The sequence below is a fragment of the Sphingomonas sp. P4_D12 genome, assembly GCF_056401895.1.
On sequence record NZ_JBFUIL010000005.1, the window covers coordinates 167,484 to 393,444 of the forward strand.

Genomic DNA, 225,961 nt, shown 5'->3' on the forward strand with positions numbered 1-225,961 from the left:
TGGCCAGGATTTCGAGCAATTCGGCGATCGAGGCGGCGAGTTCCTTGAGCTCGTCGCCGATCTCGTCGCGGCCGAGCGCGGTCAGGCGATGGAGGCGCAGGTCAAGGATCGCGCGGACCTGAAGGTCGGACAGGCGATAGCTGTCGCCGGTGACCTCGACATCGGTCGCCTCGACCAGCCGGATATAGCCGGCGATTTCGGCGATCGGCCATTCACGCATCAGCAGGGCGCGCCGCGCCTCGGTTGGGCTCGACGATCCGCGGATGATGCGGACGACTTCGTCGAGATTGGTGACCGCGATGACCAGGCCGAGCAACAAATGCGCGCGGTCGCGTGCCTTGGCGAGTTCGAACTTGGCGCGCCGCGTGATGACCTGTTCGCGGAACTGAATGAACGCCTGGATGAAGTCGCGGAGATTGAGCAGATCGGGGCGGCCGCCGCGGATCGCCAGCATATTGGCCGGGAACGATCCTTGCGCCGGCGTGTGGCGCCACAATTGGTTGAGCACGACTTCGGGAGTCGCGTCGCGCTTCAGATCGATGACGATCCGCACGCCTTCGCGGTTCGATTCGTCGCGAATGTCGCTGACGCCTTCGATCCGCTTGTCCTTGGCGGCCTCGGCGATCTTTTCGACGAGCGCGTTCTTGCCCTGTTGATAGGGGATTTCGGTGAGGACGATCGAGCGGCGATCGCCGCGCCCCTCTTCGAGCTCGTGCCGCGAGCGCAGGATGATCGAGCCACGTCCGGTCTCATAGGCCGACCGCGCCCCGGAGCGGCCGAGGATGATCGCGCCGGTCGGGAAATCCGGACCCGGCACATATTCCATCAGCTCTTCGGTCGTGATGGCGCCATTGTCCATATACGCGAAGCACGCGTCGATCACTTCGCCCAGATTGTGCGGCGGGATGTTGGTCGCCATGCCGACCGCGATGCCGCCGGCGCCATTGACCAGCAGATTGGGGAAGCGTGCCGGCAGAACCGACGGTTCGCTTTCCGATCCGTCGTAATTGGGAACGAAGTCGACCGTATCCTTGTCGAGATCTTCCATCAGGAAGCTCGCCGACTTGGCGAGGCGCGCTTCGGTGTAGCGCATCGCGGCGGCGGGATCGGGATCCATCGATCCGAAATTGCCCTGGCCGTCGATCAGCGGCAGCCGCATCGCCCAATCCTGGGTCATGCGCGCCAAGGCCTCGTAGATCGAGCTGTCGCCGTGCGGGTGATATTTACCGATCACGTCGCCGACGATGCGCGCCGATTTGCGATACGGGCGGTTGTAGAAGAATCCGCTTTCCTGGGCGGAGAACAGGATCCGGCGGTGCACCGGCTTCAGCCCGTCGCGCACATCGGGCAGCGCACGGGCGACGATCACGCTCATCGCATAATCGAGATACGACGACTTCATCTCATCGACGATGGAGATGGGGGTAATGTCCGAGGGGTCGGCGAGGACGGTCTCGTCGGTCAAGTTTTGGGGTCTTTCAGGTGATGTTGCTGTTCGATGACGACCCTAGCGGGTCATGCAACCGATGTCACGCGCGCGCGTACGCGCGAGAGGGCGCAATTTGGCGCGCGCGAGAGCGCAATTTGGCGCATGCGAGGCGCAATCCGGTGCCAACCCCTGCCCGAGTGGCAGCGCGGGTGCAATTCTCCATTCAATCCGCATTCAGCCGGTTTCGGCGATTTGCGCCGCTACGCGCCTTGAACCCCCGGCGCCCGCTGATTAGAGCGGTGGGGATAGGGTTCCCCCGCCCATGAGGAGAGATTGATGAAGAGCATTTCGACGGCCGCCTTCGCCGCGGCGATGGTCGCCGGCGCGACCGGGCTGGCCTTTGCGCCGCCCGCTTTTGCCAAGAAGAAGGAAGAGGCGCCGGCCGGCCCGCAATATACCCAGGCCGTCGCGGTCGCCGCGAACAAGGCGAAGACCGCCTTGCTCGCCAAGGATATGGCGACAGCGGAAGCCGCCGTTGGCGAAGCCGAGGCGGCGGCCAAGACCGACGACGACAAATATATCTCGACCTTCCTGCGCTATGCCCTGGTGTCGCAGAAGATCGCCGATTCCTCCGCCGGGACCAACGGCGCCTTCGATCCGGCACCGATGATCGCCCCGCTCGATGCGCTGATCGTCAATCCCAAGACGCCGCCGGACATGCTGCCCAAGTTCGAGTTCAGCCGCGCGACGATCGCTTACGACAACAAGGATTGGGCGCGCGCGAGCCGGTTGTTCCAACAGGCGCAGCAGCACGGGTCGACCGAAGCGAACCTGCCGCTCTATCTCGCCAAGTCCAAGGTCCAGGCCGGCGATGCCGCTGGCGGCATGGCCGACCTCGAAAAGGTGGCCGCGGCCGGCAAGCAGTCGGAGGACATCTACAAATACGGCATCGCGCAATCGGCCGCCGCCGGCCTCAAGCCACAGACCATCGTCTGGCTGAAGCGCTGGCTCGTCGCCTATCCGACGTCGAAGACCTGGCGCGATGCGCTCGGCTATTACGCGCTGACCCAGAATCCGGTCGCCAAGCTCGACAAGAAGCAGATGATCGACGTGTTCCGGCTGATGCGCCAGACCAAGTCGCTCGCCGATCAGAATTATTACGAGGAATATGCGCAAAAGGTGATGGACGTCGGCCTGCCCGACGAAACCAAGGCGGTGATCGCCGAGGGCAAGGCGGCGGGCAAAATCCCCGGCACCGGCAATTCCAACATCCAGGCGCTGGTCACCAGCTCGAACAGCCAGGTCGCGGCCGAGGGCTCTTTCGCCGGGCTCGAGACCAAGGCGGCGGCGTCGCCCAATGGCGCGCTGTCGTCGCAGACCGGCGACGCCTTCCTGGGCCGTGGCGACTATGTCAAGGCGATCGCGCTCTACAAGCAGGCGCTGGCCAAGGGCGGCGTCAACAATGACGAGGTCAACACGCATTTGGGCATCGCCCTGGCGCTGTCGGGCGACAAGGCCGGCGCCAAGGCGGCGTTCGCCGCGGTCACCATCGCGCCGCGCAGCGACATCGCCGGCTTCTGGTCGACCTGGATCGACAGCCCGCCGACCAGCTGAGTCGAGGCGATCGAAACGAGATAGGGGCGGCTGGCGACGGCCGCCCTCTTTCACTCAGCCCCGACCGGAATCCCCGGCTGGTTCTTCGACGTACGGATGGTCAGCGACGTCTTGACGCTCGCCACGTTGGGGGCGGGGGTCAGATGGGTCGTCAATATATCCTGGAACGCCTTCAAATCGCCGGCGACGATCTTCAGGATGAAGTCGATTTCGCCGTTGAGCATATGGCATTCGCGGACCTCGGGAATCGTCGCGATGTGCGATTCGAACGCGGTCAGGTCGCGCTCCGCCTGGCTTTTCAGGCTGACCATCGCGAACACGGTGATTGGATAGCCCAGGGTCGCGGGGTCGAGTTCGGCGTGATAGCCCTTGATCGCGCCCGCTTCCTCCAGCGCGCGGACGCGCCGCAGGCACGGGGGGGCGGTCAGGCCGACCCGGTCGGCCAGTTCGACATTGGTCATCCGTCCGTCGGCCTGTAGCAAAGACAATATCTGCCGATCGATCCGATCCAACGCCATCGCCGGTTCTCCAAGAATTTTATGCGAGTTAGCCCGATGGCCAACATAATATAATTGCTGGATTGCGCAATCGTCCCACTATGCGACGCGTCAAAATGAACCGTTTGAAGCGCGCCGCACTGCGGTTAAGAAATTCCTAAGGCGCGGCGGCTCCGCGCGATCAGAGGGCGATCATTGCGCTTCGACGACAGTCTCGACACCGTGCTCGGCGCTGATATGGCAACGTCGTTCGGCGCGCAATCGGCATGGCGTCAGCTGACCGATCTGATTGGCCGCCGTCGGGCGGCGCCCGACGCGAAGGCGATCGAGCAATTGCGGGCGATACGGTCGCGGGTCCCGACGCGGACCCGCGCGGCGAGCGCGCGCAGCCTCGCCTTCGCCAACCCACCGGCGGAACTCGTCCGACTGTTCGCGGAGGACGAGCCGTCGGTCGCGGCACCGGTGATCGCGGCGGCGCAGCTGACCGGCGAGGAATGGCGCGCAATGCTGCCCGATCTGCCGCCGACCTCGCGCTCGCTGCTGCGCCATCGTCGCGATCTGCCGGCTGAGACGGTGCGCGCGCTCGACAGTTTCGGGCGATCGGATTTCGCGCTGCCGCGGCCTGATAACGAGCCGGAGCCGATGATATCCGTGATCGAGGCGGTCGCGTCCGTTGCCAGCATCGTACCGGATCGGCCGATCGTCAGCGAGATGCCGCAACGTGCCGAAACGCCCGCCAGCACACGGGCCAATGACGCGAGCCCGGCGCCCGCGCCGAGGGGCCCGTTTCAGATCGCCGATCTGGTTGCCCGGATCGATGCCTATCAGCGCGACCATGGCGATCTGGGGCGCCCGCCGCGCGCGATCGCCAGCGATGGGCCGATCGATCATTTCTGCTTCGAGACCGACGCTACTGGGACGATCCGTTGGGTCGACGGCGCGCCACGCGAGCCGCTGATCGGCGTGCTGCTCGGCACCGGATCGGCGCAGGTCGATGGCGTGGTCAGCGGCGCGTTCCGCCGTCGCGCGTCGTTCGCGGATGCGCGCCTGGTGATTGCCGGTGCGTCGCCGGCCGCCGGGCAATGGCAATTGTCGGCGACGCCGGCGTTCGATCCGGCCACCGGCCGCTTCACCGGCTATCGCGGCGTGGCGCGGCGACCGCGCGCCGACCAGCGCGCCGAACCGATGCCCAAAACCGGTCCGTCGCCCGAGGCGCTGCGCGCCCTGGTCCACGAATTGCGCACGCCGACCAATGCGATTTCGGGCTTTGCCGAGATGATCGAGGCGCAGGTGCTCGGGCCGGCACCCGACGCCTATCGCGAACGCGCCGCTGCGATTCGCCATGATACGCATGACCTGATCGCCGCGATCGACGATGTCGACACCGCCGCCCGGATCGAACAGGACGCGCTGGTCCTGCGTCCCGGGGTGGTCGAGGTGGCGCCGCTGCTCGCGCGGGCCGCACGCGATCTCGAGCCGTTGATGCTGCTGCGGCAATCGGTGGTCGACATCGATGGCGGCGCGCCGGGTCTGGCCATCGCCGGCGACGAGGTCGCGGTCGCGCGTCTGATCAGTCGGTTGATGGCATTGGCTGTCGGCGCGAGCGGGATCGGCGAACGGATCGCGATCAGGGCGTGGTCGAAGGATGGCCAGGCGCGGATCGCCGTCGAGCGCCCGCGCGCTTTTGCCGCATGGCCGGGCGAAGCCGTGCTGTCGCTGGAGGGCGAAGACCAGGAAGGCACGTTGCTCGGCACCGCGTTCGGGCTCAGGCTGGCGCGCAACCTGGCCGGTGAACTCGGCGGCAGCCTCAAGATCGGCGAGCAGCGCTTGACATTGCGCCTGCCGGCGGCGTTGGATCACGGCGTGGGGCAGCTTTCTTCCAATTGACGTGACCGCAGCGTTCCGTCCGCAACCGCCGGCGGCCGGCGACCTCGTCGCGTGGCCGGACTCGTTCGGCACGCGCTTCGTCGTGTTCGTCGACACCGAAGAGGAATTCGACTGGAGCAAGCCGCTCGCGCGCGAGAACCGGTCGGTGTCGACCGTGGCGGCGCTCCCTGCGGCGCAGGCCCAGTTCGCGGCGGCCGGCGTGCCGCTCGCGCTGATGGTCGACCACCCGATCGCCACCGATCCGCGCGCGATCGACCTGATCGGGCCGTTGCTGACTGGCGGTACGGCGGTGGGGACGCAGCTTCATCCCTGGGTCAACCCGCCGTTCGACGAAGCGCTGACGCCGGGCAATAGCTTCGTCGGCAACCTGCCGCGCGCGCTCGAAGAGGCGAAGCTGGTGGCACTGACCGAAGCGATCACGACGGCCTTCGGAACGCGCCCGATGGCCTATCGCGCCGGGCGTTATGGGCTGGGGCCGGCAAGTTTCGATCTGCTGGCGGCGCATGGCTATCGCCTCGACAGTTCGATGCGGCCGGGTTTCGACTATGCGTCGGAAGGCGGTCCCGATTTCTCCGCGCTCGGCAACCATGCCTTTCGCGTCGGCGGGATCGTCGAACTGCCGCTGACCACGGTCTTCACCGGCGCCGCGCGCTCGGGCGGGATGCCGCTCTATCGGTCGGCAGGACGCATTCCGAAGGGGAGGGCGGTGCTGGCACGATCCGGGCTGCTTCAGCGCATCCCGCTGACTCCGGAGGGCATTCCGGTGCGTGAGGCATTGGAAGCGATTCGTGTCGCGATCGGCGAGGGCACTCGCGTCTTGAGCTTTGCTTTTCACTCGCCGTCGCTCGCTCCGGGCCACACGCCCTATGTGAAGGACGAGGCAGACCTGGTCGCCTTCTGGCATTGGTGGGACAAGGTGTTGGCCGAACTCGATCGGCTTGGCGCCAAAGCGGCAGGTCTGGACGATGTGATCGCAGCGGCGACGGCCGGCGGCGCTGGTGGGCCCGGCAGGACTTGAACCCGCAACCTAGCCGTTATGAGCGGCCAGCTCTAACCAGTTGAGCTACAGGCCCCACCCGTGAGGCGCACGACCCTAGCGGAGCTAGTGTCGAGACGCCGAACGCCGGCCGGCCTCGCGTTAGCGAGGACCGACGACGCGGGATTTACTCCCGCGTCGTCATTTAGCAAGCGACAGGAGCATCGCGCGGAAAAGTGGGCACCGGTTTTCCGCAGAAAGCGATGCGACCCCAGACAGCAAAATACTTCCCCCCCCGTTGCACTCGGGAGTTTTGCGGGCGGGCGTCCGCCGGACGCCCGCTGATTCCGCAAAACTGGTCGGGGAGACAGGATTCGAACCTGCGACCCTCTGCTCCCAAAGCAGACGCGCTACCAGGCTGCGCCACTCCCCGACGCGGGCGTCCTCTAGGCGGCATTGATGCAGGCGGCAACCCGGCTCGTTCACGTCGCGTTTGACCGCCGACGATCAGCCGGAGGGCACGCAAGAAGAAGGGGCAGCTCCCGGAGGAGCCGCCCCTCTATCGTGCCGACGGGCCAGGCCCGACGGTGCGAAGTTACTTCTTGGCCGGGGCCGCGGCGTTTGCCGCTTCGGCGCGGATCGAATCGGCCGCGTTGTTCAGGCTGTCGGACGCATTGCTGACAGCGGCAGCGGCCGTGTTGTTGGTGAGGTCGCTGGCCTGATCCGAGAGATTGTCGGCTTCGGCCGCCAGATTGTCCGCAACCGCGTCGGCATTCGCCGCAGCCGGGGTCTGCGATTTGCAGGCCGCCAAGGACACCAGGCTCGCGGCGGCGAGAACAATGGCGATCTTCTTCATCTGGGTGCTCCCAAAAAGGTTACCGTCGTTTCGCAGCCGGGCCGATCTGCCCTTCGCGAAGCGAGAGGAATAACGGCGACAATGTGGCGGTCAACGACCAAATTGCCCCAACTCCCGGTTTGCGCCGAGCCGCACTCGCCGCTGCGGGCGTTTCACTCGCTCGTATTGGGCGTTACCGGCCCGAATTCCTCGGGCGCGTTGGCGACGATCGACAGCATTGTCGTCCAGGCGGCAACGTTCTGGCGCAATTGTTCCGGGTCGATCTTGTCGAGCGTGTCCTCGGGCGTGTGGTGCCAGTCGAAATAGCGCTGACCCGATTGGGCGAGCGTCACCGCGGGAACGCCGGTCGCGAGCACCGGGCCGACATCGGTCCCGCCACCCGCGACATCCTTGCCGCGGACGATGCCAAGCGGCGCCAGGGCCGCCGCCAGCCGATCGCCGACCGCCTTGGCGCTGTCCGGCAGGTTGGTGTTGAACCGCCAGACATTGTCGGCGCCGAAATCGGATTCGCTCGCCATCGCGAATTTTTCGCCGGCATGCGCCTTGGCATAAGCCGCGCCACCGAACCCGCCGGGTTCCTCGGCGCCGAACCACACGACGCGGATGGTGCGGCGCGGGCGGGGACCGTCGAGCAGGCGCTTGGCCGCCGCGGCGGTGATCGCGATACCCGCGCCGTCGTCGATCGCGCCGGTGGCGAGATCCCAGCTGTCGAGATGGCCGCCGATCAGGATCGTGCCGGCCTTGGGGTCGCTACCCGGCACTTCGGCGACGACATTGCCCGATTCCGCGTCGGGCAGCATCTGCGGGGTGAGGACCAGCTTCATCGTCACCTTGTCCGTGCGTGCGAAGATGCGTTCGAGTTGCTCGGCGTCGGCGACCGATAGCGCGCCAGCCGGGATCGGCGTCACGCCGGGTGCCCAATTGGTCCCGCCGGTATGCGGCCAGCGGCCCTTGTCGCTGCCGATCGAGCGGATGACGGTTGCGACCGCGCCTTTCTTGGCGGCGATGTTCGGACCGATGAAGCGCGCGCCACCATAAGCGCCATAGCCGCTGCCGTCCTGCGTCGCCTTCATCTGGTTGGAGATGAACGCGATCTTGCCCTTCAGGCTGCCGTCGGGCGCAGCGACCAGGTCGCCGAGCGTCGGGAAATAGACGACCGGGGCGGTGATGCCCTCCGGCGGAGTCGCGCCCGAGCGCCCGAGCGCCGCGATGACCAACTTCTGCGGATAGGGACCGACAATCTCGGCCGTCTCCGCGCCGCGCACCCAGACCGGCATCTTGTAGGTTTCGACATGGACGTTCTGGAAACCGAGCTTCTTGAGCCGGATCACTGCCCAGGCTCGGGCGCGCGCTTCGGCTTCGGTCGCCGCCAGCCGCGGGCCGACTTCGGTGGTTAGATCCTCGACGATATCCCAGGCGACCTGATCCTTGAGTGCGGCGTCGCGCGCCTTGGCGACGGCGGGATCGACCTTGGCGGGCTCGGGCACCGCATTGCGTTGCGCGAGGCCGATCGAGGGGAAGGTAAGGGCAAGCGTGGCGACGGACAGCATCAGCGGGATGCGCATAGGTTCAGGTCTCCTGCGACGAACAGCGCCCATGACGCCGGACGGCGCTGGGAGGACCCGTTGCTTAGAGCCGATACGCTCCGCCGAGCAAGCCTAGCGGGGCTTTCCAATCGGCAACCCAATCGCTATCTGGCCGCTCTACTTTTCCGGCAATTTCAAAACACGGAGCAACGTGCCGCCATGGCCGCCCAATACGCATATGTCATGAAGGACATGACCAAGTCCTTCCCCGGCGCCCCGAAGCCGGTGCTGAGCAACATCAATCTGCAATTCTATCATGGCGCCAAGATCGGCATTGTCGGCCCCAACGGCGCTGGCAAGTCGACGCTGATGAAGATCATGGCCGGCATCGACCAGGACTTTTCGGGCGAGGCGTGGCCGGGCGAGAACATCACCGTCGGCTATCTCGCGCAGGAGCCCGAGCTCGACCCGAACAAGTCGGTACTCGAGAACGTCAAGGACGGCGCGCGCGCCACGGCCGACATGGTCGACCGCTTCAACGCGATCTCGGCCGAAATGGGCGATCCCAAGGACGACACCGATTTCGACGCGCTGATGGAAGAGATGGGCGATCTCCAGGGCAAGATCGACGCGGTCGACGGCTGGACCCTCGACAGCCAGCTCGAACTGGCGATGGAAGCCTTGCGCTGTCCGCCGTCGGACTCGCCGGTCACCAGCCTGTCGGGCGGTGAAAAGCGCCGCGTCGCACTGACCCGGCTGCTGATCCAGAAGCCGTCGATCCTGCTGCTCGACGAACCGACCAACCATCTCGATGCGGAAAGCGTCGAGTGGCTGGAAAACCACCTCAAGGAATATGCCGGCGCGGTGCTGATGATCACCCACGACCGCTATTTCCTCGACAATGTGGTCGGCTGGATCCTCGAGATCGATCGCGGCAAATACTTCCCCTACGAGGGCAATTATTCGACCTATCTCGAAAAGAAGTCGAAGCGGCTCTCACAGGAGGAGCGCGAGGAGTCCGGGCGCCAGAAGGCGATCAAGGACGAGCTGGAGTGGATCCGGCAGGGCGCCAAGGCGCGCCAGACCAAGTCCAAGGCGCGTATCGCCAAGTTCGAGCAACTGGTCGAAGCGCAGCAGAACCGCTCGCCCGGCAAGGCGCAGATCGTCATCCAGGTGCCCGAGCGGCTGGGCGGCAAAGTGATCGAGGTCGAGAATCTCTCGAAATCCTATGGCGACAAATTGCTGTTCGAGAACCTGTCGTTCACGCTGCCGGCCGGCGGCATCGTCGGTGTGATCGGGCCCAACGGCGCGGGCAAGTCGACCTTGTTCAAGCTCATCACCGGGGCGGAACAGCCCGACGCCGGCAAGATCGATATCGGCACTACCGTCCGCCTGGGCTATGTCGATCAGAGCCGCGATCACCTAGACGACAAGAAGAATGTCTGGGAGGAAATCTCCGACGGGCTCGATTCGATGAAGGTCAACGGCTTCGATCAGTCGACCCGGGCCTATGTCGGCGCGTTCAACTTCAAGGGCGCCGACCAGCAGAAGAATGTCGGCAAGCTGTCGGGTGGTGAGCGCAACCGCGTCAACATCGCCAAGATGCTCAAGCGTGGCGGCAACGTGCTGCTGCTCGACGAGCCGACCAACGACCTCGACGTCGAGACCTTGGGCGCGCTCGAGGAAGCGATCGAGAATTTCGCCGGCTGCGCCGTGGTCATCAGCCACGACCGCTTCTTCCTCGATCGCCTGGCGACGCATATCCTGGCATTCGAGGGCAACAGCCATGTCGAATGGTTCGAGGGGAACTTCGAATCGTACGAGGAAGACAAGCGACGCCGCCTGGGCGACGCCGCGGATCGTCCGACGGCGCTCGCGTACAAGAAGCTGACCCGCTGAACGATTGAAAAAGGCTCCGCCATCACGTGACGGCGGAGCCTTTTTTGCAGCCCGACGGGGGGATCAGGCCGCTATGCGGTGAACCGCTTGGTAAATCCTTTCACCGGCTGGCCCGCTTCGACATAGGCTTCGACATGGTCGACCCGCGCCAATGGCGGGCCGGCGCGGCATGCCTCGACCAGCGAGGCGACCGCATCCTCCTCCCCGGACGCCAATATCTCGACCGTGCCGTCGTTGCGGTTGCGCACCCAGCCGGTGACCCCCAAGGACTGCGCCTTGCGGATGGTAAAATCCCTGAAGCCGACCTGGTGCACTTTACCCGACACCACGACCCGCTGCATTATCCCCATAAACTACAACCCTTTTGACGCGACCGCGGGGTTGATCCCCACTAATCGCGCCGAGACTAGCACCGGGTGCACCGAACCGTAGCGGTTTGATCCGCAGCCCGGCGTATCAGCGGGGCGATCCGGCGACGACTGCCGCTAATTTGCGCCGAACCGAAAGAGGCAGCTAGGAACACAGGACGAAATCAGGAGGATTTGTGCCGATAATCCCAGCCTTGCTGAGCTGGGCGGTGGCCACGGAAGGCCCGCCGCCGATCGATGGCGCGCTGCTGCCGGTTGGTGATGCTTGCTACACGGTCGCTGCGCCAGAGCAGGGCAAGTCCGCGGGCAGTGTCCTGCGCCGCGTCGAGCGTCTCGACGACAAGCGGCTGATGATCATGGTCGCGTCGCGCTTCAACGGCGGCCCGCTGCTGACCAGCCGGGTCGAAGTGGCGTTCCCCAGCCTGCGGCCGATCCGCACGATCGAGGAGACCGATGGAGAGACGGACCTGTCGGTGCGCTACCGCGACGGCAAAGCGGGCGGGACTGCTATCGGCGGGGACGGGCGACGCCAAGCGACCACCGTTCCATTACCGGGGCCGGTTTGGGACGAGGAGACGCTCGAATTCGTTCTGACCACGCTACCGCTGGCCGAGGGCGCTCATTTCGAACTGCCCGTATTCCATTTCGGCCGCGGACCCGGCGTAGCGAGGATCGATGTCCGACGCTCCATTTCGGCAGAGGGATTCGGCGGCAGCCCAATAGCCGCTTGGGAAATCGAAGGCAGCACGCGATCGGATATGACGATCACCTTCCTGGTCGCGAAAGCCGATCGTCGGCTGCTCGCGGTCGAGGTGGGCGGCGTGCGGTCGGTCCTGGGTGGCGATTGTTCGGGGTTGACCCGGTGAGAAAGCTGGAACCGCGCTTGACGCGCCAGCGGCGCTTTCATAGCTGACGCAACATGACTGTTCTTACTATTCTCGAAGTACCCGATCCCGGCCTGCGCGCCGTTGCCGCACCCGTCAGCGAGGTCGACGCTTCGATCCGCGCCACGCTCGCCGACATGTTCGAGACGATGTACGCCGCGCGCGGCATTGGCCTTGCCGCAATCCAGGTCGGGATCGAGAAGCGCCTGGTCGTCATCGACCTGCAGGAGCCCGAGGAAGAAGACGGCGAGCCCGTGCGAAAGCCTGTGGCGTTCGTGAACCCCGAGCTGCTCTGGGTCAGCGAGGAGATGGCGGTCTATAACGAAGGCTGCCTGTCGATCCCCGAGCAATATGCCGAGGTCGCGCGCCCGGCTCGGTGCCGCGTGAAATGGCTCGACGGCGACGGCAAGCCGCATGAGGAAGAGATGGACGGCCTGATGGCGACGTGCATCCAGCACGAGATCGACCATTTGAACGGCGTGCTGTTCACCGACCATATCTCACGGCTCAAGCGCGACATGATCATGAAGAAGCTGGCCAAGGCGCGGAAGGCGGCTTGATCACCGTCGAAGGCGGCTGTCATTGCGGCCATGTCCGTTTCGAGTTGCGGCTCGAACGCCCTGAGGTCGAACTGCTCGATTGTGATTGCTCGATTTGCCGGATGACCGGCTATCTCCATCTAATCGTGCCCGATGCTCGCTTCCGCCAGACTGAAGGGCGTGGCGATGTCGTGCTTTATCGCTTCAGCTCGGGCCGGGCGCGGCACCTGTTCTGCCAGCATTGCGGAATCAAGAGCTTCTACCGCCCCCGCTCGCACCCCGATGCGATCAGCGTGAACTGGCGGTGTCTGGATGAGGATCATGGCCTGACCGCGACGATCGTACCGTTCGATGGGGTGTATCCGGTTTAGGGCTTACGCCCACTCGTCGCGTTTGGCTGCAGGCCGATGACGGCCGATCTCGCGTGCAGTCGCGTGCGGCAGGCGAGTCTCGAAATGCTTGGCGTAGACGCAGCAGCTATAGTCGCCAAGCCGGGCGCCGCGTCGGAGCCACTGCCGATACCGGAGCATATCCCCTCGATTGAAGTAGCTTATGGCGAGTGAGTGCGCTGCTCTGCCTGCTTCAGGGCCGCCGCGACGCCAAACGCGATAGTAGAGGTTGGCCGCTGTGAGGGGTTCAGCCATCGCATCGAGGTCGTCGGGATTGTTGCCTTCGGTATACCAATGGGCGAGCGCGATCATCGCCCCGTCGTGTCTGCGCAAGGCGAGGCGCTGCATGATTGGAACCCAGAAGCCACGTGCGCGGCCATCCTGGATATCGAGCGCGCGGAGATAGAGACGCTCATCGTCCATCTTCAGAACAACCCCTCGATCGCCCCTGCTGGCCCGATCCTGATTCCCTCCGCGGCAGGTATGCGCGGCAATCCCGGCATGGTCATGATCTCGCCGCAGATCGCGACGACGAACCCGGCGCCGGCGGCCAGGCGCACTTCGCGAACCGGGACGATATGGCCGACCGGCGCGCCCAGTTTCGCCGGGTCGGTGGAGAAGCTGTATTGGGTCTTCGCCATGCAGACGGGGAGGTGCCCGTATCCCGCATCCTCCCAGCGTTTCAGCTGCGCCAGCACGCTCGGCTCGGCCGTGGCGTGTTCGGCGCGGTAGATCCGCGTCGCCACCGTGTTGATCTTGTCGAACAGCGGCATAGCATCGTCGTAGAGCGGGGCGAATTGCGCCCCGCCACCATCCGCCAGCGCGGCGACATGGTGCGCCAGCGCTTCGGTGCCCGCGCTGCCGTCGGCCCAATGTGTGCACAGGATCGCTTCGCAGCCATTGGCGGCGGCGATCTCGCGAACGACGCGCATCTCGTCCTCGGTATCGCTGTCGAAGCGGTTGATCGCGACGACCACGGGAACACCGAATTGACGGACATTCTCGAGGTGCCGCGCGAGATTGACCCCGCCAAGCCTCACTGCCTCGGGATCGGGGGTGCCGAGATCTGCCTTGGCGACCCCGCCATTCATCTTGAGCGCGCGGATCGTCGCGACGACCACCGCTGCGGCGGGTTTGAGGTCGGCCTGGCGGCATTTGATGTCGAAGAACTTCTCGGCGCCCAGATCGGCACCGAAGCCGGCTTCGGTCACGACATAATCGGCCAAGCCAAGCGCGGTGTTGGTCGCGATCACCGAATTGCAGCCATGCGCTATATTGGCGAAGGGGCCGCCATGGATCAGCGCCGGATTGCCCTCCAGCGTCTGGACCAGATTGGGCTTGATCGCCTCGGCGAGCAGCACCGCCATGGCGCCATCGGCCTTCAGGTCGCGCGCGGTGACTGGCTGGCGATCGCGCGTATAGGCGACGACGATCCGGCCGAGCCGCACCTCCAGGTCCTCCAGGTCCTCGGCCAGACACAGGATCGCCATCACTTCGCTGGCGACGGTGATGTCGAACCCGCTTTCGCGCGGGAAACCGTTGGCGACGCCACCCAGCGATTGCGCGATGTCGCGCAACGCGCGGTCGTTCATGTCGAGCACCCGGCGCCAGACGATCCGGCGCACGTCGATATCGAGCGCGTTGCCCCAATGCACATGGTTGTCGATCATCGCCGCGAGCAGGTTGTGCGCGCTGGTGATGGCGTGGAAATCGCCGGTGAAATGAAGGTTGATGTCCTCCATCGGCACCACCTGGGCGTAACCACCGCCGGTCGCACCGCCCTTGGTCCCGAAGCATGGCCCCAGGCTCGGCTCGCGCAGCGCCAACATCGTCTTCTTGCCGATCTGGTTGAGCGCGTCGGCGAGCCCGACCGAGGCGGTCGACTTGCCTTCGCCGGCGGGGGTTGGACTGATCGCGGTGACCAGGATCAATTTGCCCAGGTCGCGGGGCACCGGGAGGTGCTCGCGGATCAGCTTGGCCTTGTATTTGCCATAGGGCTCGACCGCGTCGACCGGGATGCCTGCTTTGTCGGCGATCTGCTGGATGGGGTGAAGGGTCGCGGCCCGCGAAATCTCGATATCGGAGAGCATGGGGGCTTCTTAGCCGCCCCATGGGCTGCCCGTCACCCCGCGCGCGTAACGAAATCAATTCCCCTCCCGTTTACGGGAGGGGCTAGGGGAGGGACTGTTCGTCTAGGCCCGTCCATCGATCGACATGCCCTCCCCCGACCCCTCCCGCAAGCGGGAGGGGAGTTGGAACCGTAACGAAATTGGGGCTGTCCTGGCATCGTCGTTCGATCTATGTTCCGGTCATTGATCGGGTTTCGTGGGTGAATTGTGGTTGAAGTGTTGATCGTCGCGTTGGGAGCGCTTGTCGTCGGGCTAGTGATCGGCTGGCTGTTCGCCTCACGCCGCGGCGTGGCCGAACTGGCGGCCGCCAAGGTGCATGCCGATCAGCATGACATGACGCGCCAGCAGTTGCTGGCCGTGACGGCGGAGCGCGACACGACGATGCGCGCGCTCGACGCACACCAGGCGGCGTCACGTGAGCGTGAGCTGGCGTTCGAGGCGCGGCTGGTCGAAATCGTCGCTGCCAAAGAAGCGCTGGCGGCGCAATTCGCCGAGGTCGGGCAGCGGCTGTTCGACGACGCCCAGACCAAATTCCTTCAGCGCGCCGACGAGCGGTTCAAGGAATCGGAAGCGACCAGCGGCCAACATCTCCGCGCCTTGCTCCAGCCTGTCCACGAACGCCTGCAGCGCTACGAAGAAGGCGTGGCCAAGGTTGAGGCCGATCGCCGCGATGCGTTCGGTACGCTTCACGGCCAGATCGAAGCAATGCGCGTCGGGCAGGAATCGGTACGCTCGGAAGCGTCCAAGCTGGTCAATGCGCTGCGTAACGCGCCCAAGGCGCGCGGGCGCTGGGGCGAGCAGCAATTGCGCAACGTGCTCGAGACGTGCGGGTTGAGCGAGCATGCCGATTTCCAGGCGGAAGTCAGCGTCGACGATGGCGAGGGCGGGCGGCTCAGGCCCGACGTCATCATTCGCGTGCCGGGCGGCAACGCACTGGTGATCGACGCCAAGGTGTCGCTCAACGATTATCAGGACGCGTTCGGCGCGATCGATGACACTGAACGCGCCGCCGGGCTGGTGCGCCACGCGGCGTCGATGCGGGCGCACGTCCAGGCGCTCGGCGCCAAGGCCTATTGGACGCAATTCGACGACGCGCCCGATTACGTGATTATGTTCGTGCCGGGGGAGCATTTCCTGTCCGCGGCGCTCGAACAGGATCCGACCCTGTGGGACTTCGCCTTCGACCGTCGCGTGTTGTTGGCGACGCCGACCAATTTGATCGCGATCGCACGCACCGTCGCCGCGGTTTGGCGGCAGGAGAAATTGGCCGGGGAGGCGCGGCAGATCGCCGAGCTGGGTAAGGAACTCTATGCCCGCCTGTCGGTGATGGGCAGCCATGTCGCCCGGTTGGGACGCAATATCGGGCTCGCCAACGATGCCTATAATGCGTTCGTCGGCAGCCTCGAGACGCAAGTGCTGACCCAGGCCAAACGGTTCGAGGATTTCAATATCGATACCGGCGGGCGGGCAATCGAGTCGCTGCCGATGGTCGAGCAATCGCCGCGCCCGCTGGTGAAGCTTGCGTCGGTCGGTGAGATAGGGGATCGTTCGTCGGAGGGATGATCCTCGTGCCTGTTGGGGAGCGGGTCGATGACGAAAATGGTCGGATTGCTGATTGCCGCGATGCTGACGGCGGTACCAATGGCCGCCGCGGGGCAGGATAAAGACCGCGACTCCGCCGCCGAGGCGACAATCAGCCAGGCTTTCTCCGCGATCCAGGCCGGCGATCCGGCGCGAGCCTTGGCCACGGTCGAGCCGGTCGTCGCGTCATTCGACAAGGAATTTTCGGGCGAGAAGCGCCATATCTTCTGCTCGCAGACGGCCGAACAGGACGGCTATTATCTGACCACTGCCGATGGCGGGGCGGATAATGTTCGGCTCGTGACGGTGGTGTGGTGCGAGGCGTTATATGTCAAAGCGTTCGCGTTGGTCGATCTCGAGCGGCTCGACGATGCCCAATCGGCGTTCGAGAGATTGGTGACTTTTGCTCCGAAACACGCTCGGTATCTCAATGAGTTAGGCTATGTTCTTCTGAAGAAGAAAGAATGGCAGCACTCGATCGACACTTATAGAAACGCCGAAGCTGCGGCGACTTTCACGCCCAAGCGGCGCGATTACGAGCGGTGCGTGTCGTTCCGCGGAATCGGTTACGACCTCGTCGAACTCGGGCGGCTCGACGACGCCGAAGCCGCCTATCGCAAATGCCTGGCGATCACCCCGGATGAGCCAAAGTCGCTGCGCGAGATCGAGTATATCAAGGAGCAGCGCAAGAAAACGACCTGATGTCGTTCGCCTGACTGCGTCTCCGGCGATATGAACGGGGGATCGGGTGATCGCTACAGTCTGAGGCCGTTCAGTCTATGCGGGTCAGCGTGGCGTTGCCTTTGGCGCTCGACAGGGTGAGCGTTCGGTCGCGCAGCGCGACGCGCGCTGGGCCGGCGATGATCGACAGGAACTTGCCTTCGACCTCCATGCCCGGCCCCGGACACGCCATCTTGGTCGAGATCACCCGGCTTGCGCTCAGACTGCCACGATCGATGCGATAGGCGCCGCCAAAGCTGTTGCAGCCGGCGTTCCCGGTGATGCGGTCGCCCTCGAAGCGTATCTCGGTCGCACGGGCGGTGCGGACCGGGCGTCCGTCGATGCTGGCAATCGTCCAGTGCGATCCGTCGAGCGCGGCGGCGTCCAGCACGGGATCGCCGCCACAGCCCTTGACGCTGCGCCGGCCGGTCGTGACGGTGACACGATCGGGAAATTTGCGGTCGCTCATCCCGTCGCTGCACGGCGCGCGGGTAATATCGACGACGATCCGCCGCGTGACATAGCGCCGTCCATTGAAACTGGGCCGCGCCGTGGGCGCCTTGACCCGAATCCGCGTCTTTCCATAATCGCCGGCATAATTGATCCAGCCGCGTTCGATGGTCAGCGTCCAGCCGGGTTCGGTGCCGACCGCGCGATAGGTCTCGGTCCTGGCCGAGGCGGGCAAAGCGAGGAACAGCGCGGGGAGGGCGAGGGTCGCGGCGAGCTTCATGGCATCTCTCCTTTGGCCAGGCTCATAGCCTAGTCCGGCTGAACCGGCCATGTCGGCCATATTCAGCGGCGATGCTGGGCGAGCACTTCATACGCCATTACCGCGGTCGCCACCGCGGCGTTCAGGCTGTCGGCCTTGCCCAGCATCGGTAATTTGACCAGCAAGTCGCATTCCGCCTCATAGGCGTCAGGCAGGCCTTGCGCCTCGTTGCCGGTGAGCAGGAAGGTCGGCGCCTGATACGCCGCACCGCGATAATCGTGGTCGGTCTGCAGACTGAGCCCGACGAGTTGCCCCGGTCCGGAGCGCAACCAGGGCAGGAACGCGTCCCAGCGCGCCTGCACGATCGGCACCGTGAACAGCGCGCCCATGCTCGCGCGTACCGCTTCGACCGAAAAGGGGTCGACGCAATCGTCGACCAGGATGAGTCCGCCCGCGCCGACCGCATCGCCGGTCCGCAGGATCGTGCCGAGATTGCCCGGATCGCGCAGCCGCTCGGCGACCAGCCAGATCGGCGAGGTCGAACGGTCGAGCGCGTCGAGTGGCGTGGTGAATTCGGGGAAGACGCCGACCACCGCCTGCGGGTTGTCCTTGCCCGACAATTTGGAGAGGATGTCGTGACTGGTCTCGATCGCTTCGCCACCCGCGCTTTCCACGGCGCCGACCAGTGCCAGGACCAGCGGATGTCTCGCGCTGTCGGCCGCGAAGAACAGATATTCCGGCAGGCGTCCCGCTTCGCGCGCCTCGGTCAGGATGCGCAGTCCCTCGGCGAGAAACAGACCCTCCGCCTTGCGATGCTTCTTGTCGCGCAAGCTGCGGACGCGCTTGACCAGGGTGTTGGAGAAAGCGGTGATCTCGCGGGGCATGATGGGTTCCTAGCGAACCCATCACCCCAGCGGAAGCTGTGGCGGTCACCGCAGCGGGAGCTCTAACCGTCACCCCAGCGTAGGCTGGGGGCTCACGCAGTATTTTCCCCTCATGAGATGCCAGCTTTCGCTGGCATGACGGATTGGAGAGGGCTCAATCTTCGCCGAACTTGGCCTCGACCAACTCGCACAGCGCGCCAACCGCGGTCTCCGCGCCGTCGCCATCGGCGCTGATCGTGATCGTGTCGCCCATCGCCGCGCCCAGCATCATCAGGCCCATGATCGAGGTGCCGGTGACCGCCGGGCCGTCCTTGACCACCTGGATCTCGACCGACTGGGTCGAGGCGAGAGTGACGAACTTGGCCGATGCCCGCGCATGCAGGCCGCGCTTGTTGATGATCTGCACTGTGCGGCTGATCGCCGGCATCAGGCAGCGGCCTCGCCGAGCGCCTCGGATGCCACTGCGATATATTTCCTGCCCGCCTCACGCGCGGCGATCACCGCGTCCACCACCTTCATCGACTTGCGCGCCGACGCCAGGCGAATCAGCATCGGCAGGTTGATTCCCGCGATCACTTCGACTCGCCCGCGCTCGAGCAGCGAGATTGCGAGGTTCGACGGCGTGCCGCCAAACAGGTCGGTCAGCACGATCACGCCCTTGCCGTCATCGACCTTGCCGATCGCCGTGGCGATATCGGCGCGGCGCGCTTCCATATCGTCGTCAGGGCCGATCGCGATCGACTCCACGCGCTCCTGCGGACCCACGACATGTTCCATTGCGGTCACGAACTCGGACGCGAGCCGTCCGTGCGTCACCAAAACCAGACCGATCATGCGTTTGCTTACTATCCCAAACCCGTCCGCGGCGCACCCTCCAAGGAGTCCTGCGGTGCCGCCCCCAGATCTCGATGCGTGACCGTGGGCGAAAACCCGGCGTCGCGCAACCGCTTCGCGACCTGTTCCGTGACATGGACCGACCGGTGACGCCCGCCGGTGCAGCCGAAGGCTATGGTAACATAGGCTTTTCCCTCGGCCCGGTAGCGCGGCAGGAGGAGCAGGAGCAGGTCCTCGATCTGCTTCATGGCGTCATCATAGGCCGGATCCGCGGCGACATACGCCGCCACATCGGCGTCGAGTCCCGTTCCGGGGCGCAATTTCTCGTCCCAATGCGGGTTGCGCAGGAATCGCATGTCGAACACCAAATCGGCGTTGCGCGGGACACCGCGGGCATAGCCAAACGACATCACCGACAAAGTCGGTTCGCCCAGACCGTCGCCGCCGAACGTCGCGCGCACCTGTTGCGCGAGCTCGTTCGACGACAGATCGGTCGTGTCGATCAAGCGGTTGGCCCAGCGCCGCAGCGGGGCGAGCAATTCGCGTTCGCGTGCGATGCCGTCGCTCGCCGGGCGGTCGAGCGCGAGCGGATGGCGCCGCCGGGTCTCGGCATAACGCCGCTCGAGCTCGGCGCCGCTGCAATCGAGGAACAACGTACCGATGTCATAACCATGCTCGGCGCGCAGCGTCTTGATGCGTTTGACGATGCTCTCGGGATCGAAGTCGCGCGTCCGTGCGCCGATTCCGACCGCCAACGGCGAATCGCTCTCGGTGCTCTCCGACAAGGGCGTGCTCAGCAGCCGGTCGAGCAACCGCAGCGGCAGATTGTCGACGGTTTCCCAGCCGAGATCCTCGAGCGTCTTGAGCACGGTCGACTTGCCTGCGCCGGACAATCCGGTGACCAGCAGGATCTCCTTGGCGCGAGTCACGCCTTCGTGCCGACCAGGTGCCGCAACGCCAGTTCGACCTTGATCGGCGCCGAGGCCGTATGCGAATCGACCGCGATCTCGCGAATGTCGAGCCCGGCGATGCGGCGGACGTCATCCGCCAGCGGCAACCGCTCGGGCGCATCGGTCAGGCGAATGAGCAGGGCTACCGGGATCTTCTCAACATATGCCGTCTCGAGGAGGCCCAGCCCGCGCACCTCGATCTTGCCGGCGATCGTGTCGGGCGGCGACGCGATCAGTTCGCCGCCGGCGCGCTGAAGCAAAGTGTAATCGTCGCTGATCAGCGTAGCGCCGCGGTCGATCAGGCGCAGCGCGAGGTCGGACTTGCCGGCCCCCGATTCGCCTTCGATCAATACCGCGCGCCCGTCGATGGCGACGCTGGAGACATGTAGGGTTTCAAATGAGAGCCCGGTCGCGATGGCTGCCTCCCTAGCCTGGAGCGAGCGGCAGCCGGACGACGAATCTGGCCCCACTCAGACGGTCTTCACGCGATTCGACCGCGATGGTGCCCTGATGCCCCTCGACGATCGTCCGCGCAATGGCGAGCCCTAGCCCGGAATGCTTGCCGAATTCCTCATTTTCCGGGCGGATAGATTGAAAACGCCGGAACACCGCTTCACGCGCCTCTTCGGGGACGCCCGGGCCTTCGTCCTCGACCCGGATCACCAAATCGTCGTCGGCAAGGGTCGCGGCAACCGTGATCAGGCCATTGTCGGGGGAGAAGGACACGGCATTGTCGAACAGATTCTCGAACACCCGTTCCAGCCGGGCGCCTTCGCCCATCACCAATGCGCCGCCGCGCACGCGATTGTCGAACCGGATGCGCACACTGCGTTCGATCCCGCGCGTGGTGCGTTGCTCGATCAGCGCGGCGAGCATCGCCAGCACGTCGACGGCATCGAACTTGGCGCGGCTGAGCTGGGCGTCGAGCCGCGATGCCTCTGAGATATCGGTGATCAGCCGATCCAGCCGGTGCACATCGTCGCGCACGACCGCCAGCAACCGTTCCTGCAGCGCAGGATCCTTGACGTGCGCCAGCCCGTCGACCGCCGATCTGAGCGAGGCGAGGGGGTTTTTCATTTCGTGCGTGACGTCGGCGGCGAACGCCTCGGTGGCGTCGATCCGTGCCCGCAGCGCCTGGCTCATGTCGCTCAGCGCGCGGGCCAGGCTGCCGATCTCGTCACGGCGCGAGGGCAGCCGCGGCACGACGACCTCGCGCGCGCGCCCCAGCCGGACCCGGACCGCGGCGCGCGACAACCGGCGCAGCGGCCGCACGATCGTCCGCGCCAGGAACAGCGACAGGAAGATCGACACCAGGCTGACGATCGCCAGCACGACCCCCAGCCGGAAACGTTCGAGCCGTACCGTCTGGGTCACGTCGCGGGCGTTGACCGTCGTCATCACGACCTCGCCGTCGCCCAAGCCCGCCGCTGCGGTGATGACAGGGGTACGATCGGGCGCGCGCCAAACCGTTGCCGGCGCGACTTGAGCGGTGCGGGCGGTGCGCACGTCGGGCCACTCACTGCCGGCCTTGCGCTCGCGATAGAGCGGCGCGCGCGGCGCGTTGACCACGGTGTCGATGATCGCATCCAAGAATCGCGCCGCTTGCAGACCCCAACCTTCCTTGTTCGGGTCGATCAGCACGAAATTGCGCAGACCCATCGCGCGCGTGTCGGCGATCGGGGTGCCGTCGGCGGCGAACAGCCGGATGCGTGTGTCGGTATCGCGGGCGAGGCGCAGCGCCAGGTCGTTGCGGTGATCGGCCGGCGTCGACACCATCGCCGCCGCGATCAGCCGCGCCTCGCGACTCGCCTGGGCGGTGCGGTTGTCGAGAATCCGCGTCCGGTACGAATCGAGGTAGAAGAACCCGCCCGCAAGCAGCGCCAGCGCGAAGATATTGAGCGCGAGAATGCGCGCGGTGAGCGAAATCCGACCCGACCATTTGAGCGTCAGGTCACGGCCTTCACCCTCCGCCTCACTCCTCCGAGAAGCGGTAGCCGGCGCCATAGAGCGTTTCGATCGCATCGAATTCGGCATCGACCTCGCGGAACTTGCGCCGGACGCGCTTGATATGGCTGTCGATCGTGCGGTCGTCGACATAGATGTCGTCCTGATACGCCGCATCCATCAACTGATTGCGCGTCTTGACCACCCCGGGCCGTTGCGCAAGCGCCTCGAGGATCAGGAATTCGGTCACGGTCAACGTCACGTTGTCGCCGGCCCAAGTCACACGATGCCGTGCCGGGTCCATCTGCAGGCGGCCGCGGTCGATCGCGGTTTCGGCGGGTGGCTCGTCGCCGCCGGCGCTGGCATGGCTCAATTCGGTACGACGCAGGATCGCGCGGATGCGGGCGATCAACAGGCGTTGGCTGAACGGCTTGGCGATATAATCGTCCGCGCCCATCGCGAGGCCCAGCGCCTCGTCGAGCTCGTCATCCTTGCTGGTCAGGAAGATAACCGGAATCTGATTCTTCTCGCGAAGCCGCCGCAGCAGCTCCAGCCCGTCCATCCGCGGCATCTTCACGTCGAAGATCGCCAGGTCGGGCGGATTGTCGACCAGCGCCTTCAACGCGGTTTCGCCGTCCGAATAGACCCGGGTCAGAAACCCTTCGGCCTGCAGCGCGATCGACACCGAGGTCAGGATGTTGCGATCGTCATCGACGAGCGCGATAGTGGCCGTCATCGTCCGGACAGATCCCAAAGCATAGCGCGGCTTGCCTAGGCGAAACCTTTGCGCCGGTAAACCATTGGCCCATTTGACGGACGCATGGAGCGGTTCTATGCGCCCGGGATAACGAGGATGCATACGTATGCGGGATCAACCCGCAGCGTGCGATATTCGGAGGAAAAATGATCGATCGAGTCCCTACGCAGGGGCTGGACGCGCAGGGCATTGCTACTGCCGCCAAGCTTTATTGGAATCTGGAAACGGCCGCGCTCGTCGAGCATGCGATCGCCCGCGGCGAAGGTCATCTCGCCGCCGACGGACCGTTGGTGGTCGCCACCGGGCGCCACACCGGGCGCTCGGCGCAGGACAAGTTCATTGTTCGCGATGCCGAGACCGAGTCGACGGTCTGGTGGGGCAAGACCAACAAGGCGATGAGCCCGGAAGGGTTCGCGGCACTGAAGGCGGACTTCCTTGCGGCGCTGGGCGAGCAGGACACGCTGTTCGTGCAGGATCTGTTCGGCGGCTCGCAGCCCGCGAACCGGGTCAATGTTCGCGTGATCACCCAGTTCGCCTGGCACAGTTTGTTCATCCGCACGATGCTGGTCCGCCCGGCGGCGCATGAACTGGCGGGGTTCGAGGCAGAGTATACCATTATCGACCTGCCGAGCTTCCGCGCCGATCCCGAGCGTCATGGCTGCCGCAGCGAGACGGTGATCGCGGTCAATTTCAGCGAGAAGCTGATCCTGATCGGTGGCACGCAATATGCCGGCGAAATGAAGAAGTCGGTGTTCGGGCTGTTGAACTATCTGTTGCCGGTCAAGGGCATCATGCCGATGCATTGCTCGGCCAATATCGGGCCTGAAGGCGGATCGGCGGTGTTCTTCGGCCTGTCGGGCACTGGCAAGACGACTTTATCCGCGGACGCCAGCCGCACGCTGATCGGCGATGACGAGCATGGCTGGTCGGACGATGCGGTGTTCAATTTCGAAGGCGGTTGCTACGCCAAGATGATCCGCCTGTCGGCCGAGGCCGAGCCGGAAATCTACGCGACCACCAAGCGCTTCGGCACCGTGCTCGAGAATGTCGTGATGGATCCGGAGACGCGAATTCTCGACCTCGACGACAACAGCCTCGCGGAGAATTCACGTGGCGCGTATCCGATCGACTTCATCCCCAACGCCTCCGCTGCCAACATGGGACCGGTGCCGCGCAATATCGTGATGCTGACCGCCGACGCGTTCGGCGTGTTGCCGCCGATCGCCAAGCTCACGCCCGACCAGGCGATGTACCACTTCCTGTCGGGCTATACCGCCAAGGTCGCGGGCACCGAGATCGGCGTGACCGAGCCCGAAGCGACCTTCTCGACCTGCTTCGGCGCACCCTTCATGCCGCGGCATCCGTCAATCTATGGCAATCTGCTCAAGGAACGGATCGCCAAGGGGGGCGTCGATTGCTGGCTGGTCAATACTGGCTGGACCGGCGGCAAATATGGTGTTGGCAAGCGGATGCCGATCAAGGCGACGCGCGCGCTACTCAACGCGGCGCTCGACGGCAGCCTGAACGACGCCGAGTTCCGCACCGATCCCAATTTCGGGTTCCAGGTACCGGTCGCGGTGCCGGGCGTCGATAGCGCCATCCTCGATCCGCGCGAAACCTGGGCGAACAAGGCCGAATACGACGCGATGGCCGCAAAGCTGGTCGATCTGTTCGTCGAGAATTTCGCGCAATTCGCGGATCATGTCGACGAGGGGGTGCGACAATCCGCGCCCCGGACCCCCGCCACCGCTTGATCCGGCCCGTCATCAGTCGGGCCTCTCCAATTGGAAGCCCGACAATGACCGACCATAAGATCCGTTTCTTTGCCGATGACGCCGCTGTCCGCCATGTGGGGGAGGGGCTGCTCGCGCGCACCTTGCCCAAGGCGGAGTGGACGCATGAAGCGCACCTTGCCGCGTGCCTGTGGTTGCTGACCGAGCGGTCCGATATCGATGTCGAGCGCGACCTGCCGGCGATCATCTCCGGCTATAACGAGACGGTCGGCGGAGTGAACGATGCCACACAGGGCTATCACCACACGATTACGCTGACTTATATCGCGGCGATACGTCGCTTCCTCGGGTCAGTTCGCAGCGACTTGCCATTGGTGGAAAAGGTCAATGCGTTGCTTGCGGCGCCCGAGGGGCGGCGTGACTGGGCCCTCACGCTTTATTCGCGCGACCGCTTGTTCTCGATACAGGCCCGGCTCGGCTATTTGCGTCCCGATCTGGCTTCCTGACCGCACCGCAACCGCGTATCTGACGGGAAGCTGGAGTCGTTTCGTCTCCGGTCCAGTGAAAGGAAGTTCTATGTCGTTGCTCGATGGCATTCTCTCGCAGGTAAGTTCGAACGCCGACGTCCAGAACCTCGCCGCCAAGGTCGGGATCACGCCCGAGCAGGCCGAGAGCGCGATCATGGCGCTGGCCCAATCGCACACCGCGCCCGGCGATACCGTGGAAGGTGCGGCCGCATCGACCGGCCTGGGCTCTGACGTGCTGAGCCAGATCGTCGGCCATATCGGTGGCGAAGGCTCGCTCGGCCAGTTCGCGACCTTGATCAACAGCGGCGAGAATTCGGGTATCCTGGGCCAGCTCGGCGGTTTCGCCTCAAGCCTGTTCGGCGGCGGCAACAAGGCCTGAGGGAAAGAGCTCAGGCGAGCTCGACCGATAAGACGCTCCCGGTGGCACCCGTGATCCGCACGAGTGCCCCGGCGGGCGCATCCGGTCCCGTGGCGCTCCAGGCGCCGTCACCCACCTTGACTCGACCTTCGCCGGCGACGATCGCCTCGCATACCTCGACGGTCTTGCCGATCAGTTTGGCGGTGCGGTCGTTCAATCCGTGCGAAGGGCTGGCCAAGCGGTCGCGATGATACCATCGCCGGCCGATCGCGACGGCAGCCGCGCTGAACGCTGCGAACAATAAAGCCTGCACGATCCAGCCCAGTCCCGGGATCGCCAGCACGACGAACCCGGTCAGCGCCGCGCCGGCGGCGATGAAGATCATGAAGAATCCCGGCGCGATCAATTCCGCGATCGCCAGTGCCAGTGCGGCGGCGAGCCACAAGGCGCCCAAGCTCCACTCCAATCCGAACAGCGTCATGATGATATTCCTATCGTGTCCGCGGTGCCGAAGGGTTGCCCGGTGAGCCCGCAGGGGTGCCCAGCGCATCGCGCGCCAATTCGCCGATGCCACCCAACGTGCCCATCAATTGCGTCGCCTCGACCGGGAACAGGATCGTCTTGGCATTGGGCGAGGTCGCGAACAGCCCGATTGCCTCGACATATTTCTGCGCGATGAAATAGTTGATCGCCTGGGTGCTGCCGCCTTCGATAGCGTCCGACACCATCTTGGTCGCGGTGGCTTCGGCCTGGGCGGAGCGTTCGCGCGCCTCGGCGTCGCGGAACGCCGCTTCCTTGCGACCCTCGGCCTCCAGGATTTGCGCCTGCTTCTGACCCTCGGCGCGGTTGATTTCGTTCTGACGGGCAGCTTCGGACTCGAGGATCGTCGCGCGCTTTTCGCGCTCGGCCTTCATCTGGCGAGTCATTGCGTTGACGATGTCGGCAGGCGGACGAATGTCCTTCAACTCCACGCGCGTGATCTTGACGCCCCAGGCCTCGGTCGCGTGATCGACCACCGAGAGTAGCCGCGCGTTGATCTCGTCGCGCTTGGACAGCAATTCGTCGAGGTCCATCGAGCCCATCACGGTGCGCAGATTGGTCGTCGCCAGCTGCATGATCGCGACATAGAGGTCGCTGACCTCATAGGCTGCCTTCGCCGCGTCGAGCACCTGGAAGAACACCACGCCGTCGACGGCGACCATGGCATTGTCCTTGGTGATGATCTCCTGGCCCGGAATGTCGAGCACCTGCTCCATCATGTTCACGCGGCGGCCGATGCGGTCGAACATCGGCGTGATGAAGGTCAGGCCGGGTTGCGCCACATAAGTGAACTTGCCGAAGCGCTCGACGGTATATTGATACCCCTGGCGCACGACCTTGATCGAGCTGAGCAGGTAGATCACCACCAGCACGCCCGCCAGCAATCCGATGATTGCACCCATTACAACTTCCCCCCAAAAGCCCGATCGGCCAACGCCGAACTCGTTGCGATAATAGCAGATCGTGGGCGCCAATATAGCGAAATGCGACTAGCTCTCCGCGCCCCTAGCTTATCCGGCGGCCCGCGTTTACATGGACCGCCAACCCTCGATTCGAGAGATTGGCACTCCCCATGAATATCCGCCTCGGCCTGACCTTTGACGACGTATTGCTCGTACCGGGGGAGTCCGACGTCTTGCCGAGCGGGGCTGACACCAGCACGCGCCTGACCCGTGGCATCGCATTGTCGATCCCGATCCTGTCCTCTGCGATGGACACGGTGACCGAAGCGGACATGGCGATCGTCATGGCGCAATTGGGCGGGATCGGCGTGCTCCACCGTAATTTGTCGGTCGAGGAACAGGTCGCCGCGGTTCGCGCGGTCAAGCGCTATGAAAGCGGCATGGTGGTCAACCCGATCACCATCGCCCCCAACGCCACCCTTGCGGAGGCGCAAGCATTGATGGCGCATCACCGCATCAGCGGCATTCCGGTGACCGAGACCGATGGCAAATTAGTCGGTATCCTGACCAATCGCGACGTGCGCTTCGCCGGTAATCCCAAGCAGCCGGTGTCCGAGCTGATGACGAAGGACAATCTGGCGACCGCTTCGATCGGCGTCCGCCACGAAGAGGCTCGACACCTGCTCCACCAGCGCCGGATCGAAAAGCTGCTGGTGGTCGACGACGATTACAAATGCGTCGGGCTGATCACCGTCAAGGATATCGAGAAGGCGGTCACCTACCCCGATGCGACCAAGGACGAAGCGGGCCGGCTGCGCGTCGCTGCCGCGACCACGGTCGGGGATAAGGGGTTCGAGCGCACCGCAGCGCTGGTCGATGCCGAGCTCGATCTGGTGGTGATCGATACCGCCCATGGCCACAACAAGGACGTCGCCCGCGCGGTCGAGCGCGTGAAGAAATTGTCGAACTCGGTGCAGGTCATCGCGGGCAATGTCGCGACGGGCGAAGCGACGCGCGCGCTGATCGATGCCGGCGCCGACGGGATCAAGGTCGGAATCGGTCCAGGATCGATCTGCACGACGCGCGTAGTCGCCGGCGTTGGCGTGCCACAGCTGACTGCGGTGATGGACTGCGCCGAGGAAGCGGCCAAGGCCGGCGTTCCGGTCATCGCCGATGGCGGCATCCGCACCTCGGGCGATATGGCCAAGGCGCTGGCGGCGGGCGCGTCGACCTGCATGATCGGGTCGTTGCTCGCCGGTACCGAAGAGGCTCCGGGCGACACCTTCCTGTACCAAGGTCGCGCATACAAATCGTATCGCGGCATGGGCTCGGTCGGCGCGATGGGCAGGGGATCGGCCGACCGCTATTTCCAGGGCGATATCAAGGATCAGATGAAGCTGGTGCCCGAAGGCATCGAGGGCCAGGTCGCGTTCAAGGGGCCGGCGCGCGACGTCATTCATCAGCTGGTCGGCGGCATTCGCGCGGCGATGGGCTATACCGGATCGCAGACGATCGCCGAACTCCAGAAGCGCGCGCAATTCGTCCAGATCACCGGCGCGGGCTTGCAGGAAAGCCATGTCCACGACGTGACGATCACGCGCGAGGCGCCGAATTACCCGACACGATGACGCCGGGTGCGCGCCTGGCGGCGGCGATCGAGTTGCTCGATGCCGTCATCGCCGCCGCGCGCGAAGGCGGCGCGGCTGCGGACACGCTGATCGCTCGCTATTTCGCGACGCGGCGCTATGCCGGATCGAAGGATCGCCGCGCGGTGCGCGAGTTGGTCTACGACGCCATCCGCCGTTTCGGCGAGCCGCCCGCATCGGGACGCGCCGCGATGGTCGCGCTCGCCGATATCGACCCGGCAGTCGCGGCGCTGTTCGATGGCTCGGCGCATGCGCCGCCGGCGATCGATCCCGACGAACCGCGCTCGGTCGAAGCGCGCGTCCCGGGCTGGCTGGGCCGGCGATTGGCGGAATCGGGGCTGGATCAAGCCGACATCGACAGTCTGATCGATCGAGCGCCGCTCGACCTCCGCGTCAATCGGCTGCGGACCACGCCCGCCGAACTGGCCGACCAGTTCGCCGAGGCAACTTTGGTCGACGGCGCGCCCGATGCGATGAGGCTCCCGACCGGAACCATGGTCGACCAGATGCCGGCCTGGCAGGCAGGGCTGATCGAAATCCAGGATGTCGGCAGCCAGTTGGTGGGCGCGGCAGCGCGCGCGGAACCAGATATGCGAGTGATCGACCTGTGCGCCGGGGCGGGCGGCAAGGCACTGACACTGGCCGCGGCGATGGACAATCATGGGGTGGTGCTCGCGACCGATGTCGATCGCACTCGATTGTCGCGCCTTGCGCCCCGCGCCGAGCGCGCGGGCGCGACGATCATCGAGACGCGGTTGCTTGACGGCGATCGCGAGGCCGCCGCGCTGGAGGATTGGACCGATCGCGCCGATGTCGTACTGATCGATGCGCCCTGTTCGGGTACCGGCACGTGGCGACGCAACCCGGAGGCGCGCTGGCGGTTAAGTCCGCCACGGATCGCCCGCCTGGCGGCGACGCAGTCCCGCCTGCTCGATCTTGGCGCCACGCTCGTCCGTCCGGGTGGCGCACTGGTCTATATCGTCTGCTCGCTGCTCGACGCGGAAGGGGCAGGGCAGGTCGACCGCTTCCTCGCTGATCACCCCAGCTGGACCGCCGAAGAGCCGATCGAACAGGGGCGCCCGCGCGGCGCCGGCAAACGGCTGACCCCGGCGCACGATGCGACTGACGGCTTTTTTGTCGCGCGGCTGATCCGGCCATGCTAGCCGGTGGCATTGTGCCCCGTGTGGAGACGATCATGCGTTTTTCGCCCGTAGCGCTCGCAATCGCTTTGGCGGGATTGAGCGTTTCGACTTCCTTGCAAGGCCAGCGCGCCGATGCGCAGATCGACCCGCGGTCGATGGCCTTGCTGATGCAGGGCCGCGCCGCGGCCGCGTCGGGAAATCTCGATGGGGCGACCGACCTGATCGAAACCGCGCTGGCGGTCGACCCGCGCAACCGTGCCGCTTTCCTCGAACTCGCGACCGTGGCGACGCGCCAGGGTCTGCCCGGCAAGGCGATCCGGTTGTACCGCGAGGCATTGACGATCGAACCCAATGACGTGACCGCATTGCGGGGTCAGGGCGAGGCTTTGGTCGCCAAGGGGGCCATGGAAGCCGCACGCGAGAATCTGACGCGGATCAAGACCTTGTGCGGGAAGAAGCCGTGCCCCGAGGCGACGACCTTGGCCTCGGCCATCGCCAAGGGGCCGCCGCCGAGCGTGGAGGTTGCGACCAAGGTTCCCGACAAACCGGACGCGGAGAAGAAGTAGGGGCAAGTTAAAGCCCTCTCCCGCAAGCGGGAGAGGGTTTGGGTGAGGGTCTTCTTTCTTCTTCCAAGCGTGTGCCGAGACAGAAGAAGAAAGAAGACCCTCACCCTCCCACCGCCTGCGGCGGCGGGCCCCTCCCTCTCCCGCGCGCGGGAGAGGGTCTTAGCGTTCAGGAAAGGCACCGCGCGAGCGCGACGAATTCCGCGACCGACACGGTCTCGGCGCGCCGGGCAGGATCGATGCCGACCTGTTCGAGTGCTTCCAATGCCCGCGGCACGCTCTTCAGACTCTGCCGCAACATCTTCCGGCGCTGCCCGAACGCTGCGGCGGTCAAGCGTTCGAGCTTGGCGAACTCCACGCCGTCGGGCTGCTCGCTGGGTACGATATGCACGACCGCGGACATCACCTTGGGCGGCGGCGTGAACGCCGAGCGATGGACGTTCATCGCGATCCGCGCCGACGACCGCCACTGCGCGAGCACGGCCAGCCGGCCATAAGCGTCGCTGTCGGTGGTGGCGACGATCCGTTCGGCCACCTCGCGCTGGAACATCAATGTCAGGCTTTGCCACCAGGGCTGCCAATCGGCCGACAGCCAGCGGACGAGCAAGGCGGTGCCGACATTATAGGGCAGGTTGGAGGCGATATGCGGCCGGCCCGCGAACAGCGCGGGCGCGTCGACCTCAAGTGCATCGCCCTCGATTACCCTGAGCTTGTCCGGATAAGCGACTTCGAGTTCGGCGAGCGCGGGCAGGCAGCGCCGGTCGCGTTCGATCGCCGTGACGCGAGCCCCGGCGGCGAGCAAGGCACGAGTCAGGCCGCCCGGGCCGGGACCAACTTCGAGTATCTCGGCATCGGTCAGGTCGCCGGGGATCGCCGCGATCCGCGCGAGCAACTGGCCATCGAACAGGAAGTTCTGGCCGAGTGCCTTCGACGCCGACAGGCCATGACGCGCGATGACCTCGCGCAGCGGCGGAAGGTCGGGAGTCACGCCGCGACGAGCGCGTCGGCGCGGCGCTGGGCGGCTTCGGCGGCGAGGCGGAGGGCGGCAATCATCGCACCCGGCTCGGCGCGGTCCTGGCCGGCAATGCCGAACGCCGTGCCGTGATCGGGCGAGGTCCGTACGATCGGCAAGCCAAGCGTGATGTTGACGCCTTCGTCGAAATGCAGCGTCTTGAGCGGCACCAGCGCCTGGTCGTGATAGCAGCAGATCGCCGCATCATAGGTTGCCCGGGCGCGCGCGTGGAACATCGTATCGGCGGCCATCGGGCCGGTCGCGTCGATTCCCTGCGCCACCAGCGCTTCGACCGCCGGGATGATCACGTCGATCTCTTCGCGTCCGATCGCGCCTTGTTCGCCGGCGTGCGGGTTGAGGCCGGCAAAGGCCAATCTCGGGCTGGCGATGCCGAAGTCGCGCACCAGCGCCCGGGCAGTGACCAGCGCCTTCGCCACGAGCAGCCCGGTGGTGATCAGGCCAGGCACCTGGCGGAGCGCGACATGGGTCGTCACTGGCACCACGCGCAAGGTCGGGCCGGCGAGCATCATGACCGTCGTGCTGGCGGCGACGCCGACCCGTTCGGCGACGAACTCGGTCTGGCCGGGATGGGTGAAGCCGATCTGATAGAGCTGTGCCTTCGATACCGGCCCCGTGACCAGCGCACCGGCGGCGCCCGATCGGGTCAGCCCGGTTGCCAGTTCGAGCGAATGCAGCGCGCAACGCGCTCCCTCCAGGTCCGGGCGTCCGGGAACGATTTCTCCGCCGTCTTCCACGCTCAGCACGGGCAAGGCGCCGTCGAATGCGGCAAACGCGCCGCTCGGCGAATCGATATGCGCGACCGGGCCGTCCCAGACGCGCGCGATTGCGCGAACGTCGCCGACCGCGAAAAACGGCAGCAACCGTTCCTCGCGCCGGCGCGCCCAGGCCTTGGCGATGATCTCCGGACCGACCCCGGCAGGGTCGCCCATCGCGACTGCCAGCGGGGGAAGGGCGGTCATGTTAGGGCCTCTCCGTCAACGATACTCGACGATGGCGTCGCGCCTGAGGTCGCGCAGGATCTTCTGCGCGCGTTTGTTCACGCGGTCCTGTTCCATCTTATATTGCAGGTCGGCCGCGTTGGGCAGCGTCGGCGCCTTGGCATCGTCTCGCCCGCACAGCACGAGGACGCTGACGCCCTCGGACGGCGATCCGAACGGTGGCGTCGCCTGGCCGATCTGCATACTCAGGACCATCTGCTGCAAGGCCTGCGGCAAATCGCGTACGGTCAGCGAATCGTTGTCGACGATTTCCGCGCCCATGCCCGCCGCCGCCTGGTTGGCGGCGCCGCAGCCGTTGATCGCCTGGGTCGCCTTGGCGAACTCGGCGGCGCGGCCTTGCGCCTGTTCCTGGGTCGTCCCGGCCGGGAACGTGATCTTGATCTGCTTCAGGCTGAGCTTTGCCGCGAGCGGATCGATCCCGAGTACCTGCCGCTTTTCCTGGAGGAACAGGATGTCAAAACCGCCCGGAAGCTCGATCGGACCGGCAAGCTGCCCCGGCTGCATCTGCGACGCAGCGGTCGCGATTTCGGCGGGCAGCATCGCGGCGCGAACCCAGCCGAGGTCGCCTCCGCTCGGTCCCGTCGTCGTTTCCGACTGCGTCTGGGCGAAGTATCGGAACGTCTGCTTGCCGTCCTTCATCTGCTGCATCATGTCCTGCATGCCGGCGACGACGGCTTGCGGGTTGGTTCCCGCGCTCTTGTAGATTTCGTAGAGGTGATATTCCTCCGTGCCCTTGTCCTTGGTCATGCGGTCGAGGATCGATTGCACTTCCTCTTCGCTGACGTTGACGCGCGGTTCGACCGTGCGGCGAAGATAACGCTGCCAGGCGAGTTCGCCCTCGATCTGCTTGCGCACCGATCGTTCCGACGATCCGATCGAGCGCAGGAATGCGGCGAACTTTTCCGGCGGCTGGTTGAAATTCTTGGCGACGCGGCCGAGCGCCTGGTCGATTTCTGCCGAGGTGATCGTGATGTCGTTGGTCTTGGCTTCCTGAATCTGCAGCACTTCGTCGATCAGGCCGCGCAGCACCATCAGCCGCAGCTGATCGCGCTCCTGGTCGTTGAGCTGATACTGGTTGGCGGCGATGATCAGCGCCATCCGCTGGTCGACATCGGTGCCGGTGATCACCACGCCATTGACGATCGCGGTCGGCTTGCGAACGTTGGGATCGAGCTTGCCGAAGATCTGGAGGTTCTCCGGAATATCCAGGCCGGTCTGCGGCACGCCGCTATCGGGCACGGTCTGAGCGATCGAGGCGCTGCTCGCCGCCATCATCGCGCCAGCACCAAGCGCAAGCGCGATGCGCGCCGAAGTCGAGAAAATTTTCACCTGAAAGAAACCCCATGAACAACCGGGCGCACCCGACAAACCGTTTACGCCTGCCCGATTTCGCATGAACGCATGCTTAGCGACCCAAATTCTTGAACGCCAGCGTCAACAGGAAGCTGTTGCCGGCCCGGGCGTCGCCAGTATCCTGATAGTCGCGTTTCCAGGTCAGGCCGAGGCGCAGGCAATCGTCTTCATATTGCACGCCCAGCCGGTGTCGGATCGGATCGAAGCCGTCGGCTAGTGATTGCGGATCTTCGTTCTTGTCGGTCAGATCGATCGTCGTCGACCCGAAGATCGACCAGAAGCGTGCGAACCCGACCCGCGCGCCGAGACGCAATTCCTCACGATCGCGCAAATCCTCCAGCGTCGGGGCGATATTGCGATTGAGGCGAAGATAACCGAACAGCAAATAGGTGCGCTTGGTGCCGACCGTCGCGTCGACCTCGTTACGGCGGATCGCCAGATTGTCCTTGTCGAGCCGATAGCGGTGAATGAACGAAACGAAGTCGCGGAACCGCACCTCGGTCCGGCCGACGACGTCGGACCAGCGATCGGTCAGACCGGTGCCGTCGGGGAAGATCGTCGGCTTGCTCGACAACCGATAGCTCTGCCCGATCGTCGCGTTGATCGCGATACCCGGCAGATCGAGCGAATAATCCAGGCCGTAGGTGAAACGCGTCGAATCCTCCCACCGGTCGTAACCGGGGAAGCGGTTGAGCGCGAACAGGTTCGAATCCTCGAGGTCGACGGCGCGCGCATCCTCGTTGGGAACCTTGAGGTTTGGAGTCGGCGGCGAGGCGACGACCTGGAACCGCGGCGTCAGTCGCTGCGTGCCACCGAGGAACTCGCCGATCAGCGGCCATTTAACGTCGAGTGCCAGCGCCGCGATGGCGCGCGTATGGAAGCCGTTCTGACCGCGATAGCTGATGACCGTGGTCGCGGCCGTGTCGCTGGCATTGTAGAGATCGCCGCGCGCAAAGGCGGTCAGCGTCACTTCCTGACCCCAGGGCGTGATGCGGCGCAAATCCCATTGCGCGCTGACAAAGGCGCGCTGCGTATCCTGCCCAGCGGTGCGCGCGATGCTGAGCGTGTTGGCCTGGAGGTTGAGGCGGCCGCCGAGAATGCCATCGATCCGCCGGCGATAGTCGAATTCAGGCAGCGCGATCGGCTGCAGTCCCTGGCGGTCGCCGAGCCGTAAAGTCTGCACCAGCCAGCCGTTGATCGCGAAATAGCTATTGGCGTCGATCCGCTCGACGCTGAAGGTCGAGCGGAGGCGATCGTCGTTGGAGATTTCGTAGCGGCGCAGGAACGTACGGTCGGTGGTGATCCTGAGCGAGCCGGAGATCGACCAATTGGGATCGAGCTGATACCGTGCGACACCGTCCAGGTAACCGCGGAACGCATTCTCGGTCGTCGCCGGCGTGGGTGTCGCGAGTAGATCGCTTCGCGGCGATACCGTGCCGTAACCGGTGATCTTGAACGCGCCCTTGGTCGACAATTGCTCATATTCGGCCTGGATCATTGGCGCGACGCTGGTGAACAGCCGCGGCGTGATGGTCAGGCCCTTATTGTCGGCCAGCCGGAAATAATAAGGGACGCCGACCTCGAACCCGTTGGTGCGGCTGTAGCGGATATCCGGGCTGAGAATCCCGCTTTGCGCGCCGTTGCCGACCGGAGTCGACAATTTGGGCAGCGGAACGGTGGCGAAGCCGAACAGGTTGAAGCGTGCGCCGGTGAAATAGATGCGCTCGCGATCGGGGCGATAGACGACTTTGACCGCGGTGACCTTCCACGACGGTTCCTTGGGACACCCCTCGGAATCGGTCACGGAACAGGGCGTATAGGCGGCCTGGCGCAAAGTGACGACGCCGCTCTCGCTACGCTCGCCCTTGACCGCGGCCAGTCGTCCGCCCTGTTCGAGGACGACGAGCATATTATCGACGACGCCGTCCTTGAGCGTATCGGTCAGGTCGATCTGATCGCCATAAGCGGTATCACCCTGAGGGTTGGTGACTGCGATATTGCCGATCGCCGTCACTTTGCCCGTCTTGCGGTTCCAGACCACCTTGTCGGCGCGCAACTTGTCGCCCTGGCGGTACATCCGCACGTCGCCGGTCGCCGTGACGATCTCGGTGTCGGTATCGTATTGCAGCGTGGTGGCGGAGAATTGCACCTGGTCGGGATCGGTCGATGCCGGCGCTTCGGACGGCGGCGGCACCTCGACCGGGCGGTCCTGAAGATCCTGCGCGCAAGCCGGTGTCGCGGCCGCAAGCGCGAGAAGAATCGCCGAGCCGGCCAGAAATGCGGAACGCGTGACGATCACCAAACACCCTTTTTCCGGCGACGGTCCCTGACTGCCGGGCCGCCGGTATCGCATCCATGCCGCCGATCCGCAATCGCCGGGGCCGGCCTTTGCAGCCAGCGCAATAGCGGCCTAGAGAGGCGCGTCCAGCACGCATTTCGTGTTTTTGATTGAGGTTGCAGTCCATGAAGATCGAGTTCGCCGCCACACCTCCTGTCGCCGATGCGCTGGTTATCCCGGTGCAAAAGAACGGGCTCGACACGGCGATTGGCGGTCGTACCGGTCAGGAAGTGCTCGCCGCGACCGCCGCGGCAGCGCGGTTCGAAGGCGAAGCGGGCTCGATTGCCGAAGCGTTTGTCGGTGTCGATGGCGCGGTGAAGCGCATCCTGTTGCTAGGGGTCGGCGACGGCAACGAGACGGATTGGGAGCGGGCGGGAGGCGCGGTCACCGCGCGGTTGCTGACCAACGCGATCAGCGCGGCGATCGATCTCGGTGCGGTCCAGCCCAGCCCTGCGGCGGTCGGACGGTTCGCGGGTGCGCTCGCCCAACGCGCGTGGCGGATCGATACCTATCGCACCAAGCTGACAGAAAAGCAGAAGCCGACATTGGCGGAAGCGACGATCGTCGGCGCTCCCGATGGAGCCGACACTGCGTGGCAGCACAATCAGGCAGTCACTGGCGGCCTCGACCTTACGCGCACGCTCGTCGCGGAACCGCCCAACGTCGTCTATCCGGAAACCTTCGTCGAGCGCGTGCTGGCGAGCGTCGAGGGATTGGGCCTCGAAGTCACCGTGCTCGGCCCCGACCAAATGGCTGAGTTGGGCATGGGCGCGCTCCTGGGAGTCGCGCAAGGATCGGCCAGGGAAGGGCGCCTGCTGGCACTCAAATGGAGCGGCAAGGGCGCGGGCGATCCCGATCTCGCCTTGGTCGGCAAGGGCGTGACCTTCGACACCGGCGGCATTTCGCTCAAGCCCGGGCCCGGCATGGAAGACATGAAATGGGACATGGGCGGCGCCGGCGCGGTGGTCGGCGCGATGAAGGCGCTGGCCTCGCGCAAGGCCAAGGCGAACGTTATCGGCGTGTGCGGCCTGGTCGAGAACATGCCCGACGGCAACGCGATCCGGCCGGGCGATATCCTGACCTCGATGTCGGGCCAGACGATCGAAGTGCTCAATACCGATGCCGAAGGGCGCCTGGTGCTGTGCGATTGCGTCACCTGGGTGCAGCGCACGCATCACCCCAAGGCGATCGTCGACCTCGCTACCCTGACCGGGGCGATGATCATCAGCCTGGGCAACGAGCATGCCGGCGTCTTCTCGAATGACGATGCGCTGGCCGATCAGTTGCTCGCTGCCGGTCGCGCGTCGGGTGACCTGTTGTGGCGCTTCCCGATGAGCGACGCGTACAACAAATTGATCGACTCGCCGATCGCCGACATGAAGAATGTCGGCCCGCGTGGCGCCGGGTCGATCACCGCGGCGCAGTTCATCGGGCGGTTTATAGAGAACGGCGTCAAATGGGCGCATCTCGACATTGCCGGCATGGTCTGGGCCGACAAAGCGGGTAACACCTATGACAAGGGCGCGACCGGCTATGGCGTGCGCCTGCTCGACCGCTTCGTCGCCGACAATTACGAGAGCTGAACGCCGGTCCGACATGCAAGTCGATTTCTACCACCTCACCGTCACCCCGCTCGACCGCGCCTTGCCCAGCATCGCCCAGCGCGTGGTGGCGGGTGGGGGGCGGCTACTGGTGGTCAGCGACGACGCGGCCCAGCGCGCCGCGATCGATCGTCTGCTCTGGACATTCGCCGCCGACAGCTTCCTGCCGCACGGCCAGGCCGGCGGCGAGGACGATGCAGTCCAGCCGGTGCTGATCGGAGAGGCGCCCGTTCCTACCAACGCCGCGCGCAACATCGCGCTGATCGATGGGCGGTGGCGCGACGAAGCGCTCGATTTCGACCGGGCGTTCCACTTCTTCGACGGCGACCGCATCGTCGAGGCACGCGAGGCGTGGAAATCGCTCGCGACGCGCGATGGCGTCGAGCGCAATTACTGGAAGCAGGACGATAACGGGCGCTGGTCGAAAGCTGCCTGATAGTCAGTCGTTTGAGACGTTCATCACCGCGTCGTCGGAACCAGCCGGTCCGTAAGGTTGATCGGCAATCCAGATCGCTTGCCATTTCGGCCAATTCGACGCGGTTTTTTGGGCAACATGACGCACAGCTCTGGCCGAAGTCACCTCGCATTCGTCCGGTTGGGTTTTGTCCGGCTTTGGAATGCGCCTGATGTCCGGATCCCTATCGCCATCCCGGGGACAATAAAGCGGCATCAGCATCCCACGCGTGACCGGGTCGTTCGGGGATGGCAGGAAAGCGAGATATGCAAAGGCCATTTCTGGCTTCGTGTCGTCGGGCCTCGCGGGCGGCATGTCCATCGTGCCGTCATTGTAGAGGTCGGACGCGCCGGCACCCATTCGATCTTTGTCAGCTGAGATTTGAAGGATCATCGGCATCCCGTCGCTCGAAACGAGCTTGAGCCGCACCGGCCCCGCACCGGAAAAGATCCTGATCTCGCCATCCCGGACCTGCGCCGGCTTGGCGCAATCTGGCCAGTCGAAAATATTGGCATCTACCGGCGCGGGGCAATCTTTCGGCTCGATGACCCACAAACCGGGTTTGAGCCTGGCCTTGCCTTGCTCGAACAGCGGATTCTTAGACATCAGCGACGCATCGCATCCGCCGAGCAGCAATGCGGCCGCGGTGGCGATGACCCAAGCAGACCGCATCGATCCTCTCCCCGATATCGACCCTGGAGCAAAGGCTGACACAAAATCCCCCGAGCGGGTAGAGATTACATGTCGCATCCGAGCGCGGGTTGCATCCCGGACGCTCCCCGCCTAGGGAGCCGCCAGTTTTCCACAGCCCCAGCAATAGAGGAGCGAGCGACCGCCATGGCCGCCAACCGCACGTTTTCGATCATCAAGCCCGATGCCACCCGCCGCAACATCACCGGTGCGGTCACCAAGATGCTGGAAGAAGCGGGTCTCCGCGTCGTCGCATCGAAGCGCATCCACATGAGCCGCGAGCAGGCTGAAGGCTTCTACGCGGTCCACAAGGAGCGCCCGTTCTTCGGCGACCTGGTCGACTTCATGATCTCGGGTCCGGTCGTGGTTCAGGTGCTCGAAGGCGAGAACGCCGTGCAGCGCAACCGTGACATCATGGGCGCGACCAACCCCGAGAACGCCGCGCCGGGCACGATCCGCAAGGAGCTGGCCGAATCGATCGAGGCGAACACCGTCCACGGATCGGATTCGGACGAGAATGCCGCGATCGAGATCGCGTTCTTCTTCACCCCCGACGAAATTGTCGGCTGACGCTGGTTGGCGATTGAAGCGAGCGACCGCGGCGGATGCCGCGGCGCTGTCGCTCGTCGCCTCGGCCTGCTTCCTCGAGACGTTTGCCGGGCTCCTCGAAGGGCCCGACATCGTCGCGCATTGCGCCAAGGCCAATCACCTGGACGCATTTCGCGCTTGGGCCCAGGCGGCGGGTAGCCGCGTCGTCGTCGCAGAGATTGCGAGCGGCGGAGCGCCGATCGGCTATTCGGTGCTGACCACGCCCGAACTGCCCGCAATCGAAACGAGTTCCGCAGACATCGAGCTCCGCCGCATTTATACCCTATCGCGGGCGCACGGCACCGGGCTGGGCCCTGCGCTGATGGCGCAGGCGCTGCTCGACGCGCGGGCGATGGGCGGCGAGCGTATGTTGCTCGGCGTCTATGCCGGCAACGAGCGCGCCCGCGCATTTTACGAGAAGCAGGGCTTCATTAAGGTCGGCGAACGGCAGTATCAGGTCGGCGCTACCTTATGCGACGACGTGATCTACGCGCTGCAGCTATGATCGGGTGACGCCGGGTCGGCGGTCAGTGTTCCGCCGGCTTTTCCTTCGCCCATAGGGCATCGAGCCGCGCCGGACTCCCACCGCGTTCGGCCAGACTGGCGCCTTCGAGTTCGAGCTTGCGGCCGCCGAGCAGACGCCCGGCTGTCTTCCATCGGACTTGATAGATTGCCCGGTCGGTCTTCTTGGTGTCGCCATCCCACCAGGTCGCGGTGATCAGTACGGGCAGGCGGCCCTGACGGTCGTCCGCGCCTTTGTCGGTGACCTTGAGCAAGGCGCGTTCGAACCAGTTTGTGTCGATCTGCGGGCTGGACAGTCCGGTCTGCGCGTCCACTCCCAATGCCGGCGGGAAGGCGACGTCGATCTCCTGGATGCGATGATCGGGGTCGTTGAGCGTTAGCACAGTGTTCCCGTTGCGGGATGCGGTGAAGGCGACGAGCGATTTCTCGTTGCTCTCGGTCGCGCGCTCGGCCTGATCGGCCTTGCGATCGGACCAACTCATCCACAAGCCGCCAGCCGATACCAGCAAAGCGGCGATGCCGACCCATTCGGCCAGCGAAATCCAGCGCCGGCGGATCGCTGCCTTCTCGGCGCGCTCGGCCGGAGTTTCGACCGCGGCAGAAGTCGACATGGGCGTCTCTGGATCGTTCATCGCCCACCGGCCTCCAGCAAGCGGCGCGGCGCCACCATTTCCCAGCTCATCGCGATCCTGTCCTCGACGCGTTGCCAGTCGGTCGCGTCGCCGTTCAATTCCATTCCAATCCAGCCCGACGGGCCGAGATAGGGCGGGATATGATAGAAATCGGGGTCCATCTCGACCAGCATCGCCTGTTCCTCGCGCCCGCTGGTCTTGACCATGACGGCGGTGTGTCCGTCGCCGTGATGGTTGTGCCAGAAATAAGCATAGACCTTGCCCTTCTCGATGAAAAAGGCGGGCGATCCATGCGACAGCTTCTCGGCTGCCTCGGGAAAGCTCATGCAGATCGCGCGGATCTGCTTCAGGTCGGCATCGGGATCGGGACTCATCGTGCCGCGAAATCTGCCAGAACCTGTGGGTAAAGGCGATGCTCTTCCGCCAGGACCCGCGCGGCCAGCGTGTCGGCGTCGTCCTCGGGCAGGATCGGCACGCGCGCTTGTCCGAGCACTTCGCCGGCGTCGAGCTCCTCGGTCACGATATGCACCGAGCACCCCGCTTCTTCGTCGCCCGCCGCGATGGCGCGCGCATGCGTGTCGAGGCCCTTATATTTGGGCAGCAGCGACGGGTGGATGTTGATGATGCGCCCACGCCATTCGGCGACGAACTCGTCCGAGAGCAGCCGCATGTAACCGGCGAGCGCGACGATCTCGGCGCCGGCCTCGCGAAGCGCCGCGGAAATCGCCGCTTCATAGGCGAGCTTGCCGATGCCCTTGGGCGACAGCGCGAAGGTCGGGATACCATGCTCGCGCGCCCAGATCAGGCCCGGCGCCTCGGGCTTGTCCGACGCGACCACCACGACTTCGTATGCGGTGTCCGCATTCTCGACGATCGCCATCATGTTCGACCCGCGGCCGGAGATCAGGATGCCGACTTTTTTCATGCGTTCCCCTCCCGCCAGCGGGAAGGGAGAAGTGCCTTATGCATTATGCGTCGCCGTCCAGTCGGCACGCGCGCTCCAGGTGCCGGCTGAGCCGGTCACCGTGCAGCCGCGCTGCCCGGCCTCGATCGCTCCGATTGTCAGCACAGTCTCACCGGCAGCCATTAGGGCGGCCGTCACCGCTTCGACATCGTCCGCGGCAACCACGACCGCCATCCCGACCCCGCAATTAAAGGTCCGTGCCATTTCCTCGGGCTCGATCGCGCCTTGTGCCTGCAGGAACGCCATCAGCCGCGGCTGCTCCCAGCCATCGGCGTCGATCCGGGCATGCGCGCCATCCGGCAGCACGCGCGGGATATTCTCGAGCAGGCCGCCGCCGGTGATATGCGCCAATCCCTTGATCCGACCCTCGGCGATGAGCGGCAACAAGCTTTTCACATAGATGCGCGTCGGCGCCATCAGCGCGTCGATCAACAGTGTATCGGCGTCGAACAGAGCGGGGCGATCGAGCTTCCAGCCTCTGTCCGCCGCCAATCGCCTGACCAGCGAATAGCCGTTGGAATGAACGCCTGACGAAGCAAGTCCAAGGATCACGTCGCCGGCCGCAATGTCCTTGCCAGTCAGCACGCGATCGCGCTCGACCGCGCCGACGCAGAAACCGGCGAGGTCGTAATCGCCATCGGCATACATGCCGGGCATTTCAGCGGTCTCGCCACCGATCAGCGCACAGCCAGCGATGCGGCAGCCTTCGGCAATGCCCGCCACCACCCGCTCGGCAACCGCATTGTCGAGCTTTCCGGTCGCGTAATAATCGAGGAAGAATAAAGGCTCGGCGCCTTGCACGATCAGGTCGTTGGCGCACATCGCGACGAGGTCGATGCCGACGCCGTCATGGCGTCCACTGTCGATCGCGAGTTTCAGTTTGGTGCCGACTCCGTCATTCGCCGCCACCAGCAGCGGATCCTTGAACCCGGCCGCCTTGAGGTCGAAGAACCCGCCGAATCCGCCGAGATCGGCGTCCGCGCCGGGTCGACGCGTTGCCTTGGCCAACGGCCCAATCGCGCGAACCAGCGCGTTTCCGGCCTCGATGGACACGCCCGCCTGGGCATAAGTGTAGGGCTCATTCTCGCTCATACGGACGCGACTAGGGCGCACATTCACCCCTGGCAATGCCCTGGATTGCGCTGGGAGGCGTGCTGGCTAGGAGCGCAGCGCAGTCGCGTAGCCTTGAGCTACGCGCAAGCAAGCGACAACGCCGGTGCGTCTCCCAGCGCAACCGCGAAGCGGCGGGCGGATTTTGGCGCATGGCGTCGTCGCGCGTCGGTCACGATGCATAATGCATCGCTCCCTCCTCGCTTCTAGCCCTGCACCAAAATCCGCTCCGTCCAGGGCATCGCCAGGGGTGAATGTGCGCCCAAACGACAACAAGCTTGGATTTCCACGTCTGCTTCGCCAAAAGGGCGCCGACATGCGCCGCAGCCGTTTCTTCCACGCCTCCGCTTTAGCCGCGGCCCTTGCTCTTGCCGGGGCCGCCGGGATGGTCGCCGCACAAGACGATGGCGGCGACAAGATCGACATGAACCAGCCGATCGACGCGTCGGGCAGCTATCAGGTCGATAACGTCGATGTCGACGTCAACGGCCCCGATGCCGAATCCGCGCGGATCGCCGGATGGCGACTTGCCCAGCGCAAGGCCTATCAGATGCTGTCGCAGAAATACGGCGGTGGCGGCGGCGTGCCTGCCGACAGCGTGCTCGATTCGATGGTGACCGGCATCGTCATCCAGAACGAGCAAATCGGCCCCAATCGCTATATCGCCAAGCTGGGCGTGCTGTTCAGTCGTGCGCGGCTGGGCGGGTTGATGGGCGCGGTTGGCGACATTTCGCGATCCGCACCGATGTTGCTGATTCCGGTTCAATGGTCCGGCGGCAGCGCGGTTGCGTTCGAACAAAAAACGGCTTGGGCGGATGCCTGGCAGCGGTTCCGGGCCGGAGACAGCTCGGTCGATTACGTCCGGCCGACCGGCGTCGGCGCCGATTCGTTGTTGGTCAACGAGGGGCAAGCAGGCCGGCGCGATCGCGGCTGGTGGCGCAGCGTACTCGACCAATATGCCGCCGCCGACGTCCTGGTGCCCTCGGTCACGCTCTATCGCCAATGGCCGGGTGGGCCGGTCGTTGGCGTATTCGAGGCGCGGCACGGCCCCGACAACGAGTTGCTGGCGCGATTCGCCTTGCGCGTCGACAGTGAAGCCGGCGTGCCGGCGCTGCTCGACGCGGGCGTGAAGCGGATCGACACGATCTATCAGGACGAACTGCGCAATGGTGCGCTCGGCGTCGATCCCAGCCTCGCTTATATTCCGCCGCCCCAGGCGACGCCGACGGCAACCCCGACACCTACCGATACGCCGACCGGCGAGGCGACGACCGCCGACGCCACGACGGCGATCGCCGGCGGTGCTGCCATTACCGTCCAGTTCGATACGCCTAGCGCCGCATCGGTCTCGGCGATCGAGGGCGCGGTTCGCGGCGTGCCTGGCGTCAGCGGAGCCAACACCACCAGCATGGCGATCGGCGGCGTGTCGGTGATGCGGCTCAATTATAGCGGCGATCCGGCGGCGTTGGCGTCGGCGCTCGAAGCGCGCGGTTTCCAGGTCGGCCGTAGCGGCGCGACGCTCAGGATCCGGCGGCCGTCCTCGCCGCCGCCGGCCGTCCCGTCGGAAGACCGACCGACCGGATGAGCCAGCAATTCGGCCTGCCGCTGGCTTGGCCGCCCGGACCGGGCGACGACGAGTTCCTCGTCACGCCGTCCAATGCGCACGCCTTTCACCAGCTCGAACATTGGGGAACCTGGCCGGTGATGACCGCCTTGCTGGTCGGTCCGCGCAAATCCGGGCGCAGCCTGTTGGCGCGCGTCTTCGCCAGCCGGAGTGGCGGCAGGATCGTCGATGACGCCGACCTGCGGCCCGAAAAGGAATTGTTCCACGCCTGGAACGACGCCCAGGCCGCGCGCCGTCCGCAATTGTTCGTCGCCAATGCGGCGCCGCCAGCGTGGAAAGTCGGCATCGCCGACCTGCGCTCACGCCTCGCCGCCAGCCCGATCGCGGAGATCGGAGCGCCCGACGACGCGCTGATGCAAGCGCTGCTCGAACGCCAGTTCCTGCGGCGCGGCCTCGATGCGCGGCCGGACCTGATCCAATGGCTGATCGCGCGGCTCGAACGCAGCTTCATTGCGGTGGAACGTGTCGTCGACGTGCTCGATCAGGAAGTGCTCGAACGCCGCAAGCGCTTGTCGATCCCACTGGCACGGGCCACACTGGCCGAGGCGGGAATCATCGCCCGGCCGTCCGCAGCCGACAACACCGAACAAGGTGAACAATGACTCGCCCCGCCCATATCGCGCGCCTCGCCAATGACGACGATCCGTTCGAAAGCGGGGAGAGCGGCGAACGCTATTTCAATCGCGAGCTGTCCTGGCTGGCGTTCAACCGTCGCGTGCTCGAAGAGGCCTGCAATACCGCGCATCCGCTGCTCGAACGCGTGCGCTTCCTGTCGATATCGGGCTCGAACCTCGACGAATTCTTCATGGTCCGCGTCGCTGGGCTGATGGGCCAGCAGAAGCAGGAGGTCGAGCGCCGCTCGCCCGATGGCCTGACCACGCGCGAGCAACTCGCCGCAATCGTCGCCGGCGCCGATGCGCTTGTCGAGGACCAGCGCAACGTCTGGCGAGACCTGCGTCACCAACTGGGCGAGGCTGGTGTCCATGTGCTGGGCTCGCGGCAGATCGACGAAGCAGTCACCGCGGACGAGGCGGCCTGGCTCGAAAAACACTTCCGCGAACAGATTTTCCCGATCCTGACGCCACAGGCGCTCGATCCCGCCCATCCGTTTCCGTTCATGCCCAATAAGGGGCTGGCGGTGATCTTCGACCTGACGCGCGCCTCGGACGGCGAGATGATCCGCGAACTGGTCATGCTGCCCGCGGCGATGGCGCGGTTCGTGCGATTGCCCGGCGAGCCGGCGCGCTATGTCGCGGTCGAATCGCTGGTGAAGCGCTTCTCGACCTTGATCTTTCCCGGTTACGCGGTGAACGGCGCGGCTGAATTCCGCGTCCTGCGCGACAGCGATATCGAGATCGAGGAAGAGGCGGAGGATCTGGTCCGTTACTTCGCCAATGCGATCAAGCGGCGGCGGCGCGGCCGGGTGATCCGGCTCGAGCTCGAATCGGGCATGCCCGAGGCACTGGGCGTGGTGTTGCGCGAGGAACTGGCGGGGGGCGATGCCTTCGTCACCGAAAGCGGGGCCTTCCTGGGCGTCCACGATCTCGAAGCGATCATCGACGAGAACCGGCCCGATCTGAAATTCGTGCCGTTCAGCCCGCGCTTTCCCGAACGCATCCGCGAATTCGGCGGCGATTGTTTCGCGGCGATCAAGGCCAAGGATATCGTCGTCCATCACCCCTATGAGACGTTCGAGGTGGTGATTGAATTCCTCAAGCAAGCGGCGGCCGATCCCGACGTGGTCGCGATCAAGCAGACGCTCTATCGCGCCGGCAAGCAGTCGGCGGTGATCAACGCGCTGATCGCGGCGGCCGAATCGGGCAAGTCGGTGACCGCGGTGGTCGAGCTGAAGGCGCGGTTCGACGAAGAGCAGAATCTGCTCTGGGCCTCCGCGCTCGAACGCGCCGGCGTTCAGGTGGTCTATGGCTTTTTCGACTGGAAGACCCACGCCAAGGTCTCGATGGTGGTCCGGCGCGAGGGCGGCGAGTACCGCACCTACTGCCATTTCGGGACGGGCAATTATCATCCCGTCACCGCGCGCATCTATACCGACCTGAGCTTCTTCACCGCCGATCGCGAGCTCGGTCGCGATGCCGCGCAGATCTTCAATTACGTCACTGGCTATGTCGAACCGGTGCTGAGCCTAGTCGGAATCTCGCCACGCGACATGCGGACGCGGCTGACCGCGCTGATCGATGCCGAGATCGCCAATGCCAATGAAGGCCGGCCCGGCGCGATCTGGGCCAAGATGAACTCGGTGGTCGACCCGGCGATCATCGAGAAATTATACGAAGCGTCGAACGCCGGCGTCGAAATCGACCTGATCATCCGCGGTATCTGCTGCCTAAGGCCGGGCGTGCCGGGCATGTCGGAGAATATCCGGGTGAAGTCGGTGATCGGGCGCTTTCTGGAGCACAGCCGAATCTGGTGCTTCGGTAACGGCAAGGCGCTGCCCAATGACGGCGCCAAGATCTTCATCTCCTCGGCCGACTGGATGCCGCGCAATTTCGACCGCCGGGTCGAATATATGCTGCCGATCCTCAATCCGACCGTGCATGACCAGATTCTCGACCAAGTGATGGTGGCCAACCTGATCGACACCGAGCAGAGCTGGGTGCTCCACGCCGACGGCACCTATGACCGAATCGAGCCGGGACCGCGGCCGTTCAATCTCCATCGCTACTTCATGACCAATCCGTCGCTATCGGGCCGCGGTGCCGCGCTCGAGGGCGGGGCAGTTCCGAAACTCTCGCTGACGCGACGGCGTTAGCGTGGCCACCCTTCTGTTCCGCAAGCCGAGGTCCGAATCGGCGGCGTCGCCGCCCCGCACGGGCATCATCGACATCGGGTCGAACTCTATCCGTCTGGTCGTCTATCAGGGGCCGCCACGGCTGCCCGCACCATTGTTCAACGAGAAAGTCATGGCGGGGCTGGGGCGGGGGCTCGGGGAAACCGGGCAATTGGCTCCGCAGGGCTTGGAGCTCGCGATCGAAGCGCTCGAACGTTTTTCTGCGCTGGCCCGTGAGATGGAAGTCGAAAGCCTGAGGACGGTGGCCACCGCCGCCGTGCGCGACGCTTCCAACGGACACATCCTGCTCGATGCCGCGGCGCGGATCGGGCTTCCGGTCGAATTGCTGTCGGGCGAACAGGAAGCCACCGCGGCCGGGATGGGCGTGCTGTCCGCCATTCCCGACGCTGATGGGATCGTCGGCGACCTTGGAGGCGGCAGCCTGGAACTTGTGCGCGTCAAGAAAGGCGAAATTCGCGATCGCGTATCATTCCCCCTCGGCGTGCTGCGCATCGCGGCGCTCCGTGCCAAGGGCAAGGGAATGATCGATCGCCGCGTCGCCAAGCTGGTCGATCAGGCCGGTTGGTCGGGCAAGGGCAAGGGTCTGCCGCTCTATCTGGTCGGCGGGTCATGGCGTAGCCTCGCGCGGCTCGACATGAACCTGCGGCGTTATCCGCTGCCCGTCATCCAGCATTATGCCATGTCGCCCGCGACGATCGGCCGGCTGGTGCGCAGCGTCAGCCACAGCGGCAAGGGAACGCTCAAAGCCGTACCGGGGATCTCGTCGCAGCGCGCGCCGATGCTTAACGACGCGGCGGCGCTACTCGCCGCGCTGCTTCGCCACCTCAAGAGCGATCGCACGATCGTCTCCAGCTTCGGGCTGCGCGAAGGATTGCTCTACGAAGCGCTCGATGCCGAAACGCGCCTGCAGGATCCGCTGATCGTCGCCACGCGCGAGGAGGGGAGGCGGCTCGGCCGTTTCCCCGAACATGGCGACTTGCTCGACCGCTGGATCTCGCCGTTGTTTCAGGATGCGCCGGCGATGGAGCGGTTGCGCCGCGCCGCCTGCCTGCTTGCCGATGTCGGCTGGCACGCCAATCCCGAATTCCGCGCCGAACGCGGTGTCGAGATCGCGCTCCACGGTAATTGGGTGGCGGTCGATGGGCGCGGCCGCGCGCTGATCGCGCAGGCGCTATGGACGTCGCTAGGCGGCGGCGCCGGCACGCCCGAACCGCTCAATGTGCTAGCGCCGGTGCAAGACCTCAGGCGCGCCGCGCAATGGGGATTGGCGATGCGCCTGGGACAGCGCCTGTCGGGCGGTGTTGCCGGACCGTTGGAGCGTTCGAAACTGGGCGAGGACGGCTCGGCGCTGATCTTGCATCTCGCGCCGGACGATATCGCGCTTTACGGCGAGGCGGTGCAGAAGCGCCACGCGGCGCTTGCCGCCATCTGCGACCGCACGCCGCTGCTGACGAGCTAGGCCAGCGCGGGCGCTAATTGCGCCTTATCGCCTCGCCAATCGCGCAGCGCCGCCGCCCGATCGGCCGCCGCCGCATCCTTCATGCCCAGCGCCTCCTCGGCGTCTGCGCGAATGGACAGCGCGACCGGATCGTTCGATCGCCGCGCCAGGACGCGCGATGCCTGTTTGAGGGCCGCGCGCGGCTTGCCTTGCGCGAGCAACGCGGCGGCGTAGCTGCGGCGCACCGGGTACCACCAGGCCGGCGGATCGCTCAGCGTCTTCATCAATCGCGCTTCGTCGAGCTTGGCGGCGGCGAGATAGGCGCGTGCCGCCACATCGGGCCGCTTGTCGATCATCGCCGCGCGGCCATCGAGCACGAGCTGCGCGATCCGCACGAGTTGCCGGGATTGATAGGCCAGATCGTCCGGCTTGGCGGGAAGCGGCGGCAAGCTGATCTTGGCGCGTTCGGCGCGCACGCCCGCGGCATTGCCCAGTCGGGCCTGCGCTTCGCCGCGCGCATAAAGCCAATATTGCCGGACATAGGCTTGTTTCTCGCCGGGATCGGCCAGGGCCAGCACCTTGGCCGGGTCGGCGAAGCGGCCTTCGGCGAAATAGGCGGTGCCGACTCCCATCTGGAGGAACAGATTGCCGGGATCGGGCAGGTTGGCGGTCGCCGCGATCAGCGGATCGCTCAGCGCGAGCGCCGCTTTGCCGTCGCCCGAGATCAGCGCGCCGCCGACTCCGTACTGCACGTTATGGCCGTGATAGGGGAGCATCCAGACCTGGCCGGGCTTGATCAGTCCTGCGATCCGCGCGTCGCTTTGGCCGAGGTCGACCGCGGTGACGTTCACGTCGGCGGCATCCTGATAGCGGCCGACCCAATAGAAAGTGTGCGATGGCATGTGGATCAGATGACTCGACGCCGGCGCCAGCCTGCCAAGCTTGTCGGCATAGGGTTCCGCACGCTTGGGGAAACCGCTCATCTCGGTGGCATGGATGTAGAAGTGGATCGCGGGCGTGTAGTCCGGGCTGCGCCTGAGCACGCCCTCGAGCAGCGCCACGGCACGCGGCAGATTGGCGGTGCCGCTGGTCAGTGCCGTCGGGATCATCCACGCATCGGCCGCGATCGTCGCGATCTCGTCGTCCTGCGGATACCGCAAAGTCAGCGCATCCATCGCTTTCGCGAAGGCGAGGTCTCCCGCGCCCTTGCCGCCGCCTTCCACATAGCGAAGCTTGAGCGCGGCGATCAGATCGCGCTCAAGCTTCGGCGATTGCGGCGTCAGCAGCTTCTCGGCCGTAAGCACCTTGGCGAGCGCTGCTTTCTGTTGCTCGGCGCCGATCGGGAAATTGATCGTCGGCCCGTCGCTCCACGCAGCCCCCCATTCGCACATCGCGCACTTCGGATCGAGCTTGGCCGCCTCCGCAAAGGCGGCGCTGGCCGCGCCGTGCGCGAAGGCATGGGCAAGCTGCATGCCGTTGTCGAAGAATGCCTGCGCGCGCGTATTGGCGGTAGAGATCGGGAAACCGCCCTTGCCGTACCCGGGATAGAGTTGAGGGGTCGCGCCGACCGGCAACTCGTCTCCACAAATCGGGATGCTGGCGAGCAAGTCGGCGGCGCTCGGCCGCATCGTCGCTTCGCCAACGGATGCCGGGATCAGCGCGAGCAGCGGTAAGGCCAGGAGCGAGAGGCGCATCGTCCATTTCCCCAATCGGAACGCCTGCGCATGATATCCCCGTTCTCGTCCGCACACCATCGGCTTGAGTAGCGCACGAGGCTCGCCTAAGTCGCGGCCATGACCTCGACCAACGACATCCGCCGCAGCTTTCTCGACTACTTCGCCGCCAACGGCCATACCGCCGTGCAATCGGCGCCATTGGTGCCGCAGAACGACCCGACGCTGATGTTCGTCAATGCAGGCATGGTGCCATTCAAGAATGTCTTCACCGGCCTGGAATCGCGGCCTTATTCGACCGCGACGTCGAGCCAGAAATGCGTCCGCGCCGGCGGCAAACACAACGATCTCGACAATGTCGGCTATACCGCGCGCCACCACACCTTTTTCGAGATGCTCGGCAATTTCTCGTTCGGCGATTATTTCAAGGAGCGCGCGATCACGCTCGCCTGGGGGCTGCTGACGAAGGAATGGGGAATCGATCCCGACCGGCTGACCGTCACCGTCTATCATACCGACGATGAGGCGTTCGATCTGTGGAAGAAGATCGCCGGCCTGCCCGAGGAGCGGATCATCCGGATCGCGACCAAGGACAATTTCTGGGCGATGGGCGACAACGGCCCGTGCGGTCCGTGTTCGGAAATCTTCTTCGACCATGGCGACCATATTCCCGGCGGCCCGCCGGGATCGCCGGACGAGGATGGCGATCGCTTCGTCGAGATCTGGAATTTGGTGTTCATGCAGTTCGAGCAGGAAGCCAATGAGATCGTCGGCAATCTGCCCAAGCCGTCGATCGACACCGGCATGGGACTCGAGCGCGTCGCCGCGGTGCTGCAGGGCGTGCACGACAATTACGACACCGACACGTTCAAGGCACTGATCGCCGCGTCCGAGGCGCTGACCCACACCAAAGCGGTCGGTGAGCAGATGGCGAGCCATCGCGTGATCGCTGATCATTTGCGCTCGTCGGGTTTCCTGGTCGCCGACGGCGTGCTGCCGGCCAATGAAGGTCGCGGCTATGTCCTCCGCCGCATCATGCGCCGCGCGATGCGGCATGCGCATCTGCTTGGGGCGAAGGATCCGCTGATGCACCGGCTGGTGCCGGCGCTGGTTGCCGAGATGGGCGCCGCTTATCCCGAACTGGTCCGGGCCCAGCCGCTGATCGAAGCGACGCTGCAGCAGGAAGAAAAGCAATTCCGGCGGACGCTCGACAAGGGGCTCAAGCTGCTCGACGAAGCGACCGCCGGGATGACGACGGGCTCGACCTTGTCGGGCGAGACCGCGTTCAAGCTCTACGACACGTTCGGCTTCCCCTACGACCTGACCGAGGACGCTCTCCGCGCGCAGGGCCTGCAGGTCGACCGCGAAGCCTTCGACGCCGCGATGGCCGAGCAGAAGCGCGCCGCGCGTGCCGCCTGGAAGGGGTCGGGCGAAAAGGCGTCGGATGAGCTCTGGTACGATCTCGTCGAGGAAAAGGGCGGCACCGAGTTCATCGGCTACACGTCGGAGGAAGGCGAGGGCGAGGTCGTCGCCTTGATCAAGGACGGGGCGCGCGTCGACAAGGCCGTTGCCGGCGACGACGTCGACATCGTGCTCAACCAGACGCCGTTCTACGCTGAAAGCGGCGGTCAGGTCGGCGATGCCGGGATCGCGACCAACGACAAGGGGCTGAAGGGCCGCGTGTTCGACACGCAGAAGCATCTCGGTCGGCTCTGGGCGCATCGCACCAAGGTCGAAGCGGGTGAAATCGCGATCGGCGATGCCATCCACCTTGTGGTCGACGGCGAGCGCCGCAACGCGATCCGCGCCAACCATTCGGCGACCCATTTGCTTCACGCGGCGTTGCGCGAGCGGCTCGGCACGCATGTCGCGCAAAAGGGATCGCTGGTCGCGCCCGAACGCCTGCGCTTCGATTTCTCGCAACCGACCGCGATCGATCCGGCGCGGCTGGCCGAGGTCGAGGCCGATGTGAATGCCTATATCCGCCAGAACGACGCCGTCTCGACGCGCTTGATGACTCCTGAAGAGGCGATCGAGGAGGGCGCGATGGCGCTGTTCGGTGAGAAATATGGCGACGAGGTCCGCGTCGTGTCGATGGGCCGCGACGGGCAGAAGATCTACAGCCTCGAATTGTGCGGCGGCACGCATGTCAATGCGACCGGCGATATCGGGCTGTTCAAGCTGGTGAGCGAGGGCGCGGTGTCGTCGGGCGTTCGCCGCGTCGAGGCGCTGACCGGCGAAGCGGCGCGCGCCTATCTCGCCAGCCGCGACGAAAAGCTGCGTGAGACGGCCGCCGTGCTCAAGGCCACACCCGATGAAGTGCCGGCACGTGTCGCGGCGCTGGTCGAGGACCGTCGTCGGCTGGAGCGCGAATTGGCCGATGCGAAGAAGGCGCTGGCGCTGGGCGGCGGGGGCGGCGCTGCCCCGGCTGGGCCCGAACAGGTGAACGGCATCAACTTTGTTGGCCAGGTGGTCGAGGGGTTGGAGGCCAAGGGGCTACGCGGCGCGGTCGACGAGACCAAGGCGCGGATCGGATCTGGCGTGGCCGTGCTGGTCGCGGTCAATGACGGCCGCGCCTCGATCGCGGTCGGCGTGACCGACGACCTGACCGGCCGCTTCAACGCGGTCGATCTGCTGCGCAAGGCGGTCGAGGTGCTGGGCGGCCAGGGCGGCGGCGGCCGTCCCGACATGGCGCAGGGCGGCGGCCCCGACGGCAGCAAGGGTGAAGAGGCTGTCGCGGCGATCCGGGCGGCGCTGGCTGGCTGATGCTGCGGATCGAGCCCGTTTCGGCGGAGGCGCTGGCGGGCTGGGTTCCGTTGCGCGTCGCTTTATGGCCTGATGAGGAGGCCCTCGACAAGCAGGCAGCCGAATGGCTGGCGGCCGCCGATCCGGAGCAGTTCAACATCGTCGCGCGTAGCGATGACGGTGCCGTGATCGGGTTCGCCGAAGCGACGCTGCGCCATGATTATGTCAACGGCACCTCAACCTCGCCAGTGGTGTTCCTCGAAGGCATTTTCGTCGCGCCGGATCACCGCAAGCGGGGCGTCGCCGCGGCCCTGGTTGAGGCAGTGGCCGATTGGGGCCGCGCCAAAGGCTGCACCGAATTCGCCTCGGATGCGCTGATCGACAATCTCGACAGCCACGCCTTCCACCGCGCGATCGGTTTTGCCGAGCAGGAGCGGGTGGTGTGCTTCAGCAAGCCGTTATGAGGGGTCGGGCCTCCTGACGCGCCGCAGCCGCGGCTCGCGATCGAGCCCAGCTTCTTCCTTGATCGACTTGCGCAATTCGTCGCGCTTTTCGTGGATCGAGGCGATCACGGGGCCCATTGCGACGCCCAGTTCGACCAGCACCGCCTCTGACAATTGCAACGAGCTCTCGAGCGTTTCGGGCACGGCGTCGGTGACGCCCGCCCGATACAGCTCCGCGGCATGGGACGCATCGCGAGCGCGGGCGACGATCGTCAGGCCGGGAACCCATCCGCGCACGCGCTTGGTCAATCGCGCCGTCAGCACCGGATCGTCCATCGTCAGCACCAGCGCCTTGGCACGGCCGAGATTGAGGCGATCGACCAGCTCGCCGCGCGATACGTCGCCGAACAGCACGGTATAGCCTTCGTGCCGGGCCGCATTGACCGCATCGATGTCGGCCTCGACCGCGATATAGGGTTGGTTATGCTCGCGCAGCATGTCGGCGACCATCCGGCCGACGCGCCCGAAGCCGATCACCACCGTGCCTGGTCCTTCTTCGGCCAGCTGGAGGTCGGGCGCGAGGCGCTCGCGCGCTTCCAGACGGCGTGATACCAGGCGGCCGATCTCGGCAAGCGCCGGCGTGATCGTCAGCCCGAGCGCGGTAACCGTCTGCCAGAAGGCCGCATCCTGTGGTGCGATGAGCCCGGCACCGGCGGCCGTGCCGAGCACGATCAACGTCGTCTCGGATGGGCTCGACATCAGGAGGCTGGTTTCGGCGGCGACGCCGTTGCGCGCCTTGGACAGTTTGAGCAAAGCGAAGGTGACGATCGACTTGGCCGCGACCACGCCGAGCAAGGCCAGCACGAAATCGCCCCAATGATCGATCAGCGTGTCGAGGCTCAGGCTCATCCCGACAGTGATCAGGAACACGCCGAGGGCAAGCCCCTTGAACGGCGCGGTAATGACCTCGACTTCGTTATGATATTCGGTTTCGGCGATCAGCACGCCCGCCAGCAGCGCCCCGACGATCGGCGACAGGCCGGCGGCGGTGGTGGCGAGGCTCGCGACGATCACGACCAAGAGCGAGATCGCCAGGAAGAGCTCGGGGCTCTTGGTCCGTGCGGCCTGGGCGAACAGCCGCGGCAGCACGAACCGGCCAAACAGGAAAATCGCTGCGATCGCCACAGCACCCCAGGCCAGGACGCTGACAATGTCTCCGCCGCGCCCGCCCATCGCGCCCAGGCCGAAGATGATCGGCACCAGCGCCAGATCCTCGAACAACAACATCGCGAAGGCGATTCGACCCACCGGACTGGTCGTCCCTGCGATCGGCAGCACCAGCGCCGTCGACGACAGCGCCAACGCCAGGCCAAGGCCCAGACCCGCTCCCCAGGGATTTCCGGTGACCAGCAACGCCACGCCGATCACCGCGGCACAGCCCAGCAATTCGGCGGCGCCAATCCCGAACACCGCGCCGCGCATCGCCCAGAGCCTTTTCAGCGAGAGCTCGAGCCCGATCGAGAACAGCAACAACGTGATGCCGAACTCCGCGAACGGCTCGATCGCATGCGGGTCGGAGATGGTGATGTGATAGAGCCACGGCTGTTGTCCGACCAACGCGCCCAGGCCAGCGGGACCGACCAGCATGCCGACGAGGATGAACCCGATCACCGGACTGACCTTGAACCGCGCGAACGCCGGGATCACGATGCCTGCGGCGCCGAGTATCACCAGCGCATCGCTGAACCCTTTATTGTCGAGACCAATCGCCATGCCGGCATCAAAGCAGGCCGAAGGGAGTTTGTCAGGTCATGACTGAAACAGATATCTGCATTATCGGCGGCGGGCCGGCGGGAATGGTGGCCGGATTGCTGTTCGCGCGCGCCGGGCTGAAGACGATCGTGCTCGAAAAGCACAAGGACTTCCTGCGCGATTTTCGTGGCGACACGGTTCATCCATCGACCTTGCGCATCTTCAGCGAACTCGGCCTGCTCGACGAGTTGCTCCAGCGCCCGCATCAGAAGATCGAGCGGCTGAGCGCACGGATCGCCGGTCGCGACATGCAGATCGTCGACCTGACGCATCTCCACGTCCCGACACCCTATGTCGCGCTGATGCCGCAATGGGATTTCCTCGATTTCGTCGCCGATGTCGCGCGGCGCTATCCGACCTTTAAATTGCGCCAGAGTTGCGAAGGCGCCGAATTGATCGAGCAGGATGGACAGGTTCGCGGCGTCAGGACGCACGATGGCGAGGAAATCCGCGCGCGTCTCACCATTGCCGCCGACGGCCGCGATTCGCGGCATCGCGACGGATTGCCAACAACAGTGATCGGCGCGCCGATGGACGTATTCTGGTTTCGCATCCCCAAGGTGGCCCAGCCCGAGAACGCGACGATGGGCGTGTTCGACACCGGCACGTTGTTCGTGCTGATCGACCGCGGCGATTATTATCAATGCGCCTTCGTGTTCGCTAAGGGCGGCGCGGAAAAAATCCGGGGCGAGGGGCTGGATGCCTTTCGCGCCCGCGTCCGCGCGGTCGGCCCCGAAACGGCGACGATTGATGAGGGCGTGTCGAGTTGGGACGACGTCAAGCTGCTCACCGTCACCGTCGACCGCCTGGAGAAATGGGATCGTCCGGGCTTGCTGGTGATCGGCGATGCTGCCCACGCAATGTCACCGATCGGTGGCGTCGGCATCAACCTGGCGGTGCAGGACGCGGTCGCCACCGCGAACATCCTGGCCGGGCCGATGTCGACAGGCGACGATCCCAACCCGCTGCTCCACAAGGTGCACGACCGTCGCATCCGCGCGGTCAAACTGACCCAGGGAATGCAGCGAATGGTGCAAGACACGATCATCGCGCCATTGCTCGCCAGCACCGAACTGCTTGAGGGGCCGCCGCTGGCGGCGAAGCTGCTCGATCGCATCCCGCTGTTGCGGCGTATTCCGGCACAAGTGATTGGGATGGGATTTCGGCCCGAGCACGTTCGGTCGCCTGAGGCTAATCGCTGAATGGCCTCGCGACCGGTAGATCGCGTGCTGACTTTGCGCAGCGACGGGGCGGAGTATTGGCAAGGCGTCGCTTCCCCGCATCTGATGGCAATCGAGACCGCACTTGCCGGACAGCCGAACGATAAAGCCGGCGTCCGGTTGACGGGGATATCGGCGCTTGATGACCTACTGGCCTCGAACGGTGCGATCGGCGCTCTTGTCGCTCGGCATATTGGCAAAGCAAGTCGGCCGGTCAGGATGATCCTGTTCGACAAATCGGCTTCGGCGAACTGGGCGCTCGGCTGGCATCAGGACCGGACGATCGTCGTTCGGGACCGGGTCGAGGTCGTGGGCTATGGTCCGTGGACGGTAAAAGCGGGACTGTTGCACGTCGCGCCGCCGATCGACCTGCTCGAGCGGATGATGACGATCCGCATTCATCTCGACGCGGTATCGGCGGCCAACGCGCCATTGCTTATCGCGCCGGGATCACATCGCCTCGGCCGCGTGCCGGAGGCGAACATAGCGTCTGCGGTTGAGCGGCTCGGTGTTTACGCCTGTCTGGCCGACACTGGCGATATCTGGGCGTATTCGACGCCGATCCTGCACGCGTCCGACACGGCGGCCGAGCCGCGGCGTCGGAGAGTGCTGCAGGTCGATTTCGCGGCCGTGGACCTGCCTAATGGTCTGGAATGGCTGGGAATCTGAGCGTGTCAGGCACGCGCAGATGACCTGACACACCGGTGCGCCATACCAACCGCTCCAAGCTCGTCCGTAAAACGCTCAAAATAGCTGCGACGAATCCAGCGTGTATTGCTCCTTGATCGCATTGGCGGAACGCTTGCGGCCGCTTTCCGACATTGCGATCAGCCCGCGCTTGGCGAGCGGGCCGTTGGGGTCCCACATCGACGCGTACGTGTCGAGGAAGGCCTGGAGCTCTGGTTTTGGCTTCAGGTGCTTCTTCTTGACGTAGAGGTACAGTGTCCGGACGCCGGGATATTTGCCGCTGGCGATGTCGGCATAGTCGGGGGTTACACCGTCGATCGGCACGCCGCGCAACCGGCTCGCATTCTGTTCGAGGTAGGAATAGCCGAACAGGCCTAGCGCGTTTGGATTACTTTCCAGGCCCTTGACGATGAGACTGTCGTTCTCGCCCTGCACCACATAGGCGCCGTCGCCGCGGATCTGGCGGCACATGCGATCGAAGTCGGCCGGGTCGCCCGAGGTCTGCATCGCCTTAGCGGTCGGCACTGCCTCGAAACAGCCCGGTTGGAGAAGCAGTTCGACGAACGCGTCGCGCGTGCCGCTGGTCGTGGGTGGGCCCAGCACCTGGATCGGGATCGCCGGGAGCTTTGGATCGACGTCCTTCCAGGTCTTGGCGGTGTTCGGCTTGCCCATCGGATTTGCCGCCAGCGCGAGATAGATTTGTTTGCGGCTCAGCTGGATCTTGGGTCCCTGGTTCGATTCGGCGAGCGCCAGGCCATCGAGGCCGATCGCGACCTCGATGATGTCTCCCACGCCGTTCTTCTGGCAGCGCTCGAATTCGACGCGCTTCATCCGGCGCGAGGCGTCGGCGATATCGAAGGAAACGGGTCCCGCGCTTTCGCAGAAACGCATGATCCCGGCCTGGGTCCCGGTCGATTCAACGACGGGCGCCTTCCGTCCGCTCTTCGCCTGAACAAAGGCGTCCGACACGGCCTTGGTGAAGGGATAGACCGTCGAGGATCCCGCTGACCGGATTGGATCGGACTCGCTGCCGCAGGACGCCAGGCCGAGGGCTGGAAAGGCCGCGAAGGCCAATACACCAAGTCGACCACGCATCGTCATTCCCCCATCCAGCTACCTGTATGACAGGTAACGCGATCCCGTTGCCCGCGTTCTGCGCCTTGGGCGTGACCGCTGTGTGACAGGCTTTGTGGGGTGTGCGTCGCCAGGGGAGCCTCCCGGCGAGCGAAATAGTCGGGATATAAACCCTCTCCACCTTACGGGCGCATCAGGTCGGTCATGCGGGAGGGGCCCGCTCGGCGGAGCCGAGTGGGAGGATAAGGGAGCGAGCCAAAGGCTCGCGCGGCGCTGAAGCGCCGCTCCCCTCATCCAAGCTGCGCTAGGCGGCACGCCGCCAAGCTTCGCTATCCTTCTCCCACAAGGGGAGAAGGATTGGGCGTCACCTCACGCCCAGGTCGCCATCCGCGTTTCGAGGTTCTCGCGGACCGCTTCGAAGAACTGTTCGGTGGTCATCCACGCCTGATCCGGGCCGATCAGCAGCGCCAGGTCCTTGGTCATCTTGCCGCTCTCGACGGTCTCGATGCAGACCTTTTCCAGTTCCTCGGCGAAGCGGGTTACGTCCGGCGTGCCGTCGAACTTGCCGCGATATTTCAGACCGCCGGTCCAGGCGAAGATCGACGCGATCGGATTGGTCGAGGTCGCCTTGCCCTGCTGGTGCTGGCGATAGTGGCGCGTGACGGTGCCGTGCGCTGCTTCGGCCTCCACCGTCTTGCCGTCGGGCGAGAGCAGGACCGAGGTCATCAGGCCGAGCGAGCCGAAGCCCTGCGCGACCTGGTCCGACTGGACGTCGCCGTCGTAATTCTTGCAGGCCCAGACGAACTCGCCCGACCATTTGAGCGCGCTGGCGACCATGTCGTCGATCAGGCGATGCTCGTAAGTGATGTTCGCTTCCTTGAACTTGTCGGCGAACTCGGCCTCGAACACTTCCTGGAACAGGTCCTTGAAGCGGCCGTCATAGGCCTTGAGGATGGTGTTCTTGGTCGACAGATACACCGGCCATTTCAGGTTGAGGCCGTAATGCATCGAGGCGCGGGCGAAATCGCGGATCGAATCGTCGAGATTGTACATCCCCATCGCGACGCCCGACGAGGGGAATTGGAACACTTCCTCCTCGATCTTGTCGCCATTGTCACCGACCCAGGTCATGGTCAGCTTGCCGGGGCCGGGAACGCGGAAATCGGTCGCGCGATACTGGTCGCCAAAGGCATGACGGCCGACCACGATGGGCTTGGTCCAGCCGGGGATCAGGCGCGGCACGTTCGAGATCACGATCGGCTCGCGGAACACGACGCCGCCCAGGATATTGCGGATCGTGCCGTTGGGCGACTTCCACATCTTCTTGAGGCTGAATTCCTCGACGCGCTGCTCGTCGGGAGTGATCGTCGCGCACTTCACGCCGACGCCGTATTTCTGGATCGCCTTGGCGCTGTCGACGGTGACCTTGTCGTCGGTCGCGTCGCGATGCTCGATGCCGAGGTCGTAATAATCGAGGTCGATGTCGAGGTAGGGCTTGATCAGGCGTTCGCGAATCCATTCCCAAATGATCCGCGTCATTTCGTCGCCGTCGATCTCCACGACGGGCGTCTTCACCTTGATCTTCGCCATATCCGCTTTCCTGATGGGGTTTGGTCGGGCCTCTAGGGTGAAGCGGGGAGGAGGGTCAAGCGCCGTACCCGCAACGTCGCAAGTGGAGCCCAACCTGCTTCCCGCGCATTGTACCGCACAAGCAACACGGTTAGACGGCGCGCATGCCTTCACTCGATCCGCCGGAAATCGGCACGACCACCGTCAAGTGGCGCTTTCCGGCAATGCACCCGGAAGGGCGCCGCTACGTCATCATCGCCGCCGTTGCGACATTGCTGTCGCTCGTCATCTGGAAAGTCCTGTTCTGGCCGCTCGCGTTCTTGACGCTGGGCGTGGCCGCCTTCTTTCGCGACCCGATCCGCGTCACGCCGCGCGATGACAATCTGGTGATCGCGCCGGCCGATGGGCTGGTGACGATGATCCAGCCCGTGGTGCCGCCCGCCGAGCTCGATATCCTGGGTACCGCGCCGCTGATCCGCGTCTCGATCTTCATGAGCGTGTTCGACGTCCATGTGAACCGCACGCCGATCCAGGGGATCATCCGCCGCGTCGTCTATATCTCGGGCAAGTTCCTCAACGCCGACCTCGACAAAGCGAGCGAAGAGAATGAGCGCCAGCACCTCGTCGTCGAGGGCAAGGACGGCCGGTTGATCGGCTTCACCCAGATCGCCGGCCTCGTCGCGCGCCGGATCGTCGCCTTCGTCAAGGAAGGCGATATGGTCGCGCCCGGCCAGCGCATCGGGCTGATCCGTTTCGGCAGCCGGGTCGATGTGTTTCTGCCCGCCGACACTGGCTGCCAGGTGATCCTCGGTCAGCGCACCATCGCGGGCGAGACGATCATCGGCCGGATCGGTGGCGAGACGATGAGCGGCGTGACCCAGTGAAACCGCCGCGTCCGCGACGGCTGAGACGGCCGGCCACGGGCCTGCCGCTCAGGACGATCACGCCCAACGCGCTGACCGCGTTGGCGCTAAGTTCGGGGCTGACGGGCGTGCGCTTCGCGATTGCCGGCGACTGGCAGATGGCGGTGGTGATGATCCTCGCCGCCAGCGTGCTCGACGGCGTTGACGGGCAGGTCGCACGGATGCTGCGCGGGACGAGCCGGTTCGGCGCCGAGCTCGACTCGCTCAGCGACGCCATCTCGTTCGGGGTAGCTCCGGCGCTGATCCTCTATCTCTGGTCGCTAACCGACGCGCCGCGCTTCGGCTGGATCTGCGCCTTGCTGTTCGCGGTGTTCTGCGCGTTGCGGCTGGCGCGGTTCAACGCCCAGATCGATGCCACCGAACAGCCGCGCAAGGCTGCCGGCTATCTGACCGGTATTCCCGCGCCTGCGGGAGCGATCGGCGCGATGCTGCCGCTCTATTTGTGGTTCATCACTGGCGAGCAGTGGCTGCGCTCACCTTGGCTGGTGGCGCCGTGGATGGCCTTTATCGCGTTCCTGATGATCTCAAGCATCGCGACTTATGGCTGGTCTTCGCTCAGGCTGAGGCGCAACATCCGCTTTGAGGCGTTGGCCGTGATCGTCGCGATCGGGGCGGCGTTGATTTCTGCCCCATGGCCGACATTGGTTGGGCTCTGCCTGGTCTATCTCGGGCTGATCCCGTTTAGCGCGCGCAATTATGCCCGAATCAGGCGGCAGCGCGCCAACATGTCGGCTGCGCCGAAACCGAGCGCACCGTCACCCTGATCGTCGTCGCGGCATGACGCGGCGGCAGTGGCGGAACGATCGACCCGCGCCCCTTGCCAGCAAGCGCGGCCTGGATGCTGGGCAATGCCGGGACGACGGTCGAATAAATGGTCGCGCCCGCCGCGACCAGCGCACCGGCGAACATCAGGACAGCAACGAGCGTGAACATTGCGACTTCCCCTTTGGACGGAGCGCGATCCAGGTTGAACCAACCGTCCGGCGATTCAGATGTTCCGCGTCCTGTGGATGATCGCTGTATGTTCTGTTGATGTTCCGGTCGTCAAGCGAAAAATCGGAACATAGCGTGAATACAACTGTGCGGGCCGACCCAAGTCCAGCGATCGTGCGCCTGAGCCGCTTGCCTTTGTCGGGACTTTGGACTAGGGGCCGCGCCTCAAACCCGCATGGGAAGCATCATAACCCGGTGCCGGACCTGCCTCCGCCATGATTGGCGCGTGGATTTACAGGATTTTCGGTCCCCGCTTCCCAGAGGAACAACCGGAAGGAGTTATCCCTATGGCGGCACCTGTCGTCACCATGCAGCAATTGCTCGAAACGGGCGCACATTTCGGCCACCAGACCCACCGCTGGAACCCGAAGATGAAGCCGTATCTGTTCGGCGACCGTAACGGCGTCCACATCATCGATCTGTCGCAGACCGTGCCGCTGTTCGCGCGTGCGCTCGAATTCGTCAGCTCGTCGGTCGCGTCGGGCGGCAAGGTCCTGTTCGTCGGCACCAAGCGCCAGGCGCAAGAGCCGATCGCCGACGCCGCGCGCCGCGCTGGCCAGCATTTCGTCAACCACCGCTGGCTGGGCGGCATGCTCACCAACTGGAAGACGATTTCCAACTCGATCAAGCGCCTCAAGAGCCTCGAAGAGCAGCTTTCGGGCGACACGCACGGCCTGACCAAGAAGGAAGTGCTCCAGCTCACTCGTGAGAAGGACAAGCTCGAACTCTCGCTCGGCGGCATCCGCGACATGGGCGGCGTTCCCGACGTGATGTTCGTGATCGACGCCAACAAGGAAGAGCTGGCGATCAAGGAAGCCAACACGCTGGGTATCCCGGTCGTGGCGATCCTCGATTCGAACGTTTCGCCCGACGGCATCGCGTTCCCGGTTCCGGCCAACGATGACGCCGCCCGCGCGATTCGTCTCTATTGCGAAGCGATCGCCATCGCCGCGACTCGTGGCGGCCAGCAGCGCCAGGCGAATGCCGGTGTCGATCTGGGTGCCCAGGTCGAAGCGCCGGTCGAGGAAGCGCTGGCTGTCGAACCGGCCCCGGCCGAGGAGGCCCTCAACGCCGAGCCGGTCGTCGCCGACGCGGCGCAGCAGGCCGACATGGCGGCCGAGGGCGAGCGTCAGATCGACGCCTGAGCCGTCGCCTAACCGTCATGCGGGCGGGGTAGGGCGACAACGCCCCGCCTCGCCCGCAACTACATTCTGACTAGAAGGATCGAAGACATGGCCGACATCACGGCAGCAATGGTCAAGGACCTGCGCGAGAAGAGCGGCGCGGGCATGATGGACTGCAAGAAGGCGCTTGGCGAAGCCGGCGGCGACATGGACGCCGCGCTGGACTGGCTGCGCACCAAGGGCCTCGCGGCCGCCGCCAAGAAATCGAGCCGCACCGCGGCCGAGGGTCTGGTCGGTGTCGAGGTTTCGGGCACCAAGGGTGCCGCGGTCGAAGTCAATTCGGAAACCGACTTCGTCGCCAAGAACGATCAGTTCCAGACTTTCGTCCGCGACGTGACCTCGGTCGCGCTCGAACTGGGCGATGACATCGCGACGATCAAGGCGGCTTCGCTCGGCGGCAAGACCGTCGAGGAGGTGCTAACCAACAATATTGCGACGATCGGCGAGAATCAGACGCTGCGCCGCGCCAGGAAGCTCGAAGTGAGCAAGGGCGCGGTCGTGCCTTATGTCCACAACGCGCAGGCGCCGGGCCTGGGCAAGATCGGTGTGCTCGTCGCGCTCGAGAGCGAGGCTCCGGCCGACAAGCTTGAAGCGCTCGGCAAGCAGCTGGCGATGCACATCGCGGCGGCGTTCCCGCTGGCGCTCAACGAGGAAGACCTCGACCCGGCAGTGATCGAGCGCGAGCGCGCGATCGCCCAGGAAAAGGCGTCGGAAAGCGGCAAGCCCGCCGAGATCGTCGCCAAGATGGTCGACGGCGCGATCGCCAAGTACCGCAAGGAGAATGCCCTGGTCAGCCAGCTGTTCGTGATGGACGGCAAGACCAAGATCTCCGACGTGGTCGCCGCGGCCGCCAAGGAAGCCGGTTCGCCGATCGCGCTGAAGGACTATGTCCGTTTCCAGCTCGGCGAAGGCATCGAGAAGGAAGAATCGGACTTCGCGGCGGAAGTCGCGGCGGCGTCGGGCGTGCCCCAGCCGGCCTGATTCGACGTCTCGAAGGAAGAAGGGGCCGCGTCGTGAGGCGCGGCCCTTTTTCGTATCCGCTAACCGCTTGGCTTCGGAGCGCAGCGCTCCTAAGGTCCGCGCCACTTCACGACCCCGAAGGTGTAGATGTCCAGCCCCGCCTATAAACGCATCCTCCTGAAACTCTCGGGCGAGGTCCTGATGGGTGAGGGGGGCCTGGCGATCGATCCAGAGGTGACCGCGCGCGTCGCCGGCGAGATCAAGGACGCCAAGGACGCGGGGCACGAATTGTGTGTCGTGGTTGGCGGGGGCAATATCTTCCGCGGCCTGTCGGCGGCAGCGAAGGGCATCGAGCGGGCGACCGCCGATTATATGGGCATGCTGGCGACGGTGATGAACGCGCTGGCGGTGCAGAACGCGCTCGAGCAGGTCGGCGTCGATACGCGGGTGCAGTCGGCGATCCCGATGCAGTCGGTGTGCGAGCCGTTCATTCGCCGCCGTGCGATGCGCCACCTGGAAAAGGGACGAGTGGTGATCTTCGCCGCCGGCGTCGGCTCGCCATTCTTCACGACCGACAGCGGTGCTGCGTTGCGCGCCGCCGAAATGAATTGCGACGCGCTGTTCAAGGGTACGTCGGTCGACGGCGTCTACAATGCCGATCCCAAGAAAGATCCGGCGGCAAAGCGTTACGAAACCGTGAGTTACGACACGGTGCTCGCGGACAATCTCAAAGTCATGGACGCAAGCGCGATCGCCTTGTGCCGCGACAACAACATTCCGATCGTGGTGTTCAACATCCGCGAGCCGGGCAATCTCGCCTCGGTGTTGCGCGGAGAGGGCGTCTCGACGGTGGTACAGAAGGAAGGATGACACATGGCCGCCTATGACAAGGCCGATATCGAACGCCGCATGGCGGGTGCGGTCGAAGCGCTGAAGCACGATCTCGGCGGGTTGCGCACCGGCCGGGCGTCGACCGCGTTGCTCGATCCGGTGACGGTCGAGGTGTACGGATCGAATATGCCGCTCAACCAGGTCGCAACCGTCTCGGCGCCCGAGCCGCGGATGCTGTCGGTCCAGGTGTGGGACAAATCGAACATCGGTCCGGTCGAAAAAGCGATCCGGTCGGCTGGTCTGGGGCTGAACCCGATCAACGACGGCAATACGCTGCGCCTGCCGATCCCCGATCTGACCGAGGAGCGCCGCAAGGAACTCGCCAAGCTGGCCGGTCAATATGCCGAAAAGGCGCGGATTGCGGCGCGCAACGTTCGTCGCGACGGAATGGATTCGCTCAAGACCGATGAGAAGAAGGGCGTCTATTCGGAAGACGAGCGCAAGCGGCATGAGAACGACGTGCAGAAGGTGACCGACAGCACGATCGCCGACATCGACGCGGTGGCCACGGCCAAGGAAAAGGAAATCCTGAGCCAGTGACGCCGGTGGCCGTCACCGATATGGCGCCGGCCGCTTCCAGCGCGGTGCTGCCGCGCCATGTCGCCATCATCATGGACGGCAATGGGCGCTGGGCGAAGAAGCGCCATTTGCCGCGTATCGCGGGGCATCGCCAAGGCGTCGAGGCGGTCCGCAAGGTCACCCGCGCCGCTCGCGCGATGGGGATCGAGGCGATGACGCTCTATGCCTTCTCGTCGGAGAACTGGCGCCGCCCCGAGGAAGAAGTCGGCGATCTGATGGGATTGCTGCGGCATTTCATCCGTAGCGATCTCGACGAGCTTGTCCGCGAGAATGTGCGGCTGAGGGTGATCGGCGATTATCGCCGCTTCTCCCCCGATCTGGTCGCGATGATCGACGACGCGACCGGACGTACTGCGGCGAACACCGGCCCGTTGCTGGCGATCGCGCTCAATTACGGATCGCAGGCCGAACTAGCCGGTGTTGCCCAGGAACTCGCGCGTCGTGTCCGCGACGGCGCCATGGCGATCGAGGAGATCGATACCCAGGCGATCGAAAGCCTGCTCGACACGCACGATCTGCCGCCGCTCGATTTGTTGATCCGCACCTCGGGCGAGCAGCGACTGTCGAACTTCCTGCTGTGGCAGGCGGCCTATGCCGAATTGCTGTTCGTCGACACGCTATGGCCCGATTTCGATGCGGAAACGTTGAGCGAGGCGATTGCCGCTTTCGGGCGGCGCCAACGTCGTTTCGGAGGCCTGTGAGCGACCGTCGCACGCGCTCGTCGAAGCGCCCTCCCGAATTGCTGATCCGCGCGGCGGTGGGCCTGGGCCTGATGGCGCTGGCGCTGGCCGCGGTGGTGCTTGGCGGATGGATATTCTGGCTGGTCGTCGCGGCGATGGCGATGGTCATGATCGCCGAATGGGCGGATTTGGCCGGCGCCACGGCTCGCGACAAGCGCGGCGCGATGCTGACCCTGGTTGTCCCGCTGACCGTGATGTCGCCCGCCACCTGGGGGCCGGGCTGGTTCGCGTTAGGAATCGTCGGCGCGGCGGCCGTGTTCGTCGCCGCGGTGTTCAAGCCGCGCGCGCTTGGGCTCGGCATTATCTATGTCGGCGTGCCGGTCCTGGCCTTGCTGGTCATTCGCGAAAACCCTGAGTTCGGGCTGATCTACACCTTGTGGACGCTGGCGTTGGTCTGGATGTGCGACATCGGAGCCTATTTCGCGGGCAAACATATCGGCGGCCCGAAGCTCGCGCCGACGATCAGCCCCAATAAGACCTGGGCCGGGCTGATCGGCGGCATCGCACTGGCGACCGCATTCGGGTGGTTCCTCCATTGGCAATACGGCCTCGCGGTGCGGTTGACGCTGGCGACTCCCTTCCTGGCGTTGCTCGCCCAAGGCGGCGACCTGTTCGAAAGCTGGCTCAAACGCCGAGCCGGAAGGAAGGATAGCGGGGCGTTGTTCCCCGGCCATGGCGGCGTGCTCGACCGGCTCGACGGGCTGGTGCCGGTAGCGCCGGTCGCCGCGTTCCTGATCGTCATCGTTCCTCTACTCTACGTCTGGCGCCCGTGAAGACCGTTACCATTCTAGGTGCGACCGGGTCGGTCGGCACATCGACGCTCGACCTGATCGAGCGTGAGCCCGATCGTTTCAGCGTGCGGGCGCTGACCGCCAATTGTGACGTCGAGCGCCTTGCAGCGGCAGCGCGGCGAACGCGCGCCGAATTGGCGGTGGTCGCCGATGAGAGCTGCCTGCCGGCGCTGCGCGAGGCGTTGCGCGGCACCGACACCAGCGTCACAGGCGGCGCGCAAGCGGTGTGCGATGCGGCACGGTCGGGGGCCGACCTCACCGTCGGTGCAATCGTCGGGTGCGCCGGGCTGCGCCCAGTGATGGCGGCGGTGGAACAGGGCGGCACGATCGTGATCGCCAACAAGGAACCGTTGGTTTCGGCGGGAGAATTGGTTGTCGACGCCGCACGGCGTTTCGGTGCGACGCTGCTGCCCGCCGATTCCGAGCACAACGCGATCTTTCAATGTTTCGATCGGGCCCAGGCGAAACACGTCCGCCGCATCATCCTGACCGCCAGCGGAGGGCCATTTCGCGATTGGAGCCTGGAGCGCATGCGCGACGTCACGCCGCAACAAGCGGTAGCGCATCCCAATTGGACGATGGGCGCCAAGATTTCGGTCGATTCGGCGACGATGATGAACAAGGGTCTCGAACTGATCGAGGCGGCACGGCTGTTTCCGGTCGATCCGGACCGTATCGAGATCATCGTGCATCGCCAGTCGCTGGTCCATTCGCTGGTCGAATATGCCGACGGATCGGTGCTCGCGCAGCTCGGGCCGGCCGATATGCGCACCCCGATCGCTTATTGCCTCGCCTGGCCCGAACGGATGGCGACGCCGATGGCGCCGCTCGACCTGGTCGCGGTCGGCAGGCTCGATTTCGAAGCGCCCGACGACCGGCGTTTTCCTGCGCTGGCGCTGGCGCGGCGCGCGCTGACCGCGGGCGGTGCACGCCCGGCGATCCTCAACGCCGCCAACGAGATCGCGGTGGCGGCTTTTCTGGCCGGGAAAATCGGGTTCCTCGAAATTGCCGCAATCGTCGCCGATACGCTCGACGACTACGACCCGCCCGCGCCCGAGACACTGGACGACGTACTGGCTATAGATGATGAAGCGCGTACCATCGCGGGCGAGCGAGTAGAGGATTGCGTTACCTGATGCAGAGTCCCGGCCTGATCCTGTACATTGTCGGCTTCGCGCTGTTGCTGGGGCCGCTCGTCTTCTTTCACGAGCTTGGTCATTACCTCGCCGCTCGGCTGTTCGGCATCAAGTCGGAAGTCTTCTCGATCGGATTTGGCCCGGAGATCACCGGCTGGACCGACAGAAGCGGGACCCGCTGGAAGCTGAGCTGGATTCCGCTCGGGGGCTATGTTCGCTTCGCCGGCGACATGAACCCCGCAAGCCAACCGGACCCCGCCTGGCTGGCGCTACCGCCCGCGGAACGCGCCCGTACCTTCCAGGCCAAGCCCTTGTGGCAGCGCGCGGTCGTCGTGCTGGCCGGTCCGGTGACCAATTTCTTCCTCGCTTTGCTGATCCTGATGGGATTCGCGCTGGCCTATGGCGACAATCGCACGCCTTCGACCGTGGCCGGTGTGGAAGCGGGCAGTGCCGCCGCCGCCGCGGGCTTGAAGGCGGGGGACAAAATCACTGCGTTGGGTGGACGCGCGGTCGAGACTTTCGAGGACTTGGCCTATTACGTCCAGCTTCGCGCCGGCGAGCGGGTCAGAATCGATTTCGATCGCAACGGCGTCGCGATGGCGAGCGACACGGTGATCGGCAAGCGACACGTCAAGGACAAGTTCGGCAACGAAGGCGATATCGGGATGCTGGGGGTTCGCGCCGCCCAGCCTGTGTTCGTGCGAGTCGGCGCGCTGCAGGCACCGGGTGTCGCTGCCAGGGAGCTTTGGGCGCTGGTCAGGCAGACCGGCCAGGGCCTTGGCCAGCTGATCTCCGGCCGCCGTCCGATTAAGGACATGTCAGGCGTCGTCGGCATGGTGAAATTCTCCGGCGAGCAGCTCAGCATGGGCTGGCCGGACTTCATCTGGCTGGTCGCGATCATCTCCATTAATTTGGGGTTCATCAATCTCTTGCCAGTCCCCATGCTCGACGGAGGGCATTTGCTGTTCTACGCGATCGAGGCTGTGCGGCGGCGTCCGGTGACGCCGGCGATCCAGGAATGGGCTTTTCGCGGCGGGCTGGCGGCGATCCTGTGCTTGTTCCTGGTCGTGACGTTCAACGATCTGGGCAAGGTGGGCTTGTGGCAGCATCTCGCCGGGTTGATCGGCTGAAGCGGTTAGGGCAGGGCGGGCGCGCCCGTAAATCACGCGACGGCAATGTCTCCGGCTGGGGTGGAATGGTGAAAGTTATCAATACGTCGAAGTTCGGAACGCGCGCCGTGACGGTGTTGCTCGCGGGAACAATGCTCTCGGGGGTCCCGGTGGCAGCTGCCGCCCAGACCGCCGCTGCGCCCGCCGCTCCCACACCCGCCGCTGCGGCACCGCAGACTGCTCCTGCCACGCCGCAGACCGCGCCCGCTGCGCCGACGTCGCCGGCTGTGGCGCCGCAGCGCGTCATCCGCTCTCTCCGCGTCGAGGGCTCGCAACGGATCGAGCCGGAAACGGTGCTGTCCTACACCAAGCTGCGCGTCGGCCAGGCCTATACCAACGAAACGCTCGATCAGGCGCTGCGCGACCTGCTCGCCAGCGATCTGTTTGCCGACGTGTCGATCGCCGGTGTCGAAACCGGCGAGATCGCGATCCGCATTCGCGAGAATCCGATCATCAACCGCGTGATCCTGGAGGGTAACAAGACTCTCAAGTCGGACAAGATCACCAAGGAAATCAAGCTCGCCCCGCGCCAGATCTTCACCCGCACCGCGGTGCGTCAGGACGTCGCGCGGATCGTCGAGCTCTATCGTCGCCAGGGCCGCTTCGCCGCGCGGATCGAGCCCAAGATGGTCAGCCTGGACCAGAACCGCGTCGACGTCGTGTTCGAGATCGATGAGGGACCCAAGAGCAAGGTCCGCGCGATCAACATCATCGGCAACAACGTCTTCTCCGATGGCAAGCTGCGCGAGCAGATGGTCACCAAACAGGCGCGGCTGACCCGCTTCATGTCGTCCAACACCTCATACGACCAGGATCGCCTGGCCTATGACCAGCAGAAACTGCGCCAATTCTACCTGACCCAGGGTTACGCCGATTTCCGCGTGACCTCGGCGGTGGCCGAGCTGACCCCGGACAAGAAGAACTTCATCATCACTTATGTGGTGGAAGAAGGTCCGCGCTATAAGTTCGGCAACGTCACGGTCGACAGCGATATCCGCGATTTCGACGACAACAAGCTGGCCACAGGCCTGGGGATCAACAAGGGCGATTGGTACAATGCCAAGCGCGTCGAGGATTCGGTCGACCGGCTTAACGAGACCGCCGGGCTGTTCGGCTATGCGTTCACCGACGTGAACCCGGAGTTCAACCGCGACCCCGACAAGCTGACCATGTCGATCAACTTCCACATCGCGGAAGCCAAAAGATCGTACATCGAAAAGATCGACATTACCGGCAACCGCAATACCCAGGACAAGGTCGTTCGCCGCGAAATCCGCCTGGCGGAAGGCGATGCGTTCAACAGTTTCCAGGTCAAGCGCTCGCAGGATCGCATCAACAGCCTGGGCTTCTTCCAGGACAAGTTCGAGATCAAGCAGGAGCAGGGTTCTGCTCCCGACCGCGTCGTGCTCAACGCGAATGTCGAGGAAAAGGCGACCGGCGAATTGTCGCTGTCGGCGGGCTATTCGAGCCTCGAGCGGTTCATCATCCAGGCCGGAATCACGCAACGCAATTTCCGCGGCAAGGGCCAGGAACTGCGCGCCAATGTCGATTATTCGGTCTATTCGAAGTCGGTCTCGCTGGGCTTTACCGAGCCGTATCTGTTCAACAAGAACGTCGCCGTCGGCGTCGACCTCTTCCGCCGCGACTATAACTCGTTCAACTATCTCGGCGACCAGCGTCAGACGACCTATTCGCAGGTTTCGACCGGCTTCCAGGTGCGTACCGGCGTGCCGATCACCGAATATTGGTCGCTGTCGGCGCGCTACGGCCTGACCTATGATGAAGTCGGACTCGACAAGTCGACTTATTATTCGGACACGAACGCGGACGGTATTCCGGATACCTGCGATCCGCTCAAGGCGGGGCGTTATTTGTGCGACGCGATCGGCAACCGCTTGTCGTCCGTTCTCGGCTATTCATTGGTCTATGACAGTCTCAACAGCCGTCTGAGGCCGACCGCGGGCAAGCGCCTGGTGCTGAGCCAGGACTTCGCTGGGCTCGGCGGCGACGTGCGCTATGTCCGGTCGCGCATCGAAGCGTCGAAATACATGAACCTCGGCCATAACTGGATTTTCTCGATCAGCGGCGAGGCGGGCTACATCGCCAGCCTGGAAAAGAGTCGTGGCGCTGGTATCGACAAGGTGCGCATCACCGATCGTTTCTATCTCGGCGAGCCGCAGATCCGTGGGTTCGACATTCGCGGCGTCGGCCCGCGTGTCCGTCGTATCAATTACCTCAATACGACCGACGCGAACGGCGTCGTCACCGCCCAGACACTTGATCCCGACAAGAAGAATTATATCGACGACGCCTTGGGTGGTCGGGCCTATTATCTCGTGCGGTTCGAGCTTCAGCCTCCGCTTTCGGGCGGCGTGCGCGAGCTGGGGCTTCGTCCGTCGATCTTCCTCGACGTGGGCGCCGTCTGGGGTGTAACCAAGCCGCAGCTGACGACATTCCCGTCCCATGTCGATGCCAGTGGGAAAACGATCTACGACCCGATCGTTACACCGGTGCGCAACGGCTCGGGCCAGTTGCTCTATAGCTACACCGATTCCACCGGCACACCCGTGTCGACGACCTGCGCGACCGGTATTCCCGATGCGAGCGGCAATTGCGTCGGCGGCACCGCCAACAACGCACTGACCACCTCGGCCGGACCGTTCCTCGAGCAGTTCCTCGGCGACACGCCGCGGCCGCGCGTCTCGATCGGCTTCGGGGTCAATTGGAATTCGCCCTTCGGGCCACTTCGCATCGACATCGCCAAGGCGCTTCTGCACTCGCCTGGCGACGATACAAAACTCATCACATTCAACGTAGGGACCCAATTCTGATGAATAGCATGACCAAATATCTCGGCATCGGCGCAGTGGCGCTGACGACCGGCCTGGCGCTGGCGCCCGCCGCGTCGGCGCAGTCCGTCGCCGTCGCCGACCCGCAGACCGCGATCCTGAAGACGGCGGCGTTCACCAATGCGATCGGCCAGATCAAGACCACCTACAAGACCGGGCTCGATCAGGCCGAAGCGATCCGCAAGGAGCTCGCGCCGCTGGAGCAGGCGTTCGACGCCAACAAGGATGGCCAGCTCGACGAATCCGAGCTCGCCAAGCTGCGCGCGTCGCCCAATTTCGCCTCGATCCAGCAGAAGGAACAGCAGGCTTCGACGGCGGAAATGCCTGCCCTGCGCGCCCGCGCTTACGCGATCGAACAGATCTCGGCCAAGTTCCAGCAGGCCTATGCCACGGTCAAGACGACCAAGCGCGTCAGTCTGGTGATCCGTCCGGAAGCGGCGCTCGATTTCGACGCCAATGCCGACATCACCGACGACATCACCGCCGAGCTCAACAAACTGGTGACCACGGTCAGCATCACCCCGCCGGCCAATTGGCAGCCGGGCGGCAACCCTGCCGGTGCTCCGGCGGCGCCGCGCGGCAATCCGCCAGCGGGCGTCCCTGGTGGCGCGCTGCCGCCGGCACCGACGCCCGCACCGTCGACCGGCAAGAAGCCGTCCGGACGGTGAGCGAAGAGGCGACGGCAGCCGCTTCCATCGGTCCGCTCGATATCGGGCGGGTGATGGCGGCGCTGCCGCACCGTTACCCGATGCTATTGGTCGACCGTGTCGAGGAATTGATCCTCGACCGATCGATCGCGGCGATCAAGGCGGTGACGATCAACGAAAGCTTCTTCCAGGGTCATTTCCCTGGACGTCCGATCATGCCCGGCGTGCTGATCGTCGAGGCGCTGGCGCAAGCGGCCGGCGTGCTGGCGGTCGAGAGTCTGGGCCTCGCGGGCTCGGGCAAGCTGGTCTATTTCATGGCGATCGACGAAGCCAAGTTCCGCAAGCCGGTTGAACCCGGCGTGCTGCTTCGGCTGGAAGTCGATTTCGTTCAGAAGCGCTCGTCGGTGTGTAAATTTGCGGGCCGGGCGCTGATTGATGGGCAATTGGCCGCGCAGGCGAACTTCACCGCGATGATCGCCGATCCACCAGCGGCGGCCTGACGCACCGGCCCCATGCGCCGCATATTATTGAGGGCATTTTCCGAGATAGTTGCGTCGCGCGGCACCCTCTGCTAGGCGCCGCGGCTTCGCTGCCGGTCGGAAACCGGCGGCTTTCAAAAGGATTTCGCGACGTGAAGAAAGACGCTCATCCCGATTACCACATGATCAAGGTCCAGATGACCGACGGCACCGTGTACGAAACGCGCTCCACCTGGGGCAAGGAAGGCGACACGATGACGCTCGAAATCGATCCCTTGTCGCACCCGGCCTGGACCGGCGGCCGCGGCCAGATGCTCGATGCGGGCGGTCAGGTGGCGCGCTTCAACAAGCGTTTCGGCGGGCTCTCGCTCACGAAGAAGTAAGCCGCGCCGCTTCGGCGGCTGCGTGACGTTCGACGCCGCGTTCCCTGCTGGGAGCGCGGCGTTCGCGTGTCGGGAGGGGGGCGTCCTTAACGCTGTCTTAGGCATCGCGTGCCTAGACTTTCCGTCATGGAAGCCAGGCAGATCAATATTTCGGCGGAATTCGAACCTGCGGTGATGAACCGCCGGCGGTCGCCGCGCGCACCCGTGTCGCTGGACGCCAAGCTGGGCAGGAGTGGGCTGGACCGGACATTGTGCCGCGTAACCGATTTGTCGCCCGAAGGCGCGCGCATCTCGACCTATTCGGCGCTCAAGAAGGACAGCGTGATCTGGCTGACTCTGCCCGGTGCCGGACAGATCGCGGCGACGGTCCGCTGGGCCGACGATTTCCAGGCGGGTTGCCTGTTCCACCGCACATTGCCCGACCATCTGTACGAAGCGCTGGTAGAGGTGGGCGCCGCCTGATCCGAAGGGCTGGGCCATCAAAAAGTAACCACGATGCGTTCTTGGTTAATGGAAGACGCTGAGAAATCTGATAAGTCGCTGAGATAATATCATGCGTCGCAAACCAGGCACCTCGCTCTACCATCCTCCCGCCCGCAAGCCGACGGTGATGCGCCGCTATGGCGCATTCGCCGGAATCGGGCTGCTGGTCGGTGCGGTGGCGGGACTGGGCTTGACGCAGATGCCCGTCGGCCAGGTCGCCGCCGTCACCTCAACCGCCGACAAAGACTGTGACCAGTCGCGCCGAGCCGCTCGTGCGAAACGTTGCGATGCGCAGCAATCGGCCAGTCATTGCGCGCCCAAGCCGCGCTGCGATCGCGGGGTTGATGAGCCGCGTCAGCGCGTCGCTAATCGATAAACGCCGCCAACTCGTCGGGCGAGCCGCTGGGGAACGCCTTTTTCAGATACGCCAGGAACGCGGACACGCGCCCGCTCAGAAGCCGGGCCGACGGATATAGCGCCCACAAGCTGGTCTCGGGCTCATCGACATCGGCCCATGCCACCAGCCGGCCGGCCGCCAGGTCATGGCTCACCAGCGAAAGCGGGAGGCGGCCAGCACCGACGCCCTGTCGAACCGCGTCGCGGGCCATCACCATCGACGAGAGCGACAGGATGGGATCGATCGCGATCGTCGACTGTCCGCTCGTCGTGATTACGTTCCAACAGCCCGTTAGATCGGCCGATCCACGCACGACGGCGCGAACCGCAGAACCGTCAATCGGCCGAACGAGCGCGGGTGCTGCCACGACGACCAGCCGGTCATGCAGGAAAGCCCGGCCGATCAGGCTCTCATCGGGTCGTGGGTTGACCCGTATGACCAGATCATAGCCCTCCTCGATCATGTCGACTGCGCGGTCCTCGGGCGTGACTTCGAGCCGGACCTGCGGATATTCGAGCACGAAGCCGGCGGCGAGCCTGCCCATCGCGATTTGCGAAAAGAGCGAAGGAGCGCTGATCCGCAGCCGGCCGCGGGGCGTGTCGCCGCCCGCCGCTATCGCCGCCGCCGTCTCGTTGAGCTCGGTAAGCAGCCGCGCGGTGCGTTCATGCAGCGCCCGACCTTCCTCGGTGAGCTTGAGATCGCGCCCGCCGCGCTCGAACAACCGCACCCCCAGGCCGGCCTCCAATTCCGACACCCGTCGGGACAGGGTCGCCTTGGGGCGTAGCGCCGCCCGCGCGGCGCGTCCGAACCCGCCATGCCTGGCGACTAGGTTGAAATCGGCGAGCGCGAGAAGGTCCATGTGTTCCACCAACGAGACGGCGTGTCCAGATATAGCGTCTATTGGCTCAAGTGTGGATCACTAATTTCAGAGGCGTCAATCACGACACTTCAGGAGACACATCATGACCATTCTCGTTATCGGCGCGACCGGCCGCGTCGGGCGCCATGTCGTCGATCAACTCGTCAACCGTGGCATCGCCGTGCGCGTGCTCACCCGCGATCCGCCGAAGGCGGATGTCCCCGCCGGGGTGGAGGTCGTGCAGGGCGACCTGCTCGATATCGACGCGCTGCGCGAGGCCTTCACCGGCGTCGATGCATTTTTCCTGCTCAACGCGGTGACCGGCGATGAATTCACCCAGGCGCTCATCGCGCTCAACATTGCGCGAGAAATGGGCGTCGATCGCCTTGTCTATCTGTCGGTGATCCATGCCGATCGGTTCGTGAATGTGCCGCACTTCGCGGTGAAATTCGGTGCCGAGCGGATGATCGAACAAATGGGCTTCAGCGCCACGATCCTGCGCCCGTCCTACTTCATCGACAATGAGCATATGAGCAAGGACGTCATTGTCGGCCACGGCGTCTATCCCATGCCGATCGGCGGCAAGGGTCTCGCCATGGTCGATGCGCGCGACATCGCAGAAGTCGCGGCGATCGAGCTTATCCGCCGTGCGCAGGCGCCGGATAAGCTGCCGGTCGAGACGATCAACCTCGTGGGCCCCGACACGCTGACCGGTTCGGACGTGGCCGCCATCTGGTCGGACCTCCTAGGTCGCCCTATCGTCTATGGTGGCGATGACCCCAGCGCGTTCGAGCAGAACCTGGCGAGCTTCATGCCGAAATGGGCAGCCTATGAGATGCGCCTGATGGCCGAGCGCTTTGTCAGCGACGGCATGATCCCGGAAGCCGGCGACGTCGAGCGTCTTACCCGGTTGCTGGGTCGCCCGCTTCATTCCTATCGCGACTTCGCCGCGGCGCTCGCCGCCTCGGAAAAGGCAGCGATGGTCTGAGACGTCGTTGAAGACGATCGGCGGGGCTGCTCTTGGAGAGCGGCCCCGTTGCGATCGAAACCTGCGCGGCGCGCCACGCCCGATGAGGATGATGAGTACTACGAGATCGTTATAACCGACTGATGATTATATGGATATTCTGTGTTATGCGGCTATCGGCGGGTTTCGGCGGCCTTTGGGGCTTAACGACGGCCATTTCGGTTTTTGGTCGGCGCCCGCATATCCCCTCTATCCTCCGCGCGCCCATCTCATCAAAGGGCAAGGGCTTGTTTCCTGGGTTGGCCCTGGGCGGCATTCGAAGCATCTTCCCAGGATTCCCAGACGGCAAGACGCTCAGCATAGGCCGCGCGCGCCATGGGTAGCCCTTCGGTGCCAAGGAAGAAGCGCAGCGGCGGCTGTTCCGAATCCACCACCTTGAAAAGGGACGTCGAGGTCGCGGCAGGATCGCCGAAATTCGTGGTTGCGCCGCCGGCAAATACCTGTGCTCGCGTCTCGGAATAGGCATCAATGCCCGTGGCGAGCTTCAGTGAGGATTGGCTCGAAAAGTCTGTCGCGTACGGACCGGGCTCCAGGAGCGTTACTTTGATGCCGAACTGCGCGACTTCCTTCGAAAGGCTCTCGTGGAGCGCTTCGAACGCCCACTTAGACGCGTGGTAGAAGCCAGTGATCGGGCCAGCATAGACCCCCGCGACGCTCGAGACGCCGATGATATGGCCGCCCTGCTGCGCACGCAGAAGTGGAAGGGCTGCCTGGATGACAGTGAGAGGACCAAATAGGTTGGTATCGAACTCGGCGAGAACCTCGGCCTCGCTCGCTTCCTCGATCGCGCCGACGAGCGCATAGCCGGCATTGTTCAAGACGATATCCAAACGGCCGAAATGCGCGTGAGCATTTGCGATGACATCGGCAACCTGGTCGCGGTTAGTCACGTCCAGCGCCAGAGGCAGGACGGCGTCGCCGAACTCATCGGCGAGGGCGCGATGTCGGCCAGCGATCGCGCGGTAGCAACGACCTTGTCACCCCGCTTGAGAGCGTCTTCAGCCCAGATGCGGCCAAATCCGCGTGAGGCCCCCGTGATGAACCAGACTTTCTCCGACATATGATCACCGTTTCCGTTTGAAGAGTAAGACGCGCGGCGCAATCCCGCACCATGAGCAAAATCAGACCGCCGGGAGGCCGGGATCGATTCCTGTCATCATCATCGAGACCTCCCACAGCCGCTTCGCGAGCGCTGGATCTTCGGCATGCGGCGCGCGCTTTGCTTCGCCGGCGACACCGCGAATTCCGCCAAAGCCGGTGGGACCGTAATAGCCTCCGGGCTTCACCTTGCCGGTCGCGGCCAGAAGTGCCGGCCACGCGCCCTTGTCAGCGCTGTTGAGTAGCAGGCCGACGATCGGGCCTGCGATCTGGGCAAGTCCCATGTGACGACCAAGGCTCGTTGCGGCGATGCCCGGGTGGACGCCGATCGCAGTGACGGGCGTCTTCGCCGCGCGCAGGCGACGATCCAGTTCGAAGAAGAACAGCGCACTCGCCAGCTTGCTGGCGCCGTAGCGTTCGGTCTTGATGTAGCTCTTGTCGGCGTTGAGGTCGTCCCAGTCGATCCTGGCTTTCAGGTGCGAGATGCTCGACGTTACGACCACGCGCGATTCCGGCGTCTGAGCGAGCTTGGGCACCAGCAGATTGGTCAGCGCGAAGACACCGAGATGATTGACGCCGAATTGCAATTCGAACCCCTGCTTGGTCCGCATCAACGGGGGATTCATGACGCCGGCATTGTTGATCAGGCCGTCGAGGCGCGGTTCTTTTCCAGCGATTTCGACTGCCGCTCGCAGGGAGTCCAGATCGCCAAGATCGAGCGGCAGCCATGCCAGGTCGCTGGCGGGCGCGACTTTTCGGATCCGGGCAATCGCGTCTTCCCCCTTTGCCTGATCGCGGCAGCCGAGCAGAACACGTGCGTGCCGGGCGGCAAGGACACGCGCGATCTCGAAACCGACGCCGGCATTGGCGCCCGTGACGATGAAGGTCTTGCCGGACTGGTCCGGAACATCGGCTTCGGTGAAGCCCTTAGTTTTCGGCATGGCGGTTTCTTTCAGATGAAGGTGTGGATGGCTGCCTCGGCGTTCGATGCGCCGACCGTTCCGCAAGCCAGCTCTTCGTCGTATGCCCACAGCCCACGGGATCGGTCACGAATGGAGCGCACCTGGCCGCTCGCGGTGATAGGTTTGCATGAAACGGTCGGTTCGATGGCCGGCCTCTGAACATCGGTCATTGTTTTGGCTGCACCCATGGATTAAGTGGAAAGCTGATCCGTTTATATATATTCGGAATAGCGTTCCGTTTATCAAGGCCTATGTCAGAAAAATTTTCACCCCGCGCACGAAAGCTGCGCACCGATGGTCTCCGCAATCGCGATCTGCTGCTTGAAGCGGCCAAGGCGGCGTTCGCGGAGATGGGCGTTGACGTACCGCCAGGCGATGTAGCGAAGCGCGCGGGTGTCGGCATCGGTACGCTCTATCGCCATTTCCCGACCCGAGATGCTCTCGTGGCAGGGGTTTATGCACGCGAAGTCGAACAACTGAGCGAGGCAGCCATTACGTTGCTCGAAAAGCATCCGGCCGATGAGGCTTTGGCGCTTTGGCTGGATCGGGTGATCGACTATGTGGCGGCAAAGCGAGTGATCGCCGACATATTGCGGGCCGATACACAAGGCGCACAACTCCACGGCAGCTCGGAGGCCACCTTGTCCGAAGCACTGCGTCGTCTGGTAGATGGGGCGCGGGCGGCGGGTACGATCCGCGCGGAAATCTGTTTTGAGGACGTTGCCCGTATGATGGCCGGCATCTGCAGCGGCAGCGATCAGCCAGATTGGGAAGGCAGCGCGCGGCGTCTGCTTGGCGTGATGATGGCGGGGCTGCAGGCAACGCCTTAGCCCTAATGCGCTGACAACGTTGCGGATCACCGTTTTAGAAACGACCAGACAGTCATCGTCCTGGCAGCAATGACGTTATATTCGACAGGAAAGCGGGAGTCGGCGTGCGCGTCGCCGTCCGCCGTCCAGCCCTCCACATTCCTGCTGTTGAATAGAGGCGAACCGGCCTTTGGCGGATATTGGCCTCGCGAGCGAGGCGGCGGCGAAGCCTAGCGGAAGGAGCGCCGAGACTTCACCATGAGCAATCAGGCCCGGGCAGCGGCAAAGCGTCGGCGTCGCAACCATGCCATCGCCCAACGCGGACCCGGTGACCGGAGCGCCGCGAAGGAACCGTCCCCCGCTACAGCCTGAACGCCAAGCAGCGCCAGCCAGACGAGCGGCAGTTCGGCTCCAGCCTTGGTGAAAAAGAAGCCATTGCGTGTCATCCAAAAGTGAGCCGCGCCGAGCATCATCGGCATGGCATAGCCGGCGACATATCTGGTCAGGACGCCCGGGATCAGCAGCAGGGCGCCGGCAAGCTCTGCCGAAAGGACATAGGCAGGAACGAAAGACGGATATCCCGCCTTGAGCAGATTTCCCCACCAGGCATCGAGCCCGCCGGGCAAAATCGCGAACTTCCAATAGAGATGCGCAATAAAGAGCGACCCCAGGAGCAGTCGGAGCAGCAATGCCGCGCTGCCGGAGGCCGACGCGCCTCGCGCTGGTGCATTCCCCATGTTCCGCTCCCCGGCCGCGCATGCCCGCGGTCGCCAGATAGCGCTGTTGGACGACTGTCCGCAACACGTGGTGCGAGGCCAGGTTGGTTAATTCGCTCGTAAGCTGGGTGGGCGCCTTCGCCATAAGGGCTCAGCCGCCTCGTATGCCGCGCCAAACTGTAACGACGTTATTTCCTGGTGGTTCGGAGCGATGATCTGAAGACCGATCGGCAGGCCGGTGCGGCTGAACCCTGCCGGAACCGCCAGCGACGGCGTCCCCGCGAGCGTGACAAGACAGACGCCTTTCATCCATTCGTGATAGGTGCGCATCTGCTTGCCGGCGATTTCGGTCGGCCATGGCTGGGCGATGTCGAACGGGAAAAGCTGCGCGGTCGGCGCCACCAGCACGTCGAACTGCTCGAACAAGCGGCCGAACGCCGCGCTCCAGCCGGCGCGCACCGCCGAGGCTGCCTGGATATCGCTCGGGCTCAACCGGCTGGCGAGGTCGAGCTCGAACAGGGCCTGTGCATTGAGTTGCGCGCGTTTCGCCGGATCGCGCGCAATATCGGCCAGGGGCGCTGCAGACTGCCAGGCCCTGAGCGTCACGAACGCCTGCCATGCCCTTTCGATGTCGAACGCGGGCAGGGCTTCGCCAATGGTGCAGCCGATTGCCGCGAATCGACCCAGCGATGCGCGGCAAACCGCTAGAACTTCGGGTTCGGACGTGACGGCGCCGCCGAAATCGCCGAGCCAGCCGACGCGTTTCCCGCGCAGGTCGGCCTGCAGCGAGCCCGCGAACCGGACGCCGCTGCTCTCCATCGACAGCGGCGCGCGCGGATCATAGCCGGCCTGGACCGAGAGCAGCATCGCCAGATCGGATACCGTCCGCGCCATCGGCCCGGCGACGCCCATGGACGGCAGCCATGTGTCGGGGCCGTCCAGCGGCACGCGGCCAAAGCTCGTCCGGAACCCGCACACATTGTTCCAGCCGGCGGGATTGCGCAGGCTGCCGCCATAATCCGACCCGTCCGCCAATGGCAGCATCCGCAGGGCGAGCGCCACAGCGGCGCCACCGCTGCTGCCACCCGCGGAACGCGAAGGGTCGTAGGCATTGTGAGTCGGGCCGAACACGCGGTTATAGGTATGCGAGCCCAAGCCGAATTCGGGCGCGTTGGTCTTGCCGATGAAGATGACCCCGGCAGCGCGAAGTCGCTCGGTCGGCAAATTGTCCCGGGTCGCGATCCGGTCCCGGAACAGCGGCGAGCCGCCGGCGGTGAACCGGAAACCCTTTAAGGGCGCGAGGTCTTTGACGGCGTGGGGCAAGCCGCATAGCGGCCCGACCGCCGTCCCGCTTGCCAGTTCGGCGTCCCTGGCCCGCGCTGCGCGCAGCAGTTCTTCGGGCTCGCCCATCGACACGACGGCGTTGAACCTGCCGTTCGACAGGTCGATCTGGCGAAGGCAGGCTTGCATGACCTCGACGCACGAGACTTGTCTGGTCCGGATCAGTTTGACGAGCGCGCGCGCCTCGATCCCCATCAACTCGGACGTTTGCGTGGCGGCGGCGGATCGGCCTGCAGCAGCCAAGGCGAGCCCACTTGCCGCCCAGCTGAGGACGGTCCGGCGGTCCGGAGTCGTGATCGATGATGACATTTCAGCCCCCGCCGGTTTCCATCCAGGATCCAGCAGATCATGAAAATGGCAGGTTGCGCCATCCCTAAGTTCGACGTTCTTCGCGCCCAATCGTCCGCGCGTCACTCGGTCAGGGCAAAACGGCTACTATCCGAGCAGCTTCCGGCCAACCATCCGCTCTTTGCATCGGGCATTGAAACTGGCTTGTGGTGGAGGCTCGCCGGCGAGGGCGGTCATTGCCTGTCGAATACCAGCAGTTGCGAGAAGGCCTGACCCTTTCTGTTGGTGCCCTTGTCGGTGATGGTCAGCAGCTTTCCGTCCCGCGAGACCGTCCGCACGGCAACGCCAACCGTTTTGCCGCCCCGTTTTTCCTCCGACCTGACGGTCCAAGCGTCGATGCGCACGGCGGTCAGCGTGTCGTAGCTTGCCGAGCCGAGCATCGGATAATCGTGCCCGTCATAGGCGTAGGCGTAGCTGACCTGCATCTTCTCGCCTTTGGCATCGACGCCCGTCCAGGTGACCGCAACCCCTTCCGGAGTTGCCTGATATGTCCGGACCTGGCTCTGCCATCCCGGACCGGGTGTGAATTGCGACTTCGCCACATTCAGCCGCCAGGTCCCCAGGACCGGATCGTCGGCGGACGCCGCCTGCGCCGACGACAGCGATATCCCGACAATGAATCCGACGATGATCGCTAGAAGACGTTTGCTCACGGTGTTTCTCCTCCAAGCCAGCGACTGATTGCAGGGGGGACGGATGCCCTATCGAGCTATCGTTGGTATTCTTTCCAAGAGCCAAAGTGCCGTGAAGTTCGCAACGTTCACCGGCTCGCATCCAGCACCGGAGGCGGCCCGAAGAAACCCGTAACGCGACGGATAAGGCCGTCTGGTGCGAGCTCGTAGAAATCCATCCCCTGCGTTGGCTTCTTGCCGTTGGGTTCGAGCAGCAACCAGGTTACGCGCATGGTGCGGTGATGGATTTGCGGAGCGCTGCACCGGAACCTCGCGCCTGGATACTGCCGCTGAAACCTCCCGATTTCATCGCTCAAGGCGGCGCGGCCGGTGACATAGGTCGGCGTAGGATCGCTATAAACGCCGTCGCGGGCAAATACTCGCCTCAGCAGGATATCTCGTTTCGTGCTGTCTGTTGTGTTCCACGCCGCACAATGGCCTGCAACCGCCGCGGCTGGCGTCAGACGCGATGCGGAACCGGTATCCTTTATTGCTGCCGCCATCGTTACCGGGGCCATGGCGGCCAGCAAGATTGTGCGCGGAATAGCTCTTGATCCTATCGACATCGCTGGCGCTCCCCAAAGGCCAAGCGGATTAGCTACCAGAGATTGCGGGAAGCCGCATCCAAACATGGGTGCAGTTCGCGCGCGGGCGGCTAGGCGCGGCTTCTTGACATCAAACTGCGGCGCTGGCGGGCCACGCCCGATGAAGATGAGCGCTACACCTGCGCTGTGGCGCTACGATAGCAAACGGCGTCTTCCGCCCAAACTCGGTCGTTGCGCAGCGATCGCTAAATGATCGTTCTCGACAAAGCCAGTCGCCGAGCAAACCGTCATCCAGCAAGGCCACGCGCCATGCCGATCAACGCCTTGAACGCGGCCGAGGGATTTCGTCTGCTAGGATAGTAGAGACACAAGGGTGCTAGCGGCGGCGTCCAGTCTTCCAGGACCCGAACGAGACGCCCTGCCTCAATGTCCTCGCGCACATCGGATTCCATGAAGTAGCCGATGCCGACGTGATCGAGAACAGTGATGCGCGCGAGGCTGGCCTCGTCCAGCGTGATGGGACCTTGAACGTCGATCTGAACCGGCTGACCGTCCTTCTCGAATTGCCAGTGATGCAGCGCGCCATTGGGCAACCGGATGCGAAGACATGAATGGCGCAGAAGGTCGGGAGGCACGCGGGGCTTGCCGTTGGCTTTGAAATAGGCGGGCGTTGCAACCACAGCGAAGCTGCGGGGCGGACCGACAGGAATCGCAATCATGTCGCTCGGCACAAGGTCGGCGCTTCTCAGGCCAAGGTCGAACCCGTCGGCAACGATATCCACGATCCGTCCCTCGGTGACGAGATCGATATGGACCTGGGGATAGCGACGCAAGAACTCCAGCAGAAGCGGACCAAGAACTTCCCGCGCTCCTGTTGCGAATGCGTTGATCCGAAGGATTCCGGACGGGGTTTCCTGCTGCGAGCGGGCGGCCCCCATCGCATCGTGAAGGGTCTTTATGGCAGGCCCGACCTGATCGACGAAGTTCCGTCCAGCGTCCGTCAGGGAGACACTGCGGGTCGTGCGGTTGAACAGTCGGACGCCGAGCTGGCGTTCCAGCTTGCCAATGGCGTTGCTCAGCGCGGTTGTCGACAGGCCAAGGTCCAGTGCGGCAGCACGGAACGATCCGCGCCGCGCAATGGCGAGAACAGCATCAAATTCGATCAGACCATGCTTCAAGATTGTCCCGCTTTCCGCAACGCCACATGCCGGTTTAGCCCCGTTATCGGGAATGATGTCTATCGCTAAATTGTCCTTGTCACGTCAAGGAGCCGAGCGATGCCGATCGAACTACCCAAGCCCATAGCCGACTATGTCGAGGCGAACGCCCGGCTCGATGTGGACGGCATGCTGAACCCCTTCGCCGCCGATGCTGTCGTCCTGGACAACGGAGGCCGTTATGAGGGCCACGCCGAACTGCGGACCCTGTTCGAGGAGGCGGTGATCCCCGTCCAGGCGATCTTCACGCCGGATGCCGTTCGCTATGAGGATGGCCAGGCCGTCGTCGAAGGCCCTGCCCATGGCGATTTCAAGGGCAGCCCCATTCGCTTCACCTATCGTTTCACGCTCGAAAACGACGCCATCAAGGCCTTGGAGATCACGGCATGAGCGTCAAGGCTGATCCCATCGAGTTCGCGGGAAAGCGCGTGCTCATCAGCGGCGGCACCAAGGGCTTGGGCCGCGCCACCGTCGATCGCTTTCTGGCTGGCGGAGCCCGAGTGATCACTGCCGCCCGCGGGCCTCTGGAGCCCATCGACGGCGTCGAATTCGTCCAGGCGGACCTCACAACCGCCGAGGGCGGGGAGATGCTGGCCAAAGCGGCGCTAGAACGCCTGGGCGGGATCGACATTCTGGCTCATGTGATCGGCGGATCGTCGACACCGGGCGGCGGCTTCGCGGCCCTGACGGACGACCACTGGCTGTCCGAACTGAACCTGAACCTCCTGGCGACCGTTCGTCTCGATCGTCTCCTGATCCCGCAGATGATCGAGCGCGGCAGCGGTGTAGTTGTGCATGTGACTTCCATCCAGTCGGTCCTTCCGCTGCCGGAGGCCACTACGGCCTACGCCGCTGCCAAGGCGGCACTCAGGACCTACAGCAAGTCGGTGTCAAAGGAGCTTGGTCCCAAGGGCGTGCGGGTCAATGTCGTCTCCCCCGGCTGGATCATGACCGAGTCGTCCGTGAACCTGCTGAAGCGATTGCAGGCTGCCAATGGCGGCACGATCGAGGAGGCGCGGCAAGTCGTCCTCGACAGCTTGGGTGGCATCTCGATCGGACGTCCGGCCGACCCCCACGAGGTCGCCGACCTCATCGCCTACCTGGCTTCCGATCGCGCCGCCGCGATCCACGGCTCGGAATTCGTCATCGACGGCGGGACCGTCCCGACCGTCTGAGGTCATCGCCCCACGGCGATGTATGGCGGAGAGGGTGGGATTCGAACCCACGGTGGGCGTTAACCCACGGCGGTTTTCAAGACCGCTGCCTTAAACCACTCGGCCACCTCTCCGCGCGCGAGCAGCGCTTTGCGCAAGGGCGGCGATTTGTGCAAGTCGTGCGACGATGGGATTTCACCTTTGCGGCGCGCTGTGGCACGGTCTGCCGATGCGCGGACGGGGTATGATGGGGCGAATGGCGGCGGCGATCACGCTGGCCGCCGGGTTGTGGCTGGCGACAGGGTCGGCGAACGCACAGGACGATGCGGCGTTTCAGGCCTATCTGCAAAGCGTGCGCGGCCACGCGATTGCCCAGGGAGTGAAGCCGTCGAGCGTCGATTCGGTGCTGGCCGGGCTCACTTTCAATCAACGCGTGATCGATCTCGACCATGCCCAGCCGGGAGGCAATCCGGCCAACCCGACCAATAGCGCGTCGCCGCCTTTCGCGCCTTATTTGCGCAGCCATGTCGATGCCGCCCGAATCGGGCAGGGCAGGGCGAAGTACCTCGCCGAACGTGCGCATCTGCGCAGCATCGAGACCCAAACCGGGGTTCCCGAATCGATCATGGTCGCGATCTGGGGGCATGAGACCAATTACGGTCGGATCATGGGCAATTTCGACCTGCCGCGCGCCTTGGCGACCCTGGCCTATGACGGCCGTCGCCGCTCGCTGTTCGAAGGCGAATTGATCGCCTCGATGAAGATGGTCGATCGCGGTGTCGCGCGCAGCCAACTTATCGGCAGCTGGGCGGGCGCGATGGGCGGGCCGCAATTCCTGCCGTCGGTCTATCTGCGCATGGCGCGCGATGGCGACGGCGATGGCCGCGCCGACATCTGGAACAGCGACGCCGATACGCTCGCCTCGATCGGCAATTATTTCTACAATGCCGGCTGGCGACGCGGGCAGCCTTGGGGCCTTGCCGTCTCGGTACCGGCGACCTTCGATCGCTCGGGTGTCACCAACAAGCTGATCTCGCCGCGCTGCCCCAAAGTGTTCGCTCGACAAAGCGGCTGGCGATCGATCGCCGAATGGCGCGCGCTGGGAATCGTGCCGCAATCCAAGGCATGGCCGGCGGCCAACGTGCAGGCGACGCTGATCGAGCCGGACGGGCCGGGCAAAACGGCCTATCTGCTGACCGGCAATTACCGGGTCATCCTCGATTACAATTGTTCGAATTTTTATGCGTTGAGCGTGGGGCTGCTGGCGGATGCGGTTGAATAAAGGGGCGTTCGGGACCGGACTTGGGGCATGCCTGGTCCTGATGGGGTGCGTGGGGAGCGGTGGGTCTGGCGACGGACCGCGCCTGCCCGATCCGGCCTATGGCAATGTGCCGCAGGGCGGTTATCCACAGACCTATCCACCATCTGTTCCACAAGCGGCGGCGCAGCCGACACCGCTCTCCGCCGACGAAGCCGATGCCGGGCCGCCATCATCGGATGGCCCCCGTGCCACGTCGGGACGCGGCGAGTCTCGCTACGATGAAGTCGGCTATGCCACCTGGTACGGCGACGAGCTGGCCGGCGGGCGCACAGCATCGGGCGTTCCGTTCGATCCCAAGGGCTTCACCGCGGCGCATCGCACGTTGCCGCTCGGTTCCTATGCCGAAGTGACCGCGCTCGACACGGGGCGCACGATCCTGGTCCAGATCAACGATCGCGGGCCGCGCCAGAGCAATTTGCTGATCGATCTCTCACAAGGTGCGGCGCGGACGCTGGGCATTACCGGACGTGAGGCTGTACGCATCCGCGCGGTCACTGCCAGCCCGTCCGACCTCGCAGCGCTGCGCGCGGGCGAGCCCGGGGTGCCGCGGCTGGATACGCCGCCGTCGTTGCTCTCCGGGCTCCGCCAGCGGCTGACTGGCGCTCCGGCTCCCGTCGCTGGGCCACCGAAGATCCAGCCGCGCCCACCGCTTGTCCGTATCCCACCCGAACCCCAAGCGGCCAAGCCGCCGGTCAGGAAGCCGATTCCGGCCGCCCCGATCGCCGGTGGATTCTACGTTCAGGTGGCAGCCTTTTCGAGCCAACCGCGTGCCACAGCGCTCGCCAAAAGCCTGGGCGGACAGGCTGTGCCCGCCGGCTCGCTATGGCGCGTGCGGATGGGACCCTATTCAACGAAAAATCAGGCCAGCGAGGCACGTGACGCGGCAGCGGCGCGGGGCTATGGCGATGCTCGTGTGGTCCGCCAGGACTGATCTTACCCCTGCTTTAGCGTACGGACTGTTGTCACCATGACCTTTATGCCCAAGATGATCCACCTGAGCGCAGCGTCCGCTCTGGTCCTGGCCGCCATGCCGGCCACTGCCGCCGCGCCGACCTTCGATACCCCGGCGCCCGTCGCCTATATGGTCGACCTGTCGTCCGACGCGGTGCTCTACGCCAAGGACATCGATCACCGCATGCCGCCGGCGTCGCTGGCGAAGATGATGACGGTCTATGTCGTGTTCGACATGCTCAAGAAGGGGCAAATCAAGGCCGACCAGCAATTCACGATGAGCCCGGAAACCTGGAAGAAGTGGCACAGCCAGGGATCGACCATGTTCCTGAAGGCCGATGAGAGCGTCAGCGTCGACAATCTGCTCAAGGGCATCGTCACCTTGTCGGGCAACGATGCCTGCGTCGTGCTGGCGGAAGGTGTCTCCGGCACCGAACCGGCATTCACCGACCGGATGAACGAGGCGGCCAAGAAACTCGGCCTGACCAACAGCCATTTCGGCACGTCGAACGGCTGGCCGGACAATGGCGTGACCTATGTGACGGCGCGCGACCTCGCCAAGCTGGCCGAGGCGACGATCCGCGACTTCCCGGATCTCTACAAACGCTATTATGCGCTGCCGAATTTCACCTGGGGCACCCAGATGAACGGCTCGGCGATCGATCAGGCCAATCGCGATCCGTTGCTCGGCGTCGTTGCCGGCGCCGATGGGCTCAAGACCGGCCATACCGAGGAAGCCGGCTACAGCTTCGTCGGATCCGCGATCCAGAACGGCCGTCGTCTGGTGATGGTGGTTGCCGGGTTTACTGGCTTCAACCAGCGCAAGGAAGAATCGGTCAAGTTCATGAACTGGGGCTTCCGCGCCTGGCAGTCGCATCCGATCGTCGCCAAGGGCAAGCAGATCGCCACTGCCGAGGTCCAATTGGGATCGTCGAGCAGCGTCGGGCTGGTCGCGGCGGACAATCTGGCGATGACGGTGCCGTCGGGCACTACCCCCAACACCAATGCCAAGGTCGTCTATGACGGCCCGCTCAAGGCGCCGATCAAGGCGGGCGACCATGTCGCCGACCTGGTCGTGACCTCGCCTGGCATGCCCGATCAGCGCTTCCCGCTGGTCGCCGACAAGGATGTCGGCCAGGCCGGGTTCTTCGGCCGCGCCTGGACCGGGTTGATGCAGTTGTTCGGCGGCTGACGCACACATGGCGCGCGGCAAGTTCCTCTCGATCGAGGGCGGCGAGGGCGCGGGCAAGTCGACCCAGGTCCGCCGCCTCGCCGACGAACTGCGCGCGCGAGGCCTCGACGTCATCGTCACGCGCGAGCCGGGCGGCAGCGAAGGCGGGGAAGCGATCCGCGAGTTGCTGATGCAGGGCGAGGTCAAGCGCTGGAGCTCACATACCGAGGCGTTGCTGTTCGCAGCGGCGCGCGCCGACCATGTCGAAAAGGTAATCCAGCCGGCGCTCGGTATCGGCACCTGGGTGATCAGCGATCGCTTCATCGATTCGTCGCGCGCTTATCAGGGCGTGGCAGGCGGCATCGACGATGCGGCGGTGCTCGCGCTCCATGCCTTCGGATCGCGCGGACTATTGCCCGATCGCACCCTGGTGCTCGAGGTTCCGCCGGAGATCGGGGCGGAACGCGCCGCGGCGCGCGACGGGGCGGCGGCCGATCGCTTCGCGGCGCGCGGACGGGCGTTTCATGACGACGTTGCGGCGGCGTTCCGACGATTTGCAGCGGCCGAACCAGATCGCGTACGGTTGATCGACGCGGGGGGCGACGTGGACACGGTAGCGGCCGGCGTGATCGAGGCGGTCGCCGACCTGCTACCATGACGTCACTCTATGGTAACCTTGCGGCGCGGCAGGCTTTTTCCGCTGCGATCGATAGCGGATCGCTGCATCACGGCTGGATCTTCGCCGGGCCCGAAGGCGTCGGCAAAGCACGGTTCGCGATGCTCGCCGCGCGGCGTCTGCTGGCCGGACCTGGGCAGCCGGACGATTTCGAGATTCCGCCCGGCGACCGCACGCAGCAATTGATCGATGCCGGATCGCATCCCGATCTCAAGCTGCTGCAACGATTGCCACGCGACGAGAAGAAGCCGGAACAGGGATTGGCGCGGTCGATCCGCGTCGACCAGGTCCGCGAACTCGACCATTTTCTCGGCGTGAAGGCGACCTATTCGGATCGCCGCGTGGTGGTGATCGATACCGCCGACGATCTCGAACGACCCGGCGCGTCGAACGCCTTGCTCAAGAATCTCGAGGAACCGCCCGCCGGTACGGTGTTCCTGCTGGTGAGCCACGCGCCCGGTCGCTTGCTGCCGACGATCCGCTCGCGCTGCCGAATGCTTCGGTTTGAGGCGCTAGACGATGCGGAAATGCGTGCCGCGCTGGTCGATGCCGGTGTCGCGTCGAACGAGATCGACGAGCTGATTCGGGTGGGGCAGGGGTCGCCGGCACGCGCTTTGGCGATGGCCGGCCTCGACATTTCCGGGCTGGACAAGGCGCTGGAGGAGCTGGCGCAGGGGGACGCCAGTAATGCCGTCCGCGCCGAACTTGCTCGCGCGCTGTCGCTCAAGGCGGCGCAGGAACGTTATGAAGCGTTTCTCGAGCGGGCTCCGAGCTTCATCGCAGCGGCGGCCCGTACGCGCTCGGGTGAAGCGCTGCGGACCGCGCTCGATGCGCACGATGCGGCACGCAATCTTTCGGCAAGTGCGCTTGGTCTCTCACTGGACGCGCAAGGGACGGTGTTCGAGATGGCCGGACTCGTCGCTCGGCTGGCGACGCGCTGAGGCTCTCAAACCTTCTTCTTGGGGGAGAAGGTTTAGGGGAGGGAGGTTCCATCCGCGCGGGACCTGCACTAGAGGGCAGGGCATGGCCGAACCCTATTATATCACGACCGCTATCAGCTATCCCAATGGCCGCCCGCATATCGGCCATGCTTACGAAGCAATCGCCGCCGATGCGATCGCGCGCTATCATCGCCAGGCAGGACGAGACGTCCGCTTTCAGACCGGTACCGACGAACACGGCCTGAAGATGGTCCAGACCGCGCGCGACCGCGGCGTCGAAACGCGGGCGCTCGCCGACGAAATGTCCGGATATTTCAAGGCGATGGATGATCGCCTTAACATATCCTATGATCGCTTCATCCGAACCGTCGAAGCGGATCATCACGCCGCCAGCCGGGCGATCTGGGAAGCCATGGCGGCCGCCGGCGACCTGTATCTCGATCGCTATGAGGGTTGGTATTCGGTCCGCGACGAGGCGTTTTACGACGAGAAGGAACTGGTCGAGGGGGAAGGGGGCGAAAAGCTCTCACCACAGGGAACGCCGGTCGAATGGACCGCGGAGGAGACGTGGTTCTTCCGGCTGAGCAAATATCAGCAACCGTTGCTCGACCTCTACACGGCCAATCCGAACTTCATTCAGCCCGACGCTCGGCGCAACGAGATGATCGCCTTCGTGTCGGGCGGGCTGTCCGATTTGTCCGTCTCGCGCACCAGCTTCGACTGGGGCGTCAAGGTGCCGGGCAGCGACGGCCATGTCATGTACGTCTGGGTCGACGCCTTGACCAACTATCTGACCGGGATCGGCTATCCCGATCTGGACGGACTGCTAGGAAAATACTGGCCCGCCGATCTGCATCTGATCGGTAAGGATATCGTTAGATTTCATACTATTTACTGGCCAGCCTTCCTGATGAGCGCGAACATCGCTTTGCCCAAACAGGTGTTCGGCCACGGTTTCCTGCTCAATCGCGGGGAGAAGATGTCGAAGAGCGTCGGCAATGTGACCGACCCGATCGAGCTCGCCGACCGGTTCGGGGTCGATCCGTTGCGCTATTTCCTGTTGCGCGAAGTCAGCTTCGGCCAGGACGGCAGCTATTCGGAAGAAGCGATCGTCACGCGCTGCAACGCCGACCTTGCTAACAATCTCGGCAATCTCGCGCAACGCGGCCTGTCGATCATCGCCAAGAATTGCGACGGACGCGTGCCCGAACCGGGCAATGCGACAGCGGCCGAGGAAGCGCTGGTCGAGAGCGTGAAAGCGGCAGAAGCCGGCATGCACGCCGCGATGGGCGAGTTGGCGATCCATACCGCGCTGGAGGCGATCTGGTCGGCCGCGCGCGACGCCAACCAATATTTCGCCGATCAGGCGCCGTGGAGCGTGCGCAAGACCGATCCCGCGCGCGCCGACACGATCCTTTATTACGCCGCTGAAGCGGTGCGGCGGATCGCGATCATGGCGCGCTGGGCGATCCCGGAAAGCGCCGACAAATTGCTCGATCTGCTGGGGCAGGGCGCGGATGTCCGCAATTTCGACGCGCTCAATCGGCCGATCGAGGCAGGCACCGCCCTGCCGACGCCAAGCGGCGTGTTTCCGCGGCTCGAAATGGCGGCGGACGCGGCATGAAGCTCGCCGACAGCCATTGCCACCTCAATTACAAGGGCCTGGCCGAGCACCAGGGCGACGTCCTGCAGCGTGCGCGCGACAGCGGCGTGGTGGCGATGCTCAACATCTCGACTCGCGAGCGCGAATGGGATGACGTCATCGCCGTCGCCGAGCGCGAGCCGGACGTCTGGGCAACGATCGGCGTCCACCCGCATGAGGCCGACCAGCACCCCGATGTCGACACGGCCAAGCTGATCGAGCGGGCGGCGCATCCGCGCGTCGTCGGGATCGGCGAGAGCGGGCTCGATTATTATTACGACCATTCGGATCGCGAGCGCCAGCGCGCCAGTTTTCGCGCGCACATCGCCGCGTGCCGCGAAACCCAATTGCCGCTGGTCGTCCATACCCGCGACGCCGAGGACGATACCGCGCGGATCCTGGCCGAGGAAATGGAGCAGGGGGCCTATCCCGGCGTCATCCATTGCTTTACCGCGAGCGGCGATTTCGCCGGCAAGGCATTGGAACTTGGCTTTTATATCTCCATTTCGGGCATCGTGACGTTCAAGAACGCCAAGGACCTGCAGGAGACGGCAGCGAGGCTGCCGCGCGAGCGCTTGCTGATCGAAACCGACGCGCCGTTCCTCGCCCCCGTGCCGCATCGCGGCAAGACTGGCGAGCCCGCTTTTGTCGCCGATACCTGTCGCTTCCTGGCGCAATTGCGCGGCGAGGACGCCGACGAGCTGGCCGATGCAACGCGCGCCAATTTCCACCGTCTGTTTGCCAAGACGCTGGCGTGAAGGTCCGGGTCCTCGGTTCGGGCACGTCGTCGGGGGTGCCGCGGATCGGCAATGACTGGGGTGCGTGCGATCCCACCGAGCCCAGGAATCGCCGCCGCCGCGTATCTATTTTGGTCGAGACCGCGACGACGTGCATCCTGGTCGATACCGGGCCCGATCTGCGCGAGCAATTGCTGTCGGCGAACGTCGATCGCGTCGATGCGGTCATCTGGACGCACGATCATGCCGACCACACGCACGGCATCGACGATCTGCGCCAGTTGTTCCACGCCGCCGGGCGGCCGGTGCGCGGCCTGGCGCGGCCGGCGACGGGCGCGGTGCTGACCGAGCGCTTCGGCTATGTCTTTGCCGGCCGCGATGGGTATCCTGCGACCGTGACGCTCGAGCCGTTGCCTGATCGCCTGATCATCGGCGACGTGTCGATTGCGATCACCGATCAGCCGCACGGCACGATCAGTTCGGCCGGCCTGCGCTTCGAGGCCGACGGTGGCGCGATCGGATATGCTACCGATTTCAATGTCATGACCGACGGCATGCGCAGCCTGTATCAAGATCTCGACATGTGGATCGTCGACGCATTGCGACGTCATCCGCACCCCAGCCATCCGCATCTGGCCGAAGCGCTCGCCTGGATCGAGGAGCTTCGCCCGAAACGGGCCGCGCTGACGCATCTCGATCAATCGATGGACTATGCGACCTTGCTCGCCGAACTCCCGAACGGCGTCGAACCAGCGTATGACGGGCTCGAATTCGAGGTGGCGCGATGAGTGATACGACTGGGAACGTGATTTTCTACGTGCTGCTGCTCGTGCTGCCGCTATCGGCGCTGTTCGCGCGCCGCATGCCCCTGGGCCGCGTTGCCGTCATGACGCTTGCCTGGATCGGAATCTTCGCCACCGGCCTGGTCGTGGTGGCAATCGTCAATCAGAACCAATGGCTGATCTCCGGCACGCGGACGCTATTCTACGGGCCCGATCAGTCGGTGGTCGGCAGCGAGGTCCGCATTCCGATGGCGGATGACGGCCATTTCTGGGCGCGCGCGACGATCAACGGTGTCGAGCGCGTCATGCTTGTCGACAGCGGCGCGACGGTGACCGCGCTGTCCACGACGACCGCCGCGAATGCCAAGATCGATCTCGACGGCATGGCACCGCCAGCGGTCGTGTCGACCGCCAACGGAACGGTGACCGGCAAATCGGCGACGATCGCGACGCTCAAGGTCGGCGGCATCACCGCGACTGACTTGCCGACGATCGTCGCGCCCGAATTCGGCGATCAGGACGTGCTTGGGATGAATTTCCTGTCGCGGCTCAAATCCTGGCGGGTTGAGGGGAAGACGCTGATCCTCACCCCAAACCCCAAGTGAGTTTTACATAATGTATATTATCAATCTTGAAGATGGCCGGGCGGGGGGCTCCCCCCTCGCATGAGCAGCGTCGATATCGAGCGTCTGGTGGCGATCATGGCGCGGCTGCGCGACCCGGTGAGCGGCTGCGAATGGGATAATGTCCAGACCTTCGCGACGATCGCGCCGTACACGATCGAGGAAGCCTATGAAGTCGCCGACGCGATCGAGCGCGCCGACATGGCCGATCTCAAGGACGAACTCGGCGATCTGCTGCTCCAGGTCGTGTTCCACGCGCGCATGGCCGAGGAAGCCGGCGATTTCGCGCTGAACGACGTGGTCGCGGCGATCTGCGACAAGATGGAGCGCCGGCACCCGCATATCTTTGGCGACGCGGCCGAGGGTGGCCACTACCTCTGGGAACAAATCAAGGCCGCGGAGCGGGGGGCCAAGGGCGCCGAAAGCGCGCTCGACGGCGTCGCGATCGGCCTCCCCGCCCTTCTGCGTGCAGAAAAGCTCCAGAAGCGCGCCGCGCGCACCGGTTTCGACTGGCCGGATGCGAGTGGCCCGCGGGCGAAGATCGCCGAGGAACTCGCCGAAGTCGAAACCGCCACCAGCGACGCCGAGCGCGAGGAAGAGGTCGGCGACCTGCTGTTCGCGGTGGTCAATTGGGCGCGCAAGCTCAACATCGATCCGGAAGCAGCGTTGCGGGCCGCCAACGCCAAATTCGAACGCCGTTTCAAAGCGATGGAAGCCGCCGACGAGAGTTTCGCTTCGCTCGATTTGGACAGCAAAGAACGCCTCTGGATCAGCGTTAAAAGCGCGGAATTCAGCTGACACCCTCGAAGATGTCGCGGTGCCGGGCCACATATTCTTGGCTCGGATGAAGCGATCGATCCGAAGGGAGTCGGATCGACTCGCCCGCCGGGGGAAAAAGTTGCTTCAGCTCGGAGGGCACTTTGTTGTCCGAAACCAGGAGCCGATAGTTTTCATCGAGGCTGATCAAATGGCGATCGAATAGCCAATGAGCAGTGGCCGACAGCGCTATGCCATTTTGGACGGTGTCCGGTCCGCCGTGCGCAACTGGCCAGATATGAGCAGCCTGCGCTTCCGCACGCCCTCCCCCATTTACAATTCTCAGACGCGTGACCGCGCACCTGTTGTCGTAGGCATCGAGCACCTGACGACGAAAACTCGCATCGCGAATTTTCCGATTGATCAGCATTGCTTCGATGCGCCGTTCGGTCGGCGGCTCGCTTAGCTGCCGGGCGGTCTCGTAATCGATTTCCGTGGCATCGAGACCAAGCTTGATGCGGTTTGCAAGACTGAGCGTGTCAGACAGCCCCTGATCCACGATCTCCACAAAGTCCCTTGCCTGCAACTCCCGAACCGACCCGCCCCTTAATGTACGGCCGGCATCCGAGGGCCGATCCAAGTCACGCAAGAATTGCTCGGCAAATCTGCCAGTTGGGTTGCGGTAGGGAATTGGGCGATCGAACTTTAGATATTGTGATATCCGTGCGTAGAAGTGCTTAGGGTCCGAGGGGTCGGGATCAATTCGATCTACAAACCCAACGCCGGTATAGCTCATGCTACCGCCTGCCGCGCGCGTTTCTCGATATACGATCCAATCGCCGACCAATTGCTCCGCGATCTCCTTATACCGGCCACGGTTGGGAAAATGATAGCGACTCGATATTTCGTCGTCGTAGCGCGAATTACCGCTGACCTCGAAGACGCCCTTCACCGATCTATCTCTGGCCGAACCGCTCAAAATCGCGCGGCGCCATTCGCACGTCGTAGGTCGCGCGATCGCCTTCGAGCTCCTGTCCCAACACTTCGCCATGTTGATGCAGCCAGGCAGCGCTCGATCCATCGGCGGCATCGAGCGTGATCGAGTATCGGCGATGCCCGGCGGTCAGCCGAGCGGCGACCTTGAGCTTCAGTTCCTCGACCCCTTCCCCGCTCATTGCCGAGATCGCGACCACGTCATCGCGCCGGCTGGCCTCGAGCAGCGCGTCCTCGCGTTGATCGCCGTCGAGCAGGTCGATCTTGTTCCATGCCTCGAACCGCGGCGTCGTGTCGGCGACGCCGATCTCGCGCAGCACGTCCTCGACATCGGCGCGCTGCGCTTCGGTATCGGGATGCGCGATATCGCGGACATGGATCAGCAGATCGGCCGACACCACTTCCTCCAACGTCGCCTTGAACGCGGCGACGAGCTGGGTCGGCAGTTCGGAGACGAATCCCACCGTGTCCGACAGGATCGCCTTGTCGATTCCCGGTAACTGGATCTGGCGCAGCGTCGGGTCGAGCGTCGCGAACAGTAGGTTTTCCGCCATGACGTCAGCGCCGGTCAGCCGATTGAAAAGCGTCGATTTTCCAGCATTGGTATAGCCGACTAGGGCGATCACCGGCCAGGGCGCGCGCTGGCGCCGGTCGCGATGCAGCCCGCGCGTGCGGCTGACCTGGTCGAGTTCCTTGCGCAGCCGCGCCATGCGGTCGCGGATCAAGCGGCGGTCGGCTTCGATCTGGGTTTCGCCTGGGCCGCCGAGAAAGCCGAAGCCGCCGCGCTGACGTTCAAGGTGAGTCCAACTGCGCACCAGCCGGCCCGCCTGATAATCGAGATGCGCTAGCTCGACCTGCAATCGCCCCTCGGCGGTCGCCGCACGTTCGCCGAATATCTCGAGGATTAGCCCGGTGCGGTCGATCACCTTGCACTCGAGCGCGGTTTCCAGGTTACGCTGCTGCACCGGCGTCAGGCCGGCGTCGAACACGACGAGCTGCGCGTCTTCCATCCGGACCTGTGCGGCGAGTTGCTCGACCTGGCCTGAGCCGATCAGCGTCGCGGGCTTGGGCTGGCGGACGCGATAAGCGATCTTTTCCGCCACCTCGACACCAATGGCTGCGGCAAGCCCCGCCGTCTCCGCGAGCCGGGCATCGGCATCGCGGCTGGCATTGCCCTGGTCGGGCAACACGACGATCGCCCGCGCACCGCGGGCGAACTCGTCGCGATCGCGTTCAAATCCTGTGGTCAATCCTCGTCAGAACCGTTTGATTCTTCGGCAAGATTCAGCGGACGCGCCGGCTGAATCGTCGACACGGCATGTTTGTAGACCAATTGTGCCATGCCTTCGCGCTCGAGCAGCATGCAGAACAGGTCGAACGCCGCGATATGTCCCTGAAGCATGACGCCATTGACCAGGAACATGGTCACGCTGTCTTCCGACTTGCGCACCGCGTTGAGGAAGATTTCCTGCAGCAGCGGCGATTTCTTCGAATCCGAGCTGATGGCGTCGGTGATCGCCGCGATGTCGATCGGGTTGGACGGCATGATCGTCGAGATGGCGTGTTTGTAGATCAGCTGCGATTGGCCGTCGCGGCGCAGCAGAACGGAGAAATTGTCGAACCAGGTGACGATGCCCTGGAGCTTCACGCCCTTGACCAGGAACATGGTCACCGGCGTCTTCGATTTGCGAAGAGCGTTCAGGAACAGGTCCTGGAGCGAGGTCTGTTTGTCGGCCATATGGCGATCCTTGGTCTTGGCGGGCCTTGACCCGCATGGCGCCGTTCTCTGGCGTCTGAAACGCATGCCCACGCGGCACGCGCGATCCGTTATATAGGTGAGGCCCGGCCTCTGCGTCCAGCGTGCTTACGATGCTCCCAGGGGACACATCATTGCACCGACCCTATTCGTCGCGGCTGTCGGTGATTCCCAGCAGCTTGAGCTTGCGGTGCAGCGCCGACCGCTCCATCCCGATGAAGGTCGCGGTGCGCGAAATATTGCCCGAAAAACGCCGGATCTGGACCTTGAGATATTCGCGTTCGAACGTCTCGCGCGCTTCGCGCAACGGCGCCCCCATCATCGCCGAGGCACCGGCCCCCTCGCCCGCGCCGCCCAGCACATCGGCCGGCAACAAATCGACGTCGATCCGCCCGATGCGATCTCCCGGAGCCAGGATGATCGTCCGTTCGACCACGTTCCGAAGCTGGCGGACATTGCCCGGCCATTCATAGCTTTGCAGCGCCACCATGGCGTCATCGGCGACTTCTGGCGTTGGCACGCGGCGTTCGGCGGCATAATGCGCGACGAAATGGTCGACCAGCGCGGGAATGTCCTCTCGGCGATCGGCCAAAGGCGGGATCGTGACCGGCACGACATTGAGCCGGTAATAGAGGTCCTCGCGAAACCGGCCTTCGGCGATTTCGCCCTGGAGGTCGCGTGCGGTCGCCGAGACGACGCGGACGTCGACCTTGACCGTGCGCGTGCCGCCGACCCGGGTGAAGCTCTGATCGGTCAGCACGCGCAGGATCCGGCCCTGCGTCGCGATCGGCATGTCGGCGATCTCGTCGAGGAACAAGGTCCCGCCATGGGCCTGTTCGAGCAGGCCGGTGCGTACCAGGTCGCCCGCTTCCTCGACGCCGAACAATTCCTCTTCGACCCGCTCAGGGATCATCCGCGCCGCGCTGACGACGATGAACGGCCCCTGGGTGCGCTGGCTCCAGCTGTGCAGCAGGCGCGCGGCGACTTCCTTGCCGACTCCGGCCGATCCCATGATCAGTACGCGGCTGCCGGTGCCCGCGACACGCTTGAGCGTCGCGCGAACCGCGTTGATCGCGGTCGAGGTGCCGGTAAGATCGGTGTCGCGCCCGGTCGCCGCGCGCAAGGACGCGACTTCCTGGCGCAATTGCTCGGTTTCGGTGGCGCGGCCGACCATCAGCAGCAAGCGATCGGCGTTGAACGGCTTTTCGATGAAATCGACCGCGCCGCGCCGGATCGCGGCGACCGCAGTGTCGATATTGCCATGGCCGGAAATGACGAGCACCGGGATCGAGGCGTCCCGCCGCTTGATTTCCTCGAGCAATTCGAGTCCGTCGAGCCGCGATCCCTGCAGCCAGACGTCGAGCAATACCAGACTCGGCCGGCGCGTGGCGATCGCTTCCAGCGCGGAGTCGCTGTCGGCGGCGGCGCGCGTCTCATAGCCTTCGTCCTGCAGGACGCCGGCTACGAGTTCGCGAATGTCTTGCTCGTCGTCGACGACGAGGATGTCCAGGCTCATGATTTTTGTCCGGTACGGGTAAGCATCGCCAGCGCGCCTTCGCCCTTGCTGGTTTCCGCGGGGTCACGATTGTCTTCGAGCAGGGCGTCGAGTTGGAGGGTGTCGAACACGATCGTCACGACCGTCCCGCCGCCAGGGCGGTCGGCAAAGGCGATCGTGCCGCAATGTTCCTCGATGATCTTCTTGACGATCGCCAGGCCCAGGCCGGTGCCGCGCGCGCGCGTCGTCATATAGGGTTCGACGATGCGATCGCGCTCGAGCGGCAGTCCGATGCCGTTATCGCTGATCGTCGCGGTCATCAAGCGCTCGCCATGATCGAGCGTGACGTCGATCTCGCCGGGCGGCGCATCCTCGCCGCGCGCTTCTATCGCCTCAACCGCATTCTTGATGATGTTGGTCAGCGCCTGGCCGATCTGGCGGCGATCGCAGACCAAAGGTGCGGCCTCCGGCGTATCGAGCCGGAAAGTGATATCGGAATGCGCGACTTCGTGCAGGAACACCGCCTGCCGCGTGAGGTCGATCAGGGATTCGGGGTGGAAGACCGGCTTGGGCATGCGCGCGAAGGACGAGAATTCGTCGACCATCCGACGCAGATCGCCGACCTGGCGCACGATCGTGTCGGTCAGCTGGGCGAACACGCCGTCCTTCTCGTCGATCGTCTTGCCATAGCGACGTTGCAGGCGCTCGGCGGCGAGCTGGATCGGGGTCAGCGGGTTCTTGATCTCATGCGCGATACGCCGCGCGACGTCGGACCATGCGGCGCGGCGCTGATCGAGCAATTGCTGCGTGATGTCGTCGAACGTCAGGACGCGGCCGTCCTCATCGGCGGTGATGCGCACCGCGAGCGTCCGCGGCTCGCCGCCCGTGGTCAATTGCACGATCGACTCGCGCGGGCCGCCCTCCAGCAACTCGGCGAGCTCGGGCGCGACGGCGACCAGTTGCGCGCCGACCGCCTCAGCTTCGTCGAGTTTCAGCTGGGCGACCGCGGAGGCGTTGAGCAGCCGGATCGTTCCGCCGCCATCGACCGAGATCACGCCGGCCGAGACGCCCGACATCACCGCCTCGATCAACGCGCGCCGGCTTTCAAGCGCCCCCGTCTGTTCCTGCAGTCTGAAGGTCATGCGGTTGAACGCATTGGCCAATGTGGCGACCTCGTCATCGGTGCGTGGATCGGGAACACGCGCAGTAAGGTCGCCATCGGCGACCCGCCGCGCGGCCGCCACCATTTCGCCAACCGGGCGGACCAGACGATCGGCGACGACCAACGCGATCCACACCGCGATCCCGACGATCAACAGTGCGACGATGAACAAGGCCGCGTTGAATTGCAGCTGTAGCGCACGGGCGCGCGCCTGAAGCGCCCGGAAATCGGCGACAACATCGTCGAACCGCTGCAATTGCCGGTTGGCCCCGCCCCCTTCGGTCACTCGGCCAGCGTAGAGCAATAGGCCGTCGACGCCCGGCACTGGCGCGACGACGCGGATACGATCGCCCTGGACGGTGACGACGCTGCGTTTGTCGCGCTGGACTGACGCTACCGCTACCGGGTCGATCTGCTTTTCGACACTGCCATATTCATCGACTCTGGTTAGGAACTGAATCTGGTTGTTGGCCTCGACCCGGAATAGCGCACCTTCGGACAATTGTCGGTTATAGAGTTGTAATGTTAGATAGTTGGTTAGTGTGTAACCATAAGGATCACGCTTACTGACGACGTTCTGCGGCGTTGCGGTGCGCAGCCATTCGGGGGTCCAATGCGCGGCGATATCATCGGCCGCCTGCAGCGCGTTGGCGTTCCAGTTGGAGAGCGATTGCTCGTAAGATTCCTGCGCCAATGTGGTGGCGTTCTTGAGCACGTTGCTGACGCGGTCGGACAGCCAGAACTCGACGCCATATTGGAACATCACCGAGGCGAAGATAACCGCGAGCACCGTCGGCACGGTGGCGATGGTCGAGAACAATGCGACCAGCCGGACGTGGAGCCGCCCTTCCCCGCCCGTGCCGGATTTCGCCACGCGGCTCTTCGCGATGCGGCGGCCGAGCAGCATGATCAATGCGACGCAGGGGCCGAGATTGACCACCAGCAACAAGGCAACGAGCGGCGGTGTCAGCAAGCGTTGCGGTGCGGCGCCGGCGCGCACGACGAAATAGGTGGCGACGGCGACCGCGATCGCCAGCACGAGCACGGTCAGCTCGAAAGCTGGGGTAATTCGGGGACGCCCGTCCCAGAAACGCCGGGGCGCGGCCGTCATGCTCTCGCCACTCATCGTTGCAGGAATACAACGGTTGCGTGGCAAGGAAAACACATATTTGACGTCAAACCGTCGTGGATCAGCCCCCGTCCGCCGTGCCGCCCGGATCTATGCCGAGCGTGTCGAGGCGTTTGCGCAGCGTATTGCGGTTGATCCCCATCGCGCGCGCCGCCCGCAATTGGTTGCCGCCATGGCGCGCCAGCATCGCCTCGATCAGCGGCCGTTCGACTTCGGCGATAATACGCTCATAGATCGTGCCGTCGTCGAGTCCGCGCGGATCTTCGCGCGCTATACGATCGAGGCGCGCTCGCACCGCTGAATCGAGATCTAGGGCGCCGACCGGCACTGCCGCCGACGGCATACCGATGACGCTACCCAGTTCGCCGGCGCCGATTACCTCGTCGCGACTCAGCACCGCCAGCCGCCGCATGATGTTTTCGAGCTCGCGGACATTGCCGGGCCAGTCATGTGCCTCGAGTGCGACGATCGCCGCCTCGTCGAGGCGCTTGCGCGGAAGGCCGTTCTCGGCGGCGCGGTCGAGGAAGTGACGCGCGAGCAGCGCAATGTCCTGACGCCGTTCGCGCAAGGCAGGAAGAGTAACCGGTACGACATTGAGACGATAGAATAAATCTTCGCGAAATTGCCCCGACTGGACCAGCGCGTTGAGGTCGCGGTTGGTCGCGGCGACGATGCGGACGTCGGCCCTTATCGTCCGCGCGCCACCCACCGTGGTGAACTCGCCCGATTGCAGCACCCTCAACAGCCGCGTTTGCGCCTCGAGCGGCATGTCGCCGATCTCGTCGAGGAACAGGGTACCCCCGGCGGCCTGCTCGAACCGACCGGCCGATCGCGCCTGCGCTCCGGTAAAGGCACCGCGTTCATGGCCGAACAATTCCGCCTCGATCAGCTCGCGCGGGATTGCCGCCATGTTGATCGCCAGGAACGGCGCATGCGCGCGCGGACCGAGATCATGGATGGCGCGCGCGACCAGCTCCTTGCCGGTCCCCGACTCGCCCGAGATCAACACGGTGAGGTCGTTCGAGATCACCCGCGCGATGACGCGATAGACGTCCTGCATCGCCGGGGAGCGACCGATCAACGGCAGCGCGCGATCGGCGTCTTCCAGCGCTTCGGCGGTGCCGCCACCCTGGCGAGCTAGGGCACCATCCACCGCGCGGGTCAGATCGTCCAGATCGAACGGCTTGGGCAGATAGTCATAAGCGCCGACCTCGGTCGCGCGCACCGCGGTCGTCAGCGTATTCTGCGCCGACAGCACGATCACGGGCAGCTGCGGATAGGCCTGGACTAACCCCGCCACCATATCGAGGCCATTGCCGTCGGGCAGGACGACGTCGCTCACCACGACATCGGGCATCGCGGCGCGCAATTCGCGGTTGAACTCGGCCAGGCTCGCAGTCGTGGTGACGCGGTGTCCGGCACGGCGCAGCGCGTGCGCGACCACGGTGCGGATCGCCGAATCGTCGTCGAGCACCAGGATATTGCCCGATCGGCTCCCCGGTCGACTCATTGCGCGCGCGCCAGCAGGATACGGAAGATGGTCATTTCAGGCGCCCCTTCGCGCGAATATTGCACGACGCCGCCCATATCGCGCACCAATTTGTCGACCAACGCGAGGCCGAGCCCCTGCCCTTCGGGCTTGCTCGACACGAACGGACTGAACAAATGGTCGGCGATGTCGGCGGGTGCGCCGGGGCCATTGTCGATCACGCATAATTCGATCGGCAGACCGCGGCGCGGCCGGCCGGGACCGGCATCGACCGCCAGGCCGTGGCGATAAGCGGTTGAGATCAGGATGCGCGGCTTCTTGACGTCATCGAGCGCTTCTGCCGCGTTTTTCAACAGGTTGATGACAATCTGCAGCAGCGCGTCATTATCGGCGAGGACTGGCGGTAGCGACGGATCAAAGCTCTCCTCGATGGTGATCTCGCGCGCGAAACCGGTCTGGGCGACGCGCCGAGCATGATCGAGCAGTGGGTAGATGTTGGTCGGCTGCGGATTGACCTGGCGCCCGGTGAAATCCTGCATCTTGTCGATCAATGCGGCGATGCGGTCTACCTCGGTGGTGATCAACGTGGTGAGTTCGGCGCCGGCGCCTTCCGCCGCAAGCAATTGCGCCGCGCCGCGAATGCCCGAGAGCGGGTTCTTGATCTCGTGGCCAAGCATCGCCGCCGCGCCGATCACTGCGCGCGCGCCGCCGCGTTCCGCCGATTGGCCGACCTTGCGCGTTCCGCTGGTGGCGTGGAGCGCGATCGCTCGCCATCCGTCATGGTCGGCGACCGGCGTCTCGTAATAATCGACGCGCAGCCGACCGGTGCGTTCGGTACCGATATCGAAGTCGAACGCCGACACCGCGCGCCCGTCTCCCGCGCCGGGCGGTGGCGTCAAGACATCGCCAAGCGGCAGGCCGCGCATGGCGCGTTCGGACTGGTTGAGCAGCAACTCGCATTCGCCATTGGCATTACGCACCAGTCCGTCGGGATCGACCACGAGGATGGCGATCGGCAGTCCGGCGAAAAGCTCGGCGAAATTGGGCGAGTCAGGCAGCGGCGCGGGCTCGCCAGGGCGCATAGAAATCAGCCAGCATCGCCTTGACGCGATTGGCGTCAGGTTCCTGGTTCACCTTGTTGCGGAACTCGGCCGAGCCGGGCAGGCCCTTGGTGTACCAACCGATATGCTTGCGCATCATGTTGACGCCGGTTTCGGTGCCATAATGGTCGAGCATATCGTCATAGTGCCCTGCAATGACGTTATATTGTTCGTCGATCGAGGGCTCTGCGACTGCCCGGCCCTGTTGCAGGTACGCCATCACCTGTGCCAGCAGCCATGGTTTGCCGTACGACCCGCGGCCGATCATCACGCCGTCGGCGCCCGACAGCTCCAGCGCCTTCACCGCGTCTTCCGACGAGCAGATGTCACCGTTGACGATCACCGGCACTTTGATCGCTTGCTTGACCGAGCGGACGAAGCTCCAATCAGCCTCGCCCTTGTACATCTGGTTGCGCGTGCGGCCGTGAACGGTGACCATCTGCACGCCGAGATCCTCCGCAATCCGTGCGAGTTCGGGGGCATTGAGGCTGGCATGATCCCAGCCCATCCGCATCTTGAGCGTAACGGGGACCTTCACCGCCTTGACACACGCCGCGACGATTGCGCTGGCAAGCTTGAGGTCGCGCATCAGCGCCGACCCGGCATCGCCATTGGTCACCTTGCGGACCGGGCAGCCCATATTGATGTCGACGATCGCCGCGCCCTTGTCTTCGGCGAGCTTGGCCGCCTCGCCCATCTCGAACGGCGTGCAGCCGACCAACTGCATCGAGACCGGCTCCTCGATCGCGTCCCACATCGCCTTCTGGATCGACTGGCGGGTTTCGCGGATCGCAGCCTGGCTGGCGATCATCTCGGTAACGTTGAGCCCCGAGCCGAAGCGCCGCACGAGCCGACGGAACGGCAGATCGCTCACGCCCGTCATGGGTGCGAGGATCACCGGGGTCTCGATCCGGACGGGACCGACCTGGATGGGCGCGAGCTTGGTCATGTGCTTAAAAATCGGGCAGCGCATAGCTCGGCGCGATGGCGCTGGCAAGGTCGCGCGGGCTGCGCTAGGCGCGCGGCCATGTCTGCCGAAACCATTGCCCTGATCGTTGCCGCCGGAAAAGGCGAGCGGATCGGCGGCGATACGCCCAAGCAATTCCTGCCGCTCGCCGGCCTGCCGCTGGTCGAGCATAGCCGGCGTGCGCTGGCCGCGCATCCGGGGATCGACCGAGTCGTCACGGTGGTCGCGGCCGGCAACGAGCCATTCGTCGAGGGGCAAACGGCAATCGGCGGCGCTACACGGCGCGAGTCAGTGCTGAACGGGCTGGAGGCTATCGGCGCCGCGAAACGCGTGTTGATCCACGATGCCGCGCGCCCGATCGTACCCGCTGCGGTGATCGACCGGCTGCTGACGGCTTTGGATGACGCCAAGGGCGCGGTCCCTACTCTTCCCGTCGCCGACACGATTGCGGGCAAAGGCGATAGTCTCGGCAACATCGTCAATCGTTCGGCGCTGGTGCGCGTGCAGACTCCGCAGGCGTTCGATTACGCCGCCATCCTGGCCGCACACCACGCCTGGCCGGTCGGCGAGGAAGCGACCGACGACGCGCAGATATTGCGCCGAGCGGGTCATAACGTCGCGATGGTCGCTGGCGACCCCCTGCTCGACAAGATCACCTATCCCGGCGACATCGCGCTCGCCGAGGCCCGGTTGGGAGCCACTATGCGCGTCAGGACCGCGACCGGATACGACGTCCACCGCCTCGTCGCCGGCGAGCGTTTGTGGCTGGGTGGCGTGCTGATCCCGCACGACAAGGGTTTGTCGGGGCATAGCGACGCCGATGTCGCGCTCCACGCGATCACCGATGCCGTGCTGGGCACGATCGCCGCGGGCGATATCGGCCAGCATTTCCCACCGAGCGATCCGCAGTGGAAAGGCGCCGAATCGGGGCAATTCCTCGAACACGCCGCGTCGCTGGTGGCGGCCAAGGGTGGCATGATCGATTTCGTCGATCTGACGATCATTTGCGAGGCCCCGAAGATCGGCCCATATCGTGACGCGATCCGCGATCGCGTCGCGGCGCTGTTGCGGGTGTCGCGCGAGCAGATTAGCGTCAAGGCGACGACGACCGAGCGGCTGGGGTTCACCGGCCGTGGCGAGGGGATTGCCGCACAGGCGGTGGTGACCATCAGGATCTAAGGGACAGGCAATGAAGATGTTGACGGGCGCGGCTATCGCGCTGTGGATGGGCATGACGGCGACGACCGCGCAGGCGACGGCCGAGGCGGCGCAGCCCTGCCTGACCGAGGCGGAGGCGCAATCACTGATCACCGCGGTGCTGCCGGACGTGTTCCAGCAGCTCGGCCGGACCTGCAGCACTGTACTGCCCGAGAACGCGACGCTGCGTGGCGGCCTGCCCCCGCTTGTCGCGCGCTACCAGGCGCCGGCGGATCTCGCCTGGCCGCAAGCGATGGCCGCGTTTGGCAAGATCGGGGGCAAGGATATGGCAGGGATCGATCCCAAATTGCTTCGTCCGATGATGGGGCCGATGATCGGAGGCGCGATTGCCCAGGACATCAAACCGCGGGATTGCCCGACGATCGACCGCGCGATTAACCTGATGTCGCCGCTGCCGCCCGCCAATACCGCCGGTCTGATCGTGCTGTTGGCGTCGGTCGCCGGCGGCAAGGATAAGAAGGACAGCCCGTTCTCGATCTGCCCGGCTGCTGCGGCGCCGGCAGCGATCCGCCCGTGAGCATCGACACCGTCCTGCCCGTCGAGCTCGTTACCCTGGCGCGCAAGGTCGTCGAGGCCAACAAGGCGCTCGGCCGCAAATTTGCGCTCGCGGAGAGCTGCACCGGGGGGTTGGTCGCCGCTGCGATCACCGAGATTCCCGGGTCGTCGGAAGTTCTGCTCGGCGGGTTCGTGACCTATTCGAACGAGTCGAAGGTGGATATGCTCCGCGTCAGCCATGACGTGCTCGACACGTTCGGCGCGGTGTCGATCGCGACCGCCTGGTCGATGGCGCAGGGCGCGCTGGAAGCGACCGACGCCGATCTCGCCGTGGCGATTACCGGCATTGCCGGGCCTGGCGGTGGCAGCGAGAAGAAACCGGTCGGCACCGTGGTGTTCGCGCGCGCCGAGCGCGACGCCGATCCGTCGGATGTCGTCGCCGACCGCAAGGATTTCGGCGATCTCGGCCGCGGCGGAGTCAGGCTTCAGGCGGCGCTGGTCGCGCTCGAATTGCTGATGCCGCGCGGATCGGACGTGCCCGCACCGTAGAGCTGGGCGGCGCGCATCTCGAACGCGCTGGTCATCCGGGTTAGCGCCGACGCGAAGACCTGCCCCGCGAGCATCTCGAACACCCGGTTCCTGAAGGCGAAGTCGACCGAGAAATCGACCTCACAGCCACCCGGCGCGGCGCGAAAATGCCAGTCGTTGCTGAGATATTTGAGCGGACCGTCGATATAATCGACATGGATCGTGGTCGGCCGCTCCTTCTTCACCTTCGACGTGAAGGTCTCGCGTAGCCCTTTGAACCCGACAATCAGGTCTGCGACCATCTCGGTCGGCGTATCGCTACGCAACCTGACCGCGCTGACCCAGGGCAGGAACTCCGCATAGCGACCGACATCGGCCACCAGGTCGAACATCTGTTCGGGTGTATAGGGAAGGAAGCGGGTTTCAGTGTGCCGCGGCATTAGCCTTATCCGTCATGCCAGCGTAAGCTGGCATCTTGAGCGGTGTCGGTCTCAATCGCCTGATACCAACGTCGGGTCGGATCGTCCCCCGGACGATCCTTGAGCATGCGGGGCATGCTCAACCCGACGTTCTTTCGCTGGGGCGACGGATGAGAGTTTCGCGTCGCGGTTCGCCTTCATCTTCGCGAAATCGTCGCCGGCATGGTAGCTCGACCGCGTCAGTGGCGACGAGGCGACCAGCAGAAACCCTTTGGCACGCGCGATCGCGGCATAAGCGTCGAACGCTTGGGGCGTGACGAAATCCATCACCTTGGTGTGGCGCGGCGTCGGCTGGAGATATTGCCCCATGGTCAGGAAATCGACATCGGCCGAGCGCATGTCGTCCATCACCTGGTGAACCTCGAGCCGCTCCTCGCCCAGTCCGAGCATGACGCCCGACTTGGTGAAGATCGACGGATCGAGCTTCTTGACCGACTCGAGCAGGCGCAACGACGCATAATAACGCGCGCCAGGGCGTATCGTCGGGTAGAGCCGCGGCACGGTTTCGAGATTATGATTGTAGACGTCCGGGCGTGCCGCGACGATCGCCTCGACCGCCGCTTCATGCTTGTTGCGGAAATCGGGCGTCAGGATCTCGATCGTCGTAGTCGGATTGGCCTTGCGGATCGCCTCGATTACCCGGACGAACTGCCTGGCGCCGCCATCGGGAAGGTCATCGCGATCGACCGAGGTCACCACGATATGCTGCAGCCCCATCTGCGCCGCCGCATCGGCGACGTTTTGCGGCTCCATCGGGTCGACGGCGCGCGGCATGCCCGTCTTGACGTTGCAAAAGGCGCAGGCGCGCGTGCAGGTGTCGCCCAGGATCATCACCGTGGCGTGCTTCTTCGACCAGCATTCGCCGATATTGGGGCAAGCCGCTTCCTCGCACACCGTCGTCAGGCTCTTCGCGCGCATCAGCGCACGCGTCTCGGCGAAACCAGCCGAGGTCGGCGCCTTGACGCGGATCCAGTCAGGCTTGCGCTGGCGCGGCTCGCGCGCGACGGAGGTGATCTCGTTCATAACCGCGCAGATAGCGATGCCGGCGCGCGCTTGCCACCCCCTCGTCATCTTGGCAAAGGCCGCGCATGGCCGACTTCGCAGACCTCATCACCGGATATCGTCGTTTTCGCCAGAACGGCTGGTCCCGCCAGCACGAGCGCTGGGCCCAATTGCGTGAGGCACAGAGCCCGCGCGTGATGATCATTGCCTGTTCGGACAGCCGAGTCGATCCGGCGCAGATTTTCGATGCCTCGCCCGGGGAAATCTTTTCGGTTCGCAACATCGCCAACCTCGTCCCGCCGTTCGAGCTCGGCGGCGGGCGCCACGGCGTGTCGGCCGCGCTCGAATTCGCGGTGACCCAATTGGAAGTCGAGGAAGTCGTCGTGCTCGGCCACGGCTCATGCGGCGGCGTCGCTGCCGCGTTGTCGAAGGCATTCGCGGGAGCTCCTCCCGGTGCAGGCGGCTTTATCGACCATTGGGTCGACATGCTGGATGAGGCGCGCGACCGCATCGTCGCGGAATACGGCACCGGACCCGAGGCGATCCGTGCGCTCGAGCTGGAAACGGTGCGAGTATCGCTGCGCAACCTGCGGACTTTCCCGTGCATTCCCGAGCGCGAGGCGGCAGGCACGCTCAAGCTGCGCGGCGCCTATTTCGCGATCGCCGACGGCGTGCTCCACGTCATGGACGACGAGGGCGATTTCGCCCCGGCCTGACCGGGCCTGACGCGACATTCCCGTTCAAATCTCCCCTCCCTGCAAGGGAGGGGATTAAGGGGTGGGTTGAGCCTCGGGCGAGGCTCGATGCCTCGTCCGATGCTGTTTTGCCGAGTGAAGTCTGAGTCTTTGTGGGCGCGCAGACGCGCGCACCCACCCCCAACCCTTCCCTGGAAGGGAGGGGAGTCATAATCCTGAGATCCGGCTGGCCTAAAGCCCTTCCCAGCCGACCCATTGCGCGTTGGACAGGCGCCGCGCGAGGTTCCAGGTCTGCTGCCGGATGTCAGGCACCGCGACGATTTCCCAGAAGGCGCCGCGCGTCATCGGACCAAGCGCATAGAGCCAGTCGTTGCTGGTGCCATCGGCAGCAATCGTTTGCGCGCGCGAATCGACGTCCAGACCGAGATGCGCAGGATCGGGCCTGATCACGCCGCGCTGCTGCAGCGTCGCGAGCAATGGCTCCGTCGTACGCGTGAGATCGCCTTGCGGGCCGGTGCAGTTGACGATGCGCTGGGCGGTCAGCGTTTCGGGCGAGTCGCTGCCGCGGCGACGCCAAGTCACGTCGATGCCGCCGGCATCCTCGATCGCCGACATCGTCTTGCCGGCAATGATCTCCAGCTGCCCGCGCGCCTGCATGGCGGCCAGGCGATCGGCGACGCTCGGCGCCAGGCGGTGGCGATGCACGTCCCACCAGGGGCGAAGGTGGCGGAGGAAACGCGCACGATCGGCATCGCTGCCATTCGCCCACATCGCCTGAGTATAAGGGCGCAACTCGTCGACCGCATTGCGCCATCCGATCGCATCGCCGCGCTCGCGGACCCTGCGGACCAGGTCGGACGGCGGTGCGACCGGACGCTCGGCGAGCTTGGCGACCATCGGGCCGGGCGAATCGTGGCGATGCGGCACCAGCCCGCGCCGCGACAGCGCGACGATCCGTCCCTTGAACCCACTTGAGTCGAGCAGCAGCGCGATGTCGACCATCGTCAGCCCGGTACCGATCAACAGCAGCGTGTCGTCGTCGCTGAGCCCGAGCGGCACGCTGCGATCCCAGGGATCGCTCTTGTAGCGCTCGTCCGACAGGCCGGCACCGGCAAAGCCAGGCGGATCGTGCGGCGGCAGGTTGCCGACCGCGAGCACCGCGGTGTCGGCGGCGATCGTCGCGCCATCGGCCAGCGAAACGCGCGCGCCGTCGCCCGATCGCACCACATCGGTGACATCGCCGTGCACGACCTTCAGACGGCCGCCGCAACTGGCCAGCGCCTTTGCCAGCAGGTCACGCAGATAGGCCCCATAAGTGACGCGCTGGACGAAGGTCGCGCCAGCGTCGCCCTCGCCCTTCTCCGCGAGCCAGCGGACGAAATGATCGGGATCGTCGGGCAGCGCGCTCATATTGGCGGCGCGCACGTTGAGTACATGGTCGGGATAGGCCGCACCGTAAGCCAGCCCCTCCCCCGGCACGGGCGCGCGTTCGATCAGCGTTGCGCTGGGACCGTCGTGGCGCAGCAGGTTGATCGCCTGCAATGTGCCCGAAAAGCCCGCGCCGACAATGGCGACGTGGCGGATCATGTCAGATCTCGTATTCGAGCTGCCAATCGGGCTCGGTAAAGGCCGGCGGCCGTTGCTGATAAGCGGGCTGACGCGACTTCATGCGCCCATAGAGCGCCTTGACGGTGTTACTCGCGGTGCGGGTGAACAGCGCCGGCACGATCCCATGGATCAGGCAGGCGCACCCGCCTCCGATCATTCGGATGCCGAAGCTGAACGCGGTCGCGGCATGCTCGGGATAGGATTCGCCGATGCTGCGGGGGTGGCTCAGGAAGATGCGGTCGAACATGCGCCATGGTAACGCCGACATGCCGCCGCGTGAACCGGGTGATTTCAGATCCCCAAAGCCTTGCGCGCCAGCTTCTCAAGTTCCGGGTCGAGCGGTGGCGGGTCCATCGGGACGTGCGCTTCCAGCCGGTCGGCAATGGCGTCGAGCGCGGCGATGCGTGCCGATTGCTTGTCATTGCCGTCAATCGCGATCCACGGTGCCCAGCGCGTGTCGGTGCGGCGGAACATCTCCGCCATCGCGTCGAGATAGTCGTCTCGCTTGTCGCGGTTGCGATAGTCCTCGGCGCCGGTCTTCCAGCGCTTCCAGGGATGTTCGAGCCGCGCCTTCAGCCGCTCGTCCTGTTCCTCCTGCGTCACATGGACGAACAGTTTGACGATCGTGGTGCCCGAATCGGATTGCTGCGCCTCGAACTCGTTGATCTCGTCATAGCCGCGGCGCCATTGCGCCTCGGTCGCGAAATTCTCGACCCGCTCGACCAGCACGCGGCCATACCAGGAGCGGTCAAACACGCCGATATTGCCGTCTCCGGGCAGGCGTCGCCAGAAACGCCAAAGGAAGTGGCGCGCCAGCTCCTCCGCGGTCGGTGCCTTGGTCGGCCAGACCTGGAAATTGCGCGGGTCCCATTCGGCGGTCAGGCGCTGGATGATCCCGCCTTTGCCCGCCGCGTCCCAGCCTTCGAGCAGCACGACCGCGCGGCGCTTGTGCAGGATGTGCGCGACCTGAATATGCGCCAGTCGCTTCTGCACCTTGGCGAGATCGTCGGCATAGTCGCCGGCATATTTCTCGCCTTTCTCGAAATCCTTGAGATCGATCGTCATGCGGCCGTTCTAGCCCCGCCGAACCGCCTCCGTCGAGCGGCGTTCAGGATGCGACGGCGAAACGCTCACGATGATGCCGGGGCCTCTCGATCTCGTCGGCCATGGCGATCGCATAATCGGCGAAGCTGATAAAGCTGTTGCCGTCCTTGTCGGTCAGCAGGTCGTCCTTGCCGGTGCGATACGTCCCCGTCCGCGGGCCAGTGTCGAACACCATGGCAGGTGAGAGAAACGTCCAATCGGGGCCGGCGCTGGCCTTGAGCGCATCGAGGAACGCGATCCCCGCCCCCGCCTCGGCACGATAAGCGTCGGGAAAATGGGGCGAGTCGAACAAGCGCTTGCCGTCGCCGGTCTTCAGGCCGGCCGCGCCGCCCACGACGAGGAAGCGCGGAACGCCCGACGCCGTGACGGCGGCGATCAGCGCCTGCGCGTCGGTATCGGCGAAGCGCATCGCGCTGACGACGGCATCCTGGCCCCGCAACGCGGCGGTCAACGCCGTCGAATCGCTCGCGTCGAGCGCCAGCGGCGTGACATGGTCGGCGGCGGGACCCGGTTTCCGCGAGATCGCCAGGACGTCATGGCCACGCCGCGCGAGTTCGGCGGCGATCTCCGACCCCGCCCTGCCCGTCGCTCCCAATATCGCGATCTTCATCGTCCGATCTCCGTCTATCCGGGCACGACCCTAGGAGAGGGACGCCGGCGCGGAAAGCGGGTGATCGGAAACGCTGGGTTGTCGCGCGCTCAGCCCGCCGCGGGATCCACCGCCTCGGTCACCGGCGAGGCCTTGGAGGCACTCGGCTGGTCGACCAGGCGGATGTTGAGTTCGCGCAACTGCTTCGCGGTGGCGAAATTGGGCGCGCCCATCATCAGATCCTCGGCCTTCTGCGTCATCGGGAAGACGATGACCTCGCGGATATTGGGCTCGTCGGCCAGCAGCATGACGATGCGGTCGACGCCCGGCGCCGACCCACCGTGCGGCGGCGCGCCGAACTTGAAGGCATTGATCATGCCGGCGAAATTGGTGTCGACATCCTGCTGGCTGTAGCCGGCGATCTCGAACGCCTTGTACATGATCTCGGGCCGGTGGTTCCGGATCGCGCCCGACGACAGCTCCACGCCGTTGCAGACGATGTCGTACTGGAACGCCAGGATATCGAGCGGATTCTTGGTTTCCAGCGCCTCCAGCTCACCCTGCGGCATCGAGAAGGGGTTGTGGCTGAAATCGACCTTCTTGGCGTCCTCGTCATATTCGAACATCGGAAAGTCGACGATCCAGCAGAATTCGAACCTTTTGTCGTCGATCAGCTCCAGCTGCTCAGCAACGCGGGTGCGCGCCAGGCCGGCGAGCTTGGCCGCCTGCGCTTCCTTGCCGGCGGCGAAGAACACGCCGTCGTCGGGGCCGAGCCCCAACGCCTCGGCGATCTTCGCCATGCCTTCCTCACCATGATTGTTGGCGATCGGCCCGCCGAACACGCCGCCCTTGCGGGTTGCATAGCCCAGGCCGGCAAAGCCTTCGCTTTGCGCCCAGCTATTCATGTCGTCGAAGAATTTGCGGCTCTTTTCCGCCGTACCGGGCGCCGGGATCGCGCGGACGACGTCGCCCGCCTCGACGATCGAAGCGAAGCGGCCGAAGCCCGAGCCCTTGAACAGTTCGGACACGTCGGTGATCAGGATCGGGTTGCGCAAATCGGGCTTGTCATTGCCGTATTTCAGCATCGATTCCTTGTACGGAATGCGCTTAAACGGCAGCGGGCTGACGGTGCGGCCCTTGCCCTGCCAGTCGGCGAATTCCTCGAACACGCCGTGCAGCACCGGCTCGATCGCGGCGAACACGTCGTCCTGGGTGACGTAGCTCATCTCGAAATCGAGCTGGTAGAACTCGCCCGGGCTGCGGTCGGCGCGCGCATCCTCGTCGCGGAAGCACGGCGCGATCTGGAAATAGCGGTCGAAGCCGGCGACCATCAGCAGCTGCTTGAACATCTGCGGCGCCTGGGGAAGCGCGTAGAATTTGCCCGGATGGACGCGGCTCGGGACCAGATAGTCGCGTGCGCCTTCCGGGCTCGAAGCCGTCAGGATCGGCGTCTGGAACTCGGTGAAGCCCTGATCGATCATTCGGCGGCGGAGCGACGAGATGACGTGGCTGCGCAGCATGATGTTGGCGTGCAGCCGCTCGCGCCGCAAATCGAGGAAGCGGTAACGCAGGCGAATATCCTCGGGATAGTCGGCCTCACCGGCGACCGGCATCGGCAGTTCGGCAGCCGCCGACTGAATCGTCACGGCGCGCGCGAATACTTCGATCTCGCCGGTCGCCAGGTTCGGATTGGCGGTGCCCTCGGCACGCGCCTTGACCACGCCGTCGATCGTCACGACCGATTCCGCGCGCAGCGCTTCCAGGATCGGCAAGGCCGGCGAATCGCTATCGGCGACCACCTGGGTGATGCCGTAATGGTCGCGCAGATCGACGAACAGTACGCCGCCATGGTCGCGCTTGCGGTGCACCCAGCCCGACAGGCGGACGTCCTGGCCGACATTGGCGGCAGTCAGTGCGGCGCAATTGTGCGTACGATAGGCGTGCATGTGTAATTCTCTGACTACGTCGCCCCAGCGAAAACTGGGGTCTCAGGCCACGAGCGAAACGGTTGTGGCACGAGATCCCAGCTTTCGCTGGGATGACGGTTGATGGAAAGCCGCGCGCATTCCCTTCACACAGGCCTTTGTCAAGCGCGCGAGCCTCGCTATGGGGTTAAGATGCATATCCATGGCCTGATCGAGGATAACGCCGCCCTCGCCAATCTCTGCGCGCGAATCTCTCAATCGAACTTCGTCTGCGTCGACACCGAATTCATGCGCGAAAGCACGTTCTGGCCGGAGCTTTGCCTGATCCAGATCGCCGACGCCAACGAGGCGGCGGCGATCGATCCGATGACTCCGGGCATCGACCTCAAGCCCCTGCTCGACCTGCTGGTCGACAATGAGGATGTACTCAAGGTGTTCCATGCCGGCGGGCAGGATATCGAAATCATCTATAATCTCACCGCCAAGACGCCGCATCCGTTGTTCGACACGCAGATTGCGGCGATGGCGCTCGGGCAAGGCGAGCAGATCGGCTATTCCAACCTGGTCGACAGCTGGCTGGGGATTCAGGTCGACAAGGGCGCGCGGTTCACCGACTGGGGGCGCCGCCCGCTCGAGGAACGCCAGATCGTCTATGCGATCGCCGACGTGACGCATCTCGCGGAAATCTTCCCGCGGATGCTCGACAAATTGCGCAAGACTGGGCGTGGCGCCTGGCTTGATCAGGAAATGGAGCGGCTGGCCGATCCGGCCAATTACGCCAACGATCCCGATCTTGCCTGGAAGCGCGTGCGCATCGCCGGCCGCAAGCCCGACGTGCTCGGCCGGTTGAAGGCGCTGGCGCGCTGGCGCGAGATGGAGGCGCGGGGCAAGAACTTGCCGCGCGGTCGCATCGTCAAGGATGAGACGCTCGCCGACCTCGCCAGCCATCCTCCGCGTAAACAGGCTGATCTGGCACGCGTGCGCGGGCTATCCGCGACCTGGGCGGGCAATGATATCGGCGCGCGGCTGATGGCGGCGCTCGACGATGCCAAGCCGATGACCAATGACGAAATGCCGCCGCGCGACGACCGCAAGCCCGGCCTCGGCAAGGAAGGGTCGCTGGTCGCCGACCTGCTCAAATTGCTGCTCAAGATCCGCTCGCGCGATATCGATGTCGCATCCCGGCTGCTCGCGCGGTCGGAGGAACTGGAGGCGCTGGCAGCCGGGCAACGCGACGGGCTGTCGATCCTGACGGGCTGGCGCTACGATCAGTTCGGTCGCGATGCGCTCGATTTGGTCGAAGGCCGGTTGGCGTTCGCGGTCAAGAACGGCAAGCTTCGCATGACCCGGACGGAGGATGCGCAATGAAGAAGAGCCTGATCGTCGCTTTTGCCCTCACCATGTTCGTCGTGGCTGCGTGCGCGCCGGTCGCACCGCTGCCCGGCGTGCCGACTGGCGAATGTTCGGCCAAGGGTCTGGGAAATCTGGTCGGGCACATCGCTACACCCTCGTTAGTCAACCGCGCCAAGCGGCGGTCGGGCGCATCGGTTACACGCGTGCTGCGACCGGGCCAAATGGTGACGATGGAATATCTGAACGGTCGTCTCAACGTCAATGTCGACGAGAAGAACCGGGTAAAGAGTTTCAGCTGCGGCTGAGTTTGCCCTCTCCCGCTTGCGGGTGCGCCGGGTCGGTCATGCCCCCGGCATGACCTGAACAGCGCGGGGCGCTGTTCACCCGGTGCAGGTTAGGTGAGGGTCTTCTTTCTTCTTCCAGGCGGTTGGAGCCAAAAAAGAAGAAAGAAGACCCTCACCTTCCCACCGCTTCGCGGCGGGCCCCTCCCTCTCCCGCAAGCGGGCGAGGGAATTAAGGTCGCGAGCAGGTGGCTGCCGCCGCCCGTATGACTACCGGAACGGCGCGTCGATCGAGACAGGCGGTTCGCTGAACCATTTCGGCCCGGTGTCGGTCATATGGAAGCAATCCTCCAGCCGCACGCCGAACTTGCCCGGAATGTAGATGCCAGGTTCGTTGGAGAAGCACATGCCCGGCGCGAGCGGGGTCGTTTCGCCGCGCACCAGATTGACAGGCTCGTGCCCGTCGAGGCCGATGCCATGGCCCGTGCGATGCGAACAGCCGGGAAGCTTGTAGCCCGGGCCGTAGCCGAAACTCTCGTAGAGCTTGCGGATCGCGACATCGACACTGCCCGCCGGCACGCCGAGCCGCGCTGCGGCGAGCGCGGTCTGCTGGCCCTGATGGACCTGGTCCCAGACCAGGCGCTGCTCCTTACTGGCCGCCCCGTAGACGAAGGTGCGCGAGACGTCGGATTGATAGCCCTGCACGGTACAGCCGCAATCCATCAGCACGATCTGGCCGGCATCGACCTTGTGCACCGCTTGCGTGCCATGCGGATAGGCCGCGGCCTCGCCGATCAGCACCAGGCTGAACTCCGGGCTGCCGCCCAGCTTGCGCGTCGCGGCGTCCATGACCGCGCCGATGTCGCGCCCGGTCATGCCCTTTTCGACGCGCGTATAGGTCCAGCGATAGGCCGCGATCGTCACATCGGTAGCCAGCTGCATCAGGGCGAGTTCGGCCGGCGTTTTGATCATCCGGCAGCCGCGAACGACCGGGTTGGCCGAGACGATCTTCGCGCCGGGCATGGCGTGCGCGAGCATGTCCGGGATGAAGAAGCGGACGGTTTCCTCGATTCCCACCGGTCGCGCCGCGAGCTTGCGGTCCTTGAGGAAGCCCGCGACCACCTTGAGCGGATCCTCGTCCTCCTGCCACACCCGCACCTCGGCCGGAATCGCGAGTGTCTCGCGCATCCGGGGTTCCTCGAAATAAGGCGAGACGATGCACGGCTCACCTTCGACCGGCAGCACGGCGAGCAAGGCGCGCTCGCTGCGACCCCAGCGGATGCCGGTGAAATAGAGCAAGGACGATCCCGGCTCGATCAATACCGCGCCGATGCCGTGTTGCTTCATCAGCGCCTGTGCGCGGTCGAGCCGGCGACGGCGTTCGTCGGCGCCGATCGGCACCGCGCCCATCGTCATGTCCTGCAACTCGGACAGATCGGGCTCGGCAGCGCGGGCCGCAGCTGAGACGAACAAGGGAGCGGCGGCAGCCGCAGCGAGTACCGCGCGGCGGCCGGGTAAAAAGTGGGAATTGGGCATGGCTGTAACGATAGGGTTCTTGACCGCGGCCTCGCAATCCCCTTTCCCTGCGTCACCAAAATGGGGAGAGTTATTTTGGCCAAGCGCCTGACGACCTACATCCTGATCGCCTTGGTGCTGGGCCTGATTGTGGGCTGGGTCACGAATGCTGCCTTCGGCGGCAGTCATCCCACGCCCGATCAAGCCGCCACGCTGGCGACCATCGCCAAATGGCTGGGCCTGATCACCACGATCTTCCTCAAACTGATCAAGATGATCATCGCGCCGTTGGTGTTCGGCACCCTGGTGGTCGGGATCGCGCATATGGGCGACACTGGAGCGCTAGGCCGGGTGGGGTTGAAATCGCTAGGCTGGTTCGTCTGCGCTAGCCTGTTGTCGCTCACCCTTGGCTTGGTCCTCGTCCACATCCTCCAGCCGGGTGCCGGGCTCAACATGCCGCTGCCGGCGATCAACGCCGCAACCGACATCGACAAGAGCAAGTTCGACCCGATCCAGATCATCGGCCACATCTTTCCCAGCTCGATCGTCGATGCGATGGCGCAGAACGACATCCTTCAGATCGTGATCTTCTCGGTGTTCTTCGGCGTCGCGATCACTGCGGTCGGCGAGCGCGCCGCGCCGCTGGTCAAGGCGGCCGAGGCGCTGACCAAGGTCATGCTGCAGATCACCGATTATGTGATGCGCCTCGCACCCCTCGCGGTGTTCGCGGCGGTGGCAAATGCGCTGGTCGAGCGTGGGCCGGAAGTGATCGGCAAGCTCGGCTATTTCATGCTGTGCGTCTATATCGGCCTGGCATTGCTCTGGATCATGCTGGGCCTGCTCGCCTGGCTGTTCGTCGGACGCCGTTCGGTGTCGCTGTTCCGTTATATCCGCGAGCCGGTGCTGGTCGCGTTCTCCGCAGCGTCTTCCGAGGCCGCCTTCCCGCGCACGCTGGAGGCACTCGACCGGTTTGGCGTGCCGTCACGGATTTCGAGCTTCGTGTTGCCGCTGGGCTATTCGTTCAATCTCGACGGCTCGATGATGTACATGACCTTCGCCTCGCTGTTCATCGCGCAGGCCTATGGCATCCAGCTCGATCTCGGCACGCAAATCTTCATGCTGTTGACGTTGATGATCACGTCGAAGGGGATTGCCGGCGTCCCGCGCGCCAGCCTTGTGGTCATCGCCGCGACGCTGAATCAGTTCAAACTGCCCGAGGCAGGGATATTGCTCGTGCTCGCGGTCGATCACTTCCTCGACATGGGACGGTCGGCGACCAACGTCGTCGGCAACGCGATCGCGGCAAGCGTGGTGGCGCGTTGGGAAGGCGCGCTCGATCCCGAAAAGCCCGCCGAGATCGAGCCACCGCACGCGCCCAGCCACGGGCTGAGCGGCGAGCGTTAAGCACTCAGGCGTAGGCGTAAGGACCGCCCTTTTCGAGCGCCACCTGATAGGCCGGGCGCGCATGCACCTTGTCGAGCCAGGCGATCGTCGCGGGGCGTGATGGGCCAAGTCCTGCCCGGCTTCGTGCCGCTTCGAGCGGAAAACTCATCATGATGTCGGCGGCGGTCATCTCGTCGCCGGCGAACCAGGGCCGTTGCGCCAATTCGCTTTCGACATAATCGAGATGGACGTCGATCATCGGCTGGATACGCTTCGCCGCGGTCTTGCCCATCACCGGAATGCGGTTGACCACGAGCATCACCAGCAACGGCGGCATCATCGATCCTTCGGCATAGTGCAGGAACTGGCGATAGCGCAGCACGTCGTCGCGATGCGCGGGCGGCCCCAGCCGACCATCGCCTTTCTCGACCAGATATTCGCAGATCGCCCCGGTCTCGACGATTATCCGACCGTCATCCTCGAGCACGGGCGACTTGCCGAGCGGGTGAACCTTGCGCAGCGCCGGCGGCGCGAGCATCGTCTTCGCGTCGCGCTGATAATAGTTGATCTCATAAGGTAGCTCGAGTTCCTCGAGCATCCATAGGATACGCTGCGACCGCGAATTGTTGAGATGATGGACGATCAGCGTCACGATGTTCCTCCCCGGCCCAGTTTATGAAATTCTCAGACGGGCCGGCACGACCATATCCAAGCCGAGGCGGGGAAATCCACCGTGTCGTTGCGGAGGCGCGTCGCCAGCGCAACGCGCAACCGCTCGCGACCGGCTTCCCGAGCCGCGTCATCGAGCCCGCGAAGCTGAGCTGCCGCGGGTCCGATCCGGCTGAAAAAGGCGAGCGCATCGTCGACTGCGTGCCCCCCCTCGCCTGCCCGATACGAATAATCGACCGGCTGCGCATCGCCGGTCCAACCGCTCGCTTGCAGAATGGCGCGGACGCGATCGGCGTCCGAGAAGGCGAAGGGCCCCGGCGATGTTCCGGGTTTTTGCGGCGCCGCGCCGGTCACCGCAGTCGCGGTCTCGATCGCCCATGGATTGTGCGTCACGTCGCGAAAGCAGGAGAAGACCAGATGCGCGTCGGCCGTTACCGCACACCGCAGCCTGGCGAAGGCGGCAATGGGATCATCGAAGAACATCACGCCATGCCGCGAGAACAGAAGATCGGCGGTGATGTCACCCAACTCGCTTGCGTCTCCGACCTCGAAGCGGAGGTTGGGATAAACGGCTCCTCGCCCCCGTGCTGTCTCGACGAGGTTCCGCGAAAGATCGATCCCTAGCACCGTTAGAGCGGAGCGAGCAGCCGCCAGCGCGATCGCCGTACCGCCAGCGCCGCACCCTATATCGACCGCAGTGCCGGTCTCCGGCGCAGCGTCGAGAATCGCCGCGTTCAGATGGGGCGATAAATTGGCGAAGCTCAGATCGGTGCGGCGCCATTCGTCCGCCCAGGTATCGCCGACCCGCCCCGCCCAATCATACGCCAATGTCATTGGACTCTCCCGTTTTGATCCCCGCCTGCCGCGGCGATGGATCATCCGCGGCGATCTATGCACCCCAACGGTGGAGAGCCCAACAATATCGACAAGCGGAAGCCCAAATATGAAAGGCCCGCCAACGTGGGCGGGCCTTTCCGGGAGTTGCGGCGGAGGGGGGAATCGCCGCTGGGGTTGTGCCGGTAACGAAACAACTGCGAGTTGGTTGCATTGCAGCAAATTTTTTTCCGCGCTGCCTTGAAAGTCGTATCAGAGTTCGTCGTCGCCGCTGTCGTCGTCCAGGCCGCCGACCATCATCTCTTCGGCAACTTCTGCCGTACGATTGCGGATGGCGCGTTCGAGCCGCTCGGCGACGTCGGGGTTTTCCTTGAGGTAATTCTTCGAGTTCTCGCGGCCCTGGCCGATGCGGATCGAGTCGTAGCTGAACCAAGCACCCGACTTCTCGACCAGCCCGGCCTTGACGCCGAGATCGAGGATTTCGCCGATCTTGGAAATGCCCTCGCCGTACATGATGTCGAATTCGACCTGCTTGAACGGTGGCGCGACCTTGTTCTTGACGACCTTCACCCGGGTGGTGTTGCCGACGATATCATCGCGATCCTTGATCTGGCCGGTGCGGCGGATGTCGAGGCGGACCGAGGCGTAGAATTTGAGCGCGTTGCCGCCCGTCGTCGTCTCCGGATTGCCGTACATCACGCCAATCTTCATGCGCAGCTGGTTGATGAAGATCACCATGCAGCGCGAGCGGCTGATCGATCCGGTCAGCTTGCGCAGCGACTGCGACATCAAGCGGGCCTGCAAGCCAACATGGCTGTCGCCCATCTCACCCTCGATTTCGGCGCGCGGCACCAACGCTGCGACCGAGTCGACCACCAGCACGTCGATCGCGTTCGATCGCACCAGCGTATCGACGATCTCGAGCGCCTGCTCTCCGGTATCGGGCTGCGACACGATCAACTCGTCGATATTGACGCCCAGTTTCTTGGCATAGACAGGGTCGAGCGCGTGCTCGGCATCGACGAACGCCGCCGTCCCGCCGCCACGCTGGGCTTCGGCGATGACATGAAGCGCGAGCGTCGTCTTGCCCGAGCTTTCCGGTCCGTACACTTCGATCACGCGGCCGCGCGGCAAGCCGCCGACGCCGAGCGCGATGTCGAGGCCCAAGCTGCCGGTCGAGATCGATTCGACCTGCATCGTCTCTTTGGATCCCAGCCGCATCGCCGAGCCCTTGCCGAACGCGCGATCGATCTGAGCCAGCGCAGCTTCGAGTGCTTTTTGCCGGTCGGTATTTTGCGATGCCATGCCGTCAATAACTTTCAGAGAAGCTGCCATTGATAAGGCCTCCGCGCTAGCCGGGTTAGCACCGGCGTTCAATCGTGTTGGAGAGCATGTATCGTATTTGTTCTCATGGAACAATAGTGGAACATGAACTTTTTTCGCACCGAAACGGCGTTTTCCCGATATTTCTTGCCCGAGCCCCTGCCCCGCTTCATGGTTTGCTTATGCAGAGCGACCTCGACGCCTTTATCACCGGCCTGCCCAAGGCCGAGCTCCACCTTCACATAGAGGGCAGCCTGGAGCCCGAGCTGATGTTCTCGTTGGCAGAGCGCAACCAGGTCGAGATTCCGTTCAAATCGATCGAAGAAGTGCGCGCCGCCTACAGCTTTTCCAACCTGCAAGACTTTCTCGACATCTATTATGCCGGCGCCAACGTGCTCCGCACCGAAGCGGATTTCCGCGATCTCGCGCTCGCCTATTTTGATCGCGCGGCGGCGGACGGCGTGGTCCATGCCGAAATCTTCTTCGACCCCCAGACGCACACCGATCGCGGCATCCCCTTTGGCACCGTGATCGAGGGACTGCTCGCGGGAATGGCGGAGGCGGAGGCAAGACATGGCCTGACGTCGAAACTGATCCTCTGCTTCCTACGCCACTTGAGCGAGGAGGCGGCGTTCGAAACGCTTGGCCAGGCCGAACCCTGGCTCGATCGCATTGCCGGGGTCGGACTCGATTCGTCGGAAGTCGGCCATCCGCCCGAAAAGTTCGCGCGGGTGTTCGCGGCGGCGCGCGAAAAGGGCCTTAAGCTGGTCGCCCATGCCGGCGAGGAAGGCCCGCCCGATTACGTCCATCAGGCACTCGACCTGCTCGCGATCGACCGGCTCGACCATGGCAATCGCAGCCTGGAAGATCCCGTGCTGACCGCCCGGCTGGCGCGGACCGGGATGACGCTGACCGTCTGTCCATTATCCAACGTCAAATTGTGCAACGTCGCCTCGATGGACGCCCATCCGATCGACCGGATGCTCGACCTCGGGCTGCGCGCGACGATAAATTCGGACGATCCCGCCTATTTCGGCGGCTATATCGGCGAGAATTATCGCCAAGCGGCGGCGGCGCGCGGGCTTGACAAGGATCAACTCGTCACCCTCGCGCGTAATTCGTTCCTCGGGTCGTTCCTGAGTGATGACGATGTCGCTCGCCACACCACCGCGCTCGACGCCTATGTAGCGGAGCACAGCTGATGCCGACCTTCACGCCGATCCCGCACGATGCGTTCGAAGCGCAAGTGAAGGTGCTTGCCGCCGACATCATCGACAGCGGCTGGACGCCGAGCTTCATCATCGGGATCGGGCGTGGCGGGCTGGCGCCGGCAGTCTATCTCAGCCACGCGACTGGCCTGCCGATGTTGTCGGTCGACCATTCGTCGCGCGTCGAGGATTTTTCCGACGCGCCGCTGATCAAACTGGCGGCGCGCACCCGCGACGGCGAGCGGCTGCTGTTCGTCGATGATATCAACGATACGGGCGCGACGATCGGCAAATTGCGCGCCGCATTGGCCACCGCGGGCGCAGCGCGCGACCATGTCCGCTTCGCGACCCTGCTCGACAACAAACGGTCGCGCGAACAAGTCGATTATCGCGCCGAGGTGATCGACCGTGACGAGCGCAAGGACTGGTTCGTCTTCCCCTGGGAAGCGGTCGCACCGCAGGCCTCGCTCGATGCCGATGCGGCGGAAGTGCCCGACCGGATCGCCTGATCGACGATCGTCGACAGCGCGACCGTCGCGGTCAGAGTTCCGCGAGCGCCTTGGCGACGTTTTCCATCGTGTAAGGCTTCACTAGCCGCGGGCGAGCGGCATGGGCCGGCGTGTCTTCCCCACCGCCGGTCGACAGGACGAAGGGAATGTTGCGCGCCGCCAGCGCGTCGGCAACTGGCCAGCTTTTCTCGCCGCCCGACAGATTGATGTCCAGGATCGCCGCATCGGGACGTTCGGCGTCGATCACGGCAAGCGCGGCCGTCACACTGTCACACGTTGCGATATGCGTCTTGTTCAATGCCTCGAGGAAATCCTCGAGCATCATGGCGATCAAGGGTTCGTCCTCGACGATAAGGATACGCTGCGGCGATGCCATGACTCGCCTTAGTCTCCGCCGCTGCCGGACGCCATGCCCGGCGCACCATGATGGAGCAATTCGCCCACTGAGACCGCGCGATAGCCTCGCTCGCGTAGTCCGGCCAGGATCAGCGGCAGCGCGTCCCGCGCGGTCCCTCGCGATTGGTACATTGCGTGGACCAGGATGATCGAACCTGGCTTGACCTGACCCAGCACGCGATCGGCATAGGCGCGGGGGTCGTGCGCGCTGTCGGGATCGGCGATGTCCCAGGTAACCATGCGATATCCCGTCTGCTCGACCGCCATCGGCAGTCCCGTGAGCTTCTTGCCGAAAGGCGGGCGGAAAAGGGTCGGCCGGGCGCCTTCGGCGCGCAATAGCGCGTCGGTCTTGCGGATCTCTTCGACATAGCCGCCGGGGAAAAATCCCCACATGCGACTGTGGCTATAGCTATGGTTGCCCACTTCCTGCCCGGCCGCCAGCAGCCGCCGGGCCTCGCCCGGATGCCTGACCATCTCTTCGCCGATCAGGAAGAACGTGGCATGCGCATCATAGGGTTTGAGCGTGTTCGGGATATAGGTCACGCCGTCCGGCGTGGGGCCGTCGTCAAAGGTCAACGCGACCAGCTTCTCGTGCGTATCGACGTGACAGATCGGCGTGCCGACCAACTGAAAGCACAATGCCCGGCTGATCCGAAACAGGCCGATGGCGATGACGAGAATGATTATCACCGCCACCGCGGCGACGATCACGCGACGTCGGGTCATTGCTCGACCACGGACGAGGTCAGCATGTCGCGCGCCGCTTCGGCGAGTTGCTGCACTGAAAAGGGCTTGGGCAGGAACGCTACGTTGTCGAGGTCGATCGACTTTCGCAGCTGTTCCTCGGCATAGCCCGACATGAACAAGATCGGCAGATCGGGATAGCGCTCGCGGGCGTGGCGCACCATCGTCGGGCCGTCCATCGACGGCATCACGACGTCAGAAATAAGCAGATCCGGCTTTTCACCTCGCGCCAGCAATTCGAGCGCCGCTTCGCCATTCTCGGCGGTCAGCACGGTATAGCCCTGCCGCGTCAGCGCGCGCTCGGCGACTGCCCGGACCATATCTTCATCCTCGACCAGCAGGATCAAGCCGGTTCCCCACAGATCGACCGGCTTTTCCTTGGCGGCGACCTTGGCGATCTTGGGCGCCTCGGCGGCGTGGACGGGAAAATAGATCGAGAAGGTCGCGCCCTGGCCCGGTTTGGAATCGGCGAAGATATAGCCGCCCGACTGTTTGACGATGCCATAGACGGTCGACAGACCCAGCCCGGTTCCCTTGCCGATTTCCTTGGTGGTGAAGAACGGCTCGAAGATCTTGCCGAGGATTTCGGGTGGGATGCCGGTGCCGGTGTCGCTCATCTCCAGCGCCGAATAATCGGCGATTGGCAGGATGTCGGATCCCATCTTGCGGACCTCCGCCGCGCTGACCGCCCGGGAAGTAATGGTCAGCGTTCCGCCGCCATTGGGATCCTTGGACAGCATCGCATCGCGCGCATTGACCGCCAGATTGACGACGACCTGCTCGAGTTGTCCGGGGTCGGCGCGCACCGCCCCCAGGTTGCGTCCGTGCCGCACTTCGAGCTTCACCGTCTCGCCGAGCAGGCGCTTGAGCAATTGCGATACTTCCGAGATCACATCGGGCAGCTGCAGCACTTGCGGCCGCAACGTCTGCTGGCGCGAAAAGGCCAGCAATTGGCGCGTCAGGCTGGCTGCCCGGTTGGAGTTCGCCTTGATCTGCTGAATGTCGTCATAATCGCTGTCGCCGGGCGAATGGCGCATCAGCATCAGGTCGCAATGGCCGATGATCGCGGTCAGGATATTGTTGAAATCGTGCGCGACGCCACCGGCGAGCTGGCCGACGGCCTGCATCTTGGTCGCCTGCGCGACTTCGCGCTTGAGCCGGGTCTCTTCGCCATTGTCCTTGAGGCTCAGCAGCACGGCGGCATCGCCCAGCCCGCGCGCGCCGGCGATGGTCAGCGCGACCGGTTCGTCGGGATGGTCCTTCAGGCGGATCGCCATGTCCATCGAATGGGTCGCGCCATTGGCGAAGCGGCGGATCGCATCGGCCACCGCCGCCTTGTCCTCACGCACCACCAGGTCGCCGGGATAAAGCGGCGGCTGCGCCTGATCCACTTGTGCCGCGCGGACGAACGGATCGTTCATCTGGACGAAGCGCCCGTCGCGATCGACCAAGGCGAGCCCGACCGGCAGCAGCGAGATCAGGCTTTTGACATGCGCCGCAGCCGATCCACCGATCGCCGGCTGGCCATGCTCCTCCTCGTCGAGCAGCACGACCAGGATCGGCGCATCCTCTCCGTCGAGGAACGGAATCTGCAGGATGCGGAGCGGCGCGCCACGCGGGCCCTCGCGCTCGAACCGCACCTGGCCTTTGTCGTCGGCGATCAGGAAGCGCGCGAAGTCGCGGCCGACGACGACGCTTTCCTCATGCCCCATCGACCGCTCGCGCAACACGCGATTGGCAGCGAGCAGGCGACCATCGGGCGCGATCAACGCGGCCATGATGCCGGCCGCGGCCAGCCGGTCGCCGGTCGGTCCGGCGATGATCGACTGCACGTTGGTGGCGAGATCGAGCCCCTGCGCCTCATGAAAGCGCCAGACCAGCATGTCCTCGCCCTCGCCTGCGCGCTCGATCGCCACCGCGAGCGGCGCGCCGCGCGTCGTGATGCGATCGAGCTCGGCCGACCCGTCGCGCCAGGCGATGCGCCCCGCCGCCGCAAGCTCGCCCGGGCCATTGTCGTCGAGCGGCAGGCCGGGAGGCGTCGGATAGCCGGCAAAGCGCGCGCGATAGCGCTCATTGGCGCAAATGAGCCGCCCAGCCCGGTCGGTCACGGCGATCGCATCGTCGCTTGCCGCCGCGAGCGCGCGCGCCACGCTCCAGTCGGTTTCGCCGGGTATGTCGGACGCCGCCGGCGCGAACCGCGACCAGACGATAACGGCGCCGACCAGCAACAGCATGGCGGCCGCGAATCCCCCTGCAATGGCGAAATTGTGGAGAGTCATCAGCGCGATCAGCGCCGCCCCCGCACCGCACGTCGCCGCGACGATCAGCGCTTGGCGCTGACCGGGGGCGCGTGCATCGTTTGGAACAGGTCGGGAAGCCATCAGCCCCTTGTGGCGCGGTGGCTAGGCAGGTCAAGCATCGTCGGGAATCCCCGACCCGCGCCGGCGCCTCTCCGCCGCATCAGCCGATGCTATTTCTTGTCAGGGGTGCTCGGGCTGGCGGTGCTAGGCGTCGCGGGAGCGTCGGTATTGCGCTTGGGAACCGAGAAGACGCCGGTCACCCGGCCGCCCGACTTGCTCGTGCCGACCTTCCCGCCGGAATCGAGCGACGCGCCGTTATTGTTGAGATTGATCACCAGCCGTCCGCCGCGAACCACGTTGGCGCCGCGATTCAGCACGACATTGCCGATCATCGTGATGATGCGCTTGTTGAGATCGTAGATCGCATAGGAGCCCGAGGCTTTCTCCCCGGGCCGGGTCACGACGACATTGCCCGACGCGCGGATCTGCGAGATTTCCGGCGGCGCACCGCTCGAGCTCATGAGGCTCGAGGAATAAAGTACTTCGGCCCGGTCGGACGTTACCGTCATCGCTCCCTGGCGGGCGCGGACGTTGCCCTGCGCCAGCGCGCGCTGCACCTTGTCCTGGATTTCGAGATGGTCGGCATCGACGCTCAGCGTCTCGTTTCCGCCCGACTGGAACGCCGAAACGCGCGCGCCGAGCAAGGTCGCGGCGCAAGCGAGAAGGATGAACGTGGTACGCGGATGAGCCATGATTTTGCCTACAACAAGGTTTCGCGCGTTGAAAGCACCCAACCACGCCAAAAAATACCATTGAACTCCTGGCGATGAACCAAGGCTGATGAACCAACGCCGCCGGCGGGATATCCGCCGGCGGCGCCATCGATCATCTACGCCAAAAAACTACCAGATGCGGACGCGGTCGGCCGGGGCGAGATACAGTTTCTGCCCAGACTGGACTTTGAACGCGGCGTACCACGGGTCCATGTTGCGGACGATGCTGGCGCGCGCTTCCGACGGCGCATGCGGATCGGTGCGCAGGCGCTTGAGCAATTCGGGCTCGCGATAGCTGCGCCGCCACACCTGCGCCCAGCCGAGATAGAAGCGCTCGTCGCCCGAATAGCCGTCGATCATCGGCGCGGGCTTGCCGCCCAGCGCCTTGTGATAAGCGTCATAGGCAACGGTAAGGCCGGCGAGATCGGCGACATTCTCGCCCAGGGTCAGCTTGCCCTGGACATGCTGGCCGGGCAGCGGCTCGTATTTGTCATATTCCGCCGCCAGCGCGTCGGTGCGCGTCTTGAACGCCGCGACATCGGCGGGCGTCCACCAGTCGGTGAGCTGGCCGCTCTTGTCATATTTGGCGCCCTGATCATCGAAATGGTGGCTCATTTCGTGTCCGATCACCGCGCCGATCCCGCCATAATTGACCGCCGGGTCGGCATTGGGATCGAAGAACGGCGGCTGCAGGATCGCGGCGGGAAAGACGATCTCGACCATGCCGAAATTGGCATAAGCGTTCACTTCCATCGGGGTCATGCCCCATTCCCAGCGCTGGAGCGGCTTGCCGAGATGGGCGATATTGTCCTTGCGGCCCCATTCGTTGGCGCGCCATTCGTTACCGAAGGCATCGCCCTTCACGATCTTGAGCGAGCCATAATCGCGCCATTGAGACGGATAGCCGATCTTGGGTCGGAACGCTGCCAGCTTGGCATGCGCCTTGATTTTGGTCTCGGCCGACATCCAGTCGAGCTTGTCGATCCGCGCGTTCATCGCGGCGATGATGTTCTTGACCAGCTGGTCGGCAGCCGCCTTGGTCGCGGGCGGGAAATATTGCTGGACGTACAATTTCGAGACGTCGTCCTCGATCGCGTTGGTGGTGAATTCTACCCCGCGCTTCCAGCGCGCTTGCTGCTCGGGAGTGCCCGACAGCGTCTTGCCGTAGAAGTTGAAATTCTCCTCGTCGAACGCCTTGGGCAGGACATCGGCGTAATTGTCCAGGCTGCGGACGATCAGTTGATCCTGCAGTACCGTCATCGGCGCCTCGGCGACCAGCTTGACGATCCCGGTGATCGCAGAGGGCTGCGCCACCAGCAACGTATCGACCGGGGCCCCGATCCCCTTGAAATAAGTCGGGAAGTCGAAGCCCGGCGCCTTCGCCTGCAGGTCGGCGACCGACAATTTGTTGTAGCGCTTGTTGGCATCGCGGCTATCGATCCGCGACCAGCTGACCGCGGCGATCTGCGTCTCCAGATCGACGATCGCCTTGGCCCGGGCGTCGGCATTGGCTTCGCCCGCCAGAGTCAGCATCTTGGCGATATGCGCCTGATATCCCGCCTTGGCGTCGGCGAATTTGGGGTCGCTGTAATAATCGCGGTCGGGCAATCCCAACCCGCCCTGACGCAAGCCCAGGATATAGGTTTCGGGCGCCTTGTCGTCCTGGCCGACGCCGGCCCCGAACGGCCCGCCGACGCCCCCCATCGCCGCTTCGGCCAGCAATGCCGCATAGCCGGCCTTGTCGGTCGACTTGACGCGATCGAGCCACGGCTTGATCGGCGTCAGCCCCTTCGCCTCGATCGATCCGGTATCGAGGAAAGTCGCATAGGCGGTGCCGATCTTCGAATTCGGATCCGTCGCGGCTTTTTCGAGGATCCCCTTGGTTCGCGATTCGGACAAATCGGCGAGCAGATTGAACGCGCCGTAATTCGACTTGTCGGACGGGATCGGGGTGTTCTTCGCCCAGGTGCCATTGGCGTAATTGTAGAAACTGTCACCCGGCGCGACCGACTTGTCCATGCCGGCTTCATCCATGCCGAAGGTGCCGAAGGTGGGCTTGCCGGAGGACGCGGCCACGGTCTGCTGGGTGAACGCCGCGGCGCCGAGCGCCGTCGCCGCAAGAAGTGCGAACGCGAAGGGTTTCATCTGGGGAGGGTCCTTTCCGAAGCGGAGGAGCGGACGTTCGCGTGACAGACCGGAGCCGTCATGTTCCCCCTTATTGATGGTGCGTGTTCTACCCCGGTGACACGCCTAGTCAATCGCGTCAGCCGTGGTCCCGCATGATGCGTCCGGCGTCGCGTTTCCACTCGCGTTCCTTGATATGCTCGCGCTTGTCATGGGCTTTGCGGCCCTTGGCCAGGGCCAGTTCGACCTTGGCGCGGCCGCGCGCGTTGAAATAGACCGTGAGCGGCACTAGCGTCATGCCGTCGCGCGCCACGGCGCCATGCAGCTTGTTGATCTCGCGTGCATTGAGCAGCAATTTGCGCGGCCGCTTGGGCTCGTGGTTGAAGCGGTTGCCGTGGCTGAATTCGGGGATGTTCGAATTGACCAGCCAGACGCCGCCGTCCGCCAACACTTCGGCATAGCTTTCGGCGATCGACCCTTCGCCGGAGCGCAGGCTCTTCACTTCGGTCCCGGTCAGCGCGATCCCCGCCTCGAACGTCTGCTCGATGGCATAGTCGAACCGCGCGCGCCGGTTCTCGGCGACGATCTTCTGCTTGTCGAACGTGAGGGGCTTGGGACGGGCCATGGGCCGGGCGATGTAAGCGCCCGCGTGCCGGAAGGGAAGCTTTAGTGGAAGGGCGGCTTCAGCGGATCGTCGCCGAAGCGGTTGGGGCCGACCGTTCCCGGCAGGACCAGGAACACGATCATCATCACCAGGATCGCGAAGCCGAGGATGTTGACCAGCGACATCAGGGTCATCGACTGCATCGCCTGCTGGAATGCCGGATTGTTGAAGTCCGGCGGGCTGCCGGGTTTCGCCGCGGACATCGACGCCATCATCGAAAAATAACGGGGAAAGAACGACGCCATGAAGATCGGCGAGACGATCTGCATCGCGTAATAAGGCGCCGACCACCAACCCGAGCGGTCGCTGTCATGCAGCCGACGCACAACCGCCGCGCCCGACAGAACGAAGAACAGCACGGCGCTCACGACGGTCATCGTGATCATGTTCTGCATCATCGGCATCATCAGCTGAATCATCGCCTGCGGGTCGTTGTCGAACCGATGCGGATCGCCCTGCATCATTGGCATCATCTGGTCGAACCACGACGTCATCAGCGGAATCATCGCGATCGCCATGACGACGAACTGGACGATGTAGACGATCAGGATCCACAGCCAGAAGGGCTGACGGTTTTCCCTGCCCTGGAAATCGACGATGCCGGTCAGATGCCTGGTCAGCAGGTTCATGGCGAATACCCCCTCGCTATGTCGGCTCAGCCTAACGCCGGCGAGCAGGATTGAAAGTCTTTGTCCTCGCCTGGCGGTTTTCGCGGTTCATTCTGCGCCGGCTCCGACCGCCAAACCCCAGCTTTAGCACCGACTAGCGCATCTACATTGACCGTTTTATATCCTATCAAGATGATGGGAATAACGGATCGAGAGGGAAATGGTCGTCCCTCTGGCGAACGCCACCGACAGGCCCGCGGCTTTTGATGGGATGCAGCTTGCTCCGCGTAACCAACGGCTAAAGCGCGATGCAGGGCTGCGTGACGCCCGGCTTCGTTGTCCCCGAGTGAAGGGAATGAAACGATGCGATGTCATGATTCCAATTGTCCGATCGGCTGATCGACTGCTCCTGATCGCCTGACGACTACGCCGACCGGCAGCGCCGGCGGCGCACGCCCGAATTCCATCGAACGCACGTGCCCTGCGAGGGCGCGGCCGGAGGCGATTGCCTGCGGCAAAGGGGACCCCTTCGCCTGATGACCAAGTATCTATTCCTGACGTCTCTCAGCCTGACGACGCTGGCGTCCGCTCTTCCGGCGACTGCCTTCGCCGACGATAAGGTGGCGCCGCCAGCCGCGACCAGCGCCGTCCCCAACGCCGTCGCCGATACCGATGCCGATCCTGAAGGTGGCGGCGACATCGTCGTTACCGCGCGGCGCCGGGCGGAAAGCGCACAGGACGTGCCGATCGCGCTCAGCGTGGTCGACGACAAGGCGCTTGCCGCGACCGGCAATTATTCGCTGGCGCAGATCCAGCAACTTGTGCCCAGCCTCCAGGTCTTCAGCTTCAACCCGCGCAACACCAACGTGAACATCCGCGGCCTGGGCTCGAACGTCGCGCTGACCAATGATGGGCTGGAGAACGGCGTCGGCATCTATATCGACAATGTCTATTACGGTCGCGTCGGCCAGTCGCAATTCGACCTGGTCGACCTGCAGCAGGTCGAAGTGCTGCGCGGCCCTCAGGGTACGCTATTCGGCAAAAACACGACAGCGGGTGCGATCAACATCACCACGCGCGCGCCGAGCTTCGATCCCGAACTGTCGGCCGAGGCGTCGCTGGGCGACTATGGCTATCGCCAGTTTCGCGCCTCCGCCTCAGGCGCGCTGATCGGCGATGTCGTCGCCGCCCGGCTGAGCATCGCCGACACCAGGCGCGATGGCTTCCTGACCAACGTCCATGACGGCAGCGATTCGGCCAATTATTATAATTTCAGCCTGCGCGGGCAGCTGCTGATCAAGCAGAGCGACCGCCTTTCGATCAAGCTGATCGGCGATTATTCGCACCAGAAACAGCACCATGTGCTCCAGGTGCTGTCGGGCTTCTTCGGGACCTATGACGACGGTACGCCGATCGCCAACAATTTCCTCAATCGCACCAGCCGGGCCGGCTACACGCCCCTGCCCTTCACGCCCTTTGCGCGGCTCGGCGATTCCGACAGTCCCTACCAGGCCAACATGAAGAGCTATGGCGCGTCGGGACAGATCGACTGGGACCTCGGCGCCGCCGCTTTGACCTCGATTACCGCCTATCGCTGGTGGGATTGGGATCCGGCCAACGATGGCGACGCCACTGGTTTGCCCGTCGTGACAAAGTCGCAGCAAGCTAATCACCAGCGCCAGTTCAGCCAGGAAGTGCGGCTGGCGTCGAAGGGTGACAATCGCATCGATTACGTCATCGGCGCTTACTATTTCTGGCAAATCATCAGAGGAAATGGCGCGGTCGCTTATGGGTCGGCCGCGCCGAATTGGTACCTCCCGACCACCGCCGCAGCGGTCGCCAATGCCGCGCTAAACGGCTTTGAGGCGGATTCGACCTCGACCCCGACGACCCACAGCGCCGCCGTGTTCGGCCAGGCGACGTGGAACGCGACCAGCCGCCTCAAGCTGACGCTGGGGTTGCGCTATACGCACGAGAAGAAAGAGGGAGCGTATAACCAGTTCTGGGTCGCGGGCACCGATCCCTCGACCCTGTCTCCGGCGGCCGGCGCCGCGGTGATCGCGATCCGCAACCAGTTCAACCCGGTCACCTCCTATTCGACCAGTTTCACCGACGACAGCGTCTCGCTGCTGGCCAATCTGTCGTACAAGATTGCGCCCGACGCGCTGATCTACGCGACCTATTCGAGGGGATCGAAGTCCGGGGGCCTCAACCTCACGTCGCTGCCGGCCGGCGTCACTCCCGATGTGCGGCCCGAGCGGGTCAATGCCTATGAAGTCGGGCTGAAAGCGCAAGCGCTCGACAAGCGGCTGACCGCGAACCTTGCCGCATTCTGGACCGACATATCCGATTACCAGACCGCGATCACCGAACAGGCGCCGGGCGGCCTCACCTATCGCCAATATATCTCCAACATCCCCAGCGTCCGATCGCGCGGTGCCGAAGCCGATCTCAGCTTCGCACCAACCCGCCTGGTCAGCCTCAATGCCTCGGCTTCCTATACCGACGCGGTCTATATCGATTACCCCAACGCACCGCAGGCGCCCGAGCGGCTCGACCTCGGATCGGTCCAGAGCCTCAGCGGCAAGCCGCTCGCCGGCGTTCCCAAGTTCACCTACACGCTGGGCGCCGATATTGCCCAACCGGTCGGCCGCATCGCCGGCCAGAAGTTTCAGTTCTACGGCCATGCCGATTTCGCGCATCGTTCGTCGCTGAACACGTCGTCGACCAATTCGCGCTATGCCCAGGTGCCCGGTTATGGCGTGCTCAACGGGCGGATCGGCGTACGGCCGGAGAGCGGTCGCTGGGACCTCTCGGTCTGGGCACGCAATCTCACCAATACCAAATATTTTCAGACGCTTGCTGCGGCCAATACCGGCGTGATCACCGCGTTGCTCGGTGATCCGCGGACGGTCGGCGCCACGCTCCGCATCAAATTGTGAGGTGAACCATGGCTAGCCTGTTCCCACCCCGACCGTTGTCCTTCACCGCGCCGACCGACGACGGCGCCGGGCCCGACCGCCCGACCGCGTGGCGCCTGATGGCCCTGTCGGCAGTCGCGGTACCGGTCGCGGCCGCCGGGCTGCCGCTCGCGGTCTATCTGCCGCCGATCTACGTCCAGGATCACGGTCTGTCGCTCGGTGCGATCGGCCTGATCTTCCTGATCGGCCGGTTGTGGGACGCCTTGCTCGATCCGCTGGTCGGTACGCTGAGCGATCGCACCCGCACCCGGTTCGGCCGACGTCGCCCATGGATCGCCGGGGGCGGCCTGCTATTCGCGCTGGCGGCGGCGTTCCTGTTCTTTCCGCAGGGCCAGGTTTCGGTCGCCTATCTCGCCGCGACCTTGTTCTTCTTCTATCTCGGCTGGACCGCAATTCAGATACCGCTGCTCGCCTGGTCGGGCGAGATTTCGGGCCGCTATCACGAGCGCACGCGGATCGCGACGTTCCAGACCGTGGTGACCGCGTCGGCGCTGTTGCTGACCCTGATTTTACCAACGATCGCCGATCAATGGCGGCCCGGCGACGGCAAGCTGAAGCTCGCGCTGATGGGCGGACTGGTGCTGGCGACGATCCTGCCGGGGCTTGCGCTCACGCTGACCGCTTTCCCCGAGCAGCCGCTGCCCGACGCGCCGACACGTCGCCGGCCGATCGGCCAGGCGATCCGCACCGTGCTCGCCGACCCGTTGCTGCTGCGCGTGCTCGGCTCCGATTTCGCGGTGACGCTCGGTCAGAACATCCGCGCCTCGCTGATCGTCTTCTATGTCAGCTTCTTCATGCACCGGCCCGATTGGGCGGCGGGTCTGTTCCTGTTCCAGTTCGTGTTCGGAATCCTGGCCGGGCCGATCTGGCTCAGGATCGGCTATCGCCTGGGCAAGCACCGCACCGCGGTCACCGGCGAGATCGTCCAGGTCATCGTCAATCTGGGCCTGCTGCTGATAACGCCGGATCGCTTCGGCTTGCTGCTCGCATTGACCTTGGCGCAGGGGCTGGCCCAGGGTTCGGGCAATCTGATGCTTCGCGCGATCGTCGCCGACGTCGCCGACAAGCACAGACTCGATCATGGCGAGGACCGTACCGGGCTCTATTTCTCGGTGTTCAGCCTAGCCGGCAAGGCCGCCACCGCGGTCGCGGTCGGGATCGCCCTGCCGCTCGTATCCTGGCTCGGTTTCGACCCCAAGACGGTCAACAGTCCGGCCACGCTGCAGGGGCTCGCCATCGTCTTCGCGATCGGTCCCGCCATCGCCCACGCCTTTTCCGCCTGGCTCGTCAGCGGCTTTCCGCTCGACGAGGCGGCGCATGCCGAAGTCCGCCGCGCGCTGGACGCCCAGGGGGCAGCCCTCGCCCCTGCCGAATGACCCCCATCAACCCCGAAGGAGACGTGCCATGACCAATCTTACCCATGAATTCGTGAATGCGCGGGACGCCGACGCCCTGCTCGACATCGTACCGGTCGCGGGCCGGATCGGTGCAGAAATCCGCGGCGTGAAGCTGTCCGGCGAACTCGATCAGGTCGCCATCGCCGCGATCCGTGCCGCGCTGGTGCGCCACAAAGTGATCTTTTTTCGCGATCAGAATCATCTCGACGATGCGGCGCAGGAAGCGTTCGCGGAGAAATTCGGCAAGCCGATCGCGCACCCCACCGTGCCGGTTGTCGACGGCAGCAAATATCTGCTCGAGCTCGATTCGAAGGAAGGCTATGCGGCGTCCAGCTGGCATACCGACGTGACGTTCGTCGATGCCTATCCCGAAGCATCGATACTGCGCGCGATCACCATTCCCGAAGCTGGCGGCGACACGCTCTGGGCCAATGGCGTCACCGCCTATCAGGAATTGCCCGAGAGCCTGCGCACGCTGGTCGACGGCCTCTGGGCGCTGCACACCAATCTCTACGATTATGCCGGGACGTTCGGCGAGGCCGACCGCAAGCGGGTCGAGGAGCACCGCAAGGTGTTCGCATCGACCGTCTATGAAACCGAGCACCCCGTTGTCCGCGTCCATCCGGAATCGGGCGAGCGCGCGTTGTTGCTCGGCCATTTCGTCAAGCAGTTCGTCGGGCTGAACGCGGCGGATTCGCAGCGGCTGTTCTCGATCCTGCAGGACCACATCACCAAGCCCGAGAACACCGTGCGCTGGCGCTGGAAGCCGAACGACGTGGCGATCTGGGACAATCGCGCGACCCAGCACCGCGCGATCGCCGATTTCGGGCCGCAGCGCCGCACGCTGCGTCGCGCGACTGTCGCCGGCGACGTGCCGGTGGCGATCGACGGCAGCCGCAGCCGGGTGATCAAGCCCGAACTGGTCGCCGTCGCCGCCTGATCGACTTGGCTGGGGTAGCGGCCGCTGCCCCATCCTGGCGCCGCGTCCGTGTCACGCCGGACGCGGCGTCGAAATCATCGTTGCCGGTTCACAGCCCCGCCGTCGCCATCGCCGCATCGACCGCGGCGCGGCTGGCGTCGTTAGCCTCGGTCATCGGCAGGCGGAGATGCATCGGCCAATCCGGCTTTATCTTGCCGAGCGCGTATTTGACCGGCCCCGGCGAGGCGTCGGTGAACATCGCAACGTGCAACGGGTAAAGGCGATCGTGGAGCGCCAGCGCTTTGACATGGTCGCCCGCGGCCCAAGCGGCCTGGAATTCGGCGCACAAGCGCGGCGCTACGTTCGCGGTGACCGAGATGCAGCCGACTCCGCCCATCGCGTTGAACGCCAGCCCGGTTTCGTCATTGCCCGACAATTGGACGAAATCCGGGCCGCAGCCCAGCCGCTGCTCGGTCACCCGGCCGAGGCTGCCGGTCGCGTCCTTCACGCCGATAAAGACCTCGGGGAACGCCTTGACGATCCGCGCCATCGTCGCCGGCTGGATGTCGGTGACGGTGCGCCCAGGCACATTGTAGAGCACGATCGGCAGCGGCGTTTCGCGCGCGATTGCCTCGAAGTGGCGGAAGATGCCTTCCTGGCTCGGTCGGTTGTAATAAGGCGGCACCATCAACGCGGCGTCGGCGCCCGCTGCCTTGGCGGCATGGACATTGGCGATCGCAACCCGCGTATCGTTCGACCCCGCGCCAGCCAGCACGGGCACGCGGCGGTTGGTCTGTTCGGCGCAAACGCGAACCGCATAGAAATGCTCGTCGGCAGTCAAGGTAGCGGCCTCACCGGTCGTCCCGACCGGTACCAATCCGGCCGATCCTTCGGTGATTTGCCACTCGACGAGTTCGCGATACGCGTCCTCTGCGAAGGCGCCATCCGCCGCAAACGGCGTGACCAGTGCGGGGATCGATCCCGAAAACATGCTTAAACGCTCCCGCGTGGCGGCGATCCGCCGTTTTTTCGTTGTTTTATATCCTGACAGATAGGGCGCGAGAGCATATCCTGTCCACATGCTTGCGTCGTGGTTCAAAAGCGGGGTTGCCGCCGCCGCCCTTTCGGGGATGGCGGCGACGGGTATGGCGTTCCAGGATCAGCTCGAATGGGCCAAGTCCAAATTGATGGGCGCCCCCAGCGCCGACCCCAGGTCGGTCAGCGCCTTGTCGGCGGCGATCACCGAATGGCGGTCGCTCAGGCAGACCAATAGCGCCCCGTTCGAAAGCTACGCCCGTTTCCTGCTCGCGCATCCCGGATGGCCAGGCGACGTCGCGATGCGCCGCGCCGCCGAAGCGTCGCTGGCGATGCCGGGCTGGTCGCCGTCGACCGCGGTCGCCTTCTTCCGGCGCTATCCGCCACAAACCGGCACGTCCTGGGTTCGCTTTGCGGAGGCGCTGACCGCCACGGGCTCGATGGACGACGCACGGACGGCCGCACGCAATGCCTGGGCTCAGGGCAGTCTGACGCCAACCGACGAGAGCAAGGTGCTGACGACCTGGCCTGACGCGCTGCTCCCCAAGGACCAGGATGTGCGGATGGACCAGTTGCTGTGGCAGGGCCAGACCGCCGCCGCGGCGCGCCAACTCGCGCTCACCGGCGCCGCGCGGCGTCCCCTGTTCGCGGCGCGACTCGCGCTGCGCACCAATGCGCCCGATGCCGGCACTGCCGACGCGATCGGCGCCGGCGATCCGGGCTATCTCGCGGACAAGGCGATCTGGCTGACCAATAGTGGCGCCGCCGGATCGGCGCGCGCGCTGCTGGCTCGACCGCACAATTTCTCCAGCAAACCGCTCGATGTCGACCGCTGGTTTGACTTGCTGCTGCGCAATGCCCGCGCAGCCGTCGAGGCCGGCGACTATTCGACCGCGTACAATATCGCCAGCCAGGTCGATGACGCCTATCCCACCGGTACCGACATCGCACTTCGCCCCCTGGCCGAGCGCGACCCGTACACCGATCTCGTCTGGCTCGCCGGACAGACCGCGCTCAAGCGGCTGGGCCGTCCATCCGACGCGATCGGCATGTTCGTCCGCTATACCGGCGGCTCGCGGTCGACCGCGCTCAAGGCGAAGGGCTTCTATTGGGCGGGGCGGGCCGCTCAAGCCGCCCGGCAAAGCGATGAAGCGACTCGCAACCTCGCCGCGGCGGCACGCTATGGCGATCAATTCTACGGCCAGCTGGCAGCCGAGCGCCTCAGTCAGCCTTTATTGGCGCCGGCCGAGCCGACGCCGCCGCCAATCCCGCCCGCAGAGCGCTCGGCCTTCTACAATAACGAGGTGGTCCGCGCGGCGCAGTTCCTCGGCACGGTCGGCGCGCATGAGGATCAGAGCCTGTTCCTGCGCCAGATCGCCAACCTCGCAAGCACCGTCGACGACCATGTGCTGGCCGACGAATTGGCCCGGACGCTGGGGCGGCCCGATCTATCGGTGATGGTCGGCCGCAGCGCGCTGTTGAACGGCGTCACCGATTACACCCGTTCGGGATTCCCGACGGTCAATATTCCGGCGTCGTCGGCATCGAGCTGGACGATGGCGCATGCGATCATGCGCCAGGAGAGCCAGTTCGACCGCTCGCTGATCAGCCGCGCCGGCGCGCGCGGAATGATGCAGTTGATGAACGGCACCGCGCGTGAGCAGGCGGGCAAGCTCGGCCTTGCATGGGATCAGGGCATGCTGCTCAGCAGCACCGACTATAACATCCAGCTCGGCACCGCCTATTTCCAGCGGCTCTACAATCAATATGGCAGCTATCCGCTGGCGATCGCCGCCTATAATGCCGGCGCCGGCAACGTGAACAAATGGCTGGCGGCGAACGGCGACCCGCGTACCGGTACGGTCGACTGGATCGACTGGATCGAGGCTATCCCATTCGACGAGACCAAGCGTTACGTCCAGCACGTGCTGGAGAATGCGGTGGTTTATGACCTGATCAATCCGCAGCGCGCGCTATCGACCGGCAATGCGCGGTTGAGCTGGTATATCGGCAACAAGCGGCCGGGCTGACGACCTGCCCGTCACCCCCGCGAAACTCCCTCCGTCACCCCAGCGAAAGCTGGGGTCTCAGGCGAAGGCGCGATACGGCTTGAGACCCCAGCTTTCGCTGGGGTCGCCGCGCTACGCGCCGAATATGAACAACTGTTCGCCGAGGAGCGCCCGAAACTCGTCGAGACGATCGCCTGGGCGGCCGGCAATGGCGATCGCTCGGAGAATGGCGACTATATCTACGGCCGCAAACGGCTGCGCGAAATCGATCGCCGGCTGGGCTGGCTGTCGAAGCGGATGAAAGCGGCGAAGGTGGTCGATCCGGCGCAACAGCCCGATACCAGCCGTGCGTGGTTCGGCTGCACGATCACCGTCGCCGACGAGGAAGACAACCGACGCGTCCTGACCCTGGTCGGCGACGATGAGACCGACGCCGGCAAGGGCCTGATCGGCTGGAGCGCTCCACTTGCCCGCGCCTTGCGGGGAGCTGCGGTCGGCGACCTGCGCCGCGTGACCTTGCCTGCGGGCGAAAAGGAATATGAAGTGATGGCGGTCAGCTATCCCTCCGCCGATGCGACCAAAAAATAACGGCAAAACGTAACGGACCGTTTCTTGCGCGTGGCTGGTCGGTGGTCGTGATAGGCTCTAGATCGATCGCGTAACGAACAGGAGGTCATCCATGCCCATTCCCGCCAGCTGGTCGTCTCAGCTCCAATCGCTGCTGCGTATCGTCACCGCGCTCGGTTTCATGCAGCACGGCGTGTCCAAGTTCTTCGGTATCCCGCCCTTCCCGATGCCGCTCAATCCATTGCTCTACGCCGCGGGCACGCTCGAACTGGTCGGCGGCGGACTGTTCCTGCTCGGCCTGTTCACGCGGCCGGTCGCGTTCATTTTGTCGGGCATGATGGCAGTCGCCTATTTCATGGCGCACGCCCCAAAGAGCGTCTTCCCGGTGGTCAATGGCGGCGAGCCGGCGATGCTCTACGCCTTCATCTTCCTCTTCTTCGCCGCGGCGGGTGCCGGATCGTGGAGCGTCGACGCGCTGCGCAACCGGCCGGCTGCCCGATAACCTCACCCGTGCGGGCGTGATTGCGCTGGCCGCATCGCGCCCGCTACACCGGCGCCATGACCGACGAGACTCATGCCCGCAACATCGCGTTGCTGATCGACGCGGACAATGCCTCGTCGAGCACGCTGGACCCAGTGCTGACGATCCTGGCCGAACTCGGCACGGTCAATATTCGCCGGGTCTATGGGAATTGGTCCAAGCCCGCGCTCAAGGGCTGGCGTGATCAGACGGTCCGCTACGGGATCGAGCCGCAGCAGCAATTCGACCTGACCAAGGGCAAGAACGCGACCGACATGAAGATGACGATCGACGCGATGGACCTGCTCTATCGCGGCCGCGTCCATGGGTTCGGCATCATGTCGTCAGATTCGGACTTCATGCCGTTGGCGATGCGGATCCGCCAGGATGGCCTGCCCGTTTACGGGTTCGGCACGTCGAAGACACCCGAGGCGTTCCGCCAAGCCTGCACCCGATATATCGACGTCACCGCGCTCCGCCAGGCCCCTGCTCCGGAGACCATCAACGGAAACCACGCTGCCGCCGCCAATGGCAAGGCCGAGGTGGACCCGGAACTGCTCAAGCTGCTGGTCGATGCCTATGATGCCGTGAAGCGCGACGAGCGCGGGTTCGTCAACCTGTCCGAACTTGGCGAGCGGGCGGGCAACCGTTCGAGCTTCGATGCGCGCAATTACGGCTATAAGCGCCTCTCCGACCTGATCGAGGCAGTGCCCAATTTCCAGACCGAGCGTCGCGACGGCGGCCGCATCTACGTCAAGCGAGTGCGCTAGCCGCGCGTTCCAGCTTCATCCGTGAGATCAGGATCAGCCCACCGGCCGCCGCGCGCGCATCGCCTGGGCGAGCGTACCTTCGTCGAGATAATCGAGCTCGCCACCGACGGGCAGGCCGTGCGCTAGTTGCGTAAGCCGCACCGGAAAGCGCTCGATCCGCTCGGCGATGTAATGCGCGGTGGTCTGCCCCTCGAGCGTGGCGTTCATCGCCAGCACCACTTCGTCGATCCCGCCCGCTTCGACGCGGCCGACCAGGTTGGCGATTGCCAGATCCTCCGGCCGCACGCCGTCGAGCGCCGATAGCCGTCCGCCTAGTACGTGATAGCGCCCCGGGAACAGCCGCGAGCGCTCGAGCGCCCAGAGATCGGCGACTTCCTCGACCACGCACAAAGACCGCTGGTCGCGGCGCGGATCGGCGCACACCGCGCACGGATCGCTGGTATCGACATTGCCACAAGTCGAACAGGTGGCGAGCTTCTGGTCCACCGCCTCCAGCGCAGCGAGCAACGGCCCCAATGCCGCCTCGCGCTTCTTGAGCAGATGGAGCACCGCGCGGCGCGCCGAGCGGGGCCCGAGTCCGGGGAGCCGGGCCAGCGCTTGAGTCAGCGCTTCGATTTCCTGCGATGCCATGGGGAACAAATAGGGGGTTGCGTGCCCCCCTGCCAAGGGGCGAAAGGCGTGGCCCATGCGGATCGTCTTCATGGGAACTCCCGATTTCGCCGTTCCGGTGCTCGATGCACTGATCGACGCGGGTCACGACGTCGTGGCGGCATACAGCCAACCGCCCCGCGCCGGCGGGCGGAGAGGCAAGGCGCTGACCCCCTCCCCGGTCCAGGCGCGTGCCGAGACGCTAGGGATCGAGGTGCGCACGCCGCTGTCGTTTCGGAAGGAGCCGGGCGCGATCGAGGCGTTCGCGGCACTGGCAGCCGACGTCGCGGTCGTGGCAGCTTATGGGCTGATCCTGCCGCAAGCCCTGCTCGATGCGCCGCGGCTCGGCTGTCTCAACGTCCACGGCTCGCTGTTGCCGCGCTGGCGCGGCGCCGCGCCGATCCAGCGGGCGATCCTGGCGGGCGATGCCGAAACCGGGGTCGGCATCATGCAAATGGAGGCCGGGCTCGACACGGGACCGGTGCTGCTCGAGGAGCGTACGCCGATCGATGGCAAGGCGGCAGATATTCTCTCGGCCGAACTCGCCGCGATCGGCGCGCGGCTGATGGTGCGCGTGCTTGACGCCATCCATGCCTTTCCGCCGCGCGCGCAGCCCGAGGATGGCGTCACCTACGCGTCAAAGATCGACAAGGCCGAGGCGCGGATCGACTTCAACCGCTCCGCCGTCGAGGTCGAACGCCAGGTCCGCGCGTTCAATCCGGCACCGGGCGCTTATTTCGAATATGCGGGCGAGCGCATCAAGGTGCTGAGCGCCGCCGTCATGGAATTGTCGGGCGCGCCGGGTGAAGTCCTCGACGGGCAGCTGACCATCGCCTGCGGCAAAGGCGCGATCCGTCCGCTCGCGGTGCAGCGCGCTGGGCGTGGTGTCTTGACGTCAAACGAGCTTTTGCGCGGCTTTTCCATCCATATAGGCACGCGCCTGTGACGCGGTTCGCGCTGACGGTAGAATATGACGGCCGCCCCTTCATGGGCTGGCAGCGGCAGGACCACGGACCCAGTGTGCAAGCAGCGATCGAGCGCGCGGCCAAGGAAATCCTCCAGGAAGACGTCACCGTGCACGCCGCCGGGCGCACCGATGCGGGCGTTCACGCGCTGGGCATGCGCGCGCACCTTGACGTCACGCGGGCGATCACACCGTTTCGCTTGATGGAGGCGCTCAATGCGCGCCTCAGGCCCGATCCGGTGGCAATCCTCGATTGCGCAATCGTGCCCGACGATTGGCATGCGCGGTTCTCGTGCCTCACCCGCCATTACGAATATCGCATCATCTGCCGCCGCGCGCCGCTGACCTGGGAAAAGGGCCTGGCATGGCGCGTGCCGCAGGAACTCGACGCCGCGGCGATGCACGGTGCCGCGCAAATACTGGTCGGGCGGCATGACTTCACCACCTTCCGTTCGGCACATTGCCAGTCGGATAGCCCGGTCAAGACGCTCGACCGCCTCGATGTCGTCCGCGACGGCGCGCGGATCAGCATATTCGCCTCGGCGCGGTCGTTCCTCCATCATCAGGTGCGGTCGATGGTCGGGTGCCTGGAACTGGTCGGCCAGGGCAAATGGTCCAAAGGCGACCTGAAGGCTGCGTTGGAAGCGGCCGATCGCGCGGCGCTGGGGTTCAACGCACCGCCCGATGGCCTCTATTTCCTGCGCGCCGACTATCCGCCTAGCGGCTGAATCGCGCCGCAAGCTCGACATGGGTCGACCAGCGGAATTGGCCGACCGGCTGTACCCAGTCGAGGCGGTAACCACCTTCGCAAATTATCTGAGCATCGCGTGCGAAACTACTGGGATTGCATGACACATAGGCGATTACGGGAGTCGTTGCCAGTGCCAGCCCGGCCGCCTGGTCACGCGCCCCTGCACGCGGCGGATCGAGTACTACGGCACCAAATCGTCCGAGTTCCTCGACCGTCAGCGGGCGGCGGTAGAGATCGCGATGGTCGGCGAACACCTGCCGTCCCGCACGCCCGGCGGCGGCCTTCAACGACATTATGGCGTCACGCCCTGCTTCGGCGGCATAGACCCGCGCCGGCGCCAGCGAGAGCGCGAAGGTGCCGAGCCCGGCGAACAGGTCCGCGATCGTGCCTGCCTGCCCCACGGCCTCGCGCACTGCGGCAATCAGCGCCGCTTCGCCGTCGCGCGTCGCCTGGAGGAAGCTGCCCGGTGGGAACGGCACGGCGACCTCCCCTCCGCCGGCTTTCCAACGATGCTCTGCATCGCCGGCACCTTGGCCGGCTCCGCCCAAGGTGATGGTGACGGGATCGGGCTCCCACCGCGTCTCGGGGCCCATACCGTCATCGGTCGCGAAGCGGGCGACATTGTGCTGCTGGCAGAAGGCGATAATCGCTTCCGCCGCTTCGAGCCCGTCGAAGCTCGCACCGATCAGCAATTCCACGCCCTGATCGCATGACGTCATCTGAATATCGGCCCGGCGGCGTTTCAGCCCCAGCCGCGCCAGCAGCTTGCGCAATGGTGCCACCAAGGCGAATAATTCCGGCGCAAGTATATGACATTCCTGGATATCGACGATTGCGTGGCTGCCCGACTCGGCGAAGCCGAGCCGAACGCGGCCGCCCTTCGCTTCTGCATGGAGCGAAGCGCGGCGCCGCGTCCTGGGCGGGGAGAGGATCGGCGCGCGGATATCGGTTTCGAGTTCGTGCGCGGCGAGTGCGCCTGCGATGCGGTCAGTGATGAACCGCGCGTAGCTCACGTCGTCGAGATGCTGGAGCTGGCACCCGCCACAGGTCGGGAAGTGACGGCATGGCGGCATCTGGTGATGCGGACCAGGCGTGATCGAGCCATCGGGTTTGAGCACATCGCCGGGCGCCGCCAGCGCGGCATGACGTCCATCCGCGGTGACGCCCTCGCCACGCGCGGCGACGCGGATGATCGTGTCGATAGTCATCGCAGACACTCCGCGATCGCACGCGGCAGGCAGGGGATCAGATCGTCGGCGGCAAAAGCCGGTCCGGCGAGCTGGGCGGCGCGGCCGTGAAGCCATACGGCCGCCTCAGCCGCTGCGAGTGGCGCCACGCCTCCGGCCAGACGCGCGCCGAGCAGGCCGGCGAGCACGTCGCCGGTGCCTGCCGTCGACAACCAGGACGATCCGCCGGCATAGACCCGCACATCGCCCTGAGGCGTCGCAATGACCGTGTCCGCCCCCTTGTGCACGATGACCGCTCCAGCTTCAGCCGCGGCCGCGAGTGTCCGATCGATCTTGCTTCCCTTTCCCTCACCGAACATCCGGTCGAACTCGCCGCTATGCGGGGTCAGGCAGGTCGGCGCGGCACGGCCACTCAGCCGGCCGACGTCGCGCCCGATCAGGCTCAGCGCGTCACCGTCGAGCACCAGCGGACGCGTCGAGGCGATAGCCGCGTCCAGCCTCTGCCTCACGTCTTCTTCCCGACCCAACCCAGGGCCGATCACCACCGCGCCCGTGCGTTCGTCCTCAAGCAGCTTGTCGAACTCCGTTATCGGCCGATGGACGATGGCGTTCGGTCCGTAGCCGTCATCTTCGCCGACCCGGACGACGTAGCCGGCGCCGCCATGCAGCGCCGCGTTCGACGCGAGCCTGGCTGCACCAGGCATGTGCCCTTCCAGCACCGCAACGAGGCCGCGAGTATATTTGTGACTGTGCGGCCCGGGCTCGCTAAGTCGAGGCATCGCGACCGTCCGCCAGATCTTGGCGATCGGGATACCGATATCATCGAGCAGGAGCTGGCCGCAGCGGTCGAGGCCGTCGCCGAGCAGATGTGCGGGCTTGAGCGCACCCAGCGCAAGCGTGACCGTCGCGCCGGCCGCCCCTAAGTCGCGGCCAAAATCCGTGTCCATGCCCGAGGGCAGATCGATCGCAAGGGTGAAGTGGGCCGCAGTCACCAGTCGCTGCAATTGGCCGACGACGTCGGGCGCCAGCGGACGAGTCAGGCCCGTTCCGAACAATCCATCGACAAGGATTGGCCTTGCCGGCGCGTCGGCAAGGCCGATAACCTCGCCGCTCCATTTGGCGCGCATCGCGGCGGCAGCGCCTTCCTTAGCCTGTCCAAGCGCGGCAACCATGACGTCATGCCCACTCTCGTGTAGCAGGCGCGCGGCGACCCAGGCATCGCCGCCGTTATTGCCTGGACCAGCTAGCACCAGCACCGGCCGTCCCATCGCAAAGCGCGCCGCCTCGCGCGCCACGGCTGCCCCGGCGCGCTCCATCAATTCAGCTTGTGGAACCCCGCCGGCGAACACCGCTTCTTCCGCCGCACGCATCACAGCGGCGGAGACGATGGGCTGACCTTCAATCGGAATCATTTGGCGCTATTAGCGCCCTTGCCCTTCATCGTCGCGGGCAAACGGAAGCGGTCGCCGCCGATCGCGACTTCGATCTGATGATCGGCGACGATCGTCACCTTTGCGGCCTCGGCTCCATCGGCCGCGACCACACCACGCCCGTCCTTGACCACCAACAGGCGGCGGAAGCCGCCATCGGGCTTGTGGACGGTCAGGATCAGCCCCTCGGTCGATTGAACGCGATCGAGCGTGCATTGCCGCGAGAAAGCGGCATTGCCCGCGGGTGCGCAGACGATGCGGCCATTGTCCTCGGCATCCGAGCTGGCCTGGGCGAGCGCATTGTCGAATTCGCTATTGCCGTTGCCGGCCGACGAACGCGGGTCGGCCGTACAGGCGGCGAGAATCAGGATCGACCCTATCGCGAGCGCGCTAGATATCCGCGTAAACATGAGTTTCGGCCGCCGCTCCAGGATGGGTCACGGCGCCCTTATAGGCAGGGCCGACATTCTGCGCATAGCGCCACAAAGCGCCCGACCCATAATCGGACACCCGCGCTTTCCACGCCTTGCGGCGCTCGGTCAGCACATCTTCCGCGACGTCGAGATCGATCGTACCCGCCTCGGCGTCGATGCGGATCATGTCGCCGTCCTCGACCAGCGCGATCGGGCCGCACTCGGCGGCCTCAGGCCCGACATGGCCGATGCAGAAACCGCGGGTCGCGCCCGAAAAGCGCCCGTCGGTGATCAGCGCGACTTTCTCGCCCATGCCCTGGCCGTATAGAGCCGCGGTGGTCGATAGCATCTCGCGCATGCCCGGGCCGCCCTTGGGGCCCTCGTAACGGATGACGATGACCTCGCCTTCGTTGATCTGGCGCGCCTCGACCGCGGCGAAACACTCTTCCTCGCAATCGAACACCCGCGCGGGACCGGCGAATTGCAGGTGATGGAGACCGGCGACCTTCACGATCGCGCCATCGGGCGCCAAGGTGCCGCGCAGGCCGACAACGCCGCCGGTCGGGGTGATCGGCGTCTTGGCGTCATAAATGACCTTCTGGTCGGGGTTCCAGGTGACCTGATCGATATTCTCGCCCAAGGTCTTGCCGGTCACCGTCAGGCAATCGCCATGCAGGAAGCCTTCGGTCAGCAAGGTCTTCATCAGCATATAGACCCCGCCGGCATCGTACATATCGCGCGCGACATATTGCCCGCCGGGCTGGAGGTCGGCGCAATAAGGCGTGGTCTTGAAGATCTCGGCGACGTCGAACAGGTCGAACTCGATCCCCGCTTCATGCGCCATCGCCGGCAGATGGAGCGCGCCATTGGTCGATCCGCCGGTCGCCGCGACGATCCGAGCGGCGTTCTCGAACGCCTGCCGGGTGCAGATGTCGCGCGGGCGGATATTCTTCGCCAGCAACTCCATCACCTGGGCGCCCGCCGACACCGCGATCTGTTCGCGCGTCGTGTAAGGAGCCGGCACCATATTGCTGTTGGGCAAGGATAATCCAATCGCTTCACCGACGCACGCCATGGTGTTGGCGGTATATTGTCCACCGCACGCGCCGTGCCCGGGACAAGCGACGCGTTCGAGCTCGTGCACTTCGGAAAGCGGGCAATTGCCGGCGGCGTAGCGGCCGACCACCTCGAACACGTCCTTCACCGTGACGTCACGGTCGTGAAAGCGCCCGGGCAGGATCGATCCGCCATAGACGAAGATCGACGGGATATTGAGGCGTAGCATCGCCATCATCATCCCCGGCAGCGACTTGTCGCACCCGGCAAAGCCGACCAGCGCGTCATAGCAATGGCCGCGCACCGACAGTTCGACCGAATCGGCGATGACCTCGCGGCTGACCAAAGACGCCTTCATCCCCTGGTGCCCCATGGCGATGCCGTCGGTCACGGTGATCGTATTGAACCGCCGCGGCATGCCCCCGCCCTGCTCCACCCCGCGCCGCGCGGCATCGGCCTGCGCGTCGAGCGTGGTGTTGCACGGTGCCGAATCGTTGCCGGCGGAGGCGAGCGCGACAAACGGACGCGCGATCTCCTCCTCGGTCAGGCCCATGGCGTAATAATAGCTGCGGTGAGGGGCGCGCTCCGGACCGACCGAGACATGGCGGCTGGGGAGTTTCGATTTGTCGAATGTGTGGGTCATGGCGCGACGCCTATGTCGCGAGAAGGTCGGTTTGCGCAAGACTATTGCTGAGAAAGGTGTGGCGGGGAGCGGCCGAAGCGGACCTGCGTAGCTGTCACCCAGCAAGTTGGGGGCCAGTTGAGGACTCGCGCGGCTGACGATGGTTAAGCGCGGTTCGGCGGTCCCGCCCTGGTACGCAAATCTGTCACGCGAGTGTCGATTCGAGACACCACCAACCGGGTTGGGCGCTCCTGATCGCCTGCGCGGCGGTGGTGCGCGAGGTCTCGCTATCGAAGAGAGCGAAGCAGGTGGCGCCAGAGCCGGACATGCGGGCAAGCGCGGCGCCGGTTTGCGCGTGCAACAGGTCGACCACCGCGCCGATAACGGGCGCGACCTCGCGCGCTGGAGCCTCGAGATCGTTACGGCCTTCCATCGCAACGCCAAGCCACCCCGTCATGCCGGGCTCGTCCCGGCATCCACCGTGCAACAAACCCTCAGGGTCGGGGGTGTGCGGCACGGTGGACCCCTGCACAAGGCCGGGGTGACGATGGACAAGAGGGCCGCGATCGACGCCGTCCCAGCCACGGAACACCGCACCGGTCGAGACGGCGACCCCGGGATTCACCAGCAACACGGGAATGCCCGACAACTCGTCGATTAGCTCAAGCCGCTCGCCTCGCCCACCTCCGATCGCGCTTTTGCCGAGCAGGCAGGCAGGAACATCCGACCCAAGTTCGAGTGCGATATCGGCCAGATCTGCCGGATCAATGCCCTTCAACCGCGCCAGCGCGCGTAACATGGCAGCGGCGTCGGCCGATCCTCCGCCAATCCCAGATGCAACCGGCAAATGCTTGTCGAGGGTAATCGCGAGCGGCGGCAGCGGCCCATGCGCCACCGCGAAAGCATCGCGCGCGGCGAGCACAAGATTGCCGCTCTCATCGGCGAGGGCAGGGCCAAACGGGCCGGTCAGCGCGAAGCCGTCGCGATCGGCCTCTTCGATCGACACGATGTCGCCATCGCGAAGAAACGCGAACAAAGTCTCGATCTCGTGATAGCCATCGGCGCGCCGGGCGCGAACATGGAGGGCGAGATTGATCTTGGCCGGCGCCGCTTCGACGATGGTCACGAGCGTTTCGTGGCCGGGCCGTTGAGGATCTTGGCGTCGAGCCGGGCCGTCGCATCGGGTGTTGCCACCACGCGAGCCGCTTTCCAGGCGTACCGGGCCTCGTACCGGCGCCCGACCGCCCAATAGACGTCGCCGAGATGCTCGGCGATCTCGGCATCGGCTGGGGCCGCGGCGCCGGCCGATTCGAGCAACGGCAGCGCGCGGTCGGCCTCGCCGCGCCGGAAATAGGCCCAGCCGAGCGAATCGGCGATGGCCGGCTGGTTCGGCGCCAGAGCATTGGCCTTTTCGAGCATCGCCAGCGCGCGTACCGCGTCGCCGCCATGCTCGATCAGCGAATAACCGTAATAATTGAGCGCGACCGCCTGGTCGGGGCCCAACGCCACCGCCCGTTCAAGCGCGGCTCGGGCCAATTCCCAGCGGCCGGCCTTGTCGTACGCCGATCCGATCTGCAGCCAGACCGACCAGCCGGCGTCGTCACCCAACCGGTCGCGCGCCTTTTCATACGCCACCGCAGCCTCGAGCGGACGGTTAGCGATCAGCAGCATGTTGCCGAAATGCTCGGCGCTATCGGCATCGCCGTCGGGGGCCTCTGCGAGCGCCTTGGCGGTGGCGATTGCCCCCGGCATGTCGCCCTTGGCGCGCAGCACCTCGACGCGGATCGACTGGGCGAGCGCGCGATAGGCCGTGCCCGGCGCGATCTCGCCCAACACGGTCAGCGCGCGGTCGTGCGCGCCCTGGCGTTCGAGCGCGGCGGCAAGCAACAGGCGGGCGCGACCGTCATCGGGATCGAGGATCAGCGCCGAGCGCGCCAGCGTGATCGCGATCGGGGTCGTGCCAGGGTCGGTCAGATCGGCGGCAAGGCGCGTGTAGAGCCGCGCGATACCGATCATCGGCGTCGCCTTGACGGCACGAAGGTGACTTCGCACCGTCGCCACTTCGGGATCGGGGCCGCTGAGCAGGTCAGCTGCGAGAGCGTCACTGCCCTGCCCCATCAGCAATTCCGCTGACGAATAGCGCAAATCCAGGCCGCCGCTGCTGCCGCGCAATTCCGCCGACAGCGCCTTGGCGGCACCCGGAATATCATTCCGTGCGATCAGGATCAGCGCGCGCTGTTCGAGCAGGATATGGTTGATCGCGCCGGTGCGCCCGGTCGCCGCGAGTCCTGCGGTCGGATCGCCACCGCGGCCGAATTCCTGCCAGGCGCGGACTGCGGGCACGAAGAAGTCGAACGGCGTTTTGTCGAGCGACGCCAATGCCTTGTCGACGGCGGTCGGACTGCCGCTCTTCACCGCATCGGCGAGGAGCAGCAGCTTGGCATCGTTCGGCGCGTCGGCGCCCAAAGCTGTCACCGCACGACGCGCGAGCGCCAAGTCGCCCGCCGCCATCGCCTGGCGAAACGCGCGGTTGGCGACGGTCGGATCGCCGGGAGCATTGGTCAGCGCAATGCCATATTGCTGGGCCGCCACGCCGACATTGCCGTTCGCCGCCGCAATCCGCGCGCGGCCGAACGCGCCATAGTCGTCGGCCTGCGCGCTCGCCGGAACGAACGCTGACGTCAGCGCGGCGCAGGCGACAAGAGCGGGCTTACATATTGGGATAGTTCGGTCCTCCGCCGCCCTCCGGCACCACCCAAACGATATTCTGGGTCGGGTCCTTGATGTCGCACGTCTTGCAGTGGACGCAATTCTGCGCGTTGATCACGAAGCGCGGATTGCCTTCTTCCTGCCCGACGATCTCGTAAACGCCTGCCGGGCAATAACGCTGCGCCGGTTCGTCATACATCGGTAAATCATAGTCGACCGGGATGTCCGGGTCCTTGAGGGTCAGGTGGACCGGCTGATCCTCCTCGTGATTGGTGTTCGACAGAAACACCGAGGACAGACGGTCGAAGGTCAGCACGCCGTCGGGCTTGGGATAATCGATCGGCTTGACCAGATCCTTGCGCCACAGGGTCGTGTGATCGGCATGGTGCTTCATCGTATAGGGCATTTTGATGCCCCAGCTTTCGAGCCACATGTTGATGCCCGACAGGATCGTGCCGAGGAATTCGCCATATTTCTCGACGAGCGGCAGGACGTTGCGGACGACCGACAGCTCCTTCTTCACCCAACTGGCATCATAGGCGTCGGGGTAAGCGGTCAACTCGTCACCCTCGCGTCCCCCCTGGACCGCCTCGAACGCGGCCTCGGCGGCCATCATCCCCGTCTTCATCGCGGTATGCGTGCCCTTGATCCGCGGCACGTTGAGAAAGCCGGCGGAGTCGCCGATCAACGCCGCGCCCGGCATCACCAGCTTGGGTACCGACTGAAAGCCGCCGTCGCTGATCGCCCGCGCGCCGTAGGACACGCGCTTGGCGCCCTTGAGGATCTCGGCGATCGCTGGATGCGTCTTCCAGCGCTGGAGTTCGTGGAACGGCGAGAGATACGGATTCGAATAATTGAGCCAGGTGACGAAGCCCAGTGCGACCTGCCCGTTCGCCTGGTGATAGAGAAAACCGCCCCCGTCCGATCCGCTCTCGCTGAGCGGCCAGCCCTGCGAGTGGATCACGCGGCCGGGGACATGGTTCTCGGGATCGATATCCCACAATTCCTTGATGCCGAGACCATAGACCTGCGGCTCGCAATCGGCGCGCAAATTGAAACGGTCGACCAATTGACGAGTCAGATGCCCGCGCGCGCCTTCTGAAAAGAACGTGTATTTGGCGTGGAGTTCGAGCCCCGGCTGGTAATCGGGCTTGTGCGAGCCGTCGCGCGCGACGCCCATATCGCCGGTGGCGACGCCCTTCACTTTGCCGTCGTCACTGTAAAGGATTTCGGCCGCGGCGAAACCGGGGAAGATTTCAACGCCGAGTTCTTCGGCCTGCCCCGCCAACCAGCGGCACAGATTGCCCAGGCTACCGGTATAGGTACCCTTGTTGTGCATGAAGCCCGGCGAGATGAACTCGGGCAGCTTGAAGCGGCGCTTTTTCGTCAGCACCCAATGCTGGTTGTCGGTGACCGGCGTCTCGGCCATCGGGCAGCCCTTGTCGCGCCAATCGGGGATCAGCTCGTCGAGACTTCGTGGGTCGACCACGGCGCCCGACAGGATGTGCGCGCCAACCTCGGAGCCCTTTTCGAGCACGCAGACCGAAATCTCCGCGCCTTTTTCGGCCGCGAGTTGCTTCAGGCGGATCGCCGCCGACAGGCCCGCCGGCCCGGCGCCGACGATCACCACGTCGTACGGCATCGACTCGCGTTCGCTCATCCCTTTTCCTCCCTTGGGACCTTTTTGAGACCAGTCATCGTAAGACGACAACGGTCCGTCGGCGAATGCGGTGCCAACGAATTGACCCCGCGGTCAAGCTGGGACTCTATGCCGGCAGCTATGGGGGCTGACCAGAATCACGATTGGCGGGCAAGTATCGCCAGTGCGCTCGAATGGTGGCGCGACGCGGGAGTCGATTGCGAGATCGACGATTTGCCGCGCGACTGGCTCGCGCGCGCGCCCGCTCCATCCGTCGTCGAGCGGCTGCCCGGGCAAGTAGCGGAAGCCGTTGCCGCGCCGCCCACGCTGCCGGCGACTTTGGACGAATTCGCCGCCTGGCGGCTTGGCCCCGCGGCGCCCGAAGCGGGCTGGCCGGGCCAGGCGCTCGGCACGCAAGGCGACGTCGCGAGTGGGCTGATGATCGTCGTCGATATGCCCGACCGAGAGGATGATGCCGCCGGCTCATTGCTGTCGGGCAATGCCGGTGCGCTGTTCGACCGCATGCTCGCCGCGATCGGCCGCGACCGACAGTCGATCTATCTCGCGGCACTCGCGGTAAAGCGTCCTCCGGCCGGCCGCGTGAGCGAGGAAATGAGCCAGAAACTCGAGGCGTTGATCCGCCATCACCTGTCGTTAGCCCGCCCTAAACGCGTACTCGCCCTAGGTAATGCGGCGAGCCGTGCCATCACGGGGCTGGATGTCGCCCATGCCCGTGGAAGTTTACGTCAGGTTAACCTTGATGGCGGGACAAGTGAGTTAGTGGTAAGCTTCCATCCTCGTTTCCTGCTGGAGAAGCCTGTCGCCAAAGCCGATGCCTGGAAGGACCTCAGAGTGTTGATGGGGGGATTTGAGTGAAAATCGCGCGTTTTCTCGTCGCTTCGGCGCTGGTGTTCGCCCCTGTGCTGCCCGCTTTTGCCGCCGGCGAGCCACCTGCATCCACGACGATGGCGCGCGGCATTCCGGCCCAACTCGATACCGATCAGCGCACCGGCTATGCTGCGGTGTTCAAGGCGATCCACGAAAAGCGCTGGGACGATGCCCAGTTGCAGCTGACCGCGATGAAGCCGGGCCCGCTCCATTCGATCGCGCTTGCCGAACTCTATACCGCCAAGGGCTCGCCCAAGGCCGAAAACGACCCGCTGCTCGCGGTGATCACCGCCGCGCCCGAACTGCCCGAGGCACCGAGCATCGCCCGTATCCTTGCCGCGCGCGGCGTGGTCGCCCCGACGCTTCCCTATCAGCAGCGCCTGATCTGGGCCAATGGCGCTTCGACTCGCGGCCGCGCCAAAGCGACCAAATACGACCTCGCCGCGGCCGAGCTCGCGCTCAAGATGCAGCCGCTGATCAAGAGCGATGACGGCCCCGGGGCCCAAGCATTGCTCGAATCGACGACCGGCCTCACGCCCGATGCCCAAATCGAGTGGCAGCAGCGCGTTGCCTGGATCTATTATCTTCGGGGCGACGACACCAATGCCCGGATGATGGCAACCAAGGCGCGCGTCGGCGCCGGCGACTGGGCAGTCCAGGGCGAATGGGTCGGCGGACTCGCCGCCTGGCGCCAGGGCGATTGCACCGAGGCGGCGCGCGCTTTCATCAACGTCGCGGCACGGGCGAGCGATGTCGAACTCCGTGCGGCCGGGCTCTATTGGGCAGCGCGCGCCGACATGAAGTGCGGCCGGCCGCAATTGGTCGAGGCACGGCTCAAGAACGCCGCCCAGCTCGATGAGACCTTTTACGGCATGCTCGCGCGCCAACAGCTCGGCATCAAGGAAAAGCCCCCGGTTCCGGACGAGCTGATGCTCGCCGATTGGGCCAAATTGCAGAACCGTCCCAATGTCCGCGTCGCCGCCGCTCTGGTCGAGATCGGCGAGACTGGCTTGGCCGATGATGTGCTCAAGCAGCAGGCGAAGATCGGCCCCAAGGACGAATATGCCTCGCTGGTGCGCCTGACCGAGACGCTCAATCTGCCCGAAACGGTGATGTGGCTCGGCAATAATTGCCCCGAGGGAACCAAGGCGCCGACGATCGCCCGCTTCCCCGCGCCGAAATGGGCGCCAGCCGGCGGCTGGACCGTCGACAAGGCGCTGGTCTACGCCCACGCGCTCCAGGAATCGCGCTTCCGCAAGGATGTGATCAGCCCGGCGGGCGCCTATGGCCTGATGCAGATCATGCCCGCCGCCGCGGTCGACTATGCCCGCGAACGCGGCATCACCGTCGATCGCGGCGCGCTGTCGCTGCCCTCGGTCAACATGGCGGTCGGGCAGCGCACGCTCGAGCGGTTGCGCGACCAGAGCTTCACCGGCGGCTATCTGCCCAAGGTGATCGCCGCTTATAATGCAGGCCCGGTGCCGGTCATGGAATGGAACGGCATCGTCAAGGATGGCGGCGATCCCCTGCTCTATATCGAATCGATCCCTTATTGGGAAACGCGCGGCTACGTCACCACGGTGCTGCGCAATTACTGGATGTACGAGGGCAAGGACGGCCGGCTGAAATCGCCGAGCCGCGAGGCGCTGGCGCAGGGCATGTGGCCGAAATTCCCGGGCCTGTCTGGACCGAGCGCGGTCAGGCTGACGTCCAGCCGGTAACTATCGCGTTCTAAGCGCCGCGCGGGATCGGTCGCGTCCTCTCCCCGGCGAAAGAGCATCCGCACGTCGACGACGGCGATCTTCAGCTTCGGGCATAAATCCGCCCCGTTACCCCAGCGAAAGCTGGGGTCTCATGGTTACGAAGCGATCGCGCCGTCGCTTGAGATCCCAGCTTTCGCTGGGATGACGGTTTGGGCTTAGGTATCAGCGAATCAACGCGGAACGGGAGCGGCGAGTGCCGATTGATGAAAACCGGGACTTCGTACCAGTCAGGATCGCGGTCCTGACCGTTTCCGACACGCGCGGACCTGCTGACGACAAATCGGGCGACACGTTGGTCGAGCGGCTGACAAGCGCTGGCCATGTCCTCGCCGCTCGCACGATCGAGCGGGACGATCTCGACACGATCGTCGAGCGCCTCGCTCAGTGGATCCAGGATCCCGAAATCGACGTCATCCTCACCACCGGGGGCACCGGCGTGACCGGTCGCGACGTCACGCCCGAGGCAGTCGAAGCCGTCGCCGAAAAGATGATCCCCGGCTTCGGCGAACTGTTCCGTTGGCTGAGCTATCAGACGATCGGAACCTCGACGATCCAGTCGCGCGCCTGCGCCTGCGTGGCGGGCGGCACGTACATCTTCGCCCTGCCCGGCTCGACCGGCGCGGTGAAGGAGGGCTGGGACCTGATCCTCAGAGATCAACTCGACAGCCGTTTCCGACCCTGCAACTTCGTCGAACTGATGCCGCGGTTGACGGAGCGATAGCTATTTCGCCGCGGTCGGTGCCGCCGCCTTGCGGCGCTCGGCGACGAACTTGACCAACTCGGCGTCGGTCGAGCCGTACCAGGCGACGTAATCCTTGAAATTGTCGTAGGTCATTTTGCCGATGGTGGAGATGTAGGCGTATTCGGACAGATCGCCGTCCGAATCGATCGCGACCTTCAGGAAACGGTGATTGGCGTTCCATTCGTTCGCCATTTCGGTGGAGAAGAACGGCTCCTTCTTGAACCAGCTGTAGAAATCAAACGAATCGCAGCCGACCTTGTTCTTGCAACCGTAAAACAGAACCTGAAAATCGTTTCCGCCGATCGCGCTCTGGATATACGGGTCGCCGTCCTTGCCGACCTTGATCTCCGCTCTGTACCCCGCCTCGCGCAACAACGCGGCGACGCCATCAACGCTGCTCACGTCGACGATCCGATCTGCTGCCAAGGCCGGCGCCGACACGGCCATGGCGGCAGCGACAGCCAAAATCTTGCCCCACATGTCAATTCCCCCTTTTGCGTGCCGCGATCCTAAGGCCCGCTCTGCTGGCCGCAAGACCGTTCAGTGCGAATCCGCCTGCATCGCGGCCAATTCGTTGCCGTTGGGATCGCGAAAGTGGAAACGGCGGCCGCCTGGAAAAGCGAAGATCGGCTGGGTGATCGTTCCGCCCGCCGCCTTCACCGCGTCCTCGGTCGCTTCGAGATCGTCGACCTGGATCACCGCCAGGGGCGCCGCGGTCCAGTCGGCGCGGTCGCCTTGCAGCCCGAGATCGGTCTGGCCGCTCATGGTCGCCGCATAGGTCGGACCGAAATCGGTGAAATCCCAGCCGAACGCGGCGGCGAAGAACGCCTTGGTGCTCGCGACGTCCTGGACCGGCAGTTCGACATAATTGAGTTTCGCCATCTCATCTCTCCATTGTTCTTGATATGTTCTACATCGCGGCGTAGACTGGGGCAATGGCAAAAGCCCGTCCGGTCCGCGGCGCGACGGTCAATCGCGAAAGTAGCCGCTTCAGCCTGCCGGAGCGTCTCGCCGATGGCGATTGGCTCGACGCGCTGGAGGAGGTGGACGGCGCCCTACCCCCCTTGCGGACCAGCGTCACGGTCGAGACCCCGCGCACGATCATCACCCGCAACCAGTCGCCCGACATAGGATTCGACCGCTCGATCAACCCGTATCGCGGCTGCGAGCATGGCTGCATCTATTGTTTCGCGCGGCCGACCCATGCCTATCTCGATTTGTCGCCGGGGCTCGACTTCGAATCCAGGCTGTTCGCCAAGCCGACCGCACCCGAACTACTCCGCGCCGAACTGATGAAGCCTGGCTATAGCTGCCGGCCGATCGCGTTCGGCACCAATACCGATCCATATCAGCCGATCGAGGCGGAGTGGAAGATCACACGCGGCTGTATCGAGGTGCTGGCGGAGACCGATCATCCGCTGACCATCACCACCAAATCCGACCGTGTGGTCCGCGACATCGACCTGCTCGCGGCCATGGCGGCGAAGGGGCTAGCGGCGGTCGCGCTGTCGGTGACCTCGCTCGACGCCAAGGTCGCGCGGACGGTCGAGCCGCGCGCGCCGCACCCCGAGCGCCGGCTGACCGCGGTGCGGCGCCTCGCCGACGCCGGCATCCCGACGATCGTGTCGATCGCGCCGGTCATCCCGGCGATCACCGATCACGAGATCGAGCATATCGTCGAACGCGCGGCCGAAAGCGGGGCGCGGACGATCAACTACCTGCCGGTCCGGCTTCCCCACGAAGTCGCGCCGCTGTTCCGCGCCTGGCTCGACACGCATTTTCCGGACCGCGCCGGCAAGGTGATGGCGATCATCAACTCGATCCGTGACGGGCGTGACAATGATCCCAATTTCTTCACGCGGATGCGTGGTTCGGGGCCATGGGCCGACCTGCTCCGCACGAGATTCCAGATCGCGATGAAAAAGCACGGGCTCAACCGCGAACGATTGAGTGTGCGGACCGACTTGTTCCACCCGCCACGCGGGCCGCAGGGGGAGTTGTTCTGATTTATCTCCCCGCCCGCTTGCGGGAGGGGAAGCGTCCTAACCCCGCCGGCTCTTCATCAGCGGCTGGATCTTGGTCCCGAAATCCTCGACCCCTTGGACGAAATCATCGAAGGTCAGCAGCACGCCGCCGGTATTGGGCACCTCAGCCATCTCGTCGAGCATCCGCGCGATGCTGGCATGGCTGCCGACCAGGGTTCCCATGTTGATGTTGACCGCGCCCTCGGGCGCGGCGAGCTGGCGGACATTGGTGGTCGTATTGTGCTTATCGGCCGCGCCCTGATCCATCAGCCAGGAAATGGCGGCGATATCGACGCCGTCATTGTACGACTTCCACTTCGCCATCGCTTCCTCGTCGGTGTCGGCGGCGATGATCATCACCAGCACAAATACCGACACGTCGCGCCCGGTCTTGGCGGTGGCGGCCGCCAGCCGGTCGTTATTGGAAGCAAACGCGGTCGGCGTATTGACGCCCTTGCCGAGACAAAAGGCATAATCCGCCCATTTGGCCGAGAAGGCGAGGCCCTCGTCCGATGAGCCGGCGCAGATGATCTTCATGTCGCCGTCGGGCTTGGGCCGGACAAGGCAATCGTCCATCTGGTAATACTCGCCCTTGAAGTCGCTCCGCCCGGTTTGCCATAGCTCGCGCAGGATGTGAGCATATTCATCGAGCATCTTGTAGCGGTTACGAAAATGCTCGTCCCCCGGCCACAACCCCATCTGGCTGTACTCGGGCCGCTGCCAGCCGGTGATCAGGTTGAGCCCGAACCGCCCATGGCTGATTGAATCGATCGTGTTGCACATCCGCGCGGCGAAGGCGGGTGGAATGACGAGCGTCGGGCAGGTCGCGTAGATCTTGATCTTCTCGGTGACGGCGGCGAGCCCAGCCATCAGCGTGAAGCTCTCCAGCCCATATTCCCAGAATTCGGTCTTGCCGCCGAACCCGCGCAGCTTGATCATCGACAGCAGGAAATCGAGCCCGTGCTTTTCGGCCGATTGCGCGATCGTCTTGTTGAGGTCGAACGACGGCATGTATTGCGGCGCGTTCTCGCTGATCAGCCAGCCATTGTTGTTGATGGGCACGAAAACGCCGACCTGCATCGCATTCACTCCTATTGGGGCATCACGCCCGTCATCCAGTCGACCAGAAAACCGTTGAAATTGTCCGCATCGGTGACGTTGACCGCGTGGCCGCCATAAGCTGGCCGACCGATCCCCGACTTGGCGATTCCCATCGCCAGCGCCTCACCCGCGCGCGGCGGCACCAGCATGTCGTCCTGGCTGGCGATCACCAGCGTCCGCGTGGCGATCTCGCCAAGCCGATCGGCGATATCGAACGATCCGAGCGCGAGGATGCGCTTTTCCATCGTGTCCGTGCCGGGAAAGGTCTCCATTTGGTGCGGCAGCTCGGCGTCGATGTCTTCGTCGTGGCTCGATACCCAATCCGGGGGGTAGAGAAAGATCGGCTGGGCACGCAGATACGCCCTGGGGCCGGCCAACCGCAGCAACGCGAGCCGAATCTCGAAGCAGCGCAGAAAATGCGGATCCGGGCTGGCCCAGCCATTGACCACGACAAGATGATCGAGCCGCTCCGGCGCCTTGAGCGCGAGCGCGAGCCCGGCGACTCCGCCCGCGGCGTGGCCGATCAAATGGGTGCGATCGAGGCCCAGCGCGTCCATCAGCATCAGGATATCGTCGGCAAAATCGTCGACCGACACCCGCGCCGGCAAGGCGCGGTCGCTGCGTCCGGTGCCGCGATGGTCATAGGCGATGACCCGGAAATGCTCGGCCAGCGCGGGGATATTGGGTGCCCAATAGCTCGCCGACCCGCCCAGGCCAGAAGACAGGATCACCGGCGGGGCGTCGGGCGCGCCGTGTTCCTCATAATAGAGGCCTGCCGCTTCCGGCATCAGCGCGCTGCTCCCGTCACCCCAGCGAACGACCACTCCGTCACCCCAGCGAAAGCTGGGGTCTTGTTGTTACGGCGCGCTCGCGCCGCCGCATGAGATCCCAGCTTGCGCTGGGATGACGGAAGAAGCTGGGATGACGGGTTGGGTCCGGGCATCAGACGATATGCGCCACGCTGGCGATCTCTACCAGGCAATCGGGCTTCACCAGCTCCGCCTTGATGCAGTAGCGCGCCGGCTTGTTACCTGGAAAATACTCGGCATAAACTTGGTTGAAGACCGGATAATCGTCCAGGTCCTTCAGAAAGATGTGGTTCATCGCGATATCGGACATCGACGCACCGGCCGCCTCGAGCGTCACCTTGATCACCTCGAGCACATGCCGCGTCTGCTCCGCGGCGTCACCGACATGGAGCACAATGCCGCCCTCGCCCAACGCGAGCACGCCAGAGACGTAGACGACGTTCCCCGCCTTGGCGCCGGCCGAATAGGGCGCGATCGGGGTCGGGAATTGCTGCGGGTTGATGGGCTCGAACGCCATGACGTCAGTCCTTGCTATCTGATTGAGGAAGCTGGCCAAAACTGCCGCAGAAATCGGCTGTCGTCGAAACCCAGCCGAAGAATTTCTCGACGTTATAGACGGTAGCCTCCTGCATCATCGGCGGGCCGAGATGGTGCGTCGCGTCCTCCAGCATCACGCCGAAATATTCGAGATGGAAGCCGTCGCGCAGCGTGCTTTCGACGCAGACATTGGTGGCGATGCCGACGAACACGATGTTGCGAATGCCGCGCGCACGCAGCGTCGAATCGAGCTGCGAATTGAAGAAGGCGGAATAGCGCGTTTTGTGGAGCGTGATATCGCCCGGCTGCGGCTTGAGCGCGTCGACCAGGTCGTAATCCCAGCCGCCACGCGCCAGCAGTTGGCCGGAAAGCTCCGGCCGGGCGCGCATCGTCTTCAAGGCATTGGACTTGTGCCAATTGGGCGAACCCGGACCGCCGGCTTCCTGGTACTCGGCGTCCCAGCCATTCTGCAGGAACACCACCTGGACGCCCGCTTTGCGCGCAGTGTCGAGCACGGTAGCAATCTTACCGATCACCCCCGCCGCGCCCGAAATGTCGAACCCGGCGAGATCGACATAGCCGCCCTCGCTCGCATAAGCGTTCTGCATGTCGATCACGACGACCGCGGTTTCGTGCGGGGCGAGGCGCAACGCCTCGGGCCGGGCCGCCAGCGTCACGCCATTCTCACCGACAGAGCCGGTCGTCACCATGTCCATTCAGCGCAGCCTGCCGCCGCGCGGGACGAAAGGCAAGCCGACAGGCAAAGTACCGGTTCGCGACACGCGTCCGACATGCGCCACGGCGATTTCGGGCCGGCTGGACCGTACAATGAGGCGACGCGAAGCAACATCGTCACGCGGACGCGCGGCAAAAGCGTTAGCCGGTAGCTCCTGCCGGATTATCGATGTCCGTCGGATAGGTGCCGTGCCCTTCGCGTACCAGTCCCGCATCGAAAACCAGTACCTCGGAGACGCTGACGCCTTTCTGGTTGATGTATTGGATCACCAGCGTGTTAATGCCCGCGAACACAGCTTCGATGGTAAAGTGCAAATCGGGAATGCGACGGAGCCCCTCCTCCCAATAGGCGCGGAGGGCGGCTTTGCCACGGATCACACCCCCGGTCTCGGGTAACAGGCTGGCGGCAACAGGTGAGGTGAAGGTCACGTCATCATGGAAATGCGCCAGAACGGCGTCGAGATCGTGCGCATTCCAGGCAGCGCGCCAATGAGCGGCGAACGTGGCGGGGTCGAAGGTCGTCATTTTACGCAAAACTCTACGCCGCCGTCGCCAGCTTATAGTCCTTATATTGGTCGCGCAGCACGGTCTTGAGCAATTTGCCCGTCGCGGTGTGCGGTAGATCGTCGACGAACAAGATCTCGTCCGGCAGCCACCATTTGGCGACATGCTGGGTCAAATGCTGGATGATCTCCTGTGGCGTCACCGCGCTTCCCGGCTTTCGGACGACGAGTAGCAGCGGCCGCTCGTCCCATTTGGGATGGTGGACGCCGATCGCCGCGGCTTCGTGCACACCCGGACAGCCGACCGCGGCATTTTCGAGATCGACCGAGCTGATCCACTCGCCGCCCGACTTGATCACGTCCTTCGAGCGGTCGGTGATCTGCATCGTGCCATTGGGGTGCAGCACCGCGACGTCGCCGGTATCGAACCAGCCGTCGGTGCTCGCGGCATCTTGCTCTGCCTTGAAATAGCGCTTCACCACCCAGGGCCCGCGGATCTGCAACCGGCCCGACGTCTCGCCGTCGCGCGGCAATTCCCTGCCTTCATCATCGACGATACGCAGTTCGACCCCGAACGGGATCGATCCCTGCTTGCAGACGATGTCGAGCTGTTTGTCGCGGCTGAGGTCGTGCCAGTCCGGCCCCGGAGCGAGCGCAGTCGCGATGGGCGAGGTCTCGGTCATCCCCCAGAGGTGGAGCGGCTTGATCCCCATGTCCATGAACCGCGCCAGCATCGCGCGCGGCGCCGCCGACCCGCCAACGGTGATCTGGCGCAGGAAACGCGGTTCTTCACCGGTCGCGTCGATATGCTGGAACAGTGCCAGCCAAACGGTCGGCACCCCGCTGCCGATCGTCACTTTCTCGCTGTTCATCAGTCCGCACAGCACGGCCGCGTCATTGGTTTGCGAATAGACGAACTTCGTTCCCGCCAGCGCGCCGGCAAACGGCAGTCCCCAGGCCGCGGCATGGAACATCGGCACGATCGGCAGGATGACGTCGGACGCCGACAGCCCCATCACCCACGGCTCGGCGGCGTGCATTGCGTGCAGCACGGTCGAGCGATGCTCATACAGCACGCCCTTGGGATTGCCCGTCGTGCCGCTCGTGTAGCAGATCATGCACGGCTCGCGCTCGGGCCCTTCGTGCCAGGCATAGTCGCCATCCTCGGCATCGAGCAGCGCCTGAAAACCGTCGGGGCCGAGGTCATCGAACGCTACGTAGCGCTCGATCGAGGTCCAAAGCGGCTTGAGCCGGTCAATCAGCGGCTGGAACTGTTTGTCGTAGAACAGCACGCGATCTTCGGCATGGTTGGCGATGTAGATCAATTGCTCGTCGAACAGGCGCGGGTTGATCGTATGGATTACCCCGCCCATCCCCATCGCGCCATACCAGGACGTCAGATGATGCTCGTGGTTCATCGCCAGCGTGGCGACGCGGTCGCCCGGGAGGATGCCCCATTTCTCCAGTCGCTGCGCGAGCTTGCGCGCGTTGCGATGGATGCCGGCCCAGTCGTTGCGAGTCTCGCGCCCATCGGCCCAACGCGTCACGATCTCGCGGGTCGGATGCTCGCGAGCGACATGGTCGAGCAGCCGCATCACGCGCAACTCGAAATCCTGCATCGCACCCATCTGCATCCCACTCTCCATACTCTATGTTTGAAGAGTGTTATTCCGCCCGAAGCGGTCGAAGTCTAGCCGACCAATGCAAGCCGTTGCGGCGGCGCGATTGCGACCTCAGCCGATCGCACCCCGGGAAGCGTGGCAATGCGGTCGGCAAGTTCGGGATCGAGCAGGAAATCGCGCCCGATCAGGATCGTTGCCGTTCCGCCCGCCGGCAGCGGAACAACGAGGCGTGCTTCGCCGCGCGCGCCGCGCGCCTCTGACAATAATGCACCGATCGCCGGGATCGCGGCCGCATCCTCGATCTCGATATCGAGATTCATCCGTGTTGCGCTGGCCAGTTCGTCGAACGGTTGGATGCGTTTGACCGTGACGCGCGGCTGTTCCTCGCCCGCTCGGCGGTCGAGCTCAACCGTGATCAACCCGCAACCGCCATTGCGCGCTGCTTCCTCCAAGTCGACCGCGACCGAATCGTCGAAACAGGTCGCGACGAACTGGCCCGACGGGTCGGACAAGGTCGCCATCAGATAGCGCCGGCCCTTGGCCGAGGTGCGCCAGCGCGTATCCTCGACCATCGCCGCCATTACCGCACCGGCGCGCCCACTCTCCGGAATCTGCAAGTCGCCGAGATCGGCATAGCGCCGCGCGCCGTGCATCCGCGCGAGCTGGGTGAAGCGGTCGACCGGATGCGCCGAGAAATAGAAGCCGAATGCTTCTTTCTCCTGCTCCATCCGCTCGGCCAGGCTCCAGCGCGCCGACTGCGGTAGCTTGATATGCGTACCCGACGCCTCGCTCTCGCCGAACAGGCCACCCTGGCCGCTATTCTTCTGGTCGTGGACCCGCGCCGCGGTCGCCAGGATGGTTTCGGCGCAGGCGTAGATACCGGCACGGTTGGGGTCGATCGTATCGAACGCTCCCGCCGCCGCCAGCGTTTCCAGCTGGCGCTTGTTGAGCAGGCGCGGGTCGACGCGATGGGCAAAGGCGTCGAGGCTGTCGAACGGCCCGGACGCGTCACGTTCCTCGACCAGTTTCTCCATCGCGCCTTCGCCGACCGATTTGAGTCCGGCCAGGGCGTAGCGGACGGCAAGCTGTTCCGTCTCCCCCTCGGAAGCAGAGCCGATTACCTCGACGTCGAACTCCGCCAGACTGCGGTTCACGTCCGGCGGCAGGATCGCAACGTCCAGCCGCCGCATGTCGTCGACAAAGATCGCGAGCTTATCGGTCAGATGGATGTCGTAGCACATCGACGCCGCATAGAATTCGTGCGGATGGTGCGCCTTCAGCCAGGCGGTCTGGTAGGCGAGCAGCGCATAGGCCGCGGCGTGCGACTTGTTGAAGCCATAGCCGGCGAATTTGTCGATCAAGTCGAACAACTCGTTGGCCTTGGCGGCGTCAATCTTGTTGTGGGTCGCGCAGCCCTCGACGAAGGTCGCGCGCTGCGCGTCCATCTCGGCCTGATTCTTCTTGCCCATCGCGCGGCGCAGCAGGTCGGCGCCGCCGAGCGAATAGCCAGCCAGCACCTGCGCCGCCTGCATCACCTGTTCCTGATAGACGAAAATGCCGTACGTCTCGGCCAGGATCGGCTCGAGCAGCGGATGCGGATAAGTGATCGGCTCCTGTCCGTTCTTGCGCCGGCCGAACGACGGAATGTTGTCCATCGGGCCCGGGCGATAGAGCGAGACGAGCGCGATGATGTCGCCGAAATTCGACGGCCGCACCGCGCTCAGCGTGCGCCGCATGCCTTCCGATTCCAGCTGGAACACGCCGACCGTGTCGCCCTTCTGGAGCAATTTGTAGACGCCCTCATCGTCCCAGGTCAGCGCATCGAGGTCGCAGGAGATGCCGCGCTTGGCGAGCAGTTCGACCGCCTTCTTGAGCACCGACAACGTCTTCAAGCCCAGGAAGTCGAACTTCACCAGGCCTGCGCCTTCGACATATTTCATGTCGAATTGGGTGACCGGCATGTCCGATCGCGGATCGCGATAGAGCGGGACGAGATCGGCAAGCGGACGGTCGCCGATCACCACGCCAGCGGCGTGGGTAGAGCTGTGGCGCGGCAGCCCTTCGAGCTTCATCGCCAGGTCGAACAGATGGCGGACGTCCTTGTCGCCGCGATATTCGGCCGCGAGTTCGCTGACGCCGTTGAGCGCACGATCGAGCGTCCAGGGGTCGGTCGGCAGATTGGGAACGAGCTTGGCGAGGCGGTCGACCTGGCCATAGCTCATCTGCAGCACGCGGCCGGTATCCTTGAGCACCGCGCGCGCCTTCATCGTCCCGAAGGTGATGATCTGCGCGACCTGATCGCGGCCATACTTCGCCTGGACGTAGCGGATCACTTCGCCACGCCGGGTTTCGCAGAAGTCGATGTCGAAGTCGGGCATCGACACGCGTTCCGGGTTGAGGAAGCGTTCGAATAGCAGCCCGAGCTTGATCGGATCGAGATCGGTGATGGTCAGCGCCCAGGCGACCACCGAGCCGGCGCCCGACCCGCGGCCAGGCCCGACCGGGATATCGTGCGCCTTCGCCCATTGGATGAAGTCGGCGACGATCAGAAAATAGCCTGGGAACCCCATCTGGATGATGACGTCGAGCTCGAATTCGAGCCGGTCGCGATAGGGCTGTTGCCAATCGCCTTCGCCCGCATTGCCGAGCTCGACGATGCGATCGAGCCGCTTCTGCAAGCCCTCTCGCGCCGCCTCACGCAGCGCCTGCGATTCGCCCTCACGATCGCCGGCCAGGCTAGGCAGAATAGGCTTGCGCTTCGGCGCCGCCACCGCGCAGCGCTGGGCCACGACCAAGGTATTGGCGATCGCCTCGGGCAGATCGGCGAACAAGGCGCGCATGTCCTTGGCGGGCTTCATCCACGCATCGGGCGAGCTCTTGGGCCGGTCGTCGCTGGCGACGTAGGAAGAATTGGCGATGCACAGCATCGCGTCATGCGCTTCGAGGAATTCCTCATCGGCGAAACAGCACGGATTGGTCGCGACGATCGGCAAATTGCGCGCATAGGCCAATTCGAGCAATTCGGCTTCGGCCTTGGCCTCGACTGGATCGAAGCGCCGCGCGATCTCGATATAGAGCCGGTCGCCGAAAATCGCCTGCAGCCGGTCGACATAGGCATTGGCGCCGTCGGGTTGATCCTCGGCGAACAACCGGGCGACCCCGCCCTCGCCGCCAGCGGTCAGCGCAATCAGCCCCGCCGAATTGGCTTCGAGCGTGGCGAGATCGACATGCGGATCGAGGTCGAGCGGGCGACCGAGATGCGCCTCGCTGACCAGCCGGCAGAGATTGAGATAGCCGGCCTCATCCTGCGCATAGAGCGCGATCCAGTCGGTCTGCACCGCCTGGCCCTCGGGCAGATCGGGTCGTGCCACCCCCAGCATCGTGCCGATGATCGGCTGCACCCCGGCATCGGCAGCCGCGCCCGAGAACGACATCGCCGCGAACAGCCCGTTTCGGTCGGTCACCGCGGCGGCAGGGAAGCCCAGCTCGCGCGCGCGCTTGGCGATCGCCTTCGGCTCGATCGCGCCGTCGAGCATCGTGTAGGACGAAAAAATCCGGAGGGGCACGAAGCCGGAATGGGGCATGGTGCCAACCTAAGTCGCTCGCCCCGCCTTGGCCACCCCGGCGGCGAGCTTACCCACAACTTTCGACGGTACGCGCGTTCAAAGCAGCTTTTCGATATCCGCCGCGATCTCTTCGGGCTTGGTGGTCGGCGCATAGCGTTCGACCACCTGGCCGTCGCGGCCGACCAGGAACTTGGTGAAGTTCCATTTGATGCCCTCGGTACCTAGGAACCCGGGCGCCTGCTTCTTGAGTTCGCCGTAAAGCGGATCGGCGCCCGAGCCGTTGACGTCGATCTTGGCGAAGACCGGGAAGGTCACGTCATAGGTCAGCGAACAGAAGTTCGCGATTTCCTCGGCATTGCCCGGCTCCTGCGCGCCGAACTGGTTGCAGGGGAAACCCAGCACCTCGAACCCGCGATCGGCATATTTGCGATGCAGCGCCTCCAACCCTTCATATTGCGGCGTGAAGCCGCATTTCGAGGCGACGTTGACGACCAGCAGGACCTTGCCGGCATAGGCCGAGAGGTCGGCGTCGCTACCATCCGCCGCCTTGACGTGAAACTCGGTGATCGCGGTCATGCGCCCTTCCCCTCATAACGGGCCATCAAGGCGGCGATATTGCGCTTCACCCCCGGCCATTCGTGTTCGAGGATCGAATAGAGCACGCTGTCGCGATAATGGCCATCGTTGAGGATGAGATGGCCACGGATCACCCCGTCCATCCGCGCGCCCAGCCGTTCGATTGCCGCGCGCGATTGGCGATTGAGGAAATCGGTGCGGATCTGGACGCAAAAGCAGCCGAGCGTCTCGAACGCGTGGGTGAGCAGCAGCATCTTCGCCTCGGTATTGAGCCCGGTGCGCTGGACGCGCGGGGCATAGACCGTGCCGCCGATCTCGACCCGGCGGTGCTCCTTCGCCATGCGCAGGAAGCGCGTGACGCCCGCGATCTCTCCGGCGGCATCGCGGACGGTGAACGGCATCGCGCGCCCGGCCTCGAACTCGCGTTCGAGCCGTTGGTACCAAGCCTCGACCGTGGACGAATTGGGTACGGTGGTGTGAAAGGCCCCCTCCAGGCCAGAGGCGAACGCCGCGAGGATGCCCTCGCGATCGCCACGCGTCAGCGGCGAGAGCGTGACGTGTCGGCCGTTCAGCGTCGGAATCGTCCGCCAGGGATCGCTCATCACTTTCCGCTACCGGCTGAAGTCGCGGGATCGCGGCGGTCGATCGGTCTCGCCATGCGCCCTTTGACCTTCGACCAGGCGATATAGTCGATCACGCCCAACACCTGCTCGATCGGCACCATCCCGACCCCCATTTCATCGACAGGTGCTCGGCTGTCGGCTGCCTGATCGCGGTTATCGCCCAGCACGAACAGCGTGCCGGGCGGAACCTTGGCGGCGGGCATATCGTCGAACGGACCCGGGATCGTCATCCTGATAACGCGATGCGAGCCGCGTTCACCCGGCAGCCGCTCGGCATAGAGCAGGCTCCGAGTATTCCCGTCTAACGTCGGACCGGCCCCAAGCTCGCGCCGCCGGGCGGCCACGCCATTGATCCAGGGAAAGCCGCCGCGCATTTCGATCGTATCCCCGCCCACGGCGGCTACGCGGGCGACGCGCACCTCGTCCGGCGTGCGCCGATAGACGATCACCTCGCCCCGTGTCGGCTCGCCCGGTTGGCGACGGCGCGGCAGAACCCGATCACCCGGGATGAGGTTCGGCATCATGCTTTGCGATGGGATCGAATAATAGCGCCCGGTGCGCTGACCGTCGAACATTAGACCAACCACCGGCCAGCACAGGTAGAGCAATGCTCCGATGACGAGCGATCCGATGACGAACAATCCCGCGACGATCCGCATCTGGCGGCGCGCGGAAGCATTCATTGAAGGTGCCCTTCGTGCAGGCGCAGGACGCGGTCCATCCGCGCGGCCAGCCGCTCGTTATGAGTCGCTACCACGGCCGCCGACCCTTCCTGCCGCACCAGCCGCAGGAATTCGCCGAACACGATCTCCGCGGTCGCCTCGTCGAGATTGCCGGTGGGCTCGTCGGCGAGGATCAAGGCGGGCCGGTTGGCCAGCGCGCGGGCGACCGCGACGCGTTGCTGCTCGCCGCCCGACAATTGGCTCGGCCGATGCGTCAGGCGATGCCCCAGGCCGAGCGTCGTCAACAGGTCGGCCGCGCGAGCGTCGGCATCTGCGCGCGAGGCCCCCTTCACCAATTGCGGCAGCACGACATTCTCGATCGCGTTGAAATCGGGCAGCAAGTGATGGAATTGATAGATGAAGCCCAGCATGTCGCGGCGCGTCGCGGTACGCTCCGAACTGCTCATCTGCGCCGCTTCGGTGCCGGTGATGCGGATCGACCCGCCGAACCCGCCTTCGAGCAGGCCGACTGCCTGGAGCAAGGTCGATTTGCCCGAGCCCGAGGGGCCGAGCAGCGCGACGATCTCACCGGGCGCGATCGACAAGTTCACCCCGCGCAGGACGTGGATCGTCTCCCCGCCTTGCTCGAAGCTGCGGGTCAGGCCGGTGGTGGCGAGGACGGCGTCACTCATAGCGAAGCACCTGGACTGGGTCGGTGCTGGCGGCGCGCGACGCCGGGTACAGCGTCGCGAGGAAGGTCAGCAGCAAGGTGATCGCGACGACCATCGCGATCTCGATCGGATTGGGCTTGGATGGCAGTTCGGTCAGGAAGCGGATCGAGGGATCCCATAGATTCTGCCCCGACACTTTTTGCACGAAGTCGACGATCGGCTGGCGGAAATAAAGCAGGACGAATCCCAGGATCAGCCCCGCGATCGTGCCGAGAATACCGATCGTCGTGCCGACAGTGATGAAGATCCTGACCATCGCGGCGCGCGGCGCGCCCATCGTCCTGAGAATCGCGATGTCGCGCGTCTTGGCGCGGACCAGCATGATCAGCGATGACGCGATGTTGAACGCCGCGACCAGGATGATGATGCACAGGATCACGAACATCGACACTTGCTCGATCGCCAGCGCCTCGAACAATTGCGCGTTCATCTGGCGCCAATCGCTTACGGCGGCGGTCTGGCCAAGCGACGCGCGCAGCGGCGCCAGGATCGGCCCGACCTGATCGGCGTCCCTGGTGTTGACCTCGATCATCCCCACCGTGTCGGGATCAAGCAGCAGCAGGGTCTGCGCCTCCTCCATCGGCATGACGACATAGACCTTGTCGTAATCGTAGACGCCGATCTCGAAGATTGCGCCGACCGTATAGGACACCATCCGCGGCACGGTGCCGAACGGGGTCGATTGTCCCATCGGGCTCCAGATCGTGACCTGACTGCCGATATCGACGCCAAGCGTTTCGGCCAGGCGCGATCCGATCGCGATCCGGTTGCTGCCGGCGGTCACGCTGTTGAGGTCGCCGGCGACGACATGACCGGCAATCGTCGGATTGCCGCGGATATCGGGCACAGTCAGCCCGCGCAGGCTGATCGGCTCGGCGCGACCATTGTTGGTCATCATCAACGGCTGTTCGATCATCGGCACCGCGCTGGTGACGCCTGGCGTCGCCTTGGCGCGTGCAAGCAATTGCCGCCAGTCGTTGAGCGGACGGCCGCCATAGCCCTGGATCACGGCATGGCCGTTCAGTCCGACGATCTTGTCGAACAATTCGGCGCGAAAGCCGTTCATGACGCTCATCACGATGACCAAAGCGGCGACGCCCAGCATCACCGCGCCTAGGCTGAACCCGGCGACGAGAACGATGAAGCGCTCGCCTTTGCCGGGCAACAGATAGCGCCCGGCAATCATGCGTTCGTAGCTCGACAGGAGAATCAATCAGGCCTCGCGATCCGCCCCCGGAATGTCGGGTGCTTAGGGTCTGTACTCAATAGCGGCGGGGATCGAGATTGCGTTGTGGAGCCCGTCGGCGAGGAGCGCAGCGCAGTCGCGTAGCTTGAGCTACGCGCAAGCAAGCGACGACGTCCGGCGGGCTCCACAACGCAACCTCATCGGGGCGGGCGGATTTTGTCGCGTGGAGGGCGTCGCTCGTCGGTCACGATGCATAATGCATCGCTCCCTCCTCGCTCCTACCCACGCGACAAAATCCGCTCCGTCTCGACCCCGTCGCTATTGAGTACAGACCCTAAGGCGTATCGCGATTACAGGCAACCAAGGCGGTGCTGTGGCGGATTCGACACATGCGCGCCGCAATCGTGCGGCGACCCGTTGTTTGGCGATGACAAGACACCAGTCGCCGCTTAGCAGTTTGCTTCGCGAAACGCAGGTCAATGGCCGTGGTTCGGGGATCGCTTCCAGCTCCGCCTTAAAAGAGGCGTGCGGGCGGAAGTTACAAGGGGGCTGACGAGCAATCGTCACGCAGGCGCCCGGGTCGGAAACGGCCCGGGCGTTTGTCATTTGGGGCGAAGGCGAGCAGCGAAGCTGCAAGCCGGTGCGCGAAGAGCATCGCCCCAAACGGCCGCCGGTCCGCAACGCGGCCCGAGCGACGGCGGCTTCGCCGACCGGCGCTTCTCTCCACGCTTCCTTCTCCCACTTTCCTCTCCCGCTTGCGGGAGAGGAGCGAGACTTGGTGAGCGAAGCGAGCCTAGTCGCAGCGGTGAGGGTCTTCTTTCTTCTGCCGAGCGGGTGTCGAGATAGAAGAAGTAAGAAGACCCTCACCTTCCCACCGCCTTCGGCGGCGGGCCCCTCCCTCTCCCGCAAGCGGGAGAGGGCATAATCGCTCAAAAACTGATTCGGAACGTCCCGCCATAAGTCCGCGGATCGCCCGGCTGGCCCACAATCAGCCCCGTGCTGCCCGATTGCGTGCTCAGCAGCTCGAAATAATGCTGGTCGAACGCATTGCGCACCCAGCCGTACAGGTTCCACTTGTCCTTGCGGAAACCGAGCCGGAAGTTCGACAGCGAATAGCCATTGATATCGGTGTAGAGCGAGCGCGACGGGTTGGACGAGAATTTCGAGCGATAGCTGCCGTCATAGCCGAGATAGACCTGGCCCCCGCTGACCGGCACGTTCACTTCGCCGCCGAACGAGAACGACCATTTCGAGATGCCGGGCAGAACCGATCCCGAGATATCGCAAACCAAGGGGCTGAGACCCGGCGTGCCGGGCGCCGCCGGCGTCTGACCGGGAAGCGCCGGGTTACCGCCGGACAATTCGGGCGGGCACGGCGCATTGCGGAAGCGGACATATTTGGCATCCGTGAAGGCGCCGTTGGTGTACAGGCTCAGCCGCGGACTGGGGCGGAAGGACGAGTCGAACTCGATGCCGCGCACGCGGACCCGCGCCGCATTGGCCAGATAGCCGCGGATAACGGTCGTCTGCCCGTTGTTCACGGTCGCCTGGTAATCCTTGATGTCGGTCCAGAACGCGGCGAGGTTGAACGTCACCCGGCGGTCGAGGAACTGCGTCTTCAACCCGAGCTCGAAGTGATTCTCCTTCTCGGGCTTTACCGTCTGGGTCGACAGGTCGACTCCGGTATTGGTGGAATTGAGCGGCAGTCCCGACAGGTTGATCCCGCCCGACTTGAAGCTGCGCGCATAGGTCGCATAGCCGTGAATGTCCTTGGAGAAATCGTAGGACAGGGTCAGGTCGCCGGACAGGTTCCAGGCGCTGAATTTCGGGCTGTAACGTTGCGGCGCCAGCGTATTGAGCTGATCGGCAAGCGCGGTCCCGTTCTGCAGCAGGGTCGCGACATTATCCGCCGTCGCGACGAAATTGTACTTGGCGTTGTGGATGCTGACGACCGACTCGTAAAAGCCTGATTTCTTGTCGTAATTGAGTCGCAGGCCGGGCTGGATGTGAAAGCCGGGCGCCGCTTCCCAATTGAGTTTGCCGAACACGGCGAAGCTCTGATTGCTGAAATGGATCGAGTTGGTCGACGTCAGCCCGTCGAGCACCAGCGGATTGCACGCATTGGCCGTCGGCGTGGCGCAACCGCTCGATCCTACCGGTACGTTGCCAGGATTGAGCAGCCACCGGCTCGCCGCCGGGCCCTGCACCTGCGACCCCTGCGTATCGATCGTCTGGTCGAAGAAGAATGCGCCGAGCGTGTAGTTGAGCTTACCGTCGCCGTTCGAGGCGAGGCGCAATTCCTGCGACCATTGCTTCTGCTGCGACGGATTTTGCGAGACGGTGGTGATCGGCAAGCCGACGAAATCGCGGTCGTTGGCGGGCTGCCAATCCCAATAGCGCCAGGCGGTTACCGACGTGATTGTCGCGCCGCCGACGTCCCAGCTGCCGACCAGCGACAGCCCGCCGACCTCCTGGCGTGAGTTGATCGATGCGTCGAGGTCGGTCACGCGGTCGAACGGATCGAAACTCGGCGGCTTGTAGCCGAGCGCCGCGGCCAGCGCGGCATATTGGCGGTTGAGCGGCCGCTGCGTCGCGCCAACCCGGGCGTAATATTGCACGCAGCAATAGGGATTCTGCAGACTGAAATCGGCCGAGAAGTTGAAATCCAGATTGGGCGTCGCTTGCCACAGCAACTGCCCACGCACGCTGAAATTGTCCTGCTTCTGCAGATTCTTGTCGATCGCGGTGTCGTAGATCGACCCGCCTCGCTTGCTCACCGAAGTCGACAGACGCACGCCCAACTTGCCGTCGGCGATCGGCGCCGAGGCCGAGCCTTTCAGCTGGACCAGGCCGTAATTGCCGGCGCTGACCTCGAACGTCGCTTCTGGCGACGAAAGGTTGGGCTTCTTGGTCGTGATGTTGACCGCACCCGCGGTGGTGTTCTTGCCGTAGAGCGTCCCCTGCGGCCCGCGCAGCACCTCGACGCGATCGATGTCGACGAAATCGAAGGTCGAGGCGCCGACGCGGCCGATATAGACCTGGTCGATATAGAGGCCGACGCCCTGCTCGATGCCGTCATTGGTCAGCCCGAACGGCGCCCCCAAACCGCGGATATTGATCGCCGAATTGCGCGGATTGCTCGAATAGAATTGCAGCGCGGGCTGGAATTGCTGGAGCCGGTTGACGTTGAACGCCCCGGCATTGGCCAGCGTTTCGCCGCTCAACACCGCCACCGCGAGCGGCACGGTCTGCAAGCGTTCCGACCGGCGGCGCGCGGTGACGACAATGTCGCCCCCTGGCGTCGGCGCGGCTTGCGGATCGGCTTGGGGCTCGGGCGCCGGTGAGGGTGCGTTGGCGGCAGTATCGTCTGGCGCGACGACCGGCGCTGCCGGGCGAGCGGCGTTGTCGGCGAGCGCGATGCTTTGCGGCGATGCGGCGGCAAGCAGGAGCGGAAACGCAGCGAGCATGATTCGGTAATCCCCTAGACGATCGATTAACGCCTTAATCCCCACTGAGTTGCTGGGAATAAAAGCAAGATCGTCTGACCAGCCACGCAAGCCAAACTTTATCACCGTTGAAAGATAACGATATTTTGTCGGACAGGCACTCTTGAACCGGCGCCGGAATGCCCCAGATATGCGATGACGCGACGCCCATCGGGGTCGCGTCGTTGTGACATCGCTCAATGGAGGATGATTAAATGCGACAGTTCGACCTTACTCCCTACCGCCGCTCGACGATCGGCTTCGATCGCCTGTTCGATATGCTCGAAGCCTCGGCGCGGCAGAATGGCGGGGACAATTACCCGCCCTTCAACCTCGAGCGGATCGCCGAGGATCATTATCGCATCACGATCGCGGTCGCCGGTTTCCGTCGCGACGAGATCGAGATCGTCGCGCAGCAGAACCTGCTGACCGTCAAGGGCAAGAAGGACAAGGACGGCGATCAGTCGGCCTATCTCCACCTCGGCATCGCGACGCGCAGTTTCGAGCGCCGTTTCGAACTCGCCGATTTCATCCGGGTCGACGATGCGCGGCTCAATGATGGCTTGCTGACCGTCGGCCTGGTGCGCGAAGTGCCCGAGGCGCTGAAGCCGCAGTCAATCGCGATCAAGACGGGCGCTCCGCTCGCCGCGATCGAAACCAGCCCGGCCGCCGACGAAACCAAAGCGGCCTGACAGACCGGCGCTTTCTCGCTCCCTTGAAAGCGCCAATGGGCGTCCGGGCCGACAGGTCCGGGCGCCTTTTTCGTTTCGATGGCGCCGGTCGTCCTGTTAGCTGTCGGCGATGAAGACGCTGCAGGTGACCGTGAACAAGACTGGCGGCACGGCGGCCAAGATGGGCGACGCGCTGGTCGGAGAGCTGGAAAAAGCTTTTACACAAGCGGGGACAACGGCCGACGTCACAGCGCTCGATGGCGAGCAAATCCCCGAAGCGATCGAGGCGGCAGCGAGATCGGGACGGGTGATCGTCGCGGGCGGCGACGGCACCGCTGCCGGCGCTGCGCAAATCCTCGCGGGCAGCGATACCGAACTCGGCCTGCTGCCGCTCGGCACGCTCAACCATCTGGCGCGAGATCTCGGCATCCCCACCGATCTGGGCGAGGCCGCCAAGGTTGCGGTGAATGGCCAGCCTGTCGCGATCGACGTCGGCGAGGTCAACGGACAGGTCTTCGTCAACAACGCGTCGATCGGGCTCTACCCGTTGATGGTGCGCAAGCGCGAAGGTTTGCGCCGTGCCAAGGGCTGGCCCAAATGGCTGTCGACGCTGCCAGCGGCGTTCGCCGTGCTCGAGCGGCTACCGCATCATCGGTTGCGGCTCGATTGGGGCAAAGGCGAGCGCAGGATCGTCACGCCACTGCTGTTCGTCGGCAACAACGTCTATTCGCTTGATCGCGGCGAGGTTGGCAAACGCGGTACCCTGACCGACGGCAAATTGTCGATCTATGCCGTGACGCATCGACGGCGCGCGGCGCTGATCTGGTTCGCCCTGCGCGCGCTGGTCGGGCGCGCTGAACGCTCGCTCGATTTCGAGACGCTCGGCGAATGCGAGACACTTACCGTCAGTTCGAGCGGCGGATCGATCGAAATCGCACTCGACGGCGAACTGAAGCGGATGGACTCCCCACTCGAATTCCGCATCCGCGCAGGCGCGCTGAGGGTACTGACGCCGGGCGACTCCGAAAAGCAGTGACGTCTAGACCAACCTGCTCTGCCGCACCGCCGCCGCGATGAAGCTGGCGAACAACGGATGCGGGTCGAACGGCTTGGATTTCAGTTCCGGGTGGAACTGGACGCCCACGAACCAGGGATGATCGGGGCGTTCGACGATCTCGGGCAGCATTCCGTCGGGCGACATGCCGCTGAACACCAGCCCGCCTTTTTCGAGCGGTTCGCGATAGCCGGTATTGACCTCGTAGCGATGGCGGTGCCGCTCGCTGATGTCGGTCGAGCCATAGATTGACGAAACGACGCTGTTGCCGTCGAGCTTGGCGTCATAGGCGCCAAGCCGCATTGTGCCGCCCAGATCGCCACCCGCTTCGCGCTTCTGAACGCCTTCAGCCGACATCCATTCGGTGATGATGCCGACCACCGGTTCCTCGGTCGGGCCGAATTCGGTCGATGATGCCTTCTCGATCCCCGCCAGGTTCCGCGCACCCTCGATGCAAGCCATCTGCATCCCGAAACAAATGCCGAAATAGGGGACGTTGCGCTCGCGCGCGAACTTGACCGAGGCGATCTTGCCTTCCGCCCCGCGCTCGCCGAACGCGCCGGGGACCAGGATCGCGTGGCACGGCTCGAGGCTGGCGGCGACATCGCTGTCGCCATGTTCGAACAATTCGGCGTCGATCCAGCGGACGTTGACCTTCACCTTGTTGGCGATGCCGCCATGGACCAACGCTTCGTTCAATGACTTATAGGCGTCCTGCAGGCCGACATATTTGCCGACGACGCCGACCGTCACTTCCCCTTCCGGGTTGGTCAGGCGATCCATGATATCGGTCCAGCGCGCGAGATCGGGCAGTGCTTCGGAATCGATCCCGAAAGCATTGAGGACAGCGTCGTCGAGGCCTTCCTCATGGTATTGGACCGGCACGGCGTAGATGCTCTTGGCGTCGAGCGCCGGAATGACCGCTTCCTTCGGCACGTTGCAGAACAACGCAATCTTGGCGCGCTCGCTCGCGGGCAATGGCTGCTCGCAGCGGCACACCAGCACGTCGGGCTGCACGCCCAATGCCGCCAGCTCGCGTACGCTATGCTGGGTCGGCTTGGTCTTCAGCTCGCCCGCGGCGGCGATGTACGGCACCAACGTGACGTGGATGCTGACCGAATTGCCACGGCCAAGATCGTTGCGAATCTGGCGGATCGCTTCGATGAACGGCAGCGATTCGATATCGCCGACCGTGCCGCCGATCTCGCACAGCACGAAATCGAGATCGTCGGTCTCGGCGAGCGCGAACGCCTTGATCGCGTCGGTGACGTGCGGGATGACCTGGACGGTGGCGCCGAGATAGTCGCCGCGGCGTTCGCGCTGGATGATCTGCTGATAGATCCGGCCCGAGGTGACGTTGTCCGACTGACGGGCAGCAACGCCGGTAAACCGTTCGTAATGGCCGAGATCGAGGTCGGTTTCCGCCCCGTCATCGGTCACATAGACCTCACCATGCTGATACGGGCTCATCGTGCCCGGATCGACATTGAGATAGGGATCGAACTTCCGGATGCGGACGCGATAGCCGCGTGCCTGGAGGAGGGCAGCCAGTGAAGCCGCCATCAAACCTTTGCCCAGCGAGGAGACCACGCCGCCGGTAATGAAAATAAACCGCGCCATGGGAGTCATCGCCTAGCTTGGAATGGGGGCGTGCCGCAAGCACGCGACTCCGCCCGCGCGAACAAAAAGTCCGCGCGGGCGATTAGAACGAAATGGATTTAGCGGACGGGAACCGCGCCGTTGCTGGCCGGAGCTACCTTGTTCTCGCCCGGCGCCAGAGCGCCCGGGAAGGTGACGTTGCCGCCGGCACCCGCCGCCGCATTGGCCGCCGCGCCACCAAACGCGCCACCCGCCGGCTGCGGAGCACTGCCCGCCGGCGCGTTGATCGGCGCCGCGCGATTGAGCGAGGTGTCGATCGAGGTCGCATGCCGCGTCGCCGCCATCACCGCCAGGATGATGGTCAAGGTAACGAAGATCGTCGCCAGGATCGCCGTCGACCGTGTCAGGAAATCGGCCGCGCCGCGCGCGGACATCAATCCGGCCGGGCTGCCGCCGCCGGTCAGGCCGCCGCCTTCGGAACGCTGCATCAGGATGATGGTGACGAGCGCCGATCCGACGAGCAACTGAACGACAAGGACGAAGGTAAAGAGCATCGAACGACTGTGACCTGCGAAACTGGAGAAAGCGGGGACATAGGCGACCCCTTCCCCGCGATCAACCGCTCATCCACCGGACGACACGTGGCGTTTCCATGACATTTCGTGTCCGCACTGAAACTCAATCGCCTCGGCGCACGTTGTTACGCCTGCGATAGCGACCGCCTTTTGAGCCTTGTGGACAATCAGTGAGCACCGACATGAACATTGCCAGCACTTTCGACAGCTCCCCGCTAACGCGATGGATGAATACGCTGGTCGACTATGTCCGATCCGGCGAGCCCGATCTCACCAACCGCCAGATGGCGCTGCTGCTCGTCGTCTATCTCAGTCCGGGGCCGCATACGGTGCGCGGTCTGGCCCGCGCGTTGAACGTTTCCAAGCCCGTCGTGACACGCGCCTTGAACAGGTTGGGGGCGCTCGGCTATCTGCGCCGCCAGCGCGACGATACCGACAAGCGCAACATCTTTATCGCGCGTACCACCGAAGGGGCAGGCTTTCTTGAAGAATTCGGACAATTTGTGGGAGAAAGCGACCCGCCCCGCGCCCGCAGAGCCACCGCGTAGAACCTTTGCGCTGACCGGTCCGTCGATATCGATAGACCCGCGCCACAACGCGATTCGCCCCGACCTGGCCGACGTTCGGCTCGCCGAATACGTATTCGCGCCGCATTACGCGGCGCCCCTGCCCTGTGTAGTAACCCGCGCCGTGACCTTGCACGCCGAATCATCCCCCACGTCCGAGCCGCTCGCCGAACTCACCGTCGGTGAGAGCTTCGAAGTGCTGGAAGTCCTGCGCGAGGTCGCCTGGGGTGTGTCGCCCGAACACCGCCTGTCCGGCTATGTCGACCGCACGGCACTGGATCTGGCGGCATGAACGTCAACGTCTTCATCGATGGCGGTGCCGGCACCACCGGGCTAGAGATCCGCGAACGGCTGTCCGGGCGGAGCGACGTCACCCTCGTCACGCTGGACGAAGCGGTGCGCAAGAATTCGACCGCGCGCAAACAGGCGCTGAACGATGCCGATTTCGTCATCCTGTGCCTGCCCGACGATGCCGCGCGCGAAGCGGTGGCGATGATCACGTCGGACAAGACGCGGGTGATCGACGCCTCGACCGCGCATCGCGTCGCCGAGGGATGGGCCTATGGTTTCGCCGAGCTCGAACCGGCCCAGCAGGCGGTGATCGCCGAGGCGCGCTTCGTCAGCAATCCTGGCTGCTATCCGACCGGCTTTCTTGCGCTGGTCCGGCCGCTGGTCCGCGCGGGGCTGATCCCGCACGACTGGCCGCTCAGCGTCAATGCGATCTCGGGCTATTCGGGCGGCGGCAAATCGATGATTGCCGAGTTCGAAGAGGGGAAGGCCAATACAAGCGCCCGGCTATACGCTTTGGGTCTGGCGCACAAACATGTCGCAGAGATGCAGAAGCATGCCCGTATCGCGCATCTGCCGATTTTCACGCCTGCGGTCGCCAACACCTATCGTGGCATGATCGTCGAAGTCCCGGTGCCGCTCCACGCATTGCCGCGCAAACCCTCGCTCGCGCAGATCGAAGCCACTTTGGCCGAGGCCTATAAGGACAGCCCGCTGATCCGGATTGGCGCGGCGGACGCACAGTTCGTGACGATCGAGGACGACGCCGGCAGCGACCGCCTGACCTTGCGCGTCTGCGGCAATGCCGAGGCCGGACAAGCGCGGCTGGTCGCGACGCTCGACAATCTCGGCAAGGGCGCGGCGGGCGCCGCGGTGCAGAATCTCAACATCATGGCGGGATTCGACCCGGTCACGGGCCTGACTTTATGAGCGCGACGCCTTAAATTCGTCGGTCTCCACACTCTCCGCCCTGCGCCAAGCGCAGGGCCAACGGTCTAAACGAGGAAAGCTAGATGCCCGGAACGCGCCAGCCGCTCGACAAATTGCTGCTGTTCGGCGCGACCGGGGATTTGTCGCAGCGCATGTTGCTGCCTTCGCTCTACGGCCTCGACGAAGACGGGTTGTTGCCGGCCAACATGACGATCACCGGCACCGCAAGGACGGTGTTCGAGGACGGTGCGTTCCGCAAATTTGCGAAGGAAGCGCTCGAAAAATACCTGCCCGAGGATCGCAAGGACAAGGACAAGATCGCCTCCTTTCTCAAGCGGTTGAACTATCAGGCGCTCGACGCGACCGAGGCCGACCATTTCAAGAACCTGTCGGACGAACTCGGCGACACTTCGAAGGGTCTCGCGATTTTCCTGTCGACCGCGCCGAGCCTGTTCGAAGCAACAATCAAGGGTCTCAACGGCGCGGGCCTGGCGCATGGCAATGTCCGCATCGGGCTCGAAAAGCCGCTCGGCTACGACCTCGCCTCGAGCCGCGAGATCAACGACGCGGTCGCCGCGGTCTTTCCCGAGGATCGGATTTTCCGGATCGACCATTATCTCGGCAAGGAGACCGTCCAGAACATCCTGGCGCTGCGCTTCGGTAATTCGTTCTACGAGCCGGTGTGGAATGCGCAGGGCATCGACAATATCCAGATCACCATCGCGGAGACGGTCGGACTGGAAGAGCGCGCCGGCTATTATGATGGCGCCGGGGCGCTGCGCGACATGGTCACCAACCACATGCTGCAGCTGCTGGCGCTGATCGCGATGGAGCCCCCTGCCCGTTACGACAAGGACGCGATCCGCGACGAAAAGGCCAAGGTGTTCCGTAGCTTGCACGTCATGACGCCGGAGGAAGTGCCGCATCTGACCGTCACTGGTCAGTACGGTCCCGGCGCGGTCGACGGGAAGATCGTCAAGGGCTATCTGGAGGAACTCGGCAAACCGTCGACCACCGAGACGTTTGTCGCGATCAAGGCGAGCATCGAGAATTGGCGCTGGCAAGGCGTACCCTTCTACCTGCGCACCGGTAAGCGCATGGCGGTGCGCCGCAGCGAGATCGCGATCCAGTTCAAGCCGGTGCCGCATTCGATGTTCGCCGGGCGCGGCGGCCTGCTCCAGCCCAACAAGCTGATCATCCGCCTGCAGCCCGAGGAATATATCTCGATGCTGGTGATGGCGAAGGAGCCGGGTCTCGATCGCGAGGGTATCCATCTGCGCGAAGTGCCGCTCAATCTCAGCCTCGACGCCGAGTTCGCCGGCACGCGCCGCCGCATCGCTTATGAGCGCCTGCTGCTCGACCTGATCGAGGGCGACCAGACCCTGTTCGTCCGTCGCGACGAAGTGGAGGCGCAATGGGCCTGGACCGACGCGATCCGTGCCGGCTGGACGGCCAACGACACCAAGCCCAAGAGCTATGCCTCGGGCAGCTGGGGTCCGTCGACCTCGATCGCGCTGACCGAGCGCGATGGGGTGACGTGGCAGGACGATTGAGTTTCTAAAATCCTCTCCCGCTTGCGGGAGAGGAGCGAGACTTAGGTCGGCGCAGCCGGCCTTAGTCGCAGCGGTGAGGGTCTTCTGTTGCCCCACAGCTGGAAGAAAGAAGACCCTCACCCAACCCTCTCCCGCAAGCGGGAGAGGGCTTTAAGAGCGAAGAGCATTATGGCAACCAACGAAGAAATCGAATGGTGGGAATATGACGATACCGACGAGATGGCGGACGCCGTCTCGGGCGATATCGCGTTCATCATCGAAAGCGCGATCGAAGCGCGCGGCGGTGCAGTGGTCGCGCTGGCCGGTGGCAAGACGCCGATCCCGATCTACGCACGGCTCGCCAAGGCGAAGCTCGAATGGAAGCGGGTGACAATCATCCCCGGCGACGAGCGCATCGTGCCGCTGGGCGACCCGCTGTCCAACGTGACGATGATCGCCAAGACCTTCCTGCCGCTCGGCGCGCGCGTGATGCCGATCGTTCCGCAAGCGACGGCGGACTACAAAGCGGCGGGCCGATCGGCCGACGCGCTGATGCAGGATCTGCATTGGCCGCTCGATCTCTGCCTGCTCGGCATTGGTGGAGACGGCCATACCGCCTCGATCTTCCCGGGTCCGGATTTCGACGAAGCGCTGAACGGTCCCAAGGAGCGCCGGATGCTCGGCGTCATGCCCGACCCGCTGCCGCCCGAAGCGCCCGTGGCGCGCGTGACGCTCAGCCGTGCGGCGATCGTCTCGTCAGCGGCGGTGATCATCGCCATCACCGGTGCCGACAAGAAGAAGGTGCTGGAGGACGCGATCAGCCAGGGGCCGAGCTCGTCCTATCCGATCGGGCGCGTTCTCGCCGATACCGAGCTTCCCGTCGACATCCACTGGGCGCCGTAGCCACGGTCAGGCCACCGAGAGAGTGGCCCCGGTTTCAGCGCATACGAATTTCCATCACCCAGTGAGGCGCGCGGGCTTGCCCAGACGTTGGGCAGGTCTAGGACGAAGTTGAAAGAGCTGGCACGTCCTGCTCCTGGCAAACGGACCCCAAGACCATGAACCCGGCAGTATCCGCCGTCACCAACCGTATCGTCGAGCGCTCGCGCCCGACGCGCCGCGCCTATCTCGACCTGATCGAGCGGGAACGCGACCGCGGATCGCGGTCGCGCGACGCGATGAAGACTAATGCCGCGATGAATATCGGCATCGTCACATCGTATAACGACATGCTGTCGGCGCACGCGGTCTATTATCGCTATCCCGAGCAGATGAAGGTCTGGGCGCGCGAAGTCGGCGCGACCGCACAGGTCGCCGGCGGCGTGCCGGCAATGTGCGACGGCGTAACCCAGGGTTATCCGGGGATGGAGCTGTCGCTGTTCAGCCGCGACACGATCGCGCTGTCGACCGCGATTGCGCTGACTCACGGGCTGTTCGAGGGCGCCGCTTTGCTCGGCATTTGCGACAAGATCGTGCCCGGTTTGCTGATGGGTTCGCTGCGTTTCGGCCATTTGCCGACGATTCTGATCCCCGGCGGTCCGATGCGCACCGGCATTCCCAACAAGGCCAAAGCGGCGGTCCGCGAGCAATTCGCCGAAGGGAAAGTCGGCCGCGAGGAATTGCTCGAAGCCGAGATCGGCGCCTATCATTCGAAGGGCACCTGCACCTTTTACGGCACCGCCAACACCAACCAGATGATGATGGAGGTGATGGGCCTCCACATGCCCGGCGCCGCTTTCGCCAATCCCGGCACCAAGCTGCGCCAGGAACTGAGCCGAGCGGCGGTGCATCGTCTCGCCGAGATTGGTTGGGACGGCGACGATTACCGTCCGCTTGGGCATTGCGTCGATGAACGCGCGATCGTCAACGCGGCGGTCGGCCTGCTCGCGACGGGCGGATCGACCAACCATCTGATCCATCTGCCGGCGATCGCCCGCGCGGCGGGGATCGTGATCGACTGGGAAGACTTCGATCAACTGAGCCGCGCCGTGCCCTTGGTCGCGCGCGTCTATCCCAACGGATCGGCCGATGTGAACGGCTTCGAGGATGCCGGCGGCATGCCGTTCGTGATCCGCGAATTGCTCGGCGCCGGTCTGCTCCATGGCGACATCCTGACCGTAGCGGGGAACTTCGCCGATTACGGCAAGCGCCCGGTGGTCGAGGGTGACGGCCTGCGCTGGGAAGATCCCGGCGCGAGCGGCGACGAGACGATCCTGCGCCCTGCCGCTGCTCCCTTCTCGACAGAAGGCGGCTTCCGCATCCTGACCGGCAATCTCGGCCGCGCCTGCATCAAGGTGTCGGCGGTCGACCAGGATCGCTGGGTGGTCGAGGCACCGGCGCGCGTGTTCCACGATCAGGCCGACGTCCAAGCGGCGTTCAAGGCCGGCGAACTCGATCGCGACGTCGTCGTGGTGATGCGCTTCCAGGGCCCGCGTGCGAACGGTATGCCCGAGTTGCACAAGCTGACCCCGCCTTTGGGCGTGCTCCAGAACAAGGGCTATCGCGTGGCGCTGGTCACCGATGGCCGCATGTCGGGCGCGTCGGGCAAGGTGCCGGCGGCGATCCATTGCTCGCCCGAGGCCTTGGGCGGCGGTCCGCTCGGTCGCGTGCGCGACGGCGACGTCATCAGGCTCGATGCGGTGAACGGCACGCTCGACGCGCTGGTCGACGCGGTCGAATGGGATGCGCGCGATCTTGCGGAATGTCCGCCGGCGGCTGAGGGCATGGGGCGCGAGCTGTTTGGGTTGTTTCGCGGGGCGGCTGACGAAGCGGAATTGGGCGCCAGCGCGATTTTCGCAGGCGCTGGGTTATAAGAACCGTCACCCCAGCGAAAGCTGGGGTCTCAAGCCAAGTGCCAATACCGCATGAGATCCCAGCTTTCGCTGGGATGACGATCTGGGGAGGTTGAGGAAGCACATGGAAGTCGTCGCAGTCGATATCGGGGGCACCCATGCCCGCTTCGCCATCGCGGAAGTAGCGGACGGCAAGGTCGTCTCGCTCGGGCCGGAAACTACCCAGAAGACCGCGGAGCACGCCTCGCTCCAGACCGCGTGGCAGGATTTCGGCCGCCAGCTCGGCCGAGAGCTACCCAAGGCGGCGGCGATCGCGGTCGCGTCACCGGTGGGTGGCGACGTCATCAAGCTGACCAACAATCCCTGGATCATCCGCCCCGCGCTGATCCCCGAACGGCTCGGCGCCGACATCTATGTCATCGTCAACGATTTCGGCGCGATCGCCCACGCCGTGGCCCAGCTTGCCGATGAGGACTTCCAGCACATTTGCGGCCCCAAGCGACCCCTGGCGCGCAGCGGCGTGACCTCGATCTGCGGGCCGGGCACCGGCCTGGGCGTCGCGGGGGTGCTCCATGCCGGCGGCACCTATCATGTGCTGTCGACCGAGGGCGGGCATGTCGATTTCGCCCCGCTCGACGCGTTCGAGGACGCGATCCTCAAGCGGCTGCGCAAGACGTTCACCCGCGTCTCGGCCGAGCGGATCTGCGCCGGGCCGGCGATCGTCGCGATCTACGAAACCCTGGCCGAGATCGAAGGCAAGGCGATCCGCCACCTCGACGACAAGACGATCTGGACAATGGCATTCGAAGGATCGGACAGCCTGGCGATCGCCGCGCTCGACCGATTCGTGCTCGCGCTCGGCGCGTTCGCCGGCGACCTCGCACTGATGCAGGGGGCGAAGGACGTCGTCATCGCCGGCGGGCTGGGCCTCAAGCTCAAGGAGCATTTCGCGCGGTCGGGCTTTTCCGAACGCTTCACCGCCAAGGGGCGGTTCCAGCAGATGATGGCCGCTATCCCGGTCAAGCTGATCACCCATCCCCAACCCGGCCTCTACGGCGCCGCGGCCGCTTTTGCCCAGGAGCATGCCAAGTGAACGACACCGTCAACCCGATCGAACGCATCATGCTGGCGGCGCCGGTCATTCCGGTAATCGTGATCGAGGATCTGGCGAGCGCAAGGCCGCTGGCCGAAGCCTTGGTCAAAGGCGGCCTGCCCGTGCTTGAAGTGACGATGCGCACGCCGGCCGCGCTCGATGCGATCCGCGAGATGAAGAAGGTCCCGGGCGCGATTGTCGGTGCGGGCACCGTCATCAACCCCGCTCAGTTCGCGCAAGTGATGGATGCCGGGGCCGAATTCATCGTGTCGCCGGGCCTGACCGAGCGTCTGGCCGAGCCGATCATCGCCAGCGGCGTCCCCTATCTGCCGGGCATCGCCAATTCGGCCGATCTGATGCGCGGACTCGATCTCGGGCTGACGCATTTCAAGTTCTTCCCGGCCGAGGCCAATGGCGGGCTGAAGGCGCTCAAGAGCTTGGCGGCGCCATTCTATCAGTGCAAATTCTGTCCGACCGGTGGGGTCAGCGAGGCCAATGCACGCGAGTGGCTGGCGTTCGAACCCGTGCTGTGCGTTGGCGGAAGTTGGGTGTGTTCGGGCACGCCAGAAGAGGTTGAGGCGAAAGCGCGGGCTGCGGCTGGGTTGCGATAATCACGTCACCCCAGCGAAACCTTTAGCCGTCACCCCAGCGTAAGCTGGGGTCTCAACCGGCATTGCGCCATCGCCCAAGATCCCAGCTTACGCTGGGATGACGGCTCGCGTCACATCTCGCCCCGCGCTCTCCTGATCGCGTACCATTTCTGCACGTTGGCATTATGCTGCTCGAGCGTGTCGGCAAACACATGCCCGCCCGTCCCGTCCGCGACGAAATACAGCGCCTGAGACTCCGCCGGATTGAGCACCGCGTCGATCGATGCCCGCCCCGGATTGGCGATCGGCCCCTTAGGCAACCCCGTCATCGCATAGGTATTGTAGCCGTTATTCGCCTCGAGCTCCGAGCGCAGGATGCGGCGGCCGAGCGGCTTACCCTTGGTCACGGGGTAGATCACCGTTGGATCGGCCTGGAGCGGCATGCCGCGTTTCAAGCGGTTCGAATAGACGGCGGCGACCATCCGCCGTTCAGACGGCTTGCCGGTTTCCTTCTCGACGATCGACGCGAGGATCAGCGCTTCACGCGGCGTCTTGGCAACGGTCGTCGGCGAGCGCTTCGCCCAGGCCTGGTCGAGATAGAGCGCCATCGCGTGCTGCATGCGCTGGATGATCGCCTCACGGCTGTCGCCGCGTTCGAAACTATAGCTGTCGGGCAGCAGCGAGCCCTCGGCGGGCACGTCGATCTTCCCCGTCAGCTCGGACATCGCCATCAGCCGCTCCTGCGCCATGATCGACGGCCAGCCCTCGGGGATGGTGATGAAGCGCTGGAGCGTCTTGCCGCCCTGCAGCAGTTTGAGGATGTCCGACTGGCTGAGATGCGCGGGGATGCGGTATTCACCAGCTTTGATCCCCGCGCCGCCGCCGAAGACCTTGGCGAGCAAGGTGAAGCGGCTGGCGGACGAGATCGCGCCGGCTTGTTCGAGTTGCTCGGCGGCCTTGTTGAGGCTGGTGCCCGGCGCGATCGAGACGGTGACGTTCTTCGGCAACGGGCCGCGCCCGCCCCAGCTATAGACCAGCCAGAAACCACCTGCGACCAATAGCAGCGCGGCGACTAGGCCGAGGCATCCGAACCGGCTGCCGCCGCGCTTCTTCCGGGCCATGACGGGGTCAGACCGCCTTCATCACCAGGCTGGCATTGGTGCCGCCGAAGCCGAACGAGTTGTTGAGCACCGCCTTGACCTTACGCTCCTTGGCGACGTGCGGAACGAGATCGACGCCCGCGCAATTGTCGCTCGGATTGTCGAGGTTGAGCGTCGGCGGCACGATCTGATCGCGCAGCGCCAGGATACAGAAGATCGATTCGACCGCGCCCGCGCCGCCGAGCAGATGGCCGATCGCCGACTTGGTCGACGACATCGACATGGTGGCGATGTTGTTGCCGAACAGGCGGCGCACGGCGTTGAGCTCGAGCTCGTCGCCGAGCGGCGTCGAGGTGCCGTGCGCGTTGATATAATCGATATCGCTCAGGGCGAGTCCCGACTTGCGCATCGCCATTTCCATCGACCGGAACGCGCCCGATCCTTCGGGATGCGGCGCGGTGACGTGATAAGCGTCGCCCGACAGGCCATAGCCGATCACTTCGGCATAGATTTTGGCGCCGCGCTTCTTGGCGTGCTCATATTCCTCGAGACACACGACACCAGCGCCCTCGCCCATGACGAAACCGTCGCGGTCCCGGTCGTACGGACGGCTACCGCGCCACGGTTCGTCACGGAAGCCGGTCGACAGAGCGCGCGCCTGGCCAAAACCGGCGATGCCGATCGGGCAGATCGCGCCTTCCGCACCGCCGGCGAGCATCACGTCGGCATCGTCCATCGCGATCATCCGCGCGGCGTCGCCGATCGCATGCGCGCCTGTCGAACAAGCCGTGACGACGGCGTGGTTGGGCCCCATCAGGCCGTATTTGATCTGCACCTGGCCGGTGATCAGGTTGATCAGGCGGCCATGGACAAAATGCGGCGAGACGCGCTTGGGACCTTTTGCGGCGAGCACCAGCGATTCGCTTTCGATGCCCGGCAAGCCACCAATGCCCGATCCGATCGAGCAACCGGCGCGAAAGCGTTCTTCCTCGCTCATCTCGGTCAGGCCGGCATCTTCGAGTGCCTGGCCGGCGGCATCGATGCCGTAGATGATGAACGGATCGACCTGGCGCTGAACCTTGTGGTCGACGCGCTTGTCCGGATCGAAGCCATATTCGTGATCGGCCGGCTTCACTTCGCACGCATAATTGCTGTGGAAGTCGGTTGCGTCGAAGCGCGTGATCGTCCCCGCGCCTGATTTGGCTGCGATGATGTTCTTCCAGGCCGTTTCGACATCCGCCCCCAAGGGGGTCACCAGGCCCAGGCCGGTCACGACTACGCGCCGCATGGTCTTCTCCAATCCAAGTCTCTTACAGCGAAACGGCCCCCCGGCCCTGGGTAACCCTGGGACGGGGAGCCGCTCGTTACTCTATACGCCCGCGGCGGTCAGCCACGGAAAAGAGGGCTCAGCCCTGATGTGCGTCGATATAGGTGATCGCGTCGTTGACGGTCGTGATCTTCTCGGCGGCATCGTCCGGGATTTCGACCCCGAATTCTTCCTCGAACGCCATCACCAGCTCGACGATGTCGAGGCTGTCGGCACCGAGATCGTCGATGAAGCTAGCCTCAGGCGTCACCGAACCGGCTTCGACGCCCAGGTGCTCGACCACGATCTTCTTCACCCGGTCGGCAGTATCGCTCATTCGTCAGCTTCCCTCTATTGTTCCGGGGTACCCCGGGGAATTTCCTGAACGCACGTAGAACGCGAGTGGTGCCCGCGCAAGGGGGTGGCGGGGATCAGATCCTATGGGCCGACTTTCAAGGGAGACCGGAACAGTCCGTCGCCCTCGAACGACACTACCGCCTCTTCCATATACCAACGCGCATTGAACACCGCCCCAGCCGCGCGCCCAAGTTGACGAATTTTGTCGTCGGGCCAACCGTGGATGAGGAAGCCGTTGGTCGCCAACATCCTGATCATATCCCTCATCGCTGGGGTTTCACCTCGGACTGCGGCCAGCTTCTGATCGGGGGTAAGAGTCGAATAGTAATTATCGAAAAGGTCGTAGCTGATGCCGAACGGTGCCAGCATAGTTTTCGCGCGGTTAGATTCGATCTTGCCCGTAAAGAAATACGCAGACGCGGCTGCCTTGTTTTTCGACCATCTGTGAAGCTCACCACATTGGGTGATTGCCTTCCGCAACTCGGCCTTCGCCGTCACAGCGGCGTCGGCATTGGGCTGGTCGACGCTCTTCGCCAGCGCGTCCAGCGTCGAGGGCGAAAGGCCGATCTCCAATATCGGGCAATCGATTTCCCGCGACAGCGGGGAGGCGGCCGATAGCTGTAACGCCAGCGCGAAAGCGATCAATGCCCTCTCCCAATCGACAACCGCATGTTACGCCGCCCGAAAATCCGCCGGATAGAACTCGATCGCCGCCAATGCGGATAAGTAGAGCAGCACATGGCGCCGCGCGCGTGGCTGCGCCGTAGCGCTCGTCACCGTGGCCAGCGCGCCGGAAGAAGCCTTTTCGATCAAGCTCTTGCGATCCTGCGCCGGCAAAGCGGCATAGGCCGCGGCGAGCTTGGCGGCGTCGAGGCCGTCATTCCTGAGCGCGGCTTCGGCACCCAGTTTGGTCGCCCTGCCCTGCGTATAGGAAACGGCGGCCTGGACCGCGGCCGGCGACCAATTGCTGGCGGCGCGGCATGCCTGGCGCGCGGCGAGAAGCGCGTCGCGGTCGGCATCGAGCGCCGCCGCGGGATTCCCTCCCTTGTCGGCTGCGGTAACGACACCGTCGCCGATCCGCTGCATCGCGGTCGGACCCAGTTTCGTCTCGATACAGCCGATATCGCCCGATGCCGCCCAGGCGGTGCCGGGCACGAGCCCAAATGCGACTTGGGCGGCGGTGATCAGGAGAATCCTCATAGCATCGCCATCCCGCCATTGACGTGAATTGTCTGCCCGGTGACGTAGCCGGCTTCCTTGGACGCGAGATAGACCACGGCAGCGCCGATATCCTCTCCGGTGCCGAGATCGCCCGCCGGGATGCGCCCGAGCAACGCCGCCTTCTGCGCCTCGGGCAGCACGTCGGTCATCGCCGAGCGGATGAAGCCCGGCGCGACGCAATTGACCGTGATGTTGCGGCTGGCCAGTTCCTGCGCCAATGCCTTGGACATGCCGACCAGCCCGGCCTTGGATGCGGCGTAATTAGCCTGGCCGGGATTGCCGGTCGCGCCGACCACCGAGGTGATCGAGATGACGCGACCGTAGCGCGCCTTCATCATCGGCCGGGCCGCGGCGCGGACGAGGCGGAAGGCGGCTTCAAGGTTGACCTTGATGACCTGTTCCCATTCCTCATCCTTCATCCGCATCGCGAGATTGTCGCGCGTGACGCCGGCATTGTTGACCAGGATGTCGAGCTTGCCGCCGAGCGCCTCGACGGCCTGCGGCACCAGCGCATCGACCGCGGCGCCATCGGACAAGTCACATTGCAACGCGACATGATCGCCGCCGAGCGACGCCCGGAACGCCTCCAGCTTGTCGGCATTCGATCCCGACACCGCGAGCCGGGCCCCCTGCCCGGCCAAAGCCTGGGCGATCGCGGACCCAATCCCGCCGGACGCGCCGGTAACGAGGGCCGTCATGCCTGTGAGGTCGAACATCATTTCATCTCCAGATTTTGATTTTGATTCATGCAAAGGCGCTAAGGCAAAGGGTTGTAGTCATTGACTACGCGGCGAAGGCCTTGGGCGTCTCGCGGCTTTCGCAACGCGCCGTCAGCGACAGCGGACGCCAGAGCCTCTAGATCCTGCAATCTTTGCGCCTCCGCGTGAATCAAAAAGATTTAGCCAAAGCCTCGATATCCTCCATCGAGATCACGCTAGACGTATCGACGTCGGGAACGATGCGTTTGACCATCGGGCTCAGCACTTTGCCGCCGAATTCGACGAAGCGCTCGACGCCGGTGTCGGCCATGTTGATCACCGATTCGCGCCAGCGCACCATGCCCGTCACCTGTTCGACCAGCAGCTTGCGGATCGTGTCGACATCGCTGACCGGCTGCGCGGTGACGTTGGCGAACACGGCGACCAGCGGTGTGTCGATGCGCGCCTCGGCCAGTGCCTTGTCCATCGCATCGGCGGCGGGCTGCATCAGCGGACAGTGGAACGGTGCCGATACCGGCAGCGCGATCGCCCGCTTGGCGCCATAGTCCTTCGCGATTTCGATCGCACGGTCGATCGCTGCCTTGGCGCCCGAAATCACCACTTGCGACGGATCGTTGTCGTTGGCGACGGTGCAGACCTCGCCCTGCGCGGCGGCTTCGGCGATCTTCTGCGCGATCGTCAGGTCGGCGCCGAGCAACGCCGCCATCGCGCCCACGCCTACCGGGACCGCCGCCTGCATCGCCTCGCCGCGGTGGCGCAGCAACAATGCAGTCGTAGCCAGATCGAGCGCGCCGGCGGCACACAAGGCGCTATATTCGCCCAGGCTGTGACCGGCGACATAATCAGCCTTGTCGGCGAGCTTCAGCCCACCTTCCTTTTCCAGCACGCGCAAAGTCGCGATCGCGTTCGCCATGATCGCGGGCTGAGCGTTGGCGGTGAGCGTCAGTTCGTCGGCAGGTCCGTCGAACATCAGCGCCGACAAATGCTGGCCGAGCGCCTCGTCGACTTCCTGGAACACTTCGCGCGCGGCAGCGCTGGCCTCGGCGAGCGCCTTGCCCATGCCGACCGCCTGGCTACCCTGGCCCGGAAATATGAAAGCGCGCATCGTCGTCTCCCCGATTGAGGCTGCGGCACTAGAAATGCTGCGCTGGTTAGGCAAGTTCGGTCGTTTTGGTGCGGGCCGAAATTCGCGCCGAGATGCGTTCCGCTGATGAAGTATTCCGCGACGCCGACCGACAGCCTCTTCGACCTGCTACAGGTTGATACAAAATCACTCGCTTCCCGCGACACCTTCACGACATGCGCTTCCCAGATTGCCCTCCGACGCCGATCACGACGTCGTCCGAATGGAGGTAACTATGAAAAAGCTCATCCTCACGGCCGTGGCCATTTCGCTACTTGCCAGCCCGCTCGTGATCGCGCCGGCCTCCGCCGCGCCGCAGCGCGACGATCGCACCAAGGTCAGAACCGGCCCGGACGGCCGCCCCGTCCTCATCACGCATGCAGTCACTTCACTGGCGCGCCCGAGCTTTCGTCGCTGGAACAAGGGCCAGCGCTTCGATTATCGCTATGCGCAGAATTATCGCGTGGTGAACAATTGGCAGCAATATCGCGGCCGCCGCCTCTACGCACCGCCGCGCGGCTATCACTGGGTGCGTTCGGGCAACGACGCGGTGCTCGTCGCAATCACCGGCGGCCTGATCGGCGCGGTCATCGGCGGCGCGTTCAACTGATATAAAGCCCCTCTCCCGCGTGCGGGAGAGGGAGGGGCCCGCGCAGCGGGAGGGTGAGGGTCTTCTTCCTTCTTCCTCACGGTACCAAAAAAGAAGAAAGAAGACCCTCACCCAACCCTCTCCCGCATGCGGGAGAGGGCTTTCCACGCGCGAGAGGGCTCTGCTCCCGCAACCTTGCTTTCCGCCCGGAAACCTGTATGGGAGCCGCCATCGGGGTGGAGGGACGCGTTCTCTCCGCCCCGGTTGCTTTGAAGACGATAGCCGGAGGGGCGTCCGTATGGTGCGGCGTCAGCGATCGGCCAAGATAGAGGTAAGACATGGCTCTTTACGAGCACGTGTTCCTTGCGCGCCAGGATCTGGCACAAGCGCAAGTGGACGCACTGGCGGAAGCCGCCACCAAGATCATCGAGGACAATCAGGGTAAGGTCGTCAAGACCGAGACCTGGGGCCTGCGCAGCCTGGCCTATCGCATCGCGAAGAACCGCAAGGCGCATTACGTGATGCTCGAGATCGACGCACCGGGTTCGGTCGTCGCCGAGCTGGAGCGCCAGACCCAGATCAACGAAGACGTCATCCGCTACATGACCGTCAAGGTCGACGAGCACGAGACTGGCCCGTCGGTGATGATGCGCAAGAACGAGCGCGATCGCGAGCGTCGCAGCGAGCGCGGCGACCGCAACGACCGCGGTCCCCGCGGCGGTTTCGACGGCGAATAAGGAGCAACGACCATGGCACGACCCTTTTTCCGCCGCCGCAAGAGCTGCCCGTTCTCCGCGAAGGATGCCCCCCGGATCGACTATAAGGACGTCCGGCTGCTGCAGGGCTTCGTCTCCGAGCGTGGCAAGATCGTCCCCTCGCGCATCACCTCGGTGAGTGCGAAGAAGCAGCGCGAGCTGGCCCAGGCCATCAAGCGCGCGCGTCACCTGGGCCTGCTGCCCTACCTCGTTAAGTAAGGAGCGCCCGCGATGGACGTTATTTTGCTGGAGCGCGTCGAGAAGCTCGGCGCCATCGGCGATGTCGTGAAGGTCAAGGACGGCTTTGCCCGTAACTACCTTCTGCCGAACAAGAAGGCGCTGCGCGCCAACGAAGCCAACCGCAAGGTGTTCGAATCGAACCGCGCCCGCATCGAGGCCGACAATGCGTCGCGCCGTACCGATGCCGAGAAGGAAGCCAAGAATTTCGACGGCGTGGCGATCACCCTGATCCGTCAATCGTCGAACACCGGCCAGCTCTACGGATCGGTCGCGGTCCGCGATCTGGTCGAAGCGCTCGAAGCCGACGGCCACAAGGTCGCCAAGTCGGCGATCGTCCTCGCCAAGCCGATCAAGGCGATCGGCGTGTACGACGTGAAGGTCCAGCTGCACCCCGAGGTCGCGGTGACCGTCAAGGTCAACGTCGCCCGCTCGCCCGAAGAGGCCGAGATGCAGTCCAAGGGCGTCGACGTCATGGCGCAGATGTTCGAGGAAGGCCGCGAGGTCACCGGCTTCACCGAGGATTACGATCCGAACGCCGAGCCGGGCGCGACTGCCGAGGCCCCTGCCGCCGACGCTGCGGCGCCGGCCGCCGAGGACGCTTCGGAGGCGTAAGCCTTCCGCTTTCGGGCAAGAAAAAGGGGCCGGTGGAGCGATCCGCCGGCCCTTTTTGCGTCTGCCGATCTTGTCCTCCGCCAGACTCAATCGTCACCCCGGACTTGTTCCGGGTCCAACAGGCGGCTGGCGTCAGACAAGAGGCTCCAGCCGAGCCCTCGCGGCACCTTGGACCCGGGAACAAGTCCGGGGTGACGGCGAAAGGCATGAAAAAGGGCCGTCCGGATCGTCTCCGAACGGCCCTTTTCTTTGCGACCCTATAGGGCTGGGGGTCGCAGGTCGACGCTCCGAGGGGGGATCAGAGCGTCGTAACGTAAGCGCCAGCAACCGCAGCCAGCGGGATGAGCGCGAATATTACCGGCAGAACCTTGTTCACGGCATTGTTCCTTCGGCCAAGATGACCGTCGGGAGGAAGATGCGTACGAGGCAGCTTTCTTTCCAGAAGATGAACGGGAAACTTATCGTTTCAGGATGAGAATAGCCGCTTTGGCCGCTTCGGAACGGTCACTTCCGCCCGAACAGCTTCTCGATATCGAGATGCGCGAGCTTCTCGAAGGCAGTCTTACAAATGTGAAGGCGGGAGGCGGCAACTGGGTGGAAAGCCGCCGTCAAAAATGAGCGAGACTAGCGAGCGTGGCCCAGACCATCGCCACCATTGCCAGGAGCGAGCCGGAGAACGCCAACAAGCCCCATGTCACCTGGGCGTGCCGAGAATGGCGCACGTCCGCTGTGATGCGCTGGCCGCAATAAATCAGGTTGCAGACGAGCAGTGCCAGCGTCAGCAGGATGAAGCTTAGGATCTGCACACAGCGATCATCGCTCAGGTAACGAATGTCTGCAAGTGAGGCGCATCCGGCCCGGCAGCTTTCCCCACCCGAAACCCGCCGGTCGACTATCAGGCCCGGCGCCCGCTGTTCAGCCGCTGCACGAGAAAAATGGTCGAAGCGGCCGTTTAGCCTGCGCCTGCCAACGCCCAGACAAAGAGCAGCGCCGTGGCTGCGCCCAGTGCGCTCCTGAGGTTGTGCAGCTTTCCCCACTGAACCAGCATCGCGCGGCTTTCAGCGCCCGCCTCGCTTACCGGCGTCGCCATCAAGCGTTTGTTGACGGGCATGATGACGAATAGCGTGAACGGCCAGTTGGCGAGCAACAGGATGCTTCCGGCAAACCACCGCCAATCCGCCGAAAGATACCCGGCGATCAGTCCCGCCGCGCCCCCGGCAATCGCCAACCCGGATTGGATCGGTAGCGCTCGCTTGTAGCTGGGCTGCCATTGCGCCAGCAAAGGGCCATCCGACAATCCGAGACGTGAAGGATGCTCCACGAGACTTATGTAGAATGCGGCACCGGCGAACAGCGTGGCGAAAACGAGAGCCGCTATCGAGAGTTGAAGCATAAATGTTCCTCGGCATCAGCCGGGAGGACGCGAGACCCATGTCAGCGCCCTCCCAAACGAGTTGGGTGGACGCCGCGGCTGGGAAGAACCCGATGAACGGGCGCAGGAGCTACCGACCTGCAACTCTATTTTCGGCATTTCAGAATGATCGGTGACGGGGCGAATTGCAAGGTCCGAATGTCTGCAAATGGGCCGACGGGATCATTCAACCTGGCCGCTCGACCTCAGACGCAACTATAGATGAAGTCGTCTAACCTTCTCTATTTTCTACCGAACAGTTTCTCGATATCGCCATGCGCCAGCTTCACCCAGGTCGGGCGGCCGTGGTTGCACTGGCCCGAATGCGGCGTCACTTCCATCTCGCGAAGCAAAGCGTTCATCTCGGCGACCGACAGCACGCGACCGGCGCGGACCGAGCCGTGGCAGGCCATGGTCGAGGCGACGTGATCGAGGCGTTCCTTGAGGCTCAGCGCTTCGTCGAACGCGGCGAGTTCGTCGGCGAGGTCGGTGACGAGGCCGGTGACATCCCCCTGCCCCAGCAAGGCCGGGGTCGAGCGGACCAGCATCGCGCGCGGACCGAAGCGTTCGAGGTCAAGACCGAGTTCGGCCAATTCCTCGATCCGCGCCTCAAGCCGGTCGCAGGCGGGTTCGTCGAGTTCGATCACTTCGGGCAATAGCAGCGCCTGCGCCGCGACCTTGCCGCCGGCCAGCGCGGCGCGCATGCGTTCGAGGACGAGGCGTTCGTGGGCGGCATGCTGGTCGACCAGCACCAATCCGTCCTCGGCTTCCGCGACGATATAGGTCTTGGCGACCTGACCGCGCGCGACGCCGAGCGGATGCGCGATGTTTTCGGGTGGCGGTGCCCAGGCCGGTTCGGCGCGCGCCGCCGGCGGCGGCATGGAGAAGGTGGAACGGTGCTCCATCACCGACGTCGCCCCGGCGAAGGCCGGGGCCGCGGGCGATTCCGAATACTGCCAGAGATCCCGACCTTCGTCGGGATGACGGATTTGCGGTTCCGGCTGCCACGCCGCCAACGCGGCTTCATTCGGACGCTGCGCGCTGCGATGGCCCGCCTCGTCGAGCGCGCGGCGTAGGCCGCTGACGATCAGCCCGCGGATCATCTGCGGCTCCCGGAAGCGCACCTCGGTCTTGGCGGGATGGACGTTGACGTCGACCATGTCGGCGGGAAGATCGAGGAAGAGTGCCACCACCGGATGGCGATCGCGCGCCAGCATCTCGGCATAAGCGCCGCGCACTGCGCCGGCGAGCAACCGGTCCTTCACCGGACGGCCATTGACGAACAGATATTGATGATCGGCGACGCCGCGATTGAAGGTCGGCAAGCCGGCCACTCCGCCCAGCCGCACCCCTTCGCGCTCGAGGTCGATCGCGACGCTGTTCTCGATCAGCGCGCGGTCGGTTAGCGCGGCGACGCGGCCGGGGCGATCCTCTGGCGCGTTGGTCGATAGCGCGCGCCGGCCATCATGCTCGACCGAAAAGGCGATGTCGGGCCGCGCCATCGCCAGGCGCCGCACCACGTCGAGACTCGCGCCATATTCGGCGCGCGGGCTCCGCAAGAACTTGCGGCGGGCGGGGACGCGGTCGAACAGCGCCTCGACGCGGACGCGCGTGCCGGGCGGAAGCGCGGCAGGCCCCTCCTCCAGCACCGCGCCATTGTCGACCACGCGTCGCCAGCCATCGGCGCCGCGCACCCGGCTTTCGAGCGTCAGTCGCGCGACGCTGGCGATCGACGGCAGCGCCTCGCCGCGAAAGCCGAGCGTGACGACATTTTCGATCGCCTCATCGGGCAGTTTCGAGGTTGCGTGGCGCTCCAGCGCGAGCGCCATATCGGCCGCGGACATGCCGCATCCGTCGTCGATCACTTCGATCAAATCGATGCCGCCAGAGGCCAGTTTTACGGCAATTCGGGTCGCCCCCGCATCGACCGCGTTTTCGACTAATTCCTTCAACGCACTGGCGGGTCTTTCGACCACTTCACCGGCGGCGATACGGTTGACGAGATGCTCTGGAAGGCGGCGTATTGACATGGGTTTGACTCTAGACCAAGCGACGCCATCCCGCGACTGCAAATGCCAACAAACCGGAGCCCGGATTTGGCTTTGGCGGACGGGGTGAAACAACCCGGCGCATGCCGTCACTACGGTCTCGAATTCGGACGGTCACATCGAATGGTCTTCTCGCGTTTCTTCAAATTCATGTCGCATGACATGGCGATCGATCTGGGGACGGCCAATACCGTCGTCTATCTGCGTGGCCGCGGCGTCGTCCTCAACGAACCGTCGGTCGTGGCGGTCGAGACGATCAACGGGGTCAAGAAGGTCAAGGCGGTCGGCGACGACGCCAAGCTGATGATGGGCAAGACCCCCGACAGCATCCAGGCGATCCGTCCGCTGCGCGACGGTGTCATCGCCGACATCGACGTCGCCGAGCAGATGATCAAGCACTTCATCCACAAGGTGCATGGCGGGCAACGCCGCTTCATGCGCTGGCCGCAGATCGTGATCTGCGTGCCATCGGGCTCGACCTCGGTCGAGCGCCGCGCGATCCGCGATGCCGCGTCGAACGCCGGCGCCAGCCAGGTGTGGCTGATCGAGGAACCGATGGCCGCGGCGATCGGCGCCGACATGCCGGTGACCGAACCGATCGGATCGATGGTCGTCGATATCGGCGGCGGCACGACCGAAGTTGCCGTGCTGTCGCTGCGCGGCCTCGCTTACACTACCTCGGTCCGCGTCGGCGGCGACAAGATGGACGAGGCGATCGTCTCCTACGTCCGTCGCAACCATAATCTGCTGATCGGCGAAGCGACTGCAGAGCGGATCAAACAGGAAGTCGGCACGGCCAAGCCGCCCGCGGACGGCATCGGTCAGACGATCCACATCAAGGGTCGCGACCTGGTCAACGGCGTTCCCAAGGAAATCCAGATCAACCAGGGCCAGATCGCCGAGGCGCTGTCCGAGCCGGTCGGGACGATCGTCGAGGGCGTGCGCATCGCGCTCGAGAATACGGCGCCCGAACTCGCCGCCGACATCGTCGACCAGGGTATCGTGCTCACCGGCGGTGGTGCGTTGCTCGCGGGGATCGACGAAGTGCTGCGCGATGAAACCGGCCTGCCGGTGACGATTGCCGAGGACCCGCTGACCTGCGTCGCGCTGGGTACCGGCCGCGCGCTGGAAGATCCGATGTTCCGCGGCGTGCTGCATAATGCTTGATTGAGTCTCGGGCCTGATCCAAGCCTGAGAGCGAAAGAATCCCGGGGCTTCGGGGTGCGAGGGAAGTGAATGGCGTCGCCACGCAACCGGCGCCCGGGTTATTCGCGGCGGGCGCAATATAGTCTGTTCATCGGCTACGTGATCGCGATCGCGGGCGTGCTCGTGGGCGCCGTTCTGCTGCTGATCTCCAAGCTCGACCCACCCGCTTTCTCGGCGTTACGCGCCGGGACGGCGGAAGTCACCGCGCCGGTCAGCTGGGGCGTCGGCTCGGTCGTGCGCGGGATCGGATCGATCCCCGGCTGGATCGGCAGCTATTTCGGCGTGCATGGCGAGAATGCGCGGCTGAAGGAGCAGGTCCAGCGCCAGGAGCAGGTTCTGCTCAAGGCGCGCGCGATCGCCTATGAGAATATCCGCCTCAAGAAGCTGCTCAACATGCGTGAGCCGGCAATCGAGGACATCATCAATGCGCGGTTGGTGAGCTCGTCGGCGTCGAGCACGCGGCGTTATGCCCTGATCTATGCCGGCATTGCCCAGGGCGTGCATGCCGGCATGCCGGTACGCGGACCCGATGGTCTGGTCGGTCGGGTGATCGAGGCGGGTCCGGATACCGCACGGGTGCTGATGATCATCGATCCGGAAAGTGTGATCCCGGTGCGGCGCCTGAAAGACGGTGCGCCGGGCTTCGCCGCCGGGCGCGGCGACGGCTTGCTCGAAGTGCGGCCGATCGCGATGACGACCGGCCAGTTCGCCCCGGGCGACATCCTGGTGACGTCGGGAACCGGGGGCATCTTCCCGCCCAACGTACCGGTCGCCAAGGTCACCGAGCGCGGCCGCGACAGCGCGCTCGCCATGCCGCTGGCGCGCCCTGATGCGCTCGATTTTGCCACGGTGATGAAGACCTATTTGCCACCGCCGCCGCCACCCGCGCCGGACACGCGTCCGTGAGCAGGCCGCCGAGCGCGTTCGCTCCCCAAACCTCCCCCACCGGCCAATGGCTCATTCCGGTCGGTTCGGTGATGGCGGGGTCGCTGGTCACCGTGATTCCGTTCATCGCGACCTTTCCCGTGCTGCCGCCGTTCGGCCTGATGATCCTGCTCGGCTGGCGGCTGATGCGTCCCGAGGCTCTGCGTGTCTGGGCGCCGATTCCGTTCGGGCTGTTCGACGACCTGGTCAGCGGCCAGCCATTGGGCAGCGCGGTGATGTTGTGGAGCATGGCGTTTCTGGCCATCGATATGCTCGACCAACGGCTGGTGGCGCGCGATTTCTGGCAGGATTGGGTGCTGGCGACCGGCGCGATCGCCTTTGCATTGATCGGAGGACGCTTGATCGCGACCGGGATAGAGGCGCATGTCGATACCCTGTTGTTGTTTCAGGTGATCGTCGCGGTGCTCCTCTATCCCTTCGTCGCTCGTTTGGTCGCCTGGCTCGACCGCAAACGGGGCCGTGCGTGAATCGCCCGACGCGCCTGGTCAACGAGGTCCAGCAATCCTACAGCTTCTCGCGCCGCGCGCTCGTGCTGGGCGCGGCGCAAGGTGCGGTCGCGGTGGCGCTGGCCAGCCGCATGACCTGGCTCGCGGTGATCGAGAACCAGCGCTACCAGCTGCTGGCGGAAAGCAACCGCGTCAATCTGACGATGATTCCACCGCGGCGCGGCTGGATCATCGATCGTTATGGCCATCCGATTGCCAATAACCGCACCGACTTCCGCGTCGACATCATCCCCGATCGCCTGCCCAAGGAGCAGACAGATCAGGTGCTGAAACTGCTCCAGCAGCTGCTGTCCCTGCCCCCCGAACAGATCGCGCGGATCCAGACCGACCTGAAGCGTGCCGCCGGGTTCCAGCCGGTCCAGGTCGCGGAAAATCTCGACTGGGACCGGTTCGCCGCGATCCAGGTCCGCTTGCCCGAACTACCCGGCGTGGCGCCGACACGCGGCTATTCGCGCAGCTATCCGGCGGGTCCGGCGGTTGCGCATCTGACCGGCTATGTCGGTGCCGCTTCGCCCGAACAATATCAGAAGACCAAGAACCCGCTGTTCATCACACCCGGATTCAAGATCGGCAAGGACGGGCTTGAAAAAGCGCTGGAAGAAAGGCTGCGCGGCGATCCAGGTGCCAAGCGAGTCGAGGTCACGGCGCACGGCAAACTGGTGCGCGAACTGGCAACGCGGCAGGACGTGCCCGGTCACAACCAGCGGCTGACGATCGATGCGGGGTTGCAGGAATATGCCGCGCGCCGCCTCGGCACCAATTCGGGCTCGGCGGTAGTCATCGACATCACCAGCGGCGACCTGCTCGCCTTCGTGTCGATGCCGGCGTACGATCCCAACAGCTTTTCCGACGGCATCAGCCATCTCGAATGGAAGATGCTGTCGGACAACGACCACGTGCCGTTGATGAACAAGATCCTCCAGGGGCTTTACCCACCGGGGTCGACGGTCAAGCCGATGAACGGATTGGCGTTGCTCCGTGCCGGTGTCAGCCCGGACGACCGGATCAGCTGCAGCGGTTCACTCCGGGTCGGCAACGGCATCTTCCACTGCCACAAGAAATCGGGGCACGGGCCGCTCAACCTCAAGCAAGCGATCATGGCGAGCTGCGACATCTATTTCTACGAGATGGTCCGGCGGCTCGGCTATGATCAGGTTGCACCCGTCGCGCGGGTCATGGGGCTCGGGCAGAAGTTCGACCTTCCCTTCTCGACCCAGCGTTACGGCACGGTCCCCGACAGCGCGTGGAAGCTCAAGAAGTACAAGGCCGACTGGACCGTCGCCGATTCGCTCAACGCGTCGATCGGTCAGGGCTATGTGCTGGCCAATCCGATCCAGCTCGCGGTGATGGCGTCGCGCATCGCGTCGGGCCGGTCGCTGCAACCGCGCATCGTGATGAGCGGCAATGCGCCGATCGCCAACCCGCTGCCGCTCAACCCGGAACACCTCGCCTATATCCGCGACGCGATGTACGGCGTGGTCAATCAGGGCGGCACCGGCGGCCGTGCCCGGCTCAACATTCCCGGCGCCTCGCTCGGCGCCAAGACGGGCACCGCCCAGGTCCGGCGTATCACCATGGCCGAGCGCGCAGGTGGCGTCCGCTCGAACGCCTCGTTGCCGTTCAAGATGCGCGACCACGCCTTGTTCATCTGCTTCGCGCCGGTCGAGAATCCAAAATATGCCGCCGCCGTCGTGCTCGAACATGGCGGCCATACGGTGACCAATCTCGATACGCCGGGAATCGGGCGCGACATCATCACCTATCTGCTCGACCGCGACCGCGCGCTGAAATCGCTAGCCGAGGTCGAGCCGACCTGGGGCGGCGACATCGCCACGCGGATGGCAGCCGAGACCGCCGCGTATAAGAGTCAGATTTCGCTGGTGCAGGGCGCGCAGACCGAAACCAACGCCACCGCGGCACCGACCGACGCGCCGGCAGTCGAGGCGGCGACCGACGCCGCCAATTCGTCGGCGGCGGCGATCGCCAATACCGCCCAGCCGGCCGAGGAAGGATCGCGCGAGGCGACCAATGACTAAGGGATCCTCCGCCAATCTCGGCTTCGTGCCCGAGCCGCTCGCGCAATTGCCGTGGAAGGTCATCCTGCTGGTCCTGGCGATCGGCTGTTTCGATCTGCTCGTGCTCTATTCGGCGGCGGGCGGGCATATCCGCCCCTGGGCGCTGTCGCAGGGTGTCCGCTTCTTCGTCCTGCTCGGTGGCGCGATGGCCTTGTCGCGGGTACGCGAAAGCACCTGGAGCTCGATCAGCCTGCCGATCTACGCGGTCATCATCCTGATGCTGCTGGGGGTCGAGATCCTCGGCAAGGTCGCCGGCGGTGGCCAGCGCTGGCTGGAACTCGGCATCATCCGCCTGCAGCCGTCCGAGCTGATGAAGCCGTTCATCGTGCTCGCCTGCGCGCGCTTCTACGAGATGCTGCCCCCTGCCGAGATCCGCAAGTTCGGCGCGATCTGGCCGCCCTTGGTGCTGATCGGCATTCCCGCCGCGCTGGTCATGCTTCAGCCCGATCTCGGCACCGCGTTGATGATCACCGCCGGCGGTGTCACAGTGATGTTCCTGGCCGGCATTCCGTTGCGCCTGTTCATCGGCGGCGGGCTGGCCGGCGCGATCCTGGCGCCGATCGCGTTCAACTTCGTGCTGCACGATTATCAGCGCAATCGCATCCTGATCTTCATGGATCCGGAGAGCGATCCGCTCGGCACCGGCTATCATATCAGCCAGTCGAAGATCGCGATCGGATCGGGTGGGATTTTCGGCAAAGGCTTCCTGAACGGAACGCAGAGCCATCTCGACTATTTGCCCGAGGGCCATACCGATTTCGCGCTGGCGACGATGATGGAGGAATGGGGGCTGGTCGGCGGCGTGCTGTTGGTCGTCGCCTGGTTCACGATCATCTGGTGGGCGGTCAATGTCGCGCTCAAGGCTGAAGGGCGTTTCGCCCGGCTGACCGCCGCAGGTTTGGCGACGACCCTGTTCTTCTACGTATCGATCAACATGGCGATGGTGATGGGCATGGCGCCCGTGGTCGGCGTGCCGCTGCCGCTGATCAGCTTCGGCGGATCGTCGCAGCTGACGGTGCTGTTATGCATCGGCATCCTGATGTCGCTCGACCGCCAGAACCGACAACAGACCCGCTGGTAACGGCCAGGCGGGCGCCAATTGCGGCGCCGCAAAAAAGGGGTTGCAAAGCGCGCCTGCGATGGTAATTGCCCCCCTCCCCGTCCGGGGAGCCGCTCTTAACAGCGGCAGCCGCAAGCCGGCATGGACGCATAGCTCAGTTGGTAGAGCAGCTGACTCTTAATCAGCGGGTCCTAGGTTCGAGCCCTAGTGCGTCCACCACCTTTTCAATGGCTTAACGGCATGAACTGGCCAGCCAAGGGCGGCTCGACGGTGGGATGCACGAGATTGTCGACACCGCGAAGCTCCGCAATTCTACTCGCCCGCTTAGGGTCGGTCCTTTTTGTGGCACATGTCCGTGATCGGATTTGACCCCTTGGCTGTCAGAAGTCCGAGCCGGTATGGCAGCTGGATGTATTCGGTGGGGTGAACCGACGGGTCATTACCCTGGAACAGGAACCGAAGCGGCTTGCAGGGGTCAATGACCTGGGTCTGATCCGTCGTGTCCCGGATCAGTTCGCCATGCGAAACACCCTCGGACCAGATGCCTTCCACGTTGTCGGCTGTTGCGAAGGGATTTTTGGCGGCTGAACCCAGCGGCACCCAGGTGCCTTCCAAACCGTCGCTTTTCCATATCCGGAAATAACGCCCCTTCGGGCTGATTGCCTCGACGACGGTGAGGTACGTATTGGTTCCTTTTACCCGATAGTGGCTGCTTGCCTCGAACGCGTCCTCTCGAGGCTCGGTGATGACGGTGACGGTATTGTGGAAGCCGTTCGGGAATTGATCGATCCCTGTCTCCGACCGCATGACGTGGCCGTTATCGTCGGTATTGAAGAGGTAGCACTTGGTGTCGTTGCAGAGAATGTAGAAATCTAGCCACCCCTTCCCCGCCGGCGGCTTGATGATGTCCGGCGCCGTGGCAAAGAATGGGCGAGCAGCGCTCCATGACATCGGGTCGTCGATGTTGGTCGTGGTGGAATACATCGGATCGCCGCCCTGAAATATCAGGTACCAGAGCTTTTTCGGAGCAAAGTAGAACACTTCCGGCGCCGCGCGGTACCCAGGGCCTATCGGCGATTTGTCGAGGGGGAATATCGGCGCCGTCGATGCGGACGACCAATCGGCGAAGCTTGTGTAGGCGATGCCCCATCCCTTCGACCCGGCAGTGGTCATGAAGACATGGTATTTGCCGTTCGCAAATACGACAGATGGATCCTTTACCGCGTAAACGGTCTGGGATGGATCAGCTTGCGGTCCGATCAGCGGTGCGCTTGACGTCCAGTAGAAGGCTCCGTGAGACGGCGCCAAGGATGACGTTGGGGTCGGCGTCGGCGTGGGAGTTGGCGTGTGAGCTGGCGCGGGCGAAGGCATTCCGGCTCCCCCTCCGCAAGCAGTCAGGCCGAGCGCAACCGGACCTGAAAACAGCACCCACCGGTGCGCTCGTTTACAAAATTTCATTTCATCTCCCCAAGCATGTCGTCCAAGGCCGTGGGCGCTCCGACTATTCGAGGCCAAGCACCGTCACCGATGCCGGTGCGACGGTGATGGTCAGCTTACTGCCCACGACCTTGGCCGACACGGCCTTGGGGGCGACGGTATTAGGCGCGTCGAAGGTGTTGACGCTATCGACCTTCGGCGCCGAAAGGATTTGGCCCGAAGCTTTCGTTGCATTCACACCGGCAAGTGAGACGCTGAATGTCGCGGGCGATTTCGCGTCGATATTGGTGACAGCGATCCATATCTTGCCGGCCTTGTCCCTGGCCGCAACGGCGTCAACGCGCGGCAGGGTGACGCCGTTCGTCATATAGGTGCCGGCGTCGAAGGTCAGCGGCACGAAGGTCGCGTCCTGGAACGGCACGTACATGTGGAAGACGTGATAGGTCGGCGTCAGCAGCATCTTGCCCTTGTCGGTCAGGATCATGGCCTGCAGGACGTTGATCATCTGCGCGATATTGGCCACGCGGACGCGGTCGGCGTGGCGCGCGAAGATATTGATGTTGAGGGCGGCCAGCACGGCGTCGCGCTGAGTATTCTGTTGCACTAGGCTGCCCGGGTTCGACCCCGGCGTCGGGGCCAGCCACGAGCCCCATTCGTCGACCACCAGGGCGACCTTCTTTTCGGGATCATATTTATCCATGATCGCCGACTGCGTCTTGAGCGTATCCTCCATGCCGATCGAGTCTTTCAGCAGGACGGCATAGTCCTTCTCGCCAAAGCCGGTGTCCGCCATATGCGGCGGCCAGCCGCCCGCGCTGTAGGAGTGCAGCGACAGGCCCTCGATATCCCAGGCCCAGGAACGGCTCTTCCAGGCCTTCATGACGGCGTCGGTATAGGTGGGGTCGGCACCGCTCGGTCCGACGGCAACGCGCTTCATCGGCTGAGCAGCATTGTAATTGCGCACGAAGTGCGAAAAGCGCTTCATTTCGCTGATGTAGAAGTCCGGCGACATGGGGCCGCCGCAGTCCCAGGATTCGTTGCCGAGGCCAAGGATGGCAACCTTGTACGGCTCAGGGTGACCGTTTTTAGCGCGCTCGGCACCCAGGGCGTCGTCGGTCGGGGCGGTCATGTACTCAAGCCATTCGGCCGCTTCCTGCGCAGTGCCAGAGCCGAGATTGACCGAAACATAGGCTTCGGTTCCGATCTGCTGGGCGAAGTCCATGAATTCGTCGGTGCCGAAACTATTGGGCTCGCCGATGGCCGGCTTGCGCTCAGGGCCGATTCCGCGGCGCCAGTTATATTGATCGGCGAAGCAGCCGCCCGGCCAGCGGACGTTGGGGACCTTGAGCGCCTTCAAGGCCGCTACGACATCGTTGCGAATGCCGCGCGTGTTTGGGATCGTGGAATCCCTGCCGACCCAGATGCCGCCGTAGATACCGCTGCCTAGATGCTCGGCGAACTGGCCGAAGATATTGCGGTCAATCACCGCGCCGGGCTTGGACGCATCGAGTGTTACCTGAACCGGAGCATCGGCGGCAGGCGCTACGCTTGCCGGCATGGCGATGCACAGCAGCAGGGCGATGCGGGCAGCCCAGGTCAGGGACGAAAAGCGCCGCTTTGCCTGCTCGCCTGACGGCGAGATACGGGTCGTGCGTGGAAACAGGCGCGTAATCATGCGAATCCTTCTGGCATTAGCGTTGATGCCCAGCGATCAGCGTCTGCGCGGCCGGGCGTGTCCTATGATTTCGCAGGGCCAGTCAGGAGCAGCATCAGCACGCTGTGCGGCGCCAGCCGCGCTTGCAGTTTGGTGCTCGTGTCGCCCGTCTTCGTGCTCCACAGGTCGGACCAGCGGTAGACGGCCTGCTTGAAATCGACCGACCGGTTGCTCAGCCCGTCGGTCAGGACTTCCGCCTTCCAGTCATGGTCAACGTTGGTCGGCTGGTTGGAGCGGTTCAGGAACATCAACGCCCATTTGCCGCCGTCGAGCGGCTTGGCATAGGTTTCCAGCGGACCGTCGACCATGACGCGCAGCGCCTGCACACCCAGCTTGTCCTGGCTCACCGCGATCACGCCGGGGTTGGTCAGGATGCGGCGGGTCGACTCGGACATGGAACGCAGGTCGTTGCCCAGGATGAGGGGCGAGGCCATCATGGCCCAGATCGACAGATGGGCGCGGTCTTCGTCCTCGCTCATGCCGTTGCCCACTTCGAGCATGTCCATATCGTTCCAGTGGCCGGGCCCTGCGAACTTGCGCAGGCCGGCCTGCCTGTCGAGGATGCGCAGTACGCCCAGACCAGTCGAAAGACCGGGACTGAATTCGCAGTCGAAGCAATTATAGATATCGGGCGTGGTGCGCCACGAATGGCCAACCTGGCCGGCCCACTCCCACGGCTTGCTCATGCCCCATTCGCACAAGCTGAACAGCATCGGACGGCCCGACTGGGCGATCGCGTCGCGCATCGTGGTGTAGGCCGCTTCGGCGCTCATGCCTGGGGTGTTGCACCAGTCGTACTTGACGTAATCGATGCCCCAGCGCGCATAGGTCCGCGCATCCTGATATTCGTGGCCGCGGCTACCGGGACGGCCGCCGCAGGTGGTCGCGCCGGCGTCCGAGTAGATGCCCAGCTTGAGTCCCTTGCCATGCACATAGTCCGCCAGTGCCTTTATGCCGGACGGGAAGCGCTTGGCGTCGGGCTGAATGTTGCCGTCGGCGTCGCGCTGGCCTTGCCAGCAATCGTCAATGTTCACGTACTGGTAGCCGGCGTCCTTCATGCCGGACTTCACCATGGCATCGGCGGTCTCTCGGATCAGGCGCTCGTCGATTTCGCAGGCAAATTTGTTCCAGCTGTTCCAGCCCATTTGCGGGGTGCTGGCCAGGCCTTCAGCCTTTTGAGCCCAGCAATTGCCGCAGGCGGAAGCACCCAGCAAGATGCCTAACATGAGCCGCGCTATGCCTTTGATGTTCACTTCGAATCCCTTCATCATGTCGATGCTGGCACTCGGCCAGGATATGGAAGATTCCGCTCACGCTGCGGATCTCACCAGAAATTGTCAGAAGATCGTCGACTGACGATCCTCCGCGCGGAGCGACGTCGACCTTGAGAGGCCGGACCTTCAGGGCGCGGCGAAAACCGCGGCGATCGTCGATGGATTGAAGTCGGCACCGGTGTTGCGGTCGAACAGCCCGCACGTGTGGTTGGGAAAGGCGCCGGTATCCCAGTAAAAGGGTGCGAAGCCATGCCGGATCGCGGATCCGGTGACGTACTTGGTCCAATAGTCCCTGTACTTCAGCGACGGATCATATTCGGTCTTTGAGATGGCGCAATATTCGCCGATGATTACGGGGATGCCCTTGTCGGTATAGGCGGTCTTCGCCTTGTCGAATTGGGCGTCGACATGCGCCTCGTTGTCCCATGCTTCCGTTGCCGCGGGATCGGTTGCGATCGATCCCCACTGCCAGATGGCGCTCTTGTCGTTCAGCGTGAAATTGTACGAATCGTAATAATGGAACTCCATCATCAACCGGCCGCTGACGGTGTCGGTTGGGACGGGAGCGCCGCACGTTGCAATCGTATTGGTGATGTCGGTGTTATAACCCTGGAAGACCAACGTTCGCGACGCATTGTTCCCGCCGGTCGCGCGCACCGCGTCGACGAACGCCTGGTTGAAGCCCCCCTGAACCGAGCAATTTTCCGGCGACGGCACGCCATAGTCGACGTGGATTTCGTTAGTGCCGGCGAACAGCAGATGGTTGTCGTAATCTTTGAAATTGTTCGCGACTTGCGTCCACAAATTCTTGTACGCCGCGTTGCCGGCAACCTGGTTCGCAGCCGTCGGCGTATACCAGTCGCTCTTATGCTGGTTGATGATCACGTACAGCCCGGCGTTGCGTGCCATATCGACCACTTCCTTGACCCTGGCGAGCCAGAACGGTGCGATGGTCCCGGCGCTGTCGGCATATTGTGCCCACTCGACGGGAATGCGCACGCTCTTGAAGCCGGCGGCCGCGACTGCATTGAGCAATTTCTGGTTTATCACGGGGTTGCCGTAAACGGTCTCCTGCGAGGTCGTGTGGGGCTTGCCGTAGTCGTTTAACGACTCAAGCGTATTGCCGATGTTCCAGCCCTTGCCGAGTTCCGCCGTGGTGACCGCCGCAAGCGTTGGGGTTGGTGTTGGAGTCGGCGCGGGGGTCGGCGTCGGTGTGGGAGCCGGGGCAGGCGCTGAAGTGGGTGTTGGCGTTCCGCTTCCGGCCGCGGCTCCGCCTCCGCAAGCAGTCAGACCGAGCGCAACCAGCCCCGACAACGGCACCCGTCGGTGCACTCGCCCACAAAATTTCATGTCCTCGTCCCCAGGCACATTGGCCAACGACCCTTGCGCACTGGCGCCGAGTTCATGCGGGCTATACGTCAACGAAAATAGCGTGCCGGGAATTGTTTCGGACCGGAAAATGCTGGCTGCGAAATGGACACGGCGACAGCGAACTGGCTGCAGCGCCGGCTCGTCCAGTCGAATCAGGAACATTAGAGGTATCAGCGGATCCTAGATCCGAGCTCTAATATATCCCAAACTCTTTCAATGACTTGACAGGCAGGGAATCGGCTCGACCGGGCCTAGGCAGTTCGCAAGGCACGTTATAGCCAATCTCTGGTAGCGTTATCAGATTTCCGTTTCGTGGTATCAGGGCGCAAAGAGAGGGAGCTTCATGCGGCTTGGGTCGAAATCGTCAGGACTCGTCATATCCGGCCGCCTGGCGTCATGCCTGACCTTTACATTGATGGCATGCGCATCGCCCGCATCTGCCGTGGATCGGGACGGTCTGGTGGCGCGGGCGTCCAAGGGCATGTCGACCGAGACCTGGACGCCGGATAACGGTGACGGCACGTTCACCAATCCATTATTTTATGACGAGTTTTCAGATCCGGACCTGATCCGCGTCGGCGACTGGTTCTACCTGACCGGTACCACCATGCACGCCATGCCGGGCCTCCCGATCCTGCGCTCGAGAGACTTGGTCAACTGGGAATTCGTCGCCTATGCGATGGACAAGCTCGACCTCGGCCCGGCCTACCGGCTGGAGGACGGCGGGAATATCTACGGCCAGGGTATCTGGGCGCCGTCGTTCCGCTACCATGGCGGCAAATTCTACATCTTCTCGAACGTCAACGGACAGATGACCCAGATGTTCACGGCGACCGATCCGAAGGGGCCGTGGACGCGCACGCCGATGAAGCGCAGCTTTCACGATTTGTCCGTCCTGTTCGACGATGATGGCAAGGCCTATGTCGTTTGGGATCATCAGACGATGCATCTGGCCCAGCTTACGGACGACCTGACCGACATCGTCCCGGGCACCGAGCGCGTCCTGTTCACCGCCGACGCCGGGATGGGCGAAGGCGCGCATTTCTACAAGATCGACGGCAAATACTATATCATCAGCGCCGAATATGCCGGCGGCTTTCGGATGCCGGCGGCGCGGGCGGATCATGTGCTTGGCCCCTATGAGGTCAACCGATCGATCAGCTTGCACGAGGACTTCGGCATGGCGTCAAGCAAGCGCCTGGGTACGCCCAAGCCGCCGTTCGAGTTCTGGGGGCCTGACCCCGCCGCCAAACATAACCTGGCGATGCATCAGGGGGGCATCGTCCAGACGCCCGCGGGCGAATGGTGGGGCTTTTCAATGATGGATTTCAATTCCATCGGCCGCCTGCTCGATCTGTCCCCGATCACCTGGAAGGACGGCTGGCCCTATTTCGGGCTGCCGGGGAATCTGACACGCACACCGCGAACCTGGGTGAAGCCGAAGACCGCCAAGCTGCAACCGGTGCGTGTGCCCTATCGGCGAAGCGATGATTTCTCGGGACCGCGGCTCCAGCCGATATGGCAGTGGAACCATGTGCCGGTCGACGGCAAATGGTCGTTGTCGGAACGGCCGGGATTCCTGCGGCTTCACGCTTTGCCGGCGACGTCTTTCTATGACGCACACGATACGCTGACGCAGCGGGCGATCGGGCCGATGTCGACGCCGACCGTTCTGCTCGATGCGTCGAACCTGAAGCCAGGCGACATGGCCGGCCTGGGGCTGCTCAATCTGCCCTATGCTACTTTGGGCGTCGAAAAACGTGCCGACGGGCTCAACATCGTCCTCTATGACCAGCGCCCCGACAAGACGGTGCGGGTGAAGATGACCGGGACGCGCATCTGGCTTCGTGCCGACTGCGATTTCCTCACAGAACGGGCGCGCTTCAGCTATTCGTTCGACGGCGTCACCTTCACCCCGATCGGTGAGGAGGTCGAACTGTTCTACCAGACCTTCACCTTCCAGGGCGTTCGCTACGGGTTGTTCAGCTATAATAAGACCGGCGCCGAAGGTGGTTTCGCCGATTTCGACAATATCCACGTCTATCAGCCGCATACCCGCGGCCTGATGCGGCCCGTCCCCTATGGCCGATCGATCCGGCTGACGTCGTTTCATGCGACGACCGGACTGGCGGCCGGCCCTGCGGGCCTGGCTTCGGCCCTCCCGACGCGGTTCGAGGTCGTCGACCGCCGGTTGGGTCGCGTCGCTCTGCGATCGGGCGGGCGCTATGTCACGGTCGGTGCCGATGGCGCAGTAACCCTCGTGGCCGACCAGTCCGGCAAGGCGCAAAACTTCCAATGGATTGAAACGCCGACGGGCGAACTGGTGCTGATGTCATTGGCCACCAACCGCTTCCTCCGCATCGATCCGCAGACCGGCGATATCCGGGCCGACAGCCCCGGCCCCATGCCGGACGATAGTGACGGCACGCGCTTTATCTGGTCGGGTTGATAAGGATGGCGATGGCGGCCGTGTTGGCTTTCGTGCGGCTGATCCATTCGGCCTTTTGGCGGCGAAGCCGCTCCCCGATGCCGCGGCACCAGCACCGGTCCGCAAACATGGCCGTTGGAAACTGGCGAGCTGCTTATCGTCACTCGGCCTGCCCCTCGGACACCGGCATCACCAGCACGGGCTTGACCACCGACCCGTCGCTGGAAGCCGCGAAGGCGCGCTCGATCTCGGCGAAGGGATAGGTCCGGACGAGCTTTTCCAGCGGCAATTCGCCGGCGCGATAATGATCGATGAGCCGCGGAATGAAGCGGCGCGGGTCGATGCCGCCCTCGACCACCCCGACGACACGTCGGCCGACAGCCATGATCGCGGAAGGATCGATCGAGATCGACCCGCCGGGCGGATAGGCACCAACCAGCGCAAGCGTGCCACGCGGCGCGAGCAGATCGACCGCGCGCTCTACCAACGCCGGAACGCCGGTCGTGTCGACGATATGGTCGAACGGGCCCGACAGCCGATCGATCGCATCGGCCGTTTCCGTCGCGCCGAGGTCGCGCGCCAGATCGAGGCGCCCCGGATGGAGGTCGAGCACCGCGATCCTGCCCGCGCCGAGGATCCGTGCGGCCATCACTGCCGCCAGCCCGACCGCGCCGGCACCGAACACCGCTATCGACTGGCCGGGTTGCAGGCGCAGCGTCTCCATCACCGTGCCGGCGCCGGTCTGAACACCGCAGCCGAGCGGGGCGAGCAAGGCGAGCGGCAAGGCTGGGTCGATTGGCACCACATTGTCGGCATGGGCGAGCGCCGAGGTGGCAAAGGCCGATTGGCCGAAGATGTTGCCCCCGACCGCCGCGCCATCGCGCCGGATATCGCCCTCGCCCGGCGTCCGCGCTCCGAGAAAATTGCGCGGGACGAACTCGTCGCAATAGCCGGGCTGATGATCGTCGCACGCCGCGCATCGGCCGCAACTGTGGAAGCTGAGCAGCACATGATCGCCTGGCGCGATCCCCTCGACCGCCGAACCCACCGCCTCGACCACCCCGGCGCCTTCATGGCCCAGCACCACCGGAAAGGGGATCGGCAACCCGCCGTCGCGCATCACCATGTCGGTATGGCAGACCCCGCAGGCGTGGATCGCGACCCGGACCTGCTCTGGACCCGGTGGATCGATGGTAACCGCGGTGAGCGTGAACTCGCCGCCGGGCGCCTCGACGATCGCAGCCTGGGCTGTCAGTCCTTCCATCGGATCAGAACCGGAAGCCGAACTTGGCATACCATTCACGTGGCCGGTTATAGCTTCCGAAGAAGACCCCCGCCGATACATTCGATCCGCCCGAGGTGAGGTAGCGGCCGTCGGTCAGGTTGGTGCCGCCGACCGTCAGCGTCCAATGGTCGCCGGGCTCGCGATAGGTGAGGCTGGCATTGACCGTATTGGTCGTGGGCCGGAACAATAAATAGGTGCGTTGCGCGTCGTTCCACGCGCTGGTGGTATGGCTCCAGTCGGCGAGCAACACCAGCGCTCCGCCATTCCCCAGCCTGGTCTCATAGCGAGGGCTGAGGCTGATCTGCCATTTCGGCGTCTTGGGCAAGGACGCCCCTACCAGCGTTCCCGCCTGGAAAATATTGGCGCCGCCCACCGCAGTCGCGGCCGGGGACACATAGGTGTAATAGGCATCGGTGTAGCCGACCGATCCGTTGATCGTCAGGCCGGCCACAGGCGCTGCGACCATCTCCACCTCGAAGCCCTTGATCCGGGCATTGCCGGCATTGGCGATGGTCGGCGACGTCCCGATCTGGATGTTGAGCTGAATACCCTGATAGTCGGTCGTATAGGCGGCCGCGTTGAGCTGGAGCTTGTGATCGAACCAGGTCGATTTGACGCCAGCTTCCCAGGTCGTCGCCTTTTCCTCATCGAAACCCGGCGCGACATTGCCCTGCGGATTGGTCAGGCGCGTGGTCCAGCCGCCGGTCTTGTAGCCCTTCGACCAGCTGCCATAGAGCAGGATGTCCTTGGCGGCGTGGAGCTGGATGCCGACCTTGGGCGAGAAGTTGGTGAAGGTCTTGCGGTTGACGCCCGGCACATAGACGCGGACCGGATTGCTCGGATCGGGGAAGGACAATCCCTGTTGGCAAGTCACTGGCGCCAGCGGGAACGGGCCGTTGGGCGTGATGTTGCCATTGGCGTCGGAACAGCCGAACAATTTGTAGTTGAACCCGTTGAGCTCCTGCTGCCCGCCCTCGAATTGCTTGTTTTCGCGCGTGTAGCGGCCGCCCAGCGTGATGCCGATCAGGTCGATCGGGCGGAAATCCACCTGCCCGAACGCGGCGTAATTCTCGGTCTTGAGCGTATTGGGGCCGTCGACCTGGACCAGCCCTTCGGCGAAGGTGACATAATCGTGCAGGTCGCCGGCTTCCTTGAAATAATAGGCGCCGATCACATAGTTGAGTTTGTTGTCGAACGCTTTGCCGAGCAGCTGCACTTCCTGGCTGAACTGCCATTGGTTCATCTTGAAGCTGAGCTGCAGGAAGTTAAGCGGCGAGCCGTCGGCGTCGAGACCGGCATTCCAATGCAAGGCGCGATACGCGGTGATCGACTTGATCGCGACGTTCTTCGCCAGGTCGATATCGACGATGCCCGACACGCCCCAATTCTTCAGGTCGGAATAGCTGTTGCCGGTGGCGTAGCTGCGGTCGGGATCGGCGATGAGGAAGCGGCTGTCCCATGGCAGCCGGTCATTGTTGGGGTTGCCGTCGACATTGACGCTGGCGACGCTCGGCAGCTTGAATTGCGGGCTATATTGAGTGCTCGTTACGCCGCACAGCGCCTGCGCGCCGCGCGCTGCGATCTGCGCCGACGTGGCACCGATGCAGAAATTGTACAGTCCGGCGAACAGCGTACCGGTCGTGCCGGTCGGATCGAAGGCAGTGCCCGGCAGGTTGGTCGTGCCCGCGAAATTGCCCGGTACGGTTTCGGCGGTTCCCAGCAGCTTGTTCGCCGATGTTCCCTTGTCGCGGCTGTAATCGCCCGACAGGGTCAGTCGGACGGGGCCGCCATTGTCCCATTTGAGCTTGCCGCGCAGGTTGAAATTGTCATTGCCGCCTTCGCTCCGCGCGCTTTCACGCCCCGCGGCGTCGAACTGCGTGTAGGATGGCGAATTGTTCGCGCGCGCATCGGGATAGGGAATGCGCTTCAGATAGCCGTCGCGCGTCCGCACACCGAACGTCAGCGATGAGGACAGGCCGTCGATGATCGGGATATCGACCGTGCCGCGCGCCTGGAGCAGGTTGAAGCTGCCGGTAGTGATGTCGCCGCTGACGCGGAAGGTCTTGCCAGGGTCATGCGTGACAATCGAGATCGCGCCGCCGATCGTGTTACGGCCAAACAGGGTTCCCTGCGGCCCCTTCAGGATCTCGACGCGCTCGACGTCGGGCAGGTCCTGGTTGGCGCCTACCGTTCGCGCCAGATAGACGCCGTCCAGATAGATGCCGACGCCGGGGTCGATGTTGAAGGCGAAATCGTCTGACCCGATGCCGCGGATATAGGCCGACAAGACGGCCGTGGAGCCCGAAAAGGGCGTACCGGCATCGAGATTGACGTTGGGCGCGATCGCCGACAGCTGCGAAATGCTGGTGACCGCGCGCTCCTTCAGCGTATCGGCGGTGAAGGCCGAAATCGCGATCGGCACGTCCTGCACATTCTCGGATCGCTTCTGCGCGGTGACGACGATATCGGGAATGCCGCTATTGGTCTCGACCTGGGGCGGATCCGCCTGGGGTGGCGTCGCGGGCGCCGCTTGCGCATGCGCGAGCGACGGCAGGATGACGGTGGTCCCCAACAGGATGCCGATGATTGACGTGCGCAAAATTGTCCTCCCCTGAACCCGGCCGTTTCGAACGGTCCGAGCAAGCGTGGTAGCGCGCGCCGATCCCGTCGGCTTGGATTGGAGCGAATGGCGGCCATGGACTCACGCGAACCGCGCCGCCTCCGGGAGAGGTGGGTTCAGCCGATGGTCTCGGGCCAATATAGCCGCTCTGGATTGTCGATCAGCAGCTTGCGCTGCAATTCGGCCGTCGAGGCGATGCGCGGGATCATATCGACCAGCGCACCGTCGTCGGGGATCGCGTCCTGCATATTGGGATGCGGCCAATCACTGCCCCACAATGCGCGATCGGGATAATCGGCGACCAGCGGCGCCACGGCGGCGGCGAAATCGTCCCAAGGCGGTCCGGCAGGATCGAGCCGGTCGGGACAGGTCGCCTTGAACCAGATGTCGTCGCGGCTGACGAGCAACCGGCGGAATGCTCGCATGTCGGCGCCATCGGGGCCCTGGGTGACATCCGGGCGCCCCATATGGTCGATTACCAATGGCACCGGGATGGCATCGAGGAACGGCCGTAATTCCGTCAGGATATCGGCCTCGAAATAGACCACGACATGCCAATCCGGCGGCAGCCGCCGCGCTACGTCGAGGAACTTGTCCTTGGGCGCGTCGTCGACCAGCCGCTTGAGGAAATTGAAGCGGATGCCGCGGCAGCCGCCGTCGTGCAGCGCCTGCAACTCAGCTTCGCCAATGGCGGGGTCGACCACGGCGACTCCCCTCGCCTTGCCGTCCGATCGTGCGATCGCGTCCAACGTCGCGGCGTTGTCGGTGCCGTGGCAGCTCGCCTGAACGATCACGTTGCGGTCGAACCCCAGCCGGTCGCGCAGTGCGAACAGCATGTCCGGCCCGGCATCCTGCGGCAGATATTTCGCTTTGGCGCTGAACGGGAATTGCGCGGCCGGTCCGAACACGTGGCAATGCGCGTCGATCGCGCCGGGCGGGGGAACGAAATGCGGCGTCGAGGGCGATTCCGTCCAGCTGCGGATGCGCCCATTCGCGTCGAGAGTCATGCGAACACCTCGCCATCCATCAGCTTGCGAGCGGTGCGGAGCAACGCGGCGGTCGCGACCTGGCCGTTGTCGTCGAGCGTCAGCACGCAGCTCATTTCGCCGGTCGGGTGCTCGACCGACAGCGTCTTGACCGATCCGTCCGGAATAACAGCGACCGCGGCGGCGGGCGAGCCGGGAACCAGGCAGGCCGTTGCAACGCTGACCGCGCCCAGCACGCCGATCGTGGCATGCGCGCGATGCGGGATGAAGCTTCTGACGGTCACCGCTCCACCACGTTTCGGCGGCGCCACCAGCATCATCTTGGGCACCGACTTCGCGGTCACATCGCCCAGGTTCATCAACGGCCCCGCCTTGAGCCGGATCGCCTCGATCCGCGCCTTGAGCGCGGTATCGCCGTCGAGCGTTTCGCGATCCTCATAGCCGGTCGCGCCGACATCGGCCGCGCTGAACACCACGCACGGCATGCCGTTATCGATCAGCGTGCAGGCGACGCCTTCGATCTCATCGGTCGCGTTGCCGGTCGGCAGCAGCGCGCCGCAGGACGATCCGGCTGTATCGCGGAATTCCAGCGGGACCGGCGCCGCGGTACCCGGCACGCCATCGATCCGCGCCTCGCCATGATAGACCGGCCCGCCATCGCGCGTGTGCACGGTGGCGACCGCGATCTGCCCGGTATTCTCCATGAAGATCGCAACGCGGGTCTCCTCGCCGGTCGCCGCGACCATGCCGCGCTCGATCGCGAAAGGACCGACCCCGGCGAGCATGTTACCGCAATTCTGCGCGTCGGTGACGATCGCCTGATCGACGAACACCTGCAGGAACAGATAATCGACGTCGACACCGGGCCGGGTCGACCGCGATACGACCGCGACCTTGGAGGTCAACGGGTCGGCGCCGCCCATGCCGTCGATCTGGCGCGGATCGGGCGATCCCATCACGCGCAACAGGAAAGCATCGCGTGCGGCGGGGTCGGCGGGCAGTTCATCGGCAAGGAAGAACCCGCCTTTCGACGTGCCCCCGCGCATCCACATGCAGCGGATGCCCTGACTGCCCGGGGCGGCCAAGTCACTCATATTTCAGCCCCATCGCCGCGAGCTTGCCGCGCATGTCGTAGATGTCGAGACCGAGCTCACCCGCCGCCAGCCGCTGGCGCTTCGATTCCTCGTTCGCCTCGCGCGCCTGGGCTTTCGTCAGAATGGACGCAGCATCGGCGCGCCGGACCACGCAAACACCATCGTCATCGGCGACAATCACGTCGCCCGGCTCGATCGCGGCGCCCGCGCAGACGATCGGCACGTTGACCGATCCCAATGTCGCCTTGACCGTTCCTTGTGCGAACACTGCTCGCGACCAAACCGGGAAGCCCATCTGCGTCAGGTCGCGGACGTCGCGAACGCCAGCGTCGATCACCAAACCGCGGCATCCCCGCGCCATTGCCGATGTCGCCAGCAAGTCGCCGAAATAGCCGTCCTCGCACGGACTGGTCGGCGCCAGCACCAGGATGTCGCCATCCTGCAATTGCTCGATCGCGACATGGACCATCCAATTGTCGCCCGGCGGCGCGGAGATCGTCACCGCCGATCCGGCGATCCTCGCGCCCGGCCAGATCGGCCGCAGCCGGCTCGCGAGCAGCCCGATCCGGCCCTGCGCTTCGTGCACCGTGGCGACGCCGGCATGCGCCAGGCCATCGATTACCGACGCGTCGGCGCGCTCGATATTGCGAACCACTCGACCAGCCATGTCCACCTCGCCTCAAAACATTTCGCCGTCAGCGCTAGAGAAGGCGTTGGCGGGGCGGCATTCACAATTATCCCCTAGCGATAAGTTTTTGCTATGATCGCGCACGATGACCAGTGTATTCGACCTCAACATCCGACATTTGCGAGCAATATCGGCGATCGTCCGCCACGGCAGCATGAGCGCCGCCGCCGACGCCGTGAGCCTGTCGCAGCCCGCGCTGACCCAGGGTCTCGCCAAGCTCGAGCGCCAACTGGGCGCGGCTCTGTTCGAACGCCACCCCGACGGCATGTCGGCGACGGCCGAGGGTCGGCTGGCCAGCGAACGCGTCGATGCCGCGCTCAACCATCTGACCGTCGCCACCCGCGCCACCGCGCGAGGCGGCGCGCGCAGCTTCGCGCGGCCCGAATTGCTGATGACCGCGACGCAGTTGCGCGCGTTTCTTGCAGTAGCCGATGCCGGCAGCTTCGTCGGCGCGGCCGAGGCTACCGGTCTATCGCAGCCGGCCATCCATCGCGCGGTCCGCGATCTCGAACAGCTCTGCGCCACGCCGCTGGTCGAACGGCGCGGACGCGGCGTCGCGCTGTCGCCATCAGGCACCAAGCTGGCCCGGGGAATCCGGCTGGCGCGGAGCGAACTCGCCGCGCTGATCGCGGAAGTCGCGGCCGAGCCTGAGGGCGGCGGCAGCGTGGTGGTCGGCGCCATGCCGCTCTGCCGCGCGCTGATCCTGCCAGCCGCGATCGCCCAGTTCACCCGCGACTATCCCGGGACGATGATCGACGTGGTCGAGGGATCGTGGCGCGAGCTGGTCGATCCGTTGCGTGACGGCGTGCTCGACCTGATGATCGGCGCGCTTCGCCCGGCCGCCCCGCCCGATTGCGTGCAGATGCCGTTGATGATCGACCGGCTCGCGGTTATCGGCCGCGCCGGCCATCCCCTCGCGCGCGTGGAGCAGCCCTCGCTGGAGCAACTGGCCGGCTATCCGTGGATTGTCGGCCAGCCGGGAACGCCGCTCCGCCTGCAATGGGAAGCCTTGTTCGCCGGGCATCCCCGTCCCCGCGCGCCGATCGAATGCGGATCGGTGATGGTCATTCGCGGCGTGCTCGCCGATGGCGACTTCCTGACCCTGTTGTCACCCGACCAGGTGGCGCTGGAAGTCGATGGCGGGATGCTGACGACCATCGGCCCGCGGCTCGAACACAGCACGCGCACGATCGGCATCACGACGCGCGATCACTGGCGGCCGACCCTGCCCCAGGCGCGCTTTCTCGAACTGCTTCGCGCGCCCGCCGCCTGATCCGGACTTCAGGAATTCCGATAGCGATCCCGGCAAACCGATTGGGGCGTCGGCGGCCATAAAGGCTAGCGCTGGGCAATGGACGGAGGGATTGCCTTTATCGGGTTTGGCGAAGCCGGGCAGGCGTTCGCCGACGGACTCGGCCGCCCCGCCCGCGCCTATGACCGCAAGACCTATGTCGGCCCGACCCGCCGGGCCAAGCTGGACGATTACGCCCGGCTGGGCGTGCAGGGTGCATTGACCAACCAGGCCGCGGTCGAAGGCGCCGATCTGATCCTGTCGCTGGTGACCGCGGACAAGGCGCTCGCGGCGGCCCGCGAAACCGCGCGCGGCATCGAGCGGGACGCGCTCTATTGCGACATGAACTCGGTCGCGCCGCAGACGAAATGCGAGGCGGCAGGTGCGATCGAGCAAGCCGGCGCGCATTATGTCGACGTGGCGGTGATGGCGCCGGTGCATCCCGCCGGGCGCGCCGTTCCGCTGCTCGTCAGCGGACCCCAAGCCGAGCGGGCGGCGAAGGCTTTGGGCGCGATCGGCTTCGGCAATGTCCGCGTCATCGCCGGCGGCGTCGGTACCGCTTCGGCGATCAAGATGATCCGGTCGGTGATGGTCAAGGGGATCGAGGCGCTGACCGCCGAATGCGTGCTGGCGGCCGAAGCGGCGGGCGTGCGCGACGAAGTCATCGCCTCGCTCGACGCCAGCTGGCCGGGCGCCAATTGGGGCCGCCGGGCCGATTACAATCTCGACCGGATGATGGTGCATGGCCTGCGCCGCGCGGCCGAGATGGAAGAAGTGGTGCGGACGCTCGACGCGCTCGGCACCGGATCGGCGATGAGCCGCGGAACGGTCGAGCGCCAGCGCGCCATCGGGTCGCGCGCGATGACGCCTGCTGCCACGCTCGACGCCAAGGTCGCGGCGTTGCTCGATCGTTCGAAGGACCAGGCTGCATGACATTGGTGATCGACTGCCACGGCCATTATACCACGGTGCCCGCCGCCCATAGCGATTGGCGCGAGGCGCAAAAGGCCGCGCTCAAGGAGGGCCGGACTCCGCCCCCCTACCCCGCCATCTCCGACGACGAGATCCGCGAAAGCCTGGAAGCGAACCAGATCCGGCTGATCCGCGAACGCGGCGCCGACATGACGATCTTCAGCCCGCGCGCTTCGGCCATGGCGCCGCATGTCGGCGACGAAGCGGTCGCGATGGCCTGGGCGCGGGTCAATAACGACCTGATCAAGCGCTGCGTCGATCTCTATCCGGATGTTTTCGCCGGCGTCTGCATGCTGCCGCAGAACCCGAAGGCGGATCTGACAGGGTCGATCGACGAACTCGAGCGCTGCGTCACCGAACTCGGCTTCATCGGCTGCAACCTCAACCCCGATCCCGGCGGCGGCCATTTCACCGCGCCGCCGCTGACCGACCGTTTCTGGTATCCGTTCTACGAGAAGATGGTCGAGCTGGACGTGCCGGCGATGATCCACGTCTCGGGCAGCTGCAACCCGGGGCTGCACGCCACCGGCGCCTATTACATCGCCGCCGACACGATCGCCTTCATGCAGTTGATCGAGGGCGATCTGTTCAGCGATTTTCCGAATTTGCGCTTCATCATCCCGCATGGCGGCGGGGCGGTACCCTATCATTGGGGCCGCTATCGCGGGCTGGCCGACATGCTCAAGAAACCCGCGCTGGCCGGGCACGTCATGAACAACGTGTTCTTCGACACCTGCGTCTATCACCAACCCGGCATCGACCTGCTCGCCAAGGTGATCGACAGCAAGAACGTCCTGTTCGGCAGCGAGATGGTCGGCGCGGTGCGCGGCATCGATCCCGAAACCGGCCAATATTTCGACGACACCAAACGCTATGTCGACGCGCTCCCGATCGGCGATGCCGAACGGCACGCAATCTTCGAGGGCAATGCCCGCCGCGTCTTCCCGCGCCTCGACCAGCAATTGAAGGAGAAGGGGCGATGAACGAGCCCGAGGACATCCATTCGTATCTCGCCCAGCTCGAGGACATTCCCGGCACGCGCGTCTTCACCGCGAAGCGCGCGCGCCAAGGCTATCATATGAACCAGTTCGCGATGAGCCTGATGGAGGCCGAAAATCGCGAGCGCTTCAAAGCGGACGAGCGCGCCTATCTCGACGAATGGCCGCTGTCCGACGACCAGAAGGATGCGCTGCTGCGGCGCGATTACAATCGCTGCCTCGATCTCGGCGGCAACGTCTATTTCCTCGCCAAGCTGTTTTCGACCGACGGGCTCAGCTTCGCCCAGGCGGTCTCGACGATGACCGACATGAATTTCGAGGATTACACCAAGATGATGATCGCCGGCGGCCGCTCGCCCGAGGGCCAGCGCTCGATCAAGGCCAATCGCGACGCCGGCGCCGGCGAAGACAAGCAAGGGAACCGCTGACCATGGCACGCATCACCGCCGGCGTCGCATCCAGTCATGTGCCGCTGCTTGGCGTCGCATCCGATTTCGGCAAGGATTCCGACGACTATTTCGCCCCGATCTTTGCCGGCTATGACTGGACCCGCGCCTGGGAAAAGGCCGAACGGCCCGACGTCGTCATCCTGGTCTATAACGACCACGCGTCCGCTTTCGACATGAAGATCATTCCGACCTTCGCGATCGGCTGCGGCGAGCGATACAAGCCGGCCGACGAAGGCTGGGGACCGCGCCAGGTGCCCGAAGTCGAAGGGCACCCCGATCTCGCCTGGCATATCGCGCAGAGCCTGATCCTCGACGAATTCGACATGACCATCATCAACGAGATGGATGTCGATCATGGCCTGACCGTTCCGCTGACGATGATGTTCGGCAAGCCCGATGCCTGGCCGTGCAAGGTCGTCCCGCTGGCGGTCAACGTCGTCACTTATCCGCCGCCCTCCGGCAATCGTTGCTGGGCACTCGGCGAGGCGATTGCGCGCGCCGTCGCGAGCTTCCCGGAGGATCTGAATGTCCAGGTCTGGGGCACTGGCGGGATGAGCCATCAGCTTCAGGGTCCGCGCGCGGGGCTGATCAATCCCGAATGGGACAATCGCTTCCTTGACGGGCTGATCGGCGAAAGCGACCATCTGCGCCGCATCCCGCATATCGAGTATCTCCGCGAGACCGGGTCCGAAGGGATCGAGATGGTGATGTGGCTGATCATGCGCGGCGCGCTGGGCAAGCGCACGCGCGCGTTGCACCGCCATTATCACGTGCCGTGCAGCAATACCGCGATCGGCCATATCGTGCTGCGGCCGGACAATGGCGAAGGGCTGGATATGACCGGCGGCGATTACGACGCGGCGCTCGCGGCCGAATAGTCCGCGCCTCCCCGCCAGAATTCGATCAGGAGACACGCATTGACGCTTCGTATCGCCCTCGCCGGCGCCGGCGCTTTCGGCGAGAAACATTTGGACGGCCTGGCCAAGATCGACGGGGTCGAGGTGGTCTCGTTGGTCGGCCGCCGGCTCGAGCCGACCCAGGCGATCGCCGCCAGATACGGCATCGGTCATGCCACCACCGAACTGGCGGAGGCGCTGGACCAGCCGGGGCTCGATGCGGTCATTCTCTGCACGCCGACCCAGATGCATGCCAGCCAGGCGCTGCAATGCCTCGACGCGGGCAAGCATGTGCAGGTCGAAATCCCGCTGTGCGACAATCTGACCGACGGCGAAGCGGTGCTGCGCAGGCAACAGGAAACCGGCCTGATCGCGATGGTCGGCCACACGCGGCGGTTCAATCCCTCGCACCAATATATCCATCGCAAGATCACGGCCGGCGAACTTGCCGTCCAGCAGATGGACGTGCAGACCTATTTCTTCCGCCGGCAGAACATCAATGCCAAGGGCGAGGCGCGGAGCTGGACCGATCATCTGTTGTGGCATCATGCCGCGCACACGGTCGACCTGTTCGCCTATCAGGCGGGGCCGATCGTCCAGGCGAATGCGGTCGAGGGGCCGATCCATCCCGAGCTCGGCATCGCGATGGACATGTCGATCCAGCTCAAGGCCGAAAGCGGCGCGATCTGCACCTTGTCGCTGAGCTTCAACAATGACGGGCCGCTCGGCACCTTCTTCCGCTATATCTGCGACAACGGCACCTGGATCGCCCGCTATGACGACCTCGTCACTGGCAAAGAAGAGCCGGTCGACGTGAGCAAGGTCGACGTGTCGATGAACGGCATCGAACTGCAGGACAGGGAATTCGTCGCCGCCATTCACGAGGGCCGTGAACCCAATGCCAGCGTGGCGCAGGTCATGCCGTGCTACCGCGTCCTCGACGCGCTCGAGAAGCAGCTCGCCCGATCGTGACCACGCGGCGAACGCAGGTCGCGATCATTGGTGGGGGACCTGCGGGCCTGTTGCTTGGCCATTTGCTGCGCGCCGAGGGAATCGACTGCCTGATCGTCGAGCGCCAGACCCGCGCGCATGTCGAAGCGCGTATCCGCGCGGGTGTGCTGGAGACGTTGACCACCGATCTGCTCGCCCGGCTCGGCGTCGACGCTGGCCTGAAAGCGCACGGCATCCGGGAGGAAGGCTTTAACCTCGCCGATGGCGAGCATGTGATCCGCATCGACATCACTCGGCTGACCGGCAAGCACGTCATCGTCTACGGCCAGACGGAAATGACCCGTGACTTGATCGCGGCGGCTCCCGAGCGGCAGCTGGAGATCGTGTTCGAGGCGGGCGAGGTCGCGATCCACGATCCCGACAGTGACGCCCCTTCGATCAGCTATACCAAGAACGGGATCGTCCATCGTGTCGACTGCGCGTTCATCGCCGGCTGCGACGGCTTTCACGGACCGTCGCGCAAGGCGATACCGGCCAGCCCGGAACGCGTTTTCGAACGGGAATATCCGTTCGGCTGGCTCGGCATCCTCGCCGATGTCCCGCCATGCCATCCCGAGCTGATCTATTCGAACAGCGACCGCGGCTTCGCCCTCGCGTCGATGCGTTCGGCGACGCGCAGCCGCTATTACATCCAGGTCCCGTCGAGTGAACGGCTGGACGATTGGCCCGAAGACCGGCTGTGGGACGAACTCGAACGGCGCTTCGCCCCGCTCGCGGATCATCCGGTGACGCGCGGGCCCGCACTCGAAATGTCGATCGCGCCGCTCAGGTCCTATGTTTTCGAAACGATGCGGCACGGTCGCCTGTTCCTGGCCGGCGACGCCGCGCACATCGTCCCGCCGACGGGAGCCAAGGGATTGAATCTCGCGGCATCCGATGTCGCCTATCTGTCGGATGCGCTGATTGGGTATTTCCGACGCGGCGATGAGGGCGGATTGCTGGACTATCAAGCCCGGGCGCTGGCCCGGATCTGGAAAGCCGAACGGTTCAGCTGGTCGCTGACCAAGCTGATGCACCGCTTTCCCGAGGACGGAGCGTTCGAGCGCCGGATGCAAAAGGCCGAGCTCGATTATCTCGCCGGGTCGCCGGCGATGCAGACCGCGATCGCCGAAAATTACGTGGGACTGCCGCTTTAAGACCATCTTGCTGAGACGGCGCTATCGCGTCGGCCACCTCTCGAAATGTATGCCAAACAAACTATTTCGCGTCATCCAACCGCAGCTTGACCAGCATCAGCGCGAGCGCCGCGACAAGCGACCCCGTTCCCAGCCCGATCGCGACTCCCGCCAGCGGCAGCCCCGCATTGAACAACAGGCCGGCCAGGATCGGCGACAGCGCCGCCCCGCCTCGCCCGACGCCGATCGCGAACCCGGTACCGGTCGCGCGCACATGGGTCGGAAATGCCCGGGCGAAGATCGTATAGAGCCCAACCACGGCGCTGTTGGTGAACAGCCCCGACGCGCAGGCCAGCATAGCGAGGCCGGACAATGAGCGCACGCCCGCGGCGCCGAACAAGGCGACCATCACCGACGAGACCAGCAGTACGCCGATCGTCATCGGCTTCAACGCGAAGCGCTGGGCAAATAGCCCGAATACCGCGCCGCCAACCGCACCGCCGACATTCGCCCACACCAGCACGCCGGCGGCCTGGGCCGGCGCGTGCCCGAGATCGACGACGATCTTGGGCGCCCATTTGAGAATGAAGTAGAAGCTGACGATATGCGCGAAATAGGCGAGCGTCAGCAGCAAGGTCGTGGCCCGAAGGCCCGGCTTGAGAATGTCGAT

The 225,961-nt window shown here is 64.6% G+C and carries 218 protein-coding genes and 4 tRNA genes (2 of these 222 only partly in view); 107 read left to right on the top strand and 115 right to left on the bottom strand.

Annotated features, from left to right (window positions below):
* Positions 1 to 1,465, bottom strand: the 5' portion of a protein-coding gene (gene gyrA, locus AC1DSD_RS10900; protein ID WP_478030047.1) for a DNA gyrase subunit A. 1,307 nt of this gene lie to the left of the window's left edge; 1,465 of the gene's 2,772 nt are visible here — the first part of the coding sequence; it begins with the start codon at positions 1,463 to 1,465; its stop codon lies beyond the left edge, outside the window.
* A 300-nt stretch (positions 1,466 to 1,765) separates the two neighbouring features.
* Here gyrA and AC1DSD_RS10905 point away from each other — a divergent pair, with 300 nt between their 5' ends.
* The gene (locus AC1DSD_RS10905) at positions 1,766 to 3,043 is read left to right on the top strand and encodes a hypothetical protein (protein WP_478030048.1); all 1,278 of its coding nucleotides are present in this window, start codon (positions 1,766 to 1,768) and stop codon (positions 3,041 to 3,043) included.
* A gap of 50 nt (positions 3,044 to 3,093) precedes the next feature.
* Here AC1DSD_RS10905 and AC1DSD_RS10910 read toward each other — a convergent pair whose 3' ends face one another.
* Complete coding sequence (locus AC1DSD_RS10910) at positions 3,094 to 3,561, bottom strand: Lrp/AsnC family transcriptional regulator (RefSeq protein ID WP_066810938.1); 468 nt, start codon at positions 3,559 to 3,561, stop codon at positions 3,094 to 3,096.
* A 174-nt stretch (positions 3,562 to 3,735) separates the two neighbouring features.
* Between AC1DSD_RS10910 and AC1DSD_RS10915 the strand changes: the two genes are divergently transcribed.
* Positions 3,736 to 5,427 (top strand): sensor histidine kinase, encoded by a 1,692-nt coding sequence (locus tag AC1DSD_RS10915; protein WP_478030049.1) that lies wholly within the window; start codon positions 3,736 to 3,738, stop codon positions 5,425 to 5,427.
* A 1-nt stretch (position 5,428) separates the two neighbouring features.
* Complete coding sequence (locus AC1DSD_RS10920; protein ID WP_478030050.1) at positions 5,429 to 6,445, top strand: polysaccharide deacetylase family protein; 1,017 nt, start codon at positions 5,429 to 5,431, stop codon at positions 6,443 to 6,445.
* Here AC1DSD_RS10920 and AC1DSD_RS10925 read toward each other — a convergent pair.
* The 4 genes from AC1DSD_RS10925 to AC1DSD_RS10940 form a co-directional block, all read right to left on the bottom strand.
* Positions 6,424 to 6,500: transfer RNA gene (locus AC1DSD_RS10925), tRNA-Ile, on the bottom strand. The genes AC1DSD_RS10920 and AC1DSD_RS10925 overlap by 22 nt on opposite strands.
* 259 nt (positions 6,501 to 6,759) lie before the next feature.
* A tRNA-Pro gene (locus AC1DSD_RS10930) sits at positions 6,760 to 6,836 on the bottom strand.
* Positions 6,837 to 6,998: 162 nt separating this feature from the next.
* A complete protein-coding gene (locus AC1DSD_RS10935) occupies positions 6,999 to 7,259 on the bottom strand; it encodes a hypothetical protein (RefSeq protein ID WP_478030051.1) in 261 nt (86 codons plus the stop codon).
* Positions 7,260 to 7,411: 152 nt separating this feature from the next.
* Positions 7,412 to 8,824, bottom strand: coding sequence for a M20/M25/M40 family metallo-hydrolase (locus AC1DSD_RS10940; protein WP_478030052.1), 1,413 nt, complete (start codon positions 8,822 to 8,824; stop codon positions 7,412 to 7,414).
* 180 nt (positions 8,825 to 9,004) lie between these two features.
* On the opposite strand from AC1DSD_RS10940, the gene ettA reads away from it, so the two are divergent.
* A complete protein-coding gene (ettA, locus tag AC1DSD_RS10945; RefSeq protein ID WP_478030053.1) occupies positions 9,005 to 10,684 on the top strand; it encodes an energy-dependent translational throttle protein EttA in 1,680 nt (559 codons plus the stop codon).
* A gap of 71 nt (positions 10,685 to 10,755) precedes the next feature.
* Here ettA and AC1DSD_RS10950 read toward each other — a convergent pair whose 3' ends face one another.
* Positions 10,756 to 11,034: an acylphosphatase gene (locus tag AC1DSD_RS10950; protein ID WP_245656946.1), complete on the bottom strand. Its 279-nt coding sequence runs from the start codon at positions 11,032 to 11,034 to the stop codon at positions 10,756 to 10,758.
* 194 nt (positions 11,035 to 11,228) lie between these two features.
* Between AC1DSD_RS10950 and AC1DSD_RS10955 the strand changes: the two genes are divergently transcribed.
* The 3 genes from AC1DSD_RS10955 to AC1DSD_RS10965 are packed head-to-tail and all read left to right on the top strand — an operon-like array spanning position 11,229 to position 12,846.
* Positions 11,229 to 11,918, top strand: a complete 690-nt coding sequence (locus AC1DSD_RS10955; RefSeq protein ID WP_478030054.1) for a DUF3108 domain-containing protein — start codon at positions 11,229 to 11,231, stop codon at positions 11,916 to 11,918.
* Positions 11,919 to 11,971: 53 nt separating this feature from the next.
* A complete protein-coding gene (gene def / locus AC1DSD_RS10960) occupies positions 11,972 to 12,496 on the top strand; it encodes a peptide deformylase (RefSeq protein WP_478030055.1) in 525 nt (174 codons plus the stop codon).
* A complete protein-coding gene (locus tag AC1DSD_RS10965; protein WP_478030056.1) occupies positions 12,493 to 12,846 on the top strand; it encodes a GFA family protein in 354 nt (117 codons plus the stop codon). The genes def and AC1DSD_RS10965 overlap by 4 nt, the downstream gene beginning before the upstream one ends.
* A 3-nt stretch (positions 12,847 to 12,849) precedes the next feature.
* On the opposite strand, the gene AC1DSD_RS10970 is transcribed toward AC1DSD_RS10965, so the two are convergent.
* Entirely contained in the window at positions 12,850 to 13,287 is a 438-nt protein-coding gene (locus tag AC1DSD_RS10970) for a hypothetical protein (RefSeq protein WP_478030057.1), read from the bottom strand.
* Positions 13,288 to 13,289: 2 nt separating this feature from the next.
* The gene (locus tag AC1DSD_RS10975; protein ID WP_478030058.1) at positions 13,290 to 14,954 is read right to left on the bottom strand and encodes a formate--tetrahydrofolate ligase; all 1,665 of its coding nucleotides are present in this window, start codon (positions 14,952 to 14,954) and stop codon (positions 13,290 to 13,292) included.
* Positions 14,955 to 15,200: 246 nt separating this feature from the next.
* Here AC1DSD_RS10975 and AC1DSD_RS10980 point away from each other — a divergent pair, with 246 nt between their 5' ends.
* Both AC1DSD_RS10980 and AC1DSD_RS10985 read left to right on the top strand, forming a co-directional pair.
* Positions 15,201 to 16,556, top strand: coding sequence for a DNA recombination protein RmuC (locus AC1DSD_RS10980; protein WP_478030059.1), 1,356 nt, complete (start codon positions 15,201 to 15,203; stop codon positions 16,554 to 16,556).
* Between the two features lie 27 nt (positions 16,557 to 16,583).
* Positions 16,584 to 17,276, top strand: coding sequence for a tetratricopeptide repeat protein (locus AC1DSD_RS10985; RefSeq protein ID WP_478030060.1), 693 nt, complete (start codon positions 16,584 to 16,586; stop codon positions 17,274 to 17,276).
* 70 nt (positions 17,277 to 17,346) lie between these two features.
* On the opposite strand, the gene AC1DSD_RS10990 is transcribed toward AC1DSD_RS10985, so the two are convergent.
* The 8 genes from AC1DSD_RS10990 to AC1DSD_RS11025 form a co-directional block, all read right to left on the bottom strand.
* Entirely contained in the window at positions 17,347 to 18,024 is a 678-nt protein-coding gene (locus AC1DSD_RS10990; protein WP_478030061.1) for an META domain-containing protein, read from the bottom strand.
* A gap of 62 nt (positions 18,025 to 18,086) precedes the next feature.
* A complete protein-coding gene (locus tag AC1DSD_RS10995) occupies positions 18,087 to 18,887 on the bottom strand; it encodes a TrmH family RNA methyltransferase (protein ID WP_478030062.1) in 801 nt (266 codons plus the stop codon).
* A 154-nt stretch (positions 18,888 to 19,041) separates the two neighbouring features.
* A complete protein-coding gene (locus tag AC1DSD_RS11000; RefSeq protein ID WP_478030063.1) occupies positions 19,042 to 19,314 on the bottom strand; it encodes an HPr family phosphocarrier protein in 273 nt (90 codons plus the stop codon).
* Positions 19,314 to 19,721 (bottom strand): PTS sugar transporter subunit IIA, encoded by a 408-nt coding sequence (locus tag AC1DSD_RS11005; RefSeq protein WP_066583126.1) that lies wholly within the window; start codon positions 19,719 to 19,721, stop codon positions 19,314 to 19,316. The genes AC1DSD_RS11000 and AC1DSD_RS11005 overlap by 1 nt, the downstream gene beginning before the upstream one ends.
* 11 nt (positions 19,722 to 19,732) lie before the next feature.
* Positions 19,733 to 20,650: an RNase adapter RapZ gene (gene rapZ / locus AC1DSD_RS11010; RefSeq protein ID WP_478030064.1), complete on the bottom strand. Its 918-nt coding sequence runs from the start codon at positions 20,648 to 20,650 to the stop codon at positions 19,733 to 19,735.
* Positions 20,647 to 21,087 (bottom strand): HPr kinase/phosphorylase, encoded by a 441-nt coding sequence (locus tag AC1DSD_RS11015; protein WP_478030464.1) that lies wholly within the window; start codon positions 21,085 to 21,087, stop codon positions 20,647 to 20,649. The genes rapZ and AC1DSD_RS11015 overlap by 4 nt, the downstream gene beginning before the upstream one ends.
* Positions 21,088 to 21,097: 10 nt before the next feature.
* Complete coding sequence (locus tag AC1DSD_RS11020; protein ID WP_478030065.1) at positions 21,098 to 22,675, bottom strand: sensor histidine kinase; 1,578 nt, start codon at positions 22,673 to 22,675, stop codon at positions 21,098 to 21,100.
* On the bottom strand, positions 22,644 to 23,351 hold the full coding sequence (locus AC1DSD_RS11025) for a response regulator transcription factor (protein WP_478030066.1): 708 nt from the start codon (positions 23,349 to 23,351) through the stop codon (positions 22,644 to 22,646). The genes AC1DSD_RS11020 and AC1DSD_RS11025 overlap by 32 nt, the downstream gene beginning before the upstream one ends.
* A gap of 167 nt (positions 23,352 to 23,518) precedes the next feature.
* On the opposite strand from AC1DSD_RS11025, the gene AC1DSD_RS11030 reads away from it, so the two are divergent.
* The 3 genes from AC1DSD_RS11030 to AC1DSD_RS11040 all read left to right on the top strand — a co-directional run bounded on the left by AC1DSD_RS11030 (position 23,519) and on the right by AC1DSD_RS11040 (position 26,011).
* Complete coding sequence (locus tag AC1DSD_RS11030) at positions 23,519 to 25,126, top strand: phosphoenolpyruvate carboxykinase (protein ID WP_478030067.1); 1,608 nt, start codon at positions 23,519 to 23,521, stop codon at positions 25,124 to 25,126.
* A 44-nt stretch (positions 25,127 to 25,170) separates the two neighbouring features.
* A complete protein-coding gene (locus AC1DSD_RS11035) occupies positions 25,171 to 25,611 on the top strand; it encodes a hypothetical protein (RefSeq protein ID WP_478030068.1) in 441 nt (146 codons plus the stop codon).
* A gap of 70 nt (positions 25,612 to 25,681) precedes the next feature.
* Positions 25,682 to 26,011: a hypothetical protein gene (locus AC1DSD_RS11040; RefSeq protein WP_478030069.1), complete on the top strand. Its 330-nt coding sequence runs from the start codon at positions 25,682 to 25,684 to the stop codon at positions 26,009 to 26,011.
* A 10-nt stretch (positions 26,012 to 26,021) separates the two neighbouring features.
* Here AC1DSD_RS11040 and AC1DSD_RS11045 read toward each other — a convergent pair whose 3' ends face one another.
* Together AC1DSD_RS11045 and AC1DSD_RS11050 are read right to left on the bottom strand one after the other, a co-directional pair.
* Complete coding sequence (locus AC1DSD_RS11045) at positions 26,022 to 26,471, bottom strand: NfeD family protein (protein ID WP_066806013.1); 450 nt, start codon at positions 26,469 to 26,471, stop codon at positions 26,022 to 26,024.
* 10 nt (positions 26,472 to 26,481) lie between these two features.
* A complete protein-coding gene (locus AC1DSD_RS11050) occupies positions 26,482 to 27,432 on the bottom strand; it encodes an SPFH domain-containing protein (RefSeq protein WP_478030070.1) in 951 nt (316 codons plus the stop codon).
* Between the two features lie 170 nt (positions 27,433 to 27,602).
* On the opposite strand from AC1DSD_RS11050, the gene guaB reads away from it, so the two are divergent.
* From guaB to AC1DSD_RS11065, 3 genes are read left to right on the top strand one after another with little or no spacing between them, the layout of a single operon-like run.
* Positions 27,603 to 29,060: an IMP dehydrogenase gene (gene guaB, locus AC1DSD_RS11055; protein ID WP_478030071.1), complete on the top strand. Its 1,458-nt coding sequence runs from the start codon at positions 27,603 to 27,605 to the stop codon at positions 29,058 to 29,060.
* A complete protein-coding gene (locus AC1DSD_RS11060) occupies positions 29,057 to 30,241 on the top strand; it encodes an RsmB/NOP family class I SAM-dependent RNA methyltransferase (RefSeq protein WP_478030072.1) in 1,185 nt (394 codons plus the stop codon). The genes guaB and AC1DSD_RS11060 overlap by 4 nt, the downstream gene beginning before the upstream one ends.
* Before the next feature lie 32 nt (positions 30,242 to 30,273).
* Positions 30,274 to 30,786: a tetratricopeptide repeat protein gene (locus tag AC1DSD_RS11065; RefSeq protein ID WP_478030073.1), complete on the top strand. Its 513-nt coding sequence runs from the start codon at positions 30,274 to 30,276 to the stop codon at positions 30,784 to 30,786.
* 166 nt (positions 30,787 to 30,952) lie between these two features.
* Here the strand turns inward: AC1DSD_RS11065 and rsmA are convergent, their stop codons facing one another.
* From rsmA to AC1DSD_RS11085, 4 genes are all read right to left on the bottom strand, one after another.
* Positions 30,953 to 31,771, bottom strand: a complete 819-nt coding sequence (gene rsmA, locus AC1DSD_RS11070; protein ID WP_478030074.1) for a 16S rRNA (adenine(1518)-N(6)/adenine(1519)-N(6))-dimethyltransferase RsmA — start codon at positions 31,769 to 31,771, stop codon at positions 30,953 to 30,955.
* Positions 31,768 to 32,775: a 4-hydroxythreonine-4-phosphate dehydrogenase PdxA gene (gene pdxA, locus AC1DSD_RS11075; protein WP_478030075.1), complete on the bottom strand. Its 1,008-nt coding sequence runs from the start codon at positions 32,773 to 32,775 to the stop codon at positions 31,768 to 31,770. Before pdxA ends, rsmA begins: the two co-directional genes overlap by 4 nt.
* Before the next feature lie 15 nt (positions 32,776 to 32,790).
* Positions 32,791 to 34,143, bottom strand: a complete 1,353-nt coding sequence (locus AC1DSD_RS11080; protein ID WP_478030076.1) for a peptidylprolyl isomerase — start codon at positions 34,141 to 34,143, stop codon at positions 32,791 to 32,793.
* 76 nt (positions 34,144 to 34,219) lie between these two features.
* Positions 34,220 to 36,466, bottom strand: coding sequence for an LPS-assembly protein LptD (locus AC1DSD_RS11085; RefSeq protein ID WP_478030077.1), 2,247 nt, complete (start codon positions 36,464 to 36,466; stop codon positions 34,220 to 34,222).
* A 164-nt stretch (positions 36,467 to 36,630) separates the two neighbouring features.
* Between AC1DSD_RS11085 and AC1DSD_RS11090 the strand changes: the two genes are divergently transcribed.
* On the top strand, positions 36,631 to 38,088 hold the full coding sequence (locus AC1DSD_RS11090; protein ID WP_478030078.1) for a leucyl aminopeptidase: 1,458 nt from the start codon (positions 36,631 to 36,633) through the stop codon (positions 38,086 to 38,088).
* A 13-nt stretch (positions 38,089 to 38,101) separates the two neighbouring features.
* The gene (locus AC1DSD_RS11095; RefSeq protein WP_478030079.1) at positions 38,102 to 38,542 is read left to right on the top strand and encodes a DNA polymerase III subunit chi; all 441 of its coding nucleotides are present in this window, start codon (positions 38,102 to 38,104) and stop codon (positions 38,540 to 38,542) included.
* 3 nt (positions 38,543 to 38,545) lie between these two features.
* On the opposite strand, the gene AC1DSD_RS11100 is transcribed toward AC1DSD_RS11095, so the two are convergent.
* Positions 38,546 to 39,232, bottom strand: coding sequence for a hypothetical protein (locus tag AC1DSD_RS11100; protein WP_478030080.1), 687 nt, complete (start codon positions 39,230 to 39,232; stop codon positions 38,546 to 38,548).
* Positions 39,233 to 39,397: 165 nt separating this feature from the next.
* On the opposite strand from AC1DSD_RS11100, the gene ndk reads away from it, so the two are divergent.
* Both ndk and AC1DSD_RS11110 read left to right on the top strand, forming a co-directional pair.
* Positions 39,398 to 39,820 carry a nucleoside-diphosphate kinase gene (gene ndk, locus AC1DSD_RS11105; protein WP_478030081.1) on the top strand — a complete coding sequence of 141 codons (423 nt, stop codon included), beginning with the start codon at positions 39,398 to 39,400 and terminating at the stop codon, positions 39,818 to 39,820.
* Between the two features lie 13 nt (positions 39,821 to 39,833).
* Positions 39,834 to 40,343, top strand: a complete 510-nt coding sequence (locus AC1DSD_RS11110) for an N-acetyltransferase family protein (protein WP_478030082.1) — start codon at positions 39,834 to 39,836, stop codon at positions 40,341 to 40,343.
* 22 nt (positions 40,344 to 40,365) lie between these two features.
* Here the strand turns inward: AC1DSD_RS11110 and AC1DSD_RS11115 are convergent, their stop codons facing one another.
* From AC1DSD_RS11115 to purM, 4 genes are read right to left on the bottom strand one after another with little or no spacing between them, the layout of a single operon-like run.
* The gene (locus AC1DSD_RS11115) at positions 40,366 to 40,971 is read right to left on the bottom strand and encodes a hypothetical protein (protein ID WP_478030083.1); all 606 of its coding nucleotides are present in this window, start codon (positions 40,969 to 40,971) and stop codon (positions 40,366 to 40,368) included.
* Positions 40,972 to 40,988: 17 nt separating this feature from the next.
* The gene (locus AC1DSD_RS11120) at positions 40,989 to 41,366 is read right to left on the bottom strand and encodes an MmcQ/YjbR family DNA-binding protein (RefSeq protein ID WP_478030084.1); all 378 of its coding nucleotides are present in this window, start codon (positions 41,364 to 41,366) and stop codon (positions 40,989 to 40,991) included.
* The gene (gene purN, locus AC1DSD_RS11125) at positions 41,363 to 41,917 is read right to left on the bottom strand and encodes a phosphoribosylglycinamide formyltransferase (RefSeq protein WP_478030085.1); all 555 of its coding nucleotides are present in this window, start codon (positions 41,915 to 41,917) and stop codon (positions 41,363 to 41,365) included. Before purN ends, AC1DSD_RS11120 begins: the two co-directional genes overlap by 4 nt.
* Positions 41,918 to 41,953: 36 nt before the next feature.
* The gene (purM, locus tag AC1DSD_RS11130) at positions 41,954 to 43,048 is read right to left on the bottom strand and encodes a phosphoribosylformylglycinamidine cyclo-ligase (protein WP_478030086.1); all 1,095 of its coding nucleotides are present in this window, start codon (positions 43,046 to 43,048) and stop codon (positions 41,954 to 41,956) included.
* 334 nt (positions 43,049 to 43,382) lie between these two features.
* On the opposite strand from purM, the gene AC1DSD_RS11135 reads away from it, so the two are divergent.
* Genes AC1DSD_RS11135 through AC1DSD_RS11150 form a run of 4 tightly spaced genes read left to right on the top strand, consistent with a single transcriptional unit; the run spans position 43,383 to position 48,958 of the window.
* A complete protein-coding gene (locus tag AC1DSD_RS11135) occupies positions 43,383 to 44,651 on the top strand; it encodes a heavy-metal-associated domain-containing protein (protein ID WP_478030087.1) in 1,269 nt (422 codons plus the stop codon).
* Positions 44,648 to 45,292 carry an HdaA/DnaA family protein gene (locus AC1DSD_RS11140; RefSeq protein ID WP_478030088.1) on the top strand — a complete coding sequence of 215 codons (645 nt, stop codon included), beginning with the start codon at positions 44,648 to 44,650 and terminating at the stop codon, positions 45,290 to 45,292. The genes AC1DSD_RS11135 and AC1DSD_RS11140 overlap by 4 nt, the downstream gene beginning before the upstream one ends.
* Positions 45,289 to 47,460, top strand: a complete 2,172-nt coding sequence (locus AC1DSD_RS11145; protein ID WP_478030089.1) for an RNA degradosome polyphosphate kinase — start codon at positions 45,289 to 45,291, stop codon at positions 47,458 to 47,460. The genes AC1DSD_RS11140 and AC1DSD_RS11145 overlap by 4 nt, the downstream gene beginning before the upstream one ends.
* 1 nt (position 47,461) lies before the next feature.
* Entirely contained in the window at positions 47,462 to 48,958 is a 1,497-nt protein-coding gene (locus AC1DSD_RS11150) for a Ppx/GppA phosphatase family protein (protein ID WP_478030090.1), read from the top strand.
* Here the strand turns inward: AC1DSD_RS11150 and AC1DSD_RS11155 are convergent.
* Positions 48,955 to 50,631, bottom strand: a complete 1,677-nt coding sequence (locus AC1DSD_RS11155; RefSeq protein WP_478030091.1) for a hypothetical protein — start codon at positions 50,629 to 50,631, stop codon at positions 48,955 to 48,957. The genes AC1DSD_RS11150 and AC1DSD_RS11155 overlap by 4 nt on opposite strands.
* A 99-nt stretch (positions 50,632 to 50,730) precedes the next feature.
* Here AC1DSD_RS11155 and alaS point away from each other — a divergent pair, with 99 nt between their 5' ends.
* Positions 50,731 to 53,376, top strand: coding sequence for an alanine--tRNA ligase (alaS, locus tag AC1DSD_RS11160; RefSeq protein ID WP_478030092.1), 2,646 nt, complete (start codon positions 50,731 to 50,733; stop codon positions 53,374 to 53,376).
* Positions 53,376 to 53,819, top strand: coding sequence for an aminoglycoside 6'-N-acetyltransferase (aac(6'), locus tag AC1DSD_RS11165; RefSeq protein WP_478030093.1), 444 nt, complete (start codon positions 53,376 to 53,378; stop codon positions 53,817 to 53,819). Before alaS ends, aac(6') begins: the two co-directional genes overlap by 1 nt.
* Here the strand turns inward: aac(6') and AC1DSD_RS11170 are convergent.
* On the bottom strand, positions 53,814 to 55,571 hold the full coding sequence (locus AC1DSD_RS11170; RefSeq protein WP_478030094.1) for a cation:proton antiporter domain-containing protein: 1,758 nt from the start codon (positions 55,569 to 55,571) through the stop codon (positions 53,814 to 53,816). The genes aac(6') and AC1DSD_RS11170 overlap by 6 nt on opposite strands.
* 38 nt (positions 55,572 to 55,609) lie before the next feature.
* On the opposite strand from AC1DSD_RS11170, the gene AC1DSD_RS11175 reads away from it, so the two are divergent.
* Both AC1DSD_RS11175 and AC1DSD_RS11180 read left to right on the top strand, forming a co-directional pair.
* Positions 55,610 to 56,812: an FAD-dependent oxidoreductase gene (locus AC1DSD_RS11175; RefSeq protein ID WP_478030095.1), complete on the top strand. Its 1,203-nt coding sequence runs from the start codon at positions 55,610 to 55,612 to the stop codon at positions 56,810 to 56,812.
* Entirely contained in the window at positions 56,813 to 57,499 is a 687-nt protein-coding gene (locus tag AC1DSD_RS11180) for a phytanoyl-CoA dioxygenase family protein (protein ID WP_478030096.1), read from the top strand.
* A gap of 75 nt (positions 57,500 to 57,574) precedes the next feature.
* On the opposite strand, the gene AC1DSD_RS11185 is transcribed toward AC1DSD_RS11180, so the two are convergent.
* Positions 57,575 to 58,618, bottom strand: coding sequence for a substrate-binding domain-containing protein (locus tag AC1DSD_RS11185; protein WP_478030097.1), 1,044 nt, complete (start codon positions 58,616 to 58,618; stop codon positions 57,575 to 57,577).
* A gap of 342 nt (positions 58,619 to 58,960) precedes the next feature.
* Entirely contained in the window at positions 58,961 to 60,181 is a 1,221-nt protein-coding gene (locus tag AC1DSD_RS11190) for an NADP-dependent isocitrate dehydrogenase (RefSeq protein WP_478030098.1), read from the bottom strand.
* Between the two features lie 143 nt (positions 60,182 to 60,324).
* Between AC1DSD_RS11190 and AC1DSD_RS11195 the strand changes: the two genes are divergently transcribed.
* Entirely contained in the window at positions 60,325 to 61,044 is a 720-nt protein-coding gene (locus tag AC1DSD_RS11195; RefSeq protein WP_478030099.1) for a phosphatidylserine decarboxylase, read from the top strand.
* Positions 61,041 to 61,847: a CDP-diacylglycerol--serine O-phosphatidyltransferase gene (gene pssA / locus AC1DSD_RS11200; RefSeq protein ID WP_478030100.1), complete on the top strand. Its 807-nt coding sequence runs from the start codon at positions 61,041 to 61,043 to the stop codon at positions 61,845 to 61,847. Before AC1DSD_RS11195 ends, pssA begins: the two co-directional genes overlap by 4 nt.
* Here pssA and AC1DSD_RS11205 read toward each other — a convergent pair.
* Positions 61,789 to 62,016, bottom strand: a complete 228-nt coding sequence (locus tag AC1DSD_RS11205) for a hypothetical protein (RefSeq protein WP_478030101.1) — start codon at positions 62,014 to 62,016, stop codon at positions 61,789 to 61,791. The genes pssA and AC1DSD_RS11205 overlap by 59 nt on opposite strands.
* 347 nt (positions 62,017 to 62,363) lie before the next feature.
* Here AC1DSD_RS11205 and rpsB point away from each other — a divergent pair, with 347 nt between their 5' ends.
* The 14 genes from rpsB (at position 62,364) to AC1DSD_RS11275 (ending at position 74,743) form a co-directional block, all read left to right on the top strand.
* Positions 62,364 to 63,221, top strand: a complete 858-nt coding sequence (gene rpsB, locus AC1DSD_RS11210; protein ID WP_478030102.1) for a 30S ribosomal protein S2 — start codon at positions 62,364 to 62,366, stop codon at positions 63,219 to 63,221.
* Between the two features lie 87 nt (positions 63,222 to 63,308).
* Positions 63,309 to 64,241: a translation elongation factor Ts gene (tsf, locus tag AC1DSD_RS11215; RefSeq protein ID WP_478030103.1), complete on the top strand. Its 933-nt coding sequence runs from the start codon at positions 63,309 to 63,311 to the stop codon at positions 64,239 to 64,241.
* A 126-nt stretch (positions 64,242 to 64,367) separates the two neighbouring features.
* Positions 64,368 to 65,090, top strand: coding sequence for a UMP kinase (pyrH, locus tag AC1DSD_RS11220; RefSeq protein ID WP_478030104.1), 723 nt, complete (start codon positions 64,368 to 64,370; stop codon positions 65,088 to 65,090).
* Positions 65,091 to 65,093: 3 nt separating this feature from the next.
* Complete coding sequence (gene frr / locus AC1DSD_RS11225; protein ID WP_478030105.1) at positions 65,094 to 65,651, top strand: ribosome recycling factor; 558 nt, start codon at positions 65,094 to 65,096, stop codon at positions 65,649 to 65,651.
* Positions 65,652 to 65,671: 20 nt separating this feature from the next.
* On the top strand, positions 65,672 to 66,391 hold the full coding sequence (locus AC1DSD_RS11230) for an isoprenyl transferase (RefSeq protein ID WP_478030465.1): 720 nt from the start codon (positions 65,672 to 65,674) through the stop codon (positions 66,389 to 66,391).
* Positions 66,388 to 67,203, top strand: coding sequence for a phosphatidate cytidylyltransferase (locus AC1DSD_RS11235; protein WP_478030106.1), 816 nt, complete (start codon positions 66,388 to 66,390; stop codon positions 67,201 to 67,203). Before AC1DSD_RS11230 ends, AC1DSD_RS11235 begins: the two co-directional genes overlap by 4 nt.
* The gene (locus AC1DSD_RS11240; protein WP_478030107.1) at positions 67,200 to 68,357 is read left to right on the top strand and encodes a 1-deoxy-D-xylulose-5-phosphate reductoisomerase; all 1,158 of its coding nucleotides are present in this window, start codon (positions 67,200 to 67,202) and stop codon (positions 68,355 to 68,357) included. Before AC1DSD_RS11235 ends, AC1DSD_RS11240 begins: the two co-directional genes overlap by 4 nt.
* A complete protein-coding gene (locus AC1DSD_RS11245) occupies positions 68,354 to 69,487 on the top strand; it encodes a M50 family metallopeptidase (RefSeq protein ID WP_478030466.1) in 1,134 nt (377 codons plus the stop codon). Before AC1DSD_RS11240 ends, AC1DSD_RS11245 begins: the two co-directional genes overlap by 4 nt.
* Positions 69,488 to 69,552: 65 nt before the next feature.
* Entirely contained in the window at positions 69,553 to 72,357 is a 2,805-nt protein-coding gene (gene bamA, locus AC1DSD_RS11250; protein ID WP_478030108.1) for an outer membrane protein assembly factor BamA, read from the top strand.
* Positions 72,357 to 73,043, top strand: coding sequence for an OmpH family outer membrane protein (locus AC1DSD_RS11255; RefSeq protein ID WP_478030109.1), 687 nt, complete (start codon positions 72,357 to 72,359; stop codon positions 73,041 to 73,043). The genes bamA and AC1DSD_RS11255 overlap by 1 nt, the downstream gene beginning before the upstream one ends.
* A complete protein-coding gene (gene fabZ / locus AC1DSD_RS11260; protein ID WP_478030110.1) occupies positions 73,040 to 73,522 on the top strand; it encodes a 3-hydroxyacyl-ACP dehydratase FabZ in 483 nt (160 codons plus the stop codon). The genes AC1DSD_RS11255 and fabZ overlap by 4 nt, the downstream gene beginning before the upstream one ends.
* Before the next feature lie 131 nt (positions 73,523 to 73,653).
* Positions 73,654 to 73,884 carry a 50S ribosomal protein L31 gene (gene rpmE / locus AC1DSD_RS11265; RefSeq protein WP_066806082.1) on the top strand — a complete coding sequence of 77 codons (231 nt, stop codon included), beginning with the start codon at positions 73,654 to 73,656 and terminating at the stop codon, positions 73,882 to 73,884.
* A gap of 126 nt (positions 73,885 to 74,010) precedes the next feature.
* The gene (locus AC1DSD_RS11270; RefSeq protein ID WP_478030111.1) at positions 74,011 to 74,346 is read left to right on the top strand and encodes a PilZ domain-containing protein; all 336 of its coding nucleotides are present in this window, start codon (positions 74,011 to 74,013) and stop codon (positions 74,344 to 74,346) included.
* Positions 74,347 to 74,437: 91 nt separating this feature from the next.
* The gene (locus AC1DSD_RS11275) at positions 74,438 to 74,743 is read left to right on the top strand and encodes a hypothetical protein (RefSeq protein WP_478030112.1); all 306 of its coding nucleotides are present in this window, start codon (positions 74,438 to 74,440) and stop codon (positions 74,741 to 74,743) included.
* On the opposite strand, the gene AC1DSD_RS11280 is transcribed toward AC1DSD_RS11275, so the two are convergent.
* Entirely contained in the window at positions 74,733 to 75,623 is an 891-nt protein-coding gene (locus AC1DSD_RS11280) for a LysR family transcriptional regulator (protein WP_478030113.1), read from the bottom strand. The genes AC1DSD_RS11275 and AC1DSD_RS11280 overlap by 11 nt on opposite strands.
* Before the next feature lie 103 nt (positions 75,624 to 75,726).
* On the opposite strand from AC1DSD_RS11280, the gene AC1DSD_RS11285 reads away from it, so the two are divergent.
* The gene (locus AC1DSD_RS11285) at positions 75,727 to 76,611 is read left to right on the top strand and encodes an SDR family oxidoreductase (protein WP_478030114.1); all 885 of its coding nucleotides are present in this window, start codon (positions 75,727 to 75,729) and stop codon (positions 76,609 to 76,611) included.
* A gap of 251 nt (positions 76,612 to 76,862) precedes the next feature.
* Here AC1DSD_RS11285 and AC1DSD_RS11290 read toward each other — a convergent pair whose 3' ends face one another.
* The 3 genes from AC1DSD_RS11290 to AC1DSD_RS11300 form a co-directional block, all read right to left on the bottom strand.
* On the bottom strand, positions 76,863 to 77,606 hold the full coding sequence (locus AC1DSD_RS11290) for an SDR family NAD(P)-dependent oxidoreductase (protein WP_478030467.1): 744 nt from the start codon (positions 77,604 to 77,606) through the stop codon (positions 76,863 to 76,865).
* 165 nt (positions 77,607 to 77,771) lie between these two features.
* Complete coding sequence (locus AC1DSD_RS11295) at positions 77,772 to 78,689, bottom strand: oxidoreductase (protein WP_478030115.1); 918 nt, start codon at positions 78,687 to 78,689, stop codon at positions 77,772 to 77,774.
* 11 nt (positions 78,690 to 78,700) lie between these two features.
* Positions 78,701 to 78,880 (bottom strand): hypothetical protein, encoded by a 180-nt coding sequence (locus tag AC1DSD_RS11300; protein ID WP_478030116.1) that lies wholly within the window; start codon positions 78,878 to 78,880, stop codon positions 78,701 to 78,703.
* An 81-nt stretch (positions 78,881 to 78,961) separates the two neighbouring features.
* Between AC1DSD_RS11300 and AC1DSD_RS11305 the strand changes: the two genes are divergently transcribed.
* A complete protein-coding gene (locus AC1DSD_RS11305; RefSeq protein ID WP_478030117.1) occupies positions 78,962 to 79,540 on the top strand; it encodes a TetR/AcrR family transcriptional regulator in 579 nt (192 codons plus the stop codon).
* A gap of 245 nt (positions 79,541 to 79,785) precedes the next feature.
* On the opposite strand, the gene AC1DSD_RS11310 is transcribed toward AC1DSD_RS11305, so the two are convergent.
* From AC1DSD_RS11310 to AC1DSD_RS11330, 5 genes are all read right to left on the bottom strand, one after another.
* A complete protein-coding gene (locus tag AC1DSD_RS11310) occupies positions 79,786 to 80,256 on the bottom strand; it encodes a DoxX family protein (protein ID WP_478030118.1) in 471 nt (156 codons plus the stop codon).
* An 87-nt stretch (positions 80,257 to 80,343) separates the two neighbouring features.
* On the bottom strand, positions 80,344 to 81,885 hold the full coding sequence (locus tag AC1DSD_RS11315) for an amidase (protein WP_478030119.1): 1,542 nt from the start codon (positions 81,883 to 81,885) through the stop codon (positions 80,344 to 80,346).
* Between the two features lie 212 nt (positions 81,886 to 82,097).
* On the bottom strand, positions 82,098 to 82,577 hold the full coding sequence (locus AC1DSD_RS11320; RefSeq protein WP_478030120.1) for a hypothetical protein: 480 nt from the start codon (positions 82,575 to 82,577) through the stop codon (positions 82,098 to 82,100).
* 107 nt (positions 82,578 to 82,684) lie between these two features.
* On the bottom strand, positions 82,685 to 83,125 hold the full coding sequence (locus AC1DSD_RS11325) for a nuclear transport factor 2 family protein (RefSeq protein ID WP_478030121.1): 441 nt from the start codon (positions 83,123 to 83,125) through the stop codon (positions 82,685 to 82,687).
* Between the two features lie 302 nt (positions 83,126 to 83,427).
* On the bottom strand, positions 83,428 to 84,321 hold the full coding sequence (locus AC1DSD_RS11330; protein ID WP_478030468.1) for a LysR family transcriptional regulator: 894 nt from the start codon (positions 84,319 to 84,321) through the stop codon (positions 83,428 to 83,430).
* Positions 84,322 to 84,417: 96 nt separating this feature from the next.
* On the opposite strand from AC1DSD_RS11330, the gene AC1DSD_RS11335 reads away from it, so the two are divergent.
* Positions 84,418 to 84,747: a nuclear transport factor 2 family protein gene (locus tag AC1DSD_RS11335; protein ID WP_478030122.1), complete on the top strand. Its 330-nt coding sequence runs from the start codon at positions 84,418 to 84,420 to the stop codon at positions 84,745 to 84,747.
* Entirely contained in the window at positions 84,744 to 85,532 is a 789-nt protein-coding gene (locus AC1DSD_RS11340; RefSeq protein WP_478030123.1) for an SDR family oxidoreductase, read from the top strand. The genes AC1DSD_RS11335 and AC1DSD_RS11340 overlap by 4 nt, the downstream gene beginning before the upstream one ends.
* A 23-nt stretch (positions 85,533 to 85,555) precedes the next feature.
* On the opposite strand, the gene AC1DSD_RS11345 is transcribed toward AC1DSD_RS11340, so the two are convergent.
* Positions 85,556 to 85,645, bottom strand: a tRNA-Ser gene (locus AC1DSD_RS11345).
* A 95-nt stretch (positions 85,646 to 85,740) separates the two neighbouring features.
* Between AC1DSD_RS11345 and AC1DSD_RS11350 the strand changes: the two genes are divergently transcribed.
* The 10 genes from AC1DSD_RS11350 (at position 85,741) to mazG (ending at position 95,153) form a co-directional block, all read left to right on the top strand.
* A complete protein-coding gene (locus AC1DSD_RS11350) occupies positions 85,741 to 86,793 on the top strand; it encodes a lytic murein transglycosylase (protein WP_478030470.1) in 1,053 nt (350 codons plus the stop codon).
* Positions 86,780 to 87,763, top strand: a complete 984-nt coding sequence (locus AC1DSD_RS11355; RefSeq protein WP_478030124.1) for a septal ring lytic transglycosylase RlpA family protein — start codon at positions 86,780 to 86,782, stop codon at positions 87,761 to 87,763. Before AC1DSD_RS11350 ends, AC1DSD_RS11355 begins: the two co-directional genes overlap by 14 nt.
* Positions 87,764 to 87,817: 54 nt before the next feature.
* Positions 87,818 to 88,975 carry a D-alanyl-D-alanine carboxypeptidase family protein gene (locus tag AC1DSD_RS11360; protein ID WP_478030471.1) on the top strand — a complete coding sequence of 386 codons (1,158 nt, stop codon included), beginning with the start codon at positions 87,818 to 87,820 and terminating at the stop codon, positions 88,973 to 88,975.
* A gap of 7 nt (positions 88,976 to 88,982) precedes the next feature.
* A complete protein-coding gene (tmk, locus tag AC1DSD_RS11365; RefSeq protein ID WP_478030125.1) occupies positions 88,983 to 89,612 on the top strand; it encodes a dTMP kinase in 630 nt (209 codons plus the stop codon).
* Positions 89,609 to 90,571, top strand: coding sequence for a DNA polymerase III subunit delta' (locus AC1DSD_RS11370; protein ID WP_478030126.1), 963 nt, complete (start codon positions 89,609 to 89,611; stop codon positions 90,569 to 90,571). Before tmk ends, AC1DSD_RS11370 begins: the two co-directional genes overlap by 4 nt.
* An 82-nt stretch (positions 90,572 to 90,653) precedes the next feature.
* Positions 90,654 to 92,195, top strand: coding sequence for a methionine--tRNA ligase (metG, locus tag AC1DSD_RS11375; RefSeq protein WP_478030127.1), 1,542 nt, complete (start codon positions 90,654 to 90,656; stop codon positions 92,193 to 92,195).
* The gene (locus tag AC1DSD_RS11380) at positions 92,192 to 92,971 is read left to right on the top strand and encodes a TatD family hydrolase (protein ID WP_478030128.1); all 780 of its coding nucleotides are present in this window, start codon (positions 92,192 to 92,194) and stop codon (positions 92,969 to 92,971) included. Before metG ends, AC1DSD_RS11380 begins: the two co-directional genes overlap by 4 nt.
* Positions 92,968 to 93,738 carry an MBL fold metallo-hydrolase gene (locus tag AC1DSD_RS11385; protein WP_478030129.1) on the top strand — a complete coding sequence of 257 codons (771 nt, stop codon included), beginning with the start codon at positions 92,968 to 92,970 and terminating at the stop codon, positions 93,736 to 93,738. The genes AC1DSD_RS11380 and AC1DSD_RS11385 overlap by 4 nt, the downstream gene beginning before the upstream one ends.
* On the top strand, positions 93,735 to 94,337 hold the full coding sequence (locus tag AC1DSD_RS11390; RefSeq protein WP_478030130.1) for a retropepsin-like aspartic protease family protein: 603 nt from the start codon (positions 93,735 to 93,737) through the stop codon (positions 94,335 to 94,337). The genes AC1DSD_RS11385 and AC1DSD_RS11390 overlap by 4 nt, the downstream gene beginning before the upstream one ends.
* Positions 94,338 to 94,397: 60 nt before the next feature.
* Positions 94,398 to 95,153 (top strand): nucleoside triphosphate pyrophosphohydrolase, encoded by a 756-nt coding sequence (mazG, locus tag AC1DSD_RS11395; protein ID WP_478030131.1) that lies wholly within the window; start codon positions 94,398 to 94,400, stop codon positions 95,151 to 95,153.
* Here mazG and AC1DSD_RS11400 read toward each other — a convergent pair.
* The 8 genes from AC1DSD_RS11400 to dusB all read right to left on the bottom strand — a co-directional run bounded on the left by AC1DSD_RS11400 (position 95,146) and on the right by dusB (position 105,184).
* On the bottom strand, positions 95,146 to 96,063 hold the full coding sequence (locus AC1DSD_RS11400; protein ID WP_478030132.1) for an HNH endonuclease: 918 nt from the start codon (positions 96,061 to 96,063) through the stop codon (positions 95,146 to 95,148). The two genes, mazG and AC1DSD_RS11400, sit on opposite strands and share 8 nt — an antisense overlap.
* Positions 96,064 to 96,067: 4 nt before the next feature.
* On the bottom strand, positions 96,068 to 97,354 hold the full coding sequence (gene hflX / locus AC1DSD_RS11405; RefSeq protein ID WP_478030133.1) for a GTPase HflX: 1,287 nt from the start codon (positions 97,352 to 97,354) through the stop codon (positions 96,068 to 96,070).
* Complete coding sequence (gene hfq, locus AC1DSD_RS11410; protein ID WP_478030134.1) at positions 97,351 to 97,908, bottom strand: RNA chaperone Hfq; 558 nt, start codon at positions 97,906 to 97,908, stop codon at positions 97,351 to 97,353. The genes hflX and hfq overlap by 4 nt, the downstream gene beginning before the upstream one ends.
* Before the next feature lie 97 nt (positions 97,909 to 98,005).
* Positions 98,006 to 99,376: a nitrogen assimilation response regulator NtrX gene (ntrX, locus tag AC1DSD_RS11415; protein ID WP_478030135.1), complete on the bottom strand. Its 1,371-nt coding sequence runs from the start codon at positions 99,374 to 99,376 to the stop codon at positions 98,006 to 98,008.
* Entirely contained in the window at positions 99,373 to 101,628 is a 2,256-nt protein-coding gene (locus AC1DSD_RS11420) for a sensor histidine kinase NtrY-like (RefSeq protein ID WP_478030136.1), read from the bottom strand. Before AC1DSD_RS11420 ends, ntrX begins: the two co-directional genes overlap by 4 nt.
* Before the next feature lie 79 nt (positions 101,629 to 101,707).
* A complete protein-coding gene (gene ntrC, locus AC1DSD_RS11425) occupies positions 101,708 to 103,156 on the bottom strand; it encodes a nitrogen regulation protein NR(I) (RefSeq protein WP_478030137.1) in 1,449 nt (482 codons plus the stop codon).
* Positions 103,153 to 104,217: a two-component system sensor histidine kinase NtrB gene (locus AC1DSD_RS11430; RefSeq protein WP_478030138.1), complete on the bottom strand. Its 1,065-nt coding sequence runs from the start codon at positions 104,215 to 104,217 to the stop codon at positions 103,153 to 103,155. Before AC1DSD_RS11430 ends, ntrC begins: the two co-directional genes overlap by 4 nt.
* A complete protein-coding gene (gene dusB / locus AC1DSD_RS11435; RefSeq protein ID WP_478030139.1) occupies positions 104,186 to 105,184 on the bottom strand; it encodes a tRNA dihydrouridine synthase DusB in 999 nt (332 codons plus the stop codon). Before dusB ends, AC1DSD_RS11430 begins: the two co-directional genes overlap by 32 nt.
* 78 nt (positions 105,185 to 105,262) lie before the next feature.
* Here dusB and AC1DSD_RS11440 point away from each other — a divergent pair, with 78 nt between their 5' ends.
* From AC1DSD_RS11440 to AC1DSD_RS11450, 3 genes are read left to right on the top strand one after another with little or no spacing between them, the layout of a single operon-like run.
* A complete protein-coding gene (locus tag AC1DSD_RS11440; RefSeq protein WP_478030140.1) occupies positions 105,263 to 106,381 on the top strand; it encodes a bifunctional 2-C-methyl-D-erythritol 4-phosphate cytidylyltransferase/2-C-methyl-D-erythritol 2,4-cyclodiphosphate synthase in 1,119 nt (372 codons plus the stop codon).
* Positions 106,382 to 106,391: 10 nt separating this feature from the next.
* Entirely contained in the window at positions 106,392 to 106,937 is a 546-nt protein-coding gene (locus AC1DSD_RS11445) for a hypothetical protein (RefSeq protein WP_478030141.1), read from the top strand.
* Positions 106,934 to 107,464 carry a CinA family protein gene (locus AC1DSD_RS11450; protein WP_478030142.1) on the top strand — a complete coding sequence of 177 codons (531 nt, stop codon included), beginning with the start codon at positions 106,934 to 106,936 and terminating at the stop codon, positions 107,462 to 107,464. Before AC1DSD_RS11445 ends, AC1DSD_RS11450 begins: the two co-directional genes overlap by 4 nt.
* Here the strand turns inward: AC1DSD_RS11450 and AC1DSD_RS11455 are convergent.
* Positions 107,401 to 107,883, bottom strand: coding sequence for a type II toxin-antitoxin system RatA family toxin (locus AC1DSD_RS11455; protein WP_478030143.1), 483 nt, complete (start codon positions 107,881 to 107,883; stop codon positions 107,401 to 107,403). The two genes, AC1DSD_RS11450 and AC1DSD_RS11455, sit on opposite strands and share 64 nt — an antisense overlap.
* 51 nt (positions 107,884 to 107,934) lie before the next feature.
* Positions 107,935 to 108,945, bottom strand: a complete 1,011-nt coding sequence (gene lipA, locus AC1DSD_RS11460) for a lipoyl synthase (protein WP_478030144.1) — start codon at positions 108,943 to 108,945, stop codon at positions 107,935 to 107,937.
* 65 nt (positions 108,946 to 109,010) lie between these two features.
* On the opposite strand from lipA, the gene AC1DSD_RS11465 reads away from it, so the two are divergent.
* Positions 109,011 to 109,640 carry a carbonic anhydrase gene (locus AC1DSD_RS11465; protein WP_478030145.1) on the top strand — a complete coding sequence of 210 codons (630 nt, stop codon included), beginning with the start codon at positions 109,011 to 109,013 and terminating at the stop codon, positions 109,638 to 109,640.
* A 210-nt stretch (positions 109,641 to 109,850) separates the two neighbouring features.
* Here the strand turns inward: AC1DSD_RS11465 and AC1DSD_RS11470 are convergent, their stop codons facing one another.
* The 5 genes from AC1DSD_RS11470 to aspS all read right to left on the bottom strand — a co-directional run bounded on the left by AC1DSD_RS11470 (position 109,851) and on the right by aspS (position 114,866).
* The gene (locus AC1DSD_RS11470) at positions 109,851 to 111,206 is read right to left on the bottom strand and encodes an FAD/NAD(P)-binding protein (RefSeq protein WP_478030146.1); all 1,356 of its coding nucleotides are present in this window, start codon (positions 111,204 to 111,206) and stop codon (positions 109,851 to 109,853) included.
* A 1-nt stretch (position 111,207) separates the two neighbouring features.
* Positions 111,208 to 111,495 (bottom strand): DUF6356 family protein, encoded by a 288-nt coding sequence (locus AC1DSD_RS11475; RefSeq protein ID WP_478030147.1) that lies wholly within the window; start codon positions 111,493 to 111,495, stop codon positions 111,208 to 111,210.
* Positions 111,496 to 111,518: 23 nt separating this feature from the next.
* The gene (locus tag AC1DSD_RS11480) at positions 111,519 to 112,292 is read right to left on the bottom strand and encodes a polyphosphate kinase 2 family protein (protein ID WP_478030148.1); all 774 of its coding nucleotides are present in this window, start codon (positions 112,290 to 112,292) and stop codon (positions 111,519 to 111,521) included.
* 43 nt (positions 112,293 to 112,335) lie between these two features.
* Entirely contained in the window at positions 112,336 to 112,941 is a 606-nt protein-coding gene (locus AC1DSD_RS11485) for an NAD(P)-dependent oxidoreductase (protein ID WP_478030149.1), read from the bottom strand.
* A gap of 89 nt (positions 112,942 to 113,030) precedes the next feature.
* Positions 113,031 to 114,866 carry an aspartate--tRNA ligase gene (gene aspS, locus AC1DSD_RS11490; RefSeq protein WP_478030150.1) on the bottom strand — a complete coding sequence of 612 codons (1,836 nt, stop codon included), beginning with the start codon at positions 114,864 to 114,866 and terminating at the stop codon, positions 113,031 to 113,033.
* A gap of 171 nt (positions 114,867 to 115,037) precedes the next feature.
* On the opposite strand from aspS, the gene rnd reads away from it, so the two are divergent.
* Positions 115,038 to 116,213 (top strand): ribonuclease D, encoded by a 1,176-nt coding sequence (gene rnd / locus AC1DSD_RS11495; protein ID WP_478030151.1) that lies wholly within the window; start codon positions 115,038 to 115,040, stop codon positions 116,211 to 116,213.
* Entirely contained in the window at positions 116,210 to 116,503 is a 294-nt protein-coding gene (locus AC1DSD_RS11500; RefSeq protein WP_478030152.1) for an I78 family peptidase inhibitor, read from the top strand. The genes rnd and AC1DSD_RS11500 overlap by 4 nt, the downstream gene beginning before the upstream one ends.
* A gap of 246 nt (positions 116,504 to 116,749) precedes the next feature.
* Here the strand turns inward: AC1DSD_RS11500 and AC1DSD_RS11505 are convergent, their stop codons facing one another.
* Positions 116,750 to 118,015, bottom strand: coding sequence for a M24 family metallopeptidase (locus tag AC1DSD_RS11505; RefSeq protein WP_478030153.1), 1,266 nt, complete (start codon positions 118,013 to 118,015; stop codon positions 116,750 to 116,752).
* 75 nt (positions 118,016 to 118,090) lie between these two features.
* On the opposite strand from AC1DSD_RS11505, the gene AC1DSD_RS11510 reads away from it, so the two are divergent.
* A complete protein-coding gene (locus tag AC1DSD_RS11510; protein ID WP_478030154.1) occupies positions 118,091 to 119,398 on the top strand; it encodes a dicarboxylate/amino acid:cation symporter in 1,308 nt (435 codons plus the stop codon).
* A gap of 4 nt (positions 119,399 to 119,402) precedes the next feature.
* Here the strand turns inward: AC1DSD_RS11510 and AC1DSD_RS11515 are convergent, their stop codons facing one another.
* The 3 genes from AC1DSD_RS11515 to recA all read right to left on the bottom strand — a co-directional run bounded on the left by AC1DSD_RS11515 (position 119,403) and on the right by recA (position 122,215).
* Complete coding sequence (locus AC1DSD_RS11515) at positions 119,403 to 120,029, bottom strand: glutathione S-transferase family protein (RefSeq protein WP_478030155.1); 627 nt, start codon at positions 120,027 to 120,029, stop codon at positions 119,403 to 119,405.
* 32 nt (positions 120,030 to 120,061) lie between these two features.
* The gene (locus tag AC1DSD_RS11520; RefSeq protein WP_478030156.1) at positions 120,062 to 120,880 is read right to left on the bottom strand and encodes a class I SAM-dependent methyltransferase; all 819 of its coding nucleotides are present in this window, start codon (positions 120,878 to 120,880) and stop codon (positions 120,062 to 120,064) included.
* A gap of 252 nt (positions 120,881 to 121,132) precedes the next feature.
* Positions 121,133 to 122,215, bottom strand: a complete 1,083-nt coding sequence (gene recA, locus AC1DSD_RS11525) for a recombinase RecA (protein WP_478030157.1) — start codon at positions 122,213 to 122,215, stop codon at positions 121,133 to 121,135.
* A 170-nt stretch (positions 122,216 to 122,385) separates the two neighbouring features.
* Between recA and AC1DSD_RS11530 the strand changes: the two genes are divergently transcribed.
* On the top strand, positions 122,386 to 123,405 hold the full coding sequence (locus tag AC1DSD_RS11530) for an adenosine deaminase (protein WP_478030158.1): 1,020 nt from the start codon (positions 122,386 to 122,388) through the stop codon (positions 123,403 to 123,405).
* The gene (locus AC1DSD_RS11535; protein ID WP_478030159.1) at positions 123,405 to 123,920 is read left to right on the top strand and encodes a phosphoribosyltransferase; all 516 of its coding nucleotides are present in this window, start codon (positions 123,405 to 123,407) and stop codon (positions 123,918 to 123,920) included. Before AC1DSD_RS11530 ends, AC1DSD_RS11535 begins: the two co-directional genes overlap by 1 nt.
* A 31-nt stretch (positions 123,921 to 123,951) precedes the next feature.
* Here AC1DSD_RS11535 and AC1DSD_RS11540 read toward each other — a convergent pair whose 3' ends face one another.
* The 7 genes from AC1DSD_RS11540 to AC1DSD_RS11570 all read right to left on the bottom strand — a co-directional run bounded on the left by AC1DSD_RS11540 (position 123,952) and on the right by AC1DSD_RS11570 (position 131,550).
* The gene (locus tag AC1DSD_RS11540; RefSeq protein ID WP_478030160.1) at positions 123,952 to 124,296 is read right to left on the bottom strand and encodes a response regulator; all 345 of its coding nucleotides are present in this window, start codon (positions 124,294 to 124,296) and stop codon (positions 123,952 to 123,954) included.
* Between the two features lie 8 nt (positions 124,297 to 124,304).
* Positions 124,305 to 125,042 (bottom strand): polysaccharide deacetylase family protein, encoded by a 738-nt coding sequence (locus AC1DSD_RS11545; protein ID WP_478030161.1) that lies wholly within the window; start codon positions 125,040 to 125,042, stop codon positions 124,305 to 124,307.
* Entirely contained in the window at positions 125,039 to 127,441 is a 2,403-nt protein-coding gene (locus AC1DSD_RS11550) for a hybrid sensor histidine kinase/response regulator (RefSeq protein WP_478030162.1), read from the bottom strand. The genes AC1DSD_RS11545 and AC1DSD_RS11550 overlap by 4 nt, the downstream gene beginning before the upstream one ends.
* An 89-nt stretch (positions 127,442 to 127,530) precedes the next feature.
* Positions 127,531 to 128,112: an LptA/OstA family protein gene (locus tag AC1DSD_RS11555; RefSeq protein ID WP_478030163.1), complete on the bottom strand. Its 582-nt coding sequence runs from the start codon at positions 128,110 to 128,112 to the stop codon at positions 127,531 to 127,533.
* A gap of 150 nt (positions 128,113 to 128,262) precedes the next feature.
* Positions 128,263 to 130,278 carry a M13 family metallopeptidase gene (locus tag AC1DSD_RS11560; protein ID WP_478030164.1) on the bottom strand — a complete coding sequence of 672 codons (2,016 nt, stop codon included), beginning with the start codon at positions 130,276 to 130,278 and terminating at the stop codon, positions 128,263 to 128,265.
* A 118-nt stretch (positions 130,279 to 130,396) separates the two neighbouring features.
* The gene (gene smpB, locus AC1DSD_RS11565) at positions 130,397 to 130,882 is read right to left on the bottom strand and encodes an SsrA-binding protein SmpB (protein ID WP_066806604.1); all 486 of its coding nucleotides are present in this window, start codon (positions 130,880 to 130,882) and stop codon (positions 130,397 to 130,399) included.
* A 41-nt stretch (positions 130,883 to 130,923) separates the two neighbouring features.
* Positions 130,924 to 131,550, bottom strand: a complete 627-nt coding sequence (locus AC1DSD_RS11570; protein WP_478030165.1) for a DUF805 domain-containing protein — start codon at positions 131,548 to 131,550, stop codon at positions 130,924 to 130,926.
* Between the two features lie 515 nt (positions 131,551 to 132,065).
* Here AC1DSD_RS11570 and AC1DSD_RS11575 point away from each other — a divergent pair.
* Genes AC1DSD_RS11575 through AC1DSD_RS11585 form a run of 3 tightly spaced genes read left to right on the top strand, consistent with a single transcriptional unit; the run spans position 132,066 to position 136,847 of the window.
* Complete coding sequence (locus tag AC1DSD_RS11575; RefSeq protein WP_478030167.1) at positions 132,066 to 134,471, top strand: TonB-dependent receptor; 2,406 nt, start codon at positions 132,066 to 132,068, stop codon at positions 134,469 to 134,471.
* 8 nt (positions 134,472 to 134,479) lie between these two features.
* Positions 134,480 to 135,886, top strand: a complete 1,407-nt coding sequence (locus tag AC1DSD_RS11580) for an MFS transporter (protein WP_478030168.1) — start codon at positions 134,480 to 134,482, stop codon at positions 135,884 to 135,886.
* 28 nt (positions 135,887 to 135,914) lie between these two features.
* Positions 135,915 to 136,847 (top strand): TauD/TfdA dioxygenase family protein, encoded by a 933-nt coding sequence (locus AC1DSD_RS11585; RefSeq protein ID WP_478030169.1) that lies wholly within the window; start codon positions 135,915 to 135,917, stop codon positions 136,845 to 136,847.
* 88 nt (positions 136,848 to 136,935) lie between these two features.
* On the opposite strand, the gene dapA is transcribed toward AC1DSD_RS11585, so the two are convergent.
* The gene (gene dapA / locus AC1DSD_RS11590; protein ID WP_478030170.1) at positions 136,936 to 137,817 is read right to left on the bottom strand and encodes a 4-hydroxy-tetrahydrodipicolinate synthase; all 882 of its coding nucleotides are present in this window, start codon (positions 137,815 to 137,817) and stop codon (positions 136,936 to 136,938) included.
* Between the two features lie 154 nt (positions 137,818 to 137,971).
* Between dapA and AC1DSD_RS11595 the strand changes: the two genes are divergently transcribed.
* From AC1DSD_RS11595 to AC1DSD_RS11610, 4 genes are all read left to right on the top strand, one after another.
* Positions 137,972 to 139,891: a lytic transglycosylase domain-containing protein gene (locus AC1DSD_RS11595; RefSeq protein WP_478030171.1), complete on the top strand. Its 1,920-nt coding sequence runs from the start codon at positions 137,972 to 137,974 to the stop codon at positions 139,889 to 139,891.
* A 72-nt stretch (positions 139,892 to 139,963) separates the two neighbouring features.
* Entirely contained in the window at positions 139,964 to 140,458 is a 495-nt protein-coding gene (locus AC1DSD_RS11600) for a GreA/GreB family elongation factor (RefSeq protein WP_478030472.1), read from the top strand.
* A 91-nt stretch (positions 140,459 to 140,549) separates the two neighbouring features.
* Positions 140,550 to 140,939, top strand: coding sequence for a DoxX family protein (locus AC1DSD_RS11605; RefSeq protein ID WP_478030173.1), 390 nt, complete (start codon positions 140,550 to 140,552; stop codon positions 140,937 to 140,939).
* Positions 140,940 to 140,995: 56 nt separating this feature from the next.
* Positions 140,996 to 141,727, top strand: coding sequence for an NYN domain-containing protein (locus tag AC1DSD_RS11610; protein WP_478030174.1), 732 nt, complete (start codon positions 140,996 to 140,998; stop codon positions 141,725 to 141,727).
* Between the two features lie 33 nt (positions 141,728 to 141,760).
* On the opposite strand, the gene recR is transcribed toward AC1DSD_RS11610, so the two are convergent.
* Complete coding sequence (gene recR / locus AC1DSD_RS11615) at positions 141,761 to 142,357, bottom strand: recombination mediator RecR (protein WP_066819698.1); 597 nt, start codon at positions 142,355 to 142,357, stop codon at positions 141,761 to 141,763.
* Between the two features lie 55 nt (positions 142,358 to 142,412).
* On the opposite strand from recR, the gene fmt reads away from it, so the two are divergent.
* Both fmt and truA read left to right on the top strand, forming a co-directional pair.
* A complete protein-coding gene (fmt, locus tag AC1DSD_RS11620) occupies positions 142,413 to 143,321 on the top strand; it encodes a methionyl-tRNA formyltransferase (protein WP_478030175.1) in 909 nt (302 codons plus the stop codon).
* Positions 143,318 to 144,067: a tRNA pseudouridine(38-40) synthase TruA gene (gene truA / locus AC1DSD_RS11625; protein ID WP_478030177.1), complete on the top strand. Its 750-nt coding sequence runs from the start codon at positions 143,318 to 143,320 to the stop codon at positions 144,065 to 144,067. The genes fmt and truA overlap by 4 nt, the downstream gene beginning before the upstream one ends.
* Here truA and AC1DSD_RS11630 read toward each other — a convergent pair.
* The 7 genes from AC1DSD_RS11630 to AC1DSD_RS11660 all read right to left on the bottom strand — a co-directional run bounded on the left by AC1DSD_RS11630 (position 144,057) and on the right by AC1DSD_RS11660 (position 153,167).
* The gene (locus AC1DSD_RS11630) at positions 144,057 to 145,298 is read right to left on the bottom strand and encodes a class I SAM-dependent RNA methyltransferase (RefSeq protein WP_478030178.1); all 1,242 of its coding nucleotides are present in this window, start codon (positions 145,296 to 145,298) and stop codon (positions 144,057 to 144,059) included. The genes truA and AC1DSD_RS11630 overlap by 11 nt on opposite strands.
* Positions 145,295 to 146,689 carry an NAD(P)H-hydrate dehydratase gene (locus AC1DSD_RS11635; protein WP_478030179.1) on the bottom strand — a complete coding sequence of 465 codons (1,395 nt, stop codon included), beginning with the start codon at positions 146,687 to 146,689 and terminating at the stop codon, positions 145,295 to 145,297. Before AC1DSD_RS11635 ends, AC1DSD_RS11630 begins: the two co-directional genes overlap by 4 nt.
* Positions 146,686 to 147,117, bottom strand: coding sequence for a hypothetical protein (locus tag AC1DSD_RS11640; protein ID WP_478030180.1), 432 nt, complete (start codon positions 147,115 to 147,117; stop codon positions 146,686 to 146,688). The genes AC1DSD_RS11635 and AC1DSD_RS11640 overlap by 4 nt, the downstream gene beginning before the upstream one ends.
* The gene (gene ilvD / locus AC1DSD_RS11645; protein ID WP_478030181.1) at positions 147,098 to 148,819 is read right to left on the bottom strand and encodes a dihydroxy-acid dehydratase; all 1,722 of its coding nucleotides are present in this window, start codon (positions 148,817 to 148,819) and stop codon (positions 147,098 to 147,100) included. The genes AC1DSD_RS11640 and ilvD overlap by 20 nt, the downstream gene beginning before the upstream one ends.
* Before the next feature lie 184 nt (positions 148,820 to 149,003).
* Positions 149,004 to 149,924 (bottom strand): 4-(cytidine 5'-diphospho)-2-C-methyl-D-erythritol kinase, encoded by a 921-nt coding sequence (locus tag AC1DSD_RS11650; RefSeq protein WP_478030183.1) that lies wholly within the window; start codon positions 149,922 to 149,924, stop codon positions 149,004 to 149,006.
* Positions 149,921 to 151,390, bottom strand: a complete 1,470-nt coding sequence (locus AC1DSD_RS11655) for a tetratricopeptide repeat protein (RefSeq protein WP_478030184.1) — start codon at positions 151,388 to 151,390, stop codon at positions 149,921 to 149,923. Before AC1DSD_RS11655 ends, AC1DSD_RS11650 begins: the two co-directional genes overlap by 4 nt.
* A gap of 118 nt (positions 151,391 to 151,508) precedes the next feature.
* Positions 151,509 to 153,167: an electron transfer flavoprotein-ubiquinone oxidoreductase gene (locus AC1DSD_RS11660; RefSeq protein WP_478030186.1), complete on the bottom strand. Its 1,659-nt coding sequence runs from the start codon at positions 153,165 to 153,167 to the stop codon at positions 151,509 to 151,511.
* A 120-nt stretch (positions 153,168 to 153,287) separates the two neighbouring features.
* Between AC1DSD_RS11660 and AC1DSD_RS11665 the strand changes: the two genes are divergently transcribed.
* The 3 genes from AC1DSD_RS11665 (at position 153,288) to moaB (ending at position 156,518) form a co-directional block, all read left to right on the top strand.
* The gene (locus AC1DSD_RS11665; RefSeq protein ID WP_478030188.1) at positions 153,288 to 154,022 is read left to right on the top strand and encodes a uracil-DNA glycosylase; all 735 of its coding nucleotides are present in this window, start codon (positions 153,288 to 153,290) and stop codon (positions 154,020 to 154,022) included.
* Positions 154,019 to 155,755, top strand: coding sequence for a lytic transglycosylase domain-containing protein (locus tag AC1DSD_RS11670; RefSeq protein WP_478030190.1), 1,737 nt, complete (start codon positions 154,019 to 154,021; stop codon positions 155,753 to 155,755). Before AC1DSD_RS11665 ends, AC1DSD_RS11670 begins: the two co-directional genes overlap by 4 nt.
* Before the next feature lie 235 nt (positions 155,756 to 155,990).
* Positions 155,991 to 156,518, top strand: a complete 528-nt coding sequence (gene moaB / locus AC1DSD_RS11675) for a molybdenum cofactor biosynthesis protein B (RefSeq protein WP_478030191.1) — start codon at positions 155,991 to 155,993, stop codon at positions 156,516 to 156,518.
* Here the strand turns inward: moaB and AC1DSD_RS11680 are convergent, their stop codons facing one another.
* On the bottom strand, positions 156,519 to 157,019 hold the full coding sequence (locus tag AC1DSD_RS11680; protein ID WP_478030192.1) for a YbjN domain-containing protein: 501 nt from the start codon (positions 157,017 to 157,019) through the stop codon (positions 156,519 to 156,521).
* 60 nt (positions 157,020 to 157,079) lie between these two features.
* Positions 157,080 to 157,421, bottom strand: a complete 342-nt coding sequence (locus AC1DSD_RS11685) for a VOC family protein (RefSeq protein ID WP_478030194.1) — start codon at positions 157,419 to 157,421, stop codon at positions 157,080 to 157,082.
* A gap of 53 nt (positions 157,422 to 157,474) precedes the next feature.
* Here AC1DSD_RS11685 and AC1DSD_RS11690 point away from each other — a divergent pair, with 53 nt between their 5' ends.
* Positions 157,475 to 158,545: a PA0069 family radical SAM protein gene (locus tag AC1DSD_RS11690; RefSeq protein WP_478030195.1), complete on the top strand. Its 1,071-nt coding sequence runs from the start codon at positions 157,475 to 157,477 to the stop codon at positions 158,543 to 158,545.
* Positions 158,546 to 158,581: 36 nt separating this feature from the next.
* Here the strand turns inward: AC1DSD_RS11690 and rutA are convergent, their stop codons facing one another.
* From rutA to AC1DSD_RS11755, 13 genes are all read right to left on the bottom strand, one after another.
* On the bottom strand, positions 158,582 to 159,643 hold the full coding sequence (rutA, locus tag AC1DSD_RS11695; RefSeq protein ID WP_478030197.1) for a pyrimidine utilization protein A: 1,062 nt from the start codon (positions 159,641 to 159,643) through the stop codon (positions 158,582 to 158,584).
* 11 nt (positions 159,644 to 159,654) lie between these two features.
* On the bottom strand, positions 159,655 to 160,452 hold the full coding sequence (gene rutD, locus AC1DSD_RS11700) for a pyrimidine utilization protein D (RefSeq protein WP_478030198.1): 798 nt from the start codon (positions 160,450 to 160,452) through the stop codon (positions 159,655 to 159,657).
* Between the two features lie 154 nt (positions 160,453 to 160,606).
* On the bottom strand, positions 160,607 to 160,990 hold the full coding sequence (rutC, locus tag AC1DSD_RS11705) for a pyrimidine utilization protein C (RefSeq protein ID WP_478030199.1): 384 nt from the start codon (positions 160,988 to 160,990) through the stop codon (positions 160,607 to 160,609).
* 4 nt (positions 160,991 to 160,994) lie between these two features.
* Complete coding sequence (gene rutB / locus AC1DSD_RS11710) at positions 160,995 to 161,726, bottom strand: pyrimidine utilization protein B (RefSeq protein WP_478030201.1); 732 nt, start codon at positions 161,724 to 161,726, stop codon at positions 160,995 to 160,997.
* Positions 161,727 to 161,886: 160 nt separating this feature from the next.
* Entirely contained in the window at positions 161,887 to 162,270 is a 384-nt protein-coding gene (locus AC1DSD_RS11715; protein ID WP_478030202.1) for a nuclear transport factor 2 family protein, read from the bottom strand.
* Between the two features lie 13 nt (positions 162,271 to 162,283).
* The gene (locus AC1DSD_RS11720; RefSeq protein WP_478030203.1) at positions 162,284 to 163,882 is read right to left on the bottom strand and encodes a long-chain fatty acid--CoA ligase; all 1,599 of its coding nucleotides are present in this window, start codon (positions 163,880 to 163,882) and stop codon (positions 162,284 to 162,286) included.
* Between the two features lie 56 nt (positions 163,883 to 163,938).
* Positions 163,939 to 167,454 carry a DNA polymerase III subunit alpha gene (gene dnaE / locus AC1DSD_RS11725; RefSeq protein WP_478030205.1) on the bottom strand — a complete coding sequence of 1,172 codons (3,516 nt, stop codon included), beginning with the start codon at positions 167,452 to 167,454 and terminating at the stop codon, positions 163,939 to 163,941.
* A 78-nt stretch (positions 167,455 to 167,532) separates the two neighbouring features.
* Positions 167,533 to 168,012, bottom strand: coding sequence for a glutathione peroxidase (locus AC1DSD_RS11730; RefSeq protein ID WP_478030206.1), 480 nt, complete (start codon positions 168,010 to 168,012; stop codon positions 167,533 to 167,535).
* Entirely contained in the window at positions 168,009 to 168,614 is a 606-nt protein-coding gene (locus tag AC1DSD_RS11735) for a GNAT family N-acetyltransferase (protein ID WP_478030207.1), read from the bottom strand. The genes AC1DSD_RS11730 and AC1DSD_RS11735 overlap by 4 nt, the downstream gene beginning before the upstream one ends.
* Positions 168,614 to 169,318, bottom strand: a complete 705-nt coding sequence (gene lepB, locus AC1DSD_RS11740; RefSeq protein WP_478030208.1) for a signal peptidase I — start codon at positions 169,316 to 169,318, stop codon at positions 168,614 to 168,616. The genes AC1DSD_RS11735 and lepB overlap by 1 nt, the downstream gene beginning before the upstream one ends.
* Complete coding sequence (locus AC1DSD_RS11745) at positions 169,315 to 169,989, bottom strand: ABC transporter ATP-binding protein (protein WP_478030209.1); 675 nt, start codon at positions 169,987 to 169,989, stop codon at positions 169,315 to 169,317. Before AC1DSD_RS11745 ends, lepB begins: the two co-directional genes overlap by 4 nt.
* Entirely contained in the window at positions 169,982 to 171,238 is a 1,257-nt protein-coding gene (locus AC1DSD_RS11750) for a lipoprotein-releasing ABC transporter permease subunit (protein ID WP_478030474.1), read from the bottom strand. Before AC1DSD_RS11750 ends, AC1DSD_RS11745 begins: the two co-directional genes overlap by 8 nt.
* Positions 171,239 to 172,143: 905 nt before the next feature.
* Positions 172,144 to 174,681, bottom strand: a complete 2,538-nt coding sequence (locus AC1DSD_RS11755) for a TonB-dependent receptor (protein WP_478030210.1) — start codon at positions 174,679 to 174,681, stop codon at positions 172,144 to 172,146.
* Between the two features lie 233 nt (positions 174,682 to 174,914).
* Between AC1DSD_RS11755 and AC1DSD_RS11760 the strand changes: the two genes are divergently transcribed.
* Together AC1DSD_RS11760 and AC1DSD_RS11765 are read left to right on the top strand one after the other, a co-directional pair.
* Positions 174,915 to 175,391: an Hsp20 family protein gene (locus tag AC1DSD_RS11760; protein WP_478030211.1), complete on the top strand. Its 477-nt coding sequence runs from the start codon at positions 174,915 to 174,917 to the stop codon at positions 175,389 to 175,391.
* Positions 175,392 to 175,500: 109 nt separating this feature from the next.
* A complete protein-coding gene (locus tag AC1DSD_RS11765; RefSeq protein ID WP_478030213.1) occupies positions 175,501 to 176,406 on the top strand; it encodes a diacylglycerol/lipid kinase family protein in 906 nt (301 codons plus the stop codon).
* A 3-nt stretch (positions 176,407 to 176,409) separates the two neighbouring features.
* Here AC1DSD_RS11765 and AC1DSD_RS11770 read toward each other — a convergent pair whose 3' ends face one another.
* Both AC1DSD_RS11770 and secG read right to left on the bottom strand, forming a co-directional pair.
* Complete coding sequence (locus AC1DSD_RS11770) at positions 176,410 to 178,044, bottom strand: CTP synthase (protein WP_478030214.1); 1,635 nt, start codon at positions 178,042 to 178,044, stop codon at positions 176,410 to 176,412.
* A gap of 98 nt (positions 178,045 to 178,142) precedes the next feature.
* Complete coding sequence (secG, locus tag AC1DSD_RS11775; protein ID WP_478030215.1) at positions 178,143 to 178,577, bottom strand: preprotein translocase subunit SecG; 435 nt, start codon at positions 178,575 to 178,577, stop codon at positions 178,143 to 178,145.
* Positions 178,578 to 178,825: 248 nt separating this feature from the next.
* Between secG and AC1DSD_RS11780 the strand changes: the two genes are divergently transcribed.
* The 8 genes from AC1DSD_RS11780 (at position 178,826) to eda (ending at position 186,410) form a co-directional block, all read left to right on the top strand.
* Positions 178,826 to 179,146 (top strand): MarR family transcriptional regulator, encoded by a 321-nt coding sequence (locus tag AC1DSD_RS11780; RefSeq protein WP_066583478.1) that lies wholly within the window; start codon positions 178,826 to 178,828, stop codon positions 179,144 to 179,146.
* On the top strand, positions 179,082 to 179,456 hold the full coding sequence (locus AC1DSD_RS11785; protein WP_478030217.1) for an SH3 domain-containing protein: 375 nt from the start codon (positions 179,082 to 179,084) through the stop codon (positions 179,454 to 179,456). Before AC1DSD_RS11780 ends, AC1DSD_RS11785 begins: the two co-directional genes overlap by 65 nt.
* Positions 179,453 to 180,382: an N-acetyl-gamma-glutamyl-phosphate reductase gene (argC, locus tag AC1DSD_RS11790; protein WP_478030218.1), complete on the top strand. Its 930-nt coding sequence runs from the start codon at positions 179,453 to 179,455 to the stop codon at positions 180,380 to 180,382. The genes AC1DSD_RS11785 and argC overlap by 4 nt, the downstream gene beginning before the upstream one ends.
* Positions 180,383 to 180,465: 83 nt before the next feature.
* Positions 180,466 to 181,935: a glucose-6-phosphate dehydrogenase gene (gene zwf, locus AC1DSD_RS11795; RefSeq protein WP_478030219.1), complete on the top strand. Its 1,470-nt coding sequence runs from the start codon at positions 180,466 to 180,468 to the stop codon at positions 181,933 to 181,935.
* Between the two features lie 168 nt (positions 181,936 to 182,103).
* Positions 182,104 to 182,817, top strand: a complete 714-nt coding sequence (gene pgl / locus AC1DSD_RS11800; RefSeq protein ID WP_478030220.1) for a 6-phosphogluconolactonase — start codon at positions 182,104 to 182,106, stop codon at positions 182,815 to 182,817.
* 155 nt (positions 182,818 to 182,972) lie between these two features.
* A complete protein-coding gene (gene edd / locus AC1DSD_RS11805) occupies positions 182,973 to 184,727 on the top strand; it encodes a phosphogluconate dehydratase (protein ID WP_478030221.1) in 1,755 nt (584 codons plus the stop codon).
* 103 nt (positions 184,728 to 184,830) lie between these two features.
* A complete protein-coding gene (gene glk / locus AC1DSD_RS11810; RefSeq protein WP_478030222.1) occupies positions 184,831 to 185,799 on the top strand; it encodes a glucokinase in 969 nt (322 codons plus the stop codon).
* Positions 185,796 to 186,410 (top strand): bifunctional 4-hydroxy-2-oxoglutarate aldolase/2-dehydro-3-deoxy-phosphogluconate aldolase, encoded by a 615-nt coding sequence (gene eda, locus AC1DSD_RS11815; protein ID WP_478030224.1) that lies wholly within the window; start codon positions 185,796 to 185,798, stop codon positions 186,408 to 186,410. The genes glk and eda overlap by 4 nt, the downstream gene beginning before the upstream one ends.
* Before the next feature lie 110 nt (positions 186,411 to 186,520).
* Here the strand turns inward: eda and mltG are convergent, their stop codons facing one another.
* The 7 genes from mltG to fabD form a co-directional block, all read right to left on the bottom strand.
* Positions 186,521 to 187,510 (bottom strand): endolytic transglycosylase MltG, encoded by a 990-nt coding sequence (mltG, locus tag AC1DSD_RS11820; protein ID WP_478030225.1) that lies wholly within the window; start codon positions 187,508 to 187,510, stop codon positions 186,521 to 186,523.
* Positions 187,511 to 187,517: 7 nt separating this feature from the next.
* Complete coding sequence (fabF, locus tag AC1DSD_RS11825; protein WP_478030227.1) at positions 187,518 to 188,777, bottom strand: beta-ketoacyl-ACP synthase II; 1,260 nt, start codon at positions 188,775 to 188,777, stop codon at positions 187,518 to 187,520.
* Positions 188,778 to 188,895: 118 nt separating this feature from the next.
* Positions 188,896 to 189,132 carry an acyl carrier protein gene (locus AC1DSD_RS11830; protein ID WP_066583498.1) on the bottom strand — a complete coding sequence of 79 codons (237 nt, stop codon included), beginning with the start codon at positions 189,130 to 189,132 and terminating at the stop codon, positions 188,896 to 188,898.
* 101 nt (positions 189,133 to 189,233) lie between these two features.
* Positions 189,234 to 189,797 carry a hypothetical protein gene (locus tag AC1DSD_RS11835; RefSeq protein WP_478030230.1) on the bottom strand — a complete coding sequence of 188 codons (564 nt, stop codon included), beginning with the start codon at positions 189,795 to 189,797 and terminating at the stop codon, positions 189,234 to 189,236.
* 27 nt (positions 189,798 to 189,824) lie between these two features.
* On the bottom strand, positions 189,825 to 190,352 hold the full coding sequence (locus AC1DSD_RS11840) for a hypothetical protein (RefSeq protein WP_478030231.1): 528 nt from the start codon (positions 190,350 to 190,352) through the stop codon (positions 189,825 to 189,827).
* On the bottom strand, positions 190,349 to 191,089 hold the full coding sequence (fabG, locus tag AC1DSD_RS11845) for a 3-oxoacyl-[acyl-carrier-protein] reductase (RefSeq protein ID WP_478030233.1): 741 nt from the start codon (positions 191,087 to 191,089) through the stop codon (positions 190,349 to 190,351). Before fabG ends, AC1DSD_RS11840 begins: the two co-directional genes overlap by 4 nt.
* A gap of 172 nt (positions 191,090 to 191,261) precedes the next feature.
* On the bottom strand, positions 191,262 to 192,197 hold the full coding sequence (fabD, locus tag AC1DSD_RS11850; protein ID WP_478030234.1) for an ACP S-malonyltransferase: 936 nt from the start codon (positions 192,195 to 192,197) through the stop codon (positions 191,262 to 191,264).
* Positions 192,198 to 192,450: 253 nt separating this feature from the next.
* Between fabD and AC1DSD_RS11855 the strand changes: the two genes are divergently transcribed.
* The 4 genes from AC1DSD_RS11855 (at position 192,451) to rplI (ending at position 194,411) form a co-directional block, all read left to right on the top strand.
* Positions 192,451 to 192,825 carry an RcnB family protein gene (locus AC1DSD_RS11855; RefSeq protein ID WP_478030236.1) on the top strand — a complete coding sequence of 125 codons (375 nt, stop codon included), beginning with the start codon at positions 192,451 to 192,453 and terminating at the stop codon, positions 192,823 to 192,825.
* Between the two features lie 317 nt (positions 192,826 to 193,142).
* A complete protein-coding gene (gene rpsF, locus AC1DSD_RS11860; RefSeq protein WP_066826697.1) occupies positions 193,143 to 193,541 on the top strand; it encodes a 30S ribosomal protein S6 in 399 nt (132 codons plus the stop codon).
* 12 nt (positions 193,542 to 193,553) lie between these two features.
* Positions 193,554 to 193,778 (top strand): 30S ribosomal protein S18, encoded by a 225-nt coding sequence (gene rpsR / locus AC1DSD_RS11865; RefSeq protein WP_066583513.1) that lies wholly within the window; start codon positions 193,554 to 193,556, stop codon positions 193,776 to 193,778.
* A 12-nt stretch (positions 193,779 to 193,790) separates the two neighbouring features.
* On the top strand, positions 193,791 to 194,411 hold the full coding sequence (rplI, locus tag AC1DSD_RS11870) for a 50S ribosomal protein L9 (protein ID WP_478030238.1): 621 nt from the start codon (positions 193,791 to 193,793) through the stop codon (positions 194,409 to 194,411).
* Positions 194,412 to 195,019: 608 nt separating this feature from the next.
* Here the strand turns inward: rplI and AC1DSD_RS11875 are convergent.
* From AC1DSD_RS11875 to mutL, 3 genes are all read right to left on the bottom strand, one after another.
* Positions 195,020 to 195,217: a hypothetical protein gene (locus tag AC1DSD_RS11875; RefSeq protein WP_478030240.1), complete on the bottom strand. Its 198-nt coding sequence runs from the start codon at positions 195,215 to 195,217 to the stop codon at positions 195,020 to 195,022.
* Between the two features lie 146 nt (positions 195,218 to 195,363).
* Positions 195,364 to 195,804: an anthrone oxygenase family protein gene (locus AC1DSD_RS11880; protein ID WP_478030242.1), complete on the bottom strand. Its 441-nt coding sequence runs from the start codon at positions 195,802 to 195,804 to the stop codon at positions 195,364 to 195,366.
* A 260-nt stretch (positions 195,805 to 196,064) separates the two neighbouring features.
* Positions 196,065 to 197,852 carry a DNA mismatch repair endonuclease MutL gene (gene mutL / locus AC1DSD_RS11885; RefSeq protein ID WP_478030243.1) on the bottom strand — a complete coding sequence of 596 codons (1,788 nt, stop codon included), beginning with the start codon at positions 197,850 to 197,852 and terminating at the stop codon, positions 196,065 to 196,067.
* A gap of 141 nt (positions 197,853 to 197,993) precedes the next feature.
* On the opposite strand from mutL, the gene AC1DSD_RS11890 reads away from it, so the two are divergent.
* From AC1DSD_RS11890 to AC1DSD_RS11915, 6 genes are all read left to right on the top strand, one after another.
* Positions 197,994 to 199,037: a rod shape-determining protein gene (locus tag AC1DSD_RS11890; protein WP_066583527.1), complete on the top strand. Its 1,044-nt coding sequence runs from the start codon at positions 197,994 to 197,996 to the stop codon at positions 199,035 to 199,037.
* 69 nt (positions 199,038 to 199,106) lie between these two features.
* Positions 199,107 to 199,982, top strand: coding sequence for a rod shape-determining protein MreC (locus tag AC1DSD_RS11895; protein ID WP_478030245.1), 876 nt, complete (start codon positions 199,107 to 199,109; stop codon positions 199,980 to 199,982).
* Positions 199,979 to 200,488 (top strand): rod shape-determining protein MreD, encoded by a 510-nt coding sequence (gene mreD, locus AC1DSD_RS11900; protein ID WP_478030246.1) that lies wholly within the window; start codon positions 199,979 to 199,981, stop codon positions 200,486 to 200,488. The genes AC1DSD_RS11895 and mreD overlap by 4 nt, the downstream gene beginning before the upstream one ends.
* A complete protein-coding gene (gene mrdA, locus AC1DSD_RS11905) occupies positions 200,485 to 202,563 on the top strand; it encodes a penicillin-binding protein 2 (protein ID WP_478030247.1) in 2,079 nt (692 codons plus the stop codon). Before mreD ends, mrdA begins: the two co-directional genes overlap by 4 nt.
* Entirely contained in the window at positions 202,556 to 203,683 is a 1,128-nt protein-coding gene (gene rodA, locus AC1DSD_RS11910; protein WP_478030249.1) for a rod shape-determining protein RodA, read from the top strand. The genes mrdA and rodA overlap by 8 nt, the downstream gene beginning before the upstream one ends.
* A 122-nt stretch (positions 203,684 to 203,805) precedes the next feature.
* Positions 203,806 to 203,881, top strand: a tRNA-Lys gene (locus AC1DSD_RS11915).
* A 105-nt stretch (positions 203,882 to 203,986) separates the two neighbouring features.
* On the opposite strand, the gene AC1DSD_RS11920 is transcribed toward AC1DSD_RS11915, so the two are convergent.
* From AC1DSD_RS11920 to AC1DSD_RS11935, 4 genes are all read right to left on the bottom strand, one after another.
* Positions 203,987 to 205,033 carry a glycoside hydrolase family 62 protein gene (locus tag AC1DSD_RS11920; protein ID WP_478030250.1) on the bottom strand — a complete coding sequence of 349 codons (1,047 nt, stop codon included), beginning with the start codon at positions 205,031 to 205,033 and terminating at the stop codon, positions 203,987 to 203,989.
* Between the two features lie 130 nt (positions 205,034 to 205,163).
* The gene (locus AC1DSD_RS11925) at positions 205,164 to 206,657 is read right to left on the bottom strand and encodes an alpha-N-arabinofuranosidase (RefSeq protein ID WP_478030475.1); all 1,494 of its coding nucleotides are present in this window, start codon (positions 206,655 to 206,657) and stop codon (positions 205,164 to 205,166) included.
* A gap of 179 nt (positions 206,658 to 206,836) precedes the next feature.
* Entirely contained in the window at positions 206,837 to 208,081 is a 1,245-nt protein-coding gene (locus AC1DSD_RS11930) for a glycoside hydrolase family 27 protein (RefSeq protein ID WP_478030251.1), read from the bottom strand.
* A 132-nt stretch (positions 208,082 to 208,213) separates the two neighbouring features.
* Complete coding sequence (locus AC1DSD_RS11935; RefSeq protein WP_478030253.1) at positions 208,214 to 209,620, bottom strand: glycoside hydrolase family 5 protein; 1,407 nt, start codon at positions 209,618 to 209,620, stop codon at positions 208,214 to 208,216.
* A gap of 319 nt (positions 209,621 to 209,939) precedes the next feature.
* Here AC1DSD_RS11935 and AC1DSD_RS11940 point away from each other — a divergent pair, with 319 nt between their 5' ends.
* Positions 209,940 to 211,907, top strand: a complete 1,968-nt coding sequence (locus AC1DSD_RS11940) for a family 43 glycosylhydrolase (protein WP_478030254.1) — start codon at positions 209,940 to 209,942, stop codon at positions 211,905 to 211,907.
* Positions 211,908 to 212,046: 139 nt separating this feature from the next.
* Here the strand turns inward: AC1DSD_RS11940 and AC1DSD_RS11945 are convergent, their stop codons facing one another.
* From AC1DSD_RS11945 to AC1DSD_RS11965, 5 genes are all read right to left on the bottom strand, one after another.
* On the bottom strand, positions 212,047 to 213,150 hold the full coding sequence (locus tag AC1DSD_RS11945; RefSeq protein WP_478030256.1) for an NAD(P)-dependent alcohol dehydrogenase: 1,104 nt from the start codon (positions 213,148 to 213,150) through the stop codon (positions 212,047 to 212,049).
* Between the two features lie 4 nt (positions 213,151 to 213,154).
* On the bottom strand, positions 213,155 to 215,770 hold the full coding sequence (locus AC1DSD_RS11950; RefSeq protein ID WP_478030257.1) for a TonB-dependent receptor: 2,616 nt from the start codon (positions 215,768 to 215,770) through the stop codon (positions 213,155 to 213,157).
* Positions 215,771 to 215,907: 137 nt separating this feature from the next.
* Positions 215,908 to 216,798 carry an amidohydrolase family protein gene (locus AC1DSD_RS11955; protein WP_478030259.1) on the bottom strand — a complete coding sequence of 297 codons (891 nt, stop codon included), beginning with the start codon at positions 216,796 to 216,798 and terminating at the stop codon, positions 215,908 to 215,910.
* Positions 216,795 to 217,871 carry a 4-oxalomesaconate tautomerase gene (locus AC1DSD_RS11960; protein WP_478030260.1) on the bottom strand — a complete coding sequence of 359 codons (1,077 nt, stop codon included), beginning with the start codon at positions 217,869 to 217,871 and terminating at the stop codon, positions 216,795 to 216,797. Before AC1DSD_RS11960 ends, AC1DSD_RS11955 begins: the two co-directional genes overlap by 4 nt.
* Positions 217,864 to 218,538, bottom strand: a complete 675-nt coding sequence (locus AC1DSD_RS11965; protein WP_478030262.1) for a 4-carboxy-4-hydroxy-2-oxoadipate aldolase/oxaloacetate decarboxylase — start codon at positions 218,536 to 218,538, stop codon at positions 217,864 to 217,866. The genes AC1DSD_RS11960 and AC1DSD_RS11965 overlap by 8 nt, the downstream gene beginning before the upstream one ends.
* 106 nt (positions 218,539 to 218,644) lie before the next feature.
* On the opposite strand from AC1DSD_RS11965, the gene AC1DSD_RS11970 reads away from it, so the two are divergent.
* The 7 genes from AC1DSD_RS11970 to pobA all read left to right on the top strand — a co-directional run bounded on the left by AC1DSD_RS11970 (position 218,645) and on the right by pobA (position 225,312).
* Positions 218,645 to 219,832 carry a LysR family transcriptional regulator gene (locus tag AC1DSD_RS11970; protein ID WP_478030264.1) on the top strand — a complete coding sequence of 396 codons (1,188 nt, stop codon included), beginning with the start codon at positions 218,645 to 218,647 and terminating at the stop codon, positions 219,830 to 219,832.
* 78 nt (positions 219,833 to 219,910) lie between these two features.
* A complete protein-coding gene (locus AC1DSD_RS11975) occupies positions 219,911 to 220,783 on the top strand; it encodes an NAD(P)-dependent oxidoreductase (RefSeq protein WP_478030266.1) in 873 nt (290 codons plus the stop codon).
* A complete protein-coding gene (locus tag AC1DSD_RS11980) occupies positions 220,780 to 221,805 on the top strand; it encodes an amidohydrolase family protein (RefSeq protein WP_478030268.1) in 1,026 nt (341 codons plus the stop codon). Before AC1DSD_RS11975 ends, AC1DSD_RS11980 begins: the two co-directional genes overlap by 4 nt.
* Positions 221,802 to 222,248 carry a protocatechuate 4,5-dioxygenase subunit alpha gene (gene ligA / locus AC1DSD_RS11985; RefSeq protein WP_478030270.1) on the top strand — a complete coding sequence of 149 codons (447 nt, stop codon included), beginning with the start codon at positions 221,802 to 221,804 and terminating at the stop codon, positions 222,246 to 222,248. Before AC1DSD_RS11980 ends, ligA begins: the two co-directional genes overlap by 4 nt.
* Before the next feature lie 2 nt (positions 222,249 to 222,250).
* Positions 222,251 to 223,147 (top strand): class III extradiol dioxygenase subunit beta, encoded by an 897-nt coding sequence (locus AC1DSD_RS11990; protein WP_478030272.1) that lies wholly within the window; start codon positions 222,251 to 222,253, stop codon positions 223,145 to 223,147.
* Positions 223,148 to 223,186: 39 nt separating this feature from the next.
* Entirely contained in the window at positions 223,187 to 224,137 is a 951-nt protein-coding gene (locus AC1DSD_RS11995) for a Gfo/Idh/MocA family oxidoreductase (protein ID WP_478030273.1), read from the top strand.
* Positions 224,134 to 225,312 (top strand): 4-hydroxybenzoate 3-monooxygenase, encoded by a 1,179-nt coding sequence (gene pobA / locus AC1DSD_RS12000; protein WP_478030275.1) that lies wholly within the window; start codon positions 224,134 to 224,136, stop codon positions 225,310 to 225,312. Before AC1DSD_RS11995 ends, pobA begins: the two co-directional genes overlap by 4 nt.
* Before the next feature lie 61 nt (positions 225,313 to 225,373).
* Here pobA and AC1DSD_RS12005 read toward each other — a convergent pair whose 3' ends face one another.
* A protein-coding gene (locus tag AC1DSD_RS12005) for an MFS transporter (protein WP_478030277.1) crosses the window boundary here: on the bottom strand, positions 225,374 to 225,961 show its 3' portion. Its footprint extends 726 nt past the window's final position; 588 of the gene's 1,314 nt are visible here — the last part of the coding sequence; the start codon falls outside the window, past its right edge — the gene reads right to left on this strand; the stop codon is at positions 225,374 to 225,376.

Excerpts from the sequence above, each read along its gene's own strand:
- tmk (WP_478030125.1), top strand. The coding sequence starts at position 88,983 with ATGGCGCGCGGCAAGTTCCTCTCGATCGAGGGCGGCGAGGGCGCGGGC.
- lepB (WP_478030208.1), bottom strand. The coding sequence starts at position 169,318 with ATGAATGCTTCCGCGCGCCGCCAGATGCGGATCGTCGCGGGATTGTTC.
- AC1DSD_RS11305 (WP_478030117.1), top strand. The coding sequence starts at position 78,962 with ATGTCAGAAAAATTTTCACCCCGCGCACGAAAGCTGCGCACCGATGGT.
- AC1DSD_RS11840 (WP_478030231.1), bottom strand. The coding sequence starts at position 190,352 with ATGAGGATTCTCCTGATCACCGCCGCCCAAGTCGCATTTGGGCTCGTG.
- AC1DSD_RS11135 (WP_478030087.1), top strand. The coding sequence starts at position 43,383 with ATGCGCCGCAGCCGTTTCTTCCACGCCTCCGCTTTAGCCGCGGCCCTT.
- AC1DSD_RS11025 (WP_478030066.1), bottom strand. The coding sequence starts at position 23,351 with ATGACGGCCACTATCGCGCTCGTCGATGACGATCGCAACATCCTGACC.
- ntrX (WP_478030135.1), bottom strand. The coding sequence starts at position 99,376 with ATGAGCCTGGACATCCTCGTCGTCGACGACGAGCAAGACATTCGCGAA.
- AC1DSD_RS11945 (WP_478030256.1), bottom strand. The coding sequence starts at position 213,150 with ATGGAAGGACTGACAGCCCAGGCTGCGATCGTCGAGGCGCCCGGCGGC.
- AC1DSD_RS11115 (WP_478030083.1), bottom strand. The coding sequence starts at position 40,971 with ATGTCGACTTCTGCCGCGGTCGAAACTCCGGCCGAGCGCGCCGAGAAG.
- AC1DSD_RS11630 (WP_478030178.1), bottom strand. The coding sequence starts at position 145,298 with ATGACTATCGACACGATCATCCGCGTCGCCGCGCGTGGCGAGGGCGTC.
- rodA (WP_478030249.1), top strand. The coding sequence starts at position 202,556 with ATGACTAAGGGATCCTCCGCCAATCTCGGCTTCGTGCCCGAGCCGCTC.
- mltG (WP_478030225.1), bottom strand. The coding sequence starts at position 187,510 with ATGGCCCGGAAGAAGCGCGGCGGCAGCCGGTTCGGATGCCTCGGCCTA.
- AC1DSD_RS11545 (WP_478030161.1), bottom strand. The coding sequence starts at position 125,042 with ATGACCCGACGTCGCGTGATCGTCGCCGCGGTGGCGGTGATAATCATT.
- fmt (WP_478030175.1), top strand. The coding sequence starts at position 142,413 with ATGCGGATCGTCTTCATGGGAACTCCCGATTTCGCCGTTCCGGTGCTC.
- AC1DSD_RS11505 (WP_478030153.1), bottom strand. The coding sequence starts at position 118,015 with ATGCCCAATTCCCACTTTTTACCCGGCCGCCGCGCGGTACTCGCTGCG.
- guaB (WP_478030071.1), top strand. The coding sequence starts at position 27,603 with ATGAATATCCGCCTCGGCCTGACCTTTGACGACGTATTGCTCGTACCG.
- AC1DSD_RS11570 (WP_478030165.1), bottom strand. The coding sequence starts at position 131,550 with ATGAACCTGCTGACCAGGCATCTGACCGGCATCGTCGATTTCCAGGGC.
- hfq (WP_478030134.1), bottom strand. The coding sequence starts at position 97,908 with ATGCGTTTCAGACGCCAGAGAACGGCGCCATGCGGGTCAAGGCCCGCC.
- AC1DSD_RS11685 (WP_478030194.1), bottom strand. The coding sequence starts at position 157,421 with ATGGCGAAACTCAATTATGTCGAACTGCCGGTCCAGGACGTCGCGAGC.
- AC1DSD_RS11230 (WP_478030465.1), top strand. The coding sequence starts at position 65,672 with ATGGCGCCGGCCGCTTCCAGCGCGGTGCTGCCGCGCCATGTCGCCATC.
- AC1DSD_RS11895 (WP_478030245.1), top strand. The coding sequence starts at position 199,107 with ATGGCGTCGCCACGCAACCGGCGCCCGGGTTATTCGCGGCGGGCGCAA.
- AC1DSD_RS11050 (WP_478030070.1), bottom strand. The coding sequence starts at position 27,432 with ATGGGTGCAATCATCGGATTGCTGGCGGGCGTGCTGGTGGTGATCTAC.
- AC1DSD_RS11635 (WP_478030179.1), bottom strand. The coding sequence starts at position 146,689 with ATGATTCCGATTGAAGGTCAGCCCATCGTCTCCGCCGCTGTGATGCGT.
- AC1DSD_RS11380 (WP_478030128.1), top strand. The coding sequence starts at position 92,192 with ATGAAGCTCGCCGACAGCCATTGCCACCTCAATTACAAGGGCCTGGCC.
- AC1DSD_RS10910 (WP_066810938.1), bottom strand. The coding sequence starts at position 3,561 with ATGGCGTTGGATCGGATCGATCGGCAGATATTGTCTTTGCTACAGGCC.
- AC1DSD_RS11355 (WP_478030124.1), top strand. The coding sequence starts at position 86,780 with ATGCGGTTGAATAAAGGGGCGTTCGGGACCGGACTTGGGGCATGCCTG.
- AC1DSD_RS10970 (WP_478030057.1), bottom strand. The coding sequence starts at position 13,287 with ATGGACGATGAGCGTCTCTATCTCCGCGCGCTCGATATCCAGGATGGC.
- dnaE (WP_478030205.1), bottom strand. The coding sequence starts at position 167,454 with ATGCCCCATTCCGGCTTCGTGCCCCTCCGGATTTTTTCGTCCTACACG.
- def (WP_478030055.1), top strand. The coding sequence starts at position 11,972 with ATGACTGTTCTTACTATTCTCGAAGTACCCGATCCCGGCCTGCGCGCC.
- metG (WP_478030127.1), top strand. The coding sequence starts at position 90,654 with ATGGCCGAACCCTATTATATCACGACCGCTATCAGCTATCCCAATGGC.
- rnd (WP_478030151.1), top strand. The coding sequence starts at position 115,038 with ATGCATATCCATGGCCTGATCGAGGATAACGCCGCCCTCGCCAATCTC.
- AC1DSD_RS11940 (WP_478030254.1), top strand. The coding sequence starts at position 209,940 with ATGTCGACCGAGACCTGGACGCCGGATAACGGTGACGGCACGTTCACC.
- AC1DSD_RS11550 (WP_478030162.1), bottom strand. The coding sequence starts at position 127,441 with ATGGCTTCCCGACCTGTTCCAAACGATGCACGCGCCCCCGGTCAGCGC.
- ettA (WP_478030053.1), top strand. The coding sequence starts at position 9,005 with ATGGCCGCCCAATACGCATATGTCATGAAGGACATGACCAAGTCCTTC.
- AC1DSD_RS11830 (WP_066583498.1), bottom strand. The coding sequence starts at position 189,132 with ATGAGCGATACTGCCGACCGGGTGAAGAAGATCGTGGTCGAGCACCTG.
- AC1DSD_RS11755 (WP_478030210.1), bottom strand. The coding sequence starts at position 174,681 with ATGCTCGCTGCGTTTCCGCTCCTGCTTGCCGCCGCATCGCCGCAAAGC.
- AC1DSD_RS11500 (WP_478030152.1), top strand. The coding sequence starts at position 116,210 with ATGAAGAAGAGCCTGATCGTCGCTTTTGCCCTCACCATGTTCGTCGTG.
- recA (WP_478030157.1), bottom strand. The coding sequence starts at position 122,215 with ATGGCAGCTTCTCTGAAAGTTATTGACGGCATGGCATCGCAAAATACC.
- ndk (WP_478030081.1), top strand. The coding sequence starts at position 39,398 with ATGGCCGCCAACCGCACGTTTTCGATCATCAAGCCCGATGCCACCCGC.
- AC1DSD_RS11335 (WP_478030122.1), top strand. The coding sequence starts at position 84,418 with ATGCCGATCGAACTACCCAAGCCCATAGCCGACTATGTCGAGGCGAAC.
- alaS (WP_478030092.1), top strand. The coding sequence starts at position 50,731 with ATGACCTCGACCAACGACATCCGCCGCAGCTTTCTCGACTACTTCGCC.
- glk (WP_478030222.1), top strand. The coding sequence starts at position 184,831 with ATGGAAGTCGTCGCAGTCGATATCGGGGGCACCCATGCCCGCTTCGCC.
- dapA (WP_478030170.1), bottom strand. The coding sequence starts at position 137,817 with ATGTTTTCGGGATCGATCCCCGCACTGGTCACGCCGTTTGCGGCGGAT.
- AC1DSD_RS11990 (WP_478030272.1), top strand. The coding sequence starts at position 222,251 with ATGGCACGCATCACCGCCGGCGTCGCATCCAGTCATGTGCCGCTGCTT.
- AC1DSD_RS11555 (WP_478030163.1), bottom strand. The coding sequence starts at position 128,112 with ATGGCTCATCCGCGTACCACGTTCATCCTTCTCGCTTGCGCCGCGACC.
- AC1DSD_RS11470 (WP_478030146.1), bottom strand. The coding sequence starts at position 111,206 with ATGATCCGCCACGTCGCCATTGTCGGCGCGGGCTTTTCGGGCACATTG.
- rpsB (WP_478030102.1), top strand. The coding sequence starts at position 62,364 with ATGGCGGCACCTGTCGTCACCATGCAGCAATTGCTCGAAACGGGCGCA.
- purM (WP_478030086.1), bottom strand. The coding sequence starts at position 43,048 with ATGAGCGAGAATGAGCCCTACACTTATGCCCAGGCGGGCGTGTCCATC.
- AC1DSD_RS10990 (WP_478030061.1), bottom strand. The coding sequence starts at position 18,024 with ATGAAGCTCGCCGCGACCCTCGCCCTCCCCGCGCTGTTCCTCGCTTTG.
- AC1DSD_RS11735 (WP_478030207.1), bottom strand. The coding sequence starts at position 168,614 with ATGAGCGATCCCTGGCGGACGATTCCGACGCTGAACGGCCGACACGTC.
- AC1DSD_RS11270 (WP_478030111.1), top strand. The coding sequence starts at position 74,011 with ATGGAAGCCAGGCAGATCAATATTTCGGCGGAATTCGAACCTGCGGTG.
- AC1DSD_RS10950 (WP_245656946.1), bottom strand. The coding sequence starts at position 11,034 with ATGGGGATAATGCAGCGGGTCGTGGTGTCGGGTAAAGTGCACCAGGTC.
- AC1DSD_RS11880 (WP_478030242.1), bottom strand. The coding sequence starts at position 195,804 with ATGCTTCAACTCTCGATAGCGGCTCTCGTTTTCGCCACGCTGTTCGCC.
- lipA (WP_478030144.1), bottom strand. The coding sequence starts at position 108,945 with ATGAACGAGATCACCTCCGTCGCGCGCGAGCCGCGCCAGCGCAAGCCT.
- purN (WP_478030085.1), bottom strand. The coding sequence starts at position 41,917 with ATGAAAAAAGTCGGCATCCTGATCTCCGGCCGCGGGTCGAACATGATG.
- AC1DSD_RS11720 (WP_478030203.1), bottom strand. The coding sequence starts at position 163,882 with ATGCAGATGGGTGCGATGCAGGATTTCGAGTTGCGCGTGATGCGGCTG.
- AC1DSD_RS10985 (WP_478030060.1), top strand. The coding sequence starts at position 16,584 with ATGACGAAAATGGTCGGATTGCTGATTGCCGCGATGCTGACGGCGGTA.
- AC1DSD_RS11390 (WP_478030130.1), top strand. The coding sequence starts at position 93,735 with ATGAGTGATACGACTGGGAACGTGATTTTCTACGTGCTGCTGCTCGTG.
- AC1DSD_RS11175 (WP_478030095.1), top strand. The coding sequence starts at position 55,610 with ATGACTGAAACAGATATCTGCATTATCGGCGGCGGGCCGGCGGGAATG.
- rutC (WP_478030199.1), bottom strand. The coding sequence starts at position 160,990 with ATGGCGTTCGAGCCCATCAACCCGCAGCAATTCCCGACCCCGATCGCG.
- AC1DSD_RS11275 (WP_478030112.1), top strand. The coding sequence starts at position 74,438 with ATGCGTCGCAAACCAGGCACCTCGCTCTACCATCCTCCCGCCCGCAAG.
- AC1DSD_RS11480 (WP_478030148.1), bottom strand. The coding sequence starts at position 112,292 with ATGACGATCGATCTCAAGGATTTCGAGAAAGGCGAGAAATATGCCGGC.
- AC1DSD_RS10995 (WP_478030062.1), bottom strand. The coding sequence starts at position 18,887 with ATGCCCCGCGAGATCACCGCTTTCTCCAACACCCTGGTCAAGCGCGTC.
- secG (WP_478030215.1), bottom strand. The coding sequence starts at position 178,577 with ATGCTCTTTACCTTCGTCCTTGTCGTTCAGTTGCTCGTCGGATCGGCG.
- AC1DSD_RS11295 (WP_478030115.1), bottom strand. The coding sequence starts at position 78,689 with ATGCCGAAAACTAAGGGCTTCACCGAAGCCGATGTTCCGGACCAGTCC.
- AC1DSD_RS11640 (WP_478030180.1), bottom strand. The coding sequence starts at position 147,117 with ATGTTTACGCGGATATCTAGCGCGCTCGCGATAGGGTCGATCCTGATT.
- AC1DSD_RS11445 (WP_478030141.1), top strand. The coding sequence starts at position 106,392 with ATGAAGATGTTGACGGGCGCGGCTATCGCGCTGTGGATGGGCATGACG.
- smpB (WP_066806604.1), bottom strand. The coding sequence starts at position 130,882 with ATGGCCCGTCCCAAGCCCCTCACGTTCGACAAGCAGAAGATCGTCGCC.
- AC1DSD_RS11065 (WP_478030073.1), top strand. The coding sequence starts at position 30,274 with ATGCGTTTTTCGCCCGTAGCGCTCGCAATCGCTTTGGCGGGATTGAGC.
- AC1DSD_RS11575 (WP_478030167.1), top strand. The coding sequence starts at position 132,066 with ATGACCAAGTATCTATTCCTGACGTCTCTCAGCCTGACGACGCTGGCG.
- AC1DSD_RS11120 (WP_478030084.1), bottom strand. The coding sequence starts at position 41,366 with ATGAGTCCCGATCCCGATGCCGACCTGAAGCAGATCCGCGCGATCTGC.
- recR (WP_066819698.1), bottom strand. The coding sequence starts at position 142,357 with ATGGCATCGCAGGAAATCGAAGCGCTGACTCAAGCGCTGGCCCGGCTC.
- AC1DSD_RS11925 (WP_478030475.1), bottom strand. The coding sequence starts at position 206,657 with ATGCCGGCAAGCGTAGCGCCTGCCGCCGATGCTCCGGTTCAGGTAACA.
- AC1DSD_RS11370 (WP_478030126.1), top strand. The coding sequence starts at position 89,609 with ATGACGTCACTCTATGGTAACCTTGCGGCGCGGCAGGCTTTTTCCGCT.
- bamA (WP_478030108.1), top strand. The coding sequence starts at position 69,553 with ATGGTGAAAGTTATCAATACGTCGAAGTTCGGAACGCGCGCCGTGACG.
- pdxA (WP_478030075.1), bottom strand. The coding sequence starts at position 32,775 with ATGACCGCCCTTCCCCCGCTGGCAGTCGCGATGGGCGACCCTGCCGGG.
- AC1DSD_RS11730 (WP_478030206.1), bottom strand. The coding sequence starts at position 168,012 with ATGACCGCGATCACCGAGTTTCACGTCAAGGCGGCGGATGGTAGCGAC.
- AC1DSD_RS10975 (WP_478030058.1), bottom strand. The coding sequence starts at position 14,954 with ATGCTCTCCGATATCGAGATTTCGCGGGCCGCGACCCTTCACCCCATC.
- fabG (WP_478030233.1), bottom strand. The coding sequence starts at position 191,089 with ATGTTCGACCTCACAGGCATGACGGCCCTCGTTACCGGCGCGTCCGGC.
- AC1DSD_RS11100 (WP_478030080.1), bottom strand. The coding sequence starts at position 39,232 with ATGCGGTCTGCTTGGGTCATCGCCACCGCGGCCGCATTGCTGCTCGGC.
- AC1DSD_RS11420 (WP_478030136.1), bottom strand. The coding sequence starts at position 101,628 with ATGACGGCCGCGCCCCGGCGTTTCTGGGACGGGCGTCCCCGAATTACC.
- AC1DSD_RS11030 (WP_478030067.1), top strand. The coding sequence starts at position 23,519 with ATGATCGATCGAGTCCCTACGCAGGGGCTGGACGCGCAGGGCATTGCT.
- aspS (WP_478030150.1), bottom strand. The coding sequence starts at position 114,866 with ATGCACGCCTATCGTACGCACAATTGCGCCGCACTGACTGCCGCCAAT.
- AC1DSD_RS11145 (WP_478030089.1), top strand. The coding sequence starts at position 45,289 with ATGACTCGCCCCGCCCATATCGCGCGCCTCGCCAATGACGACGATCCG.
- dusB (WP_478030139.1), bottom strand. The coding sequence starts at position 105,184 with ATGACCAAGCTCGCGCCCATCCAGGTCGGTCCCGTCCGGATCGAGACC.
- AC1DSD_RS11770 (WP_478030214.1), bottom strand. The coding sequence starts at position 178,044 with ATGGCGCGGTTTATTTTCATTACCGGCGGCGTGGTCTCCTCGCTGGGC.
- AC1DSD_RS11140 (WP_478030088.1), top strand. The coding sequence starts at position 44,648 with ATGAGCCAGCAATTCGGCCTGCCGCTGGCTTGGCCGCCCGGACCGGGC.
- AC1DSD_RS11170 (WP_478030094.1), bottom strand. The coding sequence starts at position 55,571 with ATGGCGATTGGTCTCGACAATAAAGGGTTCAGCGATGCGCTGGTGATA.
- frr (WP_478030105.1), top strand. The coding sequence starts at position 65,094 with ATGGCCGCCTATGACAAGGCCGATATCGAACGCCGCATGGCGGGTGCG.
- AC1DSD_RS11745 (WP_478030209.1), bottom strand. The coding sequence starts at position 169,989 with ATGAGTGACGCCGTCCTCGCCACCACCGGCCTGACCCGCAGCTTCGAG.
- AC1DSD_RS11535 (WP_478030159.1), top strand. The coding sequence starts at position 123,405 with ATGCCGACCTTCACGCCGATCCCGCACGATGCGTTCGAAGCGCAAGTG.
- AC1DSD_RS11520 (WP_478030156.1), bottom strand. The coding sequence starts at position 120,880 with ATGACATTGGCGTATGATTGGGCGGGGCGGGTCGGCGATACCTGGGCG.
- AC1DSD_RS11955 (WP_478030259.1), bottom strand. The coding sequence starts at position 216,798 with ATGACTCTCGACGCGAATGGGCGCATCCGCAGCTGGACGGAATCGCCC.
- AC1DSD_RS11930 (WP_478030251.1), bottom strand. The coding sequence starts at position 208,081 with ATGAAGGGATTCGAAGTGAACATCAAAGGCATAGCGCGGCTCATGTTA.
- AC1DSD_RS11975 (WP_478030266.1), top strand. The coding sequence starts at position 219,911 with ATGGACGGAGGGATTGCCTTTATCGGGTTTGGCGAAGCCGGGCAGGCG.
- AC1DSD_RS11090 (WP_478030078.1), top strand. The coding sequence starts at position 36,631 with ATGAAGATCGAGTTCGCCGCCACACCTCCTGTCGCCGATGCGCTGGTT.
- AC1DSD_RS10935 (WP_478030051.1), bottom strand. The coding sequence starts at position 7,259 with ATGAAGAAGATCGCCATTGTTCTCGCCGCCGCGAGCCTGGTGTCCTTG.
- mazG (WP_478030131.1), top strand. The coding sequence starts at position 94,398 with ATGAGCAGCGTCGATATCGAGCGTCTGGTGGCGATCATGGCGCGGCTG.
- AC1DSD_RS11285 (WP_478030114.1), top strand. The coding sequence starts at position 75,727 with ATGACCATTCTCGTTATCGGCGCGACCGGCCGCGTCGGGCGCCATGTC.
- AC1DSD_RS11715 (WP_478030202.1), bottom strand. The coding sequence starts at position 162,270 with ATGACGACCTTCGACCCCGCCACGTTCGCCGCTCATTGGCGCGCTGCC.
- AC1DSD_RS11315 (WP_478030119.1), bottom strand. The coding sequence starts at position 81,885 with ATGTCATCATCGATCACGACTCCGGACCGCCGGACCGTCCTCAGCTGG.
- AC1DSD_RS11255 (WP_478030109.1), top strand. The coding sequence starts at position 72,357 with ATGAATAGCATGACCAAATATCTCGGCATCGGCGCAGTGGCGCTGACG.
- AC1DSD_RS11530 (WP_478030158.1), top strand. The coding sequence starts at position 122,386 with ATGCAGAGCGACCTCGACGCCTTTATCACCGGCCTGCCCAAGGCCGAG.
- mutL (WP_478030243.1), bottom strand. The coding sequence starts at position 197,852 with ATGTCAATACGCCGCCTTCCAGAGCATCTCGTCAACCGTATCGCCGCC.
- AC1DSD_RS11540 (WP_478030160.1), bottom strand. The coding sequence starts at position 124,296 with ATGGCATCGCCGCAGCGTATCCTTATCGTCGAGGACGAACCCTTGATC.
- AC1DSD_RS11430 (WP_478030138.1), bottom strand. The coding sequence starts at position 104,217 with ATGCGCCCTGGCGAGCCCGCGCCGCTGCCTGACTCGCCCAATTTCGCC.
- AC1DSD_RS11765 (WP_478030213.1), top strand. The coding sequence starts at position 175,501 with ATGAAGACGCTGCAGGTGACCGTGAACAAGACTGGCGGCACGGCGGCC.
- AC1DSD_RS11020 (WP_478030065.1), bottom strand. The coding sequence starts at position 22,675 with ATGGCGCCGGCTACCGCTTCTCGGAGGAGTGAGGCGGAGGGTGAAGGC.
- AC1DSD_RS11605 (WP_478030173.1), top strand. The coding sequence starts at position 140,550 with ATGCCCATTCCCGCCAGCTGGTCGTCTCAGCTCCAATCGCTGCTGCGT.
- AC1DSD_RS11465 (WP_478030145.1), top strand. The coding sequence starts at position 109,011 with ATGGCCGACTTCGCAGACCTCATCACCGGATATCGTCGTTTTCGCCAG.
- AC1DSD_RS11560 (WP_478030164.1), bottom strand. The coding sequence starts at position 130,278 with ATGAAACCCTTCGCGTTCGCACTTCTTGCGGCGACGGCGCTCGGCGCC.
- AC1DSD_RS11690 (WP_478030195.1), top strand. The coding sequence starts at position 157,475 with ATGGCAAAAGCCCGTCCGGTCCGCGGCGCGACGGTCAATCGCGAAAGT.
- ligA (WP_478030270.1), top strand. The coding sequence starts at position 221,802 with ATGAACGAGCCCGAGGACATCCATTCGTATCTCGCCCAGCTCGAGGAC.
- pgl (WP_478030220.1), top strand. The coding sequence starts at position 182,104 with ATGGCAACCAACGAAGAAATCGAATGGTGGGAATATGACGATACCGAC.
- AC1DSD_RS11585 (WP_478030169.1), top strand. The coding sequence starts at position 135,915 with ATGACCAATCTTACCCATGAATTCGTGAATGCGCGGGACGCCGACGCC.
- AC1DSD_RS11595 (WP_478030171.1), top strand. The coding sequence starts at position 137,972 with ATGGCGTTCCAGGATCAGCTCGAATGGGCCAAGTCCAAATTGATGGGC.
- AC1DSD_RS10940 (WP_478030052.1), bottom strand. The coding sequence starts at position 8,824 with ATGCGCATCCCGCTGATGCTGTCCGTCGCCACGCTTGCCCTTACCTTC.
- zwf (WP_478030219.1), top strand. The coding sequence starts at position 180,466 with ATGCCCGGAACGCGCCAGCCGCTCGACAAATTGCTGCTGTTCGGCGCG.
- fabD (WP_478030234.1), bottom strand. The coding sequence starts at position 192,197 with ATGCGCGCTTTCATATTTCCGGGCCAGGGTAGCCAGGCGGTCGGCATG.
- AC1DSD_RS11475 (WP_478030147.1), bottom strand. The coding sequence starts at position 111,495 with ATGTCGGCGTTACCATGGCGCATGTTCGACCGCATCTTCCTGAGCCAC.
- AC1DSD_RS11205 (WP_478030101.1), bottom strand. The coding sequence starts at position 62,016 with ATGTTCACGCTCGTTGCTGTCCTGATGTTCGCCGGTGCGCTGGTCGCG.
- AC1DSD_RS11280 (WP_478030113.1), bottom strand. The coding sequence starts at position 75,623 with ATGGACCTTCTCGCGCTCGCCGATTTCAACCTAGTCGCCAGGCATGGC.
- AC1DSD_RS11580 (WP_478030168.1), top strand. The coding sequence starts at position 134,480 with ATGGCTAGCCTGTTCCCACCCCGACCGTTGTCCTTCACCGCGCCGACC.
- pyrH (WP_478030104.1), top strand. The coding sequence starts at position 64,368 with ATGTCCAGCCCCGCCTATAAACGCATCCTCCTGAAACTCTCGGGCGAG.
- AC1DSD_RS11000 (WP_478030063.1), bottom strand. The coding sequence starts at position 19,314 with ATGCCGGCGATCAGCCGCACAGTGCAGATCATCAACAAGCGCGGCCTG.
- AC1DSD_RS11780 (WP_066583478.1), top strand. The coding sequence starts at position 178,826 with ATGAATACGCTGGTCGACTATGTCCGATCCGGCGAGCCCGATCTCACC.
- AC1DSD_RS11005 (WP_066583126.1), bottom strand. The coding sequence starts at position 19,721 with ATGATCGGTCTGGTTTTGGTGACGCACGGACGGCTCGCGTCCGAGTTC.
- AC1DSD_RS11195 (WP_478030099.1), top strand. The coding sequence starts at position 60,325 with ATGCCTTCACTCGATCCGCCGGAAATCGGCACGACCACCGTCAAGTGG.
- AC1DSD_RS11035 (WP_478030068.1), top strand. The coding sequence starts at position 25,171 with ATGACCGACCATAAGATCCGTTTCTTTGCCGATGACGCCGCTGTCCGC.
- AC1DSD_RS11180 (WP_478030096.1), top strand. The coding sequence starts at position 56,813 with ATGGCCTCGCGACCGGTAGATCGCGTGCTGACTTTGCGCAGCGACGGG.
- AC1DSD_RS11935 (WP_478030253.1), bottom strand. The coding sequence starts at position 209,620 with ATGTTCCTGATTCGACTGGACGAGCCGGCGCTGCAGCCAGTTCGCTGT.
- tsf (WP_478030103.1), top strand. The coding sequence starts at position 63,309 with ATGGCCGACATCACGGCAGCAATGGTCAAGGACCTGCGCGAGAAGAGC.
- rplI (WP_478030238.1), top strand. The coding sequence starts at position 193,791 with ATGGACGTTATTTTGCTGGAGCGCGTCGAGAAGCTCGGCGCCATCGGC.
- AC1DSD_RS11920 (WP_478030250.1), bottom strand. The coding sequence starts at position 205,033 with ATGCCTTCGCCCGCGCCAGCTCACACGCCAACTCCCACGCCGACGCCG.
- AC1DSD_RS11960 (WP_478030260.1), bottom strand. The coding sequence starts at position 217,871 with ATGAGTGACTTGGCCGCCCCGGGCAGTCAGGGCATCCGCTGCATGTGG.
- fabF (WP_478030227.1), bottom strand. The coding sequence starts at position 188,777 with ATGCGGCGCGTAGTCGTGACCGGCCTGGGCCTGGTGACCCCCTTGGGG.
- AC1DSD_RS11310 (WP_478030118.1), bottom strand. The coding sequence starts at position 80,256 with ATGGGGAATGCACCAGCGCGAGGCGCGTCGGCCTCCGGCAGCGCGGCA.
- AC1DSD_RS11360 (WP_478030471.1), top strand. The coding sequence starts at position 87,818 with ATGATCCACCTGAGCGCAGCGTCCGCTCTGGTCCTGGCCGCCATGCCG.
- AC1DSD_RS11350 (WP_478030470.1), top strand. The coding sequence starts at position 85,741 with ATGCGCGGACGGGGTATGATGGGGCGAATGGCGGCGGCGATCACGCTG.
- rutA (WP_478030197.1), bottom strand. The coding sequence starts at position 159,643 with ATGCAGGTCGGCGTTTTCGTGCCCATCAACAACAATGGCTGGCTGATC.
- ilvD (WP_478030181.1), bottom strand. The coding sequence starts at position 148,819 with ATGACCCACACATTCGACAAATCGAAACTCCCCAGCCGCCATGTCTCG.
- rpsR (WP_066583513.1), top strand. The coding sequence starts at position 193,554 with ATGGCACGACCCTTTTTCCGCCGCCGCAAGAGCTGCCCGTTCTCCGCG.
- AC1DSD_RS11660 (WP_478030186.1), bottom strand. The coding sequence starts at position 153,167 with ATGAGCGAACGCGAGTCGATGCCGTACGACGTGGTGATCGTCGGCGCC.
- AC1DSD_RS11060 (WP_478030072.1), top strand. The coding sequence starts at position 29,057 with ATGACGCCGGGTGCGCGCCTGGCGGCGGCGATCGAGTTGCTCGATGCC.
- AC1DSD_RS11045 (WP_066806013.1), bottom strand. The coding sequence starts at position 26,471 with ATGACGCTGTTCGGATTGGAGTGGAGCTTGGGCGCCTTGTGGCTCGCC.
- AC1DSD_RS11890 (WP_066583527.1), top strand. The coding sequence starts at position 197,994 with ATGGTCTTCTCGCGTTTCTTCAAATTCATGTCGCATGACATGGCGATC.
- AC1DSD_RS11665 (WP_478030188.1), top strand. The coding sequence starts at position 153,288 with ATGGGGGCTGACCAGAATCACGATTGGCGGGCAAGTATCGCCAGTGCG.
- ntrC (WP_478030137.1), bottom strand. The coding sequence starts at position 103,156 with ATGAGTCGACCGGGGAGCCGATCGGGCAATATCCTGGTGCTCGACGAC.
- rpsF (WP_066826697.1), top strand. The coding sequence starts at position 193,143 with ATGGCTCTTTACGAGCACGTGTTCCTTGCGCGCCAGGATCTGGCACAA.
- AC1DSD_RS11155 (WP_478030091.1), bottom strand. The coding sequence starts at position 50,631 with ATGCGCCTCTCGCTCCTGGCCTTACCGCTGCTCGCGCTGATCCCGGCA.
- AC1DSD_RS11680 (WP_478030192.1), bottom strand. The coding sequence starts at position 157,019 with ATGTGGGGCAAGATTTTGGCTGTCGCTGCCGCCATGGCCGTGTCGGCG.
- rutD (WP_478030198.1), bottom strand. The coding sequence starts at position 160,452 with ATGCCGGAAGCGGCAGGCCTCTATTATGAGGAACACGGCGCGCCCGAC.
- AC1DSD_RS11980 (WP_478030268.1), top strand. The coding sequence starts at position 220,780 with ATGACATTGGTGATCGACTGCCACGGCCATTATACCACGGTGCCCGCC.
- AC1DSD_RS11300 (WP_478030116.1), bottom strand. The coding sequence starts at position 78,880 with ATGACCGATGTTCAGAGGCCGGCCATCGAACCGACCGTTTCATGCAAA.
- AC1DSD_RS11965 (WP_478030262.1), bottom strand. The coding sequence starts at position 218,538 with ATGGCTGGTCGAGTGGTTCGCAATATCGAGCGCGCCGACGCGTCGGTA.
- AC1DSD_RS10905 (WP_478030048.1), top strand. The coding sequence starts at position 1,766 with ATGAAGAGCATTTCGACGGCCGCCTTCGCCGCGGCGATGGTCGCCGGC.
- AC1DSD_RS11455 (WP_478030143.1), bottom strand. The coding sequence starts at position 107,883 with ATGCCGCGGCACACTGAAACCCGCTTCCTTCCCTATACACCCGAACAG.
- AC1DSD_RS11440 (WP_478030140.1), top strand. The coding sequence starts at position 105,263 with ATGTCTGCCGAAACCATTGCCCTGATCGTTGCCGCCGGAAAAGGCGAG.
- edd (WP_478030221.1), top strand. The coding sequence starts at position 182,973 with ATGAACCCGGCAGTATCCGCCGTCACCAACCGTATCGTCGAGCGCTCG.
- AC1DSD_RS11190 (WP_478030098.1), bottom strand. The coding sequence starts at position 60,181 with ATGGCGAAGATCAAGGTGAAGACGCCCGTCGTGGAGATCGACGGCGAC.
- AC1DSD_RS11485 (WP_478030149.1), bottom strand. The coding sequence starts at position 112,941 with ATGAAGATCGCGATATTGGGAGCGACGGGCAGGGCGGGGTCGGAGATC.
- AC1DSD_RS11095 (WP_478030079.1), top strand. The coding sequence starts at position 38,102 with ATGCAAGTCGATTTCTACCACCTCACCGTCACCCCGCTCGACCGCGCC.
- argC (WP_478030218.1), top strand. The coding sequence starts at position 179,453 with ATGAACGTCAACGTCTTCATCGATGGCGGTGCCGGCACCACCGGGCTA.
- AC1DSD_RS11760 (WP_478030211.1), top strand. The coding sequence starts at position 174,915 with ATGCGACAGTTCGACCTTACTCCCTACCGCCGCTCGACGATCGGCTTC.
- AC1DSD_RS11610 (WP_478030174.1), top strand. The coding sequence starts at position 140,996 with ATGACCGACGAGACTCATGCCCGCAACATCGCGTTGCTGATCGACGCG.
- AC1DSD_RS11185 (WP_478030097.1), bottom strand. The coding sequence starts at position 58,618 with ATGACGATGCGTGGTCGACTTGGTGTATTGGCCTTCGCGGCCTTTCCA.
- AC1DSD_RS11855 (WP_478030236.1), top strand. The coding sequence starts at position 192,451 with ATGAAAAAGCTCATCCTCACGGCCGTGGCCATTTCGCTACTTGCCAGC.
- AC1DSD_RS11970 (WP_478030264.1), top strand. The coding sequence starts at position 218,645 with ATGACCAGTGTATTCGACCTCAACATCCGACATTTGCGAGCAATATCG.
- AC1DSD_RS11340 (WP_478030123.1), top strand. The coding sequence starts at position 84,744 with ATGAGCGTCAAGGCTGATCCCATCGAGTTCGCGGGAAAGCGCGTGCTC.
- rutB (WP_478030201.1), bottom strand. The coding sequence starts at position 161,726 with ATGGACATGGTGACGACCGGCTCTGTCGGTGAGAATGGCGTGACGCTG.
- AC1DSD_RS11040 (WP_478030069.1), top strand. The coding sequence starts at position 25,682 with ATGTCGTTGCTCGATGGCATTCTCTCGCAGGTAAGTTCGAACGCCGAC.